165 protein-coding genes and 13 pseudogenes (1 of these 178 only partly in view) are annotated in these 230,686 nt (G+C 65.7%); 85 read left to right on the top strand and 93 right to left on the bottom strand.

Annotated features, from left to right (window positions below; genetic code table 11):
* Window positions 1–82: 82 nt before the first annotated feature.
* The gene (locus ACQP2D_RS21450; RefSeq protein WP_433677694.1) at window positions 83–970 is read left to right on the top strand and encodes an alpha/beta hydrolase fold domain-containing protein; all 888 of its coding nucleotides are present in this window, start codon (window positions 83–85) and stop codon (window positions 968–970) included.
* Window positions 971–1,226: 256 nt separating this feature from the next.
* Here the strand turns inward: ACQP2D_RS21450 and ACQP2D_RS21445 are convergent.
* Window positions 1,227–1,403: pseudogene (locus ACQP2D_RS21445) on the bottom strand (IS256 family transposase); the annotation flags it as partial.
* 34 nt (window positions 1,404–1,437) lie between these two features.
* Between ACQP2D_RS21445 and ACQP2D_RS21440 the strand changes: the two are divergent.
* Window positions 1,438–2,124, top strand: a complete 687-nt coding sequence (locus ACQP2D_RS21440; RefSeq protein WP_433677693.1) for an iron dependent repressor, metal binding and dimerization domain protein — start codon at window positions 1,438–1,440, stop codon at window positions 2,122–2,124.
* Between the two features lie 132 nt (window positions 2,125–2,256).
* Complete coding sequence (locus ACQP2D_RS21435; RefSeq protein WP_433677692.1) at window positions 2,257–2,667, top strand: hypothetical protein; 411 nt, start codon at window positions 2,257–2,259, stop codon at window positions 2,665–2,667.
* 1,202 nt (window positions 2,668–3,869) lie between these two features.
* On the opposite strand, the gene ACQP2D_RS21430 is transcribed toward ACQP2D_RS21435, so the two are convergent.
* On the bottom strand, window positions 3,870–5,384 hold the full coding sequence (locus ACQP2D_RS21430) for an APC family permease (RefSeq protein ID WP_433677691.1): 1,515 nt from the start codon (window positions 5,382–5,384) through the stop codon (window positions 3,870–3,872).
* A gap of 183 nt (window positions 5,385–5,567) precedes the next feature.
* On the opposite strand from ACQP2D_RS21430, the gene ACQP2D_RS21425 reads away from it, so the two are divergent.
* From ACQP2D_RS21425 to ACQP2D_RS21405, 5 genes are all read left to right on the top strand, one after another.
* Window positions 5,568–6,176 (top strand): TetR/AcrR family transcriptional regulator, encoded by a 609-nt coding sequence (locus ACQP2D_RS21425; protein WP_433677690.1) that lies wholly within the window; start codon window positions 5,568–5,570, stop codon window positions 6,174–6,176.
* A 264-nt stretch (window positions 6,177–6,440) separates the two neighbouring features.
* Complete coding sequence (locus tag ACQP2D_RS21420) at window positions 6,441–7,838, top strand: flavin monoamine oxidase family protein (RefSeq protein ID WP_433677689.1); 1,398 nt, start codon at window positions 6,441–6,443, stop codon at window positions 7,836–7,838.
* Window positions 7,835–9,553 carry an aldehyde dehydrogenase family protein gene (locus ACQP2D_RS21415; RefSeq protein ID WP_433677688.1) on the top strand — a complete coding sequence of 573 codons (1,719 nt, stop codon included), beginning with the start codon at window positions 7,835–7,837 and terminating at the stop codon, window positions 9,551–9,553. The genes ACQP2D_RS21420 and ACQP2D_RS21415 overlap by 4 nt, the downstream gene beginning before the upstream one ends.
* Before the next feature lie 183 nt (window positions 9,554–9,736).
* Window positions 9,737–11,512, top strand: coding sequence for a gamma-glutamyltransferase family protein (locus ACQP2D_RS21410; RefSeq protein ID WP_433677687.1), 1,776 nt, complete (start codon window positions 9,737–9,739; stop codon window positions 11,510–11,512).
* A 240-nt stretch (window positions 11,513–11,752) separates the two neighbouring features.
* Complete coding sequence (locus ACQP2D_RS21405) at window positions 11,753–12,844, top strand: serine hydrolase domain-containing protein (RefSeq protein ID WP_433677686.1); 1,092 nt, start codon at window positions 11,753–11,755, stop codon at window positions 12,842–12,844.
* A 242-nt stretch (window positions 12,845–13,086) separates the two neighbouring features.
* On the opposite strand, the gene ACQP2D_RS21400 is transcribed toward ACQP2D_RS21405, so the two are convergent.
* Window positions 13,087–13,677 carry a TetR/AcrR family transcriptional regulator gene (locus tag ACQP2D_RS21400; RefSeq protein WP_433677685.1) on the bottom strand — a complete coding sequence of 197 codons (591 nt, stop codon included), beginning with the start codon at window positions 13,675–13,677 and terminating at the stop codon, window positions 13,087–13,089.
* Window positions 13,678–13,755: 78 nt separating this feature from the next.
* Here ACQP2D_RS21400 and ACQP2D_RS21395 point away from each other — a divergent pair, with 78 nt between their 5' ends.
* The 4 genes from ACQP2D_RS21395 to ACQP2D_RS21380 all read left to right on the top strand — a co-directional run bounded on the left by ACQP2D_RS21395 (window position 13,756) and on the right by ACQP2D_RS21380 (window position 42,667).
* Complete coding sequence (locus tag ACQP2D_RS21395) at window positions 13,756–14,709, top strand: alpha/beta hydrolase (RefSeq protein ID WP_433677684.1); 954 nt, start codon at window positions 13,756–13,758, stop codon at window positions 14,707–14,709.
* Window positions 14,710–14,856: 147 nt separating this feature from the next.
* On the top strand, window positions 14,857–16,503 hold the full coding sequence (locus tag ACQP2D_RS21390; protein ID WP_433677683.1) for a WXG100 family type VII secretion target: 1,647 nt from the start codon (window positions 14,857–14,859) through the stop codon (window positions 16,501–16,503).
* 38 nt (window positions 16,504–16,541) lie between these two features.
* Window positions 16,542–16,982: a YbaB/EbfC family nucleoid-associated protein gene (locus tag ACQP2D_RS21385; RefSeq protein WP_433677682.1), complete on the top strand. Its 441-nt coding sequence runs from the start codon at window positions 16,542–16,544 to the stop codon at window positions 16,980–16,982.
* Window positions 16,983–17,212: 230 nt separating this feature from the next.
* Window positions 17,213–42,667, top strand: a complete 25,455-nt coding sequence (locus ACQP2D_RS21380; protein WP_433677681.1) for a LuxR C-terminal-related transcriptional regulator — start codon at window positions 17,213–17,215, stop codon at window positions 42,665–42,667.
* A gap of 118 nt (window positions 42,668–42,785) precedes the next feature.
* Here the strand turns inward: ACQP2D_RS21380 and ACQP2D_RS21375 are convergent, their stop codons facing one another.
* The 12 genes and pseudogenes from ACQP2D_RS21375 to ACQP2D_RS21320 form a co-directional block, all read right to left on the bottom strand.
* On the bottom strand, window positions 42,786–43,718 hold the full coding sequence (locus tag ACQP2D_RS21375; RefSeq protein ID WP_433677680.1) for a LysR substrate-binding domain-containing protein: 933 nt from the start codon (window positions 43,716–43,718) through the stop codon (window positions 42,786–42,788).
* A gap of 284 nt (window positions 43,719–44,002) precedes the next feature.
* Entirely contained in the window at window positions 44,003–45,004 is a 1,002-nt protein-coding gene (locus ACQP2D_RS21370) for an amidohydrolase family protein (RefSeq protein ID WP_433677679.1), read from the bottom strand.
* Window positions 45,005–45,009: 5 nt separating this feature from the next.
* Window positions 45,010–45,531, bottom strand: coding sequence for a 3-hydroxyanthranilate 3,4-dioxygenase (locus ACQP2D_RS21365; RefSeq protein WP_433685721.1), 522 nt, complete (start codon window positions 45,529–45,531; stop codon window positions 45,010–45,012).
* Window positions 45,532–45,549: 18 nt separating this feature from the next.
* A pseudogene (locus ACQP2D_RS21360) lies at window positions 45,550–45,978 on the bottom strand (RidA family protein); the annotation flags it as partial.
* Window positions 45,975–46,745, bottom strand: coding sequence for a 2-keto-4-pentenoate hydratase (locus tag ACQP2D_RS21355; protein ID WP_433677678.1), 771 nt, complete (start codon window positions 46,743–46,745; stop codon window positions 45,975–45,977). The pseudogene ACQP2D_RS21360 and the gene ACQP2D_RS21355, both read right to left, overlap by 4 nt.
* Complete coding sequence (locus tag ACQP2D_RS21350; protein ID WP_433685478.1) at window positions 46,742–47,767, bottom strand: acetaldehyde dehydrogenase (acetylating); 1,026 nt, start codon at window positions 47,765–47,767, stop codon at window positions 46,742–46,744. The genes ACQP2D_RS21355 and ACQP2D_RS21350 overlap by 4 nt, the downstream gene beginning before the upstream one ends.
* Window positions 47,764–48,570 carry a 2-keto-4-pentenoate hydratase gene (locus tag ACQP2D_RS21345; RefSeq protein ID WP_433685477.1) on the bottom strand — a complete coding sequence of 269 codons (807 nt, stop codon included), beginning with the start codon at window positions 48,568–48,570 and terminating at the stop codon, window positions 47,764–47,766. The genes ACQP2D_RS21350 and ACQP2D_RS21345 overlap by 4 nt, the downstream gene beginning before the upstream one ends.
* Window positions 48,567–50,042: a 2-hydroxymuconic semialdehyde dehydrogenase gene (locus ACQP2D_RS21340; RefSeq protein WP_433685476.1), complete on the bottom strand. Its 1,476-nt coding sequence runs from the start codon at window positions 50,040–50,042 to the stop codon at window positions 48,567–48,569. The genes ACQP2D_RS21345 and ACQP2D_RS21340 overlap by 4 nt, the downstream gene beginning before the upstream one ends.
* Before the next feature lie 470 nt (window positions 50,043–50,512).
* Window positions 50,513–52,693: a cytochrome P450 gene (locus ACQP2D_RS21335; RefSeq protein WP_433685474.1), complete on the bottom strand. Its 2,181-nt coding sequence runs from the start codon at window positions 52,691–52,693 to the stop codon at window positions 50,513–50,515.
* Between the two features lie 45 nt (window positions 52,694–52,738).
* Window positions 52,739–53,155 (bottom strand): hypothetical protein, encoded by a 417-nt coding sequence (locus ACQP2D_RS21330; protein ID WP_433685720.1) that lies wholly within the window; start codon window positions 53,153–53,155, stop codon window positions 52,739–52,741.
* Window positions 53,156–53,709: 554 nt separating this feature from the next.
* Window positions 53,710–54,888 (bottom strand): histidinol-phosphate transaminase, encoded by a 1,179-nt coding sequence (locus ACQP2D_RS21325; RefSeq protein WP_433685473.1) that lies wholly within the window; start codon window positions 54,886–54,888, stop codon window positions 53,710–53,712.
* A gap of 157 nt (window positions 54,889–55,045) precedes the next feature.
* Entirely contained in the window at window positions 55,046–56,119 is a 1,074-nt protein-coding gene (locus ACQP2D_RS21320; protein ID WP_433685472.1) for a carbon-nitrogen hydrolase family protein, read from the bottom strand.
* Between the two features lie 153 nt (window positions 56,120–56,272).
* Here ACQP2D_RS21320 and ACQP2D_RS21315 point away from each other — a divergent pair, with 153 nt between their 5' ends.
* A complete protein-coding gene (locus ACQP2D_RS21315) occupies window positions 56,273–57,220 on the top strand; it encodes a helix-turn-helix domain-containing protein (protein WP_433685471.1) in 948 nt (315 codons plus the stop codon).
* Between the two features lie 602 nt (window positions 57,221–57,822).
* On the opposite strand, the gene ACQP2D_RS21310 is transcribed toward ACQP2D_RS21315, so the two are convergent.
* Complete coding sequence (locus tag ACQP2D_RS21310) at window positions 57,823–58,482, bottom strand: hypothetical protein (RefSeq protein ID WP_433685470.1); 660 nt, start codon at window positions 58,480–58,482, stop codon at window positions 57,823–57,825.
* A 500-nt stretch (window positions 58,483–58,982) separates the two neighbouring features.
* Between ACQP2D_RS21310 and ACQP2D_RS21305 the strand changes: the two genes are divergently transcribed.
* Both ACQP2D_RS21305 and ACQP2D_RS21300 read left to right on the top strand, forming a co-directional pair.
* Window positions 58,983–59,336 (top strand): hypothetical protein, encoded by a 354-nt coding sequence (locus tag ACQP2D_RS21305; RefSeq protein WP_433685469.1) that lies wholly within the window; start codon window positions 58,983–58,985, stop codon window positions 59,334–59,336.
* A complete protein-coding gene (locus ACQP2D_RS21300) occupies window positions 59,333–60,235 on the top strand; it encodes a pentapeptide repeat-containing protein (RefSeq protein WP_433685468.1) in 903 nt (300 codons plus the stop codon). Before ACQP2D_RS21305 ends, ACQP2D_RS21300 begins: the two co-directional genes overlap by 4 nt.
* Before the next feature lie 17 nt (window positions 60,236–60,252).
* On the opposite strand, the gene ACQP2D_RS21295 is transcribed toward ACQP2D_RS21300, so the two are convergent.
* Window positions 60,253–60,627 carry a hypothetical protein gene (locus tag ACQP2D_RS21295; RefSeq protein WP_433685467.1) on the bottom strand — a complete coding sequence of 125 codons (375 nt, stop codon included), beginning with the start codon at window positions 60,625–60,627 and terminating at the stop codon, window positions 60,253–60,255.
* On the opposite strand from ACQP2D_RS21295, the gene ACQP2D_RS21290 reads away from it, so the two are divergent.
* Both ACQP2D_RS21290 and ACQP2D_RS21285 read left to right on the top strand, forming a co-directional pair.
* Window positions 60,559–61,296: a recombinase family protein gene (locus tag ACQP2D_RS21290; RefSeq protein WP_433685719.1), complete on the top strand. Its 738-nt coding sequence runs from the start codon at window positions 60,559–60,561 to the stop codon at window positions 61,294–61,296. The two genes, ACQP2D_RS21295 and ACQP2D_RS21290, sit on opposite strands and share 69 nt — an antisense overlap.
* Before the next feature lie 8 nt (window positions 61,297–61,304).
* The gene (locus ACQP2D_RS21285; protein ID WP_433685466.1) at window positions 61,305–61,757 is read left to right on the top strand and encodes a hypothetical protein; all 453 of its coding nucleotides are present in this window, start codon (window positions 61,305–61,307) and stop codon (window positions 61,755–61,757) included.
* Between the two features lie 47 nt (window positions 61,758–61,804).
* Here the strand turns inward: ACQP2D_RS21285 and ACQP2D_RS21280 are convergent, their stop codons facing one another.
* From ACQP2D_RS21280 to ACQP2D_RS21265, 4 genes and pseudogenes are all read right to left on the bottom strand, one after another.
* A complete protein-coding gene (locus ACQP2D_RS21280) occupies window positions 61,805–62,182 on the bottom strand; it encodes a hypothetical protein (protein ID WP_433685718.1) in 378 nt (125 codons plus the stop codon).
* Window positions 62,173–62,424, bottom strand: coding sequence for a recombinase family protein (locus tag ACQP2D_RS21275; protein WP_433685465.1), 252 nt, complete (start codon window positions 62,422–62,424; stop codon window positions 62,173–62,175). Before ACQP2D_RS21275 ends, ACQP2D_RS21280 begins: the two co-directional genes overlap by 10 nt.
* A gap of 117 nt (window positions 62,425–62,541) precedes the next feature.
* The gene (locus ACQP2D_RS21270) at window positions 62,542–62,715 is read right to left on the bottom strand and encodes a hypothetical protein (RefSeq protein WP_433685464.1); all 174 of its coding nucleotides are present in this window, start codon (window positions 62,713–62,715) and stop codon (window positions 62,542–62,544) included.
* Window positions 62,716–62,890: 175 nt separating this feature from the next.
* A pseudogene (locus ACQP2D_RS21265) lies at window positions 62,891–63,145 on the bottom strand (HalD/BesD family halogenase); the annotation flags it as partial.
* A 389-nt stretch (window positions 63,146–63,534) separates the two neighbouring features.
* On the opposite strand from ACQP2D_RS21265, the gene ACQP2D_RS21260 reads away from it, so the two are divergent.
* From ACQP2D_RS21260 to ACQP2D_RS21220, 9 genes and pseudogenes are all read left to right on the top strand, one after another.
* Complete coding sequence (locus ACQP2D_RS21260; protein WP_433685463.1) at window positions 63,535–63,855, top strand: WXG100 family type VII secretion target; 321 nt, start codon at window positions 63,535–63,537, stop codon at window positions 63,853–63,855.
* Window positions 63,852–64,148, top strand: coding sequence for a WXG100 family type VII secretion target (locus tag ACQP2D_RS21255; protein ID WP_433685462.1), 297 nt, complete (start codon window positions 63,852–63,854; stop codon window positions 64,146–64,148). Before ACQP2D_RS21260 ends, ACQP2D_RS21255 begins: the two co-directional genes overlap by 4 nt.
* An 86-nt stretch (window positions 64,149–64,234) precedes the next feature.
* The gene (locus tag ACQP2D_RS21250; RefSeq protein WP_433685461.1) at window positions 64,235–65,557 is read left to right on the top strand and encodes a hypothetical protein; all 1,323 of its coding nucleotides are present in this window, start codon (window positions 64,235–64,237) and stop codon (window positions 65,555–65,557) included.
* A 3-nt stretch (window positions 65,558–65,560) separates the two neighbouring features.
* A complete protein-coding gene (locus tag ACQP2D_RS21245; protein ID WP_433685460.1) occupies window positions 65,561–65,836 on the top strand; it encodes a hypothetical protein in 276 nt (91 codons plus the stop codon).
* On the top strand, window positions 65,833–66,267 hold the full coding sequence (locus ACQP2D_RS21240; protein ID WP_433685459.1) for a YbaB/EbfC family nucleoid-associated protein: 435 nt from the start codon (window positions 65,833–65,835) through the stop codon (window positions 66,265–66,267). The genes ACQP2D_RS21245 and ACQP2D_RS21240 overlap by 4 nt, the downstream gene beginning before the upstream one ends.
* Before the next feature lie 451 nt (window positions 66,268–66,718).
* A pseudogene (locus ACQP2D_RS21235) lies at window positions 66,719–68,206 on the top strand (Mu transposase domain-containing protein).
* A 1,186-nt stretch (window positions 68,207–69,392) separates the two neighbouring features.
* Window positions 69,393–70,169, top strand: coding sequence for an SDR family NAD(P)-dependent oxidoreductase (locus ACQP2D_RS21230; protein ID WP_433685458.1), 777 nt, complete (start codon window positions 69,393–69,395; stop codon window positions 70,167–70,169).
* 63 nt (window positions 70,170–70,232) lie between these two features.
* Window positions 70,233–71,261, top strand: coding sequence for a GAF domain-containing protein (locus ACQP2D_RS21225; RefSeq protein WP_433685457.1), 1,029 nt, complete (start codon window positions 70,233–70,235; stop codon window positions 71,259–71,261).
* A 594-nt stretch (window positions 71,262–71,855) separates the two neighbouring features.
* On the top strand, window positions 71,856–72,272 hold the full coding sequence (locus tag ACQP2D_RS21220; protein WP_433685455.1) for a hypothetical protein: 417 nt from the start codon (window positions 71,856–71,858) through the stop codon (window positions 72,270–72,272).
* Between the two features lie 555 nt (window positions 72,273–72,827).
* On the opposite strand, the gene ACQP2D_RS21215 is transcribed toward ACQP2D_RS21220, so the two are convergent.
* From ACQP2D_RS21215 to ACQP2D_RS21205, 3 genes are all read right to left on the bottom strand, one after another.
* Window positions 72,828–73,241, bottom strand: coding sequence for a nuclear transport factor 2 family protein (locus ACQP2D_RS21215; RefSeq protein WP_433685454.1), 414 nt, complete (start codon window positions 73,239–73,241; stop codon window positions 72,828–72,830).
* Between the two features lie 95 nt (window positions 73,242–73,336).
* Window positions 73,337–73,798, bottom strand: a complete 462-nt coding sequence (locus ACQP2D_RS21210; protein WP_433685453.1) for an SRPBCC family protein — start codon at window positions 73,796–73,798, stop codon at window positions 73,337–73,339.
* Window positions 73,799–73,857: 59 nt separating this feature from the next.
* Window positions 73,858–74,748: a helix-turn-helix domain-containing protein gene (locus tag ACQP2D_RS21205; RefSeq protein ID WP_433685452.1), complete on the bottom strand. Its 891-nt coding sequence runs from the start codon at window positions 74,746–74,748 to the stop codon at window positions 73,858–73,860.
* A gap of 452 nt (window positions 74,749–75,200) precedes the next feature.
* Here ACQP2D_RS21205 and ACQP2D_RS21200 point away from each other — a divergent pair.
* Window positions 75,201–75,782: pseudogene (locus ACQP2D_RS21200) on the top strand (AMP-binding protein); the annotation flags it as partial.
* A 16-nt stretch (window positions 75,783–75,798) separates the two neighbouring features.
* On the opposite strand, the gene ACQP2D_RS21195 reads toward ACQP2D_RS21200, so the two are convergent.
* Window positions 75,799–76,206, bottom strand: a complete 408-nt coding sequence (locus ACQP2D_RS21195; RefSeq protein ID WP_433685451.1) for a winged helix-turn-helix transcriptional regulator — start codon at window positions 76,204–76,206, stop codon at window positions 75,799–75,801.
* Between the two features lie 125 nt (window positions 76,207–76,331).
* Between ACQP2D_RS21195 and ACQP2D_RS21190 the strand changes: the two genes are divergently transcribed.
* A complete protein-coding gene (locus tag ACQP2D_RS21190; protein WP_433685450.1) occupies window positions 76,332–77,159 on the top strand; it encodes an enoyl-CoA hydratase/isomerase family protein in 828 nt (275 codons plus the stop codon).
* Between the two features lie 228 nt (window positions 77,160–77,387).
* Complete coding sequence (locus ACQP2D_RS21185; RefSeq protein WP_433685449.1) at window positions 77,388–77,753, top strand: hypothetical protein; 366 nt, start codon at window positions 77,388–77,390, stop codon at window positions 77,751–77,753.
* A 321-nt stretch (window positions 77,754–78,074) separates the two neighbouring features.
* Here ACQP2D_RS21185 and ACQP2D_RS21180 read toward each other — a convergent pair whose 3' ends face one another.
* Window positions 78,075–78,509, bottom strand: coding sequence for a MarR family transcriptional regulator (locus tag ACQP2D_RS21180; protein WP_433685448.1), 435 nt, complete (start codon window positions 78,507–78,509; stop codon window positions 78,075–78,077).
* Window positions 78,510–78,657: 148 nt separating this feature from the next.
* Here ACQP2D_RS21180 and ACQP2D_RS21175 point away from each other — a divergent pair, with 148 nt between their 5' ends.
* The 3 genes and pseudogenes from ACQP2D_RS21175 to ACQP2D_RS21165 form a co-directional block, all read left to right on the top strand.
* On the top strand, window positions 78,658–79,293 hold the full coding sequence (locus ACQP2D_RS21175) for an MBL fold metallo-hydrolase (protein ID WP_433685447.1): 636 nt from the start codon (window positions 78,658–78,660) through the stop codon (window positions 79,291–79,293).
* 34 nt (window positions 79,294–79,327) lie between these two features.
* A complete protein-coding gene (locus ACQP2D_RS21170) occupies window positions 79,328–80,233 on the top strand; it encodes a fumarylacetoacetate hydrolase family protein (RefSeq protein ID WP_433685446.1) in 906 nt (301 codons plus the stop codon).
* Window positions 80,234–80,720: 487 nt separating this feature from the next.
* Window positions 80,721–81,200: pseudogene (locus tag ACQP2D_RS21165) on the top strand (Tn3 family transposase); the annotation flags it as partial.
* A 57-nt stretch (window positions 81,201–81,257) separates the two neighbouring features.
* Here the strand turns inward: ACQP2D_RS21165 and ACQP2D_RS21160 are convergent.
* Together ACQP2D_RS21160 and ACQP2D_RS21155 are read right to left on the bottom strand one after the other, a co-directional pair.
* Complete coding sequence (locus ACQP2D_RS21160; RefSeq protein ID WP_433685445.1) at window positions 81,258–81,701, bottom strand: nuclear transport factor 2 family protein; 444 nt, start codon at window positions 81,699–81,701, stop codon at window positions 81,258–81,260.
* 10 nt (window positions 81,702–81,711) lie between these two features.
* A complete protein-coding gene (locus tag ACQP2D_RS21155; RefSeq protein ID WP_433685444.1) occupies window positions 81,712–83,304 on the bottom strand; it encodes an FAD-dependent monooxygenase in 1,593 nt (530 codons plus the stop codon).
* A 117-nt stretch (window positions 83,305–83,421) separates the two neighbouring features.
* On the opposite strand from ACQP2D_RS21155, the gene ACQP2D_RS21150 reads away from it, so the two are divergent.
* Window positions 83,422–84,006 carry a TetR/AcrR family transcriptional regulator gene (locus ACQP2D_RS21150; RefSeq protein WP_433685443.1) on the top strand — a complete coding sequence of 195 codons (585 nt, stop codon included), beginning with the start codon at window positions 83,422–83,424 and terminating at the stop codon, window positions 84,004–84,006.
* A 467-nt stretch (window positions 84,007–84,473) separates the two neighbouring features.
* Window positions 84,474–85,394: a tyrosine-type recombinase/integrase gene (locus ACQP2D_RS21145; RefSeq protein WP_433685442.1), complete on the top strand. Its 921-nt coding sequence runs from the start codon at window positions 84,474–84,476 to the stop codon at window positions 85,392–85,394.
* Here the strand turns inward: ACQP2D_RS21145 and ACQP2D_RS21140 are convergent.
* Window positions 85,347–85,547 (bottom strand): annotated as a pseudogene (locus ACQP2D_RS21140) (recombinase family protein); the annotation flags it as partial. The gene ACQP2D_RS21145 and the pseudogene ACQP2D_RS21140 overlap by 48 nt on opposite strands.
* Window positions 85,548–85,682: 135 nt before the next feature.
* On the opposite strand from ACQP2D_RS21140, the gene ACQP2D_RS21135 reads away from it, so the two are divergent.
* Window positions 85,683–86,087 carry a hypothetical protein gene (locus tag ACQP2D_RS21135; protein WP_433685441.1) on the top strand — a complete coding sequence of 135 codons (405 nt, stop codon included), beginning with the start codon at window positions 85,683–85,685 and terminating at the stop codon, window positions 86,085–86,087.
* Between the two features lie 111 nt (window positions 86,088–86,198).
* On the opposite strand, the gene ACQP2D_RS21130 is transcribed toward ACQP2D_RS21135, so the two are convergent.
* Window positions 86,199–86,852, bottom strand: coding sequence for a hypothetical protein (locus tag ACQP2D_RS21130; protein ID WP_433685440.1), 654 nt, complete (start codon window positions 86,850–86,852; stop codon window positions 86,199–86,201).
* A gap of 249 nt (window positions 86,853–87,101) precedes the next feature.
* Here ACQP2D_RS21130 and ACQP2D_RS21125 point away from each other — a divergent pair, with 249 nt between their 5' ends.
* Complete coding sequence (locus tag ACQP2D_RS21125) at window positions 87,102–88,406, top strand: IS4 family transposase (RefSeq protein WP_433685439.1); 1,305 nt, start codon at window positions 87,102–87,104, stop codon at window positions 88,404–88,406.
* Between the two features lie 438 nt (window positions 88,407–88,844).
* Here the strand turns inward: ACQP2D_RS21125 and ACQP2D_RS21120 are convergent, their stop codons facing one another.
* Window positions 88,845–89,096 (bottom strand): TetR family transcriptional regulator, encoded by a 252-nt coding sequence (locus ACQP2D_RS21120; RefSeq protein WP_433685438.1) that lies wholly within the window; start codon window positions 89,094–89,096, stop codon window positions 88,845–88,847.
* Window positions 89,097–89,136: 40 nt separating this feature from the next.
* Between ACQP2D_RS21120 and ACQP2D_RS21115 the strand changes: the two genes are divergently transcribed.
* Both ACQP2D_RS21115 and ACQP2D_RS21110 read left to right on the top strand, forming a co-directional pair.
* A complete protein-coding gene (locus ACQP2D_RS21115; RefSeq protein WP_433685437.1) occupies window positions 89,137–91,335 on the top strand; it encodes a molybdopterin-dependent oxidoreductase in 2,199 nt (732 codons plus the stop codon).
* A gap of 11 nt (window positions 91,336–91,346) precedes the next feature.
* The gene (locus tag ACQP2D_RS21110; protein ID WP_433685436.1) at window positions 91,347–93,056 is read left to right on the top strand and encodes an FAD-dependent oxidoreductase; all 1,710 of its coding nucleotides are present in this window, start codon (window positions 91,347–91,349) and stop codon (window positions 93,054–93,056) included.
* 291 nt (window positions 93,057–93,347) lie between these two features.
* Here the strand turns inward: ACQP2D_RS21110 and ACQP2D_RS21105 are convergent, their stop codons facing one another.
* Window positions 93,348–93,839, bottom strand: coding sequence for a DUF4334 domain-containing protein (locus ACQP2D_RS21105; RefSeq protein WP_433685435.1), 492 nt, complete (start codon window positions 93,837–93,839; stop codon window positions 93,348–93,350).
* A 423-nt stretch (window positions 93,840–94,262) separates the two neighbouring features.
* Between ACQP2D_RS21105 and ACQP2D_RS21100 the strand changes: the two genes are divergently transcribed.
* From ACQP2D_RS21100 to ACQP2D_RS21085, 4 genes are all read left to right on the top strand, one after another.
* Window positions 94,263–94,700 carry a hypothetical protein gene (locus ACQP2D_RS21100; protein ID WP_433685434.1) on the top strand — a complete coding sequence of 146 codons (438 nt, stop codon included), beginning with the start codon at window positions 94,263–94,265 and terminating at the stop codon, window positions 94,698–94,700.
* Between the two features lie 27 nt (window positions 94,701–94,727).
* Window positions 94,728–95,825, top strand: coding sequence for a transposase (locus tag ACQP2D_RS21095; RefSeq protein ID WP_433685433.1), 1,098 nt, complete (start codon window positions 94,728–94,730; stop codon window positions 95,823–95,825).
* Window positions 95,825–95,980, top strand: a complete 156-nt coding sequence (locus ACQP2D_RS21090) for a hypothetical protein (protein ID WP_433685432.1) — start codon at window positions 95,825–95,827, stop codon at window positions 95,978–95,980. The genes ACQP2D_RS21095 and ACQP2D_RS21090 overlap by 1 nt, the downstream gene beginning before the upstream one ends.
* 579 nt (window positions 95,981–96,559) lie before the next feature.
* Window positions 96,560–97,513, top strand: coding sequence for an NAD(P)-dependent alcohol dehydrogenase (locus ACQP2D_RS21085; RefSeq protein WP_433685431.1), 954 nt, complete (start codon window positions 96,560–96,562; stop codon window positions 97,511–97,513).
* A 152-nt stretch (window positions 97,514–97,665) separates the two neighbouring features.
* On the opposite strand, the gene ACQP2D_RS21080 is transcribed toward ACQP2D_RS21085, so the two are convergent.
* Complete coding sequence (locus tag ACQP2D_RS21080) at window positions 97,666–98,679, bottom strand: NADPH:quinone reductase (protein WP_433685430.1); 1,014 nt, start codon at window positions 98,677–98,679, stop codon at window positions 97,666–97,668.
* Entirely contained in the window at window positions 98,676–99,617 is a 942-nt protein-coding gene (locus ACQP2D_RS21075) for an aldo/keto reductase (RefSeq protein WP_433685429.1), read from the bottom strand. The genes ACQP2D_RS21080 and ACQP2D_RS21075 overlap by 4 nt, the downstream gene beginning before the upstream one ends.
* A gap of 121 nt (window positions 99,618–99,738) precedes the next feature.
* Here ACQP2D_RS21075 and ACQP2D_RS21070 point away from each other — a divergent pair, with 121 nt between their 5' ends.
* Window positions 99,739–100,326 (top strand): TetR family transcriptional regulator, encoded by a 588-nt coding sequence (locus ACQP2D_RS21070; RefSeq protein WP_433685428.1) that lies wholly within the window; start codon window positions 99,739–99,741, stop codon window positions 100,324–100,326.
* A 471-nt stretch (window positions 100,327–100,797) separates the two neighbouring features.
* Here ACQP2D_RS21070 and ACQP2D_RS21065 read toward each other — a convergent pair whose 3' ends face one another.
* A complete protein-coding gene (locus ACQP2D_RS21065) occupies window positions 100,798–101,703 on the bottom strand; it encodes an alpha/beta fold hydrolase (RefSeq protein ID WP_433685427.1) in 906 nt (301 codons plus the stop codon).
* Window positions 101,704–102,050: 347 nt separating this feature from the next.
* On the opposite strand from ACQP2D_RS21065, the gene ACQP2D_RS21060 reads away from it, so the two are divergent.
* From ACQP2D_RS21060 to ACQP2D_RS21050, 3 genes are read left to right on the top strand one after another with little or no spacing between them, the layout of a single operon-like run.
* Window positions 102,051–102,458 carry a hypothetical protein gene (locus tag ACQP2D_RS21060; RefSeq protein WP_433685426.1) on the top strand — a complete coding sequence of 136 codons (408 nt, stop codon included), beginning with the start codon at window positions 102,051–102,053 and terminating at the stop codon, window positions 102,456–102,458.
* Between the two features lie 56 nt (window positions 102,459–102,514).
* Window positions 102,515–103,528: a M48 family metalloprotease gene (locus ACQP2D_RS21055; protein ID WP_433685425.1), complete on the top strand. Its 1,014-nt coding sequence runs from the start codon at window positions 102,515–102,517 to the stop codon at window positions 103,526–103,528.
* Between the two features lie 14 nt (window positions 103,529–103,542).
* Window positions 103,543–103,902: a hypothetical protein gene (locus ACQP2D_RS21050; protein ID WP_433685423.1), complete on the top strand. Its 360-nt coding sequence runs from the start codon at window positions 103,543–103,545 to the stop codon at window positions 103,900–103,902.
* Between the two features lie 364 nt (window positions 103,903–104,266).
* Here the strand turns inward: ACQP2D_RS21050 and ACQP2D_RS21045 are convergent, their stop codons facing one another.
* The 5 genes from ACQP2D_RS21045 to ACQP2D_RS21025 all read right to left on the bottom strand — a co-directional run bounded on the left by ACQP2D_RS21045 (window position 104,267) and on the right by ACQP2D_RS21025 (window position 108,420).
* Window positions 104,267–104,479, bottom strand: a complete 213-nt coding sequence (locus tag ACQP2D_RS21045) for a hypothetical protein (RefSeq protein ID WP_433685422.1) — start codon at window positions 104,477–104,479, stop codon at window positions 104,267–104,269.
* Window position 104,480: 1 nt separating this feature from the next.
* Window positions 104,481–106,568 (bottom strand): hypothetical protein, encoded by a 2,088-nt coding sequence (locus tag ACQP2D_RS21040; protein WP_433685421.1) that lies wholly within the window; start codon window positions 106,566–106,568, stop codon window positions 104,481–104,483.
* Window positions 106,565–106,966 carry a hypothetical protein gene (locus ACQP2D_RS21035; RefSeq protein WP_433685420.1) on the bottom strand — a complete coding sequence of 134 codons (402 nt, stop codon included), beginning with the start codon at window positions 106,964–106,966 and terminating at the stop codon, window positions 106,565–106,567. The genes ACQP2D_RS21040 and ACQP2D_RS21035 overlap by 4 nt, the downstream gene beginning before the upstream one ends.
* Window positions 106,963–107,952 (bottom strand): tyrosine-type recombinase/integrase, encoded by a 990-nt coding sequence (locus tag ACQP2D_RS21030; protein WP_433685419.1) that lies wholly within the window; start codon window positions 107,950–107,952, stop codon window positions 106,963–106,965. Before ACQP2D_RS21030 ends, ACQP2D_RS21035 begins: the two co-directional genes overlap by 4 nt.
* 246 nt (window positions 107,953–108,198) lie before the next feature.
* Complete coding sequence (locus ACQP2D_RS21025) at window positions 108,199–108,420, bottom strand: hypothetical protein (RefSeq protein WP_433685418.1); 222 nt, start codon at window positions 108,418–108,420, stop codon at window positions 108,199–108,201.
* A 403-nt stretch (window positions 108,421–108,823) separates the two neighbouring features.
* Here ACQP2D_RS21025 and ACQP2D_RS21020 point away from each other — a divergent pair, with 403 nt between their 5' ends.
* The 3 genes from ACQP2D_RS21020 to ACQP2D_RS21010 all read left to right on the top strand — a co-directional run bounded on the left by ACQP2D_RS21020 (window position 108,824) and on the right by ACQP2D_RS21010 (window position 115,641).
* Window positions 108,824–109,705, top strand: coding sequence for a hypothetical protein (locus ACQP2D_RS21020; protein ID WP_433685416.1), 882 nt, complete (start codon window positions 108,824–108,826; stop codon window positions 109,703–109,705).
* On the top strand, window positions 109,698–114,098 hold the full coding sequence (locus tag ACQP2D_RS21015) for a hypothetical protein (protein ID WP_433685415.1): 4,401 nt from the start codon (window positions 109,698–109,700) through the stop codon (window positions 114,096–114,098). The genes ACQP2D_RS21020 and ACQP2D_RS21015 overlap by 8 nt, the downstream gene beginning before the upstream one ends.
* 820 nt (window positions 114,099–114,918) lie before the next feature.
* The gene (locus ACQP2D_RS21010; RefSeq protein WP_433685414.1) at window positions 114,919–115,641 is read left to right on the top strand and encodes a hypothetical protein; all 723 of its coding nucleotides are present in this window, start codon (window positions 114,919–114,921) and stop codon (window positions 115,639–115,641) included.
* Between the two features lie 829 nt (window positions 115,642–116,470).
* Here the strand turns inward: ACQP2D_RS21010 and katG are convergent.
* The 4 genes and pseudogenes from katG to ACQP2D_RS20990 all read right to left on the bottom strand — a co-directional run bounded on the left by katG (window position 116,471) and on the right by ACQP2D_RS20990 (window position 120,150).
* On the bottom strand, window positions 116,471–118,696 hold the full coding sequence (katG, locus tag ACQP2D_RS21005) for a catalase/peroxidase HPI (protein ID WP_433685413.1): 2,226 nt from the start codon (window positions 118,694–118,696) through the stop codon (window positions 116,471–116,473).
* The gene (locus ACQP2D_RS21000) at window positions 118,683–119,165 is read right to left on the bottom strand and encodes a Fur family transcriptional regulator (protein ID WP_433685412.1); all 483 of its coding nucleotides are present in this window, start codon (window positions 119,163–119,165) and stop codon (window positions 118,683–118,685) included. Before ACQP2D_RS21000 ends, katG begins: the two co-directional genes overlap by 14 nt.
* A gap of 31 nt (window positions 119,166–119,196) precedes the next feature.
* Window positions 119,197–119,322, bottom strand: a pseudogene (locus ACQP2D_RS20995) (zinc-binding dehydrogenase); the annotation flags it as partial.
* A gap of 336 nt (window positions 119,323–119,658) precedes the next feature.
* Window positions 119,659–120,150, bottom strand: coding sequence for an STAS domain-containing protein (locus ACQP2D_RS20990; protein WP_433685717.1), 492 nt, complete (start codon window positions 120,148–120,150; stop codon window positions 119,659–119,661).
* Between the two features lie 571 nt (window positions 120,151–120,721).
* Between ACQP2D_RS20990 and ACQP2D_RS20985 the strand changes: the two genes are divergently transcribed.
* The 5 genes from ACQP2D_RS20985 to ACQP2D_RS20965 all read left to right on the top strand — a co-directional run bounded on the left by ACQP2D_RS20985 (window position 120,722) and on the right by ACQP2D_RS20965 (window position 125,116).
* Window positions 120,722–120,919 carry a hypothetical protein gene (locus ACQP2D_RS20985; RefSeq protein WP_433685411.1) on the top strand — a complete coding sequence of 66 codons (198 nt, stop codon included), beginning with the start codon at window positions 120,722–120,724 and terminating at the stop codon, window positions 120,917–120,919.
* A 93-nt stretch (window positions 120,920–121,012) separates the two neighbouring features.
* Entirely contained in the window at window positions 121,013–122,194 is a 1,182-nt protein-coding gene (locus ACQP2D_RS20980) for an alcohol dehydrogenase catalytic domain-containing protein (RefSeq protein ID WP_433685410.1), read from the top strand.
* An 816-nt stretch (window positions 122,195–123,010) separates the two neighbouring features.
* Window positions 123,011–123,580, top strand: coding sequence for a hemerythrin domain-containing protein (locus tag ACQP2D_RS20975; protein ID WP_433685409.1), 570 nt, complete (start codon window positions 123,011–123,013; stop codon window positions 123,578–123,580).
* Between the two features lie 883 nt (window positions 123,581–124,463).
* Window positions 124,464–124,664 carry a hypothetical protein gene (locus tag ACQP2D_RS20970; RefSeq protein WP_433685716.1) on the top strand — a complete coding sequence of 67 codons (201 nt, stop codon included), beginning with the start codon at window positions 124,464–124,466 and terminating at the stop codon, window positions 124,662–124,664.
* A 218-nt stretch (window positions 124,665–124,882) separates the two neighbouring features.
* Window positions 124,883–125,116 (top strand): hypothetical protein, encoded by a 234-nt coding sequence (locus ACQP2D_RS20965; protein ID WP_433685408.1) that lies wholly within the window; start codon window positions 124,883–124,885, stop codon window positions 125,114–125,116.
* A gap of 638 nt (window positions 125,117–125,754) precedes the next feature.
* Here the strand turns inward: ACQP2D_RS20965 and ACQP2D_RS20960 are convergent.
* Window positions 125,755–126,066 (bottom strand): IS110 family transposase, encoded by a 312-nt coding sequence (locus ACQP2D_RS20960; protein ID WP_433685407.1) that lies wholly within the window; start codon window positions 126,064–126,066, stop codon window positions 125,755–125,757.
* Window positions 126,067–126,388: 322 nt separating this feature from the next.
* On the opposite strand from ACQP2D_RS20960, the gene ACQP2D_RS20955 reads away from it, so the two are divergent.
* The 3 genes from ACQP2D_RS20955 (at window position 126,389) to ACQP2D_RS20945 (ending at window position 129,383) form a co-directional block, all read left to right on the top strand.
* On the top strand, window positions 126,389–127,402 hold the full coding sequence (locus ACQP2D_RS20955) for a DNA topoisomerase IB (RefSeq protein WP_433685406.1): 1,014 nt from the start codon (window positions 126,389–126,391) through the stop codon (window positions 127,400–127,402).
* Between the two features lie 323 nt (window positions 127,403–127,725).
* Window positions 127,726–128,118 (top strand): hypothetical protein, encoded by a 393-nt coding sequence (locus ACQP2D_RS20950; protein WP_433685405.1) that lies wholly within the window; start codon window positions 127,726–127,728, stop codon window positions 128,116–128,118.
* Window positions 128,119–128,174: 56 nt separating this feature from the next.
* Window positions 128,175–129,383 carry an alcohol dehydrogenase catalytic domain-containing protein gene (locus ACQP2D_RS20945; RefSeq protein ID WP_433685404.1) on the top strand — a complete coding sequence of 403 codons (1,209 nt, stop codon included), beginning with the start codon at window positions 128,175–128,177 and terminating at the stop codon, window positions 129,381–129,383.
* A gap of 266 nt (window positions 129,384–129,649) precedes the next feature.
* Here ACQP2D_RS20945 and ACQP2D_RS20940 read toward each other — a convergent pair whose 3' ends face one another.
* Entirely contained in the window at window positions 129,650–130,027 is a 378-nt protein-coding gene (locus ACQP2D_RS20940; protein ID WP_433685403.1) for a hypothetical protein, read from the bottom strand.
* A gap of 595 nt (window positions 130,028–130,622) precedes the next feature.
* Between ACQP2D_RS20940 and ACQP2D_RS20935 the strand changes: the two are divergent.
* From ACQP2D_RS20935 to ACQP2D_RS20925, 3 genes and pseudogenes are all read left to right on the top strand, one after another.
* Window positions 130,623–130,859: pseudogene (locus tag ACQP2D_RS20935) on the top strand (hypothetical protein); the annotation flags it as partial.
* Window positions 130,860–131,126: 267 nt separating this feature from the next.
* Window positions 131,127–131,780 (top strand): class I SAM-dependent methyltransferase, encoded by a 654-nt coding sequence (locus ACQP2D_RS20930; RefSeq protein WP_433685402.1) that lies wholly within the window; start codon window positions 131,127–131,129, stop codon window positions 131,778–131,780.
* 120 nt (window positions 131,781–131,900) lie between these two features.
* A pseudogene (locus ACQP2D_RS20925) lies at window positions 131,901–132,045 on the top strand (IS701 family transposase); the annotation flags it as partial.
* A gap of 99 nt (window positions 132,046–132,144) precedes the next feature.
* Here ACQP2D_RS20925 and ACQP2D_RS20920 read toward each other — a convergent pair.
* Both ACQP2D_RS20920 and ACQP2D_RS20915 read right to left on the bottom strand, forming a co-directional pair.
* On the bottom strand, window positions 132,145–133,083 hold the full coding sequence (locus tag ACQP2D_RS20920; RefSeq protein WP_433685401.1) for an extracellular catalytic domain type 1 short-chain-length polyhydroxyalkanoate depolymerase: 939 nt from the start codon (window positions 133,081–133,083) through the stop codon (window positions 132,145–132,147).
* 201 nt (window positions 133,084–133,284) lie between these two features.
* A complete protein-coding gene (locus ACQP2D_RS20915; protein ID WP_433685400.1) occupies window positions 133,285–133,740 on the bottom strand; it encodes a hypothetical protein in 456 nt (151 codons plus the stop codon).
* 278 nt (window positions 133,741–134,018) lie between these two features.
* On the opposite strand from ACQP2D_RS20915, the gene ACQP2D_RS20910 reads away from it, so the two are divergent.
* Both ACQP2D_RS20910 and ACQP2D_RS20905 read left to right on the top strand, forming a co-directional pair.
* On the top strand, window positions 134,019–134,390 hold the full coding sequence (locus ACQP2D_RS20910) for an effector-associated constant component EACC1 (RefSeq protein ID WP_433685399.1): 372 nt from the start codon (window positions 134,019–134,021) through the stop codon (window positions 134,388–134,390).
* The gene (locus ACQP2D_RS20905; protein WP_433685398.1) at window positions 134,387–136,315 is read left to right on the top strand and encodes a caspase, EACC1-associated type; all 1,929 of its coding nucleotides are present in this window, start codon (window positions 134,387–134,389) and stop codon (window positions 136,313–136,315) included. The genes ACQP2D_RS20910 and ACQP2D_RS20905 overlap by 4 nt, the downstream gene beginning before the upstream one ends.
* 262 nt (window positions 136,316–136,577) lie before the next feature.
* Here ACQP2D_RS20905 and ACQP2D_RS20900 read toward each other — a convergent pair.
* Both ACQP2D_RS20900 and ACQP2D_RS20895 read right to left on the bottom strand, forming a co-directional pair.
* Window positions 136,578–136,814, bottom strand: a pseudogene (locus tag ACQP2D_RS20900) (ISL3 family transposase); the annotation flags it as partial.
* A gap of 107 nt (window positions 136,815–136,921) precedes the next feature.
* Window positions 136,922–138,373, bottom strand: coding sequence for an alpha/beta fold hydrolase (locus tag ACQP2D_RS20895; RefSeq protein ID WP_433685397.1), 1,452 nt, complete (start codon window positions 138,371–138,373; stop codon window positions 136,922–136,924).
* A 667-nt stretch (window positions 138,374–139,040) separates the two neighbouring features.
* On the opposite strand from ACQP2D_RS20895, the gene ACQP2D_RS20890 reads away from it, so the two are divergent.
* Window positions 139,041–140,225: a lipase family protein gene (locus tag ACQP2D_RS20890; RefSeq protein ID WP_433685396.1), complete on the top strand. Its 1,185-nt coding sequence runs from the start codon at window positions 139,041–139,043 to the stop codon at window positions 140,223–140,225.
* 542 nt (window positions 140,226–140,767) lie between these two features.
* Here the strand turns inward: ACQP2D_RS20890 and ACQP2D_RS20885 are convergent.
* Window positions 140,768–141,535: pseudogene (locus ACQP2D_RS20885) on the bottom strand (transposase); the annotation flags it as partial.
* Window positions 141,535–141,861 carry a putative quinol monooxygenase gene (locus ACQP2D_RS20880; RefSeq protein WP_433685395.1) on the bottom strand — a complete coding sequence of 109 codons (327 nt, stop codon included), beginning with the start codon at window positions 141,859–141,861 and terminating at the stop codon, window positions 141,535–141,537. The gene ACQP2D_RS20880 and the pseudogene ACQP2D_RS20885, both read right to left, overlap by 1 nt.
* A 352-nt stretch (window positions 141,862–142,213) precedes the next feature.
* Here ACQP2D_RS20880 and ACQP2D_RS20875 point away from each other — a divergent pair, with 352 nt between their 5' ends.
* From ACQP2D_RS20875 to ACQP2D_RS20855, 5 genes are all read left to right on the top strand, one after another.
* A complete protein-coding gene (locus tag ACQP2D_RS20875; RefSeq protein WP_433685394.1) occupies window positions 142,214–143,392 on the top strand; it encodes a hypothetical protein in 1,179 nt (392 codons plus the stop codon).
* On the top strand, window positions 143,389–145,602 hold the full coding sequence (locus ACQP2D_RS20870) for a hypothetical protein (RefSeq protein WP_433685393.1): 2,214 nt from the start codon (window positions 143,389–143,391) through the stop codon (window positions 145,600–145,602). The genes ACQP2D_RS20875 and ACQP2D_RS20870 overlap by 4 nt, the downstream gene beginning before the upstream one ends.
* Entirely contained in the window at window positions 145,595–146,542 is a 948-nt protein-coding gene (locus tag ACQP2D_RS20865) for an AAA family ATPase (RefSeq protein ID WP_433685392.1), read from the top strand. Before ACQP2D_RS20870 ends, ACQP2D_RS20865 begins: the two co-directional genes overlap by 8 nt.
* A complete protein-coding gene (locus ACQP2D_RS20860; RefSeq protein WP_433685391.1) occupies window positions 146,539–151,542 on the top strand; it encodes an SAV_2336 N-terminal domain-related protein in 5,004 nt (1,667 codons plus the stop codon). Before ACQP2D_RS20865 ends, ACQP2D_RS20860 begins: the two co-directional genes overlap by 4 nt.
* 77 nt (window positions 151,543–151,619) lie before the next feature.
* Window positions 151,620–152,069: a hypothetical protein gene (locus ACQP2D_RS20855; protein ID WP_433685390.1), complete on the top strand. Its 450-nt coding sequence runs from the start codon at window positions 151,620–151,622 to the stop codon at window positions 152,067–152,069.
* Window positions 152,070–152,088: 19 nt separating this feature from the next.
* On the opposite strand, the gene ACQP2D_RS20850 is transcribed toward ACQP2D_RS20855, so the two are convergent.
* A complete protein-coding gene (locus tag ACQP2D_RS20850) occupies window positions 152,089–152,292 on the bottom strand; it encodes a hypothetical protein (protein ID WP_433685389.1) in 204 nt (67 codons plus the stop codon).
* A 241-nt stretch (window positions 152,293–152,533) separates the two neighbouring features.
* Here ACQP2D_RS20850 and ACQP2D_RS20845 point away from each other — a divergent pair, with 241 nt between their 5' ends.
* From ACQP2D_RS20845 to ACQP2D_RS20835, 3 genes are all read left to right on the top strand, one after another.
* Window positions 152,534–153,472: a hypothetical protein gene (locus ACQP2D_RS20845; RefSeq protein WP_433685388.1), complete on the top strand. Its 939-nt coding sequence runs from the start codon at window positions 152,534–152,536 to the stop codon at window positions 153,470–153,472.
* Window positions 153,473–153,620: 148 nt separating this feature from the next.
* Window positions 153,621–154,115, top strand: coding sequence for a recombinase family protein (locus ACQP2D_RS20840; RefSeq protein ID WP_433685387.1), 495 nt, complete (start codon window positions 153,621–153,623; stop codon window positions 154,113–154,115).
* 286 nt (window positions 154,116–154,401) lie between these two features.
* Window positions 154,402–154,590, top strand: a complete 189-nt coding sequence (locus ACQP2D_RS20835) for an SDR family NAD(P)-dependent oxidoreductase (RefSeq protein WP_433685386.1) — start codon at window positions 154,402–154,404, stop codon at window positions 154,588–154,590.
* On the opposite strand, the gene yjfF is transcribed toward ACQP2D_RS20835, so the two are convergent.
* From yjfF to ACQP2D_RS20815, 4 genes are read right to left on the bottom strand one after another with little or no spacing between them, the layout of a single operon-like run.
* A complete protein-coding gene (gene yjfF / locus ACQP2D_RS20830) occupies window positions 154,540–155,553 on the bottom strand; it encodes a galactofuranose ABC transporter, permease protein YjfF (protein WP_433685385.1) in 1,014 nt (337 codons plus the stop codon). The two genes, ACQP2D_RS20835 and yjfF, sit on opposite strands and share 51 nt — an antisense overlap.
* The gene (locus ACQP2D_RS20825; RefSeq protein ID WP_433685384.1) at window positions 155,550–156,587 is read right to left on the bottom strand and encodes an ABC transporter permease; all 1,038 of its coding nucleotides are present in this window, start codon (window positions 156,585–156,587) and stop codon (window positions 155,550–155,552) included. The genes yjfF and ACQP2D_RS20825 overlap by 4 nt, the downstream gene beginning before the upstream one ends.
* Window positions 156,587–158,116, bottom strand: a complete 1,530-nt coding sequence (locus tag ACQP2D_RS20820) for a sugar ABC transporter ATP-binding protein (protein ID WP_433685383.1) — start codon at window positions 158,114–158,116, stop codon at window positions 156,587–156,589. Before ACQP2D_RS20820 ends, ACQP2D_RS20825 begins: the two co-directional genes overlap by 1 nt.
* 13 nt (window positions 158,117–158,129) lie before the next feature.
* Window positions 158,130–159,089 carry an ABC transporter substrate-binding protein gene (locus ACQP2D_RS20815; RefSeq protein ID WP_433685382.1) on the bottom strand — a complete coding sequence of 320 codons (960 nt, stop codon included), beginning with the start codon at window positions 159,087–159,089 and terminating at the stop codon, window positions 158,130–158,132.
* A gap of 234 nt (window positions 159,090–159,323) precedes the next feature.
* Between ACQP2D_RS20815 and ACQP2D_RS20810 the strand changes: the two genes are divergently transcribed.
* A complete protein-coding gene (locus ACQP2D_RS20810; protein ID WP_433684703.1) occupies window positions 159,324–160,394 on the top strand; it encodes a LacI family DNA-binding transcriptional regulator in 1,071 nt (356 codons plus the stop codon).
* Between the two features lie 272 nt (window positions 160,395–160,666).
* Here ACQP2D_RS20810 and ACQP2D_RS20805 read toward each other — a convergent pair whose 3' ends face one another.
* Window positions 160,667–160,873, bottom strand: a complete 207-nt coding sequence (locus ACQP2D_RS20805; protein ID WP_433685381.1) for a hypothetical protein — start codon at window positions 160,871–160,873, stop codon at window positions 160,667–160,669.
* An 81-nt stretch (window positions 160,874–160,954) separates the two neighbouring features.
* Window positions 160,955–161,839, bottom strand: coding sequence for an SDR family NAD(P)-dependent oxidoreductase (locus tag ACQP2D_RS20800; RefSeq protein ID WP_433685380.1), 885 nt, complete (start codon window positions 161,837–161,839; stop codon window positions 160,955–160,957).
* Between the two features lie 61 nt (window positions 161,840–161,900).
* Here ACQP2D_RS20800 and ACQP2D_RS20795 point away from each other — a divergent pair, with 61 nt between their 5' ends.
* Window positions 161,901–162,518 (top strand): TetR/AcrR family transcriptional regulator, encoded by a 618-nt coding sequence (locus ACQP2D_RS20795; RefSeq protein ID WP_433685379.1) that lies wholly within the window; start codon window positions 161,901–161,903, stop codon window positions 162,516–162,518.
* Between the two features lie 160 nt (window positions 162,519–162,678).
* Here ACQP2D_RS20795 and ACQP2D_RS20790 read toward each other — a convergent pair whose 3' ends face one another.
* Both ACQP2D_RS20790 and ACQP2D_RS20785 read right to left on the bottom strand, forming a co-directional pair.
* Window positions 162,679–162,993 (bottom strand): hypothetical protein, encoded by a 315-nt coding sequence (locus tag ACQP2D_RS20790; protein WP_433685378.1) that lies wholly within the window; start codon window positions 162,991–162,993, stop codon window positions 162,679–162,681.
* A 238-nt stretch (window positions 162,994–163,231) separates the two neighbouring features.
* Window positions 163,232–163,630, bottom strand: coding sequence for a VOC family protein (locus ACQP2D_RS20785; RefSeq protein ID WP_433685377.1), 399 nt, complete (start codon window positions 163,628–163,630; stop codon window positions 163,232–163,234).
* 103 nt (window positions 163,631–163,733) lie between these two features.
* Here ACQP2D_RS20785 and ACQP2D_RS20780 point away from each other — a divergent pair, with 103 nt between their 5' ends.
* Window positions 163,734–164,717, top strand: coding sequence for a helix-turn-helix transcriptional regulator (locus ACQP2D_RS20780; RefSeq protein WP_433685376.1), 984 nt, complete (start codon window positions 163,734–163,736; stop codon window positions 164,715–164,717).
* 496 nt (window positions 164,718–165,213) lie between these two features.
* On the opposite strand, the gene ACQP2D_RS20775 is transcribed toward ACQP2D_RS20780, so the two are convergent.
* The 10 genes and pseudogenes from ACQP2D_RS20775 to ACQP2D_RS20730 form a co-directional block, all read right to left on the bottom strand.
* Complete coding sequence (locus tag ACQP2D_RS20775) at window positions 165,214–166,398, bottom strand: ROK family protein (RefSeq protein WP_433685375.1); 1,185 nt, start codon at window positions 166,396–166,398, stop codon at window positions 165,214–165,216.
* A complete protein-coding gene (gene xylB, locus ACQP2D_RS20770; protein WP_433685374.1) occupies window positions 166,395–167,780 on the bottom strand; it encodes a xylulokinase in 1,386 nt (461 codons plus the stop codon). The genes ACQP2D_RS20775 and xylB overlap by 4 nt, the downstream gene beginning before the upstream one ends.
* 4 nt (window positions 167,781–167,784) lie before the next feature.
* The gene (gene xylA, locus ACQP2D_RS20765) at window positions 167,785–168,966 is read right to left on the bottom strand and encodes a xylose isomerase (RefSeq protein WP_433685373.1); all 1,182 of its coding nucleotides are present in this window, start codon (window positions 168,964–168,966) and stop codon (window positions 167,785–167,787) included.
* A gap of 87 nt (window positions 168,967–169,053) precedes the next feature.
* Window positions 169,054–169,233, bottom strand: a complete 180-nt coding sequence (locus tag ACQP2D_RS20760) for a hypothetical protein (RefSeq protein WP_433685995.1) — start codon at window positions 169,231–169,233, stop codon at window positions 169,054–169,056.
* A 50-nt stretch (window positions 169,234–169,283) separates the two neighbouring features.
* A pseudogene (locus tag ACQP2D_RS20755) lies at window positions 169,284–169,403 on the bottom strand (family 1 glycosylhydrolase); the annotation flags it as partial.
* Window positions 169,404–169,827: 424 nt separating this feature from the next.
* Window positions 169,828–170,778: a TauD/TfdA family dioxygenase gene (locus ACQP2D_RS20750; protein WP_433685372.1), complete on the bottom strand. Its 951-nt coding sequence runs from the start codon at window positions 170,776–170,778 to the stop codon at window positions 169,828–169,830.
* Between the two features lie 52 nt (window positions 170,779–170,830).
* Window positions 170,831–170,956, bottom strand: a complete 126-nt coding sequence (locus ACQP2D_RS20745) for a hypothetical protein (RefSeq protein WP_433685371.1) — start codon at window positions 170,954–170,956, stop codon at window positions 170,831–170,833.
* Window positions 170,953–172,029 (bottom strand): flavin-containing monooxygenase, encoded by a 1,077-nt coding sequence (locus ACQP2D_RS20740; RefSeq protein WP_433685370.1) that lies wholly within the window; start codon window positions 172,027–172,029, stop codon window positions 170,953–170,955. Before ACQP2D_RS20740 ends, ACQP2D_RS20745 begins: the two co-directional genes overlap by 4 nt.
* A gap of 19 nt (window positions 172,030–172,048) precedes the next feature.
* Window positions 172,049–172,201, bottom strand: coding sequence for a hypothetical protein (locus tag ACQP2D_RS20735; protein WP_433685369.1), 153 nt, complete (start codon window positions 172,199–172,201; stop codon window positions 172,049–172,051).
* An 8-nt stretch (window positions 172,202–172,209) separates the two neighbouring features.
* Entirely contained in the window at window positions 172,210–173,553 is a 1,344-nt protein-coding gene (locus ACQP2D_RS20730; RefSeq protein ID WP_433685368.1) for an FAD-dependent oxidoreductase, read from the bottom strand.
* A 102-nt stretch (window positions 173,554–173,655) separates the two neighbouring features.
* Between ACQP2D_RS20730 and ACQP2D_RS20725 the strand changes: the two genes are divergently transcribed.
* Window positions 173,656–174,522: a helix-turn-helix domain-containing GNAT family N-acetyltransferase gene (locus tag ACQP2D_RS20725; protein WP_433685367.1), complete on the top strand. Its 867-nt coding sequence runs from the start codon at window positions 173,656–173,658 to the stop codon at window positions 174,520–174,522.
* A gap of 461 nt (window positions 174,523–174,983) precedes the next feature.
* On the opposite strand, the gene ACQP2D_RS20720 is transcribed toward ACQP2D_RS20725, so the two are convergent.
* The 3 genes from ACQP2D_RS20720 to ACQP2D_RS20710 all read right to left on the bottom strand — a co-directional run bounded on the left by ACQP2D_RS20720 (window position 174,984) and on the right by ACQP2D_RS20710 (window position 180,812).
* Window positions 174,984–176,720: an aminotransferase class V-fold PLP-dependent enzyme gene (locus ACQP2D_RS20720; RefSeq protein ID WP_433685366.1), complete on the bottom strand. Its 1,737-nt coding sequence runs from the start codon at window positions 176,718–176,720 to the stop codon at window positions 174,984–174,986.
* Between the two features lie 414 nt (window positions 176,721–177,134).
* Entirely contained in the window at window positions 177,135–177,398 is a 264-nt protein-coding gene (locus ACQP2D_RS20715; protein WP_433685365.1) for a hypothetical protein, read from the bottom strand.
* 129 nt (window positions 177,399–177,527) lie between these two features.
* The gene (locus ACQP2D_RS20710) at window positions 177,528–180,812 is read right to left on the bottom strand and encodes a protein kinase domain-containing protein (RefSeq protein ID WP_433685364.1); all 3,285 of its coding nucleotides are present in this window, start codon (window positions 180,810–180,812) and stop codon (window positions 177,528–177,530) included.
* Window positions 180,813–181,157: 345 nt separating this feature from the next.
* Between ACQP2D_RS20710 and ACQP2D_RS20705 the strand changes: the two genes are divergently transcribed.
* The 3 genes from ACQP2D_RS20705 to ACQP2D_RS20695 all read left to right on the top strand — a co-directional run bounded on the left by ACQP2D_RS20705 (window position 181,158) and on the right by ACQP2D_RS20695 (window position 182,654).
* The gene (locus ACQP2D_RS20705; RefSeq protein WP_433685363.1) at window positions 181,158–181,598 is read left to right on the top strand and encodes a Zn-ribbon domain-containing OB-fold protein; all 441 of its coding nucleotides are present in this window, start codon (window positions 181,158–181,160) and stop codon (window positions 181,596–181,598) included.
* Window positions 181,599–181,718: 120 nt separating this feature from the next.
* Complete coding sequence (locus ACQP2D_RS20700) at window positions 181,719–182,012, top strand: hypothetical protein (protein ID WP_433685362.1); 294 nt, start codon at window positions 181,719–181,721, stop codon at window positions 182,010–182,012.
* 39 nt (window positions 182,013–182,051) lie between these two features.
* Window positions 182,052–182,654, top strand: a complete 603-nt coding sequence (locus ACQP2D_RS20695; protein ID WP_433685361.1) for a putative immunity protein — start codon at window positions 182,052–182,054, stop codon at window positions 182,652–182,654.
* Here ACQP2D_RS20695 and ACQP2D_RS20690 read toward each other — a convergent pair.
* From ACQP2D_RS20690 to ACQP2D_RS20620, 15 genes are all read right to left on the bottom strand, one after another.
* Window positions 182,651–182,815: a hypothetical protein gene (locus ACQP2D_RS20690; protein ID WP_433685360.1), complete on the bottom strand. Its 165-nt coding sequence runs from the start codon at window positions 182,813–182,815 to the stop codon at window positions 182,651–182,653. The two genes, ACQP2D_RS20695 and ACQP2D_RS20690, sit on opposite strands and share 4 nt — an antisense overlap.
* 387 nt (window positions 182,816–183,202) lie before the next feature.
* The gene (locus ACQP2D_RS20685; RefSeq protein WP_433685359.1) at window positions 183,203–183,457 is read right to left on the bottom strand and encodes an IPT/TIG domain-containing protein; all 255 of its coding nucleotides are present in this window, start codon (window positions 183,455–183,457) and stop codon (window positions 183,203–183,205) included.
* Window positions 183,458–184,220: 763 nt separating this feature from the next.
* Window positions 184,221–184,478: a hypothetical protein gene (locus tag ACQP2D_RS20680; RefSeq protein WP_433685358.1), complete on the bottom strand. Its 258-nt coding sequence runs from the start codon at window positions 184,476–184,478 to the stop codon at window positions 184,221–184,223.
* Window positions 184,475–185,083 (bottom strand): hypothetical protein, encoded by a 609-nt coding sequence (locus ACQP2D_RS20675; protein WP_433685357.1) that lies wholly within the window; start codon window positions 185,081–185,083, stop codon window positions 184,475–184,477. Before ACQP2D_RS20675 ends, ACQP2D_RS20680 begins: the two co-directional genes overlap by 4 nt.
* Window positions 185,084–185,434: 351 nt before the next feature.
* Window positions 185,435–186,037: a hypothetical protein gene (locus ACQP2D_RS20670; protein ID WP_433685356.1), complete on the bottom strand. Its 603-nt coding sequence runs from the start codon at window positions 186,035–186,037 to the stop codon at window positions 185,435–185,437.
* A 300-nt stretch (window positions 186,038–186,337) separates the two neighbouring features.
* Window positions 186,338–193,897: an amino acid adenylation domain-containing protein gene (locus ACQP2D_RS20665; protein WP_433685355.1), complete on the bottom strand. Its 7,560-nt coding sequence runs from the start codon at window positions 193,895–193,897 to the stop codon at window positions 186,338–186,340.
* Window positions 193,894–204,282, bottom strand: a complete 10,389-nt coding sequence (locus ACQP2D_RS20660) for an amino acid adenylation domain-containing protein (protein WP_433685354.1) — start codon at window positions 204,280–204,282, stop codon at window positions 193,894–193,896. The genes ACQP2D_RS20665 and ACQP2D_RS20660 overlap by 4 nt, the downstream gene beginning before the upstream one ends.
* Window positions 204,269–205,114, bottom strand: coding sequence for a 3-hydroxyacyl-CoA dehydrogenase family protein (locus ACQP2D_RS20655; RefSeq protein ID WP_433685353.1), 846 nt, complete (start codon window positions 205,112–205,114; stop codon window positions 204,269–204,271). The genes ACQP2D_RS20660 and ACQP2D_RS20655 overlap by 14 nt, the downstream gene beginning before the upstream one ends.
* Window positions 205,111–209,406: a condensation domain-containing protein gene (locus ACQP2D_RS20650; RefSeq protein ID WP_433685352.1), complete on the bottom strand. Its 4,296-nt coding sequence runs from the start codon at window positions 209,404–209,406 to the stop codon at window positions 205,111–205,113. The genes ACQP2D_RS20655 and ACQP2D_RS20650 overlap by 4 nt, the downstream gene beginning before the upstream one ends.
* A gap of 14 nt (window positions 209,407–209,420) precedes the next feature.
* Entirely contained in the window at window positions 209,421–211,343 is a 1,923-nt protein-coding gene (locus tag ACQP2D_RS20645) for a non-ribosomal peptide synthetase (RefSeq protein WP_433685351.1), read from the bottom strand.
* Window positions 211,340–212,365, bottom strand: a complete 1,026-nt coding sequence (locus ACQP2D_RS20640; RefSeq protein WP_433685350.1) for an HAD-IIIC family phosphatase — start codon at window positions 212,363–212,365, stop codon at window positions 211,340–211,342. The genes ACQP2D_RS20645 and ACQP2D_RS20640 overlap by 4 nt, the downstream gene beginning before the upstream one ends.
* Before the next feature lie 3 nt (window positions 212,366–212,368).
* Window positions 212,369–213,349, bottom strand: a complete 981-nt coding sequence (locus ACQP2D_RS20635; RefSeq protein WP_433685349.1) for a 3-oxoacyl-ACP synthase — start codon at window positions 213,347–213,349, stop codon at window positions 212,369–212,371.
* The gene (locus ACQP2D_RS20630) at window positions 213,343–214,440 is read right to left on the bottom strand and encodes an acyl-CoA dehydrogenase family protein (RefSeq protein ID WP_433685348.1); all 1,098 of its coding nucleotides are present in this window, start codon (window positions 214,438–214,440) and stop codon (window positions 213,343–213,345) included. Before ACQP2D_RS20630 ends, ACQP2D_RS20635 begins: the two co-directional genes overlap by 7 nt.
* Window positions 214,437–214,715 (bottom strand): acyl carrier protein, encoded by a 279-nt coding sequence (locus tag ACQP2D_RS20625; protein WP_433685347.1) that lies wholly within the window; start codon window positions 214,713–214,715, stop codon window positions 214,437–214,439. The genes ACQP2D_RS20630 and ACQP2D_RS20625 overlap by 4 nt, the downstream gene beginning before the upstream one ends.
* A gap of 202 nt (window positions 214,716–214,917) precedes the next feature.
* Entirely contained in the window at window positions 214,918–215,187 is a 270-nt protein-coding gene (locus ACQP2D_RS20620; RefSeq protein WP_433685346.1) for a hypothetical protein, read from the bottom strand.
* Between the two features lie 255 nt (window positions 215,188–215,442).
* Between ACQP2D_RS20620 and ACQP2D_RS20615 the strand changes: the two genes are divergently transcribed.
* Window positions 215,443–216,096 carry a QsdR family transcriptional regulator gene (locus tag ACQP2D_RS20615; protein ID WP_433685345.1) on the top strand — a complete coding sequence of 218 codons (654 nt, stop codon included), beginning with the start codon at window positions 215,443–215,445 and terminating at the stop codon, window positions 216,094–216,096.
* 307 nt (window positions 216,097–216,403) lie between these two features.
* Here the strand turns inward: ACQP2D_RS20615 and ACQP2D_RS20610 are convergent, their stop codons facing one another.
* From ACQP2D_RS20610 to ACQP2D_RS20600, 3 genes are all read right to left on the bottom strand, one after another.
* Complete coding sequence (locus ACQP2D_RS20610; protein ID WP_433685344.1) at window positions 216,404–217,639, bottom strand: FAD-dependent monooxygenase; 1,236 nt, start codon at window positions 217,637–217,639, stop codon at window positions 216,404–216,406.
* Between the two features lie 30 nt (window positions 217,640–217,669).
* A complete protein-coding gene (locus ACQP2D_RS20605; protein ID WP_433685343.1) occupies window positions 217,670–219,172 on the bottom strand; it encodes a carboxylesterase/lipase family protein in 1,503 nt (500 codons plus the stop codon).
* Between the two features lie 489 nt (window positions 219,173–219,661).
* The gene (locus tag ACQP2D_RS20600) at window positions 219,662–220,804 is read right to left on the bottom strand and encodes an alpha/beta fold hydrolase (RefSeq protein WP_433685342.1); all 1,143 of its coding nucleotides are present in this window, start codon (window positions 220,802–220,804) and stop codon (window positions 219,662–219,664) included.
* A 134-nt stretch (window positions 220,805–220,938) separates the two neighbouring features.
* On the opposite strand from ACQP2D_RS20600, the gene ACQP2D_RS20595 reads away from it, so the two are divergent.
* The 4 genes from ACQP2D_RS20595 (at window position 220,939) to ACQP2D_RS20580 (ending at window position 225,707) form a co-directional block, all read left to right on the top strand.
* Window positions 220,939–222,663, top strand: coding sequence for a phospholipase D-like domain-containing protein (locus ACQP2D_RS20595; protein ID WP_433685341.1), 1,725 nt, complete (start codon window positions 220,939–220,941; stop codon window positions 222,661–222,663).
* Between the two features lie 202 nt (window positions 222,664–222,865).
* Window positions 222,866–223,789, top strand: coding sequence for an esterase/lipase family protein (locus tag ACQP2D_RS20590; RefSeq protein WP_433685340.1), 924 nt, complete (start codon window positions 222,866–222,868; stop codon window positions 223,787–223,789).
* Between the two features lie 255 nt (window positions 223,790–224,044).
* Window positions 224,045–224,632 carry a TetR/AcrR family transcriptional regulator gene (locus tag ACQP2D_RS20585; protein WP_433685339.1) on the top strand — a complete coding sequence of 196 codons (588 nt, stop codon included), beginning with the start codon at window positions 224,045–224,047 and terminating at the stop codon, window positions 224,630–224,632.
* A gap of 88 nt (window positions 224,633–224,720) precedes the next feature.
* The gene (locus ACQP2D_RS20580) at window positions 224,721–225,707 is read left to right on the top strand and encodes a zinc-binding dehydrogenase (RefSeq protein WP_433685338.1); all 987 of its coding nucleotides are present in this window, start codon (window positions 224,721–224,723) and stop codon (window positions 225,705–225,707) included.
* Between the two features lie 789 nt (window positions 225,708–226,496).
* On the opposite strand, the gene ACQP2D_RS20575 is transcribed toward ACQP2D_RS20580, so the two are convergent.
* Complete coding sequence (locus ACQP2D_RS20575) at window positions 226,497–227,432, bottom strand: class I SAM-dependent methyltransferase (RefSeq protein WP_433685337.1); 936 nt, start codon at window positions 227,430–227,432, stop codon at window positions 226,497–226,499.
* Between the two features lie 151 nt (window positions 227,433–227,583).
* Between ACQP2D_RS20575 and ACQP2D_RS20570 the strand changes: the two genes are divergently transcribed.
* Window positions 227,584–229,347 carry a sigma-54-dependent Fis family transcriptional regulator gene (locus ACQP2D_RS20570; RefSeq protein WP_433685336.1) on the top strand — a complete coding sequence of 588 codons (1,764 nt, stop codon included), beginning with the start codon at window positions 227,584–227,586 and terminating at the stop codon, window positions 229,345–229,347.
* Between the two features lie 1,101 nt (window positions 229,348–230,448).
* Window positions 230,449–230,686 carry the beginning of a S1 family peptidase gene (locus tag ACQP2D_RS20565; protein ID WP_433685335.1) on the top strand. The gene runs 425 nt beyond the window's last position, so 238 of the gene's 663 nt are visible here — the first part of the coding sequence; it begins with the start codon at window positions 230,449–230,451; the stop codon falls past the right edge of the window.

The following is a 230,686-nucleotide window of genomic DNA, read 5'->3' as shown; positions in this document are numbered from 1 at the left end:
CGGCTGGTGTCTGGTTTGTTCGTTTGCGAGGAAGGGAAGTGTTATGGCTGTAGATGGGGGCCGTGTTCGGCCTAGTTTTCGTATGAGGGCTGTGACCGCGCTATTGAAGGCGGGTGGTCAGCGGGAGATGCTCGGTAGCGCTGAGGGTTTGCATGCTGCGCTGGTGAAGCGGGACCGGAAGGCCAAGCCGGTGCAGGTTCCGGGTTTTGTGAGCAAGGCGGCCTCGGTGGTGCGTGAGGATGTGGATTCGTGGCCGGTGTATCGGGTGACCCCGAGTGCCGTGGCGGCGGATGTCACGGTGGTTTTCATGCATGGTGGAGGCTTCATCGGTGAGGTCAAGCGGCCGCATTGGAGTTTCGTGCGCAAGCTCAACACCTCGGTACCGGCCGAGTGCGTGATGCCGGTGTATCCGCTGGTGCCGCAGGCGCACGCGATCGACATGGTCGCTACCGCCGCGGAGATCCTGGCCCGCACGATCGAGCGGCGTGGCGCGAAAAATACCATCATCATGGGTAACTCCGCCGGCGCGGGCCTGGCCCTGGCCGCGACGCAGGCTTTGCTGACGCAGGGCAAGCCGCTACCGGCGCGGGTCGTGCTGATCTCGCCGTGGCTGGACATGAGCCTGTCCGACCCGGCGCAGGCGGCGCTGGCCGATGACGACCCGTTCCACCAGGCTCCCGGGCTGGTCGAGATCGGCCGCCTCTATGCCGACGATCTCGACACCCGCGACCCTCGCGTGAGCCCGCTGTTCGGCCCTGTGGCAGGACTACCACCGCTGACCGTGTTCTGCGGAACCAGAGAGATGGCGTTGACCGACGCACGGACCCTGGTCACCCGCGCCCGCGACGCCGGCGTCTCCATCGACTACCACGAAGGCACCGGACTGGTCCACAACTACGCACTCATGCCCACCCCCGAAGGACACGCAGCCACCGACATCATCATCAACGCTTGCCGCCGAACCCACTGAGGCACCCCCGCTTTCCCGGAGGGGCTTCTCTGGATTAGCGGGGGAACCCTCACACTGACAACCGCACCATCACACCCCGCTACCGCGAAAACAACCACGCCAGTGGCCACCAGAGGACTCGGAGCCTGCTGCGGACTTTCTCCCGCTGGCTTCCAAAGCGCTACGACAGGGGCCGCGGGGGTGTCCGGAACAGATCGGCCCGGCGGCTCGCTGGAGAAATTGTCAAAACCTGTGGTTCGGTCTGTTTGGGGCGACGTTCGTTCGGGATCTTCGCGACCGCTTTGGGATATTTCGCGCCGTAATCGATTTCGAACGCTCTCACCGCGAGTTGCGCCTTGGCGTTGTAGATGTACTTCATCGCCGTGTTCGCACCCGAATGGGCGGACTTCGCAAGCGCAGCAAGGACATTCGCGGATTTGTGGAACCAGCAACGGAACCAAAAGCCGCATCCTCGGAAGGGGTAACAGGTGAAGGATCTGGTCGACACCACGGAGATGTACCTCCGTACCATCTACGACCTCGAGGAGGAGGGCGTTGTACCGCTGCGGGCGCGTATCGCCGAACGCCTCGAACAGCGCGGCCCGACGGTGAGTCAGACGGTCGCGCGGATGGAGCGCGACGGTCTGCTCATGGTCGCCGGCGACCGACACCTCGTACTCACCGACAAGGGCCGCGCCGTGGCCGTGGCGGTGATGCGCAAACACCGCTTGGCCGAACGGTTCCTCGTCGACGTGATCGGACTCGACTGGCAGAACGTGCACGCCGAAGCCTGCCGCTGGGAGCACGTGATGAGCGAGGAGGTCGAACTGCGACTGCTCGAGGTCCTCAAATACCCCACCACCTCCCCCTACGGCAACCCCATCCCCGGCCTGGACGAACTCGGCGTCAACTCCCCCAATTCCGGTGAGGAGACCCTGGTCCGGCTCTCCGACCTGCCGCCCGGCCAGGTGTCGGCGGTGGTGGTGCGCCGGCTGTCGGAACATATCCAGGCCGATCCGGACGTCATCGGTCAACTACACAAGGCGGGGGTGGTCCCCGACGCCCGCGTGACCGTCGAGACGAAGCCGGGTGTGGTGATCATCTCGACGCCCGGACACGTCGGTTTCGAACTGTCCGACGAAATGGCCCACGCGGTCCACGGAATGTTGGCTTGATAAGCAAGCGCCGCAAGACCGTCGCCTACCAGCTATCAACGAGATATCTACGGTGACTGACCGGTGTACCAATAGGCGACGCGCGAGTACCGATTCGATTTTCGCAACAAAGAACCTTGTGAGGTGACCAGGATGACTTCCAATATCTCGATTATCGACGAGATCAACGATATGCATTCCGATCTTGCTCGATGGATCGGCTCACCCGATGAATTCGAAGCTCGAAACAGATTCGTGACTCAATTGCACTCCGAATTCTCACAGATTTCCATCGATGGATCGACGCTATCACATCAACAGCTACACTATCTTCTCGATGAAATCGGATACTCGGCACCCGGCATGACGATAGACATTCGCGATGTCAGCGTATTGCATCAATCGACCTATTGTGTGTTGGTACGATTCCGGGAGATTCATCATACCCCAGACCTCTCGTCGTCCCGTCTGGTGACTGCACTGCTGCTAACCGACCCGCTGGGACGAAACGGGTTGAAATGGCGCTTTGTGCACGAGATGGCGGAAGGCGCCTGGGCGCCGTGACACCGGCCGAGCCGCCGAATATCACACGCTGCGCCGACCGCGACGACACCGACTGCGTGCTCGTTCTTGCCGCTGTTAGTATCTCGAGGCACGGCCGGCGCGCCGACTTCCAGAACTTACTCGGCACCCATTTGTCCAGACAGGTGTTGGTTCTTCGGGTTCAGCCATGCCGCGATAGCCGCCAAATCAGCTGAATTCAGCCGAGATTCTCGAGCTTTGGACCGAGCTGGGCACTGTCTGTGGATACCGTGACGACGGTCGCGCAGCGAGTCCAATTCATCTCCGCAGCGGTAGCAATATGTGTTGACCATTTTCTCGGAAACTCTTTCATCCCTCGGCTCGCGCGCAGTCGAGCCTCATGGCCTTCTCTTGACCTCGAATTGTCGCGTTACCTCGAATCACACCGCGGGGGCCACCGCCTTCGCCGGGGATCGTGCAGCGGCGATGGCGACATCGTTTGCACGAGCCCACGGCACAATTCTCCAGCAGTGGGTCCGTGATTGGACCAGCACCAGCTCGAATCAACTATTTCCACAGCCGCTGGCACGGCATTATCGGCAACACCGCATTGACTCGATCGTCTATTGTCACTTTGGCCAGGTAGGCAGCGGCGTCGGCGAAGGCCTCTGCCACGCACCTTTCGGCCCGATAATGAAGCGGCGCACCCTTATCGAGTTGTACAGTGAGGTGGCATTCCACAACGGTTCACCTACATCACTCGGAACTGTTTCCAATGGGCCAAGTGCCTCTACCGATAAACTTCGAATCGATAGCACTGTGCGGGCACCTTGGGCTTGTTATCGAAATGGGCGAGCATTGGCATTCAAGCTGCGGCACGTCCAGACTCTCTCTCCGGTTGCTGCGGCCCGTGCAGCTCGTGAATTTCCAGAACTGGTTTCATCGGTCCTCTGAGGGGACTCGTCAGGCATGAGTGGTGCAGCTACAGCCTGCCTCAATCGAACCTCAGCGCTCATGGGGCACGCGGCCGCAACGCCGACGGTTCGGAGGTGATCGCAGTCGGGCCCGTCGAGTGAGACCGACCTGCTGTCCGACGGATCACGGGAAGACGGAATGTACTCGCCGTACGAAGTGGGATCCGGTTCGGCAGAGCTGAGTCTCGCGTAGATGCGAAAATGCCAGTTCTATATAGAACATTCCTTGTCGGCATTAGAGTTCCTCCGCTGCTTTTCTCACCGCCGCAGCTACTGATCCTCGACCGGCGCGGGCGCTGGTCGAGGTGAGCGCGTGTCAGCGGTAATCGTGCTGTCGACGTCGTCGGCCGAGGCCGACGTGCAGGGTAGGGCTGCCTCAGCAACCGGTCGTGGCGCGGTCCGTCGGCCAGCGGCGATGGCCCCTATAACAGCGGCGACCGGCAGAGCCCAAGGCAGTGAGTTGATCCAGGCAAGGTCGCTGCCGGTCAACGTGGAGTAGTTGAGGATCATCAGGACCAGGCCACCGAACAGACCCATGCCTCCGGCAGCCGGGGCGACGATGCTGCCCCAGATCGACTCGTGCTGACGGTGGCGGCTGAAGTAACCCACGATCGAGGCGGCGGCCACGCCCTGCAGCAGGACGATCCCAAGGACGCCGAGACCGTACAAGCTGATCCCCATGCTCAGATACGGGTCGTGGCCGGTCGCAGTAAAAGCAGTCGTCACTACCGCAACCAAGCCCAGTTGCCACGCGCTCGCGGTCACGGGAGAGCCATACCGCCGGTGAATACGGGCAAGAGAACGCGGAAGCAGACCGTCGCGAGCAAGCGCGACGTGGTAGCGAGCCGTATTGCTGTGGAAAGCGAGGAATGCGGCGAATAGGCTGGTAACCACCAGGATCTCCATAACCTCGGTGAAGCCCTCGCCGACATAGCCGCTGCTGGCGGCGAAAATGAAGTTCTCTGTGTCCGCGCGTGCGGCAGCCTGGGCACCGTCGAACCCATACGCCGAAATCGCCGCCCATGTGGTGATGAGATAGAAACCCGTGATGATGCCAAGCGAGATGTATGTCGCCCGCGGCACGCACCGGCGCGGATCGCGGGCTTCCTCACCATAGAGAGCGGTGGCCTCGAACCCGACGAACGAACCGAACGCGAGCATCAGGCTGACCCCGAAACCGCCGCCCATTACGACAGTCGGTTCGAACACCCGAGGTGAGAAGCCGTGAAAACCGTTGCGCACCAGGATTACGGCATCGAAGGCGAGCAGAATCAGGACTTCTGCTGCCAGCGCGACTCCGAGCACCTTCGCACTGACGGTAACTTCGAAATACGACAACGCCGCCACGGCCACGAACGCGACAACCGCGCAGACCTGCCATGACACGCTGGTGCCCACCAATGCTGTGACCACCTGGCTGCCGAAGTAGGCCACAGCGCCGAAGACACCGACCGCTGCTGCGTTGTAGGAGATCAGCGCCACGTAGGCCGTAGCGCCGCCGACACGGCGCCCGAGGCCCTGCTGTGCGAACGCATAGAAACCACCCGCGCTGACGATCCGTCTACTGACCCGCACATACCCGGCGCTGAACAGCGCCAGGACTGCAGCTGCCACGAGATACGTACCCGGAACTCCGGCACCGTTGCCCCGTGCGATGGAAAGCGTCAGCAGCGCGACCACTACCCCCATTGGGGAAACCCCAGCCAGGACGAAGAAAACGATATCGACTGTGCCCATCGCACCGCCGGCGGTCCGATGCTGCTCGGAAGGAGTGGACTCCAGCATGGCTTTGTCTTCTCTCTACGGCGCGTGTCGGGTCATCCGTTGCCGTGCGCACGCGCAAGATGGTTCAGATAACACAACTTCAAGTCATACGACTGACTGTTGTTCAAGTCACAATAAGGGCGTTTCGGACTGCCTGCAACCCATATGGCAGAATTTCAGTCAAGAGACTGAGAGGGAGTTGCTATGACCTACGTCGAAGCGTCGGTTCGCCGCCAGCAGATGTTGACCGCCGCCCGGGCCGCCCTGGCCCGCAACGGAGTAGCGCGTACGTCTATGCGCGCGGTCGCCGCGGAGGCGGGGGTTCCCCTAGGGACCTTGCAGTACGTATTCCCCACGAAGGAGCAACTGCTGCGCGCGGTCATCGGCGATGTGGTCGATGAGATCGCGGCGGTGCTCGAAGGAGCCGCCGAGCTGGAAAAGGGGCTCGATCACGCAATACGGCGAGGCCTGACCAGCTTCTGGGAGATGCTCGTCGTCGACCAGACCAATCTGCAGATCATGCAATATGAATTGACCACCTACGCCCTGCGCGAGCCGGGCCACGCGAGCCTTGCCCGATGGCAATACGAGCGGTACTCCAGCATTGTCGCCCAGTGGTGCCAACAGGCGGCACACAATGCAGGTGAGACATGCGCAGTTCCGTTCGGCAGGCTCGCCAGAGTGATAGTCGCCTGCATGGACGGCCTCATCATGCAGCACGTGTGCGACCCCAACGAGGTCAGATCACGCGAAGACCTGGAGACAACCCTCGACATGCTCGTTGGGCTGGCCGCAGCAAAACGTCACGCATAGCGCCCCTCAATACCAAGGCGAAGTCCGCCCGGCTGTACTGGTGCTTCGCGTGTTTTACAGGCAATACCGCCCGCGAACACGGCACACACCTCGTCCATCCGGGACCCGAACCAGTTCACACGATAGGAGGACGACTCGCCCCCACGATTTATCTCGAGCCGGTCGTACGTATGAGTTTCACGCCCGTGAAGTCTTGCGGCGATAAGCATCACAGACGTACGCTCGCTAAAGTCAGTCATACGACCGACTTGCGAGAGGTGAGATATGGATACTGTCGACGTCGCCGTGGTAGGCGCCGGACTTGCAGGCTTGAGCGCCGCCCGGAGGTTGTCTGCCGCCGGCCACACTGTGCAGGTACTCGAGGCTCGGAGCAGGGTTGGGGGGCGCACCTTGGGCGGATTCCTCAGCAACGGCGTTCCGGTGGAAATGGGCGGTCAGTGGATAGGCCCAACCCAACAGGAGGTGCTCGACCTCATCGATGAGCTGGGACTACAGACCTTCCCCACTTTCGACAATGGCAGCGCGACAACCGTATTCGATGGGAAGGTCGTGCGATACGACGATGAGACATTCGGGCTCCCTCTGGAGTCTGCATCCGAGGTCGGACGACTATGGGAGCAATTGGAGGCTATGGCCGCGGCTGTCACGTCCGGGTCTCCCTGGGAAAGCCGGGACGCCGCCGTGCTGGATCGGCAGACGCTCGATGCCTGGCTGGTAGCGAACACTCGAGACAGCATCGCGAGGCGATTCTTCCGTCTCCTGGTGCCAGCGTTGTTCTCCGCCGAATCTCCAGAATTGTCATTACTGCATTTCCTTTTCTACGTCAATTCCGGTACCAGCCTGGCAACGCTCGTCGCGACTACCGGCGGCGCTCAGGAAACGCGAGTGGTTGGCGGCACCCATCAGATCAGCGAGCGCATGGCCGAAGACCTGGGCGATGCTGTCCGGCTGGATGCCGTGGTACGGACCATTCGCCAGGACGAGAACGGCGTGACCGTCGAATTCGAAGGCGGCAGCGTGCGAGCGCAGCAGGTGATCGTTGCAGTTCCACAAACATTGGCAGGGCGAATTCGCTACCTGCCACCTCTGCCCGCGCTTCGTGACGGACTCACGCAGCAGATGCCAGCAGGGTCGGTGATCAAGTTCCAGGTTGGTTACGACAGCCCGTTCTGGCGGAAAGACGGCCTCAACGGATTCGTTCTGAGTCTCGATGACGAATTCAGTGTCGTCCTCGATAATTCCCCGCACGACTCCTCCTGCGGTGTACTGGTCGGTTTCCTGGAGGGCGCGCACGCGCGCGTCGCCAACCGCAAGACGGCCGAGGAACGCCGCGAACTCATCGTGACAGCACTTGTCAAGTATTTCGGCCCGAAAGCAGCGCATCCGTTCGACATCGTGGAGCAGGACTGGACCGCCGAGGAGTTCACCCGCGGCTGCTATGGCGGCCGACTCGCCGCCGGTGTCTGGACCCAATACGGCACCGCCCTGGCCGAGCCGGTCGGCCGCATCCATTGGGCCGGAGCAGAAACCGCCGACACATGGAACGGCTACATGGACGGCGCGATTCGCTCCGGCCATCGTGCCGCCGACGAAATCCTCACCACGCTCCCATGGAAGACGAGCGGCGCGTCCCCGGTCGAGACGGAGATCCGAGAAAGATGACAGCCAACCATGCCGCCAGCAGCCCCGCGCTGGACATCGATGCCGTCGTTCACCGGCTCGCCGCAGGAGAGGGCGCCTGGGGCGCCACATCCTTGAGTCAACGTCGAGATCTACTCCTGGAAGTCTGCGCGGCGACCGCGATCCACGCACAGGAATGGGTCGACATCGCCACCTGGATCAAGCAGCTTTCGCCTGACTCGCCGCTCGTCGGAGAGGAATGGATCAGCGGACCGTACGCCCTGATCGGATACGCCCAAGCGCTCCAGACCAGCCTGCTACGACTGGTAGAGGGGTCCAGCATACTGGATGGCTACCGGCTCGGGACCGCACCGGGCGGGCGTCTCACCGTCCAAGTACTTCCGCACGGGATGTTCGACAGATTACTCCTCAACGGTTTTCACGCAGAACTGTGGTCGACGCCGGGCACCACCGAAGCAGAGCTACGCGCGGCCGCCGGACTCGGCCAGAGGACGCCCGAACAGACCCGCGGTGTCGCACTTGTCCTCGGCGCCGGAAACATCTTCTCCATCCCGCCACTCGATGTTTTGTACCAGCTCTACGCCGAAAACCGCACGGTGGTGCTGAAACTCAACCCGACTACCGACGCGCTGGAGGAAGTCTTTCGAGCGGTCTTCAAACCGTTGATCGACCGCAACCTGGTCGAGATCGTCACTGGTGGACCGGCCGTCGGTGCAGCGCTGTCGAATCACCCCGGTGTGGCGGCTGTCCACATGACTGGGAGTGAGACCACGCACGACGCGATTGTCTGGGGATCCGGACCGGCAGCCGTCGCAGCGAAAGCCGCCGGTACACCGGCCCTTGGCAAACCGATGACCAGCGAACTCGGCGGCATATGCCCAACCATTGTCGTGCCCGGCAAATGGTCCACAGCCGATCTCAGGTTTCAGGCCGAACACGTCGCTACCCAGCGCCTGCACAACAGCGGCTCGAACTGTATAGCCACGCAGATCGTCATCCTCAGTTCCGACTGGGCGCAAAAGGACGAGTTCCTCAGTGAGCTCAGGCAAGTGCTGGGCAACGCTCCTACCCGACCGACCTGGTATCCAGGCACCGCGGACCGCATCCGCTCCGCCCGCGTCCTGCACTCAGCCGCTGAGCGATTCGGCACCGGGCGCACACTATTGACCGGGCTGGACCTGACCGACCCGAACGAACCGGCTTTCTCCACCGAGTATTTCGGCCCGGTGCTCGGAATTGCCGAGATACCCGGCACCGGCGCTGCATTCCTCGACAACGCAGTCGCCGCCGCCAACCGCCGACTGCACGGCACCCTCGGCGCCAACCTCATCGTTCATCCGAAGACAATCGCCGAACTCGGTAGTCGACTTCGTACGGCCATCGCCGAACTGCGCTACGGAACGGTGGGCGTAAACGCCTGGACGGCGGTCGGCTACCTCACCCCCCGAGCCACGTGGGGCGCCTTTCCCGGACACACCCCCGAAGACGTGCAGAGCGGAATCGGCGTGGTGCACAACGCCTTGCTCCTCGACCACATCGAACGCACCGTCGTCACGGGGCCTTTCCGGCCCGCCCCTCGATCGGTTCTGCACGGCGAAATGACCATGTCGCCCAAGCCACCCTGGTTCGTCACCAACAAAACCGCAGCCACAACTGGCCGCAGACTTACCGAATTCGCTGCACACCCAAGCTGGCGCGCACTCCCCGCCATCTTCGCATCCGCCCTACGCGGCTAACCCCGGCCTGCGCACGCGCGCAGGGCGCCGACAGGCAAACGCGGCACCCGACAACGCAGGCATCGACGCACCTGATCGAGTAACTCAGTCATATGTATTGAAAGTCCGAACTGGTTGCGGCCTAAGCTGCTACCACTTACCGTTTTATGGTCGAGTCATACGACCGACTTCTCGGAGGTTAATGTGAGTTCATTCACCACGCGCCCCACCTTGCGGGGCAGTTTCGGGATGGTGTCGTCCACGCACTGGCTCGCGTCGGCGGTGGCGATGGCGATTCTCGAAGACGGCGGAAACGCGTTCGATGCTGCTGTTGCCGGGGCGTTTGTGCTTCATGTCGTCGAGCCGCATCTGAACGGCCCAGCCGGTGAGGTGCCGATCATTCTCGCGCCGACGGGCGAAGAGCCCAAGGTGCTCTGCGGACAGGGTCCCGCACCTGCGGGGGCGACGATCGAGCATTACACCGACTTGGGCCTTGATCTGGTACCGGGGACAGGTCCCTTGGCTGCGGCAGTACCGGGCGCGTTCGACGCTTGGATGTTGCTTCTGCGTGACCACGGAACCAAACGGCTCGCCGAGGTTATGGCATACGCCATCGGGTACGCCGAGCACGGACACCCCGTTCTCGAAGATGTCGCGGTGACGATCTCCACGGTGCAGAATCTGTTCGAGACCGAGTGGACCACCTCCGCCACGGTGTATCTGCCGTCCGGGAAACCCCCCGCGCCTGGGCAATTGCTGAAGAATCCAACCCTGGCGCAAACCTGGCGGCGGTTACTGGCCCAGACCACGGGTATGGGCCGTGAGGAGCAGATCGAAGCGGCCCGGCGAATTTGGCGAGAGGGGTTCATCGGCGAGGCGCTGGCCTCCGCAGCGACGCAACCCGTCATGGACACTTCAGGTGAGCGCCACGCGGGCACTCTGACGGGTGACGATTTGGCGAATTACGCTGCGACGTACGAGGAACCGGCAACCTACACCTGGAATGGCTGGACGATCGCCAAGCCCGGCTTGTGGAGTCAGGGTCCGGTCTTCCTGCAACAGCTCGCCCTGCTACCCGACCAGCTGAACTACGGAACGGCCGACTACTACCACACCCTGATCGAGAGTTCGAAACTTGCCATGGCTGACCGCGAGGCCTGGTACGGCGACAGCGCAGACATAGCGTTGGAGGCCTTGCTCTCACCGTCCTACAACACCGTGCGACGTGGCCTCATCGGCCCGGACGCGTCCTACGAACTGCGCCCAGGTAGCCCGGCCGGCCGTCCCCCCCGACTGAGTCGACATGCGATATCTACTGCACCAGCACAGATTCCACTGGGTGCCGGAGAGCCCACGGTCTCCCGCAGCGGGGCGACGCGTGGCGACACCTGTCATATCGATGTCGTGGACCGATGGGGAAATATGGTCGCGGCTACCCCTAGCGGTGGCTGGCTACAGTCGAATCCAGTAGTGCCGGAGCTGGGGTTCCCACTCGGCACACGACTGCAGATGGCATGGCTGGAACCCGGCCTGCCGAACTCCCTTGCACCCGGCCGTCGCCCGCGCACTACCCTCAGCCCATCGCTGGCCCTGCGAGACGGGGAACCCGTTCTGGCGTTCGGTACGCCCGGCGGCGATCAACAGGACCAATGGAGCATTCACTTCTTCCTGGCCGTCGCACTCCGCGAAAAACATTGTGGCAGTTGGGATCTGCAGGGCGCTGTCGACGCGCCCAACTGGCACAACGACAGCTTCCCCGGCTCGTTCTACCCGCGCTCGATGACCCCAGGAGGCGTAGTCATCGAGTCCCGCGTGGGAGATGGTGTCCTCACCGAACTCCGCCGGCGCGGCCACCGCATCACCGTGAACGAACCGTGGTCCGAGGGCCGGCTCTGCGCCGTCGCCCGCGACCCCGAAACCGGTCTTCTCTCTGCAGCCGCCAACCCACGCGGCATGCAAGGTTACGCGATCGGTCGCTGAACAACGTCACCCCGATGACTGGACAAGCGACAGTGCACGGGACATGGGCATTCCACCACATCCATCCATCGACCAGAGAGAAACAAAATCGTGAAAAGACAACCGATAACGGACGACAACGCAAAACCACTGAATATCGGTGTAGGCATGGGGTTGAGCGCAGCGGATCCCGCACCAACCGAATCGGGGGCTGCCCCGCAAGGCCGGACGAGCCCAGGATCCGACCTGGACGCTACCGCATTGCAGTCCGCGCTCGACGCGGTACACCGCGCGGGAATACCTGGGGTATTCGCCGAAGTACGGTCCGCCGGGCAAGTATGGTCCGGTGCCTCGGGCGTCGCTGATGTCGCCAGCGGCCATCCCGTGAGTGCAGATATGTGGCACCGGGCCGGCAGCATCACCAAAACCTTCACCGCCGCCGCGGTCCTCCTGCAGGTAGAACAAGGCAGAATCTCGCTGGACACATCGATTGGCCAGTTCCTCCCGCACCTGGTCCCGGGAGAACGCGGCAACAAGATCACCGTTCGGATGTTGCTCAACCACACCAGCGGATTGGCTGAGTACTTTCCCCGCGCGTTTCCGTCCTTGGGGAGCTTCCCCGCGCTACTGGGCATGTCGCCAGAAAGCATCGACGACAATCGGTTCCGCCAGTTCCACGCGAGCGAACTGATCGAGATGGGAGTATCGGCAGCGCCAGTCGGCGAGCCGGGCGGTACCCCAGGCGTCTACTCCAACACCAACTATCTGCTTCTCGGTCAACTGCTCCAACAGCTCACCGGTATCACTGCCGAGGAGTGCATTACTCGCGATGTGATCGAACGGGCAGGGTTGCAGCGCACCAAGTTTCCGGACGACGTACGCATCCAGGGGCCGCACTCGAAGATGTACGAGGCCTTCTTCGGATTGGCCGAACCTCCTCGGGACTACAGCGTCTACAACATGTCGTGGGTTCCCACAGGTGCAGGCCTGCTGTCGACCGTCGATGACCTCAATGTCTTTTACAGCAAGCTGCTCGCCGGAACGATCGTGAGCCCATCTTCGCTGGCCCAAATGAAAGAAACGGTTCCGGTCATCGCGCAGAACGGACAGACGATCGAGTACGGACTCGGTCTACATCCGACCGAGCTCCCGAAGTGCGGCCTTTGTTGGGGCCACTCCGGCACAGTCTGGGGGGCCGAAACCATCTCGCTCACCCGCGCCGACGGCCGACGGCAGATGTCCATCGCGATGAACCTGGCCCGTTGGAACCGGCTGGACTCTTCGGGAATTCCGCAGCCACATGCCATCGACGAAGCACTCACGCGATTCAAACAGCGGTCTCTATGTGGATAGGCAAAACGCTCGAGTCAACCAGCACCGCGGCCGGCAGCTGAGTGCAAAACAAGGCTGCAACGTTTGCTACCAGGTACACGCAGGACAACAAGGTCGTGATCGACCGGCAGTTCGTTCATTACCTCGCCCCCGCGTAATACAGCGCTCCATGCCCACGGCGACGCTCTACCGCACGTGATCGGCGAAGGCCGCCCGCCTGTCCGGCGAATCATCAAGCAAGGCAGACGGTTCGGAACCCGAGATCAACAATCAAGTTTGGGCGTGATCGGCACCTCGGCGAAGTACAACAGGGTCATGTCGACCAGTGCGTCGACATCGGCGTCGACCATCGGCTCGCCGGTCATTCCCATCCGATGCAGTAAGGTTCCGACGACGGCGTCAATGAAGAACAGGACCCGGTTCTCTGGCTCGCCGAGCGCTTCTTGCAGTGCTAGGCGATACGGGTCCTGCAATCGCGCGGACAGCACCTCGCGAAGGGCGGGATCGCTGACGGCATCACTGAATACGCCCGCGAACGCGTCGCCGACTCCGGGTTCGCCGATCTTCGCCGCGATCCACCGGATGGCCGATGCCATCAACTCGGCGCGACCCGAGCCCTCCAGCGGCACCGGGCCGAACGCATCGAGCAGGCAGTCCACGATCAGCGCGCCCTTCGACGGCCACCGTCGGTAGATCGTGGTCTTCGCAATGCCAGCCGCGGCAGCGATGCGGTCGACGGTGGCGCGCGCGTAGCCGAGTTCCTGGACGGTGCGCAGCGTTGCCGCGAAGACCTCGGCATTGACGCCGGCGCGAGGGCGACCGGGCTGTCTGGCGGACGTGGTCGCTCGGCTCATGGACACATGATACCTAATTGCGCTACCTTGAGTATCGATACCTCTGGTAGCGTAATTGAGGATTCGAGGAGGACAACCATGAGCGAGACCGAGGCGATCGAGCGACCCGCACAACCGGATTGGTTGGCGACGACGGATGCGGAACTGATCGCATACCGCAACGCGGAGAACCGTTTTCGCGCGTCTGACCAAGCGCGGGTGGTCACCGGACTTCCGGATCCTGACGCCGAGATCCAATGGCAGCAGTTGGCGCTGCCCGGCCGTGATCTCCAGGTCCGGGTGTACCGGCCGTCGCGTGGTCGCGGGAACCGAGCCGATCTGCCGCTCGTGCTGCACGTGCACGGCGGCGGCTTCGTGGGCACGGCGGTGCAGAGCGACTGGGTGAACAGTCATCTCGCCGCGCAGCTGCCCGCAGTCGTCGTATCGGTCGAGCATCGCCTGCTCGACTCGGAAACGCCACTGCGGGCGGCCGCCGACGACGCCTGGGACGTCATCGAGCATGTGGTGCGACATGCCGCGCAGTGGGGCATCGACTCGTCGCGGACCGCCCTTTTCGGCGAGAGCTGCGGCGCCTTGATCTGTGCCCTGGCGGCGATCCGGGCCAGGCAGACCGGCCTGGTACTGCGAGCGCAGGTGCTGGTGAACCCCGCTGTCGAGGTAACCGAGACGATGTTCGATTATGCCTCGATCTCCGAGTGCAGCGACAGCCCGACCCTCGCCGTGCCGGTGTTGAAGTTGTTCCAGCGCTTCGCCGTTCCGCCGGGAACCGATCCTCGTACACTATCGCCGCTGTATGCCGACCTGAACGGGCTGGCCCCGGCGCTCGTAGTGGTGCCGACCGATGATCTGGTGGCCGATCACGGGCGCTCCTACGCCGAACAACTCCGCACCGCGGGAACGCCCATCCGGCTGGCCGAATACCCCGGCGCGCCACACGCTTTCCTCAGCATGCCGGGCGTCGTGCCGCAAGCGGAGGCGGCGCGGGCGGAGATCAGCGAATTCCTCCGAGCTCGCCTCGGTCAACCGCGGTGACGGTGAATGTGGGGCTTGCGCATCGTCTCGATCGCGGCCGGTGGATCAGTTGTCCGCCGTCCGGCATGACCAGGCTGTCGGCGGCATTGCAGAACGGCAAAAGTTGACGATGGACGCGCCGGACCGTGTTCGGACGGGAGAGTGTGTATGAGCGAGCGGCTGCGCATTGATCCAGGCGAGCTGCGAGAAGCCGCGACCGAACTCCTCGCCCGCGCGGAGGAGGCGGCGCGTGCACTGGCGGAGTTGAAGGCCGACCTCGCCCGCGAAGGAGAATGCTGGGGCGATGACGAACCCGGCAAGGCGATTGCCGAGTCATATGTCCCTGGCGCGGAACAGAATATGGCGGCTCTCGAGGACCTCGTCCAGAATGTCCACGCCCTGAGCGCCAACCTTCGAAGCGCCGCCGAGAGTTTCGAAGGTGCGGATCGCGAAGGGGGCTCCGTCGTGCGAAACACGGCCCCGGAAACCGGGGAATACGGTGTCGCTACGACGGAGCAGGCGACCTGGAACGACCAACCGAACCGGTCCGTCGCGTCGCCCCTGCGAACACCCTGGGGTGGAATCGGCACCGCCCCCGCTGTAGAACGGACTTCCGGATCACCGTCGCAGGCCGACACCAGCGGGGGCACCCAGCAGCACGTCCCGGACCCATTCGGCGGCTCCCCCACCGGGACAGCCTCTCCCGCAAGCAATTCCGGCGGCATTACGGATCACGCGGCCCCAGGAGGCGCCAACTCCAACGGTGACGATTCAGGCGGTGCCGACGGTATCGATCAACCGCAGACATCGGACCGGCCTACAACTTCCGAGCTGAACTCGTCCGCGTCGCAGCAGAGTCCGGCCCCGCTGCTGTCCGACCGACACCCGATGTCCGATCGTGGAGGAAACGCGCGCACCCCGGCCGCAGCGACCCCCGAAGCACCGCGTATCCGGAGTGCCTCCGACCCGGCCGTGTCGCAGAGACCGGGTACACCCTGGTCGAATCCGAGCGCCGGAACATCGCCGGAGCAGCAAGCGCCGCCACGGATCTCACCGCCTCGCCGCCGCGAGGCACCGAAGCCATCCGCGACACCCGAGCAGCGCAAGGAACCGGCTCCGGCATCGCCGCCGCCGCGGGTGACCGACGAGGAAGCGATGCGGATCATCACCGCCATGGCGGTCCGTCACAACCTGCGGATCACCGGATTCGAGGAGTCGCGGATCACCGCGCAGACCGCCCAAGAAATCGCGGACGCCGTCGACACCGTGCTCACCGGATACTCGATCGCCCTGCACGGCATCGAGGTAGCCGACACGGACGACGCCCTGTCCGGTGTCGAGAACCGGGCAGCAGTCCAGACGTCGCCGACGGCCGAAGCACCGCTGCAACCGTGGATCATCCTCGACCGCCGTGCTGTCGTGAATCCCGGTCTGCTGTCCGGGAGCGACCGACCACGAGAGCACTCCGCCGCCGAAGCGCACCAGCCGATGCACGCGCGGATGCTACGCGAGTTCGGCCGAGTGGCCGATCTCGCTGGCGGATTCCGTGCCCGGCCAATCGCCCAGCGTGCCCTGATCACCGAATACCTGCGCGCCACCGGCGCCGAAGGCCGGACGCTGGGAGACATATCCGACGGGTATCGACGCTGGCGCGGTGGGCTCGGCGACCACTGCTTCGACGGCGGAGTGCTCAATCCCGGCCGTGCACTGGCAGAGGGTTTCGCCGTCGTCGAAGAGCGCGGGGGCCAGGCGCCGGGTCCGCATCAGGTTTTGCACCGCTTACTGCTGGTCATGGCGCGGGCGGACCTGCGATGAGCCCCACAGAGGGCACAGGAATCGGAGAGGACACAGGAATGGACCGATGGAAGCGTGAGGGCCTGCGTTCCGCCAACAGCGGGTTGCGTAGCCAGGTCGAGGGGCTGATCGATTCCTACGAAGAACAGCAGCCCAGGCTCGCCGAGATCCACCGGCGGCTGGAAACCCTTCGCCTGCAAGCCAGTTCCTCCGAGGGGTCGGTCCGGGCGACCGTCGATGCCAATGGCGTGCTCACGGATTTGTCGCTGACCGCCGCCGCACTGCGCAGGCCGCCGGATGAACTCGGCCACATGATCGTCGAGGCGGTGCAGGCGGCCGCGCGCCACGCCAGGGAATACAGCGATGAATCCGCGGCGGCAGTCGCCGTAGTCCTCGACGATGAACCGGACCTCACCGACATCCTGGGTGAAGGGCCCACACTCCGTGATATCCGCGAATTCTTCCGAGGCACCTACACGCCGGGCGGGGCGGCCTCGTGATCGGAGCGTGGCGCCACGAACCCGCTCATTTCCCCTCCGCCAGGGAAGTGGGCGCCAGCACGGCGAATTCTCATGTGGTGTTCAGATTGATTGCGGCGGGGCCACGGGTGTGTCTGCCCGCCGCCGGATGACGGGGCCATCCGCCAATGGCGCTGTGCCTTCCCACTTGGTTGCCCTCACCGGTCGTGGACTGCGTGGTCGGCCATTTCCCAGTCGGCGACGAAAACGCGATGCGCCGAGTCGCCGACAGTTGGTCGGACAAGGCCGAGTGGTTCCGTGACCAGGCGACGCTGTACGAAGACAGAGCCGCGCAGCGATCGGCGACCGCTGAGGGACATACCGCTGACGCGGGCGAGCAGGCGTATCGCGACCTGGCGAAAAACTACCGGAAGCAGGCCGATCACGCCGACAGCCTGGCCAAACAACAGTATGAGGGTGCCAACGCCCTGGAAATGCAGAAATGGACGGTCATTGGATACGCGGTGATCCTGGCCTGGACGCTGGCCCACGCCGCGATCACCTTCGCCGCTGGCGGCGCGTTGGAGGCTTACGCCGTCAAGATGCGCACTGAGAAAGCGCTACAGCTGGCTTGGGCAAAATTGCTGCAATACCTGTCCGGACACGGCGCAAGATTTGCCGCCGAACGTGGCGGGATCGCGTTGGTCGGAAAGATGGCGGTGATCGGCGCTGTACAGGGTGGCGGCATCAATGTCGCAGTTCAGCTGAAACAGATGGCCGACGGCCATCGCCACGAGATGGACGGGACGGCGGCCGGTATCGCGGCAGTGTCCGGCGGTATCGGCGGTCCAGCATCCGTGATCTTCGGACGATGGTTCGGAAATCGCTGGGCGAACCGCACAATCACCGCGCTGGCCGAGCAGAGCGCCAGTCGCGCCGGACGCGGCCTGATCCTCATCGGCGGCGCCGGTGTGGTCGGCGGCATGAGCGGTCTGGTCGGCGGCCTGGCCGGTACCGCCGCCGCGCTCGAGCTATCCGGCGAGGGGCTTACCCCCCGAACTCTCCGCGAGGGGCTGCTGCCCACAATGTCCGGCGGCATCATCGGCGCAGCCGGCCACGCCGCAGCCGGAATCCGTTCCGCCCCACCGACATCTCCTGCTGTCGACCTCGCCCCGAAAACAGCCGCCGATATCCTGCGGAAGTTGGGGGTCGGACCTACCGAAACCGGACGCTCGCTACCCGCTGATCCGGCGGATCAGGGACTGCGCAGTAGTCACCACGACTCCCGGAATCCCGCTCCCGGCCCTCCGCAGAAGGAGATCGACAAGCCCGCGACACCGACTCGCGAGGCACGTGATGATATGGACGCACCGGTCCAGGAGCCCGTGGTGAACAACTCTCGGGACCGGCAGCCGCCGAAAATGCCGAATATGTTGCTCGACAACGTGAACCCCGATTCGACAGCCGAGATCGGATTGCTGGTACGGGAACGAGCGGGAGCGGTGGATCGCAGCGCGGGAGCGACTGACGAATCAGCGCATCCCGTTCCAGCCGGTCTCGATCGACAACGAGGGCCCCGCGCCGAACCCGGAGCCGCGCCCGAGGCACCACTTGCGGCGGTCACCGAGCACGGGCCGGCCGCGCAGCGTGAAGGTACGGCGCCGAACTCGTCCGGGCAGCGGGCGCCGGCCATGTATGCGGTGGCCGAGCGGGAGGTCCCCGCTGTGCGGCCCAATGAGAACGGACGCACCGCCGCCGGTGAGGTCCGGCAACAGCCGGTCGGAGAATCCGCCGCGGCCCCGGCGACAGCCGGTGACGGCCACCCGCCTCGCGTCTCGGCTCCGAAAGCCGCTGCAGAAGAACGTACCCCGGCAGTCGGCTCTGCCCAACCATCACGCGGACGAAGCGACGAAGGTGGACCTCAGCCCGCACCGGCTTCCGGACACAACCAGCCCCGTGCCGATGGATGGCAACAAGCCGACGGTTCCCCCGAGCCGAACCATGCACGTGCCGACGACAAACCTCGGACTCGCACCGAACACGAAGGCGCCGAACACAAAACCGCCGCGGACGACACCGCTTTGCGGCAGACCGACAGCGACACCGAACACACCGGCACACGAGACGAACCCCAGCCGGAGCACCCTCGAACGGCGGCCGAACTTGGGGCAGAGCTGCGCAATGAGCTGGCGGAATTGCCGACGGGAGATCCGGTAGAAAAGCCGGACCTGACCCCTGAGCAGCAGACGCAGTTCAAAGCTGCCGGAAAAAGGGCGGTAGAGCTGTATCAGGCGCGGCAGGAGGAATTGGCCGTCGAGTCGTGGCCGCAGCGCAGGCAGGTGATGGAGACCGGCGACGAGGTGGAGGCGCTACTGCGCTACATGCACGCGATACGCGAAGGCACCGGAAAGACACCGCGGTGGAATCAGGTCGTGGCGTTCCTGGCCGGTGAGCACGGATATATGCGTCAGATGGGCACGGCGCAAGGCAAATCCATTGTCGGTGAGGAGGATTCGCTGTGGCAGCTCTCCCGAGGGGAGCCGGTAGAGCTCGCCGACGGGCGGTTGGTGCGAATCCACCACGTGATCACAACGACCGAAGTCCTGGCCAACGAAGGTCCGCGGCAGTTCGGGTCGATGATGCGCAGCCTCGGCTACGACGTTTCTCGCTGGGATCCGCACAATCCTCCGGCCCTGCCGGACCGCCCGACCGTCTATTACATGACCTACGACGAGCGGGCGACCGCGGAGCTGTTCGATCGGCCGCCGCCCGGGGACACGGCGACCATCGATGAGGCCGATGCGGTGCTGGTTCATGACCAGACCATTCACTACCAGTCCGACGGGCAACGCCGGATTGCCAATGCCGCCGAGGCTGCCGGGGTGTATCGGGTGCGCGATTTCCTGCGAGATGCACTCCGGGACCGCGCATTGACGTCTGCGGATCTGCGTGCTCAGCCGGACAAGAGCCTGCAGGCAGTGAGCCGGATGTGGGAGAAGCGCACCGGCCGGTCGTTCACGGCGGAGGAAACGGAGATGGCCCGCGCGTTCATGGACGTCAAAGCGGGCCGGTTGAAACTGAATCGGGATTTCCAGAAGTTCGACGGCAAGATCCAAATTCTCGATGAGAACGGAAAACCGCGCAGCGATCCGAAAGTCGGTACCGACAGTCGCTGGTTCGGTGGCCGCCACAAGATGATCGAGGCCATGTTCGACTGCGATGTGTATACCGATGGGACCGGGTTGAAGCAGGTCACAGTGGAAGAAGTATTCAGCAAATACCGGCGTTTGCTGCTGATGTCGGGCACCTTGGAGCGCACCGCCGCCGAAATCAAGGACAACTTCCCGGTCCAGGGCGGTTTGGCGAAGGTCGAGGACTTCCACACCTCGAAACCGACTAAAGAACAGGACCGGATATTCCTCACCTCGCCAGAGATGCTCAAGGACGCGGTCGAGCGGGTCCGTGCATTGCAGGACGAGGGCAGGCCCGTGCTCGTCATCGCCGCCAATGATGTGGGCTGGAAGTTCTCGCTGATGCTGAAGAAGGCGGAGATCGAGCACACCGCCGTCCTCGGCAAGTGGTTCGCCGAATTTCGTGACAATAACGCGGCCGAGGTGAGCCTCTCCGGGGTTATGGATACAGCAGGCAAACAGCACGAGGTAGAAACGCGCGATGCGGAGAGAAGCGGTGGCGCAGCGGACAGCAAAGAGGCGCCGCCGAGCACGCCCCGCAAAAAAGGCAACGTTACCGTCGGCACTCCCGGAATGCTCGGCCGCGGTTTCGACGCAGTTGTCGATGACACGGTCGATGGGCTGGGCGGGTTGCATGCCCAAATGCTCGGCCGCTCGGCCAACCGCGATACCGATGACCAATGCGCGGCACGTGCGGGCCGCAACGGCCGCAAAGGCACCTACGCCTTCAGCGACTCGGTTACCGGCAGTCTCTTCGGCGAGGCGCAGAGCCCTCCGGCGAAAATGGCGGTGTACCACTATCGGACCGCCGTAGCCGAGCACGCGGCGGCGGTTGCCGAACACGCCAAGGTAACCAACGAGGCCGTGCGGCCCAGCACAACGCGACCGGCCAACGATGAAACCCCGGCGGAGATACGGCAAAGAGTCGAGGACACGGCCGCCGCGGTCACGAAGGCCGAGCAAGAGCTGCGCGATCTGACCCCTGTGCTGCAAGACGAGGCGGCCGACCGCGCGCGCCTGGCCCGGGCTTCCAGACGAGCCAACCAGCCGCACGCACCGCCTGGCGCAGGCGATGCCACGCACGCCCCGGGACAACCGCAACACCAGCTGGCACAGCCACCGTCTGCGGCCGGGACACCCGGTACGGCTGCCGGTACTCCGGGTGCCGCAGCCGCGGCCGCCGCCTCAGCAACGGGTGCGTCGAACAGTGACGGTTCGTCGGCTGCAAAGGCTCCGGGTGAACAAGACCGCTCCGCGGAATCCGTCACCACGAACGTCCCTGGGGCCCAGCAAGTTTCCGGCGCATCCACCGACACGACCGATAGCCGCGCCGACACCGGAACGGCCACTCACGCGACGAACACAACCGGCAATCAGCACGATGCGGCAGGACCGACAACCGGCGCGGCCGGAAACCCGGGAACTCCGCGTGCCACGGGCGACGCACAGACGAACGGCATCAACGATTACGGAACGACCACGCACCCGCAGTCGGCAGCAGGGACTCCCGCAGCCGACACAACGGCGCCGCCGGCCGGTCGGCAGAGTGAGCAGGCGATCGCCCTCGATGGCCGTAATCTCGATGACAACAACATCTTTCACAACATTGTCGAGGCACTGCAGGCCAGCGGCGCACAGGGTGCACCCTTCGCGCCGGTGGCGCAGGCCGTCGACGCAGCAGTGCACGCACAGACCGGGACACACATACCAGACAGTGCCCCCCTGCCCGAGGCGGCCCGAAATGCGCTGCACACCGGCCTGAATCGGCTCACGCCGGAGCAGCGGCAGCTCGTCGCCGACGCGGCGGAGGCGCTGTACCGAGGCAACGATCTCACCGCCGCCCACACCGAGACCATCGCCCAACTGGGCGAGCAGGTGCAGGCATCCGCCGAGAACGCGGGTCAGCCGCAGCTGTCGGACATCGAGACAGACCTGCTCACGCTGATCGCGAACGACCTGCCACTCGGGACCATCTACGCCCGAACGGGACTGCCCCCTAATACAATTCGCGGCCATATCGCCAGCGCCGGCCGCAAACTCGGCACCAGCGGCGCGGTTGCGACGCTGGCTGCGGCCCTGCGCCGGGGACAGCTTCCCATCGGTGCGCCCGACAGCAGCCGCCCCCTGACGAATATCGCGAGCTTTGGCACCCTGACCTCGCGTGAGGTCGAGGTGCTGGAGCTGGCTACCATCGGCTTGTCCACCGCTGCGATCGCCTTACAGCTCGCGATCTCCAAGGACACCGCACAGGCAGAGCTCGACAGCGCCGGCCACAAACTAGGTGCCCGCGGCCTGGTTCCCACGGTGGTGCAGGCGGTGCTGCAACGGGTCGTTGCCGGTGCGGTACCGCAGGTTTTCGCACTGGGGAAGCGGTCCCACGCGACGGCGCCCGACAGCGATCCGGCGCCCGCACCGGACACCGCATCGGACCGGCTCACCAAGCGAGCCATTGCCACCGAGTTGTTCGACGCCTACGGCATCGACGTACTCGGGCTGGACAAGCCGAGTATCTCCGCAGCCACAGCATTGTCCATCCGGAACGCGATCATCGACGCCTACGACAGAGCCCCATGGATCCGGCTCGACGTCCTTCTCGTGGCGCCGATACCGGGCATGAAGGCCGAATTCATCTGGAACACCAACGGCCTCATCGACCCCACCCCAGTCGTCATGGTGTTGAACGAGAATTTGTACGGCGATCCGGAGAGATTCCGCAACGCTATGCAGAAGGCCGCCGGCAAGGGCAGGCTGATGACCCCCACAGGCGATCCAGCGTACGACAGTTCCAGCCATGCGATATCGCACCTGTACGACAGGTCGGTCTGGGACGGCCGCAGCGGCGACTCCTTGGAGGCACGCGCATTCGGTTTCTTGTATTCACATTTCGCGGGTTTACGCGCGGCGGGTGTCTTGCCGCGGGACACCCGATTCGACGACTGGCTAGGCCGGTTGGACGGCTACAGCCGCACGAGGAAGACGCTGCCGCCCAACGGCCGGCTGTTCGCCGCCTTCGATGCGTGGCTGAGCGATATCGAGAGCCGGCAGTCGCTCGACGCGTGGCTGCGGCAGGCCGGGCTCTCTCGTCGAGATGATGGCAAGATCGAACTCGAACCTCTGTACCGCACCTGGCTGCGTCAGCTCGGCGCCGACATCCGTGCCCGGATACTCGCGCGCGAGCCCGGCAACGAGGGTGATCAGCCGGAATCGGACCTCGGCGCACTCCCTGTCTTCAACCCGAGAGAGGCACTCGCCGAGGCCAACAGCGCGTTCGGAATCAGTGCACCAAAGGATTTCACCAGCCCCGCCTACGCTCTGCAAGCGCTGCTGCTCGGAGTACCGGTCGCCGAGATATGGCGGGATGCCGAACATCGCAACGCCCTCGCTGCTGCCCGCGCGAACGATCCGGGGCGCGCTCAGGCCGCCGCCTCCGGCTTCCGCCCCAGCATCGCACTGGACGGCACCGCTGCGAAACTGGCCGCGGCCTGGCGCGCGATGTCGCCCAAGGACCGCGCGGCAGTCAAGGAGGAACTACGGACCGCCCTGGGCGACGGCGGCAACCCCGGTTCCGTGCTCGACGAGCTGGTCCGGCTCGCAGGTGGGACGGATGTACCCGGCCTACCACACCGCGACGGCACACCGAGCACACCCATCGCCGTCGCCGCCATCGACCTCGGCGATGACGATACGAATCCGGCACGAAGGCCACAACCTGCGTCGCCGAGCACCTACAAGCGATACACCGTGCGGCCGACCGGCGCTGCAGCAGGCGCCTCCGGCAGGGAAGGCGAGAGAGCCCGCACCCACGATGTCGCCGCAGAGCGTCATCGCCTCGAGGAACTGCTGAACGAATCTTTCGGCTGGCTGGACCCCGACGGCGTCGACATCGCGGTCATCCTCATGTCGGAACTCATAGCGAACTCCCTTGCCGATACCGACGGCAAGGTCGAGGTCGTCATCACGCAGACCGACACCGAGGCACTGCGCAGACTTCGTTTCGAAGTCCTCGACGAAAGCGCCTTCGTACCCGAAACCGGCGATATGCCGGACGAATTCGCCGAACGCGGCCGTGGCCTGCCGATGATGGCGGCCGCCGCAAACGAATCAGGCATAACCGTCCTCCCCGAGCGCTCGGGTAAATCCGCCTGGTTCGAACTACACCGACCACCACCACCGGCGGACGGTCCGGCCGAGTCTGCCGATGCCCCCGAGACAGGCCGGGGGGACAGCGGCACGCCGACCTCACCCTGGCAGCGAGCTGCGACCACGTCCGATGCGGCATCCATACACCCCACCGTCCCTGTGACCATCGACCTCGGTGACGAGGCCGACGACGCTACGTCGGCCGGGAGCACCCCGTGGCATCGCGGCACCCAGACGTCGGCCTCGTCCACCACACCGCACGCGTCCGATGCCACCGCATCGCGGGATGGCGGCGGGTCTGTAACGATGACGGTGCATCGCGATATGCCGCGCGACCAGGTCGAGCCCGCTGTATCGAGAATGCTACGCGGCTGGCCATCGGAGCGAATCGAGCTCACCGTGCTGGCGGTGCTCGACCTGTTGGGCCGGGTCTTCGAATATCCCGCACGTTCCGCCTTCTCGGATGCGACGGTGACCCTCGAGGTACATGCGGACCAAGTATCGGCCGAAGTCTCGAGCGAATACACCGGCCCTGCATCGGTATTCCGCCTGAGTCGCGGCGCCGAGTCGCGACCAGCGGCCGAGCTGACCATACCTCTGGTGGGCGAGCTGGAAAGGAGCGGCGTATCGAGCGACGTACCGCTCGCGGACGTGCACTCCTTAGTCGGCCGGATAACCGGTCTCGCGCTCGAGTCGCACAGCGCAATGATCCAACGCGCAGTCGCGTACTTCGGCGAACGCAGCTTGGACAACGGATACGGCCTGAACCCCTCCCGCCTGCCATGGGTCGAGTTGAAGGTCGGGGTCGGTGAGTCGGGCTCTTCGTCGGTGCAGCTGGCCGTTGCCAACCGGGATCAACGGGACGAAGTGACAATCACCGCAACCCCGATCGGCACCGGCGTCCGAATCTGGCGCTACCTCAACGAAACCACCGAACCACGTCACCTCGACAAGGCAGTCCGCTTCCTGGTAAGCGAACTGACCGCCGAACAGTCCGACGGGACCGAGCATCTCGCCGCGGCGGCGAGTGACATTGCGGTGCGCGTCTTCGACGACAATGCGGTGCGGGAGGCGCACGACAGCGGCGGTATGGGGTTGGAGCTGCGGGTCGAGCCGGACGCGCGGAGTCTGAGAATCGCGGTATGGCACCAAGGCCGACATGCCGAGGGAACCGTGCCACTACACGCGGATGAACCGTACGACGCTGTCACCGATCTGGCGAGACTGGGTGAGCGGGTCACCGATTTGGCGACCACGTTGGGATTGTCGGTGGACTCGCAGGATCCGGATTCCGTCGAGGCAGCACTGACCGCCGTGCGGGCGCACCGGTCGTGGCGCGTCCAGCGCTTCCAGACAGCCGCGGAACAATACCTCGACGGCCTCACCGACCCCGCACGCTGGACCGCCCTGCTCGAGCTGACCAGAGCATTGCCGGTCGCCCGTATCCGTGCCCGTCACCATGAACTGCGGGCAGCCCAGCAGGGCAACGCGCCCGCCATCGCGCGGGTCGGGCAGTTGACGGAGTTCGCGAATGCGGTCGAGGAGATGTCGGATGCCGCCGCCGCGGTCGCGCGCACCCGCGCCGCGGCCACCGCCGAGTCGGACCGGCAATCCGCGCTCGCCCTGGTCAGCACGATCGCCTCCGTGGTGGAAGCCGCCGCCCGGAACGCGCGACCACGTGCTGATGCCGCCCGCATGCTCGACGAGCTCGACGACAATGCGGTCCGGCAGGTGAACCTGGTGTACGCCAACCTCTTCGAACACACCGCCCATGCGGCTCAGCAAGCGGACGATGTCGATGAATTCGACGAGACAGGACTTGATCGGTCGGCACAGCGGTACCAGTTGCTGGCACAGCTGACCAACTGGCTCGACGCCCTGATCACCGCGCTGGAGCGCACCTCACCAAGAGCTCTTTCCGAGCAATATGACTCGCTGATCAGTACGATCCCCCACGAAGCCGACCCGCACGCCCCGGAATCGTCGCCACTGCAATCCTGGCTGCTGCGCGAAGCGATCCGCAGCATTGACCTGTCGGCCCAATTGGACCAGCGGGCCGCGCAGGCTGAACAACGCCATCGAACCGCGATGGATACCGTCCTCGAACTCGACCGGCTGCTGGTGGCGACCGATCCCCCACAGATCGTCGCCCGTGTGGAAAGCCGAACTGCCACAACCGATCCCGCTGCGGCTTCCGCTGCCGATCGGGCGCACCGGGAACAGGATCTGGGCCATGCTGCCGGCGTTACCGATATCGGTGGTAGATCGGCTGCCGAGCAGCACGCCCGCAATCAGGACGCCTTCACCATCGCGACCGCAACAGTCGATGGTGAGCAGATGACTCTCGCGGCGCTCACCGATGGGGTTTCCCATGTGACTGGCGCCGAACTCGCCGCACAGGTGGGATCGAGGGCAGCGGCCGAGGTTTTCGCGCGGCGAGCGGCGGAAGCCGGTGCTGCCTGGGATCCGGTGGCGGTGGTTGCCGAAGCGGTCGAGGCTGCTCAGCAGGCGGTGCTGGATCTGGCCGAGACCGATTTCGCCGAATCCAGTGATGTGGACTCCCCCAAAGCCACCATCGTGGTCACCTTGGTGACCCCCACTCAGGTCATCACCGCGTCCCGGGGTGACGCGCGGGCGGTGTGGATCAGCCTGGACGACAGCGAATCGCGTGAACTCACCCAGCCCGACACCTACGCCCCGCAGTACATGGAGCTGTTCGGTATCACCGAGCGGGAGGCCATGGGCCGTCCGGAGGCGAATAAGCCGCTCACCGGCCTCGGTAAGGGCTGGGAACGGGAGTGGCAGCCGCCGCAGCCGCAGGTATTCGAGGTCTCCGGTCCCGGGATCGTCGGCCTGTTCACCGACGGCCCCATCAAACATCTCGCCAACAGCCCGTCGAATCCCCGCAGTACCGCGGAGTCGGTAGCCGAAACGGTCGCCCGGGATTTCACGCGGTCGGGCACGCTGCTCGGTGCGGCGCAGGCATACATCCAAGGCGCGCTCGACGCGAAGAAGACCAACGACAATCTCACCGCGGTCCTGATCCAGGGCCCTGCCAACCATCCGGCGGCGGTAGCACCGGACAACGTGGTGACCACCGAGACCGGCGACGGCACCTCGGCACCCGCGCCCACTCCGTGGCAACGCCGCGGCGGCGGGTCCCCTACTGCTGGCGGTGCTGTCGAATACTACGTCCCGACTCCCGACCCCGGCGACCTGCAAGCGCTGCCCGCGACGCGACCGGTCCGCGGCGGCGGCACCCCGATGTACGGCAGAACCCCCGATGGCGCAATAGTTTTCAACCACCGGCCCGACGGCACACCCTGGTCCGGTAAACCACAGCGCCGACAGGCCGGACCGGATCGGCAGGCCACCACACGGCCACCACGACCTACTCCCGTGTCCCCGCCGACACCCGCCCAGACCGCGCTGGCCGAGCAGGCGAGAGGCGCCCCGATCACCGCACTCGGTCCGCAGGAACAGGCGGCGGTGATCGCGGCCGATCCGCAGCGGGTCACCCGGCTGGGTCTGTCGGCTCCACCGCCGCTGCTCAACGCCGCCAACGAAACACTGCTGCGTGCGGCGGTCCAGGATGTCGAGAACATCGCACCGGGCGATCGCAGCCCGGCCCAGCAGCAGCTGCTGGACTACAGCCTGCGCCTCTGGGACGGGCTGGTTGCGGCCGGCCATCGCACCGCGACCGAATACGGCGACGCCGACGTCCTGCTGACGGCGTTCGATCCGAGGAAATTGGTGAGCACGGTCGCGCTGTGGGTGCGCGGCCCGGCCGAGAACCGCGGCCTGTGGCTGGTCCGGGTGGGCCCCGACACCGATTCCTCCTGGGTGGAACAGCTTTTCGCGCCGGGGCCCGCTTCGGATGCCGCACTCGTCCATCCCGGCCGCCGGGAGCCCAACCGCTCGATCTTCGAGTTCTCCGTGGGCCCCCGGGGCATGAACGGCCCTCGGTTGACCGACGAACAGTGGCAGCACCAAGCGATCGCCAGTGGTGGGACGGTCGCCGAATGGCTGCGGCGCCAGGGATGGTCCAGTACCGAGGACGTGTTGCACACCGCGACCGCTGTCGCGGCCGCCGTGCGCGCGGCTCGCACCGCCAGCGATGGCGAAATCCGGATCGCGGTACGTACGTTCAGCGGCAGGAACCGCCGGGCCCGGGTCGAGGTCATCCATAACGCGCTGGATTCGATTGCGGTGGAAGCACTTCCACTGGAATGGACCGACGACTACGGTGTGATCGGACTCGATGGCGCCGAAGCGGTGTGGTTCGAAATCGGCACATCGTTGATCGGGCCGCTGCTTCCGGCCGACATACATTTCTACGAAATGCGCACCCGGGCCGAGGCCGCGAGAATGATCGATCCGCACTTCGCCGCCGCTCGGTGGGTGCTCGAGGACCTCGGATTCACGCCCGAAACCGCGCCCGAATTCTGGGCTTCGGATATCCGCCCGGACACCGCACGGCTATCCTGGCCGACGGGCGTGACCGGCGCGATCCCCTTATTCCTGTATGTCACCGATTACGCCGTCGCAGTGGCCACCACCGGGCCATATCGAGCACTCGGTCTCGGCCTCGACGAGATCCAGCCGGCCGATTCCGGGCATCAGGGCCTTGGCCCCCAGCCGGTCTGGGCACACAACGACGAATGGGCGTGGCTGAAGACCTGGCAGCACGAACGCGGCGACCGGCTCCATCAGGGTGCGCGCCCGACCCAGCTGCTGCACATCGCCAAAGACGCCGTCATGGGCGCACTGCAGTCGCTGTACTCCGAAGATATCGCCGAAAAACATGTCAATATCACGATGGACCTGAGCACCAACACTTTCCGGGCGCAGATCGAATCCGCCGCGCTGGTGCCACTGACCGATCCCGACCCGGTTACGGAGATATCGGGCCGCTTCCGAATCCGCGACGGCATGGTCCTGGCCGTCGCCGACGTGCCGAGCCACCCTGACACCCGGCCCGGCCGCGAACAAAATCGCGGCGAACTGGTGGCCGCGACTCGCCCCGAGGACGGCGATCCGAACGCCGTTGATCCACTGGGAGCCTGGCTGGACGAGCTGCGGGGCCAGGGGGTCGTTACCGAAGAATTCATGGCCGCGGCCGAACAGATCTACAACTATCTGCGGTCCGACCCCGAGTGGGGATCGACCCTCGAGCAGCTTTCCGAGCTCACTCCCGAACTGGAGCGCGATGGCACGATCGTCGTGCTGTCCTACGGGAATCCGGAGGACGGGAGCGCGGTATTCCTCGATCAGATCGTCGATCAGCTCGGGCGCGAGAAGGTCGTGGTGGTGACCTCCGGATGGGACCGGATACATGGTGTGGCGACCGTTGAGGGCGCGACCGACAAGCCACAGCGACCCGGTGTGACCGAGGCCAGGCGATTCCGGGTTATGGCCGAGCAAACGGGTGCGCGGCCGCGGCAATTCATCGAGGAACCGCAGGCGAAGAACACCGAGGGCAATGTCAAGGAATCGATGGCACTGCTCGAGAAGGAGCTGGGACGCACGATCGACGCGGCCGTCGTGGCCAGTTGGCCGGGCCATCTACGGCGAGTGGTCAATGCGACCAAATTCTTCTACCCGGCAGTCCGGACGCTCTATGCCATCGCACCCGAGATCGCCCTCGATACCTATCTCCGTTACGGCCATCGATCGGCGTTGGACGATACCCGATCTCCCCGCCAGATCCTCATCGCCATCCTGAGCGAGCTGAAAGGACTGCTGGAGTACCCGGCGAAAGGCAAGTTGCGCGCCGAGGATATTCCGCTCGAGATCCTCGAGGCCTACCGCTACGTGGCCGGATCGCTGGGTGATGATGCCGATGTCACTGCCTGGAATCTTGCCCAGGAGATCGAGAAGAAGGTTCGCTCCGCCGAAGCCGGTGCACAAATCGATGCCGAAGTACGGTCGGCCCTCGAAGACGCGCCCGCGCGCGGCGGTTCCGAGCGTCTCGGCACAGTGGTGCCCCGCTCGCCGCTCGCGGCCCTACCGGCTCCTGAGGGCTTTCATCGTGAGCGAAGCCCTCTCGTGCCGGATGGTGTCACCGGTCATGCTGCCCCACAACCGCTTCGGGAGCACGACACACCCGCTCAACGCCCCACCGAATCGGATGCCGAACCGCAGGCCCGGTTCGATCGCGAGAACGCCGCGGCTACCGCACTACCGCGGGGGGTGCTCGATTGTTTGCCCTGGGTCCTCGGCACCCTCGCCGAGCTCGGCCTCCGGGTGGATACCCCTGCCGGGCTCAAGGCCGCCCACTTCGAGCAAGCCGCTTCCTCTGGGCTGCAACATCAATCACCCACCCCCTTCGCGCAATCCGACGACCCGATGAAAGCCGCGGTCGACACCCTCCGCAACGACCCCAGCCTCCGCGCCGCGGCCATCTTCGTCGGCACGGGCGACCGGGCACACGCCTACGTGATCACCCGCGAAAAGGACCCACGAACCGGACTCACGAACATCTACGTCCGCGACCAACTCACCGGCGGACACCGGCGTCCATACCTCGACTGGAAAGCCAGCTACACCAGCCCCGACCACACCTACGTCGCCTACTTCGAAACCGCACCCGATGGCACACTGCGGGCACGCACCCCGTCCGATGCCTCCGAGGTCGATCCGGCCTTCGCCGATATCGACATCACCGGTCCTCCGGAAAGCGACCCCGACGAGACCGGGCAAGCACCGAATCCGCAGGCACAACAGCTGCGGGACACCCGCGGTCGGGTTCATGGCCTCTGGCGCCACGTCCGTCGGCCGAGAACACCGAAGCCGATAATTCTGCCTGCCGATGATCCGGAGGCGGCGGCGCTGGCCGAGGCCGGTGCGCAGCGAGCCGAAGCAGAGACACGGCAACAGCGGGATACGTTCGGGCGCCTGCTGCGTGAGGATCGCACGGTTCGCTTGCTGGCGAGCACGATGATGATCGACAGCATCGGCACGGAGGCGGCGGGCACCGGTTTGCAGCTGGCTTTGATCGATCTCCAAATGCGAGCCGGCACAACCGCGGACGAAGCGACGTTGTGGGCCGGTGCCGGATTTTTCATTGTCAACGGCGTGAATGTGGTGGCGCCGATGATCACCGGACACATTGCCGGTCAGGTCGGCAACAGCAAGGGACTTCCGCAGGACGGGCGACTGCGGAGGCTCACATCGAGAGGACTGCTGCGAGGCACGCAATTCGGGGGGCTGCTCACATCAGGCGGTGTTGCCGCTGTGCTGGCCGGATCCGCGTCGGGAGTGCTGCCCCTGCCGCCCCTCGGCGCCGCCGGCACCGTCGTCGCGCTGGTCTCGGCCGAAGCCGTTCTCGCCAACTTCTGGAACAGCGTGGCGACCAATGAACTAACCCGCCTCAGCCTGAGCGCGAACGCGCAGGCCCAGCGAACCCAGCTGGATGGACTGAACGAGTATCTCGCTCTGCAGCAGGCTATTCCACAGACCTTGGGCTCGGCGTTCGGCGCGGCCATAACCAAAGCTGTCGGCCCAGCGGCAACCTCGCTGTTCAACGCCGGCTCGTTCCTGCTGAACTCTCTGGCGCTGAGATCCATGCCCGAGGAATCCGGGTCCGAGGAATCTCGGTCCGAGTCCGAATCTCGTCCCGAGCGGGGGTCGATGCTGTCCGGGGTGTTGACCGAGGGGTTCCGGGCCGCCACGGCTACCCCGCTGTCGCGGGCCATCACCGCCAACGCATTCGCCATGAATGTGTTCAACGGGATCGAATTCGTCGGCCTGACCGTGCGCATTGCTCCGTTGCCATGGCAGCAGATGGCGTTGATAGCGTTTGTTCCGTCGGCGAGCCGCGTACTGGCCACCACTCTCACAGGTGAGCTAGCTCCGATAATTCTGAGCCGATCACTCGGCGAGCAGATCGATGACTTCGTCGGAGGGGTGACGTCAAGGCACTGGTTCGGGTTGCTGGCCGCCACCATGGGCGCGACCGGACTCGTCAACGTGTTGAGCGACAATATCTATGCCAATACGGGTGCACTGTCCGCGGCCGTGTTTGTCCAGAGCGCCGCCCTGCCCCGGTTGAACACCACGTTCCAGCGCGAGGTCGGCTTCGACAAGCTCTCCAGCGCAAGTGGTTTCAAAAGAACGGTCGGCATGAGCGCCTGGGCGACAGGAGGACTGACGCTCGGCACCCTGGCGGGTTCGCTGGGGCAGAACACCACCTTCGAAACGACCGGGCTGGCGATCGCCGGAGCCGCGACGCTCGGACTCGCCGGCGGTGCCGTGGGCCGTGCCGTCGGCCGAGTCGGTCGCAAGAACACACCTCCCGCCGTCGAGCCCGCCGAAACCGTGGATCCGGAAACCGACAACGAGATACGCGCTGCCCTCGAAGCCGCCCTCGGCCCCGGAGTGCCCGGAGCTTGTGCGCTCAGCGCATTCCGCTTCGCCGGCTGGTACCTGGGCAAGCTCCAGTTCGACTACAAACACCCCGGCGAAGACTTCACAGAAGCTCCCGAGGAAGTCGTCGAGACATTCATCGCAGAGCGCAATTTCTTCGAACTTCCCAATGCCGAAACCGCCGCCATCATCAGGCATTTCGGAATCCGCCCCAGAGAATTCTCCCAGCGCGCCCATTGCCTGCCCGCCGAATACGTCAAACCTGCCGGGCCACAGGACACCGCCCCCACCGGCCCCACCGTCTACGACCTCGCCGACGCCATAGTGAGCGGTGACAACGAGGGCGCCTTCGCATTCCTCACCATCGAATATCCCCCGAAGGACGACGGCACCAAGAATAACGAATACGACATCAACGGCCACATAGTCACCCTCGCCAGAGGTGACGGAGGTGAACTCTGGCTGCACGAACTCCGCCGGAACCCTGACGGCCCACCCGCACTCGACGCGACCGGTAACACCATCGAAGCCCCGCACAGAGGAATTGATGCGCTGCAACGTCTGGCGGAGATAGTCGATCAGGGGGCGAAGTTCTATGCCCTCGGCTACACCATCGATGAGTTCGGCGACGTCCACCCCGACAACCCCGTCGGCCACACCAGCTGGAACACCAAAATCTGGGACCGAACCCCCCACGCCGGCACTCGCCTCGGCCGCGAGCAACCGGACAACATCAGGCCCGCACAGCCCAGCCCATGGGCCGCACGCACCCCGACTCCACAGTCGCCCTCTTCAGATCGGCACACCGGCCCCGCGCCGGGTGACTCCGCCGCACCGGCGGAGTCATCGTGGCGCAGAATGCTGGCACGTTTCAGACTCCGCGATCCACAGGGGAACGACGGTCCGGCGGAGGCCACAACCGCAGGCGCAGACAAGGATTCAGAACCGGATTGGATTCCCGCATTTTCCGAGATTGCGGGGGTCGAGAGGTTGGGCACCGGACTTTACCGCGCTGCGGGTTTTCTGGTCGAGACCAAAGGTGACCACTTGATCTTGCACCAGCCAGCGAACCACTTCGAAACCGTCAAACACGTGATGTCACTGGCGATTGAACGCCTTCCGGACGAACTGAGGGTGCACTATCGCTGTATCGTCCCTGGGGAAGAGAACTACGGCGCACAGGATTTCACGAGTTCGTTCGCCTCCCACGGAGCGTGCGGTGACGGGGGGTTGCTCGCAGAAGACAGTGCCGGGACATTGCGGGAGCTGGATATCCGCGAACATGCACGAGTCCCGTTGCAGCAGCAATTGCTCGACGCCGGATTCGAGGTGCTGGCCGACGGAGTCCTGCGTCTGACGCATGACGGAGTAGTGCTGACCGTGATACCGCGCCCCGATGGCAGCATCGAATTCCTCAGTCCGCACTCCGGCCGAATGGGCAAGTTGCTGGAGCACTCTCGGATTCTCGGGCTCATTCCGGTCGAATCCGCCCATACTCGCCCCCCGATGGGGTTGCGGTTGACCAACGGTCTTCTGGACTACACATTCGTCAGCGACAGCATTGTGCTGGAGGACTCGCAGGTTGTGCGTCCGGTGACGCCGGAAAACATCGGCATATCTCCCGTGCCGCCTCGCAGGGAAGACACCGGATTCGTTGTGGCGGGCGAAAACTCCACCGAACTGATTCGCGAGCTCCCCACCATCAACGGGATTTCGATAGACGAGCTCGAGCGACGGATGCAGCCGTTCGACCTGGAGAAGGCCCTCGATCGTGGCGATCCCATCGATTTCGTGGGTTCATCGGAGGGCTTCCTCGGCCCGCAGGACAGGCTGCTCGACACGATGGCTCGTGACAACGACCTCGTCCGCGCCGTCGGACTCCAGCACACCGACCTCGCCGTCGCCATCGATTGCACGCGCGACGTGGTCAACGGTTACCGGGCGTACAACTACTTGACCGAGGGAAACCACTCGTACGACATCGCGCAAATCGGTACTCAGGGCCTTCAAGACTCGCCGTTCGATGACGGCACGACAGGTTCCGATGACTATATCGTCACCAACACCGGAACCGGCGCCACAGTCGAAGTTTCGGATCTGGGCGCGAAAATGATCAGCCTCTACGGCTTCTACCAGGGCAAGGGAACCAGGTACCGGGCTGCGCCCGAGCAGATCATCGAAACGTATGGACATCTGCTGGAACGGGCAGGCGGACTCGAACGCCTGCGCCGGGTGGTCGCCGAAGTCGACGCTCAACACCGTGGATTCAGCGATGGCACGCAAGGAATTTCGGCCGACGTCCACAACGGTTCCGTGGGTGCGGTCGAAGCGGGTGAGGCCCTGCCCGATTCCCCGTCCACCAGCCAGGTCGCACCCCCGCGCCCCGCCGCTTCCCAAGCCGGCCGAGGCACCCCTTGGTCGTTCGGCGCGGTACCCGACAACCCCTTCGACGAACGGGTCGAACTTCGCGGCGATGTGCGGGATATGGCCCAAGTCAACATGTTCGGAAAGCACGGCTTCTGGCGTCGCAAGGATCGCAAGTCCGGCGAGGCCGGCGAGCCGGACCAGAACACACCACCGGGCGCCGGGAACACGCCGCTACGCCGCACCCAACGCCGCGCACCGCAACTCGCGCCACCGCAACCCTTGTCCCCCAGCGAAGTCGCCCTGGCTGGTGAAGTGGCGTCCAACGGTGGAGCACTCACTTCCTACAGCCCACCGCATCAGGCAGCATTCGCCAAAGCGTATGCACGCCAGGTTCTCCGGATGGGCCTCGCGGTGTCACCGGCCGTCCTCGACATCGCCGCCGAGCAACTGCTACAGCAAGTTGCCCAGGAGGTCCGCGACACGCCGGTCCAGGACCGCAGCGCGGCACAACACCAACTGCTGAATTACTGCACACGGCTGTGGGAAGGGCTGGTAGCTGCCGAGAGTCGCGCGGCCGCAGACGGACTCGACGCGGATGTCGTCCTGTTGGGATTCGACCCGCACCAGCTGGTCAGCCGGGTCGGCTTGCAGGTGCACGATCCGAGCAGGGGCGGCCAGTGGCACATACGGGTCGGACCCGACACCGCGGCAACATGGACAGATCACCTGTTCGAGCCCGGTCCCGATCCGGATGAGCCGGTGGTGGTTCCCGGCCGACGCCCCGAGCACCCGATATTCGAGATATCGGTCGGACCGCGGGGGGTGACGGGACCTCGTCTCACCGAGGACGAGTGGCAGCAGCATGCGGTGCGCGCGGGCAACGCGATAGCCGGATGGCTTCAGCAAGCACGCTGGTCCAGCGCCGAAGACATCCAACACACCTCAGCAGCTGTCACGGCCATGGTCCACGCAGCACGCAATGCGAGCAATGGAGAAGTCCGGATCGCCGTATCCACCGCGGGAGCCAAACATCGCCGCGCCCGTATCGAAATTGTGCACAACAGACGGAACCCCATTGCCGCGAATTCTCTTTCGCTGGATTGGGCCGACTACGCGGGCGTCACACAGACAGATGACGCCGAATCGATCTGGTTCGAATTCAGCGAGGCAGTGATCGCACCCCTGCTCCCCTCCGATATCCATTTCGTCGAGCTGCACACTCGTCAGGAAGTCGACAAGCACGCCTATCCCGCACTCCTGTGCGCCCAGGAGGCATTGGAAGACATCGGGATCAGCGCCGATGTGGCTGCCCAGATCTCGGCAGCCACATCGCCTGACGGGTCACTGCCCTGGCCGGACGGCGTCACCGGTGCCGTGCCACCGAGCGTCGATTCGCCGAGCTACGCCGTTGCGGTGGTGACCCGGGGACCGTATCGAGCGATCGGGCTCGGCATCCGGGATCTGGGCAAGGATGCTCATCCGCTGCTCGTGTGGCAGGCAGTCAAAGACGCCGCAATGGAAGCGTTCTACCAGCTCTATCCAGACAGCGACGCGGTCGATGGGCTCCGCCCGGAGATTCTGGAGCAAAATGTCGACGTCACGATCGACCGAACCGCCGGCAGCTTCCACGCCGAGTTGACGTCCGCGGCTTCCCTCCAGCCCACCCAACCCCATCCTGTGACGACCGTTGCGGGCCGCTTCCGTGTGCGTGACGGGATCGTCGTAGCGCTGGCCCTGGTGCGCCACGACGGTGAGGAGGACAGTGCGGCCACGACGCGAACGACCGCCACCGCCAGTGCCGACGATCCCGGCAACCGACCTCGCCCCGCCGGCACAGTGCAAGATCAGCGGATTCGCCTGCCGGACAGTGTTTTTCGCGCACTCGCGCGCGCTGAGCAGGGGGCAGCCGAGGTCATGGCCGAAGCCTCGAGGCCCGCACGCAAACTCGGCATCGACACCGAGCATCTGCACCAGGCGAGCGTCGAAGACGTGGCTGCGGAGCTCGACGGTATCGAGGAAACTCAACACCGTCGGGAGGAGGCGATACGTCGCCGTGTCGTGGTCGACCAGCTCACGGCACGCGTCCTTGCCGACCGCGACGCGATAGGTGAGCTGCGCGCGCTACTGCCGCACATTCAGGCGTGGCAGCGGTATCTGAACGAGATCCGCGCCGCACTGCCGATTCTGGCGGCGCGAGCGACGTTCGAAGCCGAAGGTGCTGTGGTCGCCCGCGAAGGCATCGGAGCCGTTCGCGACGATCGATCGCCGACAGGTGCGAGGGTGATCGTCGCATCGCCGATGCTCGGGCAAGCCCGGCTGGTCGACGTCATCGAGCCGGGTCTGCGAGCTGAGCTCGCCGAGAGCAGGACGCCTATCGAGTTTCGGCACGTCGCAGTCGATGACGAGGGAAACGTGACCTACCGGGTGGTCTCAGGCCACGATCCCGAACCATTATGGGCGGCCGGTTACTACCTCGATGATCGCAAGCGAGCGTGGCTCAACTCCCTGTACGACGATCGGCCGTTCGCCGAAAAAGTCGCGGAAGCACAGGAGTGGGGCGAACTCTCACGCAATCTACTCAAAGACGACATCGGCGACCCGACGATGTCGGAGAAGGTGGAGTTGATCACCTACGCAAATCCCTATCGCTTCCAGGTCGTCGAGAAAACGGTCCGCACCACCGTCGAGGCCGACGCCGAAGAACGAGCCGCCGGAACACTGCGGGATGTGAACGCAGAACCTCCGCAAGTGTTGCGCGTCGGCGACCGGCGACTGCTCATCGAGTACTTCCCCGGCGTGCTGCAGAACCCGTTGGGCAAGAACGGCTGGCGTCGCTACCGCCACACCCCGGCCGCCCGCCGTCAGGGACTGGCCGAGGTCTTGACGCAGCCGTGGGACCGCCACGAGGGCCTGAACATGGGACAAGAGCATGAAGTACGACTGATCCCGGTGGACAACAGCAACACCTTCGGCATCGGCCGGCAGCCCGGAGCCCCGCTGCTGACCGACGGCTTCTCCAGCTTGTTCGTGCAGGACGGACCCGATGGCCCCCGTATCAGCAGGCACAACTTCCCGATCCCGGAACTCGAACAGATCCACCGGCGGATCGTTGCCTCGGAGGCGGAGTACGCGCGCATGGGACCACAGGTCCACGCCTGGTACACCGAGGTGGTCGCACCGAATTTCGCGCGCATTCTGGAAATGGCGCGACAGGAACCAGGTCCGGACCGGCCCTCCCTCGCCGAGACGATCGCTCGGCTCGAAAAGCGCCGCGACGACGCGGGACGTCCGATCGGCCTCCACGCCGTCGACGGTGAAGACGTCACGCCACGAGGCTGGCGCCGCATCGTTGCGGACCTGCGGCAGGCCAACCCCGCCGACTCGACCATGCTGGCCGCACTCGATGCGCTGGCCGACTTCAACAAGCTCCTGGTCGCCGCGTATATCCAGCAGACCCGCGCCGAAGACCTCGCCGAGGACCTGTGCGAAGGACTCGACGAGGAGCCCTGGCCCGGGCTGACCGAGGCATATCTGGATGCGTTGGCGTTGCACCTGAGCGACCTGGACGACAGCGGACACCCCCCGATGCCGAACGGTGAATCGGACGCTGACTGGCAAGCGCGCTATGACCGCGAAATGGGCCTGGACTCAGGGATGAACAGCACCGCGGCGAACGCACTGTGCGCTGTTGCCGAACTGGCATTCGCACGCGATCGCTACCGCGAGGCCGGCTCGATCGAACTACCCGACGAGGACACGCTCGCGATTGTGCAGCAGGTCGGCGTTCACCCACGCGAACTTGCGCAATACGCCCACGGCCGATGGACCGACAGTCCGCTCGCGGAATTCGTCGCCCGGATCGAAAACCCCGGTGACGCCGCCGATCTGGCCCTGCTGACGATCCAAGCCCGCGACGCCGAGCCCGAACGCGTCGACGCACACGCGCTCAGCCTTACAACCGACCATGCCGGCCGGCTTCACCTGCACGAAGTCGTCCCGCAGCCGGATGGCGCACTGACACACCGCAACCTCACCGGGCCACAGGCACGGACCCGCCTCGCCCAACTCTCCGCCCTCGAATCCGCCGGAGCGAGAGTCTCGGCAATCATCTTCCACCGCAACGGAACTCCCGAGCTACCGATCGGTCCCGGCGATGCCGTCGACTGGCTCCACAGCCCTGGGCCCACGACCAGGGTCGGACGGGAGCAGGATCGCAATGAACGCTTCGCTCCCGCCGAACCGGCGTCCGATCCGGTCCCGAGTCCGGATCCGGTGCGGGCGACCGCGGCCGAACTGAAAACGTGGGCCGCCGGTCTCACCCTTGCAGAGGCGTGGCGCGCGATGCTGGATCTGAGTGATCGAGTATCCGAGCAATTGGCGGCGGTCGGTCGCGGCGAAACACCGCCGATGACGGAGTTGGCCGGTCCGGGACGAGCGCTGAATGCCGTGCTCGCCGAGCTGTGGGCGGGATCCGTCGACACCATTGCCGCAATCGTCGATTCGGGAGACCCGAATTGGGTGGACGAGCGGGATCTGATCGAGGCGGCGCACACTGTCGTCAGCTGGTCTGCCGTCTTGCGCGATATGTACCGCAGTGCACAGATTGTTGCCGATGCCGTAGGAGCCGTTCCTGCCCGGCTCAGTGCACCCAACCCACTACACCCCCTGCCGCTCGGCTTCGCGCAGATGCACGATCACATCGAGCAACTTGCCACAGCGCTGCCGGGGGATCCGATCAAAATAGTTTGGGCACAGTATATTTCGGTGGCGATGGCGCTAGGAGCGGCACCGGCGAGGTGGTTCGACGGCATCGTGTACGAAACGCTGTATTGGCTGGATCTCGCCGACTCCTACTTGCGTACGCGTTCACAGCAGCAGCTCGACTCTGCTCTCGCCGAGGCCTTCGGCCGTTTGCCCCAGCACGCAACCGCTTTCGAGTCGGCGCGATCGGCGACCGGAGAACAGCTCGCCGAAGCCGGCGCGGACTACGTGCGCGACCTGCTAACCATCGCAACACATCAACTCGTTGACACCACCGACTACGAGTCCGGACTCGACCACCTCCGACGCACGGTCGGAGTCTTGCACGAATTGAACCGCACCCACGATATTCCGTCCCTGCGCGCCACCACCGCCGAGCTCGACCGACTACACGACCAGCTGCGCGGCGCCGCCCGAAACCGGCGAGTCATGCACGCGACGTCACCGCGGATTGCCGAGATCGCACACGAACAACTCGTGGCCGGCAGCCGGATTCGGGACGAATTGGCTCAGGGACTGGCCGATCTGCAGGCGACGTTGCGGGGCGCACGAACGAAGCCGCCGCCCGCGCCGCCACGAGCCGAGCCGGATGCGGACGGTCACGACACACCGTCCGTGCCCGCCGAGTACATCGACACGGTCACGCGGGAGATCGACCGCATCCTGGGCGTCGGCCGCGTGAACGGCGCCGAGCGCGATACTCCCGGCCTCGTAGCCGAAACCATCGCACAAGCCGGTGCTCGGGACGAGGCCACGTTGCTCGCCACCGCCACGCGGATTGCGAACGAGCACAAGAACTTCCGGCACTTCCGTCAGGCCCTGCTGGTCTGCCTGATCGACCAGGCGGGGGCCGATCCCGCCGCCCCCGAGGTCACGGCCCTGCACATGAGCACCCGGGGACAACTCGAGGCCGCCCTGGCCACCCTCCCCGCTGTCGTGCGCGACTACCTCACCGCTCGGTTCGGCCGGGCACTCACCCGGCCGGAGGCAGCGGATCTCCTGGACGCCACGCATGCCAGCCGGCCGAAAGAACCACCCCGCACCGTAGAACGACGCGCCCTTCGCGGGCTTGCTGCGGCGCTGGCCGAATCCCCCGGCGACACGGCGCCCGCGGACAGCAACACACAACCGCCACAAACACCGCCGCTCGTACCCGGACAACTCCCCAGGAAGAAATACCGGCCTCTGGGTGCGACCACCGGTGTCCCCATGCCCGATCACGTCGCCAACGCACTGCTGCAACAAGGCCTGAGCCGTCTGGAGACCGCGATGCGGGGCAGCAAGAACCGCAATGTCGTGGTCGGGGGTGGTCAGTACATGCTGCGTTTCCCGCAGCGAGCTACCGACAACCTCGACGCCGTCGTCACCAATGAGACCCGAGCGCACGCATATTACACCGCCCACGGCGCGGCCGTCCCCGGCGTGTATCACAAATTCCACGATGTCGACCTGCCCGACGGCAGTCATGCCGACGAAGTGCTGCTACTGGAGTACTTCGAGGGCGCTATACCGCTCGCGGAGCTGCCCGAGCCCCCGGTACAAGCCGCGGTGGAGCTGATGCAGGATATACACCTACGCACGTTTCTGGGCTACGGGGACCGCGCGGGATTCATCCGTTGGCAGGTCGCGAAGGAGATGGCGAACCTGGCTGGGGAGGCGCGCGAATTCGCCACCGCGTTCACCGAATTGGGTGTGCCGGAACAGCCTTTCGCGCCCGTGCTGGAATGGGCCGACTCGCTCGGCCAGTGGCGGCGGCGAGGAATCAACCGGGCCCCGTTCGCGCTCCTGTCCGCCGATGGGCACTTCTACAACCTGCTCCTACTGCCCGACGGCAGGCTGGTCCTCATCGATCTGGAGCTGGCCCAGCCGGGTGACCGCGTATTCGACCTCGTCCGGATGTATCACCTCACGAAGTCCGCACCCACCGCCGAAGACCTGAAGCGGAGGATATCGACGGAACCCGAGGTCTTCGATATGTATCTGCTCTTCATGGAAATCCAGCGCATAATCCACGACCTCCACCGGCTGTCCCTGGCCGCGGCCCACGGAATGCTCACCCCTGTACAGATCGCATTCGCCCGGACAGAGCTGATACAGGCGTTCCACACCACCCGACTGGCCTGGCGGCAGGACCCACACCTGCGCACCCAAGACCTCTTTCGGGCCCTGGGTGTATGGGATCCACCGGGCCACCGAGTGACCACGCCTCCCCACCCTGATACCGACTCGGCCGCCCCGGCGGCCGACGACACCACGCCGCATCCCCGGCCCGAAATACCCGATATCGCAACGGCTTCGACACGAGAACTCCTGACCTGGTCGGACTCCCTGTCCTTCCCCCAGGCCCGGCAGTTGCTGACCGAATCGCTGGACGACACCACCGCGAGAAAGGCCGCTTTCCGCGGAGAACCACAACAGATCCGGGAGCTGACCGATTCGGCCCGGCTCCTGAACGCGGTGATCATGAGGTTGCGATGGATACTGACCGCCGAGCCCGATCACCTCGGGGAACCCCAGTTCACCACCAGCATCCTCAACGACGACTCCCTGTCGGATCTAGCGTTCGCTCTGACCAGCTGGGCCCCTGTCGCGCACGATATGCATAAGGGCGTGCAGGCGGTTCTCGCTACCATCCGGGCACTCAACGACTGGGGCGCCCTCCCAGCGCCACTGCTCGATATGGCGCAGCTGTACCAGCGCATTGTGGACGAACTGACATCGGTCACGAAGGCAGCGAAGCGCGCACAGCGCATCCGGTCAGGCCGAATCACATATCCGAACCAAGCCACCCGGAGACAGTTGGAAGAGGCGATCCAAGACGCACTGGATGAAACCTCGGGAGTATCCCGGGAGCCCGCCCGAACAGAGCAAGCCGACCACTATCTTTCGTTGCGCCGCTAACCCGGCCCAGATTCCGACACCGGATAGGGTGCCGCCAGGGGTGAGCGGACTTGCCGCGCGCGTTGACAGGCTCCGCCTGCCGCCGATCAGAGGTCGCAACCGTCAGCGGCGCACATTCTCAACCGTTGCCGGGAATCATCTCGGCGGCGCTCTGTCGCAGCTTGTCCACCAGTGCCTCGGCGGATGGGCTGAGCGTGCGGCCCGCCGAGACAGTGATACCCACACTGTGGCCGATCGGATCGAGCCGTACGGGCAGCGGGGTGAGGCGCATGTCGTCGCGGGCGATCAGACTCGGAAGGGCCGCGATCATGTCGGTCTCGAGCAGCAGGCGCCGCACCGTCAGAAACGATGTCGCCTCGACGTGATCGGCCGGTAGTCGAATTCCGTTGCGCGCGAAGAACTCCTCCAGCTCACGACGTAGGACGGTTTCGGTTCCGGGGAGTATCCACGGATACTCCTGTAGTTCCTCGAGCGCGACGCGCTTTCGCCCGGCCAGCGGGTGATTCGACCGAGTCGAGAGTTCGACCGATTCGTCGTACAACCTGTGACGAGCCGCCGTCGTGTCGGTCGGCGCGGTGAGCCGGCCGACGGTGAGGTCTATACGACCCGCCTCCAATTCGACGAGCAATGCCTCGGGCGTGCCCTCTCGAACCACGACCGTCACCTGCGGGCGCTCGGATTTCAACCGCGCGATCGCAACCGGGAGCAGCACATTGGAGCCTGCCAGGTGTGTGCCGACCACGACCTTGCCGCGTTCTGCCTCCGCCAGTTCCGCAACGTGGCGGCCCGCCTGGGTCAGCTGAGCCAGCACAGCCCGGGCATGCGTGGTGAAGGCTTCGCCGAAGATCGTCGGCGTGACTCCCCGCGGCCCGCGCTTGTAGAGTTCGACCCCCAGGATCGCTTCGAGCTCATGCAGGCTCCTGGTCGCGACCGGCTGCGTGATGTGCAGCGCGGCCGCGGCGCCGACCACGCTGCCCTGCCGGCTGAGTGCATCCATCAGAGTCAGATGCCGCAGTTTCAGCCGCCCATCCAGCAGCTTGGGCATGTCCACTCGCCGAGACTATCCGGAAGTCCGCCATTGCGATGCACAAATCCCGCCGCCGCAGTGGCCCTCCATGTCCATACAGGTATAAGACGGGCGGTCAGTGGCGTTGTCTCGACCGCTGTCCAGCTCGACGACGAGATCGTGATGGGCATCCGAGACGGTAGCCACCAGCAGATACCGGCATGGATGATCACTGCGGCGAACTGTGCGACGTGCGCGCATCGTCGAGTATGTCGGATCGTGGGTCTTGTACACACCCGCGACGAGTGCGCCGGCGGTGCCGTGGACCCTCATATGGAGGAAATCCCAAGGAACCGTTCGGCGTTGCGGTGTGTGAGCAGATCTCGGGTCACGTCATCGAGGAAAGCGCTCTTGCGCACGACCTCCCCGACGGGGCGCTCGCCCAGGGGGTAGGGATAGTCGCTGCCGACCATCACCCGCTCGGCCCCGACGGTGTCGATGAGCAAGCGCAGCGCGCGTTCGTCGAAGACCACGGAGTCGACATAGAACCGGCCGATGTAATGCGAGGGCGGGTACTGCGAGGTGCCGATGATGTCGTTGCGGCCGTGCCACGCATTCTCCATGCGGCCGAGCCAGAATGCGAAGGATCCACCGCCATGGGCGAATCCGATCTTCAATCGGTCGTCGATCCGGTCGAATACGCCACCGAGGACGAGGGCGAGGATCGACAGGTGGGTCTCGGCGGGCATCGCGGTCAGCCACTGCGCCATCCAGCGGTCCAGCCGCGGCGAGTTGGGCATATCCCAAGGATGCACGAAGACCGGCACATCCAGGGCGGCACAGTGCTGCAGGAAGGTCACCACGCCCTCGCTGTCGAGGTCGCGGTCACCGACATGGTTGCCGATCTCCACACCGCGGTGCCCGTTGGCCAGACACCGCTCCACCTCGCGGCAAGCCGCGTCGGTATCCTGCAGCGGCACTTGGCAAAACGGGATCAGCCGATCCAGTGCCGGCGCGACGATATCCAGCGCGAGGTCGTTGAAGATCCGCGCGATCCGGGTTCCCTGTTCGGGAGTGCGACCGTAGTTGAAGAACACCGGTGTCGGAGAGACGACTTGGGTGTGCACGCCATCGGCGTCCATATCGCGCAGCCGGGTCTCGGCGTCCCAGCAGTCATCCTGGATGCGGCGAAACTCTCTGCCGCCCACCATGATCATGGCCTCGGATTCGGACTCGACCCGTAACCACGGCGCCTCGGGCCCTGCGTCGGCGCTCAGGTCCGGCCAGGATCGGGGAACATAGTGGGTATGTATGTCGATCATTGCGCCCATGCACATCACCTGTTGCCCGGATGGATGCTTCCGCAGTTCGCGCAGGTGCGGGCGTCGATGTTGTCGTAGAACCGGCTGAACACCGGTGGCAGGTCGGCGACGATGTCGCGCACCTGCAACTCCACCTCGTGTATGAGGATTTTGCAGTTCTGGCAGTACCACTGGAACTTCTCGAAGGTACCCTCCTCGCGGACCCGTTCGATGACCACACCGATCGAGCCGGCCTGGGGCCGCTGCGGCGAGTGCGGCAGATTTCCCGGCAGCAACCAGGTTTCACCTTCGCGGATGTGCACTGTCTCCGGTCCGGACTCGGTCATCACATTGACGTGCATATCGCCTTCGACTTGATAGAACCACTCCTCGTAGGGGTCGACATGGAAGTCTGTGCGCCGGTTGGGCCCTCCCACGACCTGGACGATGAAATCGTCACCGAGCGCCATCGTCCGGTTGTTGACCGGAGGTGCGAGCAGGTGCCGGTTTTCTGCGATCCACTTCGCGAAATTGATGGTCGGCGGGATGCTGGTCATGACAGCTCCTCCGTGGGTTGATCGGCTGCGGCGATGCGGGGGTAAGTAGGCGATGGCCTGCATTTCGATCAGCAGGTGCGGGTGCGGCAGTTGGTGCACCGCGACAGTCGTGCGGGTGGGGCCACTGTCGTCGAACATGTCGGCATAGGTCTCGTTGTAGCCCTTGAAGTCGTTCATCGACACCAGGTAAGTGGTGATCTGGACCAGGTCGGACAGTTCGGCGCCGACCTCGGCCAAGATCGCGCCGATATGCTCGATCACGGCGCGAGTCTGTGCGCGGATGTCGAGGTTGGTGGTGCCCATCTCGTCGACCTCGACTCCGATGAAACTGTTGTCGCGCCGGCGGGAACTGGTGCCTGAGACGTAGACGAAATCGCCCGCCACCTTCACGTGCGGAAACCGACCGCGCGGGGTGGCGAGTTCATCGCTCACCTTGCTCCAGCTCATCGGACCCCCCTCACCGAAATCCGGCCCAGGCCGGTGATTTCACAGGTCGCGACGCCTCCGGTCAGCGGCAGCGCAGCGGTAGCGGCACCGGCAAGGACGACATAACCCGCACGGAGCGGGATCCGGCGACGGCGAGCGATGTCGTGCAGTGCGTGCAGCGCGCGGACAGGGTGACCGAGGATTGCGGCGGTGGACCCGGTGACCGCGTCGGAGCCGACCTCCAGGCGTACCGCGCGGTTGGCGACATCGTGCAGCGGCTGCCAGGGGCCGATGACGAACGCCGCGGCGGAGGTGTTGTCGGCGACGACGTCGGTGTAGGTGAACCGGAAGTCGCGGTAGCGCGAGTCGATGATCTCCATGGCAGGGGCGACCGCGTCGACGCACGCTTCGATATCGACTCTCGGATCATCGAGGTCCACATCCCGAGCCACGCGGTAGGCGACCTCCGGTTCGATCTTGGGATGAATGAATCGGGACAAGTCCACGTCGGTGCTGTCGGCGATCCGCATCGCGTCGGTGAGTTGTCCGACGATCACCTCGGAAACGCCCATCTGCGCCATTTTCGCCTTACTGGTGAACCCGAGTTTGATCCCGGCCGGCAACTCGCCGCGACCGAGGCGACGGGCGAGGACCGCGTTCTGAATCCGATAGGCATCGTTGATGTCGATGTCATGACTGTCGGCGAGGCTGGCTGTGTCCGACACGGTGTGCTGCGCGGTGTCGAGCCGCTCGGCAAGTTCGTCGATGTCGATGATGTTGGTGGTCATGAGTTCTCACTTCCGACGATGTCGAGTGCGATGTCGACGATCATGTCTTCCTGTCCGCCCATCAGGCGGCGCCGCCCGACCTCGAGCAGGATCTCCCCGGTGTCTATGCCGTAGCGCTGGGCGGCCCGTTCGGCATGCAGGAGGAAGCTGGAGTACACCCCCGCGTAGCCCAGCGTGAGAGGGTCTCGCGGTCTACCTGCACGGGCCGGGTGCGCAGCGGGCGAATGATGTCGTCGGCAGCGTCCTGCAATGCGAACAGGTCGCACCCGTGGTCCCAGCCGAGTAATTCCGCCACCGCGACAAAGGGTTCGGCGGGACAGTTGCCCGCGCCGGCTCCTTGCCCCGCCAGCGCGACATCCACCCGTTCGGCGCCGTGCTGTACCGCGGTGACGCTGTTGGCGACCGACAGCGACAGATTCTCGTGGGCGTGGATTCGCCTTACCCAGCTCGGCGCCACCTACGGCCGCGATCGCCGCACTCGTGGTTTCGGTGAACTCGTCGATATTCGCCCGTGTACCCGGCCCCGCCGAGCGAGAGGAGATCGACGCCACGATCTCGGCGTAGGCCACCGGCGCGACCCGTGCGACGGCCGCCACCATCGGGATCGTGGCCTGTCCGCCACAGGTCACCATATTGACGTTGTCGGCATGCACATGCGCCTCGAGGTTGACCGACGGCACGACGAACGGACCGACCGCGGCCGGAGTCAGATCAATCATCACTTTGCCGTGCTCTCGGGCGATTTCGGCGTTGCGCAGATGTGCCTTGGCCGAGGTGGCGTCGAAGATGATCCGGATATCCGCGAACTCCGGCATCGCCACGAGTCCGTCGATGCCTGCGTGCGTGGTGGCGACTCCCAGTCGCCCGGCCCGGGCAAGCCCGTCGGATCTCGGGTCGATACCGACCATCGCGCCCATATGCAGAGTCGGCGACAACCGCATCACCTTGATCATGAGATCAGTACCGATATTGCCTGACCCGATCACCGCCACGGGCACCGCACTTGTGGTCTCCCTGCTCATTCGATGTCTCCTTCGATCACCGCGTCCACGGTGCCCAGTCCGTCCAGGTGCAACCGGAACCGACCGCCGGCGGTGATCGGTACCATTGGCCCCAGCGCACCGGACATGATCACGTCGCCGGCGCGCAGGGGTTGTCCGCGACTGCACAACTGCCGCGCCAGCCATGTCACCGCGACCACCGGAGATCCCAGACACGCATGACCTGCCCCGAAAGAAACCGGTTCACCGTCGCGTTCGAGCATCATGCCGACCCGCGAAAGGTCCTGTCCAATAAGCGAATACGGTGTTGCCCCCAACACGACAACACCACTGGAAGCGTGATCGGCGACGGTATCGGTGATGGCAAGATCCCATTTCGCGATGCGCGAATCGACGATCTCGATCGCCGGCAGTACGAATTCGGTCGCCCGCAACACATCGACCGTTGTGATCCCGGGCCGGTCGAGATCACGCCCGAGGACGAAGGCGATCTCGCCCTCCGCGCGCGGTTGCTGGAGTAGACGCCTCGGCACCGGTTCGGTATGCCCGTACATCATGTCATCCAGTAGCACCCCGAAATCCGGTTGGAACACACCGAACTGCTGCTGCACCACCGGTGCCGTCAGCCCGATCTTCGCGCCGACCATCCGGGCACCGGCCTCGACCCGCCCCGCGATCAGTCGCCGCTGCACTTCATAAGCAGCGGCGATGTCGGTCTCGCCCAGGAACTCCCGCACCGGAGCCACGGCGACCCGGTTCGCGTGCGCCGCGATCAGACGATCCGCGGCCGCGTCGATCGCTGCTGATACAAGTGTCGAAGTCATAGTTGCACACACACATTCGTCGGCTCGGTGTAGAAATGCAGTGACGATTCCCCGCCCTCACGTCCGATCCCGGAGAGCCCGACGCCGCCGAACGGCGACCGCAACTCCCGCGTGAACCAGGTGTTTATCCAGGAGATCCCGACTCGCATCGTCTGGGCGACCCGGTGACCGCGCCGCAGATCGTTCGTCCACACCGACGCGGCGAGGCCGTAGTCGGTATCGTTGGCCAACCCGATGGCCTCGGCTTCGGTATCGAACGGGATCAGCGCGGCCACCGGCCCGAAAATCTCCTCGCGCACCGCACGGTCGGCGTTGCTCAGCCCCGTCCACAGCGTCGGCTCGATCCAGGAGCCGCCGTTCAATGCCGCACCGAGATCCGGGATATTTCCGCCGGTCAGCACCTTCGCCCCGGTCTGCTCGGCGAGCGCGAAGTAACTCAGCACCTTGTCGCGGTGCGACTGCGAGATAAGCGGACCTGTGGTCGTCTCGGAATCCGCCGGGGCTCCCAGCCGGAGCCGCTGCGCCCGCTCGACCAGACCGGACGCTATTTCGTGGAAAATGGTGCGCTGCACGTACACCCGTTCGGTGCACAGACACACCTGCCCGGTGTTGGCGAATACCGACCGAGTCAACCCGCTCAGCACCTCGTCGACGTCGGCATCGTCGAACACGACGGCCGCGTTCTTGCCTCCGAGCTCGAACGAGACCGGACGCACCTGCGGCGCAACGGCCTTCATCACCCGCGAACCAGTCGCTGTCGACCCCGTGAACGTCACCCCGTCGATACCCGGGTGCGTCGTCACGTACTCCCCCGCCGATCCGTTCCCGAAGCCGTGCACGACGTTGTAGATGCCTGCCGGCAGCCCAACCTCCTGCAACACCTCCGCCAAGAGTGTTGCTGTGGAGGGTGTTTCCTCACTCGGCTTGACCACCACCGCATTCCCGCAAGCCAATGCGGGTGCTACCTTCCAGGTCAGCAATAACAGCGGCAGATTCCACGGGACGATCACCGCCACCACCCCCAGCGGCTTGCGCACCGCATAGTTCAACGCGCGTCGCCCATCAGCGAGATCGGTGATGTAGGACTCCTGCCCTGCCGCCGCGACCACATCTGCGAATGTCCGGAAGTTCGCCACCGCCCGCGCCACATCAAGCTCACGCGCCTGGGTGATCGGCTTGCCCGTATCGGCAACTTCCGCCGCAACGAACTCCTCGAACCGCTCCGCGATCCGATCCGCCGTCCGCCGCAACAACTCCGCACGCTCGGACACCGGGGTATGGGACCAGCCGGCGTCCAATGCCCGCCGCGCCGAGCCGACCGCGCGATCCACCAGTGCGGCGTCCGCCTCGTGGACCCGCGCGAATACGCGACCGGTTGCAGGGTCGGACTTGTCGAAGCTGTGCTGCGGATCCGGATCTACGAACCCGCCGTCGACGAAATTGCGAATCCAGCCTTCGCCTAATGCGCCCATGGCTCCATAATCGAGCTCGCAACCATGTCCAACAAATGCACATTCTTTCGTCACCTATGCTCACAACACATATCGGAGAGGCATCGGTGCAGACCTCGGCGGCGACCGCGGGGCAATCCGGAAGCCTGGCCGGCGAGTCCGCCGAACGACTCGCAGCAGGGTCGGCATCGGAAGGCACTGGGAACGGCGCGACCGTGTCGCCCATAACCGGCACGCACAGCGCAAACTCGCTATCCGACCTCGGCAGGAGCGCGCAGCCGACGAGGCTCCGTGATCCCCCGCGTCAATGTGCTGCACCCACCGGCCTCGGTGATGCCAGAGTGCCGGTGGCCGAGCGTATCGAGCGACGAGGTGGCCCGTTGCCCCGTGCGCAATACGTCCACCACTGGGTCGTGCCGCGCTCCGCCATGCATGCATCGGACTCAACCCGGGGCTATTCAGTGCGGGGGACGCATCCTCCAGATCGGATTTCAGCCTACGACGGCATCCCGCAGGTCTGCGCTTCCCATCAGTACGACCGAATCGTCCAGGTGGCCTGTCAGCCGGTAGCGCTGAGGTGCGTTCCTGCCGTTCAGATGCTGTGCGCGCACTGTGAGCGGTACTCCCTGCGGGGTCTCGGGCACGTAGGCGCGGCGCCGGAACCGTGCCGAGAAACGGGTTATGCGGGTAGGATCGCCCTCCGCCCAGCGTGTCAGCGCCTGGCCGACCTTGGCCATGACCAACATGCCTTGCGCGCTCACCCCGTGAAAGCCGCGGGCACGCGATGCCGCGTCGCTCCAATGGACCGGATGACAGTCGCCCGACACACCGGCGTACCGGATCAGGTCCAGCCGGTGTATCGGCACCGTAGACATCGGGGAATCTTCACGTAGGTCGGCGAAGTCCGATTGCGCAGCACGGGCAGTGCGCGCGGCGGTGCGTGCCCGCGGTGCGGGAGAAAGGAATTCGGTGCACGCGACGGACACGAGTTCATCGTTCGCCAGGGAAGACACCTCCGTGCGCAGCGTCAGCCACTGTCCGCGATCGTCCTCACGCAGGGCATCGACTGTGAGTTCGGCCCTGAGATTCATACCGGGTAAGACCGGCCGGTGATGGACGAACTCCTGCGTCGTGTGGATGAAAAGGTTTGGGTCCAAGCCCAGATCGGGGTCGGCGAAGGCTGTGTGCAGAAACCGAAAACACGGTAGGGCAAGGAACGTCGGCGGCGCGGGCACATCCGCAAAACCTGCTGCTTGCGCAGCCTCCTGGCTGCGGTACGGAGGGGAAGGATCGCCGATCGCGTCCGCGAAGGCCCGGATCATCTCGCGACTGACTTCGTATGTCTCGCTCACCGCATACGTGCGGCCCAACAGATTGCCATTCATCGGCACGGTACCTCGCCTACGCCGTGTCGCCCGTGTGCCGCCGCAGCACGGCCGACACCGGCAGAGAGTCGAACGATCTGATGTTGAGTCCCCCCGCACGCACGCCGGGGCCGGCACGCCGCAGATCAGTGAAGCGGTCGAGTAATGCGGGAAAAGTACCGCGCCTTCGAGGCGGGCCAGGGACGCTCCGAGGCAGTGGTGTGGGCCACCACCGAAAACCAACGACGCCGCTGGTGCATTGGCGAAATCAAGTGTGTCCGGTCGCATCACCAAGGACGGATCCCGGTGCGCGGCACCGAGCAGTAGATGGACGATGTCACCGGCGTTCAGGCTCTCCTCGCCGATGACGACGTCTTGGGTGGCGATACGTGTGACGAGCTGGGCCGGCGGGTCGTATCGCAGGATCTCCTCCACCGCTCGTTTGACATGACCGGCGTCGTCACGTCGAGCTCGCAGCCAGTCCTGCTGCTCGGGATAGGTGATGAGCGCATCGACACCGTTGGCCAGCATGCCTGTCACGGTTTCGGTACCGGCGATGAGCAACAGTTCGATATTGGCGATCACTTCGTGCCTGTCCAGTCGCGTCACTTCCTCGGACGCCAGAAGACTGAGGAAGTCGTCTCGAGGTTGGCGGCGGCGCGTGTTGAGCAGGTCGGAGAGTATGTCACGCAGTTCCAAGGCCGCCGCGTCGGCCTCGTCCAGCGTCCGACGGCTGGGCAGGATGTCCATGACCCGGCTGTATGCGGCGGTGAGAGCACCGATATGCGGCTCCACGTCCTCTGGGAGCCCGAGAATGTGTCCGATGACCTTCAGCGGGAGCGGACCCGCGACGAGTTCGACGAAATCCGCTGAACCGGTTTCCGTTACGCGCGCAGCGAAGCCATCCAACAACTGCGCGACAATGTCATGGGCGCGCTCGTTCAACACATTCACCGCACGCGCGGTGAATGGCTTGTTGAATGCGCTGCGCATGGATCTGTGCCGTTCACCGTCGACCAGAACCAACGAGGCGCAGGCATCCTCTTGAGATGCCCGCGACAATGTGCCCGCGTCTCTTTGACGCATGAAATGGGCACCCAGGGTGCGTAATCCGCTATGCGACAACGCTTTCGAGCATTCCGCGAAACCGATGAAGACTCGCGCACCCCATGGAGCGACGAGACCGGAAGCGGTCGCACGCAGCTGTTCGTAGAGCGGATAGGGGTCAGCGCGGCCTTCGGGCGAGAGCAGCGTGATCAGGGCTGCGTTCTGATGCGGAGCGACGGAGTTGGCTGGAATAGTGCTCAATGGACTGCCTTGCTGCTGAGAGTGTGCCTACGGACCTGCGTGGGATCAGAACTGGGCGGCGGCGAATCCAGCAAGCAGAACAGTGAATCCCCCGATCTCGCCCAGGATCAGGGCGGCGAGTACGAAACGCATCGACGGCGGCGGGTTGCGCATCTGATTGTCGGTGCTGCGCTGTATGCCGATTCGGACGTAGTTGGCTATCGTCACCACGAACAGCACGATTATCGCGGTCGCAGCGGCAATGTTCACCCCGGACGGCCAGCCGGAGAACTCGACGAATACCGCAATCAATCCCGTCGCGAACGAATACAGCAGCGCGGAGCGGTGCGCGATATCGATATAGGGGTGGGCGCAGCCGTCGGGCGACTTCACCATGGCCTGCCATTTCCAGACGCCGAGGATCAGCGCCCACCAGAAGATCAATCCGGCACAGAAGAAGACAGCAGCTGTTTCGGTGTGCATATCCATCTCGATGTTCCTGTCAAACTAGCCGGAAGGCTTCACGGCGAATGAATTGGCCGATACCGGTCTGCAGGTCCCGCCATTTCGGCGTGGACCGGACAGCCACCCGGCCAGCGGAAAAGCCATGGGCTGTCCCTAGATCGGTACCGGGTGTATCGGTGCCCAGACTAGGCGTGTGCGTTCGGCCGATTCTCGGCGTCGAACGCACGGCAACCGACGATTTGCGAACGGCTCCGCGATCTACTACTCAGAGCGATGATGGACCTCGGCATTGGTGCCGGCAAAGTTGGGGACTCACTGCTGTGTTCGCAACCGTCCACCTGGAGTGCCCTATCGCTGCGGCTCACCGCGCTGGACACTCAGGGCAACGATCGAACTACTCTGTTCGGCACCGACCACCACTGGTTCATCGACGCTCTTGTCATGGCTCCAGTTGGGCCGACGGCATCCTGGCGTCCGCAGTCGCAGAGCCTGTCTTCGCCAAACTCTGCGGACGTATGTCATGACGCCCAGGAGGGAGGACGGCGGCGCGGCAGGACCTCGGCGCCACGCGGCTACCGTCGGTGGTCGACCTGCTCGGAGGCCGGACCGACCTGCGCCGAGACAGCGAGAAATCGATCGTTTTCGGCGCGGGTACCGACCGTGACCCGTAGATGGTGGTTCAGCCCCACATCACGGATCAGCACACCGCGGTTGAGATAGCGTGCCCATGCCTGCGACGCGTCGGCGAAACCGCCGAAGAGAATGAAGTTCGCGTCACTGTCGACGACATGGAACCCCTGATCGCGCAAATGCTGCCTGATCCGGTCGCGTTCGGCGAGCACTTCCGCGATGCCATCGAGGATATCGTCGGCATGGCGCAGTACCGCACGGGCAGCGGCTTGGGTCAGCGATGACAAATGGTAGGGCAACCGCACCAGACGCAAGGCGTCGATCACCGCGGGTGCTGCCACCAGGTATCCCAGTCGCCCACCAGCGAAGCCGAATGCCTTGCTCAGGGTTCGGGTTACGACGACTTTGGTGGGAAACCGGTCGATCAAGGCGACAGCGCTGGTCGCGGCCGAGAATTCGGCATATGCCTCGTCTACCACAACGATTCCGGGCGCGGCGGTGGCAATATGTTCGATCTCGGCGATGGTCGAGCTGTGCCCGGTGGGGCTGTGCGGCCTGGTGATGACGGTGACATCCGGCCGACGCCGGCAGATCTCGGTCAGCAGGTCGTCGATATCGAGTGAAAAGTCCGCCCGCCGGGGGACGCCGATCCACTCGGCGCCGAGATATTCCGCGATAATCCGGTACATGGAGTAGGAGGGAACCGACCCCAGGACGCAGCGGCCCGCACCGCCGAAGGCGAGCAGTAGTTGCTGAAGGACCTCACTCGAGCCGTTGGCCGGCCACACATTGATCGGGGAGACGGAGACTCCGGTGGCTCGGGTGAGATAGTCGGCAAGATCACGGCGCAGCGCGTGGGCTTCGCGATCGGGATAGCGGTGCGTATTCGCGGCCGCGCCCCGCACCGACTGTGCGACATCATCGAGCAACCGGGACGATGGCGAGAACAGAGACTCGTTGACGTTCAACCGGACCTGCGCGGGCAGCTGCGGGGCGCCGTACGGCGACGCCGTGCGCAATCTCGGAGGCAACGGCAGCCGGGCGGTCTCGGCCCGCACACCCAATGGGGCAGTCGTAGGCTTTCGGTGCGGATCCGCGCCATCGAACAAAGTATCGGTCATTTGTATAGCTCTCGATGATCAACCGCTGAGGTCGCCGACGCCGGATCGTAGAGATCCGGGCATAGGAAAGAACGGCGCTTTTCGCAACCGGTGAACAGGGCCCGGCATCATGGGCGCGAATCCTGTGCGCTGCCTTGCGAGTCGGATGCGCGACGTTTCAGACCGTTTCGGGTCGGGGCATGCGCGGAAATCCGGCAGCCCCCCGGTCGTCGTCCGTCGGTGCTCCAGTGGGGTCTGCCGCCGGTGTCACTCGTTCGCCGCTGTCGGCATCGTGTGCCGGGAGGTGGCCCGTCATCACGGGTTTCACCGGGTTGCGGTTGAAAACCAGCTGGAAAACGTCGGGGCGAGCGTAATGTCCGACCGGATCGGCGACGGCTTTCGCCAGGGCGATGAGCGAGAAATCCAGATCCGCGTACAGGATGCCTTCCTCGGTTTCCGGGAGTGGTTCGACAAGTGAACTGCCCTCCGGGCCGAAAATCCGGGCGAATCCGCCGCCCTGGAGCAGCAATTGCTTCTTCATCTCGCTATCGCAGAACAGGTCGTGCCCGGCCTGGCCGATGACGCTGCAGGGGGCAAGGACGAAAACCTGTCCTTCCACCGCATACATCATGCTGGCAGCATTATTGACCTCGGCACTGAGCGCCTGTACCGCACCGCGGTACAGCGAGAAGCTGGGCCAGGAGCCGACATGGATCTGCTCGCCCTGGCTGTACATCGCATATTTGGTCAGCGGCTGGATATGCTCCCAGCAGTTCAGAGCGCCGACCCGGCCCAGCGGTGTATCGAATACCGCGATATCGCTCCCGTCGCCCTCACCGAACACTGATCGCTCGACGTGGGTCGGCTTGAGCTTGCGCCGCACGTGTACATCGCCCGCGGGAGTGACCACGGCCTGCGCCATATACAAGCTGCCGCCGGCGCGCTCGCTGAATCCGAACACGATCGTGATGTCGTGCTCGGCTGCCGCTGCGGCCACCCGGGCCATCTCAGCGCCGTCGCGGCTCATCGAATTCGCGGTATATGCCGGCACCATCTGCATACCCCAGGCAGGTGAGTCGAGCCAGATCCACACCGGATAGCCAGGGACGAAGGTTTCAGGGAAGGCAATGATCTGTGCCCAGCAATCGGCAGCCTCGGCCGCAAGATCGACGATCTGGCCGATGCCGGCCTGCAAGTCCAGCCATTTCGGCTCGGCCTGTACCACGGCTGCCCGCACAGTGGCTATCGTCATGCTCTATCCCTCGGTCGGCGCTGGAGGTACCGGTGATCACACTAAGTGCGGGTATGCGGCAGAATCTCGGCGTGGAACGCACGGCAAACGACGATTTGCGAATGGCCGTTTCGGCTTCATGCGGCGGTAACGATGTCTGAGTACGGTCCCGCTGTGCAGAAGCTTCAGGCCGCCCGCCCCGAAGAGTGGTCCGCGGTGTGCAGCGACGCTTTCGTCCCGGTGAGTGTGGGCGTCGATGACACGTTCCGTGGCTCTATCCGGCAGGCCAGTTTCGCCGGTATCGGAATCTCCCGTATCACCGCCACGCCCGTCGTCGTCCGACGGCTCGACTCCCACATCGCCACTGCCCCTCGCGATGATGTCTTCCTCGCGCTGCATGGTTCAGGAACGGGATGGGCAGAGCAGGAGGGCCGCACGGCGAGGTTGGTGCCGAATACCGGTGCGATCTGCACGACCGATCGACCGTATCGGTGGCGCTTCGATTCCCCGATGAGCGAGCTGGTTCTCCAGGTTCCCCGGGCACGCCTGCGTCTGCGCGAGGCGGCGTTGCGCGAGGCGACCGGGCGGCTCATCGAAGGTCGGACCCCGGGAATGACGGTTCTGGCCCATCTGATGACCGGAGTCCTCGCGGAAGGCTGCCCGCCTGCTACCGCCGACCAACTCGCAGACACCGCGATCGAGCTCTTCGCCGCTGTTCTACACCCCTACATCGACGGCCGCAGTCGCCCGCTGAGCGGGGACGCGCTGCTGCATGCAGCCCGCGCCTACATGCGCCGCCACCTCACGGACCCGGATCTCGATGTGGCCGCGGTGGCTCGTGCGCACGCGGTGTCGCGCCGGTATCTGGAACAGTTGTTTGCCCGGTCGGACGAAAGTCCGGCCGCATATCTGCGTCAGCTCCGGCTCGAGGAGGCGCTGCGCCTACTGCGCGAAACATCGACGACGGTCGCCGAAATCGCACACCTGGCCGGATTCAACGATGTCAATACCTTCACCCGGGCCTTTCGACGCAGCCAGGGGGTTACGCCACGCGAATGGCGCCGGGACTGGACCGGGCCGAGTGATCCCACCGGAAACCGCGTCCGCCGACCAGCCGCCTGAGCTGGACACCGCGCATGCTGTTCGCCGCGGCGGGACCGCGCGCCCCAACCTGCGAGGTCAAGGCTGCCGGGACCGGACACGGTGATTACCCTCGGCCGACGCCCGGCGCACGATCGACCTTCTGAACCGCCTGCGGTGGGAGATGCTGAAGATTCTGCCGCAGCCAGAATCGCCACCTCCTGCTCAGCGGCGGTGAGGCCGTCCTCCGTGTCGAATACACCGGGCGCTCATTTCCGGGATTGTCCGGTGGCGGCACTCCCGCGACGAGCCGGGCCAGGTCCGGCGTGTCGGCACCCACTCGCGCCTGGGCGTCGAAAGCCTCGCGCCCCAGCACCTTTCGGGCAGTGTCGGTGTCGACACAGCGGCCCGCTAGCCTTCTTCCCACCGAAGGTTAGTCCGCTTCGGAACTCGCCACCAAGAAGCGAAGCCAATTCGCCACGTCGATCCGATGAGAGCACGAATCGGGTCATGAGTGTCATTCTGCCCGTTGAGCTTTCGCCAATGTGCCGAATGCATGAGAGCCTATGTCTCGCCTCATCACTCAAGCCGAACTGCAACGCGACGTGCAGCTGCGGCGCCCAGCCCAATAGGAAGGGCTGCACCTACCGAGGCCGAGGCTGACGACGGTAGAACCGCTGCTCACAATCCAGGATCGCCGCACGAACGTGGTCCACCAACGGAACGTTCAGTCCATCCTCGTCAGTCTTCCGTTTTGCGGCCTCCGAGATCCGGAGTATCAAATCCGCTGTGAGAGTTGGTCTCAGCAGATAGTCGCGGATCGTCGGGACGCTGAGCAGAGGCGGATCGGCTGGCGCACCGAGCTTGATATAGAGCTGCCGGTTGTAGTGCAACGTTCCTAGTCTGGTCGCCACTGTGTGGCTCACCTGTTGAACAGCGACAAGGCTGACTGCGAGCACTGAAGTACTCAGCCAATGATGCTCGTTCAGCATCCCTCGAAAAGGCCACACGCTAGTAGCAAGCACCCATACGCCTGGTGCAAGACCGGCCACGACCGATTCAACCCAGTCTCGCCGAGACGGCCTGATCGCAATCACTGAGGCGAGACGTAGTGCCAATTGGTCGGTCTCGGTCGAAATCACCGACAATGCTCCATCGTGTTGAAGCTTGTCGGTCACACTGAGCATGCTGCTGAGTCGCCGCGTCAGACGCTCTCGTGCCGAGAATTCCTCCAGAAGTTTCGGGATGCTGATCGCTGCGACCACAGCAGCAAGGATGATCCCGACCGTCTGTTGAATGGGCACATCGCAGAGAATAGCGACCTGGCCGGCCGCTCCATCATTAGGAGTTCTTCTTGCCCGTAGAGGTTAGTCCGGTACGGAGTTCGACCCCTTGACATCCAATATCTGCACGTCAAGGGCCTGTTCGGAGCTCGCCTCACGTTCCGAATCCGAATAACCTCTGCCTGTGAATTGCTCACCAGATCCCCAGCGCCACGGGAAAGATCGTGACGTGTGACCGGAAATCCGTGTGAGACCGGCTGCACCAACAGTGCGCCCGACTACGGCGAGGGTCGTGTCCGGTGGCTATCCGGGCAGGCCCAGAAATCCTCAAGGTGTCAGGAAGTGCAACGTGGGCCCCACGATTCCCTGCGGCACAGATCCGGAGATCCCGTCACGTCGATTAGCAGCGTCCCCTTCGCCATGCCTGCGAGACTGCCACGGCCACAGGCGGTTACGGGCCATAATCTTGGTTCGGGGGTCCGTGATCCCCGCGTGTCGTGGAGATCTCGAGGAGACCGCCGGTGAACTGGATCACCACTGTGATGGCCGGCGCTGCCGGTGGATTGGTCGTCGAAGTGGTCGCGTTCCTGACGAACCTGAACGAATATCGGCAGGCGCGCAGGAAGGCGCGGGCAGCGCGGAGAACAGCTCTGCCGCACTGGAATCGGTACATCGATCCGATGCCCGATGCTGCCGCGGCTGCCACACGCCTCGTACTCGGGGCCGCCGCCGGTGGCTTGTTCCACGGCCAGGTCACCACCGTGTTGGCGGCTGTTGCGGTTGGCGCGGCGGCGCCTGCGCTGCTTGGGCAGATCGGTGCGGTCCGATCGATGGGAGAATTGACGGAGCTGACGGATCAGAAGAAGACACAATGATCAGCACGAACGTCGAGCACCGATACCTGGCCGCGCTCACCCGACCGGCGTCCGGTCCTGCCGGGACACCGCGTGGACGAGCCGGTTATAGCTTCCTGCAACGGTATTGGGCCTCACTTACCCGATACCGGCTTCCGGAAGGACCAGCCGTATTCGATCCCGCCGATGCCGCCACCAACGGCGACGACGCTGCCGGTCCGGCGGTGGACCTCAGCTCGCGTATCCCCCTGCGACAGCGGCTGCCGCTGCACAGCGTGCGCGGCGATGATCTCCGTGAGGCTGAAGAGATGGCCGATAATTTGGTCGACGTGGCGAGGCAGCTGTATGAGACAACATCGTCTCGGGCATTGCCACCGCCCAGTGGGTGGCGAGAGTATTTCGAAACACGCGAGGCCCGGCGAGTACGCGCATTGCAGGTCTCTGACCAGGCAAGCGAGGTGCTTCTCGCTATCGAAGAGCTGTATCTGTATCTGTCGGGCTTCTTCGAATCGATTCCGGCCAGTCTGCAGACGGCTTTCGAGGAACTCGGGCTCACCCAGATCCACGGCCGCGACCACCTCGCCGCATTCGTCGATGCCAGCATCAGCTCCTACACCTCGCCCGAGAAGCTGCCGCGGCTCGCCAGCGTATTGACCGCCTGGTGCATCCGCTTGCACCTCACACTGCATGAAATCGAGGAGGTCCTCACCGACCTCCGAGGAGCAGACTTGCGCGAGGCGAACCTGCAGGACGTGGACCTCGACGGATTGCGCTGGTCGGTCGAGACACAATGGCCACCGGACTGGCACGAACGAATCATCCGCATGTCGGTCCCGAGCGGGCCCGAGGAATTCAAGATCGTCGGCAACAACGGCAACGACCATGAACGCGCTGACGCGACCCTCCTGCCGCGCCGTTGAATCAAACTATGGTCTCGCTATTTGAGTCCGGCGGTATGGAGGACCGTGCTGGCACTGCCGCAGGCAGTCAGGACGTCGTACTGCGGGCCCGGTATTGCCCCGCTGATTCGTCCAGCCTGGGTCAGGGTCGCATTGATCTGGTCCACCGTCAGACCAGCGCGGTACTCGTCGATGACGTACCTCGCGTAGTCGAGGCACAGAGCTTCCACGGCTGCATTGTCAGAGACCGGCTGGGCCGCGTTCGTGTCCTGTGTACTCCGCTCGGCATCCAACACCAGTAGCGCCACCGCGAGCACAGCGACCGCTGCCACCGCCGTCACGATCTGGGCCAGCGAACTTTTCGGCCGCCCGAAAGTCCGCACAGCAAGCGGGCGTCCAACGGGAACCCCCATAACAGCACCAACTCCTCATCGGATCAGTCAGCGAGACAAAGCATCTCACTACGGCCGACCGGCGGCACATCGACCCTAACCCTCACGCCGTCACCGTTCTCGCCGACCTCATCAGCCCAAGACGCCCGGCTGGACTCCTATGTCGACTCTCAACCCGGCTGGCGACACACGGTCTCCTTCACCGACGACGCCTCCGGCGCGAGCACCCACCGGCCCGGCCTGCAACGCGCCCTGCAAGCCGCCCGCGCCGGACTCATCGACGTGCTCGTGGTCTACTGCGTCGACCGCTTCTCCCGCAAACTGCGCGACCTCGTTACGTTGGGGCGGTACCGCTCCTGCGGTAACGGCCCCAACGGCAATGGTTCGTGCAATGCAACCTCTGGTGGAGCTAAGGGGTCTCGAAACCCTTACCCCCACTTTGGAGTTCGAGTGGTCTCATCATCACCGCTGGGGCCGTCCATAGTTGGTAATCGGCTGCGATCACCAGTCGCCCACCCGAAAACCGCAGGTCGTTCCCGTTCCCATGTTCGACGCGTCGCGCCGGGGGCACAAACCTGCAGTAACCGGACCAGAACCGCCACGCCACCGCTATTTGCCGATGACCAGCAGTTTTCGGTGTTGCAGGAAGTTGGCGTACTGGTCGATACCCCCTCCGGACACGTACCATAACCCCAACCGTGCGGGTCGAGAGATGTCTCGACCCGCACGGTTCGTTTTGCGGGGTGGTAGGTCATCTGCAGGTTGAGGTGTCGGTAGACCTCGGCTTTGTCCACCGGATCCGCCCCGGACAACACGTGCCGGATATCTCCGAGTTCCTTGATGAGACAGCCGCTCTCTTCGCTGGTCATTCGCCGTTGCCTTGTGATGGGCCGCGAACGGGCGAGGGCTTCGGCGCGGCGGGCTTGCACCTCGGCCATCCACTGCGCCACCAGATGCGGGTCGGCACCGGCCTCCAAGGCTGCCCGGTGTCGCGCCAGGATCCGGTCACAATCCTCGATCGCCTGCGCGACGGCCGCCGCCGACGCGTCGAGGTCATGGTCGGGTTGGGCCTGGTAGAGGGCATCGATGGTCTCGGCAACTCGGTGCGGGGCGAAGCAGGTGCCCAGCCAATCATCGAGCGGGCCGTGTAGATCCCGTTCGGCAAGATACACGTTGCGGGGATGGACGACTTTGTTCGCTAGGGCGTACTCGTTGGGGTACCGGCATCGGTGGAGCAGCATCTCCCGGCTTCGCTGGCCTTGCATCCGCCGCTGGCGCAGCCCGCACCGCAGCCGACCGCGAAACATGTAGCTGTGGTGGGTGCGGTGCCGTTCCCGTGTCGCGCGGCCTGCTCCCTTCGCGGCCATGATCTGCTGGGTGCGTTCGAATGTGTCGGTGTCGATGATCGGCTCGTGCACCGGGTGATCGGAGAAGACCTACTGGTCACGGTCGTTCCATCGCATCCGGGTCTCATGCCCCAAAGCGATGTCCTCGACATCGATGAGGATTTCGTCTTGCGTTGTTTGTTCCACACCTGCCGCCCGGTGTAGCGAGGGTTGGACAGGATCACCCGCATCGCGTCGTTGGACCAGGCCAGCCCCGGGGCGGTGTCGGTTCGTAGGCCGACGGCGAGGGGACATCGTCGCGGGTCAGCGCCTGCGCGATCGCGAAAATCCCTCGACCACCGAGATATTCGCCAAAGATCCGTTGCACGATCGGTGCGGTCACCGGATCGGTTTCCAACCGATGCAACCGCTTCCCGTCGGCGGCCTTGGCCGGATTCGGATGCGGCCCCGCGTCGGCCAACCCGGTATCCATACGGAGGCCGCCCGCCCAGGAAGCGGCCCTCGACGCTGGCTTGGGCGGCCATCGCCGCACGAACCCGTATCTTGATCCGGTTGCGCTCGCCCTTGCTCATATCCCCGAACACCGACATCACCAAGTCGTGGGCCTCGGAGTCGGATCGACGGCACCGCCGACCTCGGGTACCCATAACTGCAGGCCGTAGTGGGTGAGGATCGGGAAGGTCAGGCCGTACTGGTTGCCGTAGAACGCTCGCTGCGGTTCGCCGATCACCACCGCGTCGAAACCACGATCCGGGTCCCGCATCGCCTCCAGCAGCCGCGTCGCTTGCGGTCGACGTTTCCATGGAATCGACCGAGACTGACCGACATCGAAGAACTCGGCCACAATCTCGCCATACCGATCGGTCAACGCCCGCGCCCGCTGTGATCACGAACTGTTCGGGCTCGTACGGACACCGAAATACCGGCTCCCCTGCCACAGCCGACAGCAGCCGTGTCATCGTCGCGGAATCGTAGATCGCCTCGACCATTGAACCGTCGCACGCGATGTCGGCCCGAGTCACGTTCCGCATCCGCCGCGGCGTGTATCCGGTCGCAGCGAGAACGAGATTACGCCGCAAACCCCTGTGCTCTACCAACCGGATCGCTTCGGAGGCGACCGCCGACCGCAGCTGAGCAGGAAACAACCGTGACACCGCGACGTAGCCAGTGCACTCAAACTCCTTGCGTGCCATCGTGATCCCCGCATCATCAGCCAGTGCCTGAGCGCCCCACCCGTCCAGTTCGTCCTCCGACCACACCAATCGCTGATCCGCCAACAAGTCCCCTCCACACTTTTCGGTAGCCGCACATCCGCCGCCACGCATTATCCAACCAGAGCGTCCCTGCCAGCATGATCGACGAGTACGGCCGCTCAGGTGGGGGTCCTTCCAGTGCCGCGGCGGAGACCGGTGCACCAGCCGGGACTCATTAAAACCGGCTGACCCATTCGTGAGTGAGTAGCCCAACATCCGCCAGCCGGTTCAACGGGCCCAGCTGTCCAGGCACGCCATGGTGTGGAACCGGGCGGGTGCGCTCTGCGTCATATAGTTCAGGGGCGAGCTGCACGAGGGAGGGAGGCGGGGTGTCCGGGGAGCTCCAGGTCGAGGTGGACCGGCTACGCGAGGCGGCACGATTTACCTCGGGTAAGGCCCAGGCGATCCGAGACGAGCTGAAGAAGCTCGACGACACGATCGGCAAGGAACTGCTCGCCGACGGATGGCAAGGCAAAGCGGCCAGCGCCTACGACGAATCGTGGCTCGAGTGGAAGCACGGTGCCGAGACGGTCGTCGCCGCGCTGGAGGAATCCTCGGCGAACCTCGCTGAAGCCGCGAACCAGTACGAGGCGCGTGACGCGACCAATCGGGACGCGATCGCCGGATTACAGGGATTGGATCTGCCGTGACCGGTGATGATTACCGCGTCGATCTCGAGCAGCTCGATGCCGCGATCGATACGATGGACGAGTTCGGGCGCACCGTTGAGGGCTGGTTGGCCGAAGTCGACCGGCATATCGCTGACCTGCACCAGACGTGGTCGAGCAAGGCAGCCCAGGCTCAGCGGGCCGCCCACGATAGTTGGATGGCCGGTGCCGCAGAGATGCGGGAAAATCTCGATGAGCTGCGTGAAGTGGCCCGCCGAGCACACGACAGTTACACCACCGCGGTTCGAACGAACGTGGGGATGTGGCCTCAGTGACAACACCGACTGTGCCGCTCATTGTTCACCGGAACGGGGAATACACCTCTGCTGGTGAGGTCTTCGGTCAGATGTCCACTGACACTGTGACCACCCACTCCGGGTTGGTGACGGTGCTGACCGCGTACGCGGGGATGGCTGGCAGCGACAGCGTCGGCGGTCAATGGGCGGCAGGCTACGACGAGGCCGCCGGGCTTGCGATATCGACCTCATCCAAGCTGGCGACCGCGTGCGGCCAGACCAGGAACCTGATCGTTGCGGGAGCCTACAACCACCAGGTCGCCGAGACCGGTGCGAACCCAGCCGATCCACAACCGCCCACCGCACCCCAGCTGTCGATGGATCCTTGCCTGCCAGAAAGCGCGCCATCGGCGGGCGGGGACGGAATCCCTGAACCATTCGGGTGGTCGATCCTCGAAGACGCTGTCGGGTTCGCCTGGCCGAACGGCCACCAGGACCAATTGAACGCCGCCAAGTCCGCGTGGCACACCGCCGCAGCCGACTACCGCACCGTCGCTGGTCAAGCCCCGCAGGCTGTCGAGTTTCTCAATAATCAGCAGTCACCCGAGATCGAGATCGCCGCCGGTACCTGCCAGACCCGGCAAGCGGACTTCAACGCATTGGCCGATGCCTGTCAAACACTGGGCGACGCCTGCGGTGAGTACGCCCACCACCTCGACGAAGCCCACCACAAGATCCTTGAGGAACTCCGAAACCTTGTTATCGAAACCGCAGCGGCCGAGACCGCGTTCGCAGTGCTCGCGCCATTCACCGCGACTCTGTCGGAATGGGTAGGCAACACGGCCCTGGCAGGACGTATCGCGATCCGCGCCCGCCGAATCACGACGTTCATCGGCGAGCTCGCGACAAAACTGACCAAGCTGGTCACCGACGTCATAAAGCCACTCGCCGAACGACTCAAACCTCTGTTCGAGAAGGTCCGAAACTGGGTCAGCGCGGCCAAGATCAAGATGACCCCGTTCGCACGACGCGACGCCGTATTGACCGACGGCCAGCTCTTCTCCCGAATGGGGCCCCGCACGAACCGGGAGGTGCTCGAGAGCGGAGACCATCTGCCGATGACCCAAGAGACCATCGAGGAATACGCCCGGCGGGCCGGTGTCGACCTTAAGGGCATCCGCGTGGACGTGGCCAGCTCCGCCGACGACGTGCGCTATTTCGACTACATGGAGGCTAGCGCCAGCACCGCTCCAGGACATATTGCGTTGGCCCCCAGCGCATTCGCCGATGAACAGACGTTGTTGCGGAACTTAGTACACGAACGGGTTCACATCGACCAGTACGCGCAGGGCAGAGTCGGAACAGGGGTGACGAGGGAACTGGAAGACGAAGCATACGCAGCCGATGAAGCCTTCTGGCAACGATATCTCGCGGGGAAAGGGGAATGAGCAATGAGTGAGTTCTACGTCGAAGACATTTTCCCAGTGAGTTTCAGACCGAATCCGTTCGTCGTCGGCCGGGTAGTCGGAGATTTCGCGGTGGGCGAGCAGGTCGAGTTGCAGAAGAAGGACGGAACAACCTATCGGGGGGTTCTGGAAGCGCTCGACTTCCATCAGCCGGCACCGGGCAAGTTCTCGCTCGTCTTCTCCGCCGAGGTGTCGTCTCGGATCGAACCCGGCGACGTGGTCTATTCCGTTCCCGTCGAGAAAGGTCTCCGCCTACCGTGACGACAGACATTCAGGAATGGGAACGACAACTTCAGCGAGAACTTGCCGAGATGCGCAGCAACAGCGAGCAACTCGCCTCGGCGATCGCTGTCGTGCGGGGCCGCGGCGAAGTACGCGGAGTACTCGTCGAGGTCGACGCCGACGGCGACATCACCGATATCCAGATCGCGCCAGGCGCTATGCGCTCGCCCGGCAGCCAACTCGCCGCGGTGCTGCGAGACTGCCACCGCAAGGCACGAGCTGAGGCAAAAGCCAAGGTCAAGCATCTGGTCAACAAAGCCGACCCAAGGATCCGCGACCAACTCCAACATCTGGGTAGTGGCGAACAGAAAACCCCCGACGAACAGCGTTGGCCGAGATCCGAAGCCGAGATACAAGCCGCCGACGACGCCTACTTCGAACGCATGAACCAACACGGCTGGCGGACCTAACCTACTCAGCAACAACTACGCAATTGAAACCTCGGTGCGATCGCTACCGAGATTGAGCAGGGTCAGAGCCGGGCCGACCCTGCTCAGCCCGAGCGACGAGGTCTGCGAATCGACTCCGGTACGCCACCAGCGGGGCCAGGTATTCCTTGCTCTCGCCGTAGTAGTCAAACAGACAGGCCCCCGCCGGACCCACGATGATCACCTTGGCGCCACCACCACCTAGGGCAGGCTGAGCGACCGTCCTGCACGGGACAGACAGTGGATGACCTGTCCCTCGCGGCGTGTCCGTGGCCATGAGAAAGTCCCCATTGGTGGCCATCTGTAGGTCCCCGCTGGCGGCCAGGTAGAAGTCCCCGTTTCCCCTTGCTCGTCGTGTCATGCCCGGAGCTCGTGGCCTGGGCGGTGACGGTGATAGCGCCAACTGTCATCCGTCACTGCCCAGGGAGTTCCATTGAAGTCTGCGAGGGAGCGAATGGACATCATTTCCGCCTATCGAGAGGTCCGAACCTATCGGGGTGCTGCCGAGTTGTGCGGCACCACGCACAAGACGATGAAGCGGGTCATCGAGCGGGTCGAGTCCGGTGTCCGGCCGCCGGAGCGGGCGCTGCGGTCCCGCAATTACGATTCGGTGCGGGATCTGGTCGCCGAACGGGTTGCCAAGTCGAAGGGCCGGATCTCGGCCAAGCGACTGTTGCCGGCGGCGCGGGCTGCCGGTTACGGAGGGTCACCACGGAATTTCCGTCGGCTGGTTGCCGAGCAGAAAGCGTTGTGGCGCACCGATAATCACCGAGGCCGTCGTCCGGCAGTGTGGCCGCCGGGTGAGTATCTGGTGATCGATTGGGCCGAGGCCGCGCCCGGGTTGCAGCTGTTTTGTGCGGTGCTGGCGTTCTCGCGGTGGCGGTTGTCGCGTTCGCTGCCGATCAGCGCCAGTCGACGACGCTGGCGTTAATCGCCGAGGCGTTCGCCATGATCGGCGGGGTTCCCGCGAGGGCGCTGGCCGATCGGATGGGCTGCCTGAAAGGTGGGGTGGTCGCGAACGTAGTTGTCCCGACTGCCGAATATGTCAGGTTCGCAACGCAATACCGGATTGGTGTTATGCCAACGATCCGCAGTCCAAGTGCATCGTGGAGAACCTGTGCGGCTATGCGCAGCGGGATCTGGCGGTGCCATTGCTGACCGAGGCTGCGATGACCGGGCGGGCGGTTAGCTTGCGGGAGGCCAACACGGCGGCGAAAGCGTGGTGCGCGGAGGTGAATTCACTGGTGCATTCAGAGATCTGCGCGATCCCGGACGAACGCCTGGCCCTCGAGCGGGAGTTGTTGGCGCCGTTGCCGTCGCTGCGGCTCGAGATCGGCGCACCGGCGGTGACCCGCACCGTCGACCGGCTCTCGTGTGTTCGCTACGAGTCGGCCCGCTACTCGGTGCCGACCCGGCTGATCGGCGAAAAAGTCGCGGTCATCATCGATGTCGGTGCGCTGCTGGTGCTCGAACCGGCCACCCGGGTGATCGTGGCCGAGCGCGAACTCGTTGCTCCCTGTGAGGCGTCGATCCTCGATGACCACTACGACGGACCGCGTCCGGCGCCCAGCCGTGGTCCGCGTCCGAAAACTACTGTCGAGCAACAGTTCTGCGCGCTCGGCGACGATGCCGAGGCGTTCTTGGTCGGTGCGGCCGCGATCAGGACACCCGCCTGGGCGCGGAGTTGGAGATCCTGCTCGCGCTCGGTGCCGCTCACGGTGAAGCCGTGTTGGTGGCGACGTTACGGCGGGCGGTGGCGTTTGGGCGTTTCCGCGCCGCCGACGTCCGCTCCATTCTCGCCGCCGGCACCGGCACCCCGCTGCCTCGCCAGGCAGGTCAGGCGCTGGTGCTGGACCTGCCCACCACAGCGACCCGCTCCCTGGACGCCTACAAGATCACTCGCGACGGGAGCGCATCATGACCCCAGAACGATCGAAAACGGTTGCTCCCAAACCGATTCCGGAACTGGCCGCCGATCTCGACGCAGGCCTGCGCCGGGGCGGCGGTCCGCCGCACCGCATTCGAGGTGCTAGCGGTCGCGAAAACCCAGCGCTGGCCCCCCGACCTGAAAGTGGCCATTGACAGCTACGTAGACGCTCATGTACCGAATGATGCTGATCGGACGGCGTCATGTGGACCGCGAGATTACTCAGTTCGTTGGGCGGCCGAATGCTCGCGGTTCAGTGGGCTGGCTACATTTGCGTCCGCAGGTGGCTCATCTTGCGCGGTAAAGGGAGGCTACGAGATCGGATCCGATCACTGCGTGTGTCCTTCAGATTGCTCCGTCCGGTCTCGTCGGGTTTGTCGGAGTTCGCGCTCGATGACGGTGGCGGCGTGGTGCTGCCCGGAGGCCCGCAGGACTGCGATGCGAGTTTCGATGGCGTGCATTCCGTAGGTGGCGACGATGTCGGTGATGCTGATTCGAGGCCTCAGGGCGCGGCTGGGCTGGACGCGAGTGGGGTTCATCGTGGTCATGGGGTGGTCTCTTCGGTTGCGCTGGGGCTGTTGGCGCCCAGGGGCGAGTGCGTTCTTTCGAGCTGATGCGAAATACCTTCCAAGGGGAGGGCCGACCCGTCCCCTCCAGATTTCGGGTCGGCCCACCGCTGGAAAGGTCTTGTCGGAGCGAGAGATTGAATAGCAGTCGTTGCGGGGCACAGGTCAAGGTCCACCATTTGGGCGTGTGTCTGCTCTGCAACGGATTCGGCTCGATTCTGGGCAGCGGTGATCGTCGATTTCACACGTGTTGTGTGACTTCGCTGCCATGCGAGGCCATATCGAAAGGACGCTCGCCGGAAGCCCGTTGGTGACGGGCGCGCGTGCCGCCGATGGTAGCCGAAAGACGCGATGAGGATCAATCGGCAACGACTCGTGTCGTCATGTAATCCATTGCTTTGCAGGAAAGTTCGTGGACAGAGAGTCGACGCTGCCGGATCGGTAGTACTTTCGGACGTTGGCCACGATCGGTCAGTACCGGCGCTGCGGCAATGGGTTTCGCATCGTAGGCTCCAGTCATGTGTACTTGCGCTGTCTCGGGCGGTTCGGCCATCCGGCGACTGATTGCTTCGAAGTCCAGGCGATCTTGCTTCTATCGCGGAGCGGTGGTCGCCGTGACCGGAGCGGGTTCCGGGATCGGGCGGGCGCTGACGGTCGAGCTGAGCCGTTGCGGCGCGGTGTTGTCGCTGGCGGATCGTGACGAAATCGGTGTTGCGGGAACGCGGGAACTCTGTGACGTGACGACGCAGATCATGGCGACGCGGCTGGACGTGGGCGATCGTGTCGCGGTCGGCGACTTTGCCGCGTCCACCGCCGACCGGTTCGGCCGGGTGGACATGGTTGTCAACTGCGCCGGCATCCTGCACGTGGGCTCGGTCGCGTCGTCACCGGATGAGCATTTCGACGCGGTAATGCGGACGAACTTCTGGGGAGTTGTCCACGGCACCAAGGCGTTTCTGCCCCATCTGGTGCAGGCCGGGCCGCACGCACGGATTGTGAACGTGTCCTCGGCGCTGGGCCTGGTGGGGGTCGCGGGACATGGGCCCTACGTCTCGGCGAAGTTCGCGGTGCGCGGATTCACCGAGTCCCTGCGCGCCGATCTGGCCGAAACGGACGTGAAGGTCACCTGCGTCTATCCAGGAGCGATCCGCACACCGATCGCACGCAGCGCGTTGCTGGCCCCGGGTGTGGATCCGGCGCGGACGGTCACGCGGTTCGAGCAGCGCCTGGCCAGAACCGACGTCGACGCGGCCGCCCGGACGATTCTCGCCGGCGCCGAACGCGGCAAGCCGCGGGTTCTCATCGGTGCGGACGCGTGGCTCGCCGAAGCGGCCGCAAGGGTGGCCGGCCCGCACTATGCGCGAGTGCTCGGGATGTTCGCCAAGCTGTGACAACCCGAGCGGGTTGAGGATTAGATCACCAGGTAGACAAGGAAATACGAGGGGGTACGGATCGTGGCTGCGGTCAAATGGTTGCTGATCGAACTGTTCGGGGGCAAAGGGGGAAAACCGATGTCGGTGATCGGGTGGGGGCGCACTCCGAAGAATTTCGTCCCGCTCGATCAAATACTGCGCCACCGCACGACACTGGCGCAGGCACGGGACGCCATCGCGGACGCGATCACCGGCCACGGGCGGATCGACCGCGTCTCGGCGGACGGAAGCCGCCGCACAATCGCTGTGCCGCTGGCGATCTCGCCGGACCGGTTGCACGGGGTGATGCTGTGGTGCGGCGACCCTCGCGATCAGGTGCCGCCGCGTGATCCGGCGGGAGCCTGGTATTTCAACTACACCGAAGGAACCAGCACGCGTAGCGACGACCTGCTGGATCTGTACGGCATCACCCGTGAGGGGCGCTCGGACATATACCGGCATTCCATTGCCGACGTGTTCACCCAGGTGCACGCCAACCTCACCGATCAAAGCGAGGCGTTGGCGCGTATCGTGCGCGAAGAGATCGGAACCGAGACTCAGCAGATCTGGACCGTTCGGCGTGACGACGGCGAACTCCGGGCGGCGCATTTCTCCTGCCGTCTGCTGGAGGAGCTCAGCACCGCCGGCGAGCGGCAGGTGGTCCTGCGCGGCATCACCCACGACATCGGGCCCGCGGACGACATCCCCGCGGCCCCGCCTCCAACCATCCTCGAGCATCGAGTCCTGGAGGCCGCGGCCGAGGAGGGCGAATACCGCGGCATCGTGAACCTGCGCACGCTGCGACTGCTCCGCTGGATGGGCACTCCCGCACCGGGAATCGCCTGGCAGGGCTTGACCGGTCAGCCCGCACCCGCCATCCATCCCGGCGACCTCCCCACAGCGACGGCCATGGCAAAGGGACTGCGCCACGGACGTACCAGCGGGGAAGTCCGTGTCCGCACCCTCGACGGCGGCTGGACCCGCCTGCACATCAAGGCCGCCCTCATGATGCTCGACGAATCCACCACCGCCGCATTGGTTACCGTCCGGCTACCGGAATCAGCGCTTTGACCGGAACCGACCCTGCACTCGGCGACTTCCTCTCGAAGGACACGAACCGCAGCATCCGAATCACCCTTGCCGACGCGATCTCCATCCCGCCGCTCGATGAAACGCTCAACACACTCCGATAAAGACTGCGGCAAGACGTCAGGGCCCAGGTCAGGCGCGCAGTAGGAATCGACACAGCTGTCGACAGCGCGTAAAGAACGCACATATTGCTGGCAAGGAGACGCTATTCCGACTTCAAGTAGCCGAATCCCGCTTCACTCGTCAACGTTCCCCAGGAAAACCACCGTTCAGCGCCGGGCATCGCGATACCGTCACGCCACAGCTATTTGCCGATGACCAGCAGTTTTCGGTGCTGCAGGAGGTTGGCGTAGTGGTCGACACCCCCTCCGGACACAGAACTGTGGCATTTATGCCCCAGAAACCGGGTCCGGACATCGCCTGGACACTCTGTCCCGGTCGTTCACCGCCACCTGCGGTTTTGCTGCGTTCGGTGGTGGTCGATATGACCGATGACACATTATCTCCGCTGATCCTTCCTTCCCCTCCGTCGGGCTCGTCGGCGGCGATGCCTCCGGAATCGGTGCCGGTCTGCCGATGGCCACTGTGGAGCAACCACCGGCACACATGGCGGTGTACAGCGTGCGCCCGGTCGACACCAACGGGAGCGTGGTGGACAAAGCCGTTCTGCGAGCACTGGATTGGTGTCCCGGTGACCTGCTGTCCTGGCGGATCGTTGCGGGGTTGATCGTGATCACTCGGCCCGGCTACGGCCGGCGCGGGGTCACCAAGCATGGGCATCTATCCTTGCCCGCCCACGCGCGGCGCGGCGCGGGCATCGCGCATCACGACAGGGTCTTGTTGGCCGCCGATCCTGATCAACGCTTGCTGGTGGTTTTCGGACCGCATGTCCTCGACGAGATGGCCGCTGACCGCCGGTACGAGACCCTCCCGGACCGCGGTCAACGGCGCAGAGGGCGACCCGATCCTGCGCGAGGTCTGTACGGGGGGTGACCTGGTGGGAGAAGGTGCCGCGTTCGTGCCCATTCAGTCGAGACAGAACTCGTTGCCCTCGATGTCCTGCATCACGAGGCACGACTTGTTCGCCCTCTTTCCTCCACCCCGAAGATCTCGCCGCTCTGATGGTCGGCGTACCTCGCGCACATGTCCTTTGCCAACTGGCCTGACACATTGCCATCGTCCAGGCGCAAGTGCAGGCTTCTGCCACTGACCTGACGCGGATAGTTTGTTCCGACTGTCAGCTCGGAGGTCCCGATCGCGGGTGTTGTCGTCGCCTCCGGCTGCCGATGGTCTCCGCCGATTGTTCCTGTCAGCTTGCGCAACAGTGCGTTTCGACAGGCCGAACCGGCACAGCGGGATCCCGTCGTTGCGCCGTCGAAGAACTTCTCGGATCGTGGTCCTCGGCGACGACGGGTTCGCACATCAGGCACGAATCCCGAGTAGGGCGCGACTGACCGAATGCGTTCGGCTCGCCGACGGAACCGACCGGAATCCGCGCCTGAAGGGCGGGGCATCCATGCGACGCCTCTCCAGTGAAATCGCCTGAAGTCAGGCAGGTCTCATGGTCTGCATAGTGCGCTCGGTCTCCCAGAAGGCGCGCAAAGCGACGATCTTGCCCGCCTCGTCCACCCGGTAGGTGAACACCCCCTCTGCGTCGATCACCTGGCCGCCGTTGTGGCTGCGGACCTTGCCGGTGTAGGCGATTTCATTCCCGCAGGCGAAGGAGTCCTCGAACAGGAACTCGATCGACTCGCTGGGCGCGATCGCCTTGTCCCAAAACGCCGAGATGGCGTCACGGCCCCGATGTCCCTTCCCTTCCGGATCGAAAACCGAAGGGCCGACCGGGTCTTCGACGACGGCGTCCACGGCGAACAGATCCAGCCAAGCGTCCTTGTCACGCACCTGGACCGCAGCCAGCAAAGCCTGGCTGGCGGTACGGGCCGGATGGGTGGCGATGGTCATGGTGTTCTCCTACTCGTTCTTGCCGTCCTGATCACCGACGAGCGCCGGAATCCGTTACCGCACTGGGATGATCTCCGCCCGCTCGATGCTCCTGATCAACCGCGGTGGGTCCGGAGAACGTCCGGAGTGGCGGCGTACTCCGCTAGTCCGTTCGCCATTGACTGCATGAAGCGACGGAGGTACCACTCGAAGAACCAGCGCATGCCCCGGTGCGCGAAGTATGTTCCGTGCCAGCGGATTTGTGTTCCGCCATCAGGTGTCTCCAGTAGTTCCACGGCGGCCCGGTAGTCGGCCATCTGGGGGTTTTCTACGCCCTCGTATGCGAACAGGCGTAGCGGGTCGAGGGAGGTGATCCGCTCCTTGGTGACCACCTTCCCGGTGCGAAAGGCTCGGGTTGCTCCGACACCATCTCGTCCTTCAGGTGAGAGGCCTTGGGACAGCGCTGATTCCAGCGCATCCACCCGTGACCATGCGGGCCAGCTCTGCGCATCGAGCAGCAACCCCCACACCGCTGCCGGTGGTGCCGCCGAGGCCGCGATGACGTCATACGATTGCATGACAAGACCCTATGGCCGGGTCCGTCAGCGCTCCCATGCTCGAGATTGCTGTGCTGCGGTCAACGATTGCGATAGGTCGAGGGGCGGGTTCCGGCGTGCCGCACGAAGGCGGCGGACAGCGCGCCCGGACTGCTGAAACCGCAGCGCGACGCGATCTGGGCGATCGGAAGGTCGGTGTCGCGCAGCAGCCGCTTGGCCTCCTCGATTCGCAGCCGGGTGAGGTAGCGGTAGGGCGTCATCCCGGTGACGTCCTTGAAGACCCGGACGAGGTGGAAGACGCTCAAGTGCACCTCGCCCGCGATATCGGCCAGGGTGACCGGATCGGCTATCCGATCATGCATTATCGCCACCACAGCGTGGACACGCTTGTCCTCCCGTGTCGGTGCACGGGGAGCCGCCGACCGGGCATGGCGAGTGAGTAGATGCATGCTCAGGAAGGCCGCGGCGGACTCGGCGTAGAGGTCGTCTTCCGCGCCGGACGAACCCAGCGCTCGAATGATCTCTTCGACCAGCGGATCTCCCGCGGCCAAGGATGCGGCAACTGCCTCGAAGTCCACACCACGGCCACCCAACTGCGCCGCGGTCGAATCGATTGTGCCGCGCGGGATGTGGACCTGCAGACTGCGCATCGGCCCGTCGCAACGGTAGCTCCGCAGGACCGGCTGATCCGGGAGTCGCAGGTCGAGTCGTCCCGGCGCCCAATTGAAGCGGGTGCATCGCCCGCCGCTTCGCGTCTGCAGCACCCCTTGTCCGGCGACCGGCAGCACCAGGTGCAGATCCGCAGCCGCCGGCAGCGCCATGTCCTCCGCGACGGGTACGTGTTCGAACCGCTGCACGAGCAGCGACTCCCAGCCGGCGTCCTCCCAGCTGCAGTACGCCCGCCGAGCATAGCGATCCATATCGAAACCGGCATAGGGCTGCAGATCCAGACGCGCGGAGTCGAACACCATATTGCCGAGGCTACCCGCATGATATCGCCGTGCCAGTGGATGAAGCGCGCAAAGCTGCTCTAGCGCACCGTGTTTCGACCGATCTTTCGCCGCTGTGCACCGCAAGAATTGATCGACACTCCGCAACCTCGCGCATGGTCGACGAACCGGCCTCGACGTGTACTGGAACTCGGGGCCGACTGGTCGACTGTTCGAAATCGGCTGCGTGAGAAGGGCAATGGTGCATGCGCAAAGGTTGGGTAACCAGAAGTTCTGGCCAGCTACGAGAATGACGACGGCCCCGCCCATGAATATCTCCGAGACGACGGCGACTGGATCACGGTCAGCCGACACGGTCTGCTGCGGGGAGTGCGGTCGGCCGCACGGGGATGGCGGGAGGCCGGTCTGCGGCCCGGTGACCGGGTTGCGCTGGAAGCCACCGACCCGCATATCTTCGTCCGGCCTTTCTCGGCGCCCTGTGGTCCGGAGTGGTTCCCGTCCCGGTGCCACCTCCGCCTCCGCCGCGACGTCGCACCGCGTGGAGCGCCAACGTGGCGGCAATGGCACGCACCGCGCAGGCCGCGGCGATCGCGCTGTGCGGCGACACCGAACCGCCCGCGGACAGCGGTCGGCCGATCGTCCTCGACACCCTGGTGACGGCAGCGCCGGACGACTCGACTCCCCACCGTCCCGAGCCGGACGCGACGGCATATATCCAATTCAGCAGCGGCAGTATGGGAAACCCACGCGGCAACCCGGCGCGCGTGGGCGCGGTACTGGCCAACGGGATGGCCATCATGCGTGAAGGCCTGCGCAGCGACCCCGCCGCCGATCGCGGACTGTCCCGGCTGCCACTGCATCACGACATGGGACTGGTCGGATTCGTGTTGGCCCCCTTACTGGTTGGCGTACCGGTCGATGTTGCCCGCGGTGCGGAAGCGTCCCGGACAACCGGCGCGATCGGTTCGGCAATCGTCTTCATGCCCACCACGATGACGCACCGGCGCGCATACGCCAAATGCATTCAGCCACCGATCTATACGATGAGCGTATAGATCAGCGGGTCGGCACTTACTCCTGAAAGCGCTTGTCGTAGTCGATCTGATGCGCTCGGATCTGTTCGGAGTGGGTGACCGTCCATTCGTAGAGGTGACCGAATGGCTCCCGCAGAGATTCGCCGAGGGGGGTCAGGGAGTACTCGACTCCGATCGGTGAGGTCGAGAGAACGCGTCGCTCGATCATGCCGTTCCGTTCCAGACGCCGGAGGGTCGAAGTCAGGACTCGTTGAGTCACGCCGTCGAGGCGACGTTTGATCTCATTGAAGCGGCGTGGCTTCTCGAGCACTGCCAAGGCCATCATGGACCACTTGTCGGCGATCTGGTCGAGGATCGGACGGCTGGGGCAATCGGCTCGGAAGGCGATGTCATCGCCGGCAACGGCTCGGTCAACAGCGCCGACGCCGAGGTCGGAAACGGCCATGGCGGTATCCTCCAGGATCTCTAGGATGCTCGAAGTGCGTTATTGACGCAGGTCACGGACCTGATTCACGCTAAGTATCCATCAGGAACCTAGATGCCTGCCAGATACGTACCAGGAGAGCTCGCGTGGACCACCGCAATTACAAGACGCTTCGCGTCTTCGACGAAGCCGGCGTCGCCTACATCACCATCGACAACCCGCCGGTCAATGTGCTGGACGTCGCACTGATGACCGACCTCCGGGACTCGTTGGCCGCGCTACGGGAAGACGACTCGGTGCGGGTCATCGTGTTCAACAGCGCCGATCCGGAATTCTTCATCGCCCACGTAGACATGACTGCCACGCCCGACGCACTGGCCGACCTCGCAGCTTCCGCCCCGGAAGGGGTGAACGTCTTTCAGGCCGTCGGGGAGACGCTACGCAGCCAGCCACAGATAACCATCGTCAAGTTGGCGGGGAAGGCGCGTGGCGGTGGCGCGGAGTTCGTCACGGCCGCGGACATGGCCTTCGCAGCGATCGGCCGCGCCGGACTCGGCCAGATCGAGGCCCTCATGGGCATCGTCCCGGGTGGCGGTGGCACGCAGTATCTCACCAACCGGATCGGCCGGAACCGCGCGCTCGAGGTCGTACTCGGCGCCGAGTTGTTCGATGCCGAGATCGCCGAACGCTACGGCTGGATCAATCGGGCAGTTCCCGCCGACGAATTGGATGCGTTCGTCGACCGCATCGCCCGCAATATCGCAGCTCTGCCGGAGGGCGTTATCGCAGCGGCCAAACACGCCATCCTTCCCGACGACCTGACAGCTGGCCTGCTACGGGAAACCGACGCATGGAGCGGTCTCGTCTTCGGTCCGACCGCAGGCCAATTGATCGGCGACGGATTGACCGCTGGCGCCCAAACTCGCAGCGGCGAACTCGATCTGGAGTTCCTGATGCGAAGTGTGACCAAGTAGAACCTCGGCCGCCGCCTGTCCCGGCAACAATATGGAAGCGTTCGGCGATCGTGCGTAATTTGCTAGATCCGCTTGGGGCGCAATGCAGTTGCTGGGCTCAGGTTGCCTTGGTCATCGAGCTCGTTCAGCACTGATGGAAGGCCCACGGTGAGCATCTTGGCGCGAACTGCGCCGAGGAACTTGGCCATGAAGAAGCCAACGACGCCAGTGAACCCACTGTGGTCGTAGGTGAATCGCGTTCCAACAGCACACACAGCTCCCAATGCATCCAAGGGCAACCACGGCGGTCGGCCCAAAGTCATCGATGACGACTCGCTCACCTTCGCCCTGGCGCTGAAGAGCAAGGGCGTCCCCGTCCCGGACATTGCGAAAAAGCTCACCATCAAGACCGGGAAGAACGCAGGTGGGCACCCGTCCGTCGCCTCTCTTTGCCGGGCGCTCGCAGAAGCCGAGAACACCACCGCCGACGATGGTCTGCCGCTCCGGCCCAAACCCGCTCGCATCCACCGCCCGGTCGAGCCGATGACGCCGGAGGAAATCGACCTACGCAACCGCCTCCAGACCCAGGTGCGCGGGCAGCCAGAACACCGGTAGCGAGCTGAACTCAACCCGGCACCCAGCCCGACCAGAGACTTACGCCATATCCGTTGTTTTTTCGGCGATCCGGAACCCCAGGTGCACCAAGTGAACGACCTTACCGCCATCCTCGACCGGGTACGCGTCACCCTGCCCGATGTGGCCGTGGTCGATCACAGGCTTGTTCTGCGGCCGACAAAATCGTGGGACGGCTGGTGGATATCAGGGGACACGCCACGGGAGTGGTGCCGGTCGCCCCATGGGCCCCGGCTGCGCCCGCCGCACTGGGCGGCGACGAGCGTCCGGCGAATCGAACCTTGAAATGATGCGCCGGGTAGGTCACCTACGGTCGCCCTCGTACTCGGACAGTCGGTCCAAGAGCTGAGGCATGGCGGTGAGCTGCGCCCGCTCATCTGCGCTCAGGAGAGCATCGATGGCCTCGGCGACCCATTCGCGCCTGGCCTCCCGATCTCGGTCCAGGGCAGCGCGTCCCTGCTCGGTGAGGGTAACCAGGAAACCGCGGCGGTCCCGGGGGTCGCCACGTCGGGCGACATACCCCCTGGCCTGCAGGTCCGCTACGGTCCGGCTCTGGCTCTGGTGACGTACACCACGCCACAGGGCCAGGGAAGCCGTCGAGGCGTCGCCTTCACGATCGAGCAGGCCAATGGTCTCCGCCAGAGGTGGCGGCAGAGTGTCGGCATGCGCGCGAGTCGCACGCACGAACCTGCCGATGGAGACCCGCAGCCGCTCCGCCAAGTGATCTCGGTCCGCCATGGGGCGACTATACAGCCGTGCTGTAGTTGTCCCAGTGCGCCAGGGGCGGCAGCGACAGCGGCCCGGGCAACCACACGACTCTCGACATATACAGCAAAGCTGTATACTTTGATTCGTGCGATAACGCCCGAGCAGGAACGGAACCACCATGCAGCTGACGAAATACGCCCACGCCTGCGTTGCGCTGGAGAAGAACGGATCCAGAGTCGTGCTGGACCCCGGCACTTTCACCCCCGATGCGAAGTCCGCCGTCACGGGCGCCGCAGCAGTCCTGATCACCCACGAGCACTTCGACCACTTCGACGACGCCCTGCTGGCAGCCGCGCTGGACGCGGACCCCGAACTGCGGATCTTCGGACCGCGAGCGGTGCATGACAAGCTCGGCAGCAACGGTGGGCGGGTACAGGTCCTCACGGCCGGGGACGACGTGAGCGTCGGCGGCTTCACCGTCGGCGCCCACGGCGACCGCCACGCCACGATCCACGCGGATATCCCCTGCGTCGACAACCTCGGCTACCTCATCGACGAGACGCTGTTCCACCCCGGCGACGCCTACTTCGTACCCGAGGTGCGTGTCGACACTCTGTTACTGCCCACAAGCGGGCCCTGGACCAAGCTGGGCGAGGCGGCCGACTACCTGCGCGCGGTCAAGCCTCGCCAGGTAATCCAGATCCACGAACTCATGCTCAGCGACCTGGGCCAAACCTCCACCCGAACCCTCTTGGCCAGCCTGACCGGCATCGAAATCACGGTCCTGCCCCCTGGCCAGAGCATCGATCTGTGAGAACTCGGGACCGGAACCAGGAGGTGAGTCGAAGATGCGCTTCGCCACGATCAGGCACGGTCACACCCTGACCGGGGCACGCGTCAAGGGCGACCAGGTCGTCCTGGTCGACGCCGACAACGCAGTCGACGCCTTTCTACGGCAAGGCAGGCTGCGCGAGATCGGCGAGGTCGACGCGGCCACCGCCCACTTCGCCCGGATCTCCCCCGACCCGGCGCACATCCTGTGCATCGGGCTGAACTACCGCAGCCACATCGAGCGCCTGAGCCGGCCGACACCGCGGTATCCGACGTTCTTCGCCAAGTTTTCCTCCACCCTGACCGGCCCTCGCGACCCCATCGTGCTGCCGGCCGTGAGCGACCGCATCGAAGGCGAAGCGGAACTCGCCGTCGTCGTCGGCCGGCCACTACACCGCGCCACACCATCGGACGCCGTGGCCGCCATCGCCGGCTATACCGTGGCCAACGACCTGTCCCTGCGCGATTGGCAGCACCGCACGAGCGAGGCTCTGCAGGGTAAGGTCTTCGACCGTTCCACCCCTCTGGGGCCGGTGCTGGCGACCCCGGACGAAGTGGACGACGCCCGCGACCTGACGCTTTCGTTCACGGTCGACGACATCCTCTGGCAGCGGGAGTCGACCAGCGACATGCTCTTCTCCCCGGCCGAACTGGTCGCTTACTGCAGCACCTTCCTGACCCTGCTACCCGGCGACGTCATTCTCACCGGAACTCCGGGAACCACCCCCGAAGCCAGGAGTCTGGTGCCGGGGCAGACCTTGACCACCACGATCGAGGGCATCGGCAGCGCGATCAACCTCACCGTCGCCGATCCTTCGCCGGACACCCGCCCGGCTTGGGAAGAGGAAACCTCCATGCGTCAGGACGTGCCCGCCACGAATTCCGGCCGCCTGGCACATCCGCTCGGGGGTAGCCCGTCGTGATCGACTTACGGAACACCGCGCGTTCTGGTGGCGCGTTTTGCGGCCCATGCCTATCGAGGTGGCGGTCGCCGCGGCACGTGTCCATAGCGCGTTCATGTTGCGTCGAAGCTGTTCGGCGGCAGCAGGTTCCGGGTCGACCGTGATCGTGTTCGTGGCGAGTCGGTGCTCACGAGCGACAGTGATCGCAGCCATATCGGCGAGCTGTCGGATGTCCTGGACCACCCGTTGGGTGTTTCGGCGTCCGGTCGGCGGACGGGTTGGGGGAAGCAGCAGGTCGTCGGTCCAAGGGCGGCCGGATTGCCCGGCAGCACGTGCCTGGTCGATCCAACTGGTGTGCATTCCGTTTGCGCGGGCGCGGATCTCGGTCAGCTCCCGGTCGCGGTTGACCTTGGTGATGTGGTCGAGCAACCGGGCGCTGTCCGGCGAGCCCGGTGTGGTGTCCGGTATGGATTGATGCAGCCGCGCGCCGAGCGCGGCCTGGTGATGGATCTGGCGCAGGTCCGCCTCCGGACGGCAGAACACCCTCGCCACCGCGCTCGAGGAGTACGGGGCGCTACGCCGCACCATCTACGCTGCGAAATACCTGTCCGATCCGGACTATCGGCGCAAGATCTCCCGCCAGCTCAACAAGGGCGAATCCCTGCACGCGCTGCGCCGGGACCTGCTGTACGCGCACGAGGGCATGATTCGTGCCCGTCAGCTCGATGACCAGACCGAGCAAGCCTGGTGTTTGACCCTGGCCACGAACGCGGTAATCGCCTGGACCACAGAGTATTACGGACTCGCCGTAGACCAGATGCGCAGAGCCGGACGTCGGATCGACGATGATGTGCTGGCCCATATCAGCCCGGCGCACAGCGAGAACATCAATTTCTTCGGCGCGATCGAGGTCGACATCGATGCCGAGCTGGCCCAGCTCGGCCCGACCGGGTACCGGCCGCTGCGCGTCCGTGACACTCTGTTCTGATCGCAGCTGCCACCACGTTCGTTCGACCTGCTTTGCCTCGCCGTCTCGCCATCCGGGTCAGCTGGTGGACAGTTTGGTGCCAAAGTCGACCTTGACGGTGTGGATGCGCCAGCTGTCGCTGGTCCGCAGGTAGGTGATGTCGGTGCTCATGTAGACCGCGCGCGGATCGCCGGCCATCACCGAGGCCACCCACATCAGCCAGTGTGCTGTCGCGGTGTCGCCGTCGAGGACGATGATCGGGTTCACGAAGGCGTGCATCGAGAACTCCACGACCGAGGTAGCGGCGGGCAACGCGGCGAGGATCGCGTCGATACCGACGGTCACCTCGCCTTCATGGCTCTCCCATCTCGCGTCGGTGGCGAAAACCTGGGCGACGGCGTCGAGATCGACGGTCTTGCCGTTCCAGCCCTTGTTGATGGCGTCGGCGTAGCGCGCGGTCAGATCGCGGATCGCTTCGAGATCTTCCAGTCGCTGAATTCGTTGTTGCAGTGTGGCATTCATAGCTATCACCTCAATTTTCGGTGAAGTCGGCGCGGGTGGCCGCGGCGAGAGAGGCCAGGACCTGGGTCAGTTCCCGGGCGGGATCGTGTGGCGCGACGCGGGTCCGCCAGGCGATGTAGCCGTCGGGCCGGATCAGTGTGGTGCCGCTGGACTCGATGCCGTAGGCGTGCTCGAACGCCTCGTGGTCGTCGAACTCGACGTCGGTTCCGGCCTGCTGGAAAACGACTCCGATGCCCAGCTGCGCGGTCGCCTGGGCGGCTGCGGCGGCCCAACGCTCATCGGCTGAGAGCAGGACCCAGTCGCGTTCGATCAGATCGAGCGTTGAGCGCTTGTCGTCGCCGATGCGCACCCACTGGTGCGGGGCGCGGGTACCGGGCTGACCCGCCCACTGCTCGGGGAGTTGCGCGGTCGGCAAGGACGCATCCGCACCCAGCACCGCAGCCGAGCGGTACAGCTGCCCCAACTCGATGGCCGAATCGTCGAGCACGGGGGTATCAGGGGTATCGACTTTCAAGAAGGCCTTGTAGTCGGCGCGAGCGAACAGTTGATCGTGACGCAGGTCTGCGGTCGGGCGGCGCTCGGCGTCGTAGGTGTTCAGCAGCCGCGGGTCCGACTCGCCCGAGAGCACCGCGGCCAGTTTCCAGGCCAGGTTGTGCACATCGTCGATGCCGGTGTTGGCGCCGTACCCGCCGCGGTTGGGCGGCAGTTGGTGCGCTGCGTCACCGGCGAGGAAGATTCGTCCCTGTGAGAAGCGGTCGGCGATCAGACCGGCCAGCTTCCACCGGCCGGTGGTGATGAGTTCGATGGGGATATCGGTACGGCCGATCGCGCGCTGCACCAGTTCGATCTGCTGGGCGGGGGTGCGTTCGACGTCATCGGAGAGCATCAGCACCCACCGGCCATCGGAGTAGGTGGTCAAGAACGCCGTGAAGTCGGGCTGCTCGATCTCGAACTGGACCACGCCGTGCTGCAGGTAGTCCTCGAGGGGGGCGCGGAACAAGATGCTGCGCTGCACCGACAGTGGGCCGACGCCGTGACGCTCGATCCCCAGGTTGGTGCGCACCGGACTGTCCGCGCCGTCGGCGGCCACCACATAGCGGGCGCGCAGAGCGTACTGGTGGCCGTCGTCACGGCGGCGCAGCGTCGCGGTGACGCCGTCGTTGTCCTGGGCCAGGTGCAGCAGTTCGGTGCCCAGGCGCAAGTCGGCACGGTACTCGCGGGCTCGCTCACGCAGTAGCGGTTCGAGTTTGTCCTGGGTGATCGCGATCGCGTGGACCGGTGACTGGTCGGCGCCGTAGGAGCCCTTGCCGCCGGGGCTCCAGGGATATTCCTCCAACCAGGTGCCGCTGAGGCTCTCCACCCGGGCGCGCCGCGGCGGTTTCATGCCTTGCAGTGAGGTGGGCACCTCGACGCCGGTCTGACGGAAGTGCTCGATGGTGCGGGTGGTGAAACCGATCGCCCGGGGGTGCGGCGAGCTGCCGTAGTGCTTGTCGACCACCACGACGGGCACGCCCTGCCAGGACAGGAAAACCGCCGCGGACAGTCCGACGAGGCTTCCGCCGACGATGAGGACCGGTGTCTGTTCGAGTTCGTTGACGCTCATTTCGATCATGCCTTTCGAGGTCTCGCTGGTATGTCCGCTCCAGAAAAACACAATCGACTAACAAACACAAGTCACTTACGTTTTTAACTCACTTGCTTTCTCTGGTAGCGTGGGTGCATGCCTCCTGCATCACTCGGACGCCGCGCCCGCAAGAACTCCCAGACCCGCCGCGCCCTCGCGGACGCCGCCGAGCAGCTGTTTCTGGAGAAGGGCTACGACCAGGTCAGCGTGAAGGAGATCGCCGACGCGGTCGACATCTCGGTGCCGACGATGTTTCGCCACGTTCCCGACGGCAAAGAGGCCATGATGTTCGACGACGGTGTCGAACGTCTCGAGAGCCTGCTGACCGCGGTCACCCAACGCCCGGCCGGACAGTCACTGATGGCGGCGCTGCGCGAGTTCCTGCTGGGGCAGGGGCTGTTCCTCATCGATCCGAGCCCGGAGATCCGCCGTCGCACCGACCTGATCATGAGCACCCCCGCATTGCGCGAATACTCGCGCCGATTGTGGATCCGGTGCGAGACGCCCTTGGCCGCTGCGATCGCCGCCGAGTTGGACAGGCCACCCGAGGACATCACCGCCCGCGCTATCGCACGCTACGTCCTCGAGATTCCTCAATTCGTCGCCGACGAGCCCGATCCCCGCGCCGCCCTGGATGCGATCTTCGCCTTACTGGAACACGGCATGCACGGCATGAGCTGACTTCGGCCACCGTGAACACCTCACCCGGACATATGACCTGCCCCACCGTCCGCCGCAACTGTAGCGCCGCCATTACCGCCCCGTCGCCCTGTGCGCTTTCAGCGGTCGCGGCTCCGGAGGGGGATCGGACTCGGCCACCAGGCCCTGGCACACCTGCGTCAAACGCGCCGCCACACCGACCCCGGCCCTCCCGAGGCCAGCAGAGCGGCACGGCGATCGGCCAGCACCTCACACTCGGACCAATCCGTCATCCGCGACGTTCCCCTTCCGAGCATCGAATGCTGCCAGGATCATCCCCGCGCGAGCACCCGGACTGACCCCGCGCACTCCGGAACGCAGGCCCGCCAGTATGTCCCGGATAACGGCCTGTTATCCGGGTTGTCATCGGATTCGGCCTGCGGCGATGCCGTCGCGGCGACGACACGAAGCGACCCCGTTATCCGGGGCACGGCGGAGAGGCGGACCCGATGGCGGCGACCGTGACCCGGATCCACACCGCCGCGCCCCGCACTCTGCGCGGATCGGCTGAGGCGTTCCTGGACACCATCGGGCCCGGCAACACCCGCCGCGCCTACGGCATCGCGGTCGTCAAGACCGTCGACCAGCTCTACGGCCGCGGGCCCGACGGACTGCCCGGCCCCAGCCGGGCCCTGGACTCGGTCTCCGATGACGAGATCGGCGCAGGACTCGAAACTCTCTGGGGCCAAGCTGCGGTCAATACCTGGAACGCGCGCCGCGCCGCGGTCGCGAAATGGCTGGCCTGGTTTCGCGAGCAGGGCTGGGACGCCCCGCAGGTGCCAGCTTCGGCCGCTCGATCGACCCCGCCGGACTCGGAGACACCAGTGCGCTCGCGGACCGCGATCGACCGGCTCATCTCCCGCCGCGAGGTCCATCTGCGGGAGAAAACGCTGTGGCGGATGCTGTATGAAACCTGCACTCGCGCAGAGGAACTGCTCCAGCTCAACATCGAGGACCTCGACATGGCGGGCCGGTGCGCCCGGGTGAAGTCCAAAGGCGCCAAACCCCGCACCCGCCGCCGCGGCGCCACCCACCACGAACACGTCCTGGAAACCGTGTACTGGGACGCCGGCACCGCCCGGCTACTGCCGCGATTGATCCGCGGCCGCACCCACGGACCGGTATTCGTGACCCACCGCCGCCCCGGACCAGGAAAATACCTCGCCGACCGCGACATCTGCCCCGACACCGGACTCGCACGGCTGTCCTACGACCAGGCCCGCGATCTACTCGACGCCGCCACCGCCACCAGTGGGCCCGGCATGCAGGATCGCTGCCACAGTCGCCGCCTGCCACCCAGCACCGGACCGATGACGGTTCTGGTCGGGTCGGCGCGCCGAAGGGCACGGAATGCCGTCCCGGTTGAGTGACGTGGCAATCGCCTTGTCTCCGGCACCTGCGATGTAGTCCTTGAAGATTCGCCTCACCACCGCCGCAGCTTCTTCGTCGATGGCCAGAATGCGAAGCTTCAAACCGTCGGCAGCCCGACTCGGATTCGGATGCGCCGCACCATCGATCACCATGTAGCCGTACGGCGCTCGACCACCCTGGTGACGCCCCTCGTTGAGCACCTGCGCGTCCATCGCCGATCGCGTGCGCTGCTGAACATGCTGGCGCTCGGACTGGCTCATCCCGCCCAGCATGCTCATCATCATGTTGTGCGCCGTGTTTTGTCCGACAGTAGGGACGACCAGTGGTTCGGCTTCACAGCGGTGCGCGAGCTACAGGGCCTTTCCCCGGAGATCCTGATGGTTCCGTTGGCCGGACATACCCGCGGGCACGTCGGAGTCGCCGTCGACACCGGGAACGGTTGGCTGCTGCATGCCGGGGATGCGTACTCCTATCACGGTCAGATGGCACACCAACCGCGAATGCCATTGGGAGCACGTATCTTCGAGCAGTCGGTGGACACACTGCGCCCACAACGAGCAGAAAACCAGCGCCGGTTGCGCGAACTCGTGCACAATCACCGCGACACCGTGACGGTGTTTTCCTCGCACTGCGCTACCGAGTTCCGACAGTTGCGTGAACAAAGACCGACGGCCCCCGACAGCGCCGACTAGGGCGCGACTACCTGGATTAGTCGATCACCCGACTCGGGCCGCTGAGCTACAGCTCGGCGGCGCGAGTTCGTATGGCCGCAAGACGGTTCCAGCCGATCGAACCGCCGGGAATCAGGGGCGTAGCAGAGGACGTCCTTCGAGCGCGGCGTCCCAGAGCTTTTCCGAGACATCGTCGGTGTCGCTGTCCAGGAACTCGGGCAACAGGATGTCAGCCGCATCATCGGCGTCGGAGTCTTCGAGGTATTCGCCCTCGGACATGCGCAGCCGACGGGCCTTCAGATCGTCGACAAAGATGACGTCGCCTCTGTCCCGCGTTTCGAGCCATGCGCCCGCAGATGCAGCACGGTGTACGACGAGCATTCCCATGTCGGAGAGTTCCGTCATCAGCAGGCCCCCGACGGTGAGCGAGCCGCCGATGAACAGAATGCTGTCCATGAGGCACATCAGGTGCTGCGTGGTGACCGAGCCGGTGACATAGAGCGGCGTGTAGACGTCTGCGTTCAGAAAGCGCATCGGCCCGTTGACCGTCAAGTCGCCATCGATGACGTAAACAGTGTCCGGCGCCAGACCGGGGTCGTTCCCTATCGACAAAGGCCCGTCGATGGTGAGGTCACCCCGGTGAACGAAGAAGCCCTCGAGTTCTTCCCCGAAGATGTCTTCGAGATCCTCCACATGGTTGTCGCTGGCTTTGCAGATGTCATACTGCTCTGCCGCCTCGGCCAACGGTACTGATTCCCAACGCGTGCACCACTGCTCGAAGGACACCTGACTCCTCGCGTTCTATCCACTTTCGCTTGCTGCGCAACGAGTCTCGCACACAGCGTCAAACCGGCCCTAGGGCCAATGCCGCGTAGTTAGTGGTTGGGCTGGTATGTCAAGCGAATCGTGTTGTGGCGCTTGATGGAGTGCGAAATGAAACAGCGGAGCGCCTGGTAGAAGAGGTTTGTCACTCCAAGACAACCCTTCACGCTGGGAGCTCCGCTGCGGTATCAGTCTGTCATCAACCGGCGCGGCGTGGTAGCCGCTGGTGCGTTCGCGCCGGGTCATCTGGGCGAGTTGACCCAGATCGTGCCGTTCGAAATGGTCGACGCTGCCCTGGAATCGGCTCGGGCGGTGCAGGATCGAGTGCGGGATCTGCCGTCGCGGGTGGTGGTGTATCTACTGTTGGCGGCTGGCTTGTTCGCCGAGCTGGGATACCGGCAGGTGTGGGCGCGGATGGTCGCGGGTCTGGGCCCGTCCGTGGCCGCACCGACGTCCTCGGCGTTGGCGCAGGCACGCCGCCGCCTCGGAGTTGAGCCACTGCGGGAGTTGTTCGGCCTGCTCGCCGGCTCGGCCGTCGGCGCGGTGCGCTGGCGTGGCCTGCTGGTGTGCGCGGTCGACGGGACCACACTGTTGGCGCCCGACAGCCCGGCCAACCGGGCTGTCTACGGTCTGCACAGCGCGGGTCACGCCACCGCTGGGTATCCCATGCTGCGGCTGTGCGCGGTCGTGGCCTGCGGCACCCGCACGGTGATCGATGCCGTGTTCGGATCGACCGGAACCAGTGAAATCACCTATGCGCCAACGCTTTCCCGATGCCTACGGACGGGAATGTTGTTGCTGGCCGACCGCGGCTTCGACGTGAACACCTTGATCGAACACTTCGCCGCCACCGGAGCCGATCTGTTGTTCCGCTGCCGCAACAACCGGCGCTTTCCCGCCATCGCGCATCTTCCCGATGGTTCCTGGCACACCCGCATCGGCGACACCATCGTCCGGGTGATCTCCGCCGACATCACCCTAACCTGCACCGACGGCCCACGACGGGTCCAACGATACCGACTGATCACCACATTGACCGATCACCGCCGCTACCCGGCCACCGATCTGATCGAGCTCTACCATCAGCGATGGGAGATCGAAACCAGCTATCTCGAACTGAAATCCACCATCCTGGGCGGGCGGGTGCTGCGCGCACGCACGCCCACCGGGATCACCCAGGAAATCTACGCCCTGCTGGTCACCTATCAGACACTGCGCATCGCCATCGCCGACACCGCTCTGGCCGCACCAGCGCTCCTGCCCGACCGCGCGAGCTTCACCATCGCCCTGCACCAAGCCCGCGACCAGGTGATCCACGCCGCCGGTGTCATCGCCGACACCACCATTGACCTGATCGGCACCATCGGCCGCGCCGTCCTGGCCGACCCACTCCCACCCCGCCGCCCCCGCACCAGCCCCCGCATCGTCAAACGCGCCATCTCCAAACACCGGGCCAAAGGCAACATCAACCGCAACAGCTACAAAACGCAGATCAGCATCCACATCCTGCCGGGTTGACAACCCAGCAGGATCACTAACTACGCGGCATTGGCCCTAGGGCTCGACTGCGCTGGTCGAAAGCGCCGCCGCCTAGCACAACCTCCGATTGCCGCAACCCTACGTACGCACCCGCTTTCGGGACATGACAGCGTGCTGTTGACCAAGCCAGCTCATATCGGCCGGCAGAGCCATGTGGAGCACCAGCATCAGCGCACAGCGCGCCATCCGCTGATGTAGTCCGCCGTGGGTTTGTCAGCCGCGAGAGAGACCGTCGTCGGTGCCCCAGGTACCGCGAGCCTTTCTATGTCCAGGTTTCGAACTGCGCTATCCCGGCCAGGCCGAGGTCGTCCAGTGCCCAGAGGATCTCGGTTGAGGGTATGCCTCGGTAAAAAGGTGCGCTACTAGGAGTCCCGTCACTGGATTGTGTCTCGGAGCAGTCCTCGACGACCATTCCGATCACTCGGCTCGGCCACTTCCCGCGAGCACACCGCCATCGCACGCCCACACCGTGGCGGTCGGGGCACCGGCCCGGTCGGCGACCGAACGGACGGTCGCCGCGTCGGTGCCCTCAGTCGTGACGATCTGCACGGCGGCGTCGAGGATCCGCTGGACGCGCTCGCGGCTGCGCTGCTGAACCGGTTCACGGTGCAGGGGCTGGCGTCGGGCACGCGGTCCATGGTAGATACAAAGAATCGAACTTGACGTCATGTTCAAATTCCAGGACATCTCATGCGGAGGCGACTACACCATGAGCGCGATCGGGGCAGCCGTCGATGCGTTGACCAAGACTCGCCGGGCACATCGCGGTTCCGGGGGCAGCGCCACCGCGAAGGCTGCTTGCAACTTGTGCGAGGCGATCTGCGGGATCGAGATCACTGTCGAGGGCGGGATGGCCATCGGTGTTCGCGGTGATCGCGACGACCCGCTGTCTCTAGGCCATGTCTGCCCCAAGTCCGTGGCGATGACCGACGTGCACCGCGACCCGGACCGGCTGCGGCGGCCGATGCGCAAGATCGGCGAGGAATGGGTGGAGGTGGACTGGTCCGAGGCGATCGATGCGGCGGCGCGCGGACTCGCTCAGGCCCGTCGGCGCCACGGCGCCAATGCGGTGGCGGTCTACCTGGGCAACCCCTCGGTGCACAGTCTCGGCGCGATGACCCACGGATCCGCGTTCACCTCGCTGCTGCGAACCCACAACCACTTTTCGGCATCCTCGGTCGATCAGTTGCCGCACCAGGTCGTTTCGGCACTGCTGTACGGGCACCAATTCCTGCTGCCGGAGCCGGATCTCGACCGGACACGGCACCTGCTCATGTTCGGCGCCAACCCGCGTGCGTCGAACGGAAGCCTGATGACCGCGCCGGATATGGCGCGGCGCCTGCGGGAGATCCGCGAGCGCGGCGGGCGGGTCACCGTCATCGACCCGCGCCGTACGGAGACGGCCGCAGACGCCGATGAGCACGTGTTCATCCGGCCCGGCACGGACGCCGCGGTGCTACTGGCCATGGTGCACGTCGTCCTGCGCGACCGCGCACCGCGCCTGCCGGAATACGTCACGGGCGTGGACGCGCTCCGAGACGCGGTTGCCGAGTTCACTCCCGAGGCCGCAAGCCATTTCAGTGGCGTGCCCGCCGCCACGATCACCCGGCTCGCCCTCTCCTTCGCCGACGCCGGCCCCGCCGCCTGCTACGGCCGGTTCGGGGTATCCACCCAGCGTCACGGCACCGTGTGCCAGTGGGCCATCCAGGTGCTCAACATCATCACCGGCAACCTGGGCCGCGAGGGCGGGACACTGTTCACCGACCCGGCCATCGACATGACACGGCTGCTCAGCCCGGGCCATTTCGGCCGACGTCGCAGCCGTGTGCGCGGGCTGCCTTCCTTCGCCGGTGAGTTTCCGGTCGCCGCGCTTGCCGAGGAGATCACGACGCCGGGCGAGGGGCAGGTCCGGGCGCTGCTGACGATCGCGGGAAACCCGGTGCTGTCCACTCCTGCCGGAGCCGCACTCGGCACTGCGCTCGGCGGGCTCGACTTCATGGTGGCCGTGGACTTCTATCTCAACGAGACCACTCACCACGCCGACATTATCCTGCCGCCGACCAGCGCGCTGGAACGCGACCACTACGACTTGATTTTCCGGTCCTTCGCTGTCCGCAACACCGCGAAATACTCGCCGGCGGTGCTGCCCAAGCCGCGCGGCGCGCGGCACGACTGGGAAATCTTCCGCGACCTCGGCTCGGCCTACCAGCGCCACCTCGGCGGCGGCCGCATGCGGGTATTGCGTCGTCGCCTCAGCAGGCCCGCCCTGGCCACCGAAGTTCGGCTGCGGACACCGCCGCGCCGGCTGGTGGACCTGCTCCTGCGCTCCGGCCGCTACCGGCTGAGCGTGCGCAAGCTGCTCGCCCACCCGGCCGGGCTGGACCTGGGCCCGCTGCGGCCGGGCGTCGAACATCGCCTGCGCACTCCTGACCGCCGGCTACACCTGGTGCCGCCGCAGATCGCCGATGCCCTCGACATCTTGCGCTCCGACCTGCGAGATCCGGAGGAGCAGGGGTCGCTGCTGTTGATCGGCCGACGGCACCTGCGCTCCAACAACTCCTGGATGCACAACTACGCCCGCCTCGTCGCCGGTCCGCAGCGCCACCATCTGCTCATGCATCCGGCCGACGCGGCCCGCCTCGGACTGGCCGATGGGCCGGCCGTGCTGCGTTCGCGCACCGGCGCCGTGCGGGTGGACGTCAGGCAGACCACCGACATCATGGCGGGCACGGTCAGCCTGCCCCACGGCTACGGGCACGCGGCGGCGGACAGTCGGCTGTCGGTGGCTGCCCGCGTCGCGGGCGCGAGCGCCAACGATGTCACCGACCCGCTGCACCTGGACACCGTCAGCGGAAACGCCGCCCTCAACGGAATCCCGGTCACCGTGGAACCGCTCGACCCTCGCTAGCAAGGAACACCATGCCTCACGTGATCACCCAGCCGTGCTGCAACGACGCCTCCTGCGTGCCGGTGTGCCCGGTCGGCTGCATCCACCCCACCCCCGACGAGCCGGGCTTCGCCTCCGCCGAAGCCCTCTACATCGACCCTGCCACCTGCATCGACTGCGGCGCTTGCGTCGCCGAGTGCCCGGTCGGGGCGATCACCCGCGACACCGCGCCCGCGGCGGCACGGTTCTTGGAGCTCGCCGACGCTTACTACCAGCGCAACCCGCTTCCGTTCGGCATCCCCGACGCCCCTCCGCCCCCGGCGCGGGCCGACGGCGGGGAGCTTCGAGTCGCGGTGGTCGGCTCCGGGCCCGCGGGCGCGTATGCCGCCCTCGAGCTGCTCGAATACCCCGGCGCCACCGTCGATATGTTCGACCGACTGCCCACGCCGTGGGGACTGGTGCGCGGCGGGGTAGCCCCGGACCACCCGTCCACCAAATCCGTCACCGAGGTATTCGAGCGCGCCGCCGCCAGCGGCCGCTTCCGCTTCCACCTCAACGTCGAGGTCGGCACCCACATCACCCACTACGAGCTCGCCGCGGCACACCACGCCGTCGTCTACGCCTACGGGGCCTCCGGCGACCGCCGCCTGGAGATCCCCGGTGAGGACCTGCCCGGCAGCGCGTCCGCAACCGAGTTCGTGAACTGGTACAACGGCCACCCGGACTTCGCCGACCGCGCGTTCGACCTCTCGTGCCGCCGTGCCGTCGTCGTCGGCAACGGCAACGTCGCGCTCGACATCGCCCGCCTCCTCGTCGCCGACCCCGCGGAGCTCGCCGCCACCGATATGGCCGACCATGCACTGGCCGCACTGGCCGCCAGCTCGATCGAGGAAGTCGTGGTCCTCGGCCGACGCGGCCCTGCACAGGCTGCGTACAGCACTCCCGAACTGCTCGCCCTGACCGATCTCGACGACGCCGATGTCTTCGCGTGCTCCGACGAGGTCACGGTGGACCGCGACCAGCTCGCCGGACTTCGATCGGACCCGCTCGGGCTGGCCAAAGCGCAGGCCGCCGCGGAACTCGCGACCCGCCGCCGAGGCGCGGCGCGCCGTATTGTGCTGCGCTACTTGTGTTCTCCACTGGAGATCATGGGCGATCAACGAGTCACCGGGGTACGCGTGGCTCGCAATCGCCTCGAACGCGGCCCCGATGGTGACGTCCGCGCCGTCTCGACCGGAAGCGAAGAGATCATCGAGGCGGGCCTGGTGCTCCGGGCGGTGGGCTACCGCGGCGCTTCGCTGTCCGGCCTGCCCTTCGACCATGACCGGGGTGTGCTGCCCAACCACCAGGGCCGCGTTCTGCACGCCCGGACGGGTGAACCCATCCCCGGCGTTTACACGGCGGGATGGATCAAACGGGGCCCGTCCGGAGGCATCGGCGCCAACAAGAAATGCGCACTGGACACTGTCGCCGCACTCCTCGCCGACCATTCCGTGGGGTTGCTGCCCACCCCGGCAGCCACCCCGCAGGACCTCGACGCGCTGGTCCGGCAGCGGCAGCCCGCCGTGGTCGGTGTGCACGAGTGGAGGGCGATCGATCGGGTCGAGCGCGAGCGCGGCGCGGTTCAGGGACGGCCCAGGCGCAAACTTGCCTCGTTCCCCGCCCTGCTCGCCGCTGCTGAGGCGGACGACTCGATGCCGACGGTTCCACTGCCGATCGACGCAGACGGGTTCCATGTCTAGTACCCGCCTGTTGATCTCTGGATCGAACACCTCATGGGCCAGGCATGGATCCGATGTCCTAGCTCTGACACATGCCTGAAGTTGGACGCTGGTTTACAGCGATCCTTCGGTCGCGCTACCGGGGTCTATCGCGGCGTTCTACGATTTGCACACCGGTTCGCACAGGAGGTTCCGGGAAGGGGCCGGTAGCTTCAGAACCACCGGATAGTCATCTACCTGCGGAAACAGGGAAGTCATAGGAAGAGCCGGGCAACTTCGGGAACCTATGGCTCAAATCATTGGGAGACACGACTAGACCCGCTCGAGATAGAAGTATGCGTAACGGCCATTGTCGAGGGCGTTCTTGCCGTCCATGATGCCCATCACGGCGTGGTCGTCGATCTTCTTGAAATGGTCGTGAACGGGCTGCCCGTCGAAAACCATCGTTGCGGTGACCTCGCCGCGAAATTCCTCCATCCAGAGGCTGCCTTCGCCGTTCTCGGTGTTCGAGTATTTGTTGCCGTCAGCGTCCAAACAGACCAGAGGCTTCACGTTGGTGGCCGAATTGAAGGTCTTGCCGAACCAGTTGATGAGGGCCAACGTTCCGTTTTCCCGATGGCCGGTGTCGAACTCGCCACCTTCCCATTCGCCGATCATGAAGTCGATGGTCACAGGCTCCAGCGTGGCCCAGAACTCGTCGAGGTCCGCGTCAGGAATCAGCGAACGCCGTGGCCCGGCCACAAGACGCTGTCCGGCGCGCTCCTTGAGCTCGGAGAATTTCTTGCGGGCTGGATCGTCGCTCACGGTGCTCTCCAATCCAACGGCGGAGGCTTGTCAACACGCTATCGCGATGCACCGGCACAAGCTATCGGCAACTCGTGGCTGAAGCGTTCATCGCGCAATGCCACCACGCCGGTCAGCGTCAGCCCGGCTGCTGCCGCCACGCAAGCCGCAGCCGTCCGCCCCGTGGATCACTCGACGGTCAGTTTCGCCAGACTCGACCGCGATCGTCGGGATCGAACCGCACGCCGTCCCGGCGTCCCGCGATCACTCCCCTGCGTGGTGTCATTTCCGCAGGTCGAGGCGTGTGTTTAACGGATGTGTCCCCCTCCGGACACAGAATTGTGGCATTTATGCCCCCCATAATCGGGTCCGGGCATCGCCTGGACACTCTGTCCTGGCCGTTCACCGCCACCTGCGGGTTTGCTCCGTTCGGCGGTGGTCGATGTGACCGATGACACAGTATCTTCGCTGATCCCTTCCTTCTCCTCCATCGGGCTCACCGGTGGCGATGGCTGCGGAATCGGTGCCGGTCTGCCGATGGCGACCATCGAGCAACCACCCGCACACACCGCGGTGTACAGCGTGCGGCCGGTCGACACCAACGGGCGCGTGGTCGACAAAGCCGTTCTGCGAGTACTGGATTGGCACCCCGGAGACCTCCTATCGTGGCGGATCGCCGCGGGGCTGATCGTGATCACCCGGCCCGGCTACGGCCGCCGCGGAGTCACCAAGCATGGGCATCTATCCCTGCCCGCCCATGCACGGCGCGCCGGGGGCATCCAGCATCACGACAGGGTCCTGCTCGGCATGTTCCACCGGAGTCGCAGCCCTACGCGCGTCAGTATGAACGCTGCTAGGAGACTGGTGCTTTTCGTGCGGTGACATGCCTGTCTCGAGCAGAATGCTGGGGTGACGTTGGGGCGTGTGCCGAGTCAGGGTGATCTGCTGCGGTCGACGGTGGAGTTCTGCGCCGGCCGGGTGGGTGAAGACTCGATTTATGGTGTGCTGCACCGGGAATGCAGTCGGTTGTTCCCGGATGAGATGTTCGCTGATCTGTTCACCGATGTCGGACGGCGCAGCGTGCCGCCGATGATCGTGGCGGTGGTGATGGTGCTGCAGCGGCTCGAGGGCTTGTCGGACCGGGAAGCGGTGGAACGCTTCGCGTTCGACGCCCGCTGGGAATATGCTGCTGGTGGCCTGGATTTCGACTATCCGGGGTTCGTGCACACGGTGCTGGTCGACATGCGGGCCCGGCTGGCCCGCTCGCAGCGGCCGAACAGCGTCTTCGACGTTGTGCTCGAGGTGGCGTATCAGGCGGGGCTGGTCGGCCGGCGGCGGGTGCTGGACTCGACTCTGCTGTATGACTCGGTGGCCACGATGGACACCATCACCCTGGTCCGGTCGGCGATCCGCGGCCTGCTCACCGTTGCCGGCACCGAGCTGACGGCGGCGATGCGGGCGCAGGTCAGCAGCGATGACGACTACGCCAGCGCGGCCAAACCCGGGATCGACTGGGACGACGAGACCGCCCGCGCCCAGCTGATCGATTCCCGCGCCCGCGACGGGATGGCGATGCTCGCGCTGTTGGACGGGCTCGAACTCGATGAGCGGGTCAGCAAGGCCGCGCAGTTGCTGGCCACTGTGCTCGGCCAGGACATCACCGAAGACGATGACGGTGTGTTCGCGATCGTGCGTGGCACCGCGGCCGACCGGGTGATCTCCACCGTCGAGCCCGAGACCCGCCACGGGCACAAGACCTCCGCTCGCGGGTTCGACGGCTACAAGGGCCACATCGCTATCGATCCCGACAGCGAGATCATCACCGCCACCGAGGTCACTCCCGGCAATGCCGGTGACGCCGACACCGCCGAGGCGCTGCTCACCGACATCCTGGCCTGCGAAGCCGAAGCAAGTTCCTGCGGGGCGGCGGTGTTCGGTGATTCCGCCTACGGGGCGGGAGAGTTGCTGAAACAGTTGGACGACAACGGAATTCGCAACCAAATCTGATGCGCCGCCGCCACGGCGGACGTCGCGCCCGCGTCCGCGGGCAAGCCAAGATCGGTGCCGACTTCGGCCTGCTCGCCGCCGCGGTCAATCTCGCCCGCCTCGCCGTCCTCGGGATCGGCCACACCACCAGCGGCTGGACCGCCGCACGCGCCTGAGACCCACCCGTCCGTCCAGAATTCGTTCGTAGCCGATACCCGAATAGCAACGCGCACAACACGACACCGACGATCACTGGCCCCATCGCCACCACCGGCCCCACCCCATCGAACCGCACCAACCAGGCCACATCACTGCCGAAACAAGCCCGTTCGACACCAGCCACCTAGGCCGTGTCTCAGTAGTGGTTTGTGTTGCAAGGCGCTGGGAAGCGGTGTCCGGCCAAGGTAGCAACTGTACGTGGATATAGCGGTAGATACCCGACATCAGTCGTGAGCTTGCGGCCCTACTCGCCGGATCCAAACGCGTCGTCACCGGCTGACTGAACACACTCAATTCGGCTACTTTCAGTGCGTTGGTGGATGTCGAGATAGTCTCGGCCCGTCAATCTTTGGGGTGTTCCGCGTGGCCTGTCGGACCCGCGCGTCACGCGGTAATACAGGACGTTGCTGGTGTGCGGGAGAGGGTTCGGCGAGTCGCGCCGAATGCCGACGCACAGTTCGCCGGTCGCGGGGCGGCCCGCCGACTAGAGTTTGTCGTGTGTCAGGCTGTCGCTCGATCCTCCATGCTGGAATCGCATGAGGGCCGTCGTGTATGACCGCTACGGCGGCCCCGAGGTGCTGTCGATCGCGGAGGTCCCAGCGCCCACCCCAGGGCCGAAACAGGTGCTCGTCCAGGTGCACGCGACGTCGATCAACCTCTCCGACTGGGAGACGCTGCGGGGGACGCCGCTGTATTCGCGCATCGGCGGGCTCCGGGCACCCAGACGCCCGGTTCTCGGATCCGATATCGCCGGACGGGTCGAAGTCGTCGGCTCCGAGGTCACACTGTTCGCACCGGGTGACGAGGTCTACGGCGACAATCTCACCCTCAAGGGCGGGTTCGCGGAATATGCCGTGGTTCCTGAATCGGCGCTGGCCCACAAACCGGCGTCGCTGAGCTTCGCCGAGGCGTCGACCCTGCCACAGGCGGGGGCGATAGCACTGCAGGGCACGGCCGGCATCGCAGCCGGTATGTCGGTGTTGATCAACGGAGCGGGCGGCGGGTCCGGAGCGTTTGCGATCCAGTTGGCCAAGAGTGCCGGGGCTCATGTGACCGGGGTGGACAACGCCGCCAAACTGGCGTTCATGCGCACGCTCGGCGCCGACGAGGTCATCGACTATCTCGCTGAGGACTTCACCCGAACCGGACCGTACGACCGGGTACTCGACCTCGTCGCCCACCGGTCGGTCTTCGCCTATCGCAGGTCGGTCGCGCGTGGCGGCCGATACCGCTGCGTCGGCGGCACCACGCGCGCGTTGCTGCGGTTGACGACGGTCGGAGTGGTCGCCGGAATGGTGACCGGCCGCGGGCTCGGGGTCCTCGCGGTGAAGGAAGGGCCCGCGCACTTCACACCTCTCGCGGAGTCGTGTGTCGCGGGACGGATCGGTATCCACATCGACCGCAGTTTCCCCCTCGACGAGACCGCGAACGCGCTGGCCCACGTCGGCGCGGGACGCGCCCTGGGCAAAGTGGTGGTCGAGATCCGCTGATCGGCACCACCGGATGTTCTGAGCCGCAACCGGTCCGGCCCGCCGGCTACCACGACGTGGCCGCTTCGCTCAGCGCGGTAGGCGGCATTACCGGGCGTCGCGAACAAGGTAGATCACTTCGTCACGATCATTGGTCGCGGGCTGGCGGGCCGTCACGACATGACGTCGACCAGGACCTTGCCGACCGTGCCGCTCTCGACTGCCCGGTGCGCATCCGCGGTGCGGTGTAGCGGGAAGCGGACCAGCGGCAGGCCGTGTTCCTCGCCGACCGGGAGGGCGTCGTCGCCGAGGGCGGCGGCGACGTCTGCGACGGCCGCGGCACGAACGTCGGGACCGGCGGTGTAGAGCACTATGAACTGCAGGCGGGTGTTGCGCACCATGTGCTGCAACACGTTCAATTCGACCTGATGACCACCGTCGTTGGCGTAGGTCGAGATGGTGCCGCGCGGCCGCAGCACGGCCAGGTCCAGGGCCAGGTTCACGCCGAGCGCAACCTCGGTGACGATGTCCACGCCGTCAGCCGCGATCGCGCGGATCTCGGCGGCTGGGTCGCCCTCGCGGTAGTTGACCACGTGGTGAGCGCCGGCGGCGGTGGCCAGCCGGGCCTTCTCTGGGCTGCTGACCGTGCTGATCACGGTGGCACCGGCCCAGCGGGCGAGCTGGATCACCGCGTGCCCGACCGCCCCGGCCCCGCCCGCGGCGAGTACCACTTTGTCCGCGAGCGCGCCTGGCCGCAGCCGGCGCGGACCGTCCTCGGCGACGGTGAGTGCACGGTGTGCGGTGAGCGCGGGGACACCGAGGGCGGCGCCGACATCGAAACCGGCCTCGTCCGGCAGCGGCACGGCCTGCCCGGCCGGCACGACGGTGAACTCGGCGGCGGTGCCGGTGGCCCGGCCCGCGGCGGCCATGAACAGCCACACCCGCTGGCCGACCCGGCTCCGATCGACCCCCGCGCCGACGGCGTCGATCACACCGGCACCGTCCAGATGCGGTGTGATCTCCGGAAACGCCATGGCTTGGGCGGCGCGGGCCTGCCAGTCGGTGGGGTTGACCCCGGACACGGCCACCCGGACGCGGACCTCGCCGGGCGCAGGCACGGGCGGTTCGCGGTCGACCAGCCGGAGAATGTCGGGTCCGCCATTGTCGCGGTAGACGACGGCCTTCACGACGCCGCGCCGATCGCGACGTTGTTGGAGCGGGACTCGACGGCGTCGAGAGTGGCCAGCGCGTCCGTGTCGAAGGCGATCTCGCCAACCGCCATATTGACCTCCAGGTGGGTGGGGTCGCCGGTGCCGGGGATGAGCAGGATATTCGGCGCGTGGTGCAGCAGCCAGGCCAGGGCGACCTGGGACGGGGTCACATTCAGGGACTCGGCCACGGCGTGCACGGACGGTTCGTCGGTGACCTTGGGCAGGCTCGGGAATCCTCCGCCGAGCGGGAAGAACGGCACCCACGCGATGCCCTCGGCCGTGCACAGCCGCAGCGTGTCCTCGTCGTCGCGGGAGACGAGGCTGTAGGCGTTCTGCACGCAGACGATGCCGGCAGGCAGTGCGCGGCGCAGGACATCGAGGGTGACGCTACTCAGGCCGATGGCGCCGATCTTGCCCTCGTCACGCAGGGCCGTCATGGTCGCCAGTTGGTCGTCGAGGTCGATCACCTGGTCGCCCTCGGGACGCAATCCGGGGCCGGTGTCCAGGCGTCGGAGGTTGACCACGGGGAGCTGTTCGACGCCGAGGCTGCGCAGGTTGTCCTCGACGCTGGCCCGCAGCTGTTCGGGCCGTTGCGCGATCCGCAGCGGCACGCGCCCGCCCGGGTTGGGGTCGGCGCCGACCTTGGTGACGACCAGGACGCCGTCTTCGGGGCGCAGGGTCTGGCGGATCACGGTGTTGGCGAAGCCGAAGCCATAGAACTCGGCGGTGTCGATGTGGTCGACGCCCAGATCAACGGCACGCCGGAGCAGGGCGACGGCAACGTCGTGGCGGTCGTGCAACCGCGGCAATTGGGCCGCGCCGTAGCCGATCCGGGACACCGAGCGGCCGGCAAGGGAAGCGGTGGAGATATTGATGACGAGTCTCCTCGGTCGATGGTCGAGCGATGAAGCCACTTTATATAGAATGACTGACAGATTTCAATAGTTGTCAGTCGATTGGCAAGGTTTGACCGCTGACTCGGTGGCGACATAGGTTCACGAGGCTGATGACGTGACCAGCCAGCAAGGAGGCCCGATGCGCGGAGAGCCGCTCGACGCGGAGACGATCGTGTCGGCCACCGAGGAGATCCTGCGCCGTCACGGTCCAGACAAGACGACGGTGCTCGACGTCGCACGGCAGCTGGGCGTGAGCCACGGCAGCGTGTACCGACACTTCGCGTCCAAGGCCGCGCTCCGCGAGGCCGTGATCCGGCGCTGGCTCGACCAGGTGCGCAACGAACTCACCACCGCGGCGCACAACTCCGAACTGCCCCCGGCCGAGCGGCTGCGGGCACTGCTCACCACCATGTTCGCCATCAAATGGGCGAAAGCCAGGCAGGACCCGGAGCTGTTCGCGACTTTCCGAGTGCTCGCGGCCGAGCACAGCCGCGTGTCCTCCGACCATGTCGGCTTCCTGCTCGCCCAGGTCCGGGACATCATCACCGCCGGTATCGCCACCGGCGACTTCGCCGACGGCAAGCCGGAACTGATCGCACGAGCCGTCCTGAACGCGACGAGCCGCTTTCACGACCCCACCCACGCCGCGCAATGGCACTCCCCCGAGACCGAAGCGGACTCCACGGCAGTCGTCTCGCTCATCCTCGATGGTCTCCGGGCCCGCTGACCTCCGGGTGACGTTAGTCCGCGATGACCGGCGGCGGCTGCACTGAACTACAGCGCAGACCATCCTGTAATCGGCATTTGCGCGTGTTCCGGATGGCAGCATCGGTGTCGCTTCGTGACCTGGTACCGCTCTCCTCCAATGAGTGAGGCTGCCGCCGCTCAGTTCCGTGGGCCTGCCGCACCGACCGTCGGAGAAGCATCGACCCGTTGTCTTCGTGGGTCCCGTGATCGGCTCTCCCGCGCAGGGAACCGCAGGATCAACCGAGTCCTGCACACCATGGCGACAAGTCCAGCTGTAATCCCAGCGCGGGGCGCACCTATTACGACGGCCGGTCCTTCGGACAAGCCACAACCCGGACCTATCACCAAACAGACCAACCCCGACCTGCGGACCATGTCTTGACACGAGAGGGGAGCCATGAGCGGACGTCCGGAACCCGAGTTGGCTTGCCCCTTAGGGCCATCGGAGGTCTTATGTCGTACCGCGGCGGCGTATTTCATCCTCGAACACATTGTGGATCTCGCGGGCGATCAGGGACCCCTCGGTGAGTGGGATTTCGTGGCCGGACCGTTCGGCGATGACGTGACGTCCGCGTGGTGATCGCGCAGCGCGGTGCGCGTGCGCGGCGTTGGTTTCGGCGCGCACCGTGGCGTAGATGCCATTGCCGCCGAGTCCGCCGGAGATCGCGGTGATCGGGATGGACCCTAGGTCGGGCGGAGCGGTCCGCCAAGTGGCGAGCTCGTCGAAGTAGGTGCGGGACTGTTGCCGCCGCGTGCGGATCACGCTGGGGGTGAATCCTTCTCGCTTCAGCTCGCGGCGCACGTCGGTCGGCAGGTCGCGCCATTGCCAGCGAAACACCAACGCAAGCAAGCGAAGCCGGGCGAGAACCCCGGCTGCACCGGCAAAGATGCGCTCGGTTCGGCGCAAGCGCGGGTCGAAAATCACCTCGGCGGCTTCGTCGGTAGCGTCGACCAGCACGATGCCCGTGATCCGTTGCGGCTTGCGCGCGGCCGCGAGCCGCACGATGGGACCGCCCGTGCCGTGGCCGACGAGAATGAACGGTCCTGGCCCGAAATGGTCGAGTACCTCGTTCAGGTCCTCGGCCATGCGATCGAGGGAGCGGTCGGCTGGGTCGGGTGCGCTGCGGCCGAGACCGGAGCGGTCATAGACAATCGCCCGCATGAGCGCCGCGACGATAGGTTGCACCCGGGCCCAGGACACTCGGTTACCTGTTGCGTCTGCCTCGAATACGACAGTCGGGCCTGATGCTCCGGCGACGTAGGTTGGCCCAGGCAACACCTTCGCATGTAGCCGCCGCCCGTCCCGTGTTGTAACCCACTCCGAGATGCCCTGCGTATGTCGTTCGGTATCGGTCATCGTTTGTCACTCCCTCACGCCCATCGAACGATCGTCGCACGCATTGCGGGGACTTGTTATTGTCCTTCGTGTGCGTGGCACGGCCGACTCAGGTTAATCCGCTGTCCTAGAGGGGTTTTCGGAGTAGGCCGCCCGGCTGACCGCAGGTCGGACCGCCCGAAACCCGACCCGAGCACACCCCAGCCCGCAGTCAAGGTCCTGGGCTAGGGATATCGGCCAGCTCCCGCTCGTCGGCATAGGATGTCATGAGCCGCAGTGGATCTCATCCGCTGACCGCGCGCTCCGCGGCATGTCAGTGCCTTCCGAACGCTGGTTGCGGTCGGGTTGATCAAGAGAAGATTTTGCCGATGGACTACATCATCGATCTGAACCACGCCGCTGCCGAGATCGTCTCGCGTCTGCCTGCCTGGACCGCAGCTGGGTTACTCCCCGGCCCCATCACCTGGCGGGACGAGGCCGCGTCTTGGCCCCAGCGGCTGGAGGTCGAACGAGTTGTCATCACCGATCCGGACTCGGTCGGAGTGTTCATTCAGAGTGCCGATGAACGGAACGCCGTCAACATCGTTCTCTACCAGGGCGGTTGGGTAGATCTCGATGGCCTGGTCAACGACGTGATAACCGCGGAATGCCCAAAGATCAAAAGCGCCGAGGAGTTTGGCGTGGTGCTCGACGCCGCGATCGCATGTTTCCTGGACTCACCGCCCTGCCCATTCGAACTGGGGGCTACGCGGCCGCTCGGCCGGTTCGTATCGTGAAGTGATCGCGAGCGCTAGGAACACAGCGCTTCACCGGCACGGAGGGCTGATCCGCCATGTCTCTCGAATCCCCCTCGACCACACCCGAATACCGGCTCGGCGGCCTCTCGCTTCTCGAGGCGCGACTGCTGCCACTCACCCGCCTACTGGTAGCGCTGCCCTGGGCCGTGGCGACCTTGGTCATTCTCCGGAGTCTCGCGGTGTGGGTCGGCCTGTGGGCGGCCATCGCCGTCGGGGTCATACGCTGCGCGGCCTGGTTGTTCATGCGCCTGCTCTGCTGGGTACTGCCGGATGACGAAAGTCGTCGGCGCTCGGCTGCACGACACCCCGACGAGGCGGTGTATCCGCGGAAGTACGAGGAGCCCCTCGCGGCGTTGATCGCGGCTCGGCACGATGTGCTGCGCGCGGCGGGCATGCCCGAATCCCGTCTGCGACTGATGGTGCGGGATAAATCCCGAACACGCGGGATGCCTGCCCACGCACAACCGCATCGCCTGGTCGTGGTATCGATATCCGCGGTCCGTGAGCTGCCCCCGGTCGAGTTGCGGGCTGTGGTCGCGCATGAGCTCGGGCATCATGTGATCGGCGGCTGGCTTCTGCGGGCAATCGAAATACTGTGCGCGACACCGGCCCTCAAACTCTTCGGGGGCCCGACGAAACTGCTGATCGAAACGTTGCCCCGGCGGGATCGATGGACGGTGTACCACGCCCTCGTCCTGTTGATCGCCTATCCGATCCCCTTCGCCACCCTGGTAGCGCTGATGCTCCCGGCCGTCGATGTCCGCGTCGCCGTCACCCTGGCCGTACTCTGCGTCCTGCAACTGTTTCCGATGATGTGGCTCAGCTGGCGTCAGGAATACCTGTGCGACCGAGTGGCCGTCGACCTGGGTTACGGCCCCGCGCTCCGCGACACCCTGCTGTCGCTTGCCCGAAGACACGATCCGTACTTCACGCTGACCCACCCTTCCGCCGCAGCCCGCATCGCCAGGATCAACCTGCGCATAGGACGCGGGAACTTGCGTGGCGAAGCCGTCGCTGCCCCACTCGAAGCGCCCGCCGACCCCTGCTGACGGATCCGCGCGAGGTGGGATCAAGGACCGCAGCGCCGGACCGCTGTTCGTCACCCACTGCCCGTCTCGGGCCCGGAAAATACCTCGCCGACCGCGACACCTGCCCCGACACCGGCTCGGCGCGCCTGTCCTACGACCAGGCGCGCGATCTGCTCGCCGACGCCACCGCGACCAACGGGACCGGAACCGGCTGGGACCTGCACGAACTCAGGCACTCCGGCCTCACGCATCTCGGCGAATCCGCGGCCAGCCTGCTCGAACTCATGGCCAAGTCCCGCCACCGCAAACCCAAGAACCTGCGCCGCTACTTCGAACCATCGCCCCAGGCCATGCGAGACCTCACCAGCCTTCGAGGCCCAAGAGCTGAACGATGACGCTGACCAATAGCCTCTACCAGGGGATTACGCCATATCCGCCCGAAATTCGGCTGATACTACGGCAAGCCCCTCTGGGCATCGACCTGCCGGGGTTGCTCGCACACGTCGCGATCGGGCCTGCGGTGCACGAGCCCCAGGCCCGGTAGCCGGGATACGCCGCCGGCCGAGCCATTGTCGTTGCTTTCGCGCGATTATTGGCCGGAGCCTCCCTCATGGCCGGTTCGAACAGCGCGGTATGTGGCATTACCGGATGTCCCGAGCTGCGGCGCGTCCGTATTGTTCAGGCGCGTGCCCAGCGGCTATCGCCGGACGTGTCCCAAGGGGTCTCACTCGTCGTCGGGAGGTCGTGTTGCGCGTCGCCTTAAAGCTGTTCGCCAGTGGGAAGATAGATCGGCTCCGGGCGGATTCCGGCCACGTAGTCGCGGAAGGCTCGCAGATACTCGCCCAGTTCCCGCTCGTCGGCGAACCTGATTCCGGTCGGGTCGAGCCATTCCTGCGGCGTCGGGCGTCGCACGATCATGTAGTCCAGGGCTTCGCGCATCAGCACCCCGTAGGTCGGATCCCTGACGCACATATCACGCACCTCCGGGGCGTAATATCGCATTCTGCCGTCGCGGTGAATGTCCATCAGCGGCCACCACAGGGCATCGAAATGCGGGATTTCGTCCCACCACGTGGAGCGCAGGGGCTCTTCGGTCCGCGTTCGGCGGCGTGATGGCGGAACTGGTGTCGGGTAGTCGCCGGATACGCCTCTGCTGTCGATGGCGCGGATCGGTCCGGTTCCGAGGTTCACCGGCGGGTACCACACGCCGCGCCACACCGGGACGCCGAGATGGCGAGGATTCAGCGGCAGCGGCTCGGCCAGTGAGATGTCGACCGTGATTCGGCGCACGGGTGGCAACGGTCCGTCGGTCACCAGATCCGCCGCCATCGACAAACAGTCCCGCACGTCGAATCCGGTCACACCGATAGCTTTTCCGAACCATGGGGCAGGGCAGTCCCGCACGTCGAATTCGATCCAGAACCGTCGCACCATCGACATATGCGCGCGCTCCTCCTCGGTCTACCGCCGAGCGCGCAGCCGAGGGTGGACGGCGTCGCGCCCGTGGCGCGGTCCACCTCGACGATCGCCGGGATATCGCCCGCACGATACCAACGTTCGTTCGGCAACCACCACTCGATAATCGGCATAGAAAGTCGTTCTGTGCGTCGGTGGCTGGACGTGGGAACGTCTTCGAGGTGTCGAACGGCACCAGCGTTGTCCCGGGCGCGCCGTCGACGGTGACCACCAGGGCGACGGTGATGTCGGGAAGGATCATCATCCAGTCGCGATGCCGGTTCGACAGTGCGGACTCGTTGATGGAGCGGCGGCCGTGAGGGTTTCGCACGATCGTCGGCAGCAGCTTCAACGTGTCGGCGGGCTGATCGGGGAACTGTTGGCGGACGCGCTGTTGCTGGCAGATGATCAGCGCGGCAGTGGGTTCGGGGATCGGCAGTCGACGGCCGAGCCGGTTGGCTTTGGTGTTGTCGAAAACCAGGATCGGTTTTCCCTGCCCGTCGCGCTCGAGGCAGTCGAAGTTCAGTCCACAGATTTCGGCGGGGCGGCGGCCGGTATCGATGAGTAGTTCGACCGCGACACGGAACTTGCGGTTGCTGAGTTCTTCGAACTGATCCAGGTGGGCGCAGAGGTGCTGGATGACCTCGACCGGCAGGTCCTTGCCGGCCTTGTCGTGCCGATCCGGACCGGCGCCGGTGGCAGGAAGATCGACCTCGTCGATCGTGAAGTCCTCGGGCAGACCGTGCATCTGCTGGCTCGGCCGGGTCAATCCCAGAGCGCGCACCAGACGCAGCCATTGCCGGACGAACAAGACGGTGCTGTAGCGCGACGCGTCGCTGATGATCCCCTCGGACACCTGGAAGGTCAGCCGATGCTCGAGCGCGATGATGTCGGTGCCCGCGAGCACTGTCGGGTTGGCACCGTGATCCTCGCGTTGCAGCCGCAGACTTTCCGACAGTCGCGCCATAGCTTTGATCCGGGCCTGGCAGGCGTCTTTGACCGCGTGGCCGCGCCGGCGCGACATGTCGTGGAAGGCGGCGTGTTTGGTGGCCTCGCGCAGCCATGGCTGTGAGATCGCGTCGAAGCGCAGAACTCCGCGATAGCCGAATACCGTTGTGTCCCATTGATCTTTGAGCCGCTCGGTTTCCGGAGTGGACCGCACCAGTCGGACCGAGGCGTGGAAGCAGAGCAGGATCTTCCTCTGGCCTTCGCCGAACCGTGTGGGCGAGATGGCCTCGATCGTGCTCACCTGCTCGGTGCGTGCCTGATCGCAGACGATCTGGAAGTTCGGGGACGAGGTCTTCGAGCACTTGGTGACCCGCTGTTGCAGCCCGTACAGCAGTTCACCGACCACGCGCTGGGACAACCAGCGCAAACTCACCTCGCCGTCCGAGCCGGTCGTCTGCTCGGTCAGTCGCCAATGCGTCTCGTCGATCTGCGCGGCCTTTCCACTGCGTTGCAGTCGATTCCAACGCTGGTAGTGGACGTGGCAATAGGGTTGACGGCCGCGGCGGTCGTAGAAGCAGGACGCGACCGCGCAGGGGCCGCGGGAGGCCAGGCCAACGACATCCGGGTGGCGGAGGAACTGCGCCAGAGGCAGATTCAATCGTTGCTGTTGCGCCTCGTGGACAGTGCACAGACCGACCTCGGTCGACCAGAAATGCCGTTCACAACCGCCAACGAGACATCGCCCACCACGCCGGCGCCAACGGCGTGTCCGCTCAACGGATTGGAACTGGGTGATCGGCGGCTGTCCAGCATCGCTCCAACGGGTGAGGCACGTCGTACACAACCCCTGCTCTGCACCCGCTCGTGGCATCCGGCCACGGTGCAGATCCGCCAGCCCAGGATCGGGTGATCCTGCGGAAACCGCGCAATCTGGCGATCCGATTGCCAGCCGATCAGTTCGAGGAATTCCGGGGTGATCGCCGCCCACACGCTCTCAGCGATCTCCGCCTCGTCGTCAGCGCCGACTAGCACGGCGGCAAGGTGCGGGGCGCTCATCGCAGTCCCTCGCCCAGTTCGCGGGGCGTGCCGACTTGTTCCACCGCGGCACGCGATCGCTGCGCCGAGGGGTGAAGATACGGCTTCGATGACGCCGGATTCACATGTCCCAGAAGCGCCTGGATCACATCGAGCCCCGCGCCGGCATCGGCGAGATTGCTGGCGAACCCGTGACGGCCACGATGCGGTGCCACCGCCCGCTCCAACCCGGCCCGCCGGCTCAGCACCTCGAACAACTCTTTGAGCGCATCCGGGGTCATCGGCGCCCCCAACGGCGCCCAGAACAAGTTCACCAGCAGGAAGTCACACTCACTGGCCGCAGGCTGGTCGGCGCGTTCGAGCAGATACAGATCGAGCGCACGGACAACGAGGAAATCCAGCGGCACCGCCCGCGCGTACCGGGACTTCGCCCACGCCCCGTTCACGTTCTCCCTGCGCACCACATGCAGATGCGCGCCCGCAATAGGACAGTCATGAACGGTGTTGTCCGGCAACAGATGCAAGTCGCTGCGCCGCAGACCAGCCGCCTCACCACGGCGTAACCCCACCCGCGCCAGCAACAACACGATCAACCGATCTCGCGACGACCGGCACGCGCCGAACAGGGCCACGATCTCGGCGTCGCTTGCGCGGTCCACCGCAGTCTCCGCTTCATGCAACCGGTGCCGCGCCCGCAATCGGTATTGCCGCGTCGAAGATTCTCCCTTCGCCGCCAACGGCAAATCCCGGTTATCGGCCAGCTCGTAGAGTTGACTCATCACCACCTGCGGCGCGCACCCGTCGACCACCGCGAACGACAGAAGCCCCCGTGCGGCGGTGAGGATCTTGTTGATTCGTGAGTCCGACCGAACAGGCTCGCCAGCCACGCCCACCGACCTGCCCGGTGCCGGGGTGTATCGCACCCAGAGAATGAACATCCCCAAATCGCCAGCGGCCGAGGACCATTCACGCCCAGTCTGCGTGCACCACCGCACGTGCAGCACCACGCTCTCCGCGTAGGCCTGGTTGTGGACTCGGCCCGATCCCGACCGAACCGCAAATCCCGCAAGTACCGGTCTGCGACCGGAACAACGTCACAGGAATCGTCGAGCACTGTCCAATAGCTCGACCCTGACGGCATCCGAACCCGAAACGCGCGCACACGACTCCGTTCTCCCAACTCGCAGGGAGCCACAGAGCTACACGCCCAAAAAACCGTCGCAAAACCGCGCCGGAGTGTCGGCGACACAACGTCACACCACAGGCATCCGACCCCCGGAGAACGTCACTGCGGTCACTCCAGAATGACTGACCCAGTCCACGGCAACATCAGCAAACCACACCGGATCGCGGCCCAATCGCACGCGCACCCAGCCATAGAGGACCCCGGGAATCCATTCGTCGTCCCACCGGATATCGAGGCTGGCGGCCTTTTCGCCGAGAGTCACCGGATCGACGCGTGGGCGTTCCCGCATTGGATGCACCCACAGTCGCCGCGGGTCCAGGAAAACCCGCCGGGGTGGCTCGAGCCGCCGTAATTGCGACCAGCGATCCTGACTCATCGTGCGCTCACCCAGTTCTGGCGACCGCACCGGACACTGCGGTGGCCGCATTTTTTCGGATCGAGAACACGTCATCCGAGTATCGCTCAGCGGCACAAGAATACGGAGTCACCGTGGAGGTGATCCATATCGGCACACCGGTCCCTCTCGGCCACCACGACGCGAGGTAACGGCTCACATCGCCCGACAGCTCTCGCAGCAGTCGACCTCGGTTTCATCGAAATTCAGGCCGGTATCACGTAATGTCGGGGCAGGGACCCGGCAAAGTCGAGTGCACGCTGGTCGCGTCCGGCGGGGCCGGAGGGGATGGAAGATCATGGCAGGTCCGGTGGTCGGCGTGCACGGCATCGCGCAGCAGCAGGTCGGCCGGAACCAGCTCCGCGAACCGTGGCGGCTTGCGTTGGCCGACGGCCTGGAGCGTGCGACGGGACACGCGCCGGCTACGCCGCCGCCGCTGGATATCGCGTTCTACGGTGACTTGTTCCTCACCGACGCAGACACTGGTGCCGCGACGAAGTCGGTTGCGGCGGAAGCGGATTCCGTGTTGGCCGGGCTTGAGCAGTCCGAGGTGGATGATCTGTGCTCGGCGGCGGCGGAGGCCGTGTCGGAGCGCGATCTCGCGAACGCGTCGGAACAGCCGGCGAAGGGGTACACCCGGGTGCCGGTTCCGTTGCAGCGGGCGTTGGCGGCGTTGGATCGCCGGTTCGGCGCGGCCGCCGGGGTGCTCTACCTGGGTGAACTGCGCCAGGTACGTCGTTATCTGTGCTCGCCGGAATTGAAGGCGGCCGTCGACGACCGGGTCGACGCCGCGATCACCGACGAGTGCCGGATCGTGGTCGCGCATTCACTCGGATCGGTGGTGGCCTTCGAATACCTGCGCCGGAATCCGCAGCGTCGCATGGATCTGCTGTTGACACTGGGCTCCCCGCTGGGGCTGCGGATGGTCCGCACCCGCCTGCCCGACCCGGCTCACGGGGCCGCCGACGGCAAGCTTCCCTCGACGGGGGCGTGGGTGAATCTTCGTGACCCGCGCGACCCGGTCGCCTGTGCCGGAGGTCTGGCGCGCTGGTGGCCGCGGGTGCGTGATGTGGAGGTGAACAACCAGGCCGATGCGCACTCTGTCGCGCGCTACCTGAGCAAACGCGCCGCCGGAGTGGCGATCCTCGACGTGGCGCCGGAGTTGGCTTTCGATGCCTGACTATGAAGTAGACGCGGGGGTGCTTCGCCGCCAGTTCGTCGCGATAGCCACCAGCGTCTACGCTCATGATCTGCCCCCGTTACCGGGCGTGGCCGAGGAGGTCGCCACGCTGGCCGGGTGGCTATGCGCGGCGGAACTGGGCCGGCGACGGTTCGACCAGCCGCATCCGCACCTGGCCCGCAATCCATCCGAAGACGCGATCCGGGCCGCGATCCGGACTCCGCCCCGGCCGTGGACCGACTCCGACGCGGTCGCGCTGTTCGTCACCGGGCACGGCCTGGTCAGTAGCGGGTCGCACTGGATCGCGCTCGAGGACACCGATCCGAGTAGACCGATCACGTCGGCGATCCGTACCGCCGATCTGATCGGCTGGATCACCGAACATCGCCCCGGGGTGGATCATCTGCTGGCCGTGTTCGACATGTGCCACGCCGGCGCCACCGCCGCCGATGCGGTCCGGTTCGAGGTCGAGTTCCCACCCACCTGGGTCGTCCTGGCCAGCACGACCAAGGACCGGACCGCACGGACCGGAGCACTCACCGCGGCCATCGCCGGATTCCTCCAGGACCTGGCCTCGCCGCAGGGCCGGCGGTTCGGCAACGAATCCCACCTGAAGGTGGGCGACTTCCTCGAACAGGTCCAGCTGCGCCTCCGCCGGGCCGGGCAACGACTGGCTTTTCTCAGCTCCCCCGATCTGGCCACGAGAAGTCCGTGCCTTCCCAATCCGCATCATCGGCCCGACGACGCGGCACCGACCCGACCGGCGCGGCGAGAACTGGCCCTGCGCGCCGAGGACGTCCGCTCCCATTGGGGACCGCGCTCGCGGGGCGTGGCGGCACAGGACGATCCGGGCTGGCTGTTCACCGGCCGGGCGCGATTGATGCGCCAGCTCATCGAGGCGACCGAGGCGCCGCCGCACACCACGCTCGTCACCGGCAGCGCGGGGTCGGGTAAGTCCGCTGTCCTGGCCCGGCTGGTCACCCTGGCCGACCCGGCCTTCACCGCCGCATACGCCACGCGGGTCGCAGCGATCCCGGCCGATCTGCGCCCCGCGCCGGAAGCCGTGGATGTGGCCGTGCTCGCCACCGGGAAGCTTCCGCACGAGGTCCTGGCCCAGATCTGCGACGCATGCGGGGTCGAACCACCGGGCACCGCGGCCCCCACGCTGGCGGAACTGCGCACGGTCTGGTGGAGCTGGGTGTCGCTGCGCCGTGACCCCGTCACCATCGTGGTCGACGCCCTGGACGAGGCCGCCGACCCGCACAGCCTGCTCGACGACGTGCTCGTACATCTCGAACCGCCCGAGACGACCCGGCGTGTGCGGCTCGTCATCGGCATCCGCTCCCCCGGCGGGGACGAGGTCACCAGCGGTCCGGTGTTGGCCGACCTGGCCGAAGTCAAGCTCCGTGCCATCAGGCTGCGTGTGGACCGCAGCCCGCTGTGGATCCACACCGATCTGGTCGACTATGTCGCCGACCTGCTGCACACCACGAAAGGCTCCCCCTACCGCAGCGCGCCGCCCGCCGTCGTCGCCACGGTCGCCCGAATCATCGCCGCGAAGGCGGGCACGTCCTATCTGGTCGCCCGCCTCGCCGCCGGTTCGCTAGCCGCCCGCGCCGAGGTCATCGACCCGGCCGACCCGTCCTGGGCGGCCGCCCTCGACGACGGTGTGGTCGGCGTATTCCGTGACGACCTGCACACCAGCCTGGCCGACCCCCGCGATCGCGAACGCGTCGTATATCTGCTCGGCGCGGTCGCGTTCGCCTACGGCCGAGGTTCGCCGTGGTACAAGATCTGGCCGCTGGTCGCCAACGCGGTCGCCGATCACCCCGAACGCACCTACGGCGACGGTGACATCGCCTGGCTGCTCGACTCCCGCCTCAGCGGCTACCTCGTCACGGACACCGAAGACGACACGACCGTCTACCGGCTGTTCCACGACGCCCTGCGCGACACGCTCCGCCGGCGACGGCACGACCTGCTCGCAACCACCACACGCACGAACGGTGACGACCGGGTCGCTGCCGAGGCCCGCATCGCGCACGCCCTCACCCCGCTGGCCCGCGTTCGCGAGTACGACGGGCATCCGGTCCCGCCGCCGGCATACGTCCGCCGTCACCTGGTGGAACACGCCCACGCCGGCCGTGTACTCGACGACCACACGATCCCCGCGCAATTCCTGCCCTACCTCGACCTCGCGCGGCTGCGAAAGGTCCTCGGCACCGTCGACGCGGCCGAGCGTGCCGGCGCCGCGGGACTGACCTTTCTGCCCGTCCTGAGCAAGTCGAGCCACGCGTGGGACTGGCACCACCCGACCGTGAACGCCGCGACGCTGACCTTGTGGGCGGCGCTCACCGATACCCCGGTACCAGCTCACTTCGGCGGTCCGTGGCAGTTCCGGTGGGTCGCCTACCCACCGGATCCGAGCGAGATCGTCGGCCGCCACATCGGCCGGATACAGGTCGCGGCCTCGGCCACCCTGGCCGACGGCCGGGTGGTCGCCCTCACCCTCACCGAGTACGACGTGTCCGTCCAGGTATGGGATCTCGCCACCGCCACCCCGGCCGGACCGCCACTGCCCGGCACCGGCGGGGTGCTGAGCATGGCCACCGCGACCCTGCCGGATGGACGGGTGGCCGCCGTCACCGGCTGCGGCGACAACACGATACGAGTATGGGACATCGCGACGGCCACGTTGCTGCGTGAACTGCCCACCGACAACATCTACGGGGTGCGCTCGGTGGCCACCGCGGCCCTTCCGGACGGGCCGGTCGTCGCGATCACCGCCAACGGCGACGAGGTGCTGCAGGTGTGGGACCTGACCACCGGCGTTCCGGACTGTCGCCTGCTGACCCGCCCCGCCCGTTACGGGTCGGCGCTGGCCACCGCCACCCTGCCCGACGGGCGGGTCGTCGCCCTCACCGGTGGCGACGACAGAGCGCTACGGGTGTGGGACCTCGCCACCGGCACAGCGCTCGGTGTGTTGGGCAAGGGTATATCGACTTTCGCCACCGCCACCCTCCCGGACGGGCGGGTGGTCGCGGTCACCCGCGGCTACGACGCCACCGTGCGGGTGTGGGACCTCGCCAGCGCCGACCCGATCGGCAAGCCGCTGACCAGCCGCGCCCGCGATGGCGTGGGCACCCGCAGCGTAGGCGCGATCGCGACCGCTACTCTGCCCGACCGGCGAGTGGTCGCGATCACCGGCGGCGACTACGACACGATATGGGTGTGGGACCTCACCACCCAGACCGGCCGGCCGATCACCGGCCGCCACATCCACGATGTGGAGTCCCTGGTCACCGCCACGCTCCCGGACGGACGCGCCGTCATGGTCACAGGGGGCTACAACGGCATCCTCCGGATGTGGGACCTCGCCACTGTCACCGCACCGCAGCGTCGACCACGGAACGTCCGTCTCGCCGACGTCGAGGTGGTTGCCACCGCCACCCTCCCGGACAGAAGAGCGGTCGTGGTCACGCTGGGCAGCGACCACACGATGCGGGTATCGGACCTCACCACCGGACGGCTCATCCGGTCGCTGACCGACGCTGGCTCGGTGGGCGCAGTCGCTACCGCCGTGCTGCCGGACGGGCGGACCTTCGCTGTCACCGCGAGCTCAGACATGTTGTCGATGTGGGACGTCGCCACCGGCCTCCGGATCGGTCAGCCGATGACGGGCAGCGACGCGGTGGACGCCGTGGCCACCGCGGTATTGCCCGACGGGCGGGTGCTCGCGGTCGCGATCGGTGACTATGACACAGTACGCGCGTGGGACCTCACCGCGGGCCTCCCGGTGGGCGAGCCGATGATGCACGACGACGGGGTGCTCGCGGCGGCGACCGCGACCCTTCCCAACGGGCCTACCGTCGCGGTCACCGGCGGCTACGACGGCATCCTCCGGATGTGGGACCTCACCACCGCCACCCCACTCGGCCGGCCGATGAGCGAAAACCATGCAGGCGAGGTGGGAACCCTCGCCACCACCACACTCCCGGACGGACGGGTTGTCGCGGTCGCAGGTTACGGCAGCGGCGACGTGCGGATGTGGGACCTCACCACGTGTCTCCCGGTCGGCAAACCGATGACCGGCCACACCCGGTGGCTGACAGCGGTAGCGACAGTTACCCTCCCGGACCAGCGCGTGGTCGCGGTCACCGGCGGCTACGACGCCACAGTGCGGATATGGGACCTCACCACCACCACACCCATCGACGGACACCTCACGATCCCCTCCGCCCGCATTACCTCGATCACCGGATACCACCTCGACGGACCCGGCGTGATAATCGCCAGCGAGCAGGTCACCGCAGCCATCGACCTCGTCCCGCTATCCGCCGACAACACAACGGAATTCAACACCGCAGCACCGCCCGACACTGCTCGGCAATGAACGCCGCGCGATCGGTCTGTCCAGCCTGAGGTGTAACTCCGTGCAGCGTCGCGGACGCGGACGCTGTAACCGATTGGCTGGTCGCGCATGTCACCCAGAGCGAGAGATCGGCCTATCAGGTCCGTGCGCGGCTGCTTGCGCATCGGCGTGCCGAGTGGATCGAGCCGCCTACCGGCGGCCGGATTGATCGCGTGGTCCGGTCGACGTCGAGCCGCGGGGAGGAGCTGCTGTTCGAGCGGGTTGCGTCTCGGTTACCGGACGAGTCAGCTGGCCGGATGTTCGCGTTGATCGGCGTCGGCGGCAACGAAGCCGAGACCGAGGACGGCCCGACGGTATTCGCCGCGATCCGATCCGACCCTGGCGCGGCCAGCTTGAACACGATGACCAGCCAAACTGCACCCACGGCGGAGGATTCCGTTCCGTGCACCCGGATGTGCAGGGGTGGCCGGTGCAGAGTGGTCGCGTGCCTGCGGCTCTTGGGCGCGGAGGGACGTCCGGCCAGATATTCCCAACCGTGGGATTCGACATACTCCGAACTACAGTTCGAACGCCCCGAATCCGAAGAGGTTTGTCGATGACCCGCACCACGCCACCCCGAGCCGTCGATATCGCAGCCGCGTGTCCCGCACTGGCGCCCCTGGCTCGTCCCGCGACCCGGCTACACCCGCGCAGCGGCACACCGTCGGTATACGACAGTTCGATCGGCGGCCCTTTGCTATGGCCGGCCGACGAACCGTGGCCACACTGTCACGGGCCTCACTACTGGGACTGCTTGACAGACCCGTGGAATCCCCACAGGCTCAACCCGTTACAGTCGTTGGTGGAGGCCAAGCTCGCGGACCACAATCCCGCACCCTGGCAGCAGGTAGCCGATGAACCGAATGCCATGTTGCCGGTGGCGCAACTGTATACGCGTGACGTCCCCGGTTTACGTCCGCCACCGGGCAAGGATCTGCTGCAGATACTCTGGTGCCCGTTGGACAACGCCGACGCCATGCCGGAGACCACGCTGGTGTGGCGCACCGCCGCCGACGTCACCGACATCCTGAATACCCCACCGGTACCGGCAGCGGTGGATTTCGGCTACGACTACATACCCTTGCCGTGCACGCTGGAGCCTGAACGTATCATCGAATACCCGAGCGATTTCGAAGAACTCGGCAGTGCGCCGCTGCAGCAGATGCGACAGTGGGCGAGCCAGCAGCAAACCGAGATCGATCCGGATGACATCGAGAGCTGGTTCATCGACAACATATGCGTTGCACCCGGGTGGAAGGTCGGCGGCCATATCCGGTGGGGCACCACGGACCCCTTTCCACAGCCATGCCCCACCTGTGGTACCGAGACCGAACCGCTGCTCACCGTCGCCTCGTGCGAATGGGACGCCGGAACCCACAGCTGGATTCCCTACGAAGATCAGGCCCTCGCAGATGACTACAGCACGACCATAGACCCCGACATCACAATCGCTCGCGGCTACAAAATGATCCTTCGCGTCTGCCCAGCCTCACCCGATCACCCCCACATCCAACTGATGCAGTAGGCCCATATCAATGGCCAACCAGTCAGCCTGCGATGGCCACTGACACGGATGTGGTGTCGCGGGCCGGCGTCGCCGCGAGGGCTCAGATTTCTTGGGGAGCCATGCCGCAACCGCGTTGGGTGGCAGGCGTAGTTCGACCCAGTTTGTTGTGGTCGCTGCCGTCGTCATCGCCCGGGATGGCGTCAGCGCGGAGCCAGCCGGTATCGATGATTTGTGTGATATCCGTGACCGGGATCCCCTCGACCACATCGAGGGTGACACCGCGAAGTACCGGAGGCAACGCCGCGAGGGCTGCTCGCGTGAGGTACTGGCGGCCCAACCGATTCCGTCGTCATCTGCCCGACCGATTGTGCTAGCGAATTCCGACGTCGTTCGTCGACCAATTCCGACACCGCGTCGGGTCCGTGCGAAGTGGGTCGTGACGGTGAAATTTGGGTTCTGGCCCAACAGTGTTAGTCGGGACGGATGCTGGTCTGCGGCGTTTCGAGAACCAGCCCATCGCAATACCTTTCGTGATCGATCGGGCACTACACGGCCTGTTCTGCGCGCCCCTCGAGACGACAACTTTATGCCCACCCGCCATCCAGGTGGTGCAACTTGAAGCCGTGCCCGACGACTTGCTAGAGACCGATGTGTATCCCGGTCTACACCGGCGTTTACTTCGGAGGACCTACCGCCATGGCTTGCCGATGCCCTGTCGCACGCAACTCGGCATAGTGCGCTGTCGGACAGGCATGATCGGTTCCAAATGCGGAGCGCTGCTTGAGGTTTGATCATGGTTCGGGTGTTCTGATCTTGGTTTGATGGCCCGTCGCCGACCCGGTCCAGATCAGGCGAGGTCGAATCGGTCGTTGTCGACCACCTTGACCCATGCGGCGACGAAGTCCTTTACGAACCGCTCCGCGGCGTCGTTTTGCGCATAGACTTCGGCCATCGCGCGCAGCACCGAGTGCGAGCCGAAGACGAGGTCGTTGGCGGTGGCCGTCCACTTGGGCTCCCCGGAGGACCGGTCGAAACCCTCGTAGATGTTCTCCGCCGACTTCGACGCCTGCCACTCCGTGCGCATGTCGAGCAGGTTGACGAAGAAGTCGTTGGTCAGCAGGCCCGGGCGTTCGGTGAGCACACCGTGCTTGCTGCTGCCGTAGTTGGCGCCAAGAGCGCGCAGACCGCCGATCAGTACCGTCATCTCCGGAGCTGTTACATCGAGCATGTACGCGCGGTCGAGCAGCAGACGCTCTAGCGGAGCCTTCTCGCCGGACCGCACATAGTTGCGGAACCCGTCGGCCCGCGGTTCGAGCACCGCGAACGAGTCCACATCGGTGTTGTCCTGCGTGGTGTCGGTCCGTCCGGGTGCGAACGGCACCGTGATGTCGTGACCGGCGTCCCTGGCCGCTTTCTCGACCGCCGCGGATCCGGCGAGGATGATCAGGTCGGCCAGTGACACCTTCTTACCGCCGGCGGCCGAATCGTTGAACTCGCGCTGGATCTGCTCGAGCACGGGCAGTACCTTCGCCAACTCGGCGGGTTCGTTAACCTCCCAATCCTTTTGCGGCTGAAGCCGAATCCGGGCGCCGTTGGCGCCGCCGCGCTTGTCGGTGCTGCGGTAGCTCGCTGCCGACGCCCACGCGGTCTTGACCAGCTGCGCGACCGAGAGGCCGGAGTCGAGGACTTTTCGCTTCAGCGCCGCGACGTCCTGTTCATCGACCAGTTCGTGATCGACCACCGGAACCGGATCCTGCCACAGCTGCGGCTCGGGAACCCACGGCCCGAGATAGCGGCTGAGCGGTCCCATATCACGGTGCAGCAGCTTGTACCACGCCTTGGCGAACGCCTCGGCCAGTTCCTCGGGGTGATCCAGCCAGCGGCGGGTGATCTCCCGATAGGTCGGATCTTCGCGCAGCGACAGGTCTGTGGTCAGCATGGTCGGGGTTCGGGCGGGCCCGCCGAACGGATCCGGAATCGCGCCCGCACCGCCCTTCGCCTTGTACTGCCACGCCCCGGCCGGGCTCTTGGTCAGCTCCCACTCGTAGCCGTACAGGTTCTGCAGAAAGCTGTTGTCCCACTTGGTCGGCGTGGCGGTCCAGACGACCTCGAGACCGCTGGTGATGGCGTCCTTACCCTTGCCGGTACCGTAGGAACTCTTCCAGCCCAGGCCCTGCTGCTCGAGCGGGGCCGCTTCGGGTTCGGGACCGACGAGGTCGGGATCGCCCGCACCGTGGGTCTTGCCGAAAGTATGGCCGCCGACGATCAGTGCGACGGTCTCCTCGTCGTTCATCGCCATACGGCGGAACGTCTCGCGGATGTCCCGCGCGGCGGCCACCGGATCCGGGCGGCCGTTGGGCCCTTCCGGATTCACATAGATCAGACCCATCTGGACAGCGCCGAACGGTTTCGCCAGATCCCGGTCACCGCTGTAGCGCTCATCGCCGAGCCAGGTGTCCTCCGGACCCCAGTACACCTCTTCCGGCTCCCAGATATCGGGGCGGCCGAATCCGAAGCCGAAGGTCTGGAAACCCATCGAATCGAGAGCGACATTGCCAGCGAAAACCAACAGGTCCGCCCAGGAGATCTTGTTGCCGTACTTCTGCTTGACCGGCCACAGCAGCCGACGGGCCTTGTCCAGACTGGCGTTATCCGGCCAGCTGTTGAGCGGCGCGAAGCGCTGCGCGCCCTGACCGCCGCCACCGCGCCCGTCGGCGATTCGGTACGTACCCGCCGCATGCCAGCTCATCCGGATGAACAGGCCACCGTAGTTGCCGTAGTCCGCGGGCCACCAGTCCTGCGAATCTGTCAGGACCGCGGCGACATCGACCTTCAACGCGTCGACATCGAGCTTCTTGAACTCCTCGGCATAGTCGAAATCCTCGCCCAGCGGGTTGGACTTGGACGAATGCGCGTGCAGCACCGACACATCGATCTGTTCAGGCCACCAGTCCATGTTCGTGCGGGGCCGATGGTCGGTCTGCGGAGTCGGGGACGGGATGGCCGGGTTCTCGCTCTCACTCGCACTTCGAGTTCCGGCCTCGGGAGCGGGTGGGCGGCTATCGGATGTCATGACATTCCTTCCTGAATAGGTTGTGGTCAGGACGTGATGAACCGGCGTGTGATGCGACGCAATCGGGACACAGGCCCCAGTAGATGACCTCGGCCTCGTCGATGGCGAAGCCGCTGTCGTCGGACGCGGTCAAGCACGGAGCCTCGCCGACCGCGCAGTCGACATCGGCGATCGATCCGCACGCCCGGCATACGACGTGATGGTGGTTGTCACCGACCCGTGTTTCGTAGCGTGCGACCGAGCCGCACGGCTGAATACATCGCAGCAGGCCCGCGCCGGTGAGCACGCGCAACGAGTCATACACCGCCTGGTGCGACACCGCTGACAGGCGAGATCGGACGGCGCGGATGATCGAATCCGTGTCGGCGTGCGGGTGGTCGTGCACCGCACTCAATACCGCGACACGCGGAGCGGTCACCCGAAGCGAAACTCCCCGCAGCATCTGCTGGAATTCCGTGGCCGTAGGCACGCCCAGAGTCTTGTCCGCTTTCTGGAACGAGTCAAGCATCGCCACGTGGTCGAGGCACCTCGACTATCTTCCCGGTGGCTTGGTTGTGCTCCATATACCGGTGGGCCGCGACGATATCGTCCAGGCCGAATACACGGTCGATATTCGGGCCGCATACCTCGGCCTCGACCTCGTGCCGTCCCCCTCCACCCGGTTACGACACCGCTATCGATCCGCAAATACTACCGGAACCGACCCCGCGGGGCCGCTGACCTGAACCCACTGCACCCGACCGCTACCCCCACACACCGGCATGCCACCGGTGACGATGATTGCTCCCTGATCCGGCTCTCGCATGATCAAGAGGGCAGCGCGCTTGATGAGCATCGTCTCTCGGCGGTTCGACCGATTCCTCGGCCAGTGTCAGGATAATGCTGACGTAGCCTCCTGGCACTCGGATCCCTTGAGCCCTAGTGAGATTCGGATGAGCAATGAACGCGCGAGGGACGTGTTCTCATCCGTGACCGTGCCGCTTGGCTACTTCACGCAGCGCATCGTCGAGATTGGCGAAGGTGTCGAAGCACGCGGACATGCCGTTGGCCGCGATCACATGGTCCACGCACTCGGTGCCGGTGACGAGGTACATCTCGTGGGTGTGCTGAGACCATGCCCGTGCGTCGTCGAGCACCTCCAGCCCTGCCACACCGAGAAAACCGAGTTCCGAAAGGTCGATGACGATGGTCGATGCGGCGGTGTGCAGCGTTGCGAACAGTTGCCGCTCGAACTCCACCTCGGTACCCAAGTCGACCTCACCGAGCACGCTGTACAGCGTGACACCGACACACGACCGGGTTCGGACGAGGCAGACCCTGGTCGTCGGAGTACGCCCGTCGGCGAAGATATGGCACGGTGTGCGAATTCTGGAATCGATGATCCGACGACGCCCGCCTCGGCGCGGTTGCTCCTTGCTACTGAAGCAGATTGGTGGCCACCCCAGGCAGCCCATCGAGTAATCAGCCAGGCAGCGTGCATTCACGATGCCACCGTGCTTCCGAATGATCAGTTGGCTGTGGGAATCGAAGACCCCGCTACACGTCGGTCATTCCGAGGATCCGGGTATCCGCCGAGCATGATCCTCTTGCGGGCGCCGGGTGTATATCGACCTCAGGCAGACACCGCACTGTTGATGCGGGCAATGGGGGCTGCGGCGATACCACCCGGCCGCCGGGTGTTGGACCTGTGCAGCGGAACCGGCGCGGTAGCCATTCACGCGAGCCGGGCCGGAGCGAAAAGTGTAACCGCCGTGGATATTTCGCTCGCGGAGGTCGTTTCGGCATGGCTCAATACCCGGCTGCGCGGTGCCCGCATCGACTGCTGTTCGGCGACTTCGCCCGCGAATTGCGCAACCGCAGCTTCGACGTCGTCCTGGCGAACCCGCCCAATGTCCCGGGGCCGGATCCACCGCCGGCTCACGGTCGCGCTCGCGCCTGGGAGGCCGGGCCCACCGGCCGGGCGGTCCTCGATCCGCTCTGCGATTCACTGCCGCGGCTATTGCGTCGACGCGGGATCGGGCTTCCGTGCTCTGCGATGCCGAACTCACCGTCCACCGCCTGCGCGACCTCGGGCTCAAAGCGGCGGTGGTCGCTCGTGAAGGCGTCGAATTCGGTCCTGTCCTGCGCAAGCGTGCGCCATGGCTGGAAGCGGCCGGTCTGATCGAACCTGGCCGACGATACGAGGAACTGGTGGTGATCCGTGCCGATCGGATCCAGACGTAACCCGCGCCGAATTCGCTGGCGGATTGCCTGTTTCCCGTGCTGGTGCACGGGTAGGGCAAGAGGGAGTCGACCGCCTGGGTGAGAGGAGTCCAGATGAGAGCAGTGACCTGGCAGGCACCACGCAAAGTTGCGGTCGAGGATGTCGCCGATCCGCGGATCGAGGAACCCACCGACGCGATCGTGCGGGTGACATCGTCGGCGATCTGCGGATCGGATCTTCACCTGTACGAGGTGCTCGGCGCGTACCTGAACGTCGGCGACGTACTCGGGCACGAGCCGATCGGCATCGTCGAGGAAACCGGCTCCGCGGTCAGCACACTCGAGCGCGGCGACCGGGTCGTCGTGCCTTTCCAGATCAGTTGCGGCGACTGCTATATGTGCGCCTGTGGGCTACCGACCCAATGTGAAACCACACAGGTTCGCGAATACGGGAGCGGCGCGGCGCTGTTCGGATATTCGAAGCTGTACGGCCAGGTACCGGGCGGGCAGGCGGAATACCTGCGGGTGCCGCATGCCGACGCCACGCACATCAGCGTGCCGCACGGCCCGGACGACACCCGGTTCCTGTACCTATCCGATGTGCTGCCCACCGCGTGGCAGGCGGTGGAATACGCGGCCGTGCCCGCAGGCGGGTCGGTGACAGTACTCGGTCTCGGACCTATCGGCGATATGGCCTGTCGGATCGCGGCGCATCGCGGGTTGCGGGTGATCGGGGTGGACCGAGTGCCGGAGCGGTTGGCCAGGGTAGCCGCACGCGGTATAGAGGTGATCGACTGCGATGTTGATTCCGCACTCGGTGACGTCATCCGCGAGCGCACCGACGGCCGTGGCACCGACGCAGTAATCGATGCGGTCGGCATGGAGGCGCACGGGTCACCGGTCGCGGCGATGGCGCAGCGCGCCGCCAATTTGCTGCCCGATCCCGTCGCGCGGCGCCTCACCGATACGGTGGGAGTGGACCGGCTGGCGGCGCTGTACAGCGCGATCGATATCGTGCGCCGCGGCGGAACGATATCACTCGTCGGTGTCTACGGCGGCATGGTCGATCCGATTCCGATGCGGATCCTGTTCGACAAACAGATCCAACTGCGCATGGGCCAGGCCAATGTAACCCGCTGGGCGCCCGAGATTCTGGCGCTGCTGGGTGACGACGATCCGCTCGGCGTGGAAACCTTTGCCACCCACCGGCTTCCGCTGTCGGAGGCACCCGACGCCTACCGGATTTTCCAGCACAAGACCGACGGCGCGGTGAAGATCGTGCTCGACCCGACCTGAAGCGCGGTACGACGGCGAGTCCTGATAGGCGTCACCGGCAATGTCGAAGAGCACGCGTGGAGCCGAGCTATCAAAGCTGGAGGTGCCATTCCGGCAACACGGCTTGGATGTTTCGGCACACTGTGCACCGTCGCTGCACGCCCCGGTCACCGCGGCGGTGCCCAATCTGCGACGCCTCGAATGGTTCGTCGACCATTCCCGCATGGAGCCAGGCCTGGTCCAGGCGCCCCTGCGGTTGCCGACGGTGGCCTGCCACCGCCCACCAGTCGGACCGAATGCGGCATGTCTCTCGCCGAAACTGCTGTCCCCTACCAGATTTCATGACGACATCGGCGCAGTAACGCGGTCAGCGGTCTCGAGCACAGCACAAATGCAACCAATCGGCGACGCTCGCATCAGCCCGCCGGACGAACGCACCATTCGCTACGACCGGTTCACCGCCGCATTGTGTTAATGCCTACGCTCCCAGAACTAGCCGCTCTGCGACACCAGCCACCGCAGGCATTGCCGCGCCACATCCTGAGCCGACCACGCCAGTTCGAACTCCGATAACGCCAGACGTCCATCCCGCACTGGAGCGCCGCTCATTCACCGCCCGGTGAAGGCCACTCGCTGGGCGACTCACCGGTCGACATGAAGATCGTGCAACAGCCGACTTGCATGGCATCGCCGAAATACCGGTGTCGGCGGCGCGGTCGTCTCGATGCCCGACGGAGTGGTTTGTCCAGCTTGCGAGGTGTTTGCTGCCCTCTTCCAGGGGTAAGGCCGCAGCAGCGCAATTCGCGCTGACCGTACTACTTGCCCAAGGAGACGATCGTGGAAGCAACGTCGATCAACACCACCGATGATGTCGTCACGTTCCTTATCGAACAGCACTCGCGCATCCGCGAACTGTTCGCCCAGGTCGAGCAGGCCCCGACGGCGGAACAGCGGGAGCAGAAGTTCTACGAACTTCGCCGCTTGCTAGCGGTCCACGAAACCGCCGAGGAAGAAATCATCCACCCGCGCTTCCGGCGAGAAGTCCACGACGGCGCCGACATCATCGAGGCGCGTCTCGAGGAAGAGAACAAAGCCAAGCGCCAGCTCGCCGATATCGAAGCGGTCGACATCGATTCTCCCGAGTTCGACGCCAAGCTCGCGGCCCTGCGCGATGGAGTGCTCGCACACGCCGAACACGAGGAGCACGAGGAGTTCAACAGGTTGCGTTCCGAGCTGGAACCCGACGAGCTGGCGCGCCTTCGCAACGCGGTGAAATTCGCCGAAGCCATGGCTCCGACACGTCCGCACCCCGGTGTCGAGTCCGCGAGCGCGAATCTGCTCGTCGGACCATTCGCGGCCATGATGGACCGCGCCAAAGACGCCATCAGCAAACCACGCGGGAAATGATCCTCGGCCCCGCGCTTCCGGGCCTGGCGCGGGGCCGCGTACTGGTTCGCTGTCACCGGAGCGAACATGGCCACCTCCAGCATGGGTTGTGGCCGCGTTCGACCACGTGCTCCTCCCCCGATCCAGCTTCGAGTCCAGCAGTGAAACACCCGTGTCCGTCCCGAACTGTGCCACCGATCGGGCGCGCGATTGGCATGAACCTGGAAGCTCAGTCCCCCTGGGTGCGGATTGGGCGTAAGGGATCGCGCGGCACTCCACCGCTGCCACCACGGCCGCTTCGCCTTACAACGCCGTCGGGGGCCGGACACCGCGCGATATTAACGCCGACCGCTGGACACCCATGACTGCGCGACTGAATCAACCACAGCAAAAACAGGGATCAGCCGCAAGTCATCGCCTCCGATATGCGATGTCAGGGCCCACACCAACAGGCGCCGCCGACATCGCCGACGCAAGGAGAGCTCTACACCGTGGGTGGCGCCACTGATCACCAATCGGCCGGATATGTAGCGCTGTTGGGTGATTGCGGCGCCGATGGGGATTTCCGGTGGATTCCAGCGCGCTGATTGCAGAACATTCGCCATCATGTCGAACTGCCAAAGCCAGCACAGCCCCTCGTTTCGGCGCTGCGCACGGCCCTCGTTGTTGCTCCATAGCTGTCTGGCGGGGAGAGTGCGCGCAGTGATCGCGACGGAGTAACCGCAGCATAGCGTTGAAAACCGATCTTCTATATTTCTAAATAGACTGTTACACAACCTATTTCGTTCCAGATTTGATGCTTCCGCATGTTGGCGGGTTGCGGTTCGGAGCGTTGTGAGTGGGTAGGCGTGAGTGTGGGTCGCGGTTTCGCGTCCACATCGGAACAAGGAGGAAGGTCTGAATGATGCCTGATCCCAACAATCCCGGCCAGTTCGGCTACCGCTCGGACACCGAACAGCAGGCCAGCCGCGGCGGCCAGGCCAGCAGTGGCAGCTTCGGCGAATCCAACGCTGCGGACCCGCATGAGGCCGGTCGCAAGGGCGCCGAGGCTCAGCCCCTGGAGGCCAAGATCAAAGGCGGACAGCACAGCCATGGCGGCCGCTGACAATGCTCGATAGCCAGGGGCTGGGTTCGTCAGAACCTTGCCGCTGCCCATTGGTATTGGCCGGCCCGGCGTACAGGCGTCGCGAACGGCCGCCGTATGAGGGCCATCCAGTCATATCGGCTGCGGAACCAGGCATCGATGGCCTGACGGGGTTTCGCGGTCGATGGCACGGGTAGCGCCGAAATGTCAGTGGAAACAACAGGAAAGGTATTGAAGCGATGGCTGCATCAACCGAGACCGGTGACGTGACCGGCACTCTCGACAAGGACTACAACCTCATCTGGTTCACCGAAGCGTGTTTGAGTAACGCGCTGCGGATGCAGACCTACGCCCGGGACGCCGACCGCGCCGGTGATGCCGAATTGGCGGACTTCTTCCGGCGTGCGCAGGGCGAAAGCCGCAAAGGCGCCGAGCAGGGTAAGGAACTGCTCCGGCAGCGACTCGCTCGATAGTGGAATCGCCCTCGATCGGAGCACGACCCAGCAATGCTTGACCAGCACAACGTGTCTCATCCCGAGGAACGAGAACTCGACGCGACCGTCAAGGGCGACGGATGATTCATCGACGAGTCATACCGCGCCGGGGCCTTGGCGGTGTGTGATCGCCCGTTGTTCATCATCGGCATCGGTCGGCACGGATGACCACCAGTTACTCATGTCGTTGTCCGGCGTGGACGAGGCGGCAGGCCAGCAGCCAGTCGGCGCAACGGCGCCGCATCGGACCGTACGAGATGCTCGCTCTGGCGATGACCGCAGTTTTGAGTCCTCCTGGCATGCCTGAGTCGACGTAGTGTCGGCGCCGCACGGTGCGGAATGCGCTATGAGCAACATTCCTGTGCCCGAAAGCAATTCGGGAGCGAGCCAGCACGGGCATCGATCGCTGAACGGCCGTCGTGCCCGGCGTCCCAGATCGCGCAATCCCCGTGACAGCGCCTCGGCTGCGGGGGCACATAGGGTGAATTGGTCACAGTCACATCGAAGCGACTGCCACGCAATACTTTTCGGAAACGCCGGGGACCAGCATCTGCTCAAAAAGCAAGCCGGGTTACAAACACGGCGACAGGCTGCGTCGCACGCGACAGCATGGCCCATCACGGTCTGCACAGATTTTCGACGGCGCGGCCGCCATTCAGATCGATCGCCCACGTCACCTCACCGCCATCGGCCAGACCCACGACGTCATCGATCAGTCCGGTCAGTTCGGTCTCATCGTTGACCGTTTTCCGCGACAGACGCCGAGTGCCGGCGGAGTCGATCACGACGCAATGATGGGCCGCTTTCCTCGCGTCCGCGCTCAGATGCACTGACGACGACTCCTCGCACCCGCGAGCGGCGCCGCCACGCCGGTCGCAGGTCCGCAATATGCGCCCGGCCTGAACATGCGCCCGGCCTGTCAGGTGCATATTTGCTGTGTCCCGGGGTAGGCCGACAATAGTTAGCAAGCGTTATGCCTTGAAGGTGAGTTCGATGATGCCGATGCTTATGCAGATGATGAACATGATCCGCGACATGTGGAACATGATCTTTCCGACCATGCCGATGTAGCACAATCGAAGAAGTAGAGATACCCGCCCCGGTGTTAGATATCAATGGCAAGCGTCGTGGTGTAGATACCGCTCGCGCCGTAGTTGCCCGTCGCCTCGGAAAGTCAAGGTGCACGGGTATCATCCGGCCGGATGATCAGTCCACCGACAGCGCCGATCGAACGCACGGGTAGGAGTCCTCGTGCCGTTGCGTCGCAGTAGGCCCTACGGTCCTGGTATCCGTCGCACGGCGCGGGGTCGAGGTTTCTCCTATATCACCAGCGAGGGTGAGCGCGTCCTGGATGGCGAACTGCTGGAGCGTATCCGGGGTTTGGTGATTCCGCCCGCTTGGCGCAGGGTGTGGATCTGTCCCTACGCGAACGGTCATATCCAGGCGATCGGCGTGGATTCGGCAGGTCGGCGCCAGTACATCTATCACGAACAGTGGCGACGCGAACGCGATGAAGAGAAGTTCGACCGGGTGCTCGAACTGGCGACACGGCTGCCGGAACTACGCGAACGAATCCGGGACGATCTGGACCGCTCGGGCCTGACTCGGCACCGGGTCGAGGCGGTGGCCGTCGGATTGATCGATCGCGGCGTCTTCCGAATCGGTGGCGAGGAATACGCAGCAGAGAACGGCACGCGCGGAATCGCGACACTGCTTCGCGATCAGGTCCAGGTTGATGGTGACGAGATGCTGTTCGACTACGTCGCCAAGGGTGGGGCACGCCGGTGCGTCCGTATCCGCGACGCACCGCTGGCGCGGGCGGTCCGCGCGCTGCGGCGCAGCCGCGCGGATTCGGGGCGGCTCCTGGTCTACCGTCAAGACGGTCGGTATCGCGACCTGCATGCTGACGATATCAACGCCTGCTTCAAAGAGCTGACCGGAATCGATTGCAGTGCAAAGGATCTGCGCACCTGGCAGGCCACCGTTATCGCCGCCGCCGAGTTCGGGCGTATGGATCCGCCTACCTCGCGGCGTGCGCAGAAGAATGCCGAACGGGCGGTGGTGGCCGAAGTGGCCGCCGCGCTCGGCAATACGCCCGCCGTTGCCCGTGCGTCGTATATAGACCCTCGCGTCGTCGAGTGCTTTGCCGACGGTGTCTCCATCGCACGCGCGCTGGTTCGCGCCAGGAGAGCCGAATCCGATGATGAAGTCCAACTGGTGATCGAGCGTGCGGTGATCCGAATGCTGCGCCGCGCTGGGTGGTAAGGAATCGGCATCATCCAGGTCCGCGGGGCCGGTCAACGCCGCTGCATCGGATTCGACGGAGTCCGGTCCTGCAGCGGAGCCCAGGAGCTGTACGGATCGGTCATGCCACTGCGTTGTTGTTTCCCGTTTCATCCGGCGGGTAGGCGACGCACAGGAGGTGAGGTATTCATGGTTCACCACACGGACAACCGACCGGACACCGAAACACGCTCGACGTCGAAATCGGTCACCGATGCAACTGCACGGTCGACGCGCCCCGTGCGTGCCGAGGCGCGGCCGGGTCGCCTGCAGGATTGGGCCACCGTCGACGATGGGAGCCGATGATGACCGAAGACCGACCCGAGCTCCCCGATACGCCGAACACGATCCGCGACGACGGTGACCGACCGTGCCCCAGGCTCGAACAGGGCGTTTCCGAGCCAAGCGACAGAATTGGTCCCCCGGCCCGCGTGGAGACCGCGATCCACCGGACGGCGCGAGGCGGCCAGCACCGCACGGCTGACAACGGACCCGAGGTCGATGACATCGCCGACCGTGCCGCAACTCAGGCAGGACAGCTGATCGACAATCCCGCGCCATCGGTATCGGATCCACTCGAGGACGTAGGCAAGCAGGTCGCGGATTCGACACGCAGGAACCGCGTGCCCATCGCCACGATCACCGGAGTTTCCGCCGCCGTGCTCACCTGGATCATCCTGCGGCGCAGGCGATCATAACGACGCCGGACACCACCAGCTGACAGGAGCATCTACAGACACTTAGGGGGTTCGACATGAAAGCAATTGTGTGGCACGGCGTGGGCGATATCCGTTTGGACGACCTCGCCGATCCGAAGATCGAAGAACCCACCGACGCCCTCATCCAGATCACGACCGCGGCGATCTGTGGCACCGACCTGCATATGGTGCGCGGCACCATGGCCGGCATGCGGCCAGGCACCGTACTCGGGCACGAGGCGGTCGGCGTGATACTCGAAACAGGTTCCGCCGTAAGAGGTTTCGTGAAAGGTGAGCGGGTGGTGGTGTGCTCCACCATATCCTGCGGATACTGCGCGTATTGCCGCAGCGGCTATACCGCACAATGCGACGTCGCCAACCCCAACGGCCCCCAGGCCGGAACCAGCTTCTTCGGTGGACCCGAATCGACCGGGCCGGTCGACGGGTTGCAGGCCGAGACGGCGCGGATTCCGTACGCGGCCAACACTTTGGTCAAAGTTCCGGACGGGGTGACCGACGACCAGGCGATCATGGTCTCCGACGTGCTGCCCACCGGCTGGTTCGGCGCGCGCCTGGCCCAGGTGAGCAAAGGTGACACGGTACTGGTCCTAGGCGCAGGAGTCGTCGGGCAATGTGCGATGGCCGCCGCGAAGCGCCAGGGCGCCGCGCGAGTTCTCGTGGTCGACGGGATCCCGGACCGACTCGCTAAAGCGCGCGCCCAGAACGCCGAACCCATCGACTTCAACGCCGAGGATCCGGTCGCGACGGTGCGCGAACTCACCGGCGGTATCGGCGCGGATCGTGTCATCGACGCCGTCGGCGTCGACGCTCGAGCACCGAAATCCGGCCCGGCGGCCGACAACCTCCCCGTCGACACCGAGGCTTTCGAGCGCGAACGCCGATCGGCGGCCCCGGAAGGCAACACCGATGACGGCCAATGGCTCGTCGGTGACGCACCGAGCCTGGCAGCACGCTGGGCGACCCAGGCGGTGGCCAAAGCCGGTTCCATCGGAATCATCGGCGTGTACCCGCCCGAATTCGACCGCTACCCCCTCGGCGCGACCGTCAACCGCAACCTGACCGTTCAGGCGGGCAACTGCAACCACCATCGGTACGTGCCGGGACTGCTGAACCGGGTCGCGCGCGGCGATATCGACCCGACACGATTCATCACCCAGCACGCGGAACCACTGTCGATGATCGACGCCTACGAGGCATTCGATCGCCGCGAGGACGGTTGGCTCAAGACGGTCGTCCCCATGTGACGGCCGGATCGATACTTCGCGAGGGAGATGCCGTGTCGATACTTCGCAAGATCGCGCGCTCGCTCCTCGCCGCCGAACGGTGAAACGCTGTTCGAGCATGGTGGTCACTTGCCGAAGACCATGGACGTGCGCAGTTCGGGTTCGCAAGCCACCAGATCGCCGATCACGCCGCGGCGCATACGCGGCCGGCACGCGGGCGGCCGAACCAGTGGCGCACGCACCCGGTCGGTTCCGGAGACGGTTGATCCAGCACCCGCGGTCAGGGATTACTCGGGAAGTACTCCGTCTGCAGAGATGCCCAGATCGCGGTCATAGTCGAGCGATCGTTCCGACGGCTCATCCATTCGCACCGCCTCTTCTTCTGCGGGACGCGTGGCGGGCGGCGCCACAGGCTCTCCGTCGGGTGCCTCCTCGGCCAGGCGTTCATCCAGACCACGAGCGTGGGCCTGTTCCCACTCTGTCATGCCGTACGCGGTGGCCCCGGTCCAGTGATCGGGAGGATCCATTCCCGCTTCGAGTGGGTCCGTGTGCAAGCGGTCCTCGTCCAGATCCTCGGCGCTACTCAATGCCGCACCATCGGATTCGACGCTGTCCGGCGCCCCGGTGTCCTGCGGTGAATCCCATGAACTGTTCGGGTCGGTCATGACAGATCGCTCCTTCCACTGTCGCGTTCGCGAACGCCCGACGTCACCACGTCCGCCTGCCGCGTCGCGATCAGGCCTGTCGTTGTGGCCCTACCCGAGGTACCCGGAACCAATCCGGTATCACCGCACCGCATCGGCCCGCCCGCTCGAAACGACTTCGCCGGCCACCCGCTCGACTTCAGGGCGTTTGCCACTCTCCTCCGGTTTCACCGGCGCACTGCCGGGTGAGCGCGATACCGACGGATGACCAGGGCAACGGCAACCACCATCGCTACGTGGCCGGACTGCTGAACCGGGTCGCGTGACACGATTCATCACCCAGAATGCGGAACCACCGTCGATGATCGACGCCGACGAGGCATTCGAGCGCGGCGAGGACGGATGGCTCGTAAGACCACCCCGATGACCCGGCATTGGTGAAGATGGTGTCGCGTGGCCGTGGGACGCGGGCACTTCCTACGATCGGAGCGCGCGGAGGCCACAGCGGGTCGACATGCTGCTGGCGGAGGGCGAGCGACGTGCGGCACTGCGGCCTTCGGCTCGGTGTTACTTCGCCCCTGCTCGAGCCAGGAACGCCAGGGTTGGGACGTGAAAGATGTTGTGCACTCGATCGCCGGCAGGCTCCGCTCCCGGTTTTCTGCTGGTCATAACATCGCACTTGATTCGCCCGCAGCGAAGCCGATTTCGTACTGCTGAAGCTGCTCGCCGCCGATGCGCTGGTGTCGCCGGGTACAGCGCCGGCGCCTGTCTGCTGACTCCGGATCTGCGCGGTCTGGAGTCCAGCGATGATCCGGCCGAGGTCGAACCGACGTGCGGCATCGAACCACTGTGGGACGGACTGGGATTGGTCGACCATCGCATCGTGCCACATCTGGACTCGGCGACCGATCGGACGGCATGTCCGCAGTACTGGCCGCCCGCTATCGAGCCGAGGGCATCCCGCACTGGGCGCTCACCGACAACGATGTCATCGCGGTCGACGGCGACGATATCGAGATCTTGCGGTAGGCGAAACCAAAAGTAGGGGGTGCGAATAGGGGTTCTGTCCGAATGTGCTGATCGAGAACGCTGGCTGCAACTTCTTCGAAGGGAGACAGCTGTGTGCAGCCGCATCTTCGCCGCCTGGTACAGCGCCGCGATGAACGTCACCGAACCGACCCTGATCCGGCCACTGCGGACGGTATTGCTCGCCTCCGCGCGCGGTGACCTACTGATCGTCGGCCTCGGCCCGGGCCACGATCTGCGGCATATCCCGCCCGGTGTCACCTCGATAACCGCCATCGATCCGAATCCGGCGATGCGCGAGGTCGCCCAGCGGCGCGCCGAAAGACTCGATGTGGCAGTGGACATCATCGACAGTTTCGCCGAGTTACTGCCGTTCCCCGACGACAGTTTCGACACCGTGCTGGTTTCGGTCGTATTGTGCTCGGTCCGCGACGTATCCGCTTCGCTCACCCATATCAAACGGGTACTGCGGCCGGGCGGCGAACTACTGGTGCTGGAACATGTTCGCGCCGCCGATAACACCGTCTACGGCAAATTCCAGGATCTCGTCGCCGGGCCCTGGAGCGCACTGACCGACGGCTGCCGACCCAACCGCCGCACCAGGGACGCATTGATCGATGCCGGTTTCGATACCGACATGCTCGGCACAGGTGTGCTGCCGGTGCCGGGCCCGATTTCGACCTTCCTCATCGGTCGGGCCACCGTAGCCGCCGATCAAGTGCGAATGATCAGGCCGACGGGGACATGACGACGGTGTCGCAGCTAACTGCCCGGTAGCTGCGCTGTCGACCGGCGCATCGACTTCGATACCTCTCACCGTGCTGGCGAACAGATCACCAATCTGCGCACCTAGGCGCGACAGTCTTGCGAACTCAAAGACGCCCTCGGCCTCGACCACTTCGAAGGCCGTTCCTGGCAAGGCTGGCTACCACCACGCCACCCTCACCACCGCCGCGCACCTGTTCCGCACCACCCTGCGGCTGACCGACCCAAAAGCCGGCGGGCAGGACTGACTCTTTACGGCACACTCGGCAAATTCCAACGCGCACTTGCCATCTGGATCGGTACCTGCCCACTCTGCCACCACACCTTCCCCACCTAACAAAGTCCTACTAGTCCCCCGCGAAGAAGTGCCAGATCACGTCGGAGGCGTCGAATTGGTGGCTGACCTTGCCGACGATCGCGACCGGCAGATACTGCGGCCCGTCGGGCCAGGTATGACCGCCGTCGGCGATCGAATACAGCTCAACCCGGCTGCCATTGGCGCAGGATGCGACCGTGGTGGTGACGGTGGTGCCGTCGTCGGCGGTATTCGGTAGCACCGAGGTGGTGACCGGGCCGCATGCGTTCTTGTCTCGCCAAAGCTGTTGGGTGGCATCGACCGAAAGGACTGGGCTGGTACCGGGGCCGCGGCGGCCGGAGGTGACGCGGACGACGCCTCCGTCGTAGGGCACGATCGGGTCGGTTGTGCCGTGGATTTCCAGCACTGACATGGGATGTGTAGGCGTGCAGACGGATGCATCGGCAGTGGGCATCGGTCCGGCAACCGCGGCGATCGCGGCGATCTTGCCGGAGAGGCGGCAACCGAGATCCTCGGTGAACATCGCGCCGTTGGACAGTCCCGTGGCGTAGACCCGGCCGGGGTCTACGGCATTGTCGGCGACGATGCGGTCGATGATCATCGAGACAAATCCGATGTCGTCGATGTTCTTCGCCCCCGCTGCGGTGTCCGCGCCGCGCCCGTCGTTCCAGCTCTTGTCATACCCGACCGGATAGACAGCGACGAATCCGGCAGCGTCGGACAGGGAATCGAACCCGGTCTTGGCAGCCATGTAGTCGGCCGTGCCGCCGCCGCCGTGGAACACCAGTACGGCGGGCCGCTTCGCGCCCGGGTCCGATGCCGGTTCGTGGATCAGGTATTGACGTTGCATGCCAACCGATTCCACTGTCACCGTGTAGTCGATGGCGTGAGCGGCGGCGCGGCCGTTGCATCCACCCACCGCAGCGATGAGCGCTATGGCCGCCGCTGCGGCCAATATCGGCTTGACCATGGGGGTCACGGTAGACCGACTTCCGTTGTCGTGCCGACGACTTCCACGCGATGGAAGTCGTTGCCGGAGCCAGTATCAAGTACCTGTGCCCGCCAGCCGCCGAGTTCGCCTCGGGCCTCGCCGAGATGGCCCCATAGGCGGCAGGACATCGAGCAACGGTTTTCCAGGGACGGCCGCGCCCGTGGCGCATCACGGAGGTTGTCAGGCCCGGTGTTCCACCGGTGACAGGAACAGGCGAAGCTTCCTGCGATTGATCGAACTCTCGAAGTCCGCCTTCTTCTCCGTCACCGGGAACTGAAATGCGCGTTCCTCGGCCTCGGTGGGTGAACGTCCGACGGGTCCTTCGCAACGGCTGGCGAGCTCGACAATGGCGCAGTCCAGCGCGGAGCGCAGATTGTGGACCAGGTCGCCGACCACAACGGCGAGTCTACGGGGTATCGGGGTGTGCTCTTTCAAATGCAAGACCAGGTCGGAACCGGGACTACCGCGCAGGAATTCCTCGTGGGCGACGGAGAATTGCCAGGGGTCACTCTTGCCGTAGCGCTCGAGCTCGGCGACGAACTCATGGAAATGCTCTTTCGCCCGTTCAAGTTTCAGCATCGGGCTCGAGTCCGGATCCACACCGGTATTCTGCCCGTTACCCGAGGGGATCTGCATGTAGTTTGTCCATCGTCAGCGATTCCGGCGTACCCCATTGCGGCACAACACTTTCGGACCGAATTGGGCCAGCGTAATCTGTGCGCAGCCGTAGACGCGCGTGCACCTGGTGTGGGCTGATCGCGTCCAGCCGCTCGGGCGGGTGTCCGGGAAAGGTGTTGTCGCGACGGTTCATCCTGAGTGGTTGCCCGTCATCCTTCGGCCACTGTTCTAATGTAGGCCGGGTACCGTTGTCGGATCGGGGGGCGGCCGAGGTGCTGGTGGGGCAGAATGTGCTGGTGTCAGAGGGGAATTCGAAGTTGACGATCCGGGTCGATGGTGGCCCGGACGAGTTGCTCGCACTGCTGGAGTGGTTCGGTCACGACGAGGCTCTGCGCGGCCGGGTGGGACCGGACCCGGCGCGTGTCGATGCGGGACAGATGAGCGGCGGGATGTATGAAGTGCTCGTGGTGACCCTCGGCGCCAGCGGAATCGGCACGGCACTGGCGAGGTCGTTGACGACGTGGCTGACCTACCGCCGCTCGGACGTGAAACTCACTCTCACATGTCACGACGGCACTCACATCGAAATCGATGCCACCCGAGTCGATTCCCCGCAAGTGCTGCACGAATTGCGGGCACTGCTCGACCCACCGGGTACCGGGCAGTGACCGGCGCCGTCGGCGCGGAACCTTCCCGGGCCGTGCTGATCGGCACGGCCCGCTACACTCACCTGGCCGCGATACCGGCCGCCACCGCGAACGTCACTGACCTCGCCGATGTCCTCACCAGACCCGGTGCCGCGTTCACCACCGGGCAGTGTGTCACCGTGCTCGACCCCGACCGTACCGGCGTCGGGAACGAGGTCGGCCGGGCCGCGCGCGGGGCCAGCGGACTGCTGCTGGTGTACTACACCGGCCATGGCCTGCTCGACCGCCGCGGTAGGCTGCACCTGGCCGTGCCCGGCAGCGACCCGGCCGACGTACGCTGGACGGCGGTGCCGTTCGAGACGTTACGGGAGGAAATCCTCGACAGCCCTGCCCGCGTCCGGGTCCTGATCCTGGACTGCTGCTTCGCCGGGCGCGCGTTCGAAGCCATGGCCGACGTGCCCAGCCTGGTCGCCGGGCAGACCGATATCCACGGGACGTACACGATCACGTCGTCCTCAGCGAACGAGCCGTCCTTTGCACCGGCCGATCATCGCAACACCGCGTTCACCGGCGCCTTCCTCGCTGTCGCCGCCGCGGCACCCGCCAGCACCCTCGACGAGCTCTACCGGGAAACCGACAGGCACCTGCACCTCGCCGGGCACCCCCGTCCCCAGTGCCGCAACATCGACATCGCCGCAGACCTGCGCCTGTTCGGGCAACCACAACCTCCCACCACCCCGGCCGCGACCATGCCGGGGGCCGGGCGCGACGACACCCCCGCACCACCCGCTCCCATCACACCAGCCGTCTCACCCGGGGGCCCCGCTTCCGGGGACCACCCGCATCACTCGCCTGCTCTGGAACCGATCGAGGACCGCGAACCCGGCAGGCCGGCACCGGACGTCCGCCGCCGGATCGGGCGGCGGCGGGTGCTGACCGGCGCAGCGATCGCTATACCTCTCACCGCGGCGACCGCAGCCGGGATCACCGCACTCCGATCACCGACTACTCCCAACCGGCTTGCCGGAACCAGCGCTTCACCCTCTGCACCCGCCCAGCTCGCCTGGACCACCGCTGCGGTCCTCACCGGCCACACCGGCAAGGTGTACTCGGTGGCGTTCAACCCGGCAGGTACCCTGCTCGCCACCGGCAGCTCGGACAAGACGGCGCGACTGTGGGACGTGACATCCCGCCAGCTCGTCGGACAACCCCTCACCGGCCACACCGGCGATGTGGAGTCGGTGGCATTCAACCCAGCCGGCACCCTGCTCGCCACCGGCAGTTACGACCAGACGGTACGACTGTGGGACGTGGCATCCCGCGAACTTGTCGGACAACCCCTCGGCCACACCAACGGAGTGGTGTCGGTGGCGTTCAACCCAGCCGGCACCCTGCTCGCCACCGGCAGTTACGACCAGACGGTGCGGTTGTGGGACGTGGCATCCCGCGAACTTGTCGGACAACCCCTCGGCCACACCAGCTGGGTGCTCTCGGTGGCGTTCAACCGGGACGGTACCCTGCTCGCCACCGGCAGCTCGGACCAGACGGTGCGACTGTGGGACGTGGCATCCCGCGAACTCATCGGACAACCCCTCACCGGCCACACCAACGAGGTGGTGTCGGTGGCGTTCAACCCAACCGGCACCCTGCTCGCCACCGGCAGCTACGACATGACGGTGCGGTTGTGGGACGTGGCATCCCGCGAGCTCGTCGGGCAACCCCTCGGCCACACCGACCTGGTGTGGTCGGTGGCGTTCAACCCGGCAGGTACCCTGCTCGCTACCGGCAGTCTCGACAAGACGCGGTTGTGGGACGTGGCATCCCGCCAGCTTGTCGGGCAACCCCTCACCGGCCACACCGACGGAGTTTTGTCGGTGGCGTTCGACCCCGCCGGTACCCTGCTCGCGACCGGCAGTTTCGACACGACGGTGCGGTTGTGGAAGTAGTGTCATCGGCGTAGTGGCCGGTTCAGCGGCCGATTGCCCACCACCGTGCGGCTCTCGCCGTGACAACAAGAACTGCTTCCGCGTCCACCCCCGGCGCTCCCCCTCCATCGCCTGGACACCCGCACCCAGCCGTATCCACAACAGCCCGAAACCCGACCCGAGCACACCCCAGCCCGCAGTCGAGGTCCTGGGCCAGGGATATCTGGCAACTGCCGCTCATCGGCTACAGATAACCTCCGGCGTGAGCACCGACCGGCCCAGGCTGCACCTGGACTAGGACCAGCCGGCCATCGAGCGGCAGGGCGGCGACGGTCCGATGGTGATAGCTGTGGACCTTCACCGACCCGACACCGCACTGCGAGCAGACGGCCGGGTCGGGTGCCGTCCTGGCTCGCACCACGATCCGCGCGCCTTCGTCGACCACGTCCTCGACCACCAGTGGCGACAAACCCGAAAAAGCAAGCCCAACAGCAGCATTTACCTCCAACCGCCGAGGCATCGTGCCGTCACCCCGCTTCAGCTACCACCAGAAGTGGCCAGAGCCGATAGCAAGATAGACCCCCGCCGGCCCGTCGAGTGGATCGTGCCGCTGGGCGCTGCGGGCGGTTAGTCGGGGAGATAGTTGGGGTCGCGTTGGCAGGTGAGGTCGGCACCGGGGAGCGTGCCGTCACGGAAGTAGGTGTTGACGATGTCGTTCACGCAGTGGCTTATGTTGGAGCCGATTAGGCCGTGAACGCGGGTGTCTGCCAGTGTGACCATTCGTGATGCTGTCAGGTCCTGGTGCAGTGCAAGGCCTTGCTGGTAGGCGGTGCGGGTGTCGCGGGTTGCGTGCAGGATCAGGGCTGGTGTCGGGTTGTGCACGGCGGTGGGTGGCTCGACCGGGTCCGGCCAAAACGCGCACGCGGTGATGTTGTTGGCGAACGCGCCGAACACCGGTTGAGTCGCCCGAACGCTTTCGATATTGCGGCGATACCAGGCCAGATCTCGGGGTGCGGCCTTGTCGCCACACAGGACCGCGGCCATGCCCGAGACATCCAGCGGGACGGGACCGTTGATCTTCGCTTTCAGCTGCTCCATGTCGATGGCCAGCCCGGACACTGCGTCGGCCAGGGTCCGCACGAGCTCGGCGAGGTTGGTGTTCTTCTTCGGATTCGATAACAGTGACAGCAGCATCATCGGAACGGTGTGTTCATCGATGAGATAGCCGTTGCCGATGACCGGATGCCTGGCGGCACGTCGGATCATGTCCTCGACAAAGGCTCGGACCTGCGGTCCGGTGCTACCGAAGTGGTAGTCGGCGTCGTGGCGGGCCGCCCAGATCGCCCAGTCGTCGAGCCCGGCCTCGTTGACGGCGCCCATGTCCTGGTACGTGCCGATCCAGTAGCGGTCCGGGTCGATGGCGCTGTCCAGCACGATCCGGTCACTGTGCTCAGGGAACATCTGCGTGTACACCGCGCCCAGGTAGGTGCCGTAAGAGTCGCCGTAGTAGTTGAGTTCGCGTTCACCGAATGCGCCGCGGATGACGTCCATGTCCCGGGCGGTATTGCGGGTGGTGATGGACCGGGCCTTCTCGGGATCGGGTGCCACGCAGGAAGCCGCGAGCGCGGCGGCCAGGGTGGCGTCGCGCGCGTAGCCGAAGGCGTCGAAGCCAGCCGAGAACAACATGGTGGGCAGCGGCAGCGCGCAGCTCATTCGGTCCGATCGGCCGATACCACGCGGGTCCATGCCGATCAGGTCGTACCGAGCACGGACATCCGGTGTGAGCCGATCCCGGAGGTCCGCGATCATGCTCAGGCCCGGACCGCCGGGACCGCCGGGGTTGGACAGCATGATCCCGCGTCTGCGGTCCGGGTCGGTGGCCGGGATACGCGAGATCGCTACGGTCAGCGTGCGTGAGTCCGGTTGGTTGTAGTCGAGCGGTACGACAACGCCCGCGCACTGAGCACCCGCACCGTCGAGCACCGCGTCGTTACACGGCTTCCAGTCCAGCTGCTGGTGATAGAACGACTCCAGCCCGCTCGGGATGTCATCGACCGGATCGGCGGTTGCCGATCCCACGGGCACTGTGGCGAATGCAGCTGCCGATATGACCCCTATTACGAGCCATCGAATCCAAGTTGTTATCGGCATCGCATCTCCTGCCCGAGACCTCCGTGTACGCATCCCTAATTCCGCTGCACAGCCGTTTCCGGGTCTCGAACGAGCACCATACTGCCGTTTGCTGAAACCTTCTCGGCGAGGTAGGGATTTCCAGGGAGCCTCACCCATGCTGGCCCCGGTCACATCGTGGTTTAGCCTCCGACATCCGATTTTGTGGGGTGCACCACCGTGCACGGATCACAGGCTGACGCGGCAGCAGCGTATGCCGAACAATTGCCCGCCATCTCGAGGCTGGGCACTCGCGCGGGTTTCAGCTCGGTCCAGCGAGCATTTTCTCCTTATTGGGCGGCCGCAACATTTGTTGAAAACTTTATAACTGTATATATAAAATCGTTATGCTACCGTGATCCAAACCCTAAGTGTTGTGACCGGCTGGTGCGGGCCCAGAGTGCCTGCGCGTCGGAAGTTGGACGCGGGAGGCGTGATGGAATCCCGGCATATGTTGTCGACGTATCGTAAAAATGCTTGCCGCACAGCGTGTTCGGCTACAGATGTGCCTGGTCTGCCGGTCTGCGGCGCGCCCAGGCAACCAGCGAGGTGGTGGCGGATCGGCCGGCAATGGGTTGTGACTATCACGCTCGCCATGATCATGCTGCTGGCGGCATTGTCGATGCCGGTCGCGCAAGCCGCAGTGGTGTCCCCTGGCGACGATCCCTTCTATGCCGCGCCCACCGATCTCGCGTCACATCCCAACGGCGCGGTGCTCGGGGTGCGGACGATCCCCCTTCTCGGTCTGCCGATACCGGTTGCGGCGTGGCAATTGCGGTATCGCACAACCGATTCCGAAGAGCATCCGCAGCTGGATGTGACCACGGTGCTGGTGCCGCCGGTGCCATGGAACGGGCCGCGGCCGGTGTTGTCGTACCAGGTACCCGAGAACAGTCTCGACACCCGGTGCGCGCCGTCGTCCACACTGCGCGGCGGAAGCGACAGCGACATGGCGAGCACGATGCAGGATGCGCCATTCATCGCGGACGCACTGCGGCGGGGATGGGCCGTCGTGGTCAGCGATTACGAAGGGCCGCAGTCCCGACTCTTCGACGGCGTGACATCCGGGCGCGGAGTCCTGGACGGAATCCGGGCCGCACGGTCCTTCACGCCGGCCGGCATCGATGCCTCGAGCCCGATCGGCGCCTGGGGATACTCGAGCGGAGCCTTCGCCACGCTGTGGGCCACGCAATTGCGTCCGGAGTACGCACCAGACGTGCGATTCGTCGGCACCAGCGCCGGCGGAATCCCCACCGATATCCCGGCCGTGGCACAACGCGCCGACAGCGCCGCGGGGGCGATACTGATCCTGCTCGGGCTGGCCCGCAATGAACCCGACTCCCGGTTGGTCGACTTGCTGAACGACCGGGGCCGCCGCGCGCTGCTCGCCGCGGACACCTCCGGCTGCGGTGCGGATCTGGCTCAGGAATACTCCGACATCCACGTCGACGACTTCGCCGCGGTCCCGAATCTGCTGGCGCAGCCCGCTTTCCGCAACGCCGCCAGGCCCAATGAACTCGGCCGAACCACCCCCGACACCCCGCTGTACCTGTACCACAGCGTCGCCGACGAGAAGATCCCCGTCGCCGGCTACACCGCCCTCGTCGATGCCTATTGCGCTCAGGGCGCCACCCTCACCGCGATCCACTCGCTGTTCCCGACACACATCGGAGCCGCGGCGGGCGAAGCCTTCGGCGGCATGAACTTCCTCGCCGACCGCTTCGCCGGCACCCCACAAGCCCCAGGGTGTGTGGTGCGGTAAGCACCAGCTCACCAGGCCGAGTGCAATGCACACCGCCGCCGGCGGCGGCCATCGGACCAGGCGCGGACACCGGCGACCGCCGCATGGCGGGCCTCGCCCTGTTCAACATCTTCTGCCAGGCCGTATCCCGCGGGGCAGCTGGTCGGACTCACCTTGACTACAGGGGGCAAACGCGTCAGGAACGCGTCGCAGAGATCGGAAAGATTCCAGCGAGACCCCACTCGGGCAGCCGATCGCGGCGGCCGGGATAAAAGGCGCCGAACAGTCCGACGATCGCCGCGGACGCGACCCGCGCCCACGAGACCACCGAGCACGCAACACATCGCACCCTGGTTCGAAACTGCCACAGCCCGTCCCCACGGACCTGCATCAGAAGTAGCGAAAGACAATGCACACTGCCCCGACCAACGGCGACCCTCTCGCCGGCCGCGCCGACGAGTTCCCCCCGGCAGAACACCTGATGAGCACCTGCGGCGTCGAATGCCGACAGCGCCCGCAGGGAACCGCGTGGCCTGGAGGGGACCGCTAGGAATCTGCTGAATTGTGCCGTCGGAACCCTCGGCCGGTTCGACGGCTTGGCCGGCGATCAATGCCAGCAAGGCTAGCGCTTGACCCGCCCGATCGGCCACTGCGTCGTCGAATGCATTGTCCACCAACGCATTCACAATCGTGTGAGCATCGCCGACCAACGCCGACACCAGCGTATCTCGGGCCGCGGCATCGTCCCAGGCGATCGCCGGCTTGCCTGGATCGGCGTAATCATGCGCCCGGCACTGCGCAGCGATGATTGCCGCAGCGGCGGGTACCTCGCGGCGGACCCTGCGGACCGCCGCAATCAACTCCCGTCACCGTGTCCTGGGTCGCGACCGCATCGTCGAGTACCACCGAATCCAACGCACGACGCGTTTTCCCTTGCAGCACAACAGTTTCAGTGACTACTGTGCGGACAGCATCGAAGATCCGATTCGGCCGATCCGAGGCCGCCGGGCGGCGCCGCCAATAGGTCGGTGTGCTCGGATGAAATCCTTCGTCGTCCAGCGCGAGCCCGCAGGCGACCTTCCACCGCAGATCACAGCGCAGTGCCTCGACCGCTTCCCGATCCGACAGATCACCCAACGCTTGCAGCACCAGCACCGACGCCGCCACCTCGGCGGGCAAGCTGGCACGCCCAGTCCGGGCCGGGCCCGGAACAGATCAGCGAACATCTCCGGCGCAAACAACTCGCACCGATACTCGGCCAGCAACGCGAACACACTGCCCGCCGGAATGACGGGGCCAAGTGCCGCATGAATCTTTGCGGTACACGACACTAGGGCTCTCGAGTCGCGGCCTCCGGAAACCCTTCGAACATCTTCGGTGTCAGGAATTCGACGCGGTTCGATTCGACGTAGTTGTCACGTTGTTCCAGGAAGTATCGGGTATGCGGCTGACGCTGGTGGTCCTCGAACGCCTTGCGGTCGCGGTAGACCTCGTAGATCACCCGCGACCGGGGTTCGCCGTCGACGGTGTGTATCGCGTACAGCAGTGTCCCCGGCTCGTTTTCGGCGATGCGATCGACGGCATCCGCGGCGAGGCGATCGAAAACGTCTGCGGCATCGGTATCGTGGAGCACCAACTTCACCACGAGGGCGTACATATCAGTACGGTAGCGCATCAATGTCTTTGGCCCGGTGTGAATGCTGGGCGTTAGCGACCGGTACGGCGGTGCGGCCGTCGAGCCGTGCGGGAGTGGCCCCGGCAGGGCGCGACCATCTCCGCCGACGAGAGATATCTAGCCGAAGTAATGTCCTCTGCGTGAAAGTTCCCCTCCACGACCGCAACTCGTGACGCCGGGCCGCGAATCGCGTGTAATGCCGATCCCTCGCAAGTAGATTCCTTAACGTCTACTCGAGGCACGTGCGAACGGCGTCGCACGGGCGGACCGAATGGCTGGAGCGGCGGTTCCGGCCGCGCGGCACCCGAGTCGTGGGATGTATGAGGGGGAGCTGATGGCACACCGGACGACACTGCTGTTCGTACACGGCACCGGGGTCCGCGGTGTTCGATACGCACAGACGCTGCGGACGATCAAATCCTGTGTCGAGTCGAGGAACTGGCCTCTCGCGGTGACGGGTTGCTTCTGGGGCGATTCGGCCGGAGCTCGCCTGCGGCTCGAGGGGCGATCGATCCCGACCTACGACGATTCGAAGGGCAAGGGGCGGACACCGGAACAGGAGCAGCTGGAACTCTGGGCGGTCCTCTATGTGGACCCATGGTACGAATTGCGGCTGCTGCGGGCGATGCCGCCGACACCACATTACGGTGGGCAGACCCCCGCCGCGGCCATGCGGGCCAGTATTGCGGGATTCCGCCCCTCCGCGGCGCTTGCCGACAGCCTCGCCGAACTCGACCTGACCGACCGGTTCGCGGACGCGCTCACCGCCATGCGTGCGGCCGAGGTATTCGAGCAGGCGATCGCCACCGCGCCACCCAACCCTCTGGAACATCGTTGTGCGATCGCACGAGCGTTGATCGCGCACAGCGTCGCAGCGGCCATGGCCGAAGGGCTCCCGCCGCTGGGCGGTTCGACCCGCGAGGCATTGATGACGCAACTCATTGCCGACCTGCGCGGGTCCGGGCTGGGGGTGGGGAACTTCCTTGTCGAGCATGGCAAGCGATACCTCTCGCGGCCGATCACCCGCAAACTGGTCGGTGAACGTGGCGCGCTCACCGATGCGGCGGCCCCGCTGGCGGGCGATGTGTTGCGCTATCTGGCCAGGGGACGTCAGATGACCACGCTCTTGCGGAGCGCGATCACCGACGCGGCATCCGATTCGGTGGTGCTGCTGGGACATTCGCTCGGCGGCATCCTCTGCGTCGATCTGCTGGCCCGTGAGCACATTCCCGCAGTGCGGGGTCTGGTGACGGTCGGTTCGCAAGCGCCCTTCCTCTATGAGATAGGCGCTTTGCCGAGCCTGGAGCCGCCTAGCTCGCTGCCGGAGCACTTCCCGCCCTGGGTGAATATCTACGATCATCGAGACCTGTTGTCCTATAACGCCTCCGGGGTCTTCCCGAACCGAGTTGTCGACGTGCGCGTCGACAATGGCGAGCCCTTCGCCGCGTCGCACAGCGCCTACTGGTCCAACGAGGCGGTCTGGACGTCGATCGAGTCCGTGCTGCCGCGATGAGAACCTTCGACCCTGACCGGGTACTCGTGATCGCGATCGGCATCGACGAATACCGGCAGTCGGCCATGCGGCTGTCCGGCGCCGCGGCCTACGCCGAGCGTTTCGCGAAGTGGGCGCTGGGGCAGGGTGTGCCAGCGAAGAACATATTGCTCGCCTGCAGCGACACCGATTCGATGCCCGATCCGCTCTCCGGGATTCGCAGATGGGAGCCGGCCCAGGCGAGCATCATTGATCTATTGAAGGACGCCGCCGGAAGATCCGATCCCGAGAGATCCGGTCCGGAGGAACCTGATCTGGAGTTGCTGCTGATGTACTGGTGCGGGCACGGGGTGCTGAAATCGGGCCGGAAGCGTGCGCTGTTCACCTCCGACGCCGAGTCCGGCGCATTGCGTGTTCATGTCGTCGAAGAAATTCGGAACTATCTGAGCTCGACAACCGTCAAGGGGCTGGATAGTCAGATCATTTTCATCGACGCATGCGCGGACTTCTACAATGAGATGCATTTGAATGAAAGGCTCGTCAAGACCACGCTGAATATCGGAAACCCGAAGAGGGTCAGGCAGTACGTGTTGCACTCGACCAGTGAGGGGCAGAGTGCCTACCATGACAACATTACACGATCGAATGTCTTCTCCGACACGGTATTTCAATGGTTGGATACGATGCCCCCGGGGCCGCTGACTCCCAATATCGGGACGCTCAACGCCATGGTGACCGCACGCTTCGACCTGTTGAGGGCAGCCGACGGTCCCGAGCAGACACCGGTCTGGCAGGTCGATGACACCGGTGGCACCAGTTATACGTTGCCGACCATGTTCGATCAGGAAGGAGTCGAAGGGATACCCTTTCGCTATTTCGAGAGTTCCTATGCCACGTTACTCGAATGGTGGATGGACGCACAGAGCTTTTCGAATGCTGAAGGCAGCATGCTGCCCGATATCCGGGAGCAGTTGATCGCTGCGTTACCGAACGATGCCGTCAAAACACGCGACGACAATCTCGATGCAACGGAGTTGGTCGCCCGAGTATTCAGCACGAACCAGGTCGCACGGCTATTCGAAATTCTCCAAAGTTACGCCACGACGGCTTCGCTGAAGATCGGGCTGACGAAGCTGGGCATCCAGTGGTCGCAGGACCTGGATATTGCTCGTGTTGAGCAGCATTTTCCGAATGTCACCAACCAGATGGTGGCGAACGCGTATTGGCGATCCATGCTGAGCATCCCTGCTGATTCGCCCTTGTGTATTACGGCTGCACTGCGCAGTCTTGTCGGACTCTCGGAGCGAGAGGGACAGAAGCCGTTGCACCGTTTCGTCGCCGACCTCGAGAAGTCTGCCAAGCGTACCGTTCCCGACCAATGGTTCAGACTGTCGTCGGGTCAGCTCAAAGCGCTACGCAGAGATGCCGGTGTTTCGCACATCGAAAACCGCCGACTTGTCATTGATATCCTGAGCAGTCAACACGATCTGAATCGGTTCGAGTCGCCCTTCGCGATCGGTGTGCACTGCTATCGGCCGGGCAAAGGCTGGGTTCACAAACAGCCCGAAGGCACCCTGACGTTGGCGGAAGTGCGGTCCAAAGTGAACCAACTCCTGGCAGGCGGCGCCGACAAATGTGTGCTCGGATTCAGAGTTCCGCGTGCGGCATTCGACGAGATCCCCGAATCATGGGAGTTCAGTGACGATTTCACCGCGCCGATCTCGCATTGGTGTTTGCGGCCCACGCTCCTGCACAGTGCCGAGCGCATGCGCAATCCCAGATTGTGGAGTAACTGGATGATCAAACATCCGAGGATCAGAACCCGGCTCGACGATCACCCGGACGATCTATTGGCCTGGATCGAGCGCACGGAGCCCGAAACCGTGCACAGCCTGGTCAGTTCCTCCGAATCCGCCTGCATAGGAATGGCGTTCGCGCCTGCGGTGAACGGGTTCGACCTGCATCAGGATCCTCTCATGGCCGCCATCGTGGCCGGTGCGCCCTACATCCTGTGGAGCACCTACGACGGCGACAACCCCACGACGACACGACAGCAGGTGAAAGAGTTGGTTACCGGAGGTCCGTTCGACGAACTACCCGCGCGTTTACAGTACAGGCGGCAGAATGCCGTGGGAGAACGCCAAATCGCGGTCCGCCTACTGTGGGACGACCCCGATTTGCTGCCGCCCCAGCCGAATATGCTCGGTATGCAGGGAGGATGTGATGACTGAGCAGGCTCAGGTGCGCCGATACGCTGGTTCCGATGCGGGGACCCCGTCGACCGATCTGATTCCGCCGGCTCCGCCGTGGCGCGTATTCGACCGGTCAGCAGCATCCGAACCGGACCCCTTTCGAACGACCGAAGCCATGGTCGACGCGGTGAACGCCGCGCTGACCCTGCGCCGGCCGCTGTTGCTGACCGGCCGACCGGGGTCGGGCAAATCGTCATTGATCGAATCTGTTGCCCGCCAACTGGATTTGGGACCGGTGCTGCGCTGGCCGATCACCTCCCGATCGACTGTGGATGACGCCCTGTACCGGTACGATGCCATGGGGCGCCTGTACGCGGAACGATTGAACGACGGCGAGCCGACGGCGATCAGCGACTACCTGCGGCTCGGCCCGCTCGGCACCGCCTTGCTGCCGAATTCCCGTCCGCGCGCGCTGCTCATCGATGAGATCGACAAGGGTGATATCGATCTTCCGAACGACCTGCTCAATGTCTTCGAACGCGGCGAATTCGAGATCAAAGAGCTGGCTCGCCTGAAGAATCAGGGCCCGTTCGAGATTCAGCACGCCGACAGCATCGAGTACTCGCCGATCGCTCAGGGGCGCGTGGTGTGTCGGGAGTTTCCGTTCGTCGTTCTCACCAGTAACGGAGAAAGGGAATTTCCGCCGGCCTTCCTGCGCAGGTGCATCCGGTTCCGGATGCCCGACCCCAGAGAGAAGGAACTGACCGCAATCGTCACCGCCCATCTCGGCGAAGCCGCCGTAGGCGCGGCCACGGATGTGATCAAAACCTTCGTCCAGCGGTCGAAGGATCCCGGCGCGGTGGCCACCGATCAACTGATGAACGCCATCTACCTGGTGACCGCGCAAGCACCCGACGAGCAGGAGAGACGGCGTATCGTCGACCTCGTCCTCGCAAAACTGAATTCCGACAACGCATGATCGAGGCGCTGGTCGCGGCACTGAATACCAGAGATTCCAGGCTGGACTGGCGAGATCTGGCCGATTCGCTGTGGCTCGCCATCCACACACCCCGGTCCGGGGATGAGCAACGCACCGAACCCGTCAGCGGACTGGGTCAACCATCGAACGCGGCCGCGGCGACGGGTCATTCTCCGGCTGTCGCCTTACCCTCCGCCGCCAATCCACCGGTCGGCAGCGAGCCGCCTCCTACGATTGCGTGGCAACGAAATCCGCTTGAACTCAGGCTCGATCGGGCCAACACCGGCCAGTCCGCGCCACCCACGATTACACCCGGCGGACTGGAATTCGCGCCCGGCCACGAAAGCGAGTCGCTGCCTGGCGAACTGCGGATCGCGCGCGCCTTACGTCCGCTCAGACATCGTCGCCGTCCGAGCCGGAACACCACGGCGAACACCGCGCTGAACGTCGACGAAACCATCGAGTATTTCTGCCGAACCCGCGAACTGATCCCCATCCTCGAACCGGCTACCGAGCGGTGGTTCCGGGAGGCCGCCGTCGTCGTGGACGGTGGGCCGACCATGATCGTCTGGCGTGAAATGGTCGCCGCCTTCACACAGCTGCTCGGGCGCGAAGGCGCTTTCGAGCGCGTCACCCAGTGGACGCTGGACTACGAGTCCGGTCCACCGGTCCTGCGCGATCACGGTGGAACCGGCTATCCCACAGGACAACTCGTCGATTACGCCGGGCGGCGGCTGATTTTCCTGTTCAGCGACTGCGTTTCCGAGCTATGGCGTGATAGCCGGGCAGCATGGGATGTGCTCGAACTGTGGGGCCGATTCGATCCGGCCGTGCTCGTGCAGACCCTGCCGTGGCGACTGTGGCCAGCGACCGCGCTCGCCTCCAGTGAAGTGGCGGTATCGGGGCAGCAGCGCGGGAATCCCAATCGACTGTTGTGCGTGCGGCTTCCCTGGTGGTCCATGGAGGAACACGCCACAGCCATCGGAACACCGATCGTCACCCTCGACGAGTCCATGCTGGGCGACTGGGCCCACATGTTGATGGCGCGCGGTCGGCGTTCGGTTCCGGGCGTCATCGCACCGGTGCTGGAACAATCGCCGATCGCGAGCCGGTCCACGAGGTCGAACATCGACCCGCGCGCGATCGTCGAGACCTTCCACGCGACCGCCTCCGAACCGGCGACTCGATTGGCTACGCTGCTCTCCGCTGTTGAAGTCGACCTGACGATCGCCAGATTGATTCTGCGCGAACTCGTTCCGGGCGGACGGCAGGTCCACATCGCCGAGGTACTCGCCAGCGGGTTGCTCCAGCGCCCGAAGCCGAATACGCCCGAGAGTTTTGACTTCACGCCGGGAACTCGCGAGATCCTGCACGAGTCCATCAGTAAGACAACCGCTTTGGACGTATGGAGGACCATCGCGCCGCACCTGGAGCGCACCGGCCGCAAGGGGGCCTTCTCGATCGTGCTCGATCGGGCCGCGCGGAAGGGGCAACAGATCACGGCCATGGCCCGGATCGCCGGAGAACTCGCCGACCGACTCGGTATCGAACCATGGATCGAAGCCCCGCTCGCCGCCGCGACGGTATCGGAATCGGAATCCGGGTCGGAATCTCGCTCGCTGATGGAGTGGACCGCGCAGCAGGAGCGACGCCGCGTCGAATTCCGCACCCGGCTGCTGACTCGCGCTATGGGAAACTACGACGACAAGGGCTGGTGGTTCTGCGGGCGTCACACCGCACTGGCCGCCATCGCGAGCTGGCTCACCCACCCCGAACCCGATCGGTCGATGCTGGTGGTCACCGGTGCGCCCGGCTCCGGCAAGTCCGCCGTTCTCGGGCTCATCGCGGCACTCGCGGATGCCGAGTACCGCACTAACGCCGTCCAAGTCCTCGACCTGCCGCCCGAGGTGATCCCGGCGGTAGGCGCGGTGGACGTGGCGATCTACGCCCAGAACCTGGGCGTGGACCAGGTGCGCGACGGTATCGCGGCCGCCGCGGGTGTCACCGCCGCAACCGTCGACGAACTCGCGCGAGCGCTGGCGCAGCGGACAGCGGTGCTTACCGTTCTGATCGACGCTCTCGATGAAGCTACCGACGGCCGTGCCGTAGCCGGGAAGCTGTTGCGTCCCTTGATCGATCGGGCAGGCGGTCGGCTACGCCTGCTGATCGGCACTCGCAGAACAGTGCTCGAAGACCTCGGTGCCGACCGTGACACCATCGATCTCGACTCGGCACAACACGCCGACCACACGGCGACGATCAACTACATCGAACGGGTCCTGCGCGGATCGTTCCCGGGGACCGTCTACGCCGATTGCGAACCGGAACAGGTCCGAGCGATCGCCACCGCGATCGCCGATCAGGCCGACGGATCGTTCCTGGTCGCCATGATCGTGGCCGTGGCACTGTCCGGTACGCGCGCGATTCCCGACCCGGATGATCCGGAGTGGCGGCGGAGCCTGCCCAAACTCCCCGGCCAGGCGATGGCGAACGATCTGCGATCCCGCCTCGGCGATGCCGCCGGCCGCGCGCAGAATCTACTGCTTCCCTTGGCTTTTGCCGAAGGCCAAGGCCTGCCGGACAAAGAGCTGTGGGCTCCGCTCGCCTCACGCATCGCGGCCGTCGAATACAATCACGACGATTTGACCTGGCTGTTCCGGACGGCCGGGTCCTATGTGGTCGAAGCCCGCGAAGCCGGATACTCGGCCTATCGCCTCCATCACCAGGCCCTCGCCGAGTATCTCGCCAAGGATCTGGCTCGCGACGCAGTGCACGCGACCTTCGTCGAAGTCCTGCGTCAGCGCGTACCGACGCTCCCCGACGGCAGTCGTGATTGGTCCGGCGCGCACCCGTACATCCTGCGCCACTTGGCCACACATGCCGCTCATGCCGGGCTCGTGGACGAGTTGGTGACCGATATGGACTACCTCGTTCACGCCGAACCCACCGCGGTGCTGGCGGCCTTGAGCACCGTCGTCACCGCGCCCGCGCAGTTGATCCGAGCGGTGTATCGCTGCTCCGCCACACATCACCGCCGCCTCCCGCCGGCGGGGCGCCGCCAGATCCTGGCCGTCGACGCCGCCCGGTTCCAGGCCCGGGACCGACAAGAGCAACTGAATCGCACCCTGGACTGGCCTGCCCGATGGGCGACCGGCAACCTCATCGATCCAGCGCACAGGGCCACTCTCACTGGCCATGTGGGCGCGGTGACGTCGGTGGCCTGCATGACCATCGATGACCGACCGGTCGCCGTCACCGCCGGACACGACCGGATGGTGCGCGTGTGGGACGTCGACGCGGAGCTCGAACGTGGCGTCCTCACCGGCCACACCGACTGGGTGACTGCGGTGGCCAGCTCCATTGTCGATGGTCGTCCGGTCGCTGTCACAGCCTCGTTCGACGGGACGGTGCGGGTGTGGGATCTGCGCGCCGGGGCCGAGATCCGGGTATTCACCGGGCACACCGACGCGGTGACGTCGGTGGCCTGCACCGACATCGGAGATCGTCCGGTCGCTGTCACCACCGGTCGCGATCGGACGGTACGGGTGTGGGATCTGCGCGCCGGGGCCGAGATCCGGGTATTCACCGGGCACACCGACGCGGTGACGTCGGTGGCCTGCACCGACATCGGAGATCGTCCGGTCGCTGTCACCACCGGTCGCGATCGGACGGTACGGGTGTGGGACCTGACTACCGGGGCCGAGATCCGGGTATTCACCGGGCACACCGACTGGATCAGCGGGGTGGCGTGCATGCGCATCGGTGACGAAACTATCGCTATCACAACCTCTTACGATCGATCTGCGCGGGTGTGGGATCTGATGGCCGGGGTCGCGGTCGCGGTATTCACCGGGCACACCGACCCGGTAACCGCGGTGACGTGTGCACACATCGGTGACGAGACTGTCGCTGTCACAACCTCTTACGATCGGAAGGTTCGGGTGTGGGATCCGCGGACCGGGATCGAGCGCGCGGTGTTCACAGGGCACACCAATTGGGTGAGTGCGGTGGCGTGCACCAGCATCGACGGCCACCCGATCGTCGTCACGGCCGGCTGGGACCACAGTGTACGAGTGTGGGAACTCGATACCTCACGCCACGTGCGGCAGGCATCCGTGCATACCGACCTGGTATTCGCCGCGACCGTTCACGCCCTGCCGGAATCCGTCGTGGCCGTCACCGCCAGCCGTGACTGCACCGCGCGGGTATGGGATCTGGGCAGCGGGGCCGAGCGCACCGTATTCACCGGGCACACGGACTGGGTGACGGCGGTGGCGTGCACCAGCATCGACGGCGATCCGGTCGCGGTGACCACCAGCCGCGATGACACCGTGCGGGTATGGGATGTGCGCACCGGCATGGAGCGGACCGTATTCACCGGCCATACGCATTGGGTGACGGCGGTGGCGTGCACCAGCATCGACGGCGATCCGGTCGCGGTGACCACCAGCCGCGATGACACCGTGCGGGTATGGGATGTGGGGACGGGGTTCGAGCGGGCGGTGCTGTCCGGGCACACCAATCCGCTGTGCGTGGCGTGCACGACAGTCGACGGCACTCCGGTCGCTGTCACCGCCGGTGACGACCGAACGGTGCTGGTGTGGGATCTGCGCTTCGGAGCGCTCTTGGAGAAACTTCCCGGCCATACCGGCTCGGTGAATGCGGTGGCTTGCACCAGCATCGACGGTGCACCGGTCGCCATCACCGCCGGCACCGACCGGTGTATACGGATCTGGGATCTGCGCTCCAGGACTCTCATGGACGCCCTGACCGGCCATACCGAGGCGGTGAACGCGGTGGCTTGCACCAGCATCGACGGTGCACCGGTCGCCATCACCGCCGGCACCGACCGGTCTATACGGATCTGGGATCTCCGCACGATGTCCCCCGATACGGTCATCAATTGCCCGACTCGGCAACAACTCGTCGCGGTGAGCCCGGAAACCGAAATCCTGCTCGCGCTCGGCAATGATGTCGCTGTGCTGTCACGACACTCATGACCGGGAAGCCCCTCCCGGCGCGGGAGGGGTCTTATCGTTGTGCCCGAAGGGACCCCCACCCGCGTGACGGAGGCTCGATGTCGAACGGATCGCCACTTTTCGCTGGTCGGCACCTGGAGCAAGTCCAACGCGCCGTCGTGCGCGGACAGATACCCGGACATGGTGACCTTCGCCGCCGGAACCTTCCGTGGCACACGCGGTGCCGCCCAAGGCATCATCTACTGGGACGCGGGTCGTATCGCCTGGAAGGTGAGCGCACGCTGGCGCTCACTACCGCCGCCGACGAGCTCGTTCGCCACGAGGTCGTACTCGTCGGCGACAGCCTGACCATCCGTGATCCGGAACGCTGCGTGTTCAGCTACCACCGGACAACGGCACCGGCGCAGCGGCCTCAGCGCAACCGCACTCGCGCCACGGCGGTCGCCGGTGCGTCAGCGCGGGTCAGCACGGAGGCCAGTACCCAGACCGGATTGTCACCCGATGGCCACGTCCGTTGCGGTACAGCTACTTTCACCACCTGGGATTGACCCGGGAGCAAGTCGAATCCTACCGCGGGGTGAGGCAGGACAGGAAGTCGGCCGGCCAGGTGAAGTGCAGGCCCAGCGCGATGCTGAGCGCGAAGGTCACCACAAAGTGGCTGGCCGTGCCAGATCCCTGGTTGGTGACGCGGGCGCACAGTTCGAGATTGCTGCGCGCGTCATCGTTTTCGGGTTCGGCCTCGTCGTGGTGTTCGCACCCATTCGTCGGCATTCCGCATGGCACCAACCGATCACGGACCCGTTTCGCTGCGGTAGAAGTAAGGTAGCGAGGTGAGGTCGCGACCGGTGGGTTTACGCGAGGATGAAACCAGAATATCGTTGATCTTCCCCGAACTTATCGGCGCGGGCTGGGTCAGCGAGCAGATCCGGAATGGGTGCCCGATCATCGGCGGCCGGACCGTCGCGCCCAGCGAACGTGGCTTGCCGGCCCGCCACGGCATCCTGGTCGACCGATGATCGCGGGGGTGCTGCGCGAGACTGTGGCTGACGAGCGGCGGGTGGCGGTCACACCCGCTGATGTGCGTCGGCTGGTTGCAGCGGGCCTGGCTGTGGTGGTGGAGACCAGCGCGGGCGCGGGCGCGGGGTTCGACGATCGTTCCTACGAGTGCGCCGGAGCCCGGCTGGTCTCTGACCCCGCAACGGTTTTCCGGTTGGCTGATCTGGTCACCTGGGTGAAACCGCCGATATACGAGCTGGAGTCGATGCCGCTGCGGCCGGGGCAGGTGCTGATCGGATTCCAGGATCCGATCGCACGCGCCGAACCGATCACGCGGTTGCATGGCCGCAGTGTGGAGTCGGTGGCGTTCGAGCAGGTGCCCGCAGACAGCGGGGCGGACATCGACGCGCTGTCTGCGATGAGCCGCATCGCCGGGGAGATTGCCTATGAGGAGGGGCAACAGCTGTTGACTGCGAACGAGCATGTCCGTCCGGTACGGACGTTGGTGCTGGGCTGCGGGCACGCGGGACTGGCAGCCCTCACCGCCGCGGCGCGCCGCGGCGACGAGACGGTCGCCGTCGGACATCGTGTGGAACAACGAGACCAGGCGATCCGGCACGGTGCTGGGCGATTCCTTCTCGATCCTGCAATACCGGCATTGCTCGCCGAAGAACAGATCGATCTGGTGATCTGTGCCGCCGTGCGGCGCGGGTTGCCCGCGCCGGTGCTGCTCGGCGCCCCCGAGCTAGCGTCGCTGCGCCCCGGTGCGGTGGTGGTCGATCTTGTCGGCAAAGCCGGTGGAAACTGCGTCGCCACAGTGGTACACGCGACGGTGAGACTTCCTGGCGGTGTCACCGTCACCCATCGGTCGAACTATCCGTCACGACGACCCGTCACCGCGAGCCATGCCTATAGTGCCGCGGTTACAGCGATGCTTTTGTCTCGATGCGGTTGATCTTGTTCTTGGTCATCTGCGGGAAGCGGCGCCACCAGGCGGGCAGGATCGCCGAGGAAAACCGTTGACGCTCATCGCTTTCCGGATCGACGCGCCTGTCGTTGACACGCGGCGCCCGCAAGGTGACAGCGCCCGCTTCTCCCGCAATTTGCGTGACCTGGTCACTCTGCTCGACGAGCTGGACGGGGCCAATGTTGTATTTCGTTCCGCCACAGAACCGTTCGATACGTCGACCCCGATGGGGCGGATGCTGGTGCAGATGTTGGGCATGTTCGCTCAATTCGAACGCGACACCATTATCGATCGGGTCATCGCCGGAATGGCGGTGGGTTTCACTGGCATCCGGTTTCTCCCCGTCTCATTGACCGCGCTCGGAAAGCATGCCGAACGTCGGGGAGGTGAGAACATCACGCACCGCGTGCTGCGTAAACGCAACGGGCGGCCGATCAGCTATAGGCGCTACGACGGGTTGTGGAATCGAGTCCGCGAGAACCTGCCGTGGGCGAAGGAATGGGAGGTCACCACCTACTCGATCACGGAGACCGTGCGTGCCCACGTCCGCCAGTTGTTCGGCGAAGCGGTCGAGGGTCTATGTCGGGCAGCACCACGACGACACAGCCGTCCTGACCCACCTGCGTGGTGATGTAGTCGAAGCACTCATGACGATCACCGGCGAACCCCATCCACTCGCCCGGAGCAGACGGCCTCAGGGCTCGCCGAATCGGTAACCGACCTTGTTCTCAGGCTGCGGGAGAATCACCTCTGATGGATCATGTCGATCGTTCGTCGCGGCGTCACAGACGCTTGCCGACGAGAGATATTCGCGTTGCCGAAGTGCCCGTCGCTAACCGCTCGTCTCGGGTTGGCATACTCGGCCCGGAGCACCGCTAAATCCTGACTGGCGGCGGAACACGCCGGGACCGACGACAGTGCTGTACTACAGCGCTACCAAGTTCGGTGTTGGTGCCTTCAGTGAGGCGTTGCGTCAGGAACTGACGCGTCAGCACGTGCGTGTATCGCTGATCGAGCCGGCAGTTCGCTGTTGCCCTTCTCCTCGGTCGGAGTCCTTATTCGTCGCGGGTGCCGATGGTGCGTTGCAGCAGGATGAAGGCGAGTAGCAGGACGCCGATGAAGATCTTGGTCCACCAGGAACTCAGGGTGCCTTCGAAGCTGATGATCGTCTGGATCACGCCGAGGGTCAGTACGCCGAGTACCGAGCCGAGGACGAATCCGAAGCCGCCGGTGAGCAGGGTACCGCCGATGACGACCGCGGCGATGGCGTCGAGTTCCATCCCGACGGCGTGCAGGCTCCAGCCGGACAGGGTGTAGAGCGTGAACAGGATGCCCGCGAGAGCCGAGCAGAAGCCGCTGATCGCATACACGGCGACCTTGGTCCTGGCCACCGGCAGGCCCATCATGAGCGCCGACTGTTCGTTGCCGCCGATCGCGTACGCCGTGCGACCCAGTCGGGTGTAGTGCAGGACGACGAAGGCCACGGCGACGATCACCAGCGCGACGATCATGCCGACCGTCAGGAACACGTCCCCGCCGAGCCGGAATCGACGCTGCGCCAAATCCGTATACACCGGATCGGTGATCGTGATCGAATCCGTGCTGATCACATAAGCCAGCCCGCGCGCGAGGAACATACCGGCGAGCGTGACGACGAACGGCTGGATCTCGAAGTAGTGGATAACCGCGCCCATCGCGGCTCCGAAGAGCGTGCCGCCGACCAACATGAGCGGCATGACCAACAGCGGCGGCCACCCGTGCGCGGTCACCAGCCATGCCGAGACCACCGTGGACAACGCCAGCACCGCGCCGACGGACAGGTCGATGCCGCCGGTGAGTATCACGAAGGTCGTCCCGACGGCGAGGACGAGCAGAAAGGCATTGTCTATGAACAGGTTCACGAAAACCTGCGGGTAGCCGAATGCCGGATATCGAATCACCCCGACGCCATAGATGACGGCGAACAGCGCCGCGGTAGCCAACACCGGGATGTACCGGCCGCGGTGACCGCGCATCGTAGGTCGGCGCAGCACAGGCCGGACGGCCCGGGCCTGGGTCAGCACATTCATCTGTTCGCCTCCGTCGATGTCGATACGATGACCGGTCGGATTTGGCGGCGACGGCGAAAGACCTTGGCACGGAACGCCGGTGACTGGATCAGGCATACCGCGATCACCACGATCGCCTTGGAAACCAGTGTTGTCTCCGGCGGTACTCCGACGGTGTAGATCGTGGTGGTGAGCGTCTGGATCACCAGCGCCCCGAGCGCGGTGCCGCCGAGCTGAAAGCGCCCACCGGTCAACGCGGTACCGCCGATGACGACCGCGAGAATCGCATCGAGTTCGATCCACAGTCCGGCGTTATTGCCGTCCGCCGCAGAGACATTCGAACTGATCATCAGTCCCGCGATCGCCGCACAGCACGCGCAGACCGCGTACACCGCGACGATCAGGCCACCGGCCCGGATGCCGACCAGACGCGCCGCCTCGGCATTGCCGCCCACCGATTCCAGCAGCAGCCCGAGCGCGCTGCGCCGCAACAACACCGCGAGTCCGGCGAACACTGTGGCGGCGACCAGGACGGGCACCGGTAGGCCGAGCAGATAGCCGCCACCGATGACCTTGTACGGCGGACTGTTTATCGTGATGATCTGGCCCGACGTGATCAGCTGTGCGACACCGCGTCCGGCGACCATCAGGATCAAGGTTGCCACGATCGGCTGAATCCCGAAGCGCGCAACCAGAATTCCATTCCAGAGACCGAGCGCGACCGCCACGCCCAACGCGATCAGCACGGCGACGGCGACGCCACTGACATCGGCCTGGTCCGGCATGGTGCTGATGTGCAGACACGCCAGCGCGCCCGCGATCGCCACGACCGTGCCGACCGACAGATCGATGCCACGGGTCGCGATGACCAGCGTCATGCCGAGCGAGATCAGGACCAGGGGCGAGCCGTAACGCAGGATATCGATCAGGCTGCCGTAGAGGTGTCCATCCTGGATGCGGATCGAGAGGAATCCGGGCGTGACCACGACATTGACGATCAACAGCGCGATGAGCGCGGCCGCGGGCCAGAACAGGTGGTTTCGGATGATCGTCATCAAACCGCTCCGCTCGCAATGGTTTCGGTGAGCCGATCCATGGTCAAGGTGGCATCGTTGACCAGTTCGGCGACCAGCCGCCGATCGCGCAGGATCGCCACCTTGTGACTGAGCCGCAGCACTTCCTCGAGTTCGGCGGAGATGAACAGCACCGACATGCCCTCCTCGGAGAGCGAGATGACCAACCGCTGGATTTCCGCCTTGGCGCCGATATCGATGCCACGGGTCGGTTCGTCGAGGATCAGCAGTTTCGGCCGGGTGGCCAGCCAGCGGGCCAGCAGCACCTTCTGCTGGTTGCCGCCGCTGAGGAATTTCACCGGCGTATCCGGATCGGCCGGAACGATCCGCAGCGAGGCGATGTACCCGGCGACGAGTTCGTCGCGCTTGCGGGCCGACAGCGGCCGGGCCCAGCCGCGTGCGGCCTGGACCGCGAGGACGATGTTGTCGCGCACCGACAGGTCGAGGATCAGGCCCTGGGATTTGCGGTCTTCGGGACAGAAGGCGAACCGGTGGTCGATCGCGGTGCGCGGCGAGCGCAGTGCCGTCGGCATGCCCGCCACACGGAGATCCCCGGTGGACGCTCGGTCGGCGCCGAAGAGCAGTCGCGCCACTTCGGTGCGGCCGGAGCCGAGCAACCCGGCCAATCCGACGACTTCGCCACCGCGAACGGTGAGATCGAAGGGCGCGACGGAATTGCGGCGGCCCTCGATCCCCGTTGCCTGGAGCAGCGGATCGCGACGCGCCACCACCGCCGGATCCGGTTTCTCGTGCTCGATCTCGTCGAGCGTGCTCAGTGCCGTGCCGAGCATGTGCGCGATGAGATCCCTCTGGCTCAGCTGTGCCACCGGGTATTCGCCGACCAGGGCTCCGTTGCGCAGCACCGTGGCCCGGTCGCAGATCTCGAAGATCTGATCGAGGAAGTGGGTGACGAACCCGATCGCCACGCCCTCGGCGGCGAGCCCCCGCATTACCGCGAACAGTTGCTCGACCTCACCGGTATCAAGCGACGAGGTCGGCTCGTCCAGGATGAGGACCTTCGCATCCAGGTCGACGGCTCGGGCGATGGCGATGAGCTGTTGCACCGCAAGCGAATACGAGCCGAGCGGGGCGGCCACATCGATGTTCAGATGCAGCCTGGCGAGCAGCCGGGCGGCATCGCGACGCATCGCGGCGAAGCGGATCACACCGGCCCGCCGCGGTTCCCGTCCGATATAGATGTTCTCCGCGACGGACAGATTCGGGCACAGATTCACCTCCTGGTAGACGGTGCTCACCCCGGCCCGCAACGCCTGCTGCGGGCCAGTGAAACGCACTGAGCGACCGTCGAGTTCGATGGTGCCGGCATCGGCGTCGTGAATTCCGGTGAGCACCTTGATGAGGGTGGATTTGCCCGCACCGTTCTCGCCGACCAGTGCGTGTATTTCACCGGGGAACAGTCGCAGGTCCACCTCGGACAGTGCGGTGACCCCGGCGAAACGCATGACGATGCCCGACATCCGAAGTGCGGGTGTGACAGTCGGTTCCGACATGCACTTCTCCGGCTCAGTACGTCCGGGTGGGCAGCGCCGCGGCGGCCTGGTCCTGGGTGTAGACGCCTTCGTCGGTGACGATCCGCTTGGGCGTCGGGCGACCCGCTACGACGTCCTTGGTGATCTCCATCAGCTTCGGGCCGAGCAGCGGATTGCATTCGACGACGACATTGATCTTGCCGTCGGCCATGGCCTGGAAGGCATCTCGGGTCCCATCGATCGAGATGATCTTGATGTCCTTACCCGGCTTCAATCCGGCCTCCTCGATCGCCTGGATCGCGCCGAGCGCCATATCGTCGTTGTGTGCGTACAACACGTTGATATCCCGGTGGGCGGCCAGGAATGCCTGCATAACCTCTTTGCCCTTGGCGCGGGTGAACTCTGCGGTCTGCGATGCGATGATCTTGAACTTCGGATCCGCGCCGATGACCTCCTGGAAACCCTTCTTCCGATCCGTCGCGGGTGCAGATCCGGTGGTGCCCTGCAACTCAGCGATATTCACAGTGTCGTTCGAGTTCTTGGACGCCTCGACGAGCCAATTCGCCGCCCTTCGGCCCTCTTCGACGAAATCCGAGCCGAGAAAGGTCACATACAGCGAGGTATCAGCCGAGTCCACCGCACGGTCGGTGAGGATCACCGGAATCTTGGCGTCCTTGGCCTCTTTCAGGACCGTGTCCCATCCAGATGCGACCACAGGGGAGAAGGCGATGACGCCCACTCGCTGCTGGATGAAGGTGCGGATCGCCTTGATCTGGTTTTCCTGTTTCTGTTGGGCGTCAGCGAATTTCAGCTGGATGCCGGCCGCGGCCGCGGCGTCCTGGATGGATTTCGTATTCGCCGTGCGCCAGCCGCTTTCGGCACCTACCTGGGAGAACCCGAGTACGGTTTGGTCGCTTCCCGAACTGCCGCAGCCGACGGCCGTTGCTGCGGTGAGGACAAGTGCGCTGGTGGTGATCAGAAGCCTCTTCAACACGATCGGGCTCTCCCTCGAATTGTGAAACGTGTTGCACCGAGGTGCGGTAGTCCTGATAGTGTTAGCGCTCACATTCGTCTAGTCAAGAGCTGTCACGGCCGTAATCCAGTGGCCACGACCGGAGATCCCTCGTCGAGGTCATCGCGGCAGTTCGGGTCGCGGTGCGGCGATCTGTTGTGTGAGCGTTAACCTGGGACCAGAATGCTGCTCGGGGCATCGCTGGGAAGGTGGGATGTGAGGGACAGGGACGGATTCGCCGCCGGGGATGCCTCGACGGCGGTGCGGCCGGCGGGTGCGCGCCCGGCGGTCATGACCGATGTCGCCAAACTCGCCGGAGTCTCCCATCAGACGGTGTCGCGGGTGCTCAACGGCAGTGCGAATGTGCGTGCGCAGACCCGCGAGCGGGTATTGCGCGCCGTCGAAGAACTCGGCTACCGCCCCAACGCCATGGCCAGGGGTCTGGTCAGCAGGCGCTCGAATATGCTCGGCGTGGTCAGCTTCGACACCATCCTGTACGGGCCGGCGTGCACCCTGCTCGGCATCGAACGTGCCGCTCGCACAGCGGGTTACGGTGTCAGTATCTTCGCGCTGGAGACGGTGGACCGCTCCAGTGTGTTGGCGGCCGCGAACAGTCTGGCCGATCAGGGCGTGGACGGCATCATCGTCATCGCCCCACAGATGGCCGCCGCCGCGGCACTGCACAATCTGCCCGAACGCCTGCTGGCCGTCGCGGTCGAGGCCGGACAGGACAGCGGCTTGCCATCGGTGTCGGTCGATCAGATCGAAGGCGCCCGGATGGCGGTGCAACATCTGCTCGACCTGGGACATCGCACAGTATGGCAGGTCGCCGGTCCGAGTGACTGGCTGGAGGCACGCGACCGCATCGAGGGCTGGCGACGCACGCTCGAGGCCGCGGGAGCGCCGGTTCCGCCGGTCATCGGCGGAGATTGGAGTGCGCGCTCCGGATACCAAGCGGGCCTGCTGCTGGCCGCGCAACCCGATGTGACCGCGGTATTCGCAGCCAATGACCAGATGGCGCTGGGCATGCTGCGCGCGTTCACCGAACGCGGCATCCGAGTGCCCGCCGATATTTCAGTGGTCGGTTTCGACGATATTCCCGAGGCCGCCTACCTTTCGCCACCGCTGACGACCATCCGACAGGACTTCGACGAGGTGGGCCGCCGCAGTATGCAGACGCTGTTGCGGCTGTTGGAATTCGACGGAACCACCCCCGAACCGGCATCGCCTTCGGTGATGCCGACACTGGTCACCCGCGACAGCACCGCGGCACCGACCCAGCAGTGATACGAGCTCACGCCGCCGCGCGCTGAGTACGAACGCGCTCGTTGTTGTGGGGACTGCTTTGGCCTTCTCGTTGAAAGATGCAAGACCACAGGGCTTTTGGGCGCTCTGCCCAGCGCTCGCCACGCTCTTGGTCGTAGCCCTGCTCATGCTCACAGTCGCCTTGGCCGCAGCCTTTCGCTGAGCCGCACTGCCCCTCTCCCGCGCCCGCCGCTCCACAAAAGACCCCGTGGAGCAAACAGTGAATCGTCACGGGTAAGGGACCGGCTTCGGTGTTAGACCAGCGCCGGTCGGCGTGATGGTTGTTGAGTGAACAGGCCGATGATAGATTCCGCCAGGGCATTGTCGTAGGCATCCCCGACCGAGAGGCCGCCTGCCTGCCCGGCCGGGGCACCCTCGGCCAGGGCTTTTTGATCCAGATCCGCAACATCTTCCTCTAGGAAGAAGCGGCCCCCAACCCGTGACGATTCAAGGATCCGCATATCTGGTTTGTTTCCAGCAAGAAAGAGACCGCTTGACCTTCTCGGCCTCTCGCCGTTCGTGCGCTGCCCTATAGGAATGGTCTAGCCGCTCAGGAAGCGCTGGGTGGCGTCGTAGACGTCACGTTGGTAGGCGCGATCGCGGGAGCGGGCCGAGGACAGCTTGACACGTCCGGTGTCCACGGCGCGGACCGCACGGATATAGCTGCCGCTGGGATGTGCGGCGGGGCGGGTGGCCGTGGCGACCACCGTGCTCGCGGGCCGCTCGGGGGAGGACATCAACGGTGCGCCGACGAGGCCGATCAGGTGCAGCGGACCGCCCGCACTGCGCTGGAATCCGGTGCGCACCGCCCCTGGATCCACCGCGTACACCGCGATCCGGTCACGCCACTGTTCGGCCAGCGCGTAGGTATAGGCGAGGTTGGCGAGTTTGCTCGACGCGTACGCGCGCATCTGCGTCCACTCCCCCGGAAGTGCCCAGTCCTGGATCGGGCGGGCCCGCGCTTCCAGGTACGAGGTCATCATGATCACCCGCGCTGGTGAATTCTGCTGTCCGCCAATCGGTTTCAGGAGCGATTCGAGGCCGCGGGTAAGTCCGGCGGCCGCGAGGTGATTGACGGCCACGGTCCGTTCGACGCCATCCACAGTGAGGCCGTGCCGATCGAACGCGGCGCCCGCGTTGTTGACCAGCACGCCGAGACCGTCCGGTGCGGCGCGGTGCACCTGATCGACGAGTCGCCGCACCCCCGAACGTGTTTCGAGGTCGGCATCGACGGGAATCAGGCCACCCGGGACGTCGCCCATGCGGGCTGCGGCCTCTTGCGCACGCTCCGCGCTGCGCCCGTGCACCAGTACGGTCCAGCCGAGCCGTGCCAGTGCGCGACCAACCGAGAATCCGATACCGCTGGTCGCTCCGGTCACCAATGCTGTCGAAGCCGATGAGACCGCCAATGGGTTCGTTGTGTCCATTGCTCTTATTCTCAGAGCACAAAATGGAATGACAATACCAAAATCGAGTACGGAGAAGCCGATGCCCGCGTCCACCGACACCCTGACCGCCAAAGGACTACGTAGCCGCGCCAGGATCGTCGACGCCGCCGCCCGCCTGATGATCGCGAACGGTGCGCACGACACCACGATGGAGGCGATCCAGCACGAGGCGGGCGTCAGCGCATCGCAGCTCTATCACTACTTCGACAACAAACGGGACCTGCTGGCGGCGGTCATCCAATCCAGCACCGAGGTCGTGGTCGCCAACAAATGGCTGCTCGATATGCGCTCGCTACACGATCTGCGTGCGTGGCGGGATGCGGTGGTCGGCGCGGCGCGCGCGACCGGCTGCCGCACCGGGTGTCCGCTGGCCTCGTTCGCCGAGGACATCCCCGACACCGATCCGGAACTCCTCGAACTGGTGGCCGCCGGATTGCGCCGACTGACAGCCGCCGTGGCCAAGGGCCTCACCGCCATGCGCGATGCCGGAGAACTGCGCCCGGACACCGATATCGACCGCCTGGCGCTCGTCGTCGTCACCGCCTACGAGGGCGGCATGCTCGTCTCCCGGACCCAGCGCGAACCCGCACCGCTGGAAGCGGCGCTCGACGCCGCCCTCGCCTGTGTCGAGACACAGGCCGCTCGCACGGATCGGTGACCTCGCACGGATCACGGCCCAATGAAAGCCCACACCGACCCCACGACCACCTACTTCGCCGTACGACCGAGACGAGTAAGTCCGAAGCCTGGGTCAGTGATCGTAGGAGATGAGTGACCAGGTGCGGGGTCGGCCGGTGGTGCGGTTGTGGCAGGTGGCGCTATCTCTCCGCTGCTGAGTACATGAACTCGGCCGTCGCACCCAGCCTGAGGTCGCCGAACACGGGCTCCCGCAGGTCGTCGTACCAGCCGACATCGGCGAGCCAGGAGCCGTCGAAGGCCAGCCACCGGCGCAGGCTCGGCGGCAGCACCATCCCGCCGGGCAGCCTCAGCCGGTCGAGCACCTCGGGCGCGAGCGGTACGGGTTTGGTGAGGTCCGGGGCGTCCGCCGTTGGCCAGCCGTCCTGCCTGACCCGCTCGATCACCCGGTCGATCACCCGGTCGATCACCCGGTCGATCAGCGCTGCTCCATGCACGTTCGCGTCCCTGCGCCGACTGTGCCACACACCACCGACAACCGCCCGTTCGGCTCGTCGGACTCTGTCGCCGTGCTTGTCTCGGGTCACGGCACCCGATGGGAGGCAAGCCAATTAGAGAGCACACCAATACCGACGGGAGGCAGCCGCATGAGGGAGCATCCCATCGGGTACCTGGATCGAATACTGGCCGGGATCCGATCCCGACACCAGTCTCCAACTAGCCGATGAGCGGATGTCAAACGCCGAATTTTGCGACGGCTTGCGCGGTCACCGGCGTGAAGAGGTTGATCAGGTTGCCGTCGGGATCGCGGAACAGCAACGACCGGTTCCCCCACGGCATCGTCGTGGGCTCGTTGACGAAATCCTCGACCGCATCCCGCAACCGCCGGTAATCGGCATCGACGTCGGGGACCAGGAATTCGATGATCGCGGTGTGGTTATCGGCTGGGCGCGCGCTGCCTGCCGCGAACAGCGCCACGGTGCGGGTGCTTCCGATCGCGAGGGTGCCGGCCGCTGTGACGATTTCGGCGAAATCCGGTGTAGCCCAGGTTGCTTCGACACCGGTCACGTGCTGATAGAAGCTGACCAACCGGTGGATGTCATCGGTGATCAGACGGATCGAGACGAGCTTCATCGCGTACTCCTGCTGTCGGATGTGGCGGAAGTTCCGCCGCCGCATGCCACAGTAGAGTCGATACCGGACAGTTTCCGCCCGGTATAGATGCGAGAATTTCCCGATGACGCGCCCCACCGCCCGAGTGCTGGCCCTGCTCGAGCTGTTGCAGGCCGGCGGCACCCATACCGTCGGTGAACTCGCCGGACGTCTCGGTGTCGATGAACGCACCGTCAGGCGATACGTCACCCATCTCACCGACCTGGATATCCCCGTCCGATCGGTGCGGGGCCGCTACGGCGGCTACCAGCTCGCCCCCGGATACCGCATGCCGCCGCTGATGCTGACCGACGACGAAGCGGTGGCCGTATTGCTCGGACTCCTCACCAGCCGGTCGACAACTGCCACCTTCGCGGCCGACAGCGCGACGGCCAAACTCCGCCGCGTCCTGCCCGCCCGCCTGACGGCCCGGCTGGACGCACTGATCAACACTGCCGAATTCACCGCCGACGCTCGCCCGGACGTCGCTGTCGAGAGCTCCGTCCTCCTCCTGCTCGCCGAAGCCACCCGCGAACACCGACCGGTCGCAATTGATTACACCGACCGCAACGGGCGGCCCAGCGAGCGAACCGTGCACCCGTACGGGCTCGTAGAGCACTCCGGCCGGTGGTACCTGACGGGACAGGACAGCAGCAGTGACGAACTACGCCAGTTCCGGCTCGACCGCATCACCGCGGTGACCACACTGCCCGGAACGTTCACTCCGCCCCCCGGATTCGAGCCGGCCGCCCACCTGCTGTCCGCACTTGCCACGGCGCCGTACCGGCACGAGGTATCGATCCGAGTGCAGGGCACGCTCACCCAGGTCCGCCCGCTGCTCCCCGCGACGATCGCGACCATGCACGAGATCGCCTCACCGCCCCCTGACACCAGCCCGTGGGTCCGGGTCCGAATCCGGGCCGAACAACTCGACTGGATTCCCCCAGTCCTCGCCGGCCTGAACCGCCCGTTCGTCATTGAACACCCCGACATCCTCAAAGACGCCGTACGCACCCTGGCCCGCCGACTCACCGCCGCCGCCGACGGCCGATGCCAACCCCACGGGTAGCCCCCAGCAGCACGAAGCGTCACCCAGATTGCCGTTGGCTGATCACTATGTCTCGGGCCCGAGCGCCCGGGCCCGCCGCCGAACCACCGCCTGGAATTCGCTGAAATCCATATGCCAGACTCGGTTGCGCTGCGTTGGTGGATCGTGGAACACCCTGCGCCGCAACATTGCCCACGACTTGCGGTCGGCGCGATACCCACAAAGACAAGCACCGCAGGAACGGTGACAACGCCGAGCCACATGTGGGCCCGTGGTGGCCAGCCAGGACAGCGGCGCCACCAAATCTGGAACACGGTCGCAATGGTGGGGCTGCGTTCTGGACGATTCGCTGAACGAGCGGATATGCATGACGTGAGCGCAGATGAACTCGAGATCGGAACCGGAGATGAGTCGCCGGCCGCTCACTGGCAGACCCCAGGTCCCTCCAGTCAGCCGGTTATGAAGGACCCGCCTTCCGCGTAGAGCGCCGCGATGGCGGCTTCTCAAATGGCATCTGTCAGTCCTGTGGGGAAAGGGAAGAACTCCGGGTCAGCAGGAGTTCCGGCTCGAGACAGTAGCGGCGGGTGATGAGGGCTGCGGCGCCACTAGCGACGGCATTACGACCCAGCGGCGAGGCAGCGAGACGGATCTGGCGGTGGGCGGCGGCTAGCACGCCCGCGCCGAGTCCGATGCGTACGCCGGGGGCGAGTTCGTCGAAGAATGTGGAGTAATTGCCGCCGAGCACGATGGTCCCGATGTCGCAGACGTTGACCAGGGATGCGAGCGCGGTGCCCAGAGCCGAGCCCGCGCAGTCGACTGCGGCGCGAGCGCGCCGGTCGCCCTCGCGCAACGCAGGCAGCAGCGAGTCCAGACCCCGCCTGCCGGCGGCGCGGAGAATGGCGTGTAGACCGGCGTATTGCTCGACGCAGCCGTGACTACCACAGGTGCAGCGGCGACCGGCGCGCTCGATGGCGACGTGCCCGAGTTCCCCGGCGAATCCACTGCCGCCACGGTAGAGGGCGCCGCCGATCACGATTCCGGCACCGATGCCGACATCACCGGAGACGTAGACGAAGTCGTCGCCGACCAGACGGTGCGGCCAAACGTGGGCCAAGGCAGCCAGATTGGCTTCGTTGTCCACCGCCACCCACGGCGCTCCGAGCGCTCGGGCCAACCGGTCACCGACGCGGATTCCGGTGAGGCCTGGCACATTCGGCGCGTGCACGACCTCGCCGTCCTGCACGATTCCCGGCACGGCCAGCCCGATCCCGAGCAGGTCGCGACGGGACTCGCCCCGCACCGTGCGGACGAGGTCAGCAAGCCGGTCGACCAGGTCATCGGCGCTGCTACGCCGGTTGTCGGCCTCGATGCGCTGTTCGGATTCGGTCGATCCGTCCAGCCGTTGCACGATCACGGCGACGTGACGCACATTGATCTCCACGCCGACCGCAGCGGGAGCTCCGGCCGATATCCGCAGCGGACGCGAGGGCCTGCCACGCCCGCTGTTCACGAGCTCGTCTTCGATCAGAAGACGTTGCTGTAGTAGCGGTTCCACCAGACTGGCGATGGTGGCCTTGGTCAGTCCGGTGCGCTGGGCCAGTTCGGCCCGCGATGCTGGGCCGTCCAGCATGGCCAGCAGCAGCGACCGTAGATTCCCGCTACGGACCTGCCGCAGGTGGACGGGCCCCGTCGGCAAGGTCATCGCTCGAGATACCGCGATCGCGCGGCCCGGTATCGGTCCCACAGCGCCTGCGACGGCGGGGCATCGAAGCGCTCCAGTGGAGGTTCCGGCCATGCGGGCAACTCGGCTCCTCCGGTGGCAACCCAGGCGGCCTGCCGCGCGGCTCCGTCCGCGACATACTCCCCCGGATCGGGTACGAGCACCGGGACCCCGAACACCGTCGGCGCGATCTCCCGCACCGCGGGCAGCGCGGCGGCACCACCGACCAACCGTACGGCGGGGATTGAAACACCATGTGCCGCTAGCGCTTCCAGCCCCACGGCGATACCGCAGAGCATGCCCTCGACGGCGGCGCGGGCGAAATTGGCCGGAGTCGTGGTGTCGGTGGTGAGACCGTGCAGCGCTCCGGTTGCCTTGGGCAGGTTGGGAGTTCGCTCGCCGTCCAGGTACGGCACGAGCACGACACCCTCAGCCCCGGCAGGCGCCGACAGCGCCAGCTCGCTGAGCCGCGGCAGCGCGATGCCGAGCATCCCGGCGACGGTGTCCAGCACCCGCGCGGCATTGAGGGTGCAGACCAGCGGTAGATGGCGATCGGTGGCATCGGCGAAACCGGCGACGATCCCGCTCGGGTCGGCGGGCCGCACTGCCGAACTGGCCGACACCACCCCCGAGGTTCCCAGTGACACCACCACATCCGTATCGGCGGCGAGTCCCAGCCGAGCGGCCGCATTGTCACCCGCACCAGCCGTCAACCGCAGCCCAGACGCCGCCACCGTGGATTCGTCGGGTGCCAGCACTCGTGGCAGCATCAGATCGCCACGGCCGCAGGCCAACTCGATCAGATCGCGGCAGTATTTACCGGCGCGGGAGTCGAAATAGCCGGTGCCCGAGGCATCGGAGCGGTCGGTCGTCACCAGTTCCGGACCGCCGCCACGCAACCGCCACGTGAGCCAGTCGTGCGGCAGGCAGACCGCCGCCGTCCGGGCGAGATTGTCGGGTTCGTGCTCGGCCAGCCAGCGCAGCTTGGTCACGGTGAACGATGCCACCGGGACCGATCCGGTGCGTTCCGCCCAGGCCGCCGCACCGAGTTCGGCGACCAGATCCCGCGCCGCGTCGGCGGACCGAGTGTCGTTCCACAGCAGCGCGTCTCGCACCACCCGGCCCGACTCGTCCAGACACACCAGCCCGTGCTGCTGTCCGGCGATGCCGAGAGCGGCGACATCGTCGAGACCACCCGCGTCGGCGACCGCGTGCTGCAACGCCGACCACCAGTGCTCCGGATCGACCTCGGTTCCGGATGGATGCGATGCGCGACCGGTCCGCTTCAGCCGCCCGGTCTCGGCCTCGCGGATGACGACCTTACATGATTGGGTAGAGGAGTCGATCCCGGCGACCAGAGTCATGCGATCACCGCGCACCGAGTAGGTGTTCCAACGCCAGCTGGTTCAGCCGGACGAATCCGTACCCGCGCTGGGCGGCCTTGTCAGCGTCGAACTCGGCCAGCGCCGGATCGGCCAGCAGATCAGCGTGGGTTTCGCCGGGCGCGAGCGTCGGGGTGCGCAGATCGGTGACCCTCGATTCCGAAATGGCTTGCTGCACTTCCGGATCGGTGCGGAAGGCCAGGGCACGCTCCTTCAGCAGCAGATAGGTCCGCATGTTGGCCGCGGCCGAATCCCACACGCCCGCAGTGTCCTCGGTGCGCGAGGGCTTGAAGTCGAAGTGCCGGGGTCCATCGTAGGCGGGTGCGCCGTCCGGCCCGCCGTTCTCCAGCAGATCTACCAGGCTGAAGGCGTTCATCAGATCGCCGTGCCCGAATACCAGGTCCTGATCGTATTTGACGCCGCGCTGGCCGTTGAGGTCGATGTGGAACAGCTTGCCCTGCCACAGCGCCTGAGCGATAGCGTGCGCGAAGTTCAATCCCGCCATCTGTTCGTGTCCTACTTCGGGATTGACCCCGACCAGCTCCGGATGCTCCAGCGTGGCGATGAACGCCAACGCGTGCCCGACGGTCGGCAGCAGGATGTCGCCGCGCGGCTCGTTCGGCTTGGGTTCTATGGCGAAGCGCAGGTCGTAGCCGCGGTCGTGCACGAATGCGGTGAGCAGGTTGAGGCTTTCGCGGTAGCGGTCCAGCGCCGCGCGCACATCCTTGGCGCTGTCGTACTCCGCGCCTTCGCGCCCGCCCCACAACACATAGGTGCGCGCGCCGATGTCGACCGCCAGCTCCACATTGCGCAGTACCTTGCGCAGCGCGAACCGGCGCACGTCCCGGTCGTTGCTGGTGAACCCGCCGTCCTTGAACACCGGATGAGTGAAGAGATTGGTCGTGACCATCGGCACGACCAGTCCGGTGTCGGATAGCGCTTTCCGCAGCCGTTCGATCTGCCGCTGTCGTTCGGCGGTGGACGCGCCGAACGGGAACAGATCGTCGTCGTGGAAGGTGAGGCCGTATGCCCCCAGCTCCGCGAGCCGGTGCACCGCGTCGACCGCGTCCAGCTCCGGTCGGGTGGCATCCCCGAAAGGGTCTCGGCCCCGCCATCCCACCGTCCACAACCCGAACGAGAACTTGTCCGCAGGGGTTGGCGTCACCATAATCGACCCTCTTTTGTTCAGACATTGAACTAATGCGCTTTCGAGCGTAGTCGCAACCCGCGCGAAGTGCGGGGCTGACCACTGAATTCATTGTTCGACAACGGGATTCATGGATCGGATGCGAATCACGTGGCGATGGTTGAGGCCGATGCCGAATCGGTGTGTCGGACGGATGGTTTCGCGCATCGCCCGCACAGCGAGCTCGTGCCCCAGCAGCAGATGGTGCGCGGCCGCCAGCGCGCCGTGGCCCTCACGAGCGTCGGGCATGTGACGTCCCTCCCGTACCCGTCGACCGCGCAGGGATACGGCTCGTTCAGCGTGGTCCAGAAATCCACCACGGCGCCGAGTTGCCCGTGCACGAGGGTGGCATACCCCGCGAAGCGGTACGCGGTGTCGCATACCGGCCAGCCGCCCGCGTCCTCGAGCGCTTGGGGCACATCCCAGTGGTAGAGGGTGAGGAACGGCTGGCCGTCGGACTGCCGAATGCGATTGCCTCGCTGTACAACTGTCACAACCCGTCGCTGATCACCAGCCGGCTCACCGCGGACGCGCAACGCGTGTTCCTGGTCGACCGAAACAGATTGTGGTCGTGGTGTTCTCGCTATGGACAGTGTCCGGCATCACCTTCCCGATCACCTGCAACTGGCAGCAGGCCACATTCCGACAAACGCCGTCATGCACGTCCTCGTGTCGCTGGCGGTGTGCGGCGCGCTGGCATTTCGTCGCGCACTGAGCCCTAACGGATCGCCAGGACAGTCGACGCCCGCTCGAGCCTGCCGCCAGCCAGCTGATTCCTTGCGCGGTCCCCCCACATCCAGTCCCCTACTTCTCCGGGGAGGCAGGGACTGCGCGGCATCGACGCTAGCGTGCGTTCTGCCTTGGGATGCCGCCTCGGAGAAGTTCATGCACCGATGGTGTGTCTGTGGTGAGCCAGAGTCGAAGTAGATGCCGTCGGCAACCGGGGTCGTCATGATCTGTGTACTGTTCGCGCGAGTGCAGCACCGTGCTGTTGTTGAGCAGCTGGATATCACCTGGATGGAAGTCCATTTGGATATAGAAGGCCGGATCGTTGGCGATGGTCTCTACCAGACTGAGCGCTGCTGACTGGTCATCGGTGAGCCGGGGCGCACTCGAATGGTGTTGCGAGTCACGGATGTACCAGGCGATGAAGAAGAGCCGGGGCACCCGGCCGAGATCAGTGAAGGGCGCAAGCTCGAAGAACGGTGCTTGTCCCGGGCTCTCCTCGCCGTTGCGGGACCATGGCATCGGCTGGTACATGACGTCGACCAGGTGCGGGGCCCGGTGCAGCATCTCGTTGTAGACGGCGTGCGCGCTGACGATCTTCGACTCGCCGCCCGTCCTGGCCGGATGTAGGCACAGCAGTCCGACTAGGTCGGAACCGTCGCTGTGGAAGTCCTGCCGCAGATTGGTCCGGTACTTACGGACGCCAGCTCCCGCCATGCTTCGCTCGTCGCGGATGTGTGTGATGACGTTGGCGTCGCGGTCCTGCCCTACGGGCTGGCCGAGCAGTGTTCCCAGTCCGAGGTATGCGTGCTCGATCTCGGGTTCGGTGAGTGCGTCGGTCGGGAAGTTGCGCAGCCGGATAAACCCCGGTCCGTCGTTGAGCAGATCCGTCCAACGGGCCACCGCGGGGCCGAACTGGTGGGACAGGACTTGGCTCGCGCCGCCACGACCGTAGTCGATCAAGGCTTGCCGGTCGTCGGCGGACAGGTCGAAGGACCAGGCGGTCTCGTCGGGGAAATCGGCCGGCGTCCACACCGACGGCGAATCGGTTGCAACGAACGTTCTCATAGAACTACTCCTTTCGATGGTGCTGTTTATTGCCTGTAATGCCCCGCTACGTTCAGCAGCAGGAGACCAAGCCGCGTGACGCCTGCGACGCGGCGATGTGAGCCCGGTACGCGGTGCCGTCGGTCGAGGTCACCCGGCCGCCGCGTACCAGTTGGTTCTTGGGGAGTGTGTCGGTCATCGCGATCGCTCGAGGTCGGTCCGCGTGGAGAGTTTGCCGAGGTGGCGGGTGAGGTAGTAGGCGTCGCGGCCGACCCCGCGCAGCGAGTTCGATGACGGGCTGCGCTGCCATTCCAACCCGAGATAGCCCAGGCCCGGGTGGGTGGTGGAGATGCCCTTTCGGTGTCGGGGTGCTCCGGTGTCGGTGAGGGCTCCGGTCCCGGCTAGGTACGGCAGATGCGGGGTGTAGCCGGTGGCGAGGATGATCGTGTCCACGCCGGTGCGGGTGCCGTCGGCCCAGATGACGCTGTCACCATCGAGAGTGGTGAACATGGGTCGGCGTGAAGGTTTTTCGGCGGCGAGGGTGGCGCGGTAGCGGGCGGTGTCGAGTACTGGTTGCGTTGGCGCGTTTTTCAGCAGGTGGCCGATGGGGAGGGTGTCGAAGCCGGTGATGGTGAACCAGAAGTGCACGTCGCGCCCGAGGGGCCGCTGGGGTAGGAACTTTACCGGGTTGCGGGAGGCGAGCGTTGTGGTGGCGTGGTCAGCTAGCTCGGCGGCGATTTGCACCGCTGAGTTTCCAGCGCCGACGACGATCACGTGTTGTCCGGCGAACTCTGCTGGTGTCCGGTAGTTGCTGACGTGCAGGATGTTTCCGGTGAACTGGTCCTGTCCAGGCAGTCTCGGGGCTCTGGGCGTGCCGAACGATCCGGTGGCCGCGATCAGCCGGGGCGCGCGGAAGGTGGCGCCGGTGACGGTGTGCGCGGCGAAGACGTGCCCGTCGTGATCGACAGCGTCCACCCGAGAGTTGGTGTGGATGTCGGCATCGAGCTGGGCAGCATAGCTACGCAGGTAGTCGACGACCTCGTCACGCCGCGGATATCGGTCGGGGTCACCGGAAAACGAAAGTCCGGGCAGTGCACTGTATTTGGCGGGTGAGAACAGGGTGAGGCTGTCGTAGTACTGCGGCCAGGAGCCGACGGGTTCGGCACCGGCCTCGACAACAGCGACGGTGAGTCCGCGCTGGCGCAGGTGGTGGGTGGCTGCGAGGCCGGATTGACCGCCGCCGATGACGATGGCGTCGTAGTCGATGCTCACGGTGGGGTGTCCTTCTGGGTCATGTGGTTTCGGGTTGGCGGGGTGCAGTGGCGGCGGCGAGGATGAGGTAGGTGTGGGCGTAGCTGCCGGTCCAGGACGTCAGTGCGGTTCCGGCCCATGATGCAAGCGCCATGATGATGACGATGGGTGCGGATATCAGGCCGTTGGTCATCGCAGCCATCAGCGGGCCGGTGTGGTCGCGAGGCTGATCAGCTGCGGTGCTGGGGCAGCGCAGCATCCGCCATCTGACGCAGTGGAAGCGTTGTCGGGTTCGTCGAAAACTCCTGCGCCGCCACAGACTCCGGTTTCGGGCAAGGTCAGCTCGACCCGGGTGGCGGATTCGTGATCACCGGCCAGCGCGGCGGCGATCGAGCGGACCTGCTCGTAACCGGTCATCGCCAGGAACGTCGGAGCACGCCCGTAGCTCTTCATCCCGGCCAGGAACACATTCGGCTCCGGATGTGAAAGTTGCTTCACCCCATGCGGATACACGGTGCCGCAGGAATGCACGTTCGGGTCGATCAACGGCGCGAGCTCGACCGGTGCCTGCAGTACCAGGTCGAGGCCGAGACGGATTTCCGACAGCCACGACAGGTCGGGGCGGAACCCGGTCAACACCACCACCCGATCCACGCCCTCGATGCGCTGCCCGGCATCCGATACCAGCACCAGTCCGCCAGCGTCGGGTTCGATTGCGGCGGTGCGGAATCCGGTGACCACGTTCAGATGGCCCTCATCGACGGCCTGCTCGGCCCGCAATCCGAGAGCGCCACGAGCTGGGAGCTGGTCGGCCTCGCCACCGCCGAAGGTGGAACCGACCTCACCGCGGCGCAGTACCCAGCTGATCCGCGTCCCCGGCGCATCTTTCGCCACCCCGGCCAAGGCGATGATCGCGGTCAGCGCGGAATGACCGCTGCCTACGATCACGGTGTGCTTCCCGGCGTGGCGGGCGCGGACCGAGTGGTCGGCGAGGTCGGGCACGCGGTAATCGATGAGGTCGGCTGCCGCGCTCTCACCGAGAGCGGGCAGTCCTTCGCCGCCGAGCGGGTTGGGGCTGCCCCAGGTACCCGAGGCATCGATCACCGCTTGCGCGAGCACCCGCTCCTCCCGACCATCAGCGCGGCGGATGTGCACCGATAACGGCTCGCCCTCGCGTCCGGCATCGACAACCCGGTCCCGGCCGCGCCGTGCTACGCCCACCACCTCGGTGCCCAGTCGGACGGTGTCCGCGCCCAGGGCGCCCGCGAGCGGAATGAGGTAGTCGTTCGCCCACTCGCTACCCGTCGGATACGCATCCACGTTCGGAGCGACCCAGCCGGTGGCCTCGAGCAGACGCCGCCCGGCCGGGGCCACGAGCTCATCCCAACGGGAGAACAACCGCACGTGATTCCACTGCGATACCGCCGCGCCCGCGGTTTCACCGCGTTCGAACACCAACGGCCTCAGACCGCGTTCCCGCAGCTCAGCGGCTGCGGCCAGGCCGATCGGTCCGGCTCCTACTACGACGACGGGCAAGTCGTTCATCACCACAATCCTTTCATCGACGATTATCGATCAACTGCTATGAACTTTATCGACAGTCATCGATGAAACGCAACCATCGATGAACGTCGATATAGTGGTGGTATGACTTCGCTGGAAATGCCGGTAGTGCGTACGGTCACCGCCGGTCGGGTGGACGCCCTGTCGGTGGACGACGCCACCACCTACGCGGGATGGTTCGCCTGCCTGGCCGATCCGACGCGGGTTCGGCTACTGCATCAGGTCGCCACCCGCTCGACGGGCATCACCGTGGGCGAGTTGGTCGAGGCGCTGGGCATCGGACAGCCCACGGTCTCCCATCATGTCCGCAAGCTGGCCGATGTCGGGTTCGTCAGCGTCCACAAGAACGGCACCTCCACGATCGTGATGATCAACCCGACCTGCTGCACCGGCCTGCCACATGCCGCTGACGCGGTCATGGGCGTACTCACCCAGCGCCCGTGCTGCCCGGCGGATCTGCCCGCCGATGTGTCCGTGCGCGCGATGGACGACGGCGACTGGGACGATGTGCTGCGCATCTACGGCGAGGGGATCGCCACCAAGATGGCCACTTTCGCCACCGAGGTTCCCGACCAGGAAACCCTCGACGCCCACTGGCTTCCCGAGCATCGCTGGGTCGCCGAGATCGACGGCGAAGTGGTCGGTTGGGCCGCCCTGGCCCCGGTGTCCTCTCGCGACTGCTACCAGGGTGTCGCGGAGAACTCCGTCTACGTCGCGGAGGGCATGCGCGGTCGCGGCATCGGTAAGACCTTGCTGCACAAGCAGGTCATCGCCGCCGACGCGGCGGGCCTGTGGACCCTGCAGACCGCGATCTTCCCGGAGAACCGCGCCAGCATCGCGCTGCACCACTCCGCGGGCTACCGCACCGTCGGCGTGCGCGAACGCATCGCCCGGCTCGACGGCGTGTGGCGCGACACCGTTTTCCTCGAACGCCGCAGTCCCGTTCGCTGACAACTGATCTCGATAGCCCGGCCGTTCGCGTGAGTGCGGCGAGGTTCAGTTGTCGGCGATGGTGCTCGTATTGCCTGTCCGGGTAGCGGTGGATGTCGGCGAGGGTCATGTAGTCACAAAAGTAGGGATCCCAGCGGGTCGGGTAGTGCATCCCGCGCGCGCTGGAGTGATCGCTGTAGCGCGCTGATGACGCGGTCGAGTTCAGCGCCCATTCGCTGCCGGTTGTAGAACCGGGCCGCCAGGCAGGACCCGTAGTAGTTGATCAGATGGAACGGTCGTGTGCCGCCTCGAGGAGGCGAGCGATGCCAAGGCCACCCGGAACCTGCCTCCACGCGATCGCGCGAAACCCATTGAACAGCATCGTCTTCGGAGACACCGAGCACTTCCCGGGCGGGGTTGGCGCGGGCGACGCCGGCGGGCGTCGTCGACCCTGACACGGTGCACGATGCAGCCGCGCCAACTCATTGAGGATTGGGCGTCAGGCACTGCGGGGGTAGCGGAAACCAGCGCAGCGCTTCGAAGTGCGATGGCAGGCCGGTGGGACCATCGGGGACCTTCTCGGGGCGGGCCGCGAACAGGGTGCGGGCCTCGTATAAGTGATCGGCCAACGCGGCCTCGTCGAGAGTCTCGTGGTCCGTCGAGTAGTGCAGAGTGCCAGCACTATCGTAGAAGAGATCTGTCAGGCGCAACGGGGGCAGGCGAGTCCCCCCACGGTGGCGCCACAGGCCGGTGTCCGGACTGAAGACGTAGTCGGTGAGGAGACGGTTGCCGAATGAGGCCAATAACTCCACAGCCTCGATCAGATAGTCGCGCACGGTGTCGGAGATGAAGTAGTTGAAGTTGATCCGTGTCCAGCCGGGTTTGATTCCCTCACAACCCAAAGCGATTTCGTCTCGGTAGGCACGCGAATTCTGCGCATCAATGGCCAAGAGCCGATGCCCGTACGGGCCCGCGCAGGAGCAGCCGCCGCGAGCTTGGATGCCGAACAAGTCGTTGAGCAGGGCTACAACATAGTTGTGGTGCAGGTAGCGATCCACGCCTGACCGGACTCGGAAGGACACGATGGACAGTCGTCTGGCATGCGGGTGACCGAGGATTTCGATATTCGGGTGATCGCGCCACCGGGCAAAGGCATGACCCCACAGCCGCTGTTCCCGTTGCTCGATGAGGTCGCTACCGACGGCGTCTTTGAGCGCGAAGACCAGCCCGGCCCGGATCGACTCGATGATCGCCGGGGTTCCGCCCTCTTCCCGGGCCACAGGATCATCGAGGTACCGGTGCCCGATTGGGTCCACGAACGCCACCGTGCCCCCTCCCGGCACGGTGGGCACGGCGTTGCGCACCAACTCACGACGGACCACGAGGACGCCAGGCGTCTGAGGCCCGCCGACGAACTTGTGCGGAGAGAGAAAGATCGCATCCTTATGGTCGCCACGACCAGGAGCGCTCTCCCGCACCCGGATCGGAACATAGGGGCCTGCAGCAGCGAAGTCCCAGAAAGACAACGCGCCGTGCTCATGAAGCAGGGCGGCGATCCGATCGGTGTCCGATAAGACTCCGGTGACGTTGGAGGCGGCAGAGAAGCTACCGATTCGCAGCGGTCGGTCCGCGTAGTGGATCAGCCGGTGCGCGAGTTGTCCCTGGTCGATCTGACCGCAAGCGTCTTCGTCGATCACCACCAGATCGGCGATGGACTCCCGCCATGGCAACTCGTTGGAGTGGTGTTCGTAGGGGCCGATGAACACCACCGGCCGCTGCGAATCGGGGATCCGCCCACCCCACTGGTAGCGCGCGGCCAGCCCGGACGGCACGCGGAGCTCGAGAATGCCGATCAATTTGTTCACCGCCGCCGTTGCCCCGGACCCGCAAAAGATCACCAGGTCATCCTCGGTGCCGCCAACCGCGTCGTGGATGATCTGGCGTGCGTCCTGCCGCAGCTGTGAGGTCTGCAATCCGGTACCGGAGCTTTCGGTGTGGGTGTTGGCGTATCGCGGTAACACTTGCCTGCGGATGAAGTCCTCGAGAAAATCCAGCGAACGCCCTGAGGCGGTGTAGTCGGCGTAGGTGATCCGGCGCCGACCATAGGGTCCGTCCAAGACCTCGCCATCACCGATAACCCCTTGCCGAACCCGCTCGAGCAACGGTGAGGTGGGTACCGGCGCCGACCGGACATCCGCGCTCCCGGTCACCGTATCCATGCGGTCCCTCCTTCCATCGCGGGTAGCCAGCACCCCACATACAGCCAGCGTGCCCCTGGGCCATGCGCCGCGCCAGGGCCATTGGTCTTCTAGGACATGCGAGCCGGGGAAGCGCCGGGAAGCTCCCGACGGATTCGCCGCCGTAAACGATCTCATCGAGGGCCCTGGGTGCCCTGAAATGCGGGTAGCTACCGCCCGCCGCTCGGAGAGATCCACCACCAGCCGGGTAGGTACCTCCGCGCCGTGAAGCTTCTACCAACAGCGGATACCTCAGAGCGCATCGCCGAACACGAGCCGGGGACACCGATGTACCTGATACATACCGTCGAGGGCGAACCGCGGTCACGTGTCATCTGCGAGGTGTACCGCGACCGCCAGGCATTCGAGGAGCGCCATCGACAGCCGCACATGGTGTTACCGGGCCGAGTGGACATGGGTAAGCGACGTTTGGACCACAGCTGTCTCGAGGTGCCAGCCCCGGCGCAGCGTCGCCTTCCCTTGTGCCGCACGCAGGTTGCGCACCCGGTTCACCGTTCCATAGGACTCGACCAGATATCGTCGGCCGTTTTGTTCGAACACTGCCAGTGGCGTCTGGATCGCGCGGCCGGTACGTCGTCCGGGCACGGTGAGGACATGGAAGGTCCACATCGGCAATCCGGCGCGTATCACGGTCCGCATCCATGAGTTGGATGCCCTGACGCCCCACCCCGCTCGATACGGCTTGGCCATGAAATCGAGCGTTCACTTGTCGGAACCAGCCGCGTTCACACACCAGGCCGAATCGGCCCCGGCCGCCCACTCCGCTGATCAGGAACTCTGTCGTTTGGTTTGGTCCACTGTCCAGGCCGCGATCTGAGCGCGGGAGTTGAATCCGAGCTTGGTCAGGATATGTTCGACATGACCGTCGGCAGTGCGTTGCGCGATCACCAGCTCGGCGGCGATCTGCTTGTTGGTCAGTCCCTGGGCGACGAGGTCGGCGACCTGGCGCTCACGTTTGGTCAATTTCGCGGAGGCACCCGACGCGGGGGCCGCATCGGTGGGTTGTTCCCCGAGCGCGTATGCAATAGCGGCATCCATACCCATCCCCCGGCCTTGCCGAACGGCCCCCTCGAATCGGCGAGCGCCGAGGGTCTGACGCGTCGTCCGCTCGCATTCCTCGTGAAAGCGCGACATGTTCCGCAGGACTGCCCGCACACTGCTGCCCACCAGCCATTTCCCTTGGGCTGCCCCGAGTAATACCGCCGCTCGCTCGGCGTCGCCCTGGTCGGCGGCGGTCCAGGCCAGCGCCTCGAGGCTGAATGCGGTGAACACCGGACTATTCGGCCGTCGGTTGATTCGCAATGCCGACGCGAGCAACCGTTGGGCGCGGTCCCGTTCGCCTTGCAGCCATGCCGCAACGCCCAAGCCGCGCAACGCGGCCGAACGATAGAGCAATTCGCCTTGCGCTTCGGTGATGGAAAGTACTCGGCGATAATGCTCGGTCGCTCGGATCATGTTGCCGCGCAGTTCGTATGACCAGGCGAGGATGGTCAGAGCACTGATGTAGAGCTCTCCGGTCTGGTTCGAGCTGAGCAGCTCGACAGCTCGTTCCAGGGAGGAGGACGCGTCGGTCGCCGCGCCGCCGGCCAGCGCGATGATGCCGGCAGCGTAGGCGAGCTGTCCCTCGATGGCTGGGGTCGAGGACTGTTCGGCGAGCAGTCGTCCCTCCTCCAGAAGGGCGGCGGCAGCCTGGAAATCCCCCTGCGGCGCGGCGACCTCGCACGCGGCGCGTAGCGCACTGATGCGGTCGGTTGCCGATTGCGCGCCGGGGTGGGCGAGCACCCGGTCGAGCCAGGTTCGGCCTTCCCCGTACAGGCCGCGAAGGCTCCAGAATTCGTGCAGCGCGGCGGCGATTCGCAGCCCGGCTTCGGCCGCCTCGTCGGTGTCCTCGGAAAGGCAGGATTCGAGCGCGTCACGCACGTTGGGTAGCTCGCGCTCGAGGCGGGCGATCCAGTAGGGCTGCCGATCGCTGATCCACCCGGCTTGGGCGTCCAGCACCAATTGTTGGTACCAGTCGCGGTGCCGTCGGCGCAGCTCGGTGTCTTCGCCGGATTCCCGCAGCCGTTGCAGACCGTAGTCACGCATCGTCTCGAGCATTCGGAAACGCACGATGGTGTGCGATTCCTCCCGGATCAGAATCGACTTGTCCACCAGAGAGGACAGCACATCGAGCGGGCTGTGCGGCGCCAGGCCGACACCGCATACCTGTTCCGCGGCGTCGAGTTCACAACTCATGGCGAACACCGACAACCGGGCCCACAGGCGCTGCTCGGCCGGAGTACACAACTCGTAGCCCCAGTCGACACACCATCGCAACGTCTGCTGCCGGGTCGGCGCGGTACGACTGCCACGGGTGAGCAGCGCGTACCGATCATCGAGGCGTTGCAGAATCTGCTCGGGTGACATCGCGCGCATCCGAGCCGCCGCCAGCTCGATCGCCAGCGGCAACCCATCCAGCCGGGCGCAAATCCGAGTCACGGCAGCCTTATTGTTTTCGTCGAGTTCGAAGCCCGGCACGGCAGCCGCAGCGCGCTCGGCGAACAGGGTCACCGCGTCGAAACGGGGCAGCCCCGTCAGCGCCGGCGCCCAGTCCTGATCCGGGACCGTCAACGGCGCCACACGCAGCACCGCCTCACCCGCGGTATTCAGCGCTTCCCGGCTGGTGGCGAGAATCCGCAATTCCGGGCAGCTCCGCAGCAACGCCTCGCTCAACTTCGCCACGGCTTCCACCATGTGCTCGCAGTTGTCCAGAACGAGCAATATTTCCCGCGAGCCCAGAAATTCGACGAGAACATCACGCAAACGACCTGGCGCCTCGTCCCGCAAACCCAGGGTGGCCGCCACGACATCGACCAGGAGCGCGGCATCGGAGACCTCGGCCAGTTCGACCAACCACACCCCGTCGGCGAAATCCCGCTGCGCTTGCGACGCGGCCCGCAGTGCCAGCCGCGTCTTGCCGACACCCCCGAGTCCGGTCAATGTGACCATCCGAGACGTGGACAGCAGATTCTTCACCGCTGACAACTCGGTGCGTCGGCCGACGAAACTGGTCAGCTCGAGCGGCAGATTGCCACCACTGCCCCCAGCGACCGCTGCCAGCAGCGGGCGCCGTTCCCCCATCGGTGGCTCCTGGCGCCGATGCTCGAGAACCGAATCGGACCGCCGGCCCGTGACCCCGACCGAGAAACCATGGCGCTGCTGCACCTGTCGAATGCTCTCACCCAGACCCGCCGCAGAAGGCCGTTCGTGCGAATCACGGCTCATCGCGGTTTCCACCAGCGCCGACACGTCGTCGGGGATACCGCTGTCCCACGGGTCCGGCAACGGCTGGGTGGTGATCCGCAGAAACTGTGTCACCACGTCCTCACCACGACGACGCTGGAATGCGGCATGGCCGGTCAGCGCACAGAACAGGGTCGCGCCGAGTCCGTACACATCCGCGGCCGCCGTCGGCGTATCCCCGTCCAGTACCTCCGGGGCGGTGAATGCCGGTGATCCGGTGACGATGCCCTCGGCCGATTGGAATCCACCGGTGATGTGGGCAATCCCGAAATCGGTCAAAGCTGGCTCACCGTAGTCGGTGAACAGGATATTTCCCGGCTTCACGTCCCGATGCACGATGCCGAGGCCATGCGCGACCTCCAGCGCGCCGGCGATCTTCACACCCATCGACAGCGCCCTCTCCAGAGGAAGCGGACCGTGTTCGCGGATCCACGCATCCAGGGAATCGAGCGCGTGATACGGCATCACGAGGTAGGGACGCCCGCTGACGGTGGCACCGGCCTCCAGCACGGTGACGATGTTCGGATGCCCGGTCAAGCGGCCCATCGCCCGCTGCTCCCGGACGAACCGCGCCCGGTTGTCTTCGTCCAATTCCGTGGTCGACATCTTCACCGCCACCGTCCGGTCCAGCGCGACCTGCCAGCAGCGATACACCACCCCGAAACCACCTCGGCCGATCTCGACCGCATCCTCGAAACCGGCTGCGGTCAACTCCACCGTGGCGGGCGTTGCCACCTCACGGCGCGTGCGCAGCGGATCGTCCTCGGTCATCGGCCAAGTGCGATCCAACCAACATGTCTCCGAACACCGGGCAACATGCGCTCAACCTTTCGCCTTGCTCAGCGTATCGCCAACGAAGGTGAAGGACCGCCCGTCGGCATCGCGAGGTGCGGGTCCACATGGCCGAATCGATCAGGGACTTCACCACCCGTCGAGGGCCTTGCTACACGAACGGGAAACGGCCCGATAACACCACGAGATAGCGCCTCGGGCGCCTCGATGACGCACGACGCTCGGAAAAATAGGTATGCCCCCGGGCATTCGACCGTCGCCGGAACGCCCTGGAAGGAACACGCTGGAGCGAAACCTGTCCGCACCGTTCCCACCGAGGCCTCCATGTACGCACACGATCCGGAGCGCACAGACAACGTCAGCGACGACGGTGCACGGCGCGCGGAAGGCACGTTGATGATCCGGCGTTGCGCGGACTGCGACAAGCTGTTTGCGCCGCTGACGGCAGAGTGTTCATCCTGCGTATCCGAGGCGCTCGAGTGGGTGCCCTCGTCCGGCGCCGGTTCGATTGTGTCCTGGCGGGTGGTCGATCGTGCCGCGACCGGCAGGCGCGACGAACTGATGCCGTTGACGATCGCCATCGTCGAACTCGACGAGGGCCCCTGGGTCTACACAGCCATCGACGGGGAAGTCCCCCTGCTCCCGGCCGGGCCGGTGCGAGTGCAGTATCAGCCGAATCCCAAGCACAACCGATTCCCGGTCTTCACGGTCAATGCTGATCCGCGAAACTCGGTGCGCGTGTCCCGCACCTCCGCATACGAGTGATCGGAACAGTGCCGAGTAGAGCGCGATCTTGTCTTCTGGTGCGCCCGCGTTCAGCACGGCGGGCATATCGCCGAGTGCGTCGATCAGTTTGTTGATCTGGGTGGTGGTGAGTATGACCGTGTGCGGGATCTGATCGAATTCGCTTTGGGCGATGGCCTTTTCGGCTTGGGCGTTCATGGCTTCGATCAGAGCGAGTGGGTCTATGCCTGCCTCGGCGTCTCGGTGCCGTTGCAGCTTGGTCTCGGTGGCGCTGATCTTGGCGCGGAGCATCTCCCGGCGCGTGTTGCCGTCATCGCTGTCTTGGGCCTGGAGCAGCCTTTCGACCGCGTGGTCGCGGTTGCGCTGTCGATCCCTTCTCTGCCAGGTAGGCACACGATTGAAGGTTTCGCTTTACTGTCCTGCCCATATCACTGAAAAGCCCCAACTGACTGTTCAGCGATACCTTTTAACTTTATGAATGTTGCCAACGAGAACCTGATGATCGAACTCAGCATGGCCGAGCTGCGCGAGATTGCGGGCTATGCCGTGGCCTGCGCCGAGCCCACCCTGACAATCTTCGACCGCGACTGTCCGGATGATCCGCGCGCTCGGGCGGTGCTCGACGAGGTACGCCGGTTCGCCGCCGGAGGCAAGCGTACGAAAGCGATACGTGTGACCGCGTTCGACGCGCACCGGGCCGCACGGGCGGCTCGAGAGAAGGGACTCGAGGCCGCAGCCGACGCGGCGCGCGCCGCTGGTAACGCGGGAGGGGCTGCATATCTGCATCCGCTGGCAAAGGCGACCCAGGGCGGGCACATCCTCATGTCGGCCGCCCATGCGGCTCGAGCATTCGAGCTCGAAGCCGGCGACAACCCTGACGTGGGAAGCGATTACATCAAGATGGCGGCAGATCTGGCCAGCCCGATAGTGGTGAACGTCCTGATGCGATACCCGAACGCCCCCAGCGGCCGCGGCCGCGTAGGACACCTCTGGCGCGAACTGGACGCCTCGCTGCGGCGGCTCGCAACTCGACGTCAACCGATCGGCACCTCTGACCGAGGCACACCGACGAGCTAGGTCGAGCCCACCCTTTCCAGCTCCGACCGCCCTGCGCCGAGTGCACCCTTCGGCTCTGTTCGACGGGTGGTTATCGCGGTGAGGGTGTTGTCGTCAGTGAGCAGTTTGTCGATGGTCGTGGCGATCTGTAGGTCCGGCCGGAGGTCGACTCGGCCCGTCATCGGTGCGATATACACCGAACGTATACCGACCGACGGGTCACGATATGGATCGGTCCCGGATGCGGATTCACCCTCGTTACCAGGCCATTCGTCCGTGAACGGAACGGGAGTGGTGGACATGCGACTGGCCGCTGAGCAGCGATCGTGTCGGACCTTCGCGGCATAGTGGCGGTCATGTGATCCCGACGCGCACCGCGGCCGGGGCGCTACCGGTCCCCGGACGTCCACGGGTACCGCAGCTTGTCACTCGCCGAAGGCTCATGTTGGGCGTCGGCGTCACAGCACCACCGCCTCGAGGATCTGTCCTGACGGCGGTGCTTTGCTGGTCCGCGACGCGGCTGGGCCGTCGGCAGGCAATGCCCACCGACGGCCCAGCCGCACCAGCCGTCAGACGTAGGTATAGGGCAGTGGGTTGCTGGTGCCGTCCAGCTCCACGGTGACGGTGACGTCCACCGTGCCTGTCCCCGTAGGGGAGATGGCCGTGATCTGGGTGTCGGAGTCGATGGTGAATGTGGTTGCCTTGGTACCGAACCGCACGGTCAACGGACCGACATTACTGAACCCGGAGCCGGTGATCACCACCGAGCTGAAGACCGTTGCCGGGCCGGAAGAGGGTGTCAGGGAGGTGAGAACAGGTGCCATGGTCCGACTCCAAGCCGAAATAGTATGAAAAGGGTTATCCTGCAACGGATGCCGATCTTGCTGCGGCAACCGCCGTATATCCATTAACCCTCCGGCGCCGGCCCGTCGGCAACGGATCCACAGTACGTTCTCTTCCGGTTTTGCCCGGTTCGACCAGGTGATTCGCGGTGCCGGGGTCGGGACAACTCCCCCACACCGGTCCGCGAGGTGGCAGTAGGCAGGCCGGCGGCGTATATCCGGTGTGGCAGAAAGCTGGTGCCAGGCAACGGATATCGGCATTGCGCGACCCGTGTGGTCATCGCAGGGCCGTCGGAAGGGCAGTGGAAGGATCGCCGCAATCACGCATGCCGGAATGTGCACTCGGTACCGCTGAATGTGCCCCTTCGCAGAGAGCGGCACCGGATCCGGTGCGGCCCAACCAATCCCGCGCCGGGACTCGAGAGTCCACCGATGGTGTTTGCGTCAGATAGGACCGAACACTCCGAACAAACCGAGTATGAACAGGACGGATCCCAGGAAGATCGCGATGAGGTGGGGAAACATGACGTGGGCGAACAGATGCGTCACACCCCTGCCCGTCGGTAACTGATTCGGACCGGTGGGTTCGATCGCTGCTACTCGCTGCGGTGTTGTCATCGTAGTGGGCATCGGTCCGGAGACGGGACGAATCAAGTAGTGGTGTATTCAGCCAACTATCGGGCGTTGGCAGACGACCCGTGCAGCGCGCGACATCCGCGGCCGAGGCGAACGGTGCGCCACGGACTCAATGGAAGGCGCGCGGGCGCAGGGTGCGCGCGGCGATAGGTAACTGCATCAGATGCGAATGTGCCTGCAGAATCAGCAGATAACTGCCGGTCTCGGTGAAGAACTTCTCGGCAGCCAGATCGTCCTTGATCGTCGAATGGATGCCATAGTTACGGCCTGCCGGACCTGCCCAGCGAAAACCAGCAGCGCGTCTGCCGAGGCCTTCCCGGCAGGCAGGTTCGCAGCACGCACCGTCCGCTCGAACTGTCAGCGTCACCGCCGCCGACGAGGCCTCGACGTGCTGGCGCCGTATTGCCCTACTAGCGCGATGCCGACTCCGATCATGAAGACCACGAATCCGTTTGTGGCATCGTTCATGTGCCCTGGCGTGTGCTGGGCAATCGCGATCGCGGCGATCGCCCAGCCGATCACTCCGATTGTCGTGCCGATCCAGATCAGGACTCTGCTCCAGAGAGGTGCTCCCGACAGATCGCCCGGAGCGGGGGAATCGTAGGTGGTGTTATAGACGTCTTCACCAGCAGTCAGGCCATCTCCGCCGGTGACGATTCGGCTACCGTGGGTGGCGGTGTTGATGATGGTCGGGCCGTTGATCCGGTCGAGTCTGTCTCGGAGTTGGGCGATTTCGCGGGCGAATTCCGCGTCGGCGGATGCCGCGCGTTCAATCGCGTCGGCAAGTTGACGGCGTGCTGCCATGCTGTTCGGATTTCGGTCGAGGTCGTCGAGCGCGCGTCGTCCCAGTCTGCGGGTGACCGCGCCGGTGAGGGCGGTCAGTCCTTGATCGAGTGAACGGTCCACGAGCCGTCCACCTGCTGCCCCCAGTGCCGCAGCCACATATGCGGCAACGACCATTCCGTCGATCATGTCAGCATCCTCCCAAGCCGCCCCGGCAACATAATCATCTCATCGAACGAACCACATGCGGCGTTTCGAACATTCCGACCGAAAAATCAGCTCACCGGGTTTCAGTACGGTCTCGCGGTAGCGGAACGCATGCCAGGAGTTGGATACGATCGCGCACCGTAGATATTGAAAACCCTTACCCGCAGCATGTTTTCACTTGATGCGCGGAAATGCCTTCACCTAGCTGTCTGCCAGTAAACCGCTGCGTTTGTTTCCCAACTCGAACTTTCCCACTGCGGATCCCACTCGTCGCGCGATGTTCTGGTCGGCCCGCAGCACAGCAGGGCGGCTGAGACTCCAGACGCTTCCTGCCTACCGGCGGCGTCTAGGTGTCGACGTTCTCGCGCCGAGCTCGGCGAAGGTCATGAGGATACCGCCGATGAGGAAGAACGGCAGCAAGTTGAACTGCTCTGACACCGACCCGCCTTGGGACATGCCGATCAGACCGCCGGCGAAGCCGATACCGACGAACACCAAGCCGATCCACAACAGTGCCTTGGTCCAGGTCGGAGCTCGGGACAGATCTTCATCCGATGCTATGTCGTATGTGGTGTTGTGAATGCTGCCCCCGGCCGTGATGCCTCTGCTGCCGGTGACGATCCGGCTGCCGTGGGTCGCGGTGTTGACCACGGTTCCGCCGTTCAGTCTGTCGAGCGTGGCGTACAAAGCCGCGAGTTCGCGGGCGAATTCCGCGTCGGCGGATGCCGCGCGTTCGATCTGATCGGCGAGCTGGCGGCGTGCGGCCATGCTGCGCGGATTCCGGTCGAGGTCGTCGAGTGCGCGCCGTCCTAGCCTGCGTGTGACCGTGCCGGTGAGAGCGGTCAACCCTTGATCCAGCGATCGGTCCACGGCCCCACCGCCTGTGGCTCCCAACGCAGCGGCCACGTAAGTGGCAACGCCCATTCCGTCGATCATGTCAGCTTCTTCCGCAGCCGCCCCGGCAACCTAATCGTCTCATCGAGCGAACCACACGTAGTGTTTCAAACTTTTCGACGTGAAAGTCGTTCGTAAGCAAAGCTAATGCGCAACTGCCGGCCAATTGTCGTCCGTCGACGATGCCAGGCGTAAGCTCCGCAATCGCGAAGAACCGGTATTCGTGACCCACACTTCGACGCTCGTCTCCACGGCCATGCGGGCCTCCGGAATCGCGCTACCGCAGAGCCGCGGAGCAATTGCGCCGCGCGGCTCACGCGGGGGAAACTTCATCCCACCCTTCTAGACACCACCGCCGAACTCGACACGCGCACAGACAGACTCACGCTCGGTCGAGCCGACAGGTGCGTCGGGTTCGGCGCATATCGCCGCCAGCGCATTGGTCATGGCGGCGATGACGGACTCGACCGTCGATTGGTCGAAAAGCTCAGCAGCGTAAACCAGCTCACCGCGGATTCCGGCGCATGACCCGTCGGCGCGGTATTCCTCCCGCAGATTCAGCAATAGCTCGAACGGGGTTCGGCGCACCGCTACCGGTCGAGGCTGGATCGCCAATCCGGCTGGGGTCGTGCCGATGTCGAATCCACGCAGGTAGGTCACCATCACCTGGAACAGTGGATGATGGGTCCGGGAGCGTCGCGGGTTCACCAGTTCGACAAGGCGATCGAAGGGAAACTCTTTGTTCTCGTACGCGCCGAGAACACGCTCGCGGACCTGATGGACCAGTTCGCGATGGGTGGGCGCGCCCGACAGGTCGGCGCGGACCACCGCCGTGTCGACCACGCACCCGACGACATCTTGCAGACCGGCCGAGTCGCGTCCACTCAACGCAACCCCGACGGGCAGATCGGTGCCCGCGCCGTGCCTGTTCAGCGCTATGGCGAGTGCAGTGTGTACCAGCATGTAGATGCTCACCCGGCAGTCGAGGGCGGTCCGGGCGAGCTCGCGGTGGGTGTCGGCGTCGACGAGAACGGGGACCGCGGCGGCCGTATTCGACCGCCGCTCGGCGCGGGGCCGGTCGACTGGAAGCACCGGCTGTTCCGGCACGCCGTCGAGCATGGTGCGCCAGTACCGCGTCTGCTGCTCGAGTACGTGGGTATCCGGGCCGAGCAGGTGTCGCAGCCATATGGCGTAATCGGCGAACTGCGTTGCCGGACTGGGCCATTCCGGGACCAGGCCGACGGCCCGTGCCTGGTAGGCGATGAGGAGATCACGTTGGAGAATCCCCATGGATTCGCCGTCGCCCGCGATGTGGTGGACCACCCCGAACAAGACGTGATGCTCGGGGCCCAACCGGTACAGGCGGATACGCAGCGGCGGCCGCACCGTCAGGTCGAACCCGTGCCGCATCTCGGTTTCCATTGCCCGGTCGACACTGTCGATACCATCGGCCTCGACGATGCGGAAATCCGGCTGCGCCGACCCGATCGGCAGAATCCGCTGCACCGGGCCGTCGACCGCATAGGGCAGTACGGTGCGCAGGATTTCGTGCCGAGCGACCAGATCGCCGACCGCCGCCGTGACCGCCGTTGTGTCGAGCGGTCCGCGGATGCCGAGAGCGGTCGCGATCAGGTAGTCGGGTTGTTGCCCGCCGAGATAGTTCACCGTCCACAGGCGCAGCTGCGCGGGCGAAAGCGGGATCGGGTCGGTGCGGGGAATCGGTGCGAAGCCGGGACGAGCAGTCCCCGTGCCGCCGCGCCGATCGAACGCCTGCTCCAGTGCGGCAATCGTCGGTGACTCGAACAGATCGCGCAACGATACCGCGACGCCGAGTGACGGGCGCAGGGCAGCGACCACGCGGATCGCGGACAGGGAGTTGCCGCCGTGCGCGAAGAAGTCGTCGGTGAGGCCCAACTCTCGGCCGCCGAGCGCCTCGGCGAAGGCTGCCGCGATGACCTGCTGACGCGGGGTGCGCACGGGAACAGGATCGGTTCCGGGCGGCATCGGTAGCGCGCCGATATCGACCTTGCCCGTGGCGGTCAACGGCAGTTCGTCGACCCGCACGATCACCGACGGCACCAGGTAGGAGGGCAGGCTCGCGGCCAGCCGCGTCCGCAATGCCGCGGTGTCGACCCCGTCAGGCCCGACGACGTGCGCGATCAGAGACTGCCCGCTGCCGGCCCGCCGCACCGTGACAATCGCCGCGGTGACGCCGGGCTCGCGTCGAATCGCCGCCTCCACCTCCCCGGGTTCGACCCGGAAGCCATTGATCTTCAACTGCCGGTCGGCGCGGCCGAGGAAATGCAGCAGCCCGCCCGCATCCCATCGGCCGAGGTCACCCGTGCGGTACATGCGGGCACCGAGCGGTCCGTACGGGTCGGCCACGAACCGTTCCGCGGTGGCGGCCGGAGCCCGGTGGTAGCCGTTGGCGAGTCCCGCACCGGACAGGTAGATCTCCCCGGACACACCCGGGGGCACCGGCCGCAGTGCCGAATCGAGCACTGTGACGCGAGTGTTGTCGGCCGGACGTCCGATAGGGACGGGACGTTCGGGCGACGCGTCGGCGGGGATCGAGAAGGCTACCGCGAAGCTCGTCGCCTCGACCGGTCCGTACAGGTTCCGCACCGTCGGCGGGTCATCGCCGCGACGCACGGCCACCGTGGCCCGCGGCGACAGCACGTCCCCGGCAATCGCGAGTTTCGACAGCCGGCCGAGTTCCTCCGGAGCCTGCTCCGCCAGCAGGTGGAACAGGCCCGCCGACAACAGCATCGAGGTGACATGTCCGGCGCGCAGCACGCGCGCGTAGTCGTGGACATCGAGCACGCCGGGCCGCGCGAGCACCACGGTGCGACCGGTCAGCAGCGGCAGCCACAGCTCGTATACGACCATGTCCCACGTGTGCGGCAGATGCATCAGCACCCGTTCGTGCCGGTCGCCGTGGCCGACACGATCGCGCGCCCGGGCCACGATATTGCGATGGGTCACCTCGACGCCCTTCGGCGCTCCGGTCGACCCGGATGTGAACATCAGCGTCGCGACCGCGTCGGGCGCGATGGCGATACCCAGGTCACTGTCATCGTCGGTCGTCGCGGCCACGCCGTTGAGATCGTCCAGCACCAATTCGGTTCGGGTGAAGCGCAGCAGACGCCGCACGTGTGCGGGCGGATAACGGTCACTGAGCGGTACGCACACCGCCCCGAGTTTGTAGACGGCGAGGAAGGCGACCACGAGATCGACCGAGCGCGGCAGGGCGATGCCGACCGGAACTCCCGGTCCGGCGCCGCGATCCCGGAGCCACCGCGCGACGCGATTGGCACGGGCATTCAATTCTGAATAGGTGATCTCCAGACCGTCGGACCAGATCGCGACACGCTGCGGGCACCGCCGCACGACCGATTCGAAACAGTCGGCGATGCTGCCGTTTTCGATATCGGTGCGGACGCCGTGTCCGGTAGTCAGCAGCTCGATCTGTCGCTCGACCAGGACGACTCGCCCGACCAGCGGCTGCTGTGGTGCGGCGAGCGCCTCGCCGGCGGCCAGCATGCGCGCCCACAGGTCGCCCGCATCAACGAGGCAGTCGATGCGGGCGAGCTGCACACCGATCCGGAAGGTCAACTCGCCGCCGCTGGGGACGATGACCACCGTGAGCGGAAAATGCGTTCCACCACGAACTTCGACGGACGCCACCGCGAAGTCCGCGTCCGGGTCGTCGAGGAGGCCGGTGTCGACGGGGAAATTCTCGAAGACGAGTGAGGTGTCGAACAGGTCGGTCTCCCCCACCCCCGACACGATGTCGGGCAGTCCGAGATGGTCGTGCTCCATCAGTTCCGCGCGCCCGTTCTGGATCCGAACGGCCAAGTCGAGCGGCGACTCCGCCGGAACCAATCGCACGCGCAGGGGCACGGTGTTCATGAGCAGCCCGACAACCTGTTCCATCTCGGCGCCCGCCCGGCCGGATACGGTGATACCGAAGACGACGTCATCGCTGCCGGTCAGGTTCGACAGCACCATCGCCCACATGGCCTGCATCAGCGAGTTGAGCGTCAGCCCGCGTTCGGCGGCCCGTTCGCGCAGCGCGGTGACCAGGGCGTCCGGCATGCGGAATGTGTGGTCTTCGGGCCGCTGCCACGGCTGCCGGTCCGCCCGCGCCACCTTGCTCGGTTCGGCGCCGTCGAGCGCAGTCGCCCAGGCCCGGCGGGCGCTGTCGCGGTCCTGCGCGGCGGACCATTCCAGAAACCGGCGCAACGGTGTCGCGGACGGCAGTTCGATGCCGCGGTAGCCGATCAGCAACTCGCGCAACAGGATTGCCAGCGACCAGCCGTCGAGCAGCGCGTGGTGGTAGGTGAGCAGCACAGTGGAGCGTCGCGCCTCGGTGCGGACCAGGGTGACCGTGAGCAGCGGCGCCACGAGCGGATCGATCGGGGCGTCCGCCGCGCGCACCCGGTCGACGGCGCGTTCTCTCTCGTCAGCCGTCGTGGCGACGAGATCAACGACCCGCCAAGGCAGTTCGAGGTCTTCGTGAATCTCGTACCGCGGCTGCGCGCTGTCGTCGATGACGAACGACCCCATCAGATGCGGGTGCCGCGAGAGCACGGATCGCAAAGCGGCGCGTAGCCGATCCCCGTCGACCGCGCCGTCCAATTCCAATGCGCACTGGACGAGATAGGGGTCCTCGCCGTCGCCGCCTTCGTAGAGGGAGTGGAACAGCAGGCCGGACTGCAATGGTGTCGCGGGTAGGAACTGGCGGCCATCACTCGTTGGGGCCGCGGTGATCGCGACCGCAGACGCGGCTACCGGCCCAGCGGTGCCGACTGTGCGCGCGAGCGTGCGCACAGTCTGGTGTTCGAATACATCCCGGGGCGAGATGGCGAGTCCGGCCGCCCGCGCCCGATCCGCCAGCCGGACGGCCAGAATGCTGTCACCGCCGGCGGCGAAGAAGCCGTCGTCGATGCCGATGCCGTCATGTCCGAGCACATCGACGAACAGAGCGTGCAGCCGCGCCTCGATATCGGTGCGCGGTGGCGCGCCGGTAGCGCGTGCGGCGCCGTTCGTGGCGAAGTCGCGCAGCCGCCGTTCGTCGATTTTGCCGTTGGGTGTCATCGGGATGGTGTCGACGGCAATGATCGCGGAGGGAACCGCGTGCACGGGAAGCAGTTTGGTGATGCCTGTGCGAGCGGCGTCGACGTCGACGCGGTCCCCCGTGACGAAGGCGACGAGCCTGCGGTCACCGGGTCGGTATTCGACGGTCAGGACCGCCGCCGCATGCACCGCCGGTTGTCCGCACAGGGCGGCCTCGATTTCACCGGGCTCGATCCGGAAGCCACGCACCTTGACCTGACGATCCGCCCGACCGAGGTATTCGAGCGTGCCGGTGCCGGTCCAGCGTGCCAGATCCCCGCTGCGGTACATGACGGTGCCGGGCGTGCCGAACGGGTCGGCGGTGAAACGTGCCGCGGTGCGGCCGGGCTGGTGCAGGTACCCTGCGGCGACGCCGGATCCAGTGACGTAGAGCTCGCCCGGGATGCCCGGGGGGCACGGGCACAGCATCGCGTCGAGCACATACACGGACTGGTCCGGTAGCGGTATGCCGATATCGCCTGCGGACGGGTTGCCCGCCAAGGGCGTTCCGGTGGTGAACACCGTTGTCTCGGTGATGCCGTACATATTGATCAGACGCGTCCGCTCCGGATGGCGTCGCGACCACCAGGCGGCCAGCCGCCACGGCTCCACCGGTTCGCCGCCGAAGATCACGTAGCGCAGCGATAGCCCGTCGCTGGCGGTGGACCTGTCCGCCAGGGCGTCGACCAGCATCCCGAATGCCGACGGAGTCTGGTTCAGTACCGTAACCCGTTGCGCCACCAGCAGATCCAGGAAATCGCGCGGCGAGCGCGCCACTTCGGCGTCGACAACGACGAGCTTGCCGCCGTGGCACAGGGCACCCCAGATCTCCCACACCGAGAAGTCGAATGCGGTGGAATGGAACAGGGTCCACACGTCGTCTGTGCCGAACCCGAACCACCGCTGTGCCGAGGTGAGAAGCCGTACGACGTTCGTGTGCGTGACCACCACACCCTTGGGCCGATCGGTTGTGCCGGAGGTGTGAATGACATAGGCGGGGTGTAGCGCTGACGGGCGGGCCGCGGGCTCGGTCGCAGTAACCTGTGGCTGAGCCCCGATCCGCAAAACGGGCACCGTCGAGACCGAATCCGGCAGGGTGGTTTCCGCTCCGGTGACGATCAACGAGGGGGCCGCATCCGCGACGATGGCCCGCAGCCGTTGCTCCGGATAGCCGGGGTCGAGCGGAACGTAGCCGGCACCGGCCCGCAGCACGGCGACCATGGCGACGACGAGGTCCAGGGATCGGGGCAGCGCGAGGCCCACGAATTCCCCCACGCCCACACCGTATCCGGCGATGAGCTCGGCCAATCCCCGGCTGCGCCTGTCCAGTTCGGCATAGGTGAGCGACTCGGCGCCGGAAACGACGGCGGTGGCGTCGCAGCGTTCGGTGACGGCCCGCTCGAACCAGTCGACGAGCGTCTCCGGCAATTCCACGGCGGGGGCGGGCACTGGATCTTCCGGCAACACTGCCAATGGCTGGCCCGCCAATGTTCGAAGGCGGCCGACCGGAAGCTCCTCCGGAGCCGCGGCTATGGCCGCGATCGTCGCGGTGAGCCGTCGATGGTGCGCGGCCAGATCGCGCTCGGAGTACCGGAGCGTGCTGGATTCCAGTACGAGGGGCAGGACCGGCTCGCCGTTGTCGTATACGCCGATCGTCAGGTCGTCGGAGCGGCCGGCCGAGAGGTGACGCAGCGTAGCGGTTTCGGCGCCGAAGCGGAGGTCCTTCTGCATGGGCAGCACATTGATCGTGGGGCCGACGACACCGCCGCCGATACCGCCCGCCCGGAGGTCGGCGAGCATATCGGCCTGCTGGTATCGCTGGTGGCGCAGGATGATCAAGGACTCGGCACGCACCGCGCCGACGAGTTCGCCGACGGATGTGGACGGGTCGACCGGTATGCGCAGCGGGACGATATTCGCGGTAACACCGAGCGCGGTACGGGAGCGTTTCGCTGGCACGGCGAGGCCGAGCGTGACCATTCGTGCGCCCGAATCCGCGTGCAGCAGCAGGGCGATCGCGGCGAATACCCAGGCCGGCCACGCGGTTCCGGACACGTCCGCACGGGCTCGGAGGGCAGACCACGCCGGTGCGTCGAGCGCTCCTACGTGCCTGATGTACCGGGGCCCATCGACCGTCGCCGGGATCCCGGCGAACAGCGGCGCATCGTCCGGCCCTGGAACCGCGAGCCGTTGCGCCCAGAACCGCCGGTCGTCGACGAACCGGGCGGAGGCGCGGTAGCGAATGTCCTCCGCCACCAGGGCTTCCACCCGGTCGAACACCGATTCCGCCACCGGCCGACCGGTGACCAACGCGGTGTAGGTGTCGGAGACCCGTTTGATCATGGCGGCCGACGCGGCGCCGTCGAGAACCGCGTGATGCGATCGGATGAACCACGCGGTGCCCGCAGTGCCCAGATCGATCAGGTGATGTTCGAACAGCGGGGCGCGGGACAGGTCGAAGGGCCGGTCGAGCGCCGCGTACATGAAACGTACCGCCTCGCCGTGCGGGTCGGCCGTATCGCGAAAACTGTTGCGGAGCAGGGGCCAATCGCCGACATTCGCGAGGATCTGCACAACCTCGCCCTCGGCATCGGTGTCGAACCGCACCCGCATCGTCTCGGCGCCGGCCACGACGATGCGCAGCGCCCGCTCGAACGCCACCTCGTCGACCGTGCCGTGGATGTGCACATACCCGCCGATCACGAACCGTCGCCCGTTGTCGTCGAGTTGCTGGGCGACCCATACGTGTTGCTGCGCCTTGGTCAGCGGCCAGCTCGATGTCATTGCAGCTCCTCGATGGCGGCATCCGGGTCTCGCAGGAACGCGGCGAGCAGGTTCCGCAGTTCCGCGCCGAGCGCGGCCACTTGTGTTTCGTCGAAAAGGTCACGCAGGTAACCGAATCGGATGGTCAACGAGCTACCTGGATCGATAGTGAGCGTCAGCGGATAGTGCGCGGCGTCGTGGATCTCGACGCCGGTACCGGTGACGCCGCCGACTGTGGCGGCCACCGCGGCGAGCTGCTCGGTATCGACCGGATAAGACTCGTACGCCAGCGCCGTGTCGAACAGTGTGTCCCGCAGCCCGGCGGCGGTATGGATCTCCGTCAGGCCGAGGTGGTGGTGCTCGATCAGTTCCGCCTGCTCGGCCTGCACGGCACGCATCAGCGCGGCCGCGCGCATGTCCGGTGCGAAGCGCACCCGCACCGGCACGGTGTTGATACACAGTCCGACAACGGATTCGACGCCTGGCAGTGCGGCCGGACGGCCCGAAACGATCGCGCCGAACACCACATCCGCGCGGCCGAGCCTGCGCCCCAGCAGGATTGCCCACGCGACCTGCAGCACCGTATTGAGCGTGATCCCGAGTGCCATCGCGGTCGCGCCGAGCGTGGCGGTGGCGTCCGGGTCGAGCGTCCACCGGTATTCCGCGGTGGTGGTAGCGATTTCCCGGGTGCGGGCCGCCGGGACGATCAGCGTCGGCGCGGGCACTCCATCGAGCACCCGCCGCCATGCCGTCGCGGCCGCCGTCGCGTCGCGGTCGTGGTTCCACGCGAGGTAGGCGCGGAACGATCCCCCGGGCGGCGGCAGCGGATCGTCGGAGGCGTAGAGCGCCATGAGATCTCGCAACACCAGAGGCACCGACCAGCCGTCGAGCAAAATGTGGTGATAGGTCGCGATCAACACGTATGCCGCGTCCCCGACCCGGGCGAGGGTGAATTTCATCAGCGGCGGCCTGGCCGGGTCGAACCAGTGCGCGCGGTCCTGGGCGAGGAGTTCGGACAGGTCACCCCCCGCACGCAGATCCGCCTGGCGCCACGGGAGTTCGACCGTCTCCGGTACCACCTGCCGGGGCATGCCGGTGCCGTCGGCCGCGAATGCCGCACGCAGATTCGGATACCGGCGCAGTATTTCCCGCGCGGACCGATGCAGCCGGTCGCCGTCGACCGCCCCGCCGATACGCAGCACCGCCTGCACGTTGTAGACGTCGACGGCGGTGCGGCCGGACGGTAGCGGCTCTGCGAGCAGGGCGTGCAGGTACAGCCCCGGCTGCAGCGGCGCGAGCGGCCACACATCGGTGAGCCGTCCGTAGGCGCGCTCCCACTGGGTGATATCGGCGCCGCTCACCCGGACCAGCGGGAAGTCCGAGGGCGTGTGCCCACCCGCGTGCGCGGTTCTCGCGTGGGCGGTGATCGCGGCGAGCGCGCGCACCCACAGGTCGGCCAGCTCCGACACCTCCGCGGCGTCGAGAAGTGTTTCGGGATAGGCGAATCCGGCGCGGAGCCGGGACCCGGTCACGATGGCGTTGATATCGATCGCGGCGGCCGCGGGCAGGTCGGGGTCCGGAGCGGCGGGCGTCGCGAGCAGTCCGGCACCGCGATCGTCGACGCGCCCGAGATAGTTGAAGCTGATCTGTCCGGGCATCGGTTTCGGCAGCAGTTCCGCGGTCTCGGGGTTCAGGTAGCGCAGCAGTCCGTAGCCGATCCCGTGATCGGGGATGGCGCGCAACTGTTCCTTGACCGCCTTGATGGCGGCTCCAGCGGCGTCGGTACCGGCCAGTGCCGCCGCCGCGTCGATATCGGTGAGGTCCAGCCGGACGGGGTAGAGCGAGGTGCACCACCCCACCGTGCGGGACAGATCGGCGCCCGCCACGATCTGTTCCTCGCGGCCGTGGCCCTCCAGCCGGAGCAGGGACACCGGCGCGTTCTCACCCCGCCGCGCCCGCCGAACCACCAGCGCGACGGCCAGCGCTGATATCAGGATCTCGTCGACACCGGCGTGGAACAGGCCGGGTACGGTCCGCATGAGCGCCTCGGTGACCGTCTCGTCCACAGTGACATCCACCGTCGCGATGCGCGAGGCGAGGTCGATGCCGGGGTCGAGGGGCCGGGACCCGAGCAGCGGATCCGGTGTCGCGCAGATGCGCCGCCACAGACCGAGTTCGGTGGTCCGGCTCGGATCACTCGCCGCGTCGACCAGAGCGTGCGACCACCGGCGCATGGTGGTGCCGGGCGGCTCGAGTTGCGGCGGTGCACCGTTCGCGCTCGCGTGCATGGCCGCGAGCAGATCGGGAATGAGGATTCGCCATGACACGCCGTCCACAGCGATGTGGTGTGCGCAGATGATCAGTCGGCCGGACACATCCGGGCGCTGCGGATCCAGCCAGACGAACTGCACCACGACACCGGCCGCCGGGTCGAGGCGGTCCAACGCGGCGTCGACCTCCGCTGCAGCGGCCGCCCCCAGGGCGTCTGCGTCATCGATTTCGCAGCGGCGCAACAACTCTGCCGGGTCGGCCGTACTCGGCGATGAGGTCTCCAGCCGCCACTCACCCGCACCGTCGAGGAACAGCCGACTACGCAGCATGTCGTGCCGGTCGACGACCGCCGCGACCGCGGATGCCACAGTGCCGCGGCCGATGCCGAGGGGAAGCTCGATGGTGAGCGTCTGGTTGACGCGGCGGAAGGTGCCGCCGCGTTCGATCAACCAGCGCACGACGGGTGTGAGCGCCAGCTCGCCGACACCGCCGCCGGGCAGTTCCGGCAGGCGCCGCACCTCGGCGCCGGAATCCACCGGCTGTGCCGCGGCGGCGATCGCGGCCACCGTGCGGTGCTCGAAGACGTCTTTCGGCGTGACGTGCAGGCCCTTGGTCCGCGCCCGAGAGGCGAGCTGAATCGATGTGATGCTGTCCCCGCCGAGCGCGAAGAAGGAGTCGTCCACACCCGCCCGGTCGACGCCGAGCACCTCGGCGAACACATCAGCGATCGCCCGCTCGGCTGGGGTGCGCGGTGCCTGCGCCGACCGCGCCCGGAAGACCGGATCGGGTAGCGCCGCACGGTCCAGTTTGCCGTTGGGGGTCAGCGGCAGCGCATCGATCACCACCACGGCGGCGGGTCGCATATACGTCGGAACCCGCTGCGCGACATACGTTTCCAGCGCCGCGGGATCGAGTGTCGTATCCGGTGTGGGTACCGCGTACGCGACAAGTCGCGGCGCCGCCGCCCCCTCGGCGCGGGCTACGACGGCGGCGTGCGCCACCGAATCGTGTTCGAGCAGTGCGGCCTCGATCTCGGCGGGTTCGATCCGGTAGCCGCGGATCTTCACCTGTTCGTCGCCGCGTCCGAGGTATTCGAGGCGTCCGTCGGCGTTCCAGCGCGCCAGGTCGCCGGTGCGGTACATGCGGGTGCCCGGCGTGCCGAACGGGTCGGCCACATAGCGGCCCGCGGTCATCGCCGAGCGCGCGTGGTAGCCGCGCGCGATCTGGTACCCGGCGAGGTAGAGCTCGCCCGCCGCGCCGACCGGTGCCGGGCGCAGCCACGAATCCAGCACGCGGACGGTCATTCCCGGTAGGCCACGCCCGATGACACTGGCCCGCGCCGACCGGGCGCGTTCGTGATCCACCGCCCAGTGCGTGGCATGCACCGTCGCCTCGGTGATGCCGTACAGATTCGAGATCCGTGTCATGGTGGCCGGGCGGGCGTCGTACCACGCGCGCAGCCTGCGCGGGTCGAGGGCCTCGCCGCCGAGCACGATGTGCCGCAGCGCGGGTCCGGCGGCAAGGCTCTCGTTGTCGAGCAGCGTGTAGAACGCCGACGGAGTCTGACTGAGCACCGTAACCCCTTCTCGCGCAAGCACTTCACCGAAATCCGCCGGTGAGCGCGTCACGGCGGGATCCACGACGACGAGCGTGCCACCGCTCGCCAGCGCACCCCACATCTCCCATACCGAGAAGTCGAAGGCGTGGGAGTGGAACATCGTCCATACGTCGTTGTGGTCGATGTCGAGTACTGAGCGGGTGGCGGCGAGCATCGCGACGACATTGCGGTGCGTCACGCACACACCCTTCGGCTGACCCGTCGAACCGGAGGTGTACAGCACGTAGGCGATGTTGTCCGGGCTCGGTGCCGCGGGCGCGATATCGGGGGGCACCAGACCGTCCGTATCGTCGAGTACCAGGCACGGCAGATCATCGGTGGGCAGTGCGGCGCGGTCGGCCGTCGTCGTGACCACGCAGACCGGATTCGTCTCGGTGAGTACGAATTCCATGCGCCGTGCGGGATTGTCGAGGTCGAGCGGAAGGTAGCCTGCCCCGGACCGCAACACGCCGAGCAGCGCCACGATCAACTCGACCGAACGCGAAACGGCCACGGCGACCAGCGATTCGGGCTCGACCCCGCGGGCGGCGAGGGCGCGCGACAGCTCAGCGGAGGCATGGTCGAGCTCACGGTAGGTCAGTGCGCGGGACCCGTGCCGGACAGCGACGCCATCCGGTCGAGCTGCCGCCTGCGCCAGGAAGAGGTCGACGAGGGTGGCGTCGGGCACTGTTGCGGGCCGTTGCCAGCGCCCCAGCACCAGATTTCGTTCCGCCGCATCGAGCGGATCGATATCGGCCACCGTGATATCCGGATTCTCGGCGATCGCAAGCAGCACCCGCACCAGGCGCTCACCCAACCGGGCCACGGTCGCCCCGTCGAGCAGGTCCGGACGCCAACCTGCTGAGATGTGCAGCTGGTCGCGCTGCCGGACGGTGAGCGTCAGCGCATAGTGGGTTGCCTCCCGGGACCGCAACCCGGCGATGGTCATATCGGCGCTCGTGGCGGCGTCCGCGCGCAGCCGCGCCGCATCGAAGGGATACGACTCGACGACCAGTAGCGTGTCGAACAGGCCGCGTTCATCGCCTTCGCCCTGCGAAACGATGTCGGGAAGCCCCACGTGGTGGTGCGACGCCAGCTCGAACTGTTCGCGCTGCACGCGGCGCAGTAGCGATCCCGCGGTTTCTTCCGGAGTCAGCCGAACCCGGACCGGGACGGTATTGATGAACAGCCCGACCATGGATTCGACACCTGCGAGGTCGGCGGGGCGGCCCGATACGGTGGTACCGAAAACCACATCCGCCCGATCGGTCATGCGTGCCAGCAGGATTGCCCACGCTGCCTGCAACACGGTGTTCACGGTCACCTCGAACTCGGTCGCGAGGCGGGAAAGCCGTTGCGTCCGTGTCTCGTCCAGCGTGATCTCCTGTTCCAGGGGCAAGACAGCGGGTGCGCGCACGGGTGCATCGCCGGCCAGCAGCGTCGGCTCCGCCACACCGGACAGCGCCTCCGCCCAAACCCGCCGGGATACCGACTTGTCCTGTCGGGCAAGCCATTCCACGTACTGGCGATAGGGACGCGGCGATTCACCGGTGAAACCGGCATAGCCGGCGACGATCTCGCGCAGCAGCAGCGGTATGGACCAGCCGTCGAGCAGCAGGTGGTGATAGGTGACGACCAGCTGGGTGCGGTGGGCGCCGAGGCGGGCCAGCAGGAACCGCAGCAGTGGTGGCCGCGCGAGATCGAACGGCGTCGCGCGTTCGGTGTCGAGCACGCGGTCGAACTCCCCGTCCGGTGCCTCGGCCAGGTCCATCTCCTGCCACGGCAGTGCCACCTCGCCGGAAATGAGCTGGATGGGAGTGCCGTCCCGGTCGACGTCGAATGCGGCGCGCAGGTTCGGGTGCCGCTCGAGCACAGCCGCGGCGGCCGACCGGAGCCGGACGGCGTCGACCGCGCCGTCCAGGGTCAGCACCAGTTGCACGGTATAGACATCCACCGCGCCTGGATCGAACATGGCGTGGAACATCATTCCGGCCTGCAGCGGCGAGACCGGCCACACCTCGGTCAGCGCGGGATACCGCGCCTCCCACGTCTCGATATCACCTTGGGTGAGGGTGACCAGCGGGAAGTCGGACGGTGTGCACCCGCCGCGGGTACGTGGATCCCGGGCATGCCCGGCCACAGCGGCCAGCGCGTCGCGCCACAGGCGAATCAGCTCCGCACCCGCCGGGTCGGTGAACAGCGTGCGCGCGTAGCCGATGCTGCTCCTGAGCCGGTTGCCGACGACGATGGCATCCACTTCGACGGCGCCGAGCGCGCCGCGCCGGGCATCGGGGCGGATCGGCAGCATGGCGTACTCGGGTGCGGGCAGCCAGCCGATTCCGGCCAGCTCCTCCGGAAGGTCGACGCCGGTGATGTGTCCGAAGTAGTTGAACGAGATCTCCCCCGGCTCCTTGCGCGGCAGCGCCTCCGCCGTCTCCTCGTTCAAATATCTGAGCAGGCCGTACCCGAAACCATTGTCGGGCGTGGACCGCAGCTGCTCCTTGACGGCCTTGAGAGCGGCGCCCACCGAGGGGCCGCCGGCGAAGGCATCGTCGATATCCACCCCCGTCAGATCGAGTCGCGCCGGGACGATCGAGGTGAACCAGCCGGTGGTGCGGGACAGATCAGCGCCTGGCACCGCGTCCTGCTCACGTCCGTGGCCTTCGAGCCGCAGCAGCACCGACCGCTCGCCGTCGCCGCGTCGCGACCGCCAACGGATGACCGCGAGCGCGAGCGCCGCCAACAGCGCATCCGCCACCCGAGCGTGGTAGCGGCCGGGTATCGCGGTGATGAGCGCGGCGGTGTCACGCTCATCGAGTTCGATCGGGGTGTGCGCCATATCGGCGGCGAGATCCCGATGCGGGTCGAACGGCCGGTCACCGAAGGCGGGATCCGGCCCATCGACGATTTCGCGCCAGACCGGCAGCTCCGCGACTCGGGCTTCGTGCCGCGCGGCATCGACGAGCGCGTGCGCCCACGCTCGCATGGATGTTCCGACGCCGGGCAGCGCGGGTGTGGTCCCCGCCGAGACGGCCGCCCACGCGGAGACGAAGTCGGGCAGCAGGATTCGCCACGAGACGCCGTCGACGGCAATGTGGTGCGCGGCGATGATGAGCAGGCCGGGTGATATACGCGGCTCGGGGGTGAGCCAGACGAATCGCAGGACCGCGCCGGTCGCCGGGTCGATCCGGTCGACCGCGGCATTCAGCTCGGCGGTGGCCAGCGCCGTGAGCTCGGCACCGGCGAGGTCCGCGTCGTAGACGACATGATCGATCAACGAGTCGACATCGACGCTGCCGGGCGGTGCGACCATCAGATGCCACTCGCCGGTGTCATCGCGGTAGAGCTGCGATCGCAGCATGTCGTGGTGGTCGACTACGGCGGAAATGGTGGAAACCAATGCGCTGCGGTCGATTCCGTCAGGCAGCTCGAGCGTGATCGACTGGCAGAAGCGGTTGAAGTCGCCGCCGCGCTCGACCAGAAAGCGAATCACCGGTGTGAGGGACAGCTCTCCGACGCCACCGCCCGGCAGCTCGTCGAGCCGCGGTGTTGCGTCCCCGTCGGCGGCCTCGGCGACGGCCGCCAGGTGTGCGACGGTGCGATGCTCGTACACCTCCTGCGCCGTCACCGCGATGCCGCGCGCCCGCGCGCGGGACACCAGTAGGATCGACATGATGCTGTCGCCGCCGAGCGCGAAGAAGGACTCGTCGACGCCGACGGTGTCGCGGCCCAGTACCTCGGCGAAGACGGCGGCGAGTTCGCGTTCGGTCTCGGTGCGCGGCGCTCGGAAGGGCACGGGCTCGAATACGGGCGCGGGCAGTACTTTTCGATCCACCTTGCCGGAGCGGTTCACGGGGAGGTCGGTGAGCACGACGACCGCCGACGGCACCATGTGCCGGGGCAGCACCTCGCTCAGCCGCTGCTGCACGGCCGCCGAGTCGATGCGGTGTCCGGCCGCGGGTGTCACGTAGGCGACGAGTCGATCGCCGACCGCCCCGTGATGGACGGCCGCGACCGCCTGGGCGACGGACTCCTGCCCGGCCAGAACCGCCTCGATTTCGCCGAGTTCGATCCGGATACCGCCCAACTTGACCTGAAAATCACGGCGCCCGAGGAACTCCAGCTCCCCGTGCCCGGTGGCGCGCACGATGTCGCCCGTGCGGTACAGCCGCCGTCCTGGATTACCGAACGGGTCGGCGACGAACCGCGTGGCGGTGCGCCCGGGGCGTGCGATGTAGCCGCGAGCCAGCGCGGCGCCGCCGAGGTAGAGCTCGCCGGGTGCGCCTGCCGGAACCGGCCGCAGGCAAGCGTCCAGCACATACGCACGCGTATCCCAGGATGGCGCGCCGATCGGGACCGTGTCGACGTCGTGTGCGGTGATGGCGTGCCCAGTGACGGCGACGGTTGCCTCCGTGGGGCCGTAGAGGTTGTCGTATCGGGCGCCCGGCGCAACGACGGACAACTGCGCGGCCAAGGCGGGTGTCAACGCCTCACCCGCGACGAGCACGCGGCGCACACTCGCCGCGAACGGCTGGCCCACCGCCCGCCGCTGCGCCGCGAGCGTAGACGGCGTGAATTGCACTGTGGTGACGGCATTCTCGGCGATCAGCCGCACGAGCTCGGCCGGATCGCGGTGCGCGCCAGAGTCGTCGACCACTACCCGGGCGCCGACGGTGAAGGGCCACAGCACTTCCCATGCCGATACGTCGAACGACAGCGCGGTCTTGCGCAGCACGACATCGGTGCCGTCGAGTCCGTGCGTGTGCTGCATCCAGCCGAGGTGTGTGGCGAGGGCGGCATGCGTGACGCCGACGCCCTTCGGCCGTCCGGTCGACCCCGAGGTGAACAGCACGTACGCAAGGTTTTCCGGATGGAGCGGGGCGATCCGGTCGGCATCGGTCACCGTGGCGGGTGATTCGCCGGACAGGTCGAGTTCATCGAGGTGGAGCACCTGGATGCCCGGCGGTGGGTCGAATCTGTCGCGCCGGGTCGTGAGCACGCACACCGGTCGCGTGACATCGAGTAGGTAGGCATGGCGCTCGCGGGGGTGGTCGGGGTCGAGCGGCAGGTAGGCGCCGCCGGTCGCCAGTACCGCGTGTACCGCCGAGATCTGCTCTGTCGAGGGACCGATCGCCACGGCTACCAACTGCTCCGGTCCCACCCCGAGCCGGATCAGCGTGCGCGCCAGCCGATTCGACACATCATGCAGTTCCGAGTAGGACATGCGACGTCCGGTGCCGACGAGCGCGACCGCGTCCGGCGAGCGGGAGGCCTGGTCCGCGAGCAGGGCTGCCAGCGTCACCGGCGAGACTTCCGGGCTGGCGCCCACGAGGTATTCGATATCGTCGGGCCCGGTGATGCCGATGCGGCCGATCGGCGTGCGTGGTGTATGGGCGAGCCGATCCAGCAGCCCGATGATGCGGTCCTGGTGCACCTGATGTTCTCGCGCGGCGACGGCAAAGCGCCAGCCTCCCGCGACACTGTCGTCGACACATACAGTGAGCCCATCTCCGGGCCCGAAGGACGCGGTCATCGCGGCTCCGCCGAGCCGGTCCAGTGCCGTGCCGGCGAGCATATGCAGAGCGAGCGGCCACTGCCCGTGCACCGGCGATTCGGACCAGGGCTCATCGATATCGGAGATGTACCGGTGTCGGCGCGCCCGGCGCAGTTCCAGTCCCACTTGTTTGGCGATCGTGTCGAAACTCGCGTGCGGCGGCACCGAAATCCGCAGCGGCACCATGGTTTCGCCGTAGGCGACCGCGACCACGTACTCGCTCGTCATGGTCAGCCGGGATCCGTATACGGCGAGTGCGGCCAGCACGACAGCGGCAGCGCCACCGCCGCAGGCGCGCGCGATCCTGGTGAGCTCCGTCGATGCCGCCACCTCGGTCCACAGGCCCGGGGTCACCGAACCGATCTCGCTGCCAGCTGGGATCGGTTCGGGCCGGGCCGTAGCGCCCAGGGACCGCTCCCAGTAGGCGCGGTCGGGGGCCCACGCACCCGACTCGCGATAACGGCGTTCGTTCTCGAGGCGGTCCGCGATAATGCCGAACGGTGGATCCGTCGGCGGATCCGAACGCACTCCGTCCACGACCTCGCGGACCCTCGCGAGGATCGCGAGCATTCCGGGTTCGTCGTTGATCAGGCGGTGGTAGCGCTGGAACCAGCCGAGCCGGTCGTCCGCGAGCCGGAACAGCACCTGCCGGTACAGCGGTCCGTGCGCGATATCCAGTGTGCGCGACCGTTCTTCCGCGAGCCACGACGCTACGAACCGGTCCGGATCGCTGCCGTCGACAACGATCACCTCGGTCGGCGTGGGCATGGTCTCGTACACCCGCACGCCGGTGTCGTCGCCGCGAAATACGCTGTGCAGCAGGTGACATTCCCCCATAACGGTATCGACGGCGGCTCGCAATGCCTCCGCGTCCACCGGGCCGCTCAGCTCGAGATACAGGTCGACACAGCGATCACCGGCCGCGAGCGCCGCGCGCTGCGCATCGCTCGGTGCCCACGCGTGCACAGTTTCAGCGATAGTCATGGAACCCCCGTCCGGTCTTGCGCCCGAAGTGTCCGGCGTCGACGAGTGCCGCGAGCGCGGGCGGCACGTGGTAGTGGGACGTGCCGGTCTCGTGTCGCAACACCTCGATGGTGTCGGCCACGTTGTCCAGCCCGATCAGGTCGGCGGTGCGCAGTGGACCCATGCGGTGCCCGAGGCACTGCTCGAACAGGGCATCCACCGTCGCGGCATCCGTTCCGGTGTCCAGCGTTGCGGCGGCCTCCGCGATACTCAGCATCAGTACGCGGTTCAGAACGAAACCGGGACGGTCGCCGACGACGATCGCCTCTTTGCCGAGCGCGGCGATGAGATCGGTTGCCCGTTTCAGGGTCTGCGGGGCGGTCTGTTCGCCGCGTACGACCTCGACCGCGGTCGTCAACGGCGCCGGATTCATGAAATGCAGGCCGAGCACCCGATCCGGTCGTTCGGTCGCGGCGGCCAATCGGGCGATCGGAATCGCGGACGTACACGACGCCAGCACAGCGTCCTCGGGGCAGTGCCGGTCCAGTTCACCGAACAGCCGCTCCTTCAGCGTGGTCCGCTCGGTCGTGCACTCGATGACGAAGCCGACCGCGCTCAGCTCGTCGATCCGCTCCACCCACCGCACGCGCCCGCCGATCCCGGTTGCGGTCCGGCGATCACCACGCCCCAGCAGCAGGGCCAAGCGCACCGCCTCGCCGAGGCCGCGTCGTGCCCGCTCGGCGGCACTGCGATCGGGTTCGACGACCTCGACCTGGTAGCCCGCCTGCGCAAGGCACTGTGCGATACCGCTGCCCATGGTGCCCGCCCCGATCACCGCGACGATGCCGTTCATCGGGTCACCTCCGTTCCCGCGATACTCCGCAGCGTGATATCCGGCACCGGATCGTCCGGCGTCCGCTGTAGGGCGCGCAGCAGCCGGAGCAGATCCCCGAGCATGTCCAGCGCGGTTGATTCATCGAAAAGTTCCGTGGCATACGACAATTCGATGAGGGTGGAGGCACCGGTCCGCGTCAGCTCGAGCGCGAGTTCCGCCGCATCCGGGCGGCCGGTGCGATAGCGGATCGCCGCGTCGCCGCTGGTGGCCGTCGGTGTTGCCAGCGCCGCTGTGACCCGCGCGAGCAATTCGGTCCCGTCGGGTTCGTCGGCGAGATCGATGTGGGCCGTACCCGTCGCGAGTCCGACCGAGACCTCGTCGGAACCCGAATACCAGGCCAGCAACGCAATCCACGCGCCGAGCAGCTCGGCATCGCGGGGTGCGGCGCCCAGCGGCTCACGAACGGCCGCGGTGGTGTACCGCATGGCGCCGCGCGGCCGGTCCGTCGGGATTTCCAGTGCCGCCACCGGTTCCGGCGCCTTCGCGACGGTCACGAGTTCGTCGATCGGACGGTCGGCGGCCGACCCCACCAGTTCGGCGAGGATATCGAGATAGGCGGCGGCGAAGCCCGCGGCCGTGCGCTGGGTGAACAGCTCGGTGCTGTACTCGAAACAGGCCAGCATGTCGTGGCCGTCGCTGCGATCGTAGGTGATCAGGCTGAGGTCGAATTTCGCGGTGCCAGTGGGCAATCCGCCGAACGCGTTGTGTATCGAGTGCTCCAGGTCGAAGAATTCCATCTCGCCGTCCCCGATGGGATTGCCCGTGCCGGAAAGTTCCTGGTGGACGTAGAGGACGTCGAAGATCGGGGTGCGGGACAGGTCGCGCTGGTCGTCGAGTGCGTTGACGACCCGTTCGAAGGGAATCTCCTGATTTTCGAGCGCTCCCAGGACGATTGCGCGCACTCGCTCGAGCAGATCGGCCACCGTCGCGGGACCGGACAGGTTGGCCCGCAGCGCGACCGTGCTGTTGAAGAAGCCGATGAGTCCTCCGAGTTCGCGGCGGGTGCGGCCGGTGGTCGGTGTGCCGATCACGATGTCGCGTTGTCCGCTGCGGCGCGCGAGCAGGACGTAAAAGCCGGTCAGCAGCACCACGAACAGCGACACCGACGCCCGCTTCGCCATCGCGCGCGACTGCTCCAGCAATTCGGCCGAAACCGTGAACGGCTCCAGATCGCCGACGAACGTCTTGCGCGGCGGCCGGGGAAAGTCGGTCGGCAACTGCAGTTTCGGCGCATCGCGCAGCAGATGTACCCAGTATTGGAGCTCGTGCTCGAGCGCGCCCGACTCGAGCATCTCGCGATGCCAGCGCGCGTAGTCGCGGTAGCGGATCGGCAGCGGTTCGAGCGCGGCGGCTCGGCCGTCCTGCCGCGCGGCATACAGCTGGGGAATCTCGCGGGCGAGGATGCCCGGGGTGGCGCCATCGGTGACGCAGTGATGGCAAGTCACCTGCAGGACATGCGCCTCCGGCGACAGCGTCACCAGCAGCACCCGGACCAGCGGGTCCCGGGCCAGGTCGAATGGCGCCGAGGCGGCCTGGCGAATCAGCTCGCGGGCGGCGACGACAGGGTCGGTCGCGCCGGAAACATCGGCGACACGAAAGAATTCGCCGAGTGCCGGTCGTACCCGGACCGCGGGCAGTCCGTCGATCTCGACGAGGTTGTAGCGCAGCGGTTCGTGCCGCTCGGCGAAATCCTCGAAGGTGCCCTTGACTGCCGCGATATCGATCGCGCCCCGCAGCACATTGACGACCGGGTAGTTGTAGAGGGTGGTGTCCGGAACGAGCTGGTGGTGGAACCACATTCGCTCCTGCCCTGGTGACATGACCAGCTCGTCGGTCCGCGTGATCGGCGCAGGTCCCGGCTCGGCCGCCGCCGGGAGGGTTCCCGCACGCAGCAACTCGGCGAAATCGGCGACCTTGGGGCGCTCGTAGACATCGAGCAGCTTGGGCCGGAATCCGTAGGTCTCGGCGACGCGCTCGACCAGTTGCACGGCGATGATCGAATTACCACCGAGGTCGAAATAGTCATCGTCCGCGCCGATTTCGGTCTCGGAGTGCAGGAGTTCGCGCAATATCGCACGCAGCCATTCCGTCGCATCCTCCGGTCGTTCTGCAGTGGACCGCGCAGCAGCGGGAATCCCGACGGGCGTGGCCGTGGGCAACTCGACCCAGCATCGGGAGCCGTGCAGCGGATGTCCCGGTAGCCGCACCCGACGGCCGTCGTCGGCGTTCACCCGCGCCCAGTCCAGGTGCACACCGCGCTCGTAGAGGCGGCCGAGGATGCCGATCGGACCATCCGAATCGGCCGTGCCGAAAAGGATCTCCGCGTCGGGACGCCCCGGCAGGCCTTCGGCGAGCAATCGGCCCAACATGCCGTCCGGGCTGGGATCCACGAACACGACCGGTCCATCCCGCAACAGTGTGTCCGCCGCCGCGAGTAGTCGGATCCGGTCCACGACGGGAGCCGCCGCGGCGGTGGCCAGTTCGTCGGGATCGACGGGCCCCGACGATCCGAGCAGATACCGGGCCGCGAACTTCGACGCTCCCCCGCTCAGAATCGCGGCGAAACCGATCCCGCAGGCGCGCAACCGATCGTGTACCGCGATCTGGCGCGCGAGCACATCGGCAACGGCTCCCGTCGCGGGCAGCTGGTCGGGCAGCTGGGCGGGCTCGATCCCGACGGGTGCCGCACCGGGCGAAAGAAGTAGGGCCACTCGCGGCGGGACCGGCTGCTCGCTGTCCGCATCGATGCCCGCGCCACGCCGCACGAGCTCATCGACGAGATCGTCGGTGCCCGTGGCACATACCGCTACGCGATATCCGTAATGCGTGCGGCCGCGGCCGAGCGTGAACGCGATGTCGGCGAGATCGACTGCGCCGCCACCCAGCGCGGTCGCCAGCTCGCGGCACAGTTCGGCGAGCGCCGCCGGGGTCCGCGCCGAAATCCCGACGAGCCGGCTACCCGGCTCCCGGGGTCGTTCGACCGGATCGTCGGGAGCCTCTTGCACGACACAGTGCGCGTTCGCACCGCCGAGACTGTACGAGCTGACTCCAGCGACACGCGGGCCGCTCTCAGCGGCCCACGATCGCCCTCCGGTGACCACCTCGATCCCGGCCGCGGCCAGATCGAAATCGCCGGTGGGACGGCGGAAATGCAGTGACGGATACAGGCGGCCCTCGGCGACGGTCAGCGTGGCCTTCACCAGTCCGGCGACTCCCGCGGCGTGATCGAGATGCCCGATGTTGGTCTTGACCGATCCGATCGGCAGGGGCCGCGACCGTCCGCCGAAGGCGCTGCGCAGGCCTTCGAGCTCGACCGCGTCGCCCAGCCGGGTGGCGGACCCGTGCGCCTCGAGGTATCCGGCGTCGCGCGGATCGGCGCCCGCATTCCGCCACGCTTTCGCGATCACCCGCGCCTGGGCGGCGGCGCTGGGGGTGCTGATCGTCGCGGAGGAGTGCCCGTTGTGCAGCACGGCACTGCCGCGGATAACGGCATAGACGGGCGCGCGGTCGGCGCGGGCGCGGCCGAGCGTGGTCAGTAACAGGGCAGCGCCGCCCTCGCCGGGCACCGTGCCGTCGGCGTCTGCGTCGAAGGCCCGGCACTGTCCGCTGGGCGAGGCGATCTCCGTCATCGTCTGCGCGGTCCATTCCGGAGAGCCGTTGGCGCGCACACTGACCCCGCCCGCAAGCGCGTAATCCGCATCGCCACAGCGCAACTCGCGACAGGCGTGGTGAACGGCGATGAGCGAGGCATTGCAGCCGCTGTCGATCGCGTAGCACGGCCCGGTCAGCCCCAGCAGATGCGCAATGCGGGCCGTGGTGCCGAAGGGCAGGTTGCCCAGCATGCTGAGCGGGCCGGGATCGACCGCCATGGCGTGGTAGGTCGGCATCGGTGCGCTGAACACCACCGCGGTCGTGGCCTCCCGGAGCGTGGCGGTCGCGTATCCGGCGTCCTCGATCGCCCGGTGCGCCAGCTCGAGCGCGATGCGCTGTTGCGGATCCATCAGCGATGCTTCGCGTTTGGACAGTTCGAAGAACGCGTAGTCGAAGGTGTGGATGTCGGCCAGATGCCCCATGGGGAGATAGCCGACGGTGCGGTCCAATCCGGTCGCCGCCGCGCGCGCGTCCGGCATCGGCCCGATCGAGTCCCGGCCGTCGGCGAGATTCGCGCGGAATTCGCCGAGGTTCGACGCGTCCGGAAAGCGCACTCCGATTCCGACGATCGCGATGTCGTCGTTGCTTGCTGTATTCACGATTACGGTGTCCTTCACACCTCGAAAGCCAATGGCGTGCTGTCCGCCGGTTCGGACTCGATTCGGGGTGCCGGATCCGCCGACAGCGCGTCCGCCTGTGCGGCCACGGTGTCGAGGTCGAACAGCATCCCCACCGAGATCGCCCCCGGCCACCCGGCCTCGAGGCGCAGATGGAGTGCGACCACCCGATGGGAGTTGCCGCCTACGTCGAAGAACCGGTCCCCACGGTCGAATTCGTCGTGCAGGAGCACTTCGGACCAGATCGCGGCAATCGCCCGTTCGTTCTCGGTCCAACCATCTCGTGGCGGGGCCGTGCGCCGTTCGGGACGGAAGTGCAGCAACGCACGCAGCGCCGCTTCATCGAGCTTGCTGCTGCCCGGTGCGATCGGCAGGGTGTCGACCGCCACGAACCGTTCCGGAACCGATTCGGGCACAAGCCGTTCCGCGCAGTATCCGGTCAGCGCGCCGGCGGTGGGCGGTGGCGCGACACCGGCCGCAGGCACCCAGAAGGCGGCCAAGTACACGGCATAGTCGGAGTCCATCGCATCCAGCACGACCGCCTCCTGCACGGCGGGATGTCCCTGCAGCACCGTCTCGACCGCGGCGCGTTCGACGCGGACGCCCCGCACCTTCACCTGACTGTCGGCCCGCCCGTGGAATTCGATGTGACCGCTGCCGTCGACCCGCGCGAGATCGCCGGTGCGGTACATGCGGCCGCCCGGTTCGGTCGCGAACGGGTCGGCCACGAACCGGGCCGCGGTCAGTCCGGGCCGTGCCGCATAACCATCGGCGACCTGTCCGCCCCCGAGGTACAGGTCACCGCGAGTACCCCAGCGGACCGTCCGGAGCGAGCCGTCGAGAATGTGCGCCGTGGTCCCGTCGGTCGGCGTGCCGATCGGCACGACGGGCTGCGGCGTCTCCGACACGACGTGGCAGATACAGGTCACGGTCGCCTCGGTCGGACCGTATTCGTTGTGCAGGCTTGTCGAGGGCAGGATCTCGCGGTGCTCCTCGACGAGGCGAATCGATATCGGCTCGCCGCAGAGCGTGACGATCCGCAGCGTCGACTTCAGCTCGCCCAGTCGCGGCAGCAGCAGCCGGTAGAACGAGGGCGTCGCAACGAAATGTGATACGCCATGGCGGACAGCGAGTTCGGCGACCGCGTCGACGTCGGGCAGCATCCGGGCGTCCGGGAGCACACTGGTGCCGCCGACGGTGAGCGCCCAGGCCAGTGCCGAGAGGGAGCCATCCCAGATCAGGCGCATCGCCGAGAAGGTCACGAGTTCGCCGTCGGTGTACGGATAGTTCCGTGAGCCGATCAAGGTGGCGAGGTTGGCCCGCGATACGACGACGGCCTTCGGCTCACCCGTCGAACCGGAGGTGGTGATGACGTACGCGGGGGACCGCAGCGGCGGCTGGTCCGGCAGCGCCACGGCGGGTGGCTCGGTGTCCTCGGCGATATCGAGCACCGCCGTCGCCGTGCCGGTCACCAGCGCGGCCACCTCGTCACGCGTCGTGGAATCGACGCGCCCGTCGATGATCAGCGCGGTACAGGTCGCGTCCGCCACCACCGCACGCACCGCGGCTACGGGACGGCCCGGTTCGACCACACACCACGCCGCGGCCGCGCGCAGCGCCGCGATCATGCCGATCAGAGTGTCCAGGCTCTGCCGTTGGTACACCATGACCGTCTGTCCGGGCCGCACGCCCGCGGCAACCAGCCTGCGCGCGAGATGCGCGGTGGCGGTATCGAGTTCGCGGTAGGTGAGCGACCGGTCCCCCACCACGAGCGCGGTGCGGTCGGGCACCCGCCGGGCCTGCTGGAGGATTCCCCGCAGCAGGTCCGTGGCCCGGTCCATCGAATCGCCGTGCGATGCCGTGCGCCCACCCGTCACCCGGCCACCACTCATGGAATCGCTACGCGATGCTGGCCTCATCTGGTCACCTCGACATGGCCGGTTCCGCTGATGTCCTCCGGCGACACTGTGCAGACGAGCACGACACGGTCGCCGTCGGATTCGAGCACCTCGAATCCGGCGAATCTGAGGGTCACGAGCATCACCCGGTTGACCGGTGTCGCCACGAATTCTGCGGTCGGCCGTCGGCCCGCCGCGTGTGCGCGCCGGACGATTTCGCGAATCAGCGCCGTCCCGACGCCACGCGACATCACCCGGCAGGACATGAGCAGCAGGAGCAGCACCGAGTCGGAGCCGCGGATTTCCGAGACCGCCAGCCCGATGGTGCCGTAGCCGCCGAATCGGTCGCGCAGGGATGCCACGAGCACCTCATGGCGCGGTGACGCGCATAGTTCCCGCAGTTCGTCGATATCGAACGTAACCCCGGTGGTGTTGAGCTGATGGGTGCGTACGGTCAGCTCGTTGGCCCTGGCCAGGTCTTCCTCGGATGCCGTTCGCACGGTCATGACCAGGCCCAACGATGCAAGGAAGTCCGCATTCGATCCGCCGAATTCGGCCTCACCGACACGACGGGCATGTTCGGCGCGATAGTACGAGCGTCGGTGCCGCGCTTCGGATGTCACTGTTGCGGGCGTGAATTCCGCAAGGTTCGGCAGGTCGGGTATGCGATCGGCCGGATAGCACCGGACCTCGGGACAGGAGGTCGCCACCTCGGCCAGCTCGACCGGATCATTGTCGACGAACGCTATGGTCTCGCGCCCGATATTGAGCGATTCCGCGATCCGGCGGATCGCCCCCGACTTCGGGCCCCAGCCGATCTCGACCGCCGAGAACATGTCCTCGATGCCGTGCCGGCGCAAATGGGCTGTGGCGGCGGATAGTTCGCCGCGGCTCGCGACGGCGTGCAGGATTCCGCGTTCGTCCAGGGTGTGGATCGTCCGTAGCACTTCGGGTTTCGGGTTCCCACCGTCGGATTCGAGGACGACGCCTGGCCAGACGGTGTCGTCGAGATCCCAGACCAGGCATTTCACTGTTGCCGCCATCACTCATACCCTCCGCATCAGGCCGGCGCTCCACGCGGCCACCGGACTGCTGTTCAACAGCAACGCATATTCACCGGACGCGCGGGTGGCCGCCGCGGCCTCCAGGTTGACCAGCATGTCCACCGACCCCAGATGGCCGTATGCCGCGAGATTGCCCCGGCAGGCCGCGTCGATGGTGGCGTCGAGGGCTTCCTCCCAGAACGCGAACGCACCGCCGGACAGGTTCTGCATGAGGATCGGCCCAACCGAGCCGAGCCGAATGCCATTGCGTTCCAACAGTTCCGGAACGATGATGTCGAACCGCTTCTTGCTCTCGACCGCGAGTCGAAACGAGTAGGTGGATTCGTCGGCGCATTCCTCGGTCCATGCCGCCGAGGGTGTGTCGCGGTAGTCGATTCGGAACAGGTCCGCGTATTTGCCGTCACTGCGCAGGATCTGGTCGACGAACTCCCAGCGCCCGCCGGAAGCAGTGACCAGTAGCGCGGCCGCGCCGTCGCCGAGCAGCGTCATGGGTGCGCGGTAGCGGTTGCGGGTCGGGGTCTTGGCCGCGGCGACGACGAGAACAGTGCGGCATCCGGCGTCGGCGCGCAGCAGGGCCGCGGCGAGAGTCAGCGCGGCGGAGATCGATACGCAGCCGAGATCGCCCACGCCCGCGGTAAAGGCGCGCGTGGCGCCGATCCGGTTTTGCAGCCGTGTCGTTTCCGATGCGAGCAGGTACTGCGGCGCGCGTCCGGTGACCAGCAGCAGCGCGTCGACGTCGGCGGCGTCGAGCCCGGCCTCGGCCAGCGCCGCCGTCGCCGCCGCGGCGGCCAGGTCCACTTCGGACAGCTCGCCCGCTGTGTGCACCGTATCGATGCCGAGTGCCAGCGCGTGTTCGCGTCGGTGCGCCGGAAGTTCGTCCAGTTCGGCCAGGCTGGCCACCCGCGCGGAGGTGGCGGGGAACCATGTCGTCACCGGACCGAGCCGGACCGGACCGTTCACCATCGCGCACCCCGCAGTACGTGCTCACCAATGGTCACCTCGGCGACCTCCCGTGCTCCCTCGATAATCTGCATGACCTTGGCGTCGCGGTAGAACCTGCCGACGCGGCTGTCCGGTGCGCACCCCAACGCACCGGATACCTGTACCGCCCGTTCACTCACCGTGGCCGCAGCGTGGGCCGCCGCGTATTTCGCGGCGATGGTCGCGACGAGGGCGTGCGGAGATCCGGCGATCCGGCTGTCGGTCGCGTGTTCGCAGATGGCCTGTGCACCTTCGACATCCACCCAGCAGCGGCCGAGCGTCGCACGGATCACTTGATGCTCGGCGAGTGCGGTACCGCCCTGGACGCGGGTGGCGGCGTGCGCTGCGGCGTCGGCGAGACAGGCTCGCGCGATCCCGACGCACCCCCACGCGACGGTGAACCGCCCGTGGTCCAAGGCCGTGCCGACGACATGGGACAGGCCGAATCCCGGCGGTGCGATGAGATGCGCCGCGGGGATGCGCACGTGGTCGAACCGAATGTGCGCCACCCGGGCGCCGCGCAGGCCGAGCTGCCCCTCGACCGGCTCCACGGAAACACCGGGACGGTCGCGCTCGACGAGTGCGGCGCACAGCCCACCGGCCGCCGTGCCGAGTACCAGGAACACATCGGCGACCTGCCCGAACGTCACCCACAGCTTGTGCCCGGACACCAAACGGTCCGCACCATCTGCCTCGAAAGTCGTCGCAACACCCGCTAAGTCGGTCCCCGCCCCGGCCTCGGTCGCCGCCAGCGCGGCAACGACCTCCCCTGTGGTGAGCCCGGGCAGCCAGGCGCGGCGCTGTTCGATGGTGCCCCACCGATCCAGCGCGGCGGCGACCATGCCGTGCACCGTGACCAGCGATCGCAGACTCGTGCAGCACTCCCCGAGCGTCGCCGCGATTCGGCCGAGTTCACGTGCGTCCAGCCCCGCACCACCGAATGTCACCGGCCGATCGGCACCCAGTAGCCCGGTCCGGGCCGCGAGTGTGATCATCTCGTCGGGCAAGCCATCGCGATCCCACTGGGCCGCATCCGATTCCGCCGCGGCCACCACCTTCTCGACATCGATCACGACGGCCTGTTCCCGGACCGCTTGCGCTCGATGAACGCGGCCGCGCGGGCCGCGGTCCGGAAGTTGTCGAGATCAAGATCCTCGACCTCGACCGAGATCCCGTAGGTCTGTTCCACGTGAACGACGATCTCGAGTGCCCGCAGGGAGTTCACCAGTCCCAGCTCGAAAATATCGTCGTCACTGCCCAATTCGGCGGCGGCGATCGCACCGAAGTACGCCCGCAACTCCTCCGCCAACTCCGCACGGTGTGCCATGACCGGCTCCACCTGTTCCACGCGCACCCTCACCTCTCGACGTCATCCCGGTGGCGAATGGCCGTGCGCCCTCGCTCCCGCAGAACACGACAACATGCCCACGATCACCCGACAAGCCCCGGTTTCCGCTGGCCACGAACACGTGGGGTGCGCGGACTTCCAGGTCGGGACAGATACGGATGCCACTGATTTCGCTATTCGGGATATTCGAATTGCTCAGTGCTCAGCAGGATTCGCATTCGGAGCTATTGGTCACGAAGATCTCCGACTCCCCCACCGTCGAATTACGGATCCCGTTCGCACGACTGCGCAGCACCACATCGTTACGAGTCCATAAATCAGCGAAAGTCTCACTCAATAAACACAATTCGGAGACTGAATCCGCGGAGCAGCTGCTTGTGCTCAAAACGGCCGCCTCGGCGGCAAGGACGGTCTCGACGGACCGGGACCAGTACAGCATCGCAATCGGGTTGGGCGGGTCGACGACGGTCACAAGCCGAACCTTGGAAGCGCGGGACCACTGCCCTATCCGCCCGGCACCAGGATTAGCGGCGATGTCGCGGAAGGGATTCCGAGAAAGGCGGGGACGCCGAATTCTGTCTTGCGCGAACGACTCCGTTCTCCGGTCACACCACCGATCTTGCATCGATGCACCAATCCGTAGCATTGTTGCGATGCATCTCTGATATGTAGCAGACTGTTGCCAGGTCCGCATGCGTGTCACGACCACCGCAGAGAGGATGAGCAGATGGCAAGACAGGACCCCCACGACACACCGTTACGGCGCCATCTCGCGGGCACCGCGACGTCGCGTCCTACTGCCCTCGACGCCTTCCACCAGGCCCGCAGAACCTTCCTCGCCGGTGACCGCGTGGATATGCAGGCGCTGGCTCGGGCGCTTACCGTGGACCGCGCCACCCTGTATCGCTGGGTCGGCTCCCGCGACCAGTTGCTCACCGAGATTCTGTGGTCACTGATCGAACCCACCATCACCCGCTCGCGGAAGGCCCATTGCCACTCCGGATCCCCCGCCGTGCCCGGTCAGTCTCCGGCCGCAGCCGTCATGAGCGACGTCATGCGCGCCGTCATCGCGAATCTGGGCATGCAGCGCTTCATCGACCGCGAGGGCGAGCTGGCCCTGCGCCTGCTGACAACCAAGGCGTCCGGTTTCGAGGCCCGGCTGACCCAGCTGGTCGCCGAGATCGTCCGCGAGGAGACCGCCGCCGGTCGCCTGCAGTCATCGATCCCTTCCGAAGATCTGCCGTATGTGCTGGTCCGCGTCATGGAGTCCTACACCTACCTCGGGCTCATCACCGGCCAGCACCCCGACCCTGATCGTTCCGCCAGGGTCGTCAACGCGCTCCTACCCCGCGGGAAGAACAGCTGTCCAGATGCGGAGTAACCACGACCTTCCGGCTTATTGGACTACATAGCTCGTAGAACAGCAGTCCGAGACCCGCTGCGAAAGTGGCCCTGGAGTCACTGTCCGGAAGTATCGGCGTTCGAAGTCGGCGATCACTTATCGACGGCCGATGACCTCCATGCCGCCTGGCCGGATCTTCCCCTATGCCGCCGATGCGGTTCCGCTGACCCGAGTTTCGGGGAAGCAGTCGTGTCGAATGGCCAACCGATTCTCGAGGCACCTGCGATCGGCCTCGAACTTCCGGCTTTGGTCCAGCAGGCACCGTTGGTGGCAGGCTTCTCGGTCGTCAGGGTCGGGACGTGTCGCTTCCGGCTGCGGCGGGTGGCGGTGGGTAGTCGTCGACGGTCATCGCGTTGTAGACACTGGCGGTTCTGCTGGTGAGGCGAAGGAAGGTGCGAGCGGCTCCGGCTGGGAGGACGGAGAGCAGGCGGGTGGCCTGGACCAGGCCGCGCACCCCGAGGCGGGAGGTGGGGATCAGGGTTTTCGCCGCGCTCGTCGCCACCTGGCGACTGCCTCGCACATGCGGTGCCATCGCGCGCTCGTAGGCGGGGAAGGCGCGCTCGGGGTCGCCGCCCGTCCGCGCCAGCTCGCCGGCCAGGACGTAGGCGCCCACGACCGCGAGCGTGGTGCTACCGCCGACGGCGGGACCGGGACAGTAGCCCGCGTCGCCGACGAGCGTGACCCGGCCCCGTGACCAGGTGTCCATGCGCAGCTGGGTGATGGAATCGAAGTAGAAGGCCGGGGTGTGGTCGAGCGCGTCCAGCCAGCCCGCCACCTCGGCGTCCACACCGTAGAAAGCGTTGCGCAGCAGATCTTTCTGCCGCGATACATCGTGGTGGTGGAAGTCGAGTTCGCGCTCGGTCCGGAACAGGAACAATGCCCGCGCATCGTCGAGATGGCGTGCGCGGTACATCCCGGCGGTGCGCCCGACACCCACATGGATGCGGAGTTCACCGTCGACGCCCGCGGTGCCGGGAAGCGACACCACCGCGAGATAGGCCCCGGTGGAAGCACTGAATCGAGCCTCGTCCCCGAAGACGAGGCGGCGCACGTTGGAGTGCAGCCCGTCCGCACCGACGATCAGGTCGAAGCGGCGCGGCGCGGCGTTCTCGAACTGCACCTCACCGTCGGGAGAGATCGCAGTGATCGAGTCGCCGAACAGGTACTCGACGTCGTCGCACGTTGCCTCGTAGTAGAGCTCGCTCAGATCGTCCCGCATGATCTCGGCGTGCCGATCGGAGGTGGCACTGAAGAGCTTGGCCAGGTCTACCCGGGCGGGCCGCCGCCCCCCTTCCGGGCAGAGCGTCAACCGGCTCGTACCGGTGACCCGCGCCTCGATGCGATCGAGCACGCCCATCTTCTCCGAGATGTCCATCGCGGGCCGGAACAGGTCGACCGCGTGGCCACCGGTCTTGCGCGGAACCGGCGCGCGCTCGACCACCGTGACCGAAAAACCGTGCCTGGTGAGCCAGTACGCCAGCACCGGACCGGCGATACTGGCACCGGAAATGAGAATCCGCATGAGTATGTCTCCTTGAATGCGAATCGGCGGTCAGCGGATGTCCTGCCAGAGCGCACGCTCGTCGCCTGCCGGGTCATCGACAGGACCGATGTCGTCGGTGAGCAGGCCGGTGGTGCGGCCGACGGTGTCGTAGGGCGCCCAGCCGGGTGCCCCGTGCGTGATGAAGTCGACCCAAACCTGGTGGGTCCGGTCGGCGACAGTCTGCGACGGCGCGTCGCCCAGGAGTGGGTGCAGCTGGGGATGGGTGATGGTGTCGAAGACGAAGGGGACCTCGGCACCGTGACACGCGCCCAGTCCGTGGTTGGCCCGCGGCTCGGGATGGTCGAAGCGGTACATCCAGGTCCCGGTTGCTCCTGCGGCGCTCCGGGCCTCGGCAACCCGGATCGCCGGTATGCGGTAGTACCAGTCGGTGATCACGGCAGCGAGGATGTCGCCTGGGCTGCCGTCGGGGCGGTTGGCTCGGTAGACGGCCAGGTCGTTCCCGGCAAAGCCGTATGCACCCGCCATCGTGGCAAGCGCCGGCTCGTCGATGGCGGCGATGGCGCCTGTCGGGACCAGGAACAATCGTCCCTCGTCTCGGTTCGACCCGATCAGTAGCGGAACGTCGACGCCGTGGCCTGCCGTGATCGCGTCGATCGGCATGGCTGACAGGACCGAGCCGTCGAGGGTGGGCGCGAACGGCAGCAGGCTCAGTGCCAGCCGCCCCCACTTGGCTGGGTCGGGCGCTGTCTGCACCTCGGTCACCAGGTCGGATGCGGCCTGCACGAGGGCGTTCATCGAGACGGCTTTGATCGCCTCTCGATCCGGTGGAACCCCGAGCGCCTCGGCGAGGTAGCCGCCGACGGTGTGGGCCTCCTGGCTGGTGAGTGTGTGAGCAGTGGCCCCGCTCTGCGCGATGGCCTGCGCGAACAGGCCCTCCGTCACCGGCATCGACAGCAGCGTCGTCACGCTCATCGCCCCGGCCGACTCGCCCGCGACGGTGACACGCGCCGGATCGCCTCCGAACGCCGCGATATTGTCCTGCACCCAGTGCAGCGCCGCCAACTGATCGAGCAGGCCGAGATTGGCGGTGCCGTCGTCGAGGAACAAATAGCCCTCGGCGCCGAGCCGGTAGTTGACGGTCACGCAGACCACACCATCACGCGCGAAGGCGGTGCCGTCGTATTCGGTGACCGACGAGGACCCGTTCGTGAAGGAGCCGCCGTGCAGCCACATGAGCACCGGTAGCCCTCTCACACCGGGTTCGGGTGTCCATACGTTCAGGTTCAAGCAGTCTGCCCCCGGGATCACCACCTCCGGGAACAGCGGGGCGAACTGCGGCGGATAGTCCCCTTTGGGCGCCGTCGGCCCATACGCCGTCGCGTCCCGCTCACCCTCCCAGGGCTGGACCGGCTGCGGCGGCCGCATCCGGTTCACGCCGAACGGCGGTGCCGCGTAAGGGATTCCGAGAAACGCGTGGATGCCGAATTCGGCCTTGCCACGAACGACTCCGTTCTCGAGTCGCACCACCGAGCGTTGCATCGTGATATCCATCCGTAGCATCGTTGCAATGTATTTCTGATATGTTGCATTCTGTCGTCGGTCGGCATGCGTGTCAAGGCAGCCGTGGTCTCGGTGGGGAAGGTCGTGCTGCTCAGGTGGAGGGGGTCGATCAGACGCGTATGCACTTCGTTCTGGATCGCATGACCGGTGACCTGATGAACGCTGGCGACCAGGCGGCAACTCCGATCAGCGCAGCGATGACCGGAGCGACACAACGCTTCAACCTCATGAGCGTTCTCCTTCATGACTAGACACGATCGCCAGCTGCTACAGATCTGAGATGCTGCGCAAGTAGGCGACAAATTCAGATAATGTTGCAAGTCGCAACATATGGTGTCAACGACTGCTTCGTCCATGACCAGGGCCTGCGTCGAAGTGGATTGAGGGTGGCACCGCTGTGCGGTGCCCCGTGTCTTGTTTCTGAAAGCTGTTGTCTGTGTTGGTAGATGGGTGAGGTCTCCGGTAGCCCGTAGGTCCGACTCAGGAGACGTGGATGCCGGTGAAGGACAACAGGATTTCGGCGGTTCGGGTGGGATCCTCGACCAGGGGTGAGTGGCCTACGCCCGGCATGGTTACCACCGTCGCGCCGGGAACGGTGCGGTATTCAGCGGTGGAGGTGGAGTAGCGCCACCGGCGGTCTTGTTCACCGAAGATCACCAGCAGGGGTTTGCCGAGGGCGGTCAACCGGTCCGGGAGGGCGCGCTGGTTCAGATAGTCGATGGCGGCCGCCATGGTCGCGGTGATGGAGTGGTACGTCATGCCGCGCAGGTCGTCGACGAACTGTTGCGGGACCGGGAAATCATCGGTGGCGAAGGCGCTGCTCGAGGCCTGACGGAGGAAGCCGTCGGTGCGTAGCTGCCACAGCGCTTCGCCGACGACCGGAGTCGTGAGCAGCCGGCTGACGGGACTGTCGGAGGTGTCGTCGGCGAGGCTAGGGCCGGTGCCGATGAGCGCCAGCGCGGTCACCAGGTCGGGCCGTTGTTCGGCGAGCGAGGTGGCGACCGAGCCTCCGGTGGAGTGAGCGATCACGATGGCGTGCCGGATACCGAGCTGTTCCAATACCGCGGCGACCCGGTTGCCCTGCTGTGGGATCGAGTAGCCGTCCCCGTCGGGTTTGGCCGAGCTGCCGTGCCCGAGCAGGTCGAGGCGGATGACGTGGTAGGAGTCGGTCAGCAGCGGTACCAGCTGGTCCCACCAGTGGGTGGACGCGGCGAGCCCGTGGATCAGGACCAGGGTGGGGGCGCCGTCGGGACCGGCCTGGCCGACATGGATGTCCTGACCGTCGACGGTCATTGTCGATTCGCCGGTGGCCGCGACGCTCTGGTGTGCGGTCACCACCGAGTTTCCCAGCAACAGCACCACAATCGCGCCGACGATGGCCGCAGCGACGGGGTGCCTGCGGCGTTTTCCTGAGCGCCGGTGGTCCAGCTGGGTTCGGTACGAATGGCTGTCGGGTTCAGGTGAAATCATCCTCTGACTGTCGCAGCCGGTGGGGACCGGTGGCTTGTACAAATGTTCCCGGGCCTCCAGTGCGCAGACACCACTGCCGCCATCCCACGTCACGACGAGCAGCCCGACGATGATGTAACCGAGTTCGCCGTACGAACCGTCCTGGTCATCCATACTGAGGACGTAAGCCCCCAGCTCAGCCAAGGTTTCACCGGCCGGAAATCAGTGCATGCCTCGACCCACAAGTGGAGGTTGACGTGCGGTTTCGTTCAGATAGTCCTGGTGGCAGGCTTGTCGCGGTCAGTGGCGTGAACACCATTTCCTTCGCGGTGATCGCCACCGATCAGCTCGAACAAGGGTTGCTCGGCTTCGCCATCGAACGGATCGACCCGACGGCAAACGAACGCTTCTTCATGCCCGGTTTCAAGGTCTTCAAATCGGTCATCTCCCAGCCCCAGCCCGGGATACAGGTCAGCACCTTCGACCAACCGATACAAAGTTTCGTATGGGACGACTTCACCGCCAAACCCGATCGCGAATACCAGTACCTATTCCACCCGCTCAAAGGCGCACCGAAAAACCTCGACCGCTCCACGCCACCACTGTCGATCACCGTCCACACCGAGCCACTTTTCAGCAACCTGAGCCACGACGTGTTCTTCAACCGCGGTGTCGCCAGCAGCCAGGCCTACACCCGCCGCTTCGGAACAGCCCCGATCGACGATTTGAAGCCCCCAGCCAAACACGACGAAGCCCTGCGTTGGCTCAGCCGCGACCTGGACGTAGCGCTACTGCGGTTCATCGACCACTGCGACGCGGGTGACCAGCTGCTGTGCTGCTTCTACGAGTTCCGCTACAAACCCGCGGTAACAGCACTGAAAGCGGCCATTGACCGCGGTGTCGACGTCCACATCATCATCGACGCGAAGGTCAACGAATTCACCGACAAGCACGGCGAATTCCATCCCAGCTTCCCCCGCGTCGACAACCTCGACATGATCACCGAAGCCGGCATCCCCACCCAGAACGTGATCCGGCGCGAAGCACGCGCCTCGGTGATCCAGCACAACAAGTTCATGGTCCGGATCACCGCTGCTGCCGGGCCGGTCGAGGTATGGACCGGCTCGACCAACCTCTCCCAAGGCGGCATCTCCGGACAAACCAACGTCGGACACTGGCTGCGCAACCCCGACACCGCCGAACACTACGTCCAATACTGGAACGAGCTGTCGAACGACCCGGGCGGCACCGACTCGGATACGTTGGCCGAGGTCAAACGCAAGAACAAGGCATTCAAGACTGCCGTCGAAGCGGTGTCGCCAGTACCGGCCGATCTGCGCCAGGTTCCCGCCGGTACCACCACGGTGTTCAGTCCACGACTGAAAGACACTGTGCTGCAGTCGTACTCGACGATGCTCGACACCGCGCTGCGGCAGGGCTGCATCACCCTCGCCTTCGGCATCGCAGCATCGTTCAAGGACCTGCTCGAGGACAACACTCCACAGAACGCGCTGATCTTCATGCTCCTCGAGAAACGGGACAAACCAGACCCGAAGAAACCGGAAGCGTTCGTCGCCATCAACGCCTCCAACAATGTCTACAAGGCCTCGGGCTCATTCCTGCGTGATCCCGTCTACCAATGGGCGAAGGAAACCAACGCCGGACTACTCGGGCTCAATGAGCACGTCAGCTACATCCACTCCAAATTCATGCTGATCGACCCCCTCGGCACCGACCCCATCGTCGTGACAGGGTCAGCCAACTTCAGCGAACCCTCCACCACGGAAAACGACGAGAACATGCTCGTCGTCCGCGGTGACACCCGCGTCGCCGACATCTACCTCACCGAATTCAACCGACTGTTCAACCACTACTACTTCCGCAGCGTCGTCGAAAACCTCACCGCGCACGGTGAACCCACCGACACCGCCAGCCTGTTCCTGACCGAGGACCCAACCTGGCAATCGAAATACACACCCGGATCATTCCGTGCGAAACGCCTACAACTCTTCGCCGACATTACGGTCGTTTGACAGCAACCCGGAAACGCGCCAGGTCTCTCGCCTAGATGTCAGGGAGCAGGACGACACGGCTACCGTGGAGCACCCCCGCTCGGCATTAGTTGGTCACGTGGCCATGCCGTGAGTTCGGTTCGCAAACCAGGAGAGTAAATCGCGCCATGGGACTTTATAGGAATAGACTTAGAGAAAATTCGTTCGTTCCTGGGAGCTCGACATGGGAACACACGGATACGTTGGCCCCGTCCTGGCCGCCACCTTGATCGCCTTGGGACCGAACGTAGTTGCGCCCGGCACTGCCGCAGCCGCCGGTCCACAACCGGAGGCCACCTTCGCGGAGATGATCGCCCGCGAAGCCTGGTTCGTGACGTCCGGGCAGGACCCCGCGCAATCCCCGCCCGGTGTGAACGTGCCGTGCACACCGTCGACGACCCACCCGCAACCGGTGGTGCTCGTGCACGGCTTCCCCGCCAATCAGTACAACGCGTTCGCGCACATCGGGCCGAAACTGGCCAATGCCGGGTACTGCGTGTACTCCCTGAATTACGGCGGGACCAACGCCTTCGACGGCGGCATCGACGGAGTGTCGGTGTCCGTACCGCAGGTATCCACCTTCATCGACAGGGTGCGCGCCGAGACCGGCGCCGCCGAGGTCGACCTCGTCGGCCATTCCGGTGGCGCGTTCGTCTCTCTGTCCCTCGCGAAGACCGACCCCGCAGCCGCTGACCAGATCGGCGCACTCGTGGCCTTGGCGCCACCCACGAATGGAATCACCGGCGGAGTGGTCGCCGACGCGACACGGCTCGGGCTACGCGGGCTGGTCGCGGGCATATGCGGGATCTGCGAGGACGTCTCCCCCGGCTCGGCCGCGATGGCCCAGCTGCACGACGGCCCGATCGCCCAGACCGGCATCCGCTATACCACCATCGCGTCGACGCACGACTCAATGGTGTCCCCGCCCTCCACCGCGGCCATAGATGAGCCTGGCGTCACCAACATCGTCGTCCAGGACCAGTGCCCGGACGACCCGGTCGGACACAGCGGCTTGGCCTACGACCCGAGCGTGGACTCGATGATCCTCAACGCGCTGGATCCGGGGCAGCCGGTACCGGTGCAGTGTGGGAGCGGGCCGGAGTTCTGACCGACCGATCAGGCCGATATCGCGCGCGATGCGTCCGAGAAACAGTCCCAGGGCCGAAGGCGGTAGACCTACTGACCGGAGGAGAGCTCCGGGAGAGTGAATGCCTGAGGCGGCAGTTCACTCCACGCCCGGACGATTGCCGCCATCGCTTATCGCCGTGTGCTCGGATTGCCTGCCTCGCGCAGGGCGGTGGGGCATGACCTGGGGATATTTGGGACCTTGTTTCTTGAGTGGTCGTTCAAGTATGGTTGGGGCATGCCCCGCCCTCGCGAGTTCGAACCCGATGTCGTCATCGATGCGGCGATGCGGCGATTCTGGGAGCGGGGGTATCGGGCCACCTCGGTGGAGGAGCTGGTCAAGGCGACCGGGATCAAGCCGGGCAGCCTGTACGGAGCCTTCCCGGGCGGTAAGCACGCGTTGTTCCTGGCGTCGTTGCGCCGGTATTCGGAGCTGATCGTGCCGCAAAAGCTCGGCGCGCTGGACGGTCCGGCCGCATCGCTGGCCGAGGTGCGCGGGTACTTCGACGGTCTGGTGGCGGATCTGCTGTCTCCCGAGGGGCGGCAGGGATGTTTACTGGTCAACACCGCGATCGAGAACTCGGCGACCGACGACGCGGCCGCCGCCGTGGTGCGCGGGCATCTGACCCGGCTGGAGGAGCGCTTCCGGGCCGGGCTGACCACGGCCGCGCGTCGAGGCGAACTGCGAGCCGGCGTGGATCCGACCATGGTCGCCAAGGGTTTGGTCGCGACCTCACAGGGGCTCATGGTGGTCGGTAAGGCCGATCCCGACGAGCGAGCGCTACGAGCCATAGTCGACACCGCCTTCGCCGGCCTCACTCCGTGAGCCGGTATCGGTAGGTGCCCGGCCGCCGCTGTCGGCGGCCTTCTTTCATGCCCAATATTTGAGCAAATATTCAAGAATGGAGTTCGTCATGCAGGCCATCACCATCTCGACCTACGGCGCGCCGGAGGTGCTGACGCACACCGAACTACCCGATCCGATACCCGCGGCGGGTGAAATCCTCATCGCCGTCGAGGCATTCGGCCTCAATCACGCCGAAACCTATATGCGGGCAGGCACCTGGGGCGATGTCGCCGCCGTACCCGGCATCGAGGCGGCTGGCACCGTCTTGTCCGATCCCGACGGCCGGATTCCCGTGGGCGCCAAGGTCATCGCGATCATGGGCGGTATGGGCCGCACCCGCAACGGCAGCTACGCCGAACTGGTCACCGTGCCGGCCGCGAATGTCGTTCCGGTGACCACCACCCTGGATTGGACCGAACTCGCCGCGGTCCCCGAGGTGTACGCAACCGCGTGGACGGCCCTCACCGGCAATCTCGGGCTGCGCTCCGGTGACGTCGTGCTGGTGCGCGGCGCCACCTCGGCGCTGGGGCAGGCGGCGGTGAACCTGGCCGCCGACCTGGGCGCAACGGTGGTCGCCACCACACGTAACCCAGCCCGCACCGCGCTGCTCACCGAGATCGGCGCCGATCATGTGCTGATCGACGACGGCGATCTGACCGGCGCGGTGTACACGGCCGGGCTGCGTGTGGACCGGCTACTCGACGTCGTCGGCAACAGTGTGCTGCGGGACTCGCTCACCGCTGTCCGTGCGGGTGGCCGAGTGTGCCAGATCGGTTTCCTGGGCGGACTGGACCCCGTCGACGCTTTCGCGCCGATCGCCGACCTGCCCAGCGCTGTGCAGTTGTCCTTCTTGGGCAGCTTCCTGCTCGGCACCCCGGAATTCCCGCTGTCGGCGATCCCGTTCGACAACATCCTGACGAAGGTGGCGGCCGGGACCTATCGGGCCCGCCCGGTGCGCACGTTCGGGTTCGGCGATATCGTCACGGCGCATCAGGTGATGGAGGCGGGCAGCGCCGGCGGCAAGATGAGCGTGCGCGTCGCTCACGAGTCGTGACCGCTGGCACTTGGACTGCACCGCCAGATCTTCGACGGCGAGGCTTCGGGCCGCGAACTCGGTGGCACGCAAGGTTCGCCATCTATGAGCGGAGCCGCTGCCGGTGCAGCCGTTTTGCGGGTCCGGGCGTTCACGGACACCGCTGCCCGGCTGGTGCCGCGGCCACAGCCGAGGTGGTCGACTCGGTCTTGGTGTCGTGCTGATCTTTCGTGATTAGCCGACGCCCGGCGACCTGCACTGAGACGATTGGAAGGCTTGGGCAACGATGGTTCGCTTCTCAAAGGAGGCCGCCATGACCGACAATCCGACTTGCCCGCCTTACGTCCCAGGGACGAACTACAAGGGGGGCGAGTTAGTGACGCACAACGGACTCATCTATGAGGTCAAGCCCTTCCCGGTATCCGGATTTGCGGGTATCAGTCCTATGCACTACGAACCCGGCAAAGGCATTCGGTGGAGAGATGCATGGATCCAGCGCTAGACCGTTGTCGGATCGGGTGCGACGCTCCGAGCCACGGCCAGTTCTCGATGACCTCGCCGACATACGCAACTGTGTGCTCGCCATGGCCCGGACGCGCCGCACTTGAAGCGTAGGACGGTTCACCAAGATCCTGACGATCGTTCAGAAGATGGTGGACCAGCCGTGCTGTCACAGCGCTGATCGTGGCAAGCCCTTCGACGCCGTTGGACGAGTCCCGCTCATCCAACATCAAATGGGACTCTGACCAGGATCTGCCCGGTCTGCGGCAGCGAATGTGACGATCGGTCGGCGCTGGTCATGTGTCTGGTTCACTGCGGTGTACTGGGTTTGGTGCAGGTGAATTGCATGACGTCGATGCGGCCACAGCGAGCGTAGTCGGCGCATCCGGTCAGGTACCGGATGTAGGCGTCGTAGGTATCGGGTCCGGCGAGCTCGATGGCGCGGTCGCGGTGCTCGTGCAATGCATCGGCCCAATGGTCGAAGGCGGTGGCGTAGTGCGGTCCCATCGACTGCATGCTGGTCACGGTGAATCCGGCGTCTTCGGCGTATGCGGTGACACCTTTGGGGTCGCGTCCGCTTGGGGGCAGCAGCGGGCCGCGGCTGAAGATGGTGTCGGTGAGGAACCGCGTGAACGTGTCATCGATGCTGGTGTGCTGAATTCCATTAGTACTCAGGTCGTCGCGGTTGTCGCCGACGATGGCCTGCAGCAGCAGCACGCCATCCGCGGGCAGTGTGCGGTAGGCGAATTCGAAGAACTCGCCGTAGCGGTGGCGTAAGGGTTCGAAAGCGCCGATACACACGATCCGGTCTGCGCGGCGGTCGAATTCCTCCCAGCCCTGCAGCCGAACCCCGCCATAGGGGCGCCCTCGGATCACCCGGTCGACCAGCAGATTCCGCACATGCCGGTACTGGTTACGGCTGGGAGTCAGCCCGATCACATTCACACCGTAGGTGTCCATGGCGCGCAACATGGTCGAACCCCAGCCGCAACCGACATCCAACAAGGTCATCCCCGGCCGCAGATCGCACTGGGCCAGAGCGAGGTCGATCTTCGCCAACTGGGCTTGTGCCAAGGTGTCGTCTGGGCGGGGCCAGAACGCGCAACTGTCGGTAAAGGTCGGGTCGAGGAACAGCGCGAAGAATTCATCCGGCAGCTCGGCGCGGGGTCGGACCTCGGCGAAGGTCGGCTTCCCCGATAGGTCGGTGATCTTTGGATGGGCCTTGCTGAGGCTCTGGCGGCTCAAACGTCTTTCTCCTGGTTTTGCTGGGCGAAGCACATCTCCTTGTGCCCATGACATAGCGGAAGCGATAGAATGACGGTCTCAATCTGAGACGCGCCGTCCATTGAGACGGCCGCCACCATGGGTTGAGCAACAAGCACCGAGGTATGAGCAGATGCCGGATCCTCGAGCCGATGTCGCCGTGAGCCTGGAGAAGGCGCGCGAACAATTCCTCACCGTGGGTTCGCTCGATGTCCCGCCGGTGCGCGACACTGTGCTCAATTCGTGGTGCCGATCGCGCGCGCTGCAGATCCATCCCGACCGTGTGGAACTGCCTTATGTGCGGGACCCGAATCTCGACTCCCCACTGGTGAGCGCCGCTGCGCCGGTGCTGCAGCGGCTCGCCAGCGACCTGGCCGACCAGGCTGTCAGCGTCATTCTGACCTCGTCGGATGGACTCTGCCTCGAGCGCTATGCCGACGATGCCACAATCATGCGCACACTCGACGGTGTGCAACTCGCTCCCGGCTACAGCTATGCCGAGGACTTCGTCGGCACCAACGGAATCGGCACCACCCTGGAAACAGCTACCCCGACGTTCATTCGCGGCGGCGAACACTATCTCGGCACCCTGGGCGGGCTCGCGTGTGCGGGCTCGCCCATTCGCCACCCGCTGACGCGCTCGGTGCTGGGCGTCATCGATCTCACCTGCTGGGCCAGCAGATCCGATCCGCTGCTGCTCGCCCTCGCCAACAGCGCGAGCAGCCAGATCCAGGACCGGCTCCGCGCGCTCGCCAGCGAAACCGAGACCGCGCTGCTGGAGACGTATCTGCGCCAATGCCGCCAGTATCCGTTCGGCGTGCTCGCGATCGGTGGCGACGTGGTGCTGATGAACCACTACCTGCGCCAGGCTCTTGACCCGCACGACCAAGGGGCGTTGCTGCAATATTCGACCGACCTGATTCGTCCCGGGGCCGTCGACACCCTCCTGGCCCCGCTGCCGAGCGGCCGGACCGCGAAAGTGACAGCAGTCGAACGTATTTCGATACGTGGCAGCAACTTCAACATGGTCCTGCACGTTCAGCTGGTCATCGACCGCGCCGTGGACCACCCGATCACACAGGGCATGTTCGCATTGCCCGGCATCGCCGGTAAGAGCAGCTCGTGGCGGCGCAGCTGCCAGCAGGTCGAACGCTGCTGCCGGGATCGCGAATGGGTGGTCATCGATGGCGAAGAGGGTTCCGGACGAACAAAACTCGCGAAAACTGTCGTCGCGCACGTCAGCCCCGGCAAGATGGCCCGGGTGCTGCGGACGGCCGACTTCGCCGACACCGAGGGCCTGCTGGCCGCGCTGCGCACCGAAACCAGCAACAGCAATTTCAACGTTGTCATCAAAGATATGGACCACCTGCCGGCCGAGGCCGTCGAGCCGATCGCGGACATACTCCGGACCTGCGCCGGTCGCGGCTGGATCGCGGCAACAATGCATTCGGCCACGCCCTCCACGGCTCTCGATTCGCTGCTGCCACTGTTCAGCCAGACCGTCGCCGTGCCCGCACTCCGCCACCGCATCGAAGACCTCGAAGAGCTGGTCCCCTTCCTGCTGGGCGAGCTGAGCAAGGGCGCCGAAGTGCGGCTTGCCCCGGACGCTATGCGCCAGCTCAACAAGCTGTCGTGGCCAGGCAACGTCGCCCAATTACGCCGGGTGTTAGCCGAAACCATTTCACAGCAACGATCCGGTCTGATCCACGTCGACGATCTGCCACCACAATGCCGTTCCCTGACCCGGCGCAGACTGAGCCGGATCGAGGCACTGCAACGCGACGCGATCGTGCGCAGCCTGCAGGAGAACGGCGGCAACAAGGCCGAAGCCGCCGCGGCACTAGGGATGTCGCGGGCGACCATCTACCGCAGGATCAAGGACTTCGGCATCGAGTAGGCATAGTCGCCCCGGATCGCGTCGACACCTGACAGCTATCAATCAGTTGAACCAATATCCGCACCGCCGGCCATCGCCGAACACCGCCCGTTGGATCCGGTGACATGCCTGTGCCGTTGAGCTCGGCGAGGTAGGAGCCGGGCTCCGGGATGAGGTCTTTGCCGCAGCGCAGAACGCGGGCACGGCCGCCGCCGTTGTCGGAGCGCACCGGTCGAGTTATGTGCACCCCAGAGTCGCACAGCAATCATTCCGCTACATCGCGCATTTAAATTGTCCAGATATGCCATCTGTCGGCGCAGGTCAGAACTTGAAATCACCGGTCTTACTCATGTGTAAGCGCAATCGAGCGCGCAGCACAGGTATCCAACAGATTTGTTGCGAATCAATTTTCGAAGGAGCATTTGGTGCATATCTACTTCATTTTCGATGCAAATTCGTGTACGAGTGATCTGCACTCGACAAAATACGGACAGCTCCATCAATCGGTCGCGCCAATTGTCGGACAGTGTGCAATCGGCTTCGATAGCCACAGTCAACCCGAGGTATAGGTGTTTCCAACCCGGGGGATGATGATCTGCTGCGCGCTCGGCGAGGAGAGTTGGTGATGTTCACATGCGGGAAGCCTTCAACGGACGAGGCTGTCCCGAAAGCACTTAGGTGAAGGAAGATCATGAACAAGAACTCGATTCGCGCAGCCGTGGCAGCTGCAGCGCTCGCACCAATGATCGCCCTCGGTTCCGGCGTTGCTACGTCGGCCCCGACCGAACAACCTGCCCCCGTCCAGGTGGCGCCCGCCTCCGAACAAGTACCCGTGCAGGTCGAACCTGCCGTGTTGTGGTGGAACCCGCTCCTATGGTGGGTCTGCTTCGTCCCGCCGATCTTCCCCCTCGGTACGGGCATCTGTCTTGCATGACGACAGCTTCGCGACAACCTCGCACGTCACACACCAGATCGCGTTGTGACCGGTCAACGCTCCGACCAGACGCCACGCCAAAAAGAACCCACAGCGACGGGGCGCCATGCCGATGGGCCTCGCCAGCAGACATCTCGACGCTGTTCGCGCCGCACCGAAAGGTCCCGGCTCCAGCGATTGGATTGGATATGTTCAGGAAACTTGCGGGAGCTGCGGCTGCACTCGCAGCAGGCGCAACGCTGGTCGGGGTGCAGGTAGGCACTGCGCATGCCACAGATCCGTCGGTGCTGGGCGGTGGCTCCGGCATCATCGTCAACGACGAGGGCATATGCACGCTCACCACGATTGGGCACGATGCCGCAGGCCGACTGGTCGGCCTGACCGCAGCTCACTGCGGTGAGCCGGGTACCACGGTCGTTGCCGAGC

The organism is Nocardia sp. CA-119907 (assembly GCF_050955995.1).
In the GTDB taxonomy this organism is placed as follows: Bacteria; Actinomycetota; Actinomycetes; order Mycobacteriales; family Mycobacteriaceae; genus Nocardia.
This window is presented reverse-complemented; position numbering and strand designations above follow the sequence as displayed.

Coding starts and splice junctions, on each gene's coding strand:
- ACQP2D_RS20660 (WP_433685354.1), bottom strand. CDS start 204,282: ATGACTATCGCTGAAACTGTGCACGCGTGGGCACCGAGCGATGCGCAG.
- ACQP2D_RS21385 (WP_433677682.1), top strand. CDS start 16,542: ATGGACCGATGGAAGCGTGAGGGCCTGCGTTCCGCCAACAGCGGGTTG.
- ACQP2D_RS21160 (WP_433685445.1), bottom strand. CDS start 81,701: ATGAATGCCACACTGCAACAACGAATTCAGCGACTGGAAGATCTCGAA.
- ACQP2D_RS21195 (WP_433685451.1), bottom strand. CDS start 76,206: ATGGCCGTTTCCGACCTCGGCGTCGGCGCTGTTGACCGAGCCGTTGCC.
- ACQP2D_RS20715 (WP_433685365.1), bottom strand. CDS start 177,398: ATGCGGACCGTGATACGCGCCGGATTGCCGATGTGGACCTTCCATGTC.
- ACQP2D_RS21355 (WP_433677678.1), bottom strand. CDS start 46,745: ATGACCACCAACATCATCGACATCGACGAACTTGCCGAGCGGCTCGAC.
- ACQP2D_RS20730 (WP_433685368.1), bottom strand. CDS start 173,553: ATGAACGACTTGCCCGTCGTCGTAGTAGGAGCCGGACCGATCGGCCTG.
- ACQP2D_RS20940 (WP_433685403.1), bottom strand. CDS start 130,027: ATGACCGACCCGAACAGTTCATGGGATTCACCGCAGGACACCGGGGCG.
- ACQP2D_RS20945 (WP_433685404.1), top strand. CDS start 128,175: ATGAAAGCAATTGTGTGGCACGGCGTGGGCGATATCCGTTTGGACGAC.
- yjfF (WP_433685385.1), bottom strand. CDS start 155,553: ATGAATGTGCTGACCCAGGCCCGGGCCGTCCGGCCTGTGCTGCGCCGA.
- ACQP2D_RS21295 (WP_433685467.1), bottom strand. CDS start 60,627: ATGGGGGTTCCCGTTGGACGCCCGCTTGCTGTGCGGACTTTCGGGCGG.
- xylB (WP_433685374.1), bottom strand. CDS start 167,780: ATGACTCTGGTCGCCGGGATCGACTCCTCTACCCAATCATGTAAGGTC.
- ACQP2D_RS20970 (WP_433685716.1), top strand. CDS start 124,464: ATGCCTGATCCCAACAATCCCGGCCAGTTCGGCTACCGCTCGGACACC.
- ACQP2D_RS20760 (WP_433685995.1), bottom strand. CDS start 169,233: ATGCCCGACGCTCGTGAGGGCCACGGCGCGCTGGCGGCCGCGCACCAT.
- ACQP2D_RS21430 (WP_433677691.1), bottom strand. CDS start 5,384: ATGCTGGAGTCCACTCCTTCCGAGCAGCATCGGACCGCCGGCGGTGCG.
- ACQP2D_RS21365 (WP_433685721.1), bottom strand. CDS start 45,531: ATGACCAGCATCCCGCCGACCATCAATTTCGCGAAGTGGATCGCAGAA.
- ACQP2D_RS20865 (WP_433685392.1), top strand. CDS start 145,595: ATGACTGAGCAGGCTCAGGTGCGCCGATACGCTGGTTCCGATGCGGGG.
- ACQP2D_RS20685 (WP_433685359.1), bottom strand. CDS start 183,457: ATGGCACCTGTTCTCACCTCCCTGACACCCTCTTCCGGCCCGGCAACG.
- ACQP2D_RS21220 (WP_433685455.1), top strand. CDS start 71,856: ATGGCCACTGTGGAGCAACCACCGGCACACATGGCGGTGTACAGCGTG.
- ACQP2D_RS20690 (WP_433685360.1), bottom strand. CDS start 182,815: ATGACGGGCCGAGTCGACCTCCGGCCGGACCTACAGATCGCCACGACC.
- ACQP2D_RS21215 (WP_433685454.1), bottom strand. CDS start 73,241: ATGACCATCGCCACCCATCCGGCCCGTACCGCCAGCCAGGCTTTGCTG.
- ACQP2D_RS21175 (WP_433685447.1), top strand. CDS start 78,658: ATGCAGCTGACGAAATACGCCCACGCCTGCGTTGCGCTGGAGAAGAAC.
- ACQP2D_RS21420 (WP_433677689.1), top strand. CDS start 6,441: ATGGATACTGTCGACGTCGCCGTGGTAGGCGCCGGACTTGCAGGCTTG.
- ACQP2D_RS20665 (WP_433685355.1), bottom strand. CDS start 193,897: ATGACATCGAGCTGGCCGCTGACCAAGGCGCAGCAACACGTATGGGTC.
- ACQP2D_RS20645 (WP_433685351.1), bottom strand. CDS start 211,343: ATGAGGCCAGCATCGCGTAGCGATTCCATGAGTGGTGGCCGGGTGACG.
- ACQP2D_RS20750 (WP_433685372.1), bottom strand. CDS start 170,778: ATGAGAACGTTCGTTGCAACCGATTCGCCGTCGGTGTGGACGCCGGCC.
- ACQP2D_RS20825 (WP_433685384.1), bottom strand. CDS start 156,587: ATGACGATCATCCGAAACCACCTGTTCTGGCCCGCGGCCGCGCTCATC.
- ACQP2D_RS21380 (WP_433677681.1), top strand. CDS start 17,213: ATGCGCCGAGTCGCCGACAGTTGGTCGGACAAGGCCGAGTGGTTCCGT.
- ACQP2D_RS21425 (WP_433677690.1), top strand. CDS start 5,568: ATGACCTACGTCGAAGCGTCGGTTCGCCGCCAGCAGATGTTGACCGCC.
- ACQP2D_RS20580 (WP_433685338.1), top strand. CDS start 224,721: ATGCAGGCCATCACCATCTCGACCTACGGCGCGCCGGAGGTGCTGACG.
- xylA (WP_433685373.1), bottom strand. CDS start 168,966: ATGGTGACGCCAACCCCTGCGGACAAGTTCTCGTTCGGGTTGTGGACG.
- ACQP2D_RS20870 (WP_433685393.1), top strand. CDS start 143,389: ATGAGAACCTTCGACCCTGACCGGGTACTCGTGATCGCGATCGGCATC.
- ACQP2D_RS20875 (WP_433685394.1), top strand. CDS start 142,214: ATGGCACACCGGACGACACTGCTGTTCGTACACGGCACCGGGGTCCGC.
- ACQP2D_RS20860 (WP_433685391.1), top strand. CDS start 146,539: ATGATCGAGGCGCTGGTCGCGGCACTGAATACCAGAGATTCCAGGCTG.
- ACQP2D_RS21145 (WP_433685442.1), top strand. CDS start 84,474: ATGGCGGCGACCGTGACCCGGATCCACACCGCCGCGCCCCGCACTCTG.
- ACQP2D_RS21090 (WP_433685432.1), top strand. CDS start 95,825: ATGCGCCGCCGCCACGGCGGACGTCGCGCCCGCGTCCGCGGGCAAGCC.
- ACQP2D_RS20705 (WP_433685363.1), top strand. CDS start 181,158: ATGTACGCACACGATCCGGAGCGCACAGACAACGTCAGCGACGACGGT.
- ACQP2D_RS20585 (WP_433685339.1), top strand. CDS start 224,045: ATGCCCCGCCCTCGCGAGTTCGAACCCGATGTCGTCATCGATGCGGCG.
- ACQP2D_RS20735 (WP_433685369.1), bottom strand. CDS start 172,201: ATGACCAACGGCCTGATATCCGCACCCATCGTCATCATCATGGCGCTT.
- ACQP2D_RS21350 (WP_433685478.1), bottom strand. CDS start 47,767: ATGAGCAGGGAGACCACAAGTGCGGTGCCCGTGGCGGTGATCGGGTCA.
- ACQP2D_RS20845 (WP_433685388.1), top strand. CDS start 152,534: ATGATCGCGGGGGTGCTGCGCGAGACTGTGGCTGACGAGCGGCGGGTG.
- ACQP2D_RS21415 (WP_433677688.1), top strand. CDS start 7,835: ATGACAGCCAACCATGCCGCCAGCAGCCCCGCGCTGGACATCGATGCC.
- ACQP2D_RS21170 (WP_433685446.1), top strand. CDS start 79,328: ATGCGCTTCGCCACGATCAGGCACGGTCACACCCTGACCGGGGCACGC.
- ACQP2D_RS20785 (WP_433685377.1), bottom strand. CDS start 163,630: ATGAAGCTCGTCTCGATCCGTCTGATCACCGATGACATCCACCGGTTG.
- ACQP2D_RS21055 (WP_433685425.1), top strand. CDS start 102,515: ATGTCTCTCGAATCCCCCTCGACCACACCCGAATACCGGCTCGGCGGC.
- ACQP2D_RS20775 (WP_433685375.1), bottom strand. CDS start 166,398: ATGACCTTGCCGACGGGGCCCGTCCACCTGCGGCAGGTCCGTAGCGGG.
- ACQP2D_RS21085 (WP_433685431.1), top strand. CDS start 96,560: ATGAGGGCCGTCGTGTATGACCGCTACGGCGGCCCCGAGGTGCTGTCG.
- ACQP2D_RS21045 (WP_433685422.1), bottom strand. CDS start 104,479: ATGTGCGTCAGGGATCCGACCTACGGGGTGCTGATGCGCGAAGCCCTG.
- ACQP2D_RS20780 (WP_433685376.1), top strand. CDS start 163,734: ATGACGCGCCCCACCGCCCGAGTGCTGGCCCTGCTCGAGCTGTTGCAG.
- ACQP2D_RS20805 (WP_433685381.1), bottom strand. CDS start 160,873: ATGCGGATCCTTGAATCGTCACGGGTTGGGGGCCGCTTCTTCCTAGAG.
- ACQP2D_RS21330 (WP_433685720.1), bottom strand. CDS start 53,155: ATGCACACCGAAACAGCTGCTGTCTTCTTCTGTGCCGGATTGATCTTC.
- ACQP2D_RS21205 (WP_433685452.1), bottom strand. CDS start 74,748: ATGGTGTTCGACTCCGCGCGTCTGGATCTGCAGCCCTATGCCGGTTTC.
- ACQP2D_RS20850 (WP_433685389.1), bottom strand. CDS start 152,292: ATGCCGACGAATGGGTGCGAACACCACGACGAGGCCGAACCCGAAAAC.
- ACQP2D_RS20795 (WP_433685379.1), top strand. CDS start 161,901: ATGCCCGCGTCCACCGACACCCTGACCGCCAAAGGACTACGTAGCCGC.
- ACQP2D_RS21035 (WP_433685420.1), bottom strand. CDS start 106,966: ATGAGCGCCCCGCACCTTGCCGCCGTGCTAGTCGGCGCTGACGACGAG.
- ACQP2D_RS20720 (WP_433685366.1), bottom strand. CDS start 176,720: ATGGATACGGTGACCGGGAGCGCGGATGTCCGGTCGGCGCCGGTACCC.
- ACQP2D_RS20590 (WP_433685340.1), top strand. CDS start 222,866: ATGGGAACACACGGATACGTTGGCCCCGTCCTGGCCGCCACCTTGATC.
- ACQP2D_RS21065 (WP_433685427.1), bottom strand. CDS start 101,703: ATGACCGATACCGAACGACATACGCAGGGCATCTCGGAGTGGGTTACA.
- ACQP2D_RS20635 (WP_433685349.1), bottom strand. CDS start 213,349: ATGGTGAACGGTCCGGTCCGGCTCGGTCCGGTGACGACATGGTTCCCC.
- ACQP2D_RS20695 (WP_433685361.1), top strand. CDS start 182,052: ATGAATGTTGCCAACGAGAACCTGATGATCGAACTCAGCATGGCCGAG.
- ACQP2D_RS21320 (WP_433685472.1), bottom strand. CDS start 56,119: ATGACGATAGCCACTGTGCGGGCAGCCGTGGTACAGGCCGAGCCGAAA.
- katG (WP_433685413.1), bottom strand. CDS start 118,696: ATGACATCCGATAGCCGCCCACCCGCTCCCGAGGCCGGAACTCGAAGT.
- ACQP2D_RS21390 (WP_433677683.1), top strand. CDS start 14,857: ATGAGCGAGCGGCTGCGCATTGATCCAGGCGAGCTGCGAGAAGCCGCG.
- ACQP2D_RS20950 (WP_433685405.1), top strand. CDS start 127,726: ATGACCGAAGACCGACCCGAGCTCCCCGATACGCCGAACACGATCCGC.
- ACQP2D_RS20655 (WP_433685353.1), bottom strand. CDS start 205,114: ATGAACGGCATCGTCGCGGTGATCGGGGCGGGCACCATGGGCAGCGGT.
- ACQP2D_RS20965 (WP_433685408.1), top strand. CDS start 124,883: ATGGCTGCATCAACCGAGACCGGTGACGTGACCGGCACTCTCGACAAG.
- ACQP2D_RS21020 (WP_433685416.1), top strand. CDS start 108,824: ATGGCAGGTCCGGTGGTCGGCGTGCACGGCATCGCGCAGCAGCAGGTC.
- ACQP2D_RS20960 (WP_433685407.1), bottom strand. CDS start 126,066: ATGCACCTGACAGGCCGGGCGCATGTTCAGGCCGGGCGCATATTGCGG.
- ACQP2D_RS21345 (WP_433685477.1), bottom strand. CDS start 48,570: ATGACTTCGACACTTGTATCAGCAGCGATCGACGCGGCCGCGGATCGT.
- ACQP2D_RS20725 (WP_433685367.1), top strand. CDS start 173,656: ATGACTTCGCTGGAAATGCCGGTAGTGCGTACGGTCACCGCCGGTCGG.
- ACQP2D_RS20640 (WP_433685350.1), bottom strand. CDS start 212,365: ATGGCGGCAACAGTGAAATGCCTGGTCTGGGATCTCGACGACACCGTC.
- ACQP2D_RS20600 (WP_433685342.1), bottom strand. CDS start 220,804: ATGGATGACCAGGACGGTTCGTACGGCGAACTCGGTTACATCATCGTC.
- ACQP2D_RS21395 (WP_433677684.1), top strand. CDS start 13,756: ATGAGCGAGACCGAGGCGATCGAGCGACCCGCACAACCGGATTGGTTG.
- ACQP2D_RS21245 (WP_433685460.1), top strand. CDS start 65,561: ATGAGTGAGTTCTACGTCGAAGACATTTTCCCAGTGAGTTTCAGACCG.
- ACQP2D_RS20670 (WP_433685356.1), bottom strand. CDS start 186,037: ATGATCGACGGAATGGGCGTTGCCACTTACGTGGCCGCTGCGTTGGGA.
- ACQP2D_RS21435 (WP_433677692.1), top strand. CDS start 2,257: ATGACTTCCAATATCTCGATTATCGACGAGATCAACGATATGCATTCC.
- ACQP2D_RS21120 (WP_433685438.1), bottom strand. CDS start 89,096: ATGACGTCAAGTTCGATTCTTTGTATCTACCATGGACCGCGTGCCCGA.
- ACQP2D_RS20675 (WP_433685357.1), bottom strand. CDS start 185,083: ATGATCGACGGAATGGTCGTTGCCGCATATGTGGCTGCGGCACTGGGG.
- ACQP2D_RS21150 (WP_433685443.1), top strand. CDS start 83,422: ATGCCTCCTGCATCACTCGGACGCCGCGCCCGCAAGAACTCCCAGACC.
- ACQP2D_RS21025 (WP_433685418.1), bottom strand. CDS start 108,420: ATGCGGGAACGCCCACGCGTCGATCCGGTGACTCTCGGCGAAAAGGCC.
- ACQP2D_RS20710 (WP_433685364.1), bottom strand. CDS start 180,812: ATGACCGAGGACGATCCGCTGCGCACGCGCCGTGAGGTGGCAACGCCC.
- ACQP2D_RS20990 (WP_433685717.1), bottom strand. CDS start 120,150: ATGGGCTGCCTGGGGTGGCCACCAATCTGCTTCAGTAGCAAGGAGCAA.
- ACQP2D_RS21110 (WP_433685436.1), top strand. CDS start 91,347: ATGCCTCACGTGATCACCCAGCCGTGCTGCAACGACGCCTCCTGCGTG.
- ACQP2D_RS21270 (WP_433685464.1), bottom strand. CDS start 62,715: ATGCGGGACCCGGATCGTGGTTTCGACGCGGTGGTGATCGGCGAACCG.
- ACQP2D_RS20615 (WP_433685345.1), top strand. CDS start 215,443: ATGGCAAGACAGGACCCCCACGACACACCGTTACGGCGCCATCTCGCG.
- ACQP2D_RS20915 (WP_433685400.1), bottom strand. CDS start 133,740: ATGCAGATCCCCTCGGGTAACGGGCAGAATACCGGTGTGGATCCGGAC.
- ACQP2D_RS20605 (WP_433685343.1), bottom strand. CDS start 219,172: ATGGATATCACGATGCAACGCTCGGTGGTGCGACTCGAGAACGGAGTC.
- ACQP2D_RS20855 (WP_433685390.1), top strand. CDS start 151,620: ATGTCGAACGGATCGCCACTTTTCGCTGGTCGGCACCTGGAGCAAGTC.
- ACQP2D_RS21210 (WP_433685453.1), bottom strand. CDS start 73,798: ATGCAATCGTATGACGTCATCGCGGCCTCGGCGGCACCACCGGCAGCG.
- ACQP2D_RS21015 (WP_433685415.1), top strand. CDS start 109,698: ATGCCTGACTATGAAGTAGACGCGGGGGTGCTTCGCCGCCAGTTCGTC.
- ACQP2D_RS21280 (WP_433685718.1), bottom strand. CDS start 62,182: ATGCGGGTGATCCTGTCCAACCCTCGCTACACCGGGCGGCAGGTGTGG.
- ACQP2D_RS20880 (WP_433685395.1), bottom strand. CDS start 141,861: ATGTACGCCCTCGTGGTGAAGTTGGTGCTCCACGATACCGATGCCGCA.
- ACQP2D_RS21155 (WP_433685444.1), bottom strand. CDS start 83,304: ATGAGCGTCAACGAACTCGAACAGACACCGGTCCTCATCGTCGGCGGA.
- ACQP2D_RS21060 (WP_433685426.1), top strand. CDS start 102,051: ATGGACTACATCATCGATCTGAACCACGCCGCTGCCGAGATCGTCTCG.
- ACQP2D_RS21070 (WP_433685428.1), top strand. CDS start 99,739: ATGCGCGGAGAGCCGCTCGACGCGGAGACGATCGTGTCGGCCACCGAG.
- ACQP2D_RS21180 (WP_433685448.1), bottom strand. CDS start 78,509: ATGGCGGACCGAGATCACTTGGCGGAGCGGCTGCGGGTCTCCATCGGC.
- ACQP2D_RS20800 (WP_433685380.1), bottom strand. CDS start 161,839: ATGGACACAACGAACCCATTGGCGGTCTCATCGGCTTCGACAGCATTG.
- ACQP2D_RS21325 (WP_433685473.1), bottom strand. CDS start 54,888: ATGACCGATACTTTGTTCGATGGCGCGGATCCGCACCGAAAGCCTACG.
- ACQP2D_RS20980 (WP_433685410.1), top strand. CDS start 121,013: ATGAGAGCAGTGACCTGGCAGGCACCACGCAAAGTTGCGGTCGAGGAT.
- ACQP2D_RS21115 (WP_433685437.1), top strand. CDS start 89,137: ATGAGCGCGATCGGGGCAGCCGTCGATGCGTTGACCAAGACTCGCCGG.
- ACQP2D_RS21300 (WP_433685468.1), top strand. CDS start 59,333: ATGATCAGCACGAACGTCGAGCACCGATACCTGGCCGCGCTCACCCGA.
- ACQP2D_RS20745 (WP_433685371.1), bottom strand. CDS start 170,956: ATGACCGACACACTCCCCAAGAACCAACTGGTACGCGGCGGCCGGGTG.
- ACQP2D_RS21275 (WP_433685465.1), bottom strand. CDS start 62,424: ATGGATACCGGGTTGGCCGACGCGGGGCCGCATCCGAATCCGGCCAAG.
- ACQP2D_RS21450 (WP_433677694.1), top strand. CDS start 83: ATGAGGGCTGTGACCGCGCTATTGAAGGCGGGTGGTCAGCGGGAGATG.
- ACQP2D_RS21400 (WP_433677685.1), bottom strand. CDS start 13,677: ATGAGCCGAGCGACCACGTCCGCCAGACAGCCCGGTCGCCCTCGCGCC.
- ACQP2D_RS20920 (WP_433685401.1), bottom strand. CDS start 133,083: ATGGTCAAGCCGATATTGGCCGCAGCGGCGGCCATAGCGCTCATCGCT.
- ACQP2D_RS20610 (WP_433685344.1), bottom strand. CDS start 217,639: ATGCGGATTCTCATTTCCGGTGCCAGTATCGCCGGTCCGGTGCTGGCG.
- ACQP2D_RS21340 (WP_433685476.1), bottom strand. CDS start 50,042: ATGGGCGCATTAGGCGAAGGCTGGATTCGCAATTTCGTCGACGGCGGG.
- ACQP2D_RS20570 (WP_433685336.1), top strand. CDS start 227,584: ATGCCGGATCCTCGAGCCGATGTCGCCGTGAGCCTGGAGAAGGCGCGC.
- ACQP2D_RS21370 (WP_433677679.1), bottom strand. CDS start 45,004: ATGGGCGCAATGATCGACATACATACCCACTATGTTCCCCGATCCTGG.
- ACQP2D_RS20820 (WP_433685383.1), bottom strand. CDS start 158,116: ATGTCGGAACCGACTGTCACACCCGCACTTCGGATGTCGGGCATCGTC.